Consider the following 230,686-nt stretch of genomic DNA (forward strand, 5'->3'; position numbering starts at 1 on the left):
GCCCGCGGGCCCCCCCCTCTTTTGGGCCGGGCGGCGCCGGCGCTGAAACGGCGCGGGGGCGCCCCGGGGGCGTTCCCCCCCGCGGGGCCCCCCCCGGGGGGGGGGGGCCCCCACGGCGGTGCCCGTCAGCGCAGGTAGTCGACCAGGCCGGCCGGCTTGAGTCCGGCGGCGTCGGCGGCGGCGAGGGCTCGCTGGAGGTCGGCGGCGAGGGTGTCGGTCCAGTGCATCAGGACCACGTCGCCCGGCTGCAGCAGGCCGGGGTGCCAGATGTTGGAGGCGCCCCAGCTGAAGTCCGCGTCGGCGGTGAGCACGGTGCGGATGCCGCAGTTGGCGGCGGCTTGGAGGGTGTCGGCGTTCCAGGCGAAGAACGGCGGGCGGAAGAACGTCGGCGCGGTGCCGAAGAGGCGGGTCATGGCGTCCCGGGCGTCGCAGATCTCGACCTGCTGCTGTTCCAGCGGGAGCTTGCTGAGGTCAGCGTGGGAGACGCTGTGGTCCTGGACCGATGAGCCGGGCACGGCGGTGACCCGGCGGAAGAAGGCCGGGTCGGCGGCGGCCGGCATCGGCAGCGGGAAGGCGGTGATCGGCAGCCGGTGGTCGGCGATGAACCGCTCCGCCTCGGGGGTGCGCTGCCAGCCGTCGTCCACGGTGAAGAAGACGACCTTGTCGTCGGTGGGGACGGAGCCCGCGGCGACGGCCGGGGCGGGCGCGGGGCCGTCCACCCGGACGTCGTCCACCGAGAACGGGCCCTGCTGGTACCAGCCGTGCACGTACAGTCGGACGCTGTGCGCGTTCGGGCCGGTGGTGAACCGGGTGCTCAGCCGCTGCCAGCCGCCGCCGGTGGTCTCCGTCCAGGCGGGCGCGACGTCCTTGCCGGTGCCGGTGGCGCCCAGGTGGACGAAGTCGCCGCGCACCCACGCGGAGGCGGTGTAGGTGGTGCCGGGCCGGACCGCGACGGTCTGCGCGCACTCGCCGGTGGAGTCGGCGTTCGCCGGGGTGACGGTCAGCGCCGAGGCACCGGCGTGCGGGGCGGTGGCGGTGACGGCCGCCTCGGCCGGTCCGCCGGTACAGGTCCAGCCGGGGATGCTGCCCCAGTCGGCGAGGTCGGGGGAGGGCGCCTCGAATCCGGGGTTGGTGGCGAGGTTGACGGTCCGTGCGGCCTGTGCGGCCTGAGTGGTCTGTGCGGTCTGCGCGGTTTGTGCGGCCTGCGCGCTCGGCGCGGTGAGGCCGGTGAGCAGCGCGACCGAGGCGGCCAGCGCGGACAGGCGCATGGACATCGACACGTGGGGACTCCAGCAGGTGGGGGCACGCCCGTGGGGAGGGCGTGAGCGGAATCGGACCGTGGAACTCGGGAACGTGTCGCAACAATGGACTAGACCAATAGGGTCGTCAAGGGAACGGTGGATGAACCCGGCGGTCGTCGCCCGGCCACCGCGCCCGCGACACAAGCGACAAGACGGTACGTCAGGGCTGGCACGGTAACGTCGGGTTCGGGCGGGCCGGGCCGGTTCAGGACAGGTACAGCTCATCGATGTCCGCCGCGTAGTACTCGGCGATCGCCGCCCGCCGCAGCTTGAGCGAAGGGGTCAGCAGCCCTTGCTCCTCGCTGAACTCCCGTGGCAGCAGCCGGAACGCGCGGATCGACTCGGCCCGTGAGACCGCCGTGTTCGCGACCGCCACCGCACGCTGGACCTCCACGTGCAGGTCCTCGTCCGCGAGCACCGCCCAGGGGTCCCGATGCTCCCGCCCGCGCGTCTTCAGCCAGTGCGCCAACGCCGCCGGGTCGAGCGTGATCAGCGCCGCCACGTACGGCCGGTCGTCGCCCACCAGCAGGCACTGGGAGACCAGCGGGTGCGCCTCGACCCGCTCCTCCAGGGCCGCCGGGGCCAGGTTCTTGCCACTGCTGGTGACGATGAGGTCCTTCTTGCGGCCGGTGATGCTGAGGTAGCCGTCCTCGTCCAGCCGGCCCAGGTCGCCGGTCGCGAACCAGCCGTCGACCAGGGACTCGGCCGTGCAGCGCGGATGGTTGAGGTAGCCGCCGAAGACCGAGCCGCCGCGCACCCACACCTCGCCGTCGTCGGCGATCGCCACCGAGGCGCCCGGCACCGGCTGCCCGACCGTGCCGAGCTTCTGCCGGCCGACCGGGTTACCGGTGATCGCGGCGGTGGTCTCGGTCAACCCGTAGCCCTCGTACAACTGGAGGCCGGCGCCGGTGAAGAACAGACCCAGTTCGCGCCGGAGTGTGGAGCCCCCGCACATCACGCTGCGCACCCGGCCGCCGAACACCGCCCGCAGTTTCGGGTAGACCGTCCGCTCGTACGCGAGGTGACGCAGCCGAAGGGCCGCACCCGGGCCGGGGCCGCGGCCGAACGCCTTCTGCTCCCGGGCGGAGGCCCAGTCGACGGCCACCTGCCGCGCCTGTTCGAAGAGTTCGCCGCGTCCGGCGTCCTCGGCGGCCCGCCGGGCCTGCCGGAAGATCTTCTCGAAGACGTACGGGACGGCGTGCAGGAAGGTCGGGCGGAAGGTTTCCAGCGCGGGCAGCAGCGCGTCGGTGGAGACCTCGGGGACGTGCCCGATCCGGAAGCCGCCGCGGATCGCGGCGATCTGCACGGCCCGTCCGTAGACGTGCGCGAGCGGCAGGAACAGCAGGGTGGCGGGACGGCCGCCGCCGGTGTCGCGCAGGACGTCCCCCCACCCGGCGAGCAGGGCGTCGGCCTCGGCGGCCAGGTTGGCGTGGGTGATCAGGCAGCCCTTGGGGCGGCCGGTGGTGCCCGAGGTGTAGACGACCGTGGCGACGTTCTCGGCGGCGACGCCCAGGCGCTGGCGGTGCACCAGGGCGTCGGGCACGCCGCGGCCGTCCTCGGTGATCGCGGCGACGCAGTCGCGGTCCAGCTGCCAGATTCCGGTGAGGTCGGGCAACGCGTCACAGACCGCGCCGACCGTCATCGCCGCGTCCTCGTCCTCGACCAGGCAGGCCACCGCCTGGGTCTCGGCGAGGATCCAGCGCACCTGCTCGGCGGCGGCGGTGGGGTAGACGGGGACGGTGATCGCGCCGATCGACCAGAGTGCGTAGTCGAACAGTGTCCACTCGTAGCGGGTGCGGGACATCAGGGCGACCCGGTCGCCGTAGCGCACGCCATGGGTGAGCAGGCCCTTGGCCAGGGCGAGCACCTGGGCCCGGAACTCCCGGGCGGTGACGTCCCGCCACTGGCCGTCCTCGGCCCGCCGGGACAGCTGGACCAGGTCGGGGGTGCGCTCGGCGGTGTCGTAGAGGGAGTCGGCGAGTCCTCCGGTGGCCTCGGACGCGGCCGGGGCGGGAGTGGTGAACTCGCGCACGGTCCTCCCCAGTTCGGTGCCGGTGGTACGGGGTGGGCCGAAACTATCGGATCGTCCCGGCACTGCCCAGGGTTGTGACGGTGACGCGACGAGATCGGCACGGGTCGCCTCGGGTGGTGCCGCCCACGGGGAGGCGCGGGGAGGCGCGGGGAGGAACCGGTGAGGAACCGGGGAGGACACGGGGCCCGCTGTCAACCCCGCCGTCCGGGCACCGGCGGGCATCACCGCCTCTCGAAGGAGTGGTGACGGCGTAGTAGAGTCTCGCAGACCTGTGGCCGGGAACCCTCCTCCGACCTTTCCCTCAGCACCTCCACACCACCCCACGCCGCTGTCCGGCCCGGCCCCACGCCACCCCACCGCTCCCCGTCCGCGCCTGGCCATCCCCGACCGAGGACTCCATGCGTCTGCGCAGCAGCTCGATCCGCGCGAAGATCATCGCGCTGCTCCTGGTGCCCATCGTCGCGCTCGCCGCCCTGTGGGCGTACGCGACGATCGCCACCACCGGGGACGTCTGGAGCCAGCTCGGCATCAGCCGTACGTACAAGGAGTTCGAGGGCCCGGTCGACCAGTACACCGGCGACCTGCAGAACGAGCGCCGCGCCGCCGTCCAGCGGCTGGCGGACCCGCGCTCGCCGGTCGCCAGGGAGGCCTACGAACAGGCCAAGGCCGCCACCGACCGCAGCCTGGAGGTGTTGCGGCAGAAGAAGGACGGCTCCGCGGGCAAGCTCTCCGCCCCCCAGCGCGGCCGCTTCGTGCAGATCATCGCGGCCGCCGACCAGCTCGGGCCGCTGCGCGCCCAGGTCGGCCGCTCCGCGCTGAACTGGGAGTTCGCGCTGGGCCAGTACAGCGACCTGGTCAAGCCGGTGTTCGGCTTCCGGTCTGCCTACGTCGCCCGGCAGAGCGGCCAGCTCCCCCGCCAGGGCACCATCCTGATCGAGCTGGTGCGCGCCCGCGAGTACCTGTCGCAGGAGGACGCGGCGATGGAGGGCCTGCGCACCGGCGCCGCCAAGCCCACCGCCGAGCAGTACCAGGCCGCGCTGGACGCCCTGCACAACCAGCAGGCGCTGTTCACCGTCTACGTCGCCGAGCTGGACCCCGCCGACCAGTCCGACTACATCGCGCTGCGCGGCGGCGAGGCCTGGGGCGCGCTCGCCCGCGCCGAGGCGGACTTCGTCGGTGCCGGCGGCCCCGACCGGGTGGTGCAGGCGCTCAACAGCGACTCCTGGCGGGAGACCGCCGACCGGGCGCTCGGCGACCTCGCCTCGATCAACAGCCGGATCTCCGCCGGGCTGGACGAGCGCGCGCGGTCCACCTCGATCGGACTGCTCTGGCGCGGCGGCATCGCCGGTGCCATCGGCCTGGTCGCCGTGGTGCTGTCGATCATGATCTCGTTCCGGATCGGCCGGGGTCTGGCCCGGCAGCTGATCGGCCTGCGCAACGCGGCCGACGAGCTGGCCGGCACCCGGCTGCCGTCCGTCATGCTGCGGCTGCGCCGCGGCGAGTCGGTGGACGTGGCCACCGAGGCCCCCGAGCTGCACTTCGGGGACTCCGAGATCGGCCAGGTCGGCCAGGCCTTCAACGCGGTGCAGCGGGCCGCCGTCGAGGCCGCCGTCGAACAGGCCGAACTGCGGCGCGGGGTCTCGGCGGTGTTCGTCAACCTGGCCCGGCGCAGCCAGGTGCTGCTGCACCGCCAGCTCACCCTGCTCGACACCATGGAGCGTCGCACCGAGGACCCGGCGGAGCTGGAGGACCTCTTCAAGGTCGACCACCTCACCACCCGCATGCGCCGGCACGCCGAGGGCCTGATCATCCTGGCCGGCGGTTCGCCCGGGCGCGCCTGGCGCAAGCCGGTCCGGATGGTGGACGTGGTCCGGGCGGCGGTCGGCGAGGTCGAGGACTACGCCCGGGTGATCGTCCGGCCGTTCCCCGGCACCGGCCTGCTCGGCAGCGCCGTCGCGGACGTCACCCACCTGATCGCCGAACTCGTCGAGAACGCCGCGGTGTTCTCCCCGCCGAGCACCCAGGTCACCGTCCAGGGCGAGGTGGTGGCGCACGGCTTCGCGCTGGAGATCGACGACCGCGGCCTCGGACTGAGCGAGCAGCTGCTCGCCGAGATCAACGAACGCCTCGCCGTGGAGCAGGAGTTCGATCTCGCCGACACCGACCGGCTGGGCCTGTTCGTGGTCAGCCGGCTGGCCCGCCGGCACGGCATCCGGGTGCACCTGCGGCCGTCCCCGTACGGCGGGACGACGGCGGTGGCGCTGATCCCGCGCGAGCTGCTCGCGGAGGCTCCGGACGGGATGCCGGAGCCGGGCGCGGCCGGGAAGCGGTCCGCGGCGGGCGGCCGGCGCGGGCAGCGGGACCTGGTCGCGGTGCCGGGGTCGGGGGGAGCCACCCCGTCGGCGGCCACGCTCGGGTCCGGCGGTGCCGGGGCCGGTGCGGCTACCGGAGGTCGCGCGGGAGCCGGCGCCGACGGCGGCTCGGGTGGCCTGGTCGGCAAGCACCGCGGGACGACGGGCGGGCCGAGGCCCTCCGCGCCCGACGCGGGCCGTACGCCGGGCGGGCTGCCGCGCCGGGCCTCCCGGAGCAGGGGTGGGCCGGTGCTGGTCCCCGCTCCCGCGGCGGACACCGAGGACGCGCCGGGGACGGGCCGTCACCGGCGGGAGGACGCGGTGGTGGCCGCGGCCGAGGCGGCCGTCGCGGCTGCAGGTGCGGTTGCCGGTCCGGCTGGGGCTGGTCCGGCCGGGGCCGGTCCGGTGGTGGCGGACGGCGACGACGCCACCGGCGCCGTCGGGCGGGCCGACGCCGTTCCCGCTTCCGCTTCCGCTTCCGTTCCCGCTTCCGCTCCCGGTCCCGCCGCGGACGCCGCGCCGCTCCGGACGGCGGGCGGCCTGCCCCGGCGGGTCCGGCAGGCGAACCTGGCGCCGCAGCTCAGGGACCAACTCACGGAACAGCTGAAGGAACGGTTCCGCAACGGGGCCGAAACCGACGGCGGGGAGACCCGCGAGGTCAGGGAGCGCTCGCCCGAGGAGGCCCGGGCCACCTTCGCCTCGTTCCAGCGCGGCTTCACCAAGGGGCGGGGCGCCACGGCTCCGACGGACCGCACAGGTGCGTCCACCGGCGCGTCCACGGGCCGCACCGGTGCGCCGGCGGACCGCCCCGGTGCTCCGTTGACGGATCGTCCCGGCACGCCCGACGATCGTCCCGGACGGACGGAGGGACGGTCCACCGCCGTACCGGTCTGGCAGCCGCCGGACCGGTCCCGGCGGGCGATCGGCCCGGCGCCCGCCCCGGCGGCGCTGCCCGCGCCGCAGGACACCGGCCGGGCGCCGCTAGCGCGTCGGGTGCCGCCCGGGCAGCCGGTCCGCCGGAGCCCGGACACCGGTGCGCCCGCGCCACCTGCCGTACCCGCACCACCTGTCGTACCCGCGCCACCCGCATCACCCGCATCACCCGCACCACCTGCACCACCCGCTCCACACGCACCACCCGCTCCAGCGGAAGGAACTGATTCATGACCACGTCGATGCAGTCGTCCGGGGACCTCAACTGGCTCCTGGACGACCTGGTGGGGCGCGTCGCGGCCCTGCGGCACGCGGTGATCCTCTCCAACGACGGCCTGGCCACCGGTGCCTCCCGCGACCTCGGCCGCGAGGACGCCGAGCACCTGGCCGCCGTCGCCGCCGGGTTCCACAGCCTGGCGAAGGGCGCCGGGGGGCACTTCAAGGTCGGTGGCGTCCGGCAGACCATGGTCGAGCTGGACGAGGCCTTCCTCTTCATCACGGCCGCCGGCGACGGCAGCTGCCTGGCCGTGCTGAGCGAGGCCGAGGCGGACATCGGCCAGATCGCGTACGAGATGGCGCTGCTGGTCAAGCGGGTCGGCGAGCACATGGCCGCCGAACCGCGCACCGAAACCGCCCCGCCGGTGAGATGAGCGGTCCGATGGCGGATCCGAAGGCGGATGTGCCGGACGGCCCCGAGACGTCGGACGGCCCCCAGGTGCCGGTAGGCACGGCCGGGCCGTCCGGCGTCGGCGGTTCTGCCGGTGCCTACGGTCCGGGCGGCGCGGGCGGTCCGGGCGGTCCGGAGGCCGTGGCGGGGAACGGGCAGGCGGATCCGGACGGGCCCGACGTCGACCTGTTCCGGCCGCGCACCCCGGTCGACGACCGCTGGTTCGACGACGAGGCCGGCCCGGTGGTGCGGCTCTACTCGATGACCCGCGGCCGCACCCAGCCGGTCGAGGAGGGGCTGTTCGACCTGATCTCACTGGTCACCGCCGTCGATCCCGGGCCGGTCGCGGGGGCCGTGCCCGCGCACGTCCTCGACCCGGAGCACCAGACGCTGCTCACCCTGTGCCGCCGCGAGCCGCTCTCCGTCGCCGAGCTCGGCTCCTACACCGACCTGCCGGTCAGTGTGGTGCGGGTACTGCTCGGCGACCTCTACGACGCCGAACTGATCAGCGTCACCCGACCCGTTCCGCTCGCCGAGCTGCCGGACGAGCGCCTGCTGCGAGACGTGATCAATGGACTCCGTGCGCTCTGACCCCCACCCCCACCCGGTCGCCACCGGGCCGTACCGGGACGACACCGCGCCCCATCCGGCGAACGTCAACGACCCGCGCTGGCGCGGAGGTCCGGCCGTCGCGGTGAAGATCCTCGTCGCGGGCGGCTTCGGCGCCGGCAAGACCACCCTGGTCGGCTCGGTCAGCGAGATCCGGCCGCTGCGCACCGAGGAGGAGCTCAGCGAGCTGGGCCGCCCGGTGGACGACACCTCGGGGGTGGAGGCGAAGCGCACCACCACCGTGGCGATGGACTTCGGACGGATCGACCTTCGGCCTGGGCTCGCGCTCTACCTGTTCGGCACGCCCGGGCAGGACCGGTTCTGGTTCGTCTGGGACGAGTTGGCCCGCGGCGCGCTCGGCGCCCTGGTGCTCGCGGACACCCGGCGGCTGGCCGACTGCTTTCCGTCGGTGGACTTCTTCGAGCAGCGCGGCATCCCGTTCCTGGTCGCGGTGAACTGCTTCGAGGGCACCGAACGGTTCGCGCCGGACGAGGTCCGCGAGGCGCTCGACCTCGACCGGGACATTCCGGTGCTGCTCTGCGACGCGCGGGTGCGGCAGGACGGCAAGGATCTCCTCGTCGCGCTGGTCGAGCACGTCGCGTCCCTCAGACGCCGCCGCGCCACGGTCGGCGCCTGAGGGGGGCTCGGCTCCGGTTCGGATCCTGACCCGCCCGGCCCGGCTCCGGTATGGCCCGCCCGGCTCGGCTCCGGCTCGGCGCGATTCGGTACCGATCCGACCAAGGCCGTGAGCCGGCCGTGGTTCCGCCGTGCGACGACTCGGCGGGTGGACGCGCCGACCTGCGCGTTCCGCTATCCGTCTCATTAAGCTGTCCACATCCCGGACGATCACTGCGCGGAAGGTTGCCTAGACCGCCCCGGCCGTGGAAGGCTCTGTGGTCGAAGGCCGCCCGGCCGTGCCGTCGGGAGCGCCGGAAACGCCACGTTCACAAGGGCGTTGCGACCGGCGGACGGCCTTCGACGAACCGGCGAGGCATCGTCGGCGGGCTCCGGCAGCGGTGCGCCGCCGGGTGGAGAACGAAGGGGGAGGGCAGCAGGATGACCGTCGGCCGACGACGCATCATCACCGCCGCGCCCGGCTCCCCGACGTCCGGTGCCCTCATGCCCGGCTCCCTGATGACCGGTGCCTCCATGACCGGCGCCGCCGTGCCCGGTCCCGCCGATCCGGCGCTCACCGTCCGCCGCTACATCGACCACGCGCTGATCTGCAGCGCGTGTTGTCGCTGACCGGCCTGACCTTCCCGGTACGTCCCCGGCGCTGACGGCCCACCCGGCCCACCGCCCGACGCACCGCCGAAACCCGTCGACCAGGCCGTAGCGGACCGCCCGTCCGGCGTGCCGCGGCCGACCAACCGGACCCGCCCAGCGGAGAGAGCACCAGTGAACATCGTCTGCCCCAGCACCGTCCCCGGCCTCGTCGGCCGTACCCGAACGACCGGGTCGGCCCCCGCGATGCGCGCGGGTGGACGGACCGGGCGGTGGAACCGGTGCGGGAGCCGTGCCGCGGACAGCCGACGGGGTCGCCCCGACCTCGAGCCGTTCTGGCCGTCCCGGCAGCCGCACCTGTTCGATCAGACGTGTCCCGGCTCGCCCAGCGCGTCCCGGCCCGCCGCCCGCTGACCCGGTTCGACCCGGTCCAGCTCAGGCAGTACGCCCGGTCGACGCGCAGACGACTCCACCCCGTCCGTCACGCGCGAAATGAGCGGCACACCATGTCTTCTTCCTCCACGGCCACCCTGCCCCTGCCCACCGCGACCCCGCACCTGCGCGCGGTCCGCTCCGTCCCTCCGGTCTCCTCCGTTCCCGTCACCGTGCCGGTCGGTCCCGGCGCGCCGGGGGCCGCCGGGCCGTCCGTCCCCTCGGCGCCGGTGTCCGACCGCTGGCCCGGGGCGGCGGCCCGTGCGCCCCACGCCGGGCCGACCCATGCCGGTCCGGCCCACGCCGGGCTGACCCACGCCGGTCCGGTTCGTCCGGCGGCCGTCCCGGCCCCCGCCGTCGCCCAGCCGGGCGCGGTGGCCCCGCAGGTGCCCCAGGCGCTGCTCGCCGCGCTGCCGGAGGGGGCGGCCGTCGTCGCCACCCTGCCGCAGGGCGTGCTGCCGCAGGGCCTGCTGGCGCAGTACGGCACGCAGACCGGCGGCGCGAACGGCGGCCCGCTGGTCGGGTACCTGGTGCTGGTGCCGGCCGAGAGCCTGGCGGCGGGGGCCGCGGGCCCGGGGACGGCCGGCCTGTCGGGCGGTCCTGCCGCTGCCGGGATCGCCGCCTCCGGGGGCCACGCCGTCCCCGGGGCCCACGCGGGTTCCGCCGCCCACACCGCCTCGGGGGTCCGTCCGGTCCGCCCGGCGGGACGCGGCATCGCCGTCGACACCGAGCGGCGCAACGCCTACGTCGACGGGCGGCTGCTCGACCTCACGTACCTGGAGTTCGAGCTGCTGGCCCACCTCACCGAGCACCCGCAGCGGGTGCACACCCGGGACCACCTGGTCTCCGCGGTCTGGGGTTACGGCCACGTCGGGGACGGGCGGACGGTCGACGTGCACGTCGCCCGGCTGCGCCGCAAGCTCGGACCGGCCTACCGGGACACCATCGTGACGGTCCGCCGGGTCGGCTACAAGTACACCCCGGCCGCGGTCTGACGGCGGGCCGTCACCGTTCGGTCCGGCAGCGGACCGCTCGTCCCGGATGTGGACGGGCGGTCCGCTGCTTCGTCGAGTTCCGGTTCGTCGCGCTTCGGTTCGTCGCGTTCGGGCTCGTCGAGTTTCGGCTCGTGGTGTTCCGGGCCGTGGTGTTCCGCCGGACCGTCAGGGGCGCTGGTCCGGCGGCAGGAGGAGGACGGCGAGGGCGTCGGCGCAGCTGCGGGCGTGGCCGAGGAACCAGTCCAGCCGGTCGTCGGTGAGGTGCGCGGGCGTCGATCGGACCGCCAGGGCGAACCGCGCCTGCCCGGCGCCGTCCAGGACCGGTACGGCCACGGTTCGCACCCCGGCCGCCGACTCGCCGTCGTTCAGCGCGTGACCGGCCGTCCGCACCTTCGCCAACTCCTCGCTCAGGGCGGCGGGTTCGGTGATCGTGCGGTCGGTGAAGGAGGGCAGCGGGCCGAGTGCCGGCGGTGCCGTCTCACCCGGGCGCGGCCAGGCCAGCAGGACCTTGCCGAGCGCCGTGGAGTGCAGCGGGCGGCGCAGGCCCAGTCCGGTGTCCGGGCGGACCGAGCCGCCGACCAGGATCACCGCGTGGGCGCCGCTGCGGATGGCCAGGTCGGCCGTCGCCTTGGTGCGCCTGGACAGCAGCTCCAGCTCGGGTCCGGCGAGGTGCAGCCCGCGCTGGTGGAAGGTGAGCTGGCCGAGCTCGGCGACGGCCGGACCGAGCCGGTAGCGGACGGTCTGCTCGTCCTGCTCCAGGAACCCGGCGCTGACCAGCGTGCGGGCCAGCCGGTGCGCGGTGGAGACCGACAGGCCCATCCGGCGGGCCAGGTCCGAGGCGCTCAGGTCGGGGCCGTTGTCGTGGAAGCAGTGCAGCAGCCCGAGCGCGCGCTGGACGGCCTGCGCACCGGCCGGCGGACTCTGGACGGCGGTGGCGGCCTCGGCCATGGCACCTCGCGTTTCGATGGGAACTCCGGACGGGCGGCCGGAGGCGGGGTCTCAGCGTAGGGCAGCCAGTGCTGCGGGAATGTGTCGATGACGTTGCAATGGAATGGCGTTGATGAACAACTGATCCCACCATGTGGCAAAAGCTTGCTTCCGGTTCGCCCGCCGTGGAACGCTCCTCGTGTCGCGCCGGACGGCCACTCGGCCCGGGCGGCGCCCGCCCCGACTCCACGGAAGGAGAAGCGCCGTGACGTCCCACCGGTGTCTCCCCTTCCATGCGTGTTGTCGCTGACCGACCCCTCCGCGCCCGGCCCGTCCTGCATCGTGGCGTACAACTCCCTTGCGCACCAAGCCTCCTGGGCCATCGTGCGGTGATCGATCCCGACCTCCTCCGGCCGTCGCCGGAGCCCCCGTAGAGGACCAACTCCGTTGTCCAGTCGTATCCAGAACCCCTCCGCGCTTCCCGACACGCTCTGGTTCACCCGCTGCCCGGTGCCCACCGCGACCGGGATCGCCGCCGACCAGGGCCGGCTCGCCCGCGAGTTCGCCGCCGACGGCATCGCCGTCCGCTCGCTGCAGGATGCTCCGCCCGAGGTGGCCGCTGACCACCACTACACCCACGCGCTGACCGGCCTGTTCCGGGAGGGCGGCAACGTCCCCGCGCTGTGGGCCCGTTCGCGCGGCGAGGCGACCAGGCTGATCGGCCTCACCTGGATCGAGGAGCGCCAGGTGGTCCTGGTCCGGGCCGGCAGCGGCGTCACCGGGCCGGAGCAGCTGCACGGGCTGCGGCTGGCAGTCCCACATCATGACATCGGCATCGACTTCTGGCGGGCCATGGCGCTGGCCGGCTTCCGCGGCGCCCTCGGGCTCGCGGGCCTCACCCTGGCGGACGCCGAACCGGTGGACGTCCCAGGGATCCCCGGCGGCGGGCAGTGGTCCGCCGAACTGGCCGCACTGCGGGACGGCACGGTGGACGCCGTGTACGTGAAGGGGGCGCTCGCCGTCGAGGCGGCCCGCCGGATCGGTGCGGAGGTGGCCGTGGAACTGGATGCGGCACCCGACCGCCGGAGTCGGGTCAACAACGGCACGCCCCGGCCGATCACCGTCCACCAGCGGCTGCTGGACGAGCACCCCGAACTGGTCGCCCGTTTCCTCGCGGTGCTGCTGGAGTCCGCCGACTGGGCGGCGGAGCACCCGGAGGAGGTGGGCCGGATCCTGCGGGTCGAGACCGGCGCTGGGGCGGAGGGCGTCGTCGGAGCCTATGCGCCGGGCAGCCACCGGACCCTGCACCTGGACCTGTCGGGGGAGCGGCTGGACCTGCTGGCGCTGCAGGAACGATTCCTCAGGGAGCAGGGCTTCCTTGCCGCGCCGGTGGACGTGCAGGCGTGGGTCGACCCGGAGCCGCTCCGCGCGGCCCGCGAGCTGCTGCGGGTGCGGCGTTCGGGCGGGGGTACGGGCGGGGGCGCCGGGGCGGGTGTCGGGGCGGGTGTCGGTGCCGGCGGCGTTCAGATCACAGACTTCAGCTGACAGCGTTCAGCTAACAGATTTCGAAAGTTGTCAGCTGTCATCTGTCCGCTGCCATCTGTCACTCACCTGGAGAATCCCCGTGAAGATCCCCGGTCTCGCCCGCGCCGCCACCGCGCTGCTCGCCTCCACCGCCCTGGCCGCCTGCGGCTCGTCCACCGACGGGGCCAAGGCCTCCGCCGGGGGCGGGACCGACGGCAGGGCCGAGGTCGTGCTCCGCCTGCCCGACCCCGGCAACAACGGCTTCCTCGCCCGAGGCAAGAAGGACGGCTCGCTGGACCAGGCCCTCGCCGCCGTCCACGCCAAGGTCGCCTGGACCGGCAGCGCCGGCCCCTTCGCCCCCGCCGCCCAGGCCCTCTCCGCGGACCAACTGGACGTCGCCCAGGGCTCGATCACCTCGGCCGTCGCCGCACTCGCCCAGAAGCCGGGCTTCAAGCTGTTCGCCCAGACCGCGCCCGACGGCGTCGGCGAGGGGATCCTGGTGAAGAACGACTCACCCGTCAAGACCGTCCAGGACCTGGTCGGCAGGAAGGTCGCCGTCTCCCAGGGCGGCACCAGCGAATACCTGCTCCTCAAGGCGCTCGCGAAGAACGGCGTCCCGGCCGACAAGGTGGAACGGGTCTACCTGCGCGCCGACCAGACCTCCGGCGTCTTCAACTCCGGCCAGGTGGACGCCTGGGCGACCTGGAACACCTTCTCGACACCCGCCATCGCCAACACCGGAGCACACTTCCTGGTCAACGGCCAGGAGGTCGGCTCCGACAACTACGCCGTCTGGGCGGTGCGCAGCGGCTTCGCCGACAAGCACCCCGAGGTGGTGAAGGCCTTCTACGGATACCTGCGCGAGAACGGCGAGAAGGAGAGGGCCGACCCGGCCGGCTACCTCAACGTGTTCACCGACGCCGGCCCGACCGCCGTCACCCCCGCGGAGAAGGACGTCGCCGTGAACGTCAGCCGGCAGGGCACCCCCGCCGACGCCATCTCCGACGCCGACACCGCCCGCTTCGCCACCGTCGCCCGGTTCTTCGCCGACCAGAAGGTCACCAAGCAACTGGTGGACGTCAAGCCGTACCTGATCGACGTCAACAAGCTCGGGGACGTGGCCAAGTGATGACCACGACCGAGGAGTTCCCACCGGCGGACACCCGGGCGGCGCTGGCCGCCGGCCTGGTCGCCCCACAGAGCCGGCGCCTGCGCCCCCGCCCCCGCGCGCTCGCCGTGACCCTGCGCACCATCGGTCCGCTCGCCCTGCTCGGTGGCTGGGCGCTCGCCTCGGCCACCGGCGCGCTGACCCAGGACGTGCTCGCCTCACCCGCCCAGGTCGCCCAGGCCGTCGGGGAGTTGTGGGGCAACGGCCAGCTGACCGACGCCCTGTCCGTCTCCCTCACCCGCGCCGGGTTGGGCCTGTTCTTCGGCGCGACCACCGGACTGGTGCTCGGTGTGGTCACCGGATTCACCCGCCTCGGCGAGGAGTTGCTCGACTCCGCGATCCAGATCCTGCGCACCGTCCCGTTCCTGGCCCTCGTCCCGCTGTTCATGGTGTGGTTCGGCATCACCGAGACCGCGAAGGTGGCCCTGATCGCGGTCGCCACCAGCTTCCCGATGTACGTGTCCGCCTCGGGCGGAGTCCGCAGCACCGACCGCAAGCTGGTCGAGGCGATGCGCAGCTTCGGCCTCGGCCGCTGGGCGCTCGTGCGCACGGTCGTGCTGCCCGGCGCGCTGCCCTCGCTGCTGTCCGGACTGCGCCTGTCGATGACGCTCAGCGTGATCGCCCTGATCGCCGCCGAGGAGATCAACTCCACCGAAGGCATCGGATACCTGATGGCCCAGGCGCAGAACTACTCGCGCACCGACGTCCTCGCCGTCTGCATCCTGATCTACGGGCTGCTCGGCCTCGCCGCCGACGGCATCGTCCGAGTCCTGGAACGTGTGCTCATGCCGTGGCGCCAGGCCGTCCAGGGAGCGGCCCGATGACCACCGACCCGACCGGCACCGCCACGCTCGCCCCATTCACCACGCCCTCGTCCGCCTCCGGGCCCGAGGAGGCCGTCCCGGCCGTCCACCTGCGAGGTCTGCGCCGGGTGTTCGGCACCAGGGCGGTCCTCGACCGGATCGACCTCTCCATCGTCCGCGGCGAGTTCGTCGCCCTGCTGGGCGCCAGCGGCACCGGAAAGACCACGCTGCTGCGCATCCTCGGGGCGCTCGACCGGGCTGACGGGGGAACCGTGCTCGTCCCCCCGGTGCGCACGGTGGTGTTCCAGGAGCCTCGACTGGTGCCGTCCAAACGGGTGCTCGCCAACGTCACGGTCGGTCTGCCGCGCGGCGCCGCGACCCGGGAGACCGGGCTCAAGGCGCTCGCCGAGGTCGGCCTGGAGCGGCACGCCGACGCCTGGCCCGCCACCCTCTCGGGCGGTGAGGCGCAGCGCGTCGCACTCGCCAGGGCGCTCGTCCGGGAACCGCGACTCCTGCTCCTCGACGAACCGTTCGCCGCCCTCGACGCGCTCACCCGGCTGCGCATGCAGGACCTCGTCGGCGACCTGGTGCGCCGCCACCGCCCGGCCGTACTGCTGGTCACCCACGACGTGGACGAGGCCGTACGGCTCGCCGACCGGGTCGTGGTGCTGCGCGACGGCCGGCTCGCCCGGGACGAAGCCGTCACCGTCGAGCGCCCGCGCGACCCGGCCGACCCAGCCTTCGCGGACCTCCGGCGCCGGCTGCTCGCCGACCTCGGCGTCCACTGACGCCCACCGACGCCTACCGATGCCCACGGACGCCCACCGACATCCACTGACGTTCACTCACGTCCGAGTACCACCGAACTCCCCCGCATCCCGCCGCATTCTCCGACATCCGACAAACCGAGCCCGCCCCACCGGAGTTGACCAGATGACCGTCACCCTCGGCGTCCACGCCAGCAACCCCTCGCTCTACTACCTCGCCCGACTCCCGTACCTGGACGAGGAACTGGCGCCGCTCGGTGAGACCGGCGCCTTCCACCACTACACGGACGGCACCCGCACCGGAACGCTGCTCGCCGAGGGCGTCATCGACTTCGGCGGCACCGGCTCCACCCCGCCGATCACCGCCCAGGCGGCCGGCCACGACCTGGTCTACGCGGCGGTCTCCGCACCCCGCCCGGACCACGGCGCCCTGCTGGTGCTGGACTCCGGCCCGGTGCGGACGGTCGCCGACCTCAAGGGCGCCACTGTCGTCCTCGCCGTGGGCTCATGGCAGACGCACCTGCTCGCCAAGGCTCTGCACGCGCAGGGACTTTCGTACGGCGACGATGTCACCCCGGTGCGCCCGGGAGCCGGCGAGGACCAGGCCCGGCGGCTGCGCGACGGCGAGATCGCCGGCTGGATCGCCCAGGGCGCCGAACTCGCCGCCGCCCGCCGCACCGGCGAGTTCCGCGAACTGGTCCGCACTGCCGACGTCATCACCGACCGCTCGGTGTTCTTCACCCGCCGGGACTTCGCGACCGGGCGCCCCGAGGTCGTCGCCGCGATCGCGACCGCACTGCGCCGGGCGGACGACTGGGCGGCCGCCCACCCGGCCGAGGCCGCCGCGATCGCCGCCGAGGAACTGGGCGGCACGGCCGCCGACTGGCAGGCCGCGCTGGTCGCACTGCCCTGGCGACTGGAGCCCGCCACCGCCGCGTTCATCGCCGAACAGCAGGAGGCCGCGGACATCTTCCACGGCGCGGGCTTCGTCGACCGGGCGCTGACCGTCGCCGACGCCCACCTCCCCGCGCTGGAGGCCCCGGTGGCCGCCGCGCTCGCGAAGGCGGTCTGAGCCGTGGCCTCCGAAGTCCTCTGGTACATCATCCCGCGCGAGGGGCAGTACCCCTGGGAACCGGCCGGGCGCCGCCCGGTCGACCTCCGCTACCTCCAACAACTCGCGGGCAGCGTCGAGCGGTTGGGCTACACCGGCGCGCTGCTCGCGACCGACCTGTACGACGTCTGGACCCTCGGCAGCGCACTCGCCGCCGCCACCACCCCGGCCTTCAAACCGCTGCTGGCCGTCCACCCCGGTCTGGTCTCGCCCACCCTGCTGGCCAAGATGGCGCTCAGCTTCGACCACCTGCACGGCGGTCGGCTGCGCTTCAACGTGGTGAACGGTTCGACCGCGCAGCTGCGCGAGTACGGACTGAACGTCGGGCACGACGACCGGTACCGGCTCAGCGGAGAGTACTGGTCGATCGTCAAGCGCCTCACCGCAGGCGAAGTGTTCGACCACAAGGGAGAGTTCTACGAACTGAAGGACGCGGGCGCGAGCCTGCGCGAGCTGGCTCCGGTGCAGCCCGGCGGCATCCCGCTCTGGTTCGGCGGCAGTTCGGCGGCCGGCATCGAGATGGCCGCCCGGCACGTGGACGTCTACCTGACCTGGGGCGAGCCGCCGCACCTGCTCAAGGCGAAGTTGGACCTGGTCCGCGAGCGCGCCGCCGCCCACGGCCGGAGCCTGCGGATCGGGCTGCGGCTGCACCTGATCGTCCGCGACACCGAGGACCAGGCCTGGGCGGCCGCCGACCGGCTGCTGGACGTCACCAGCGAGGCCACGTACGCGCGTCAGCTGGGCGGGGCGAAGGGGGAGGACGGGGTCGGCTGGCAGCGGCAGTTCCGCCAGCACGGCGGCAAGGTGCCGGCGCGGGCCCGGGAGCTGGAGGCCTACCCCAACCTCTGGCCGGGGATGAGCCTGTTCCGCCCGGGCCCCGGCACGGCTGTGGTCGGATCGACGGCCCAGGTGATCGAGCGCCTGCAGGAGTTCGAGGCGCTGGGCGTCGACACCTTCATCCTCTCGGGCAATCCGCTGCTGGAGGAGGCTCACCGGGTTGCAGAAACGGTTCTGCCTGCCCTGGGCATCAAGCGGCCGGCGCCGAACGGTTGATGCCCGACGGCTGGCAGGTGACAAGTGACGGATAACGGATAACAGATGACAGCTGACAGATTTCGAAATCTGTCAGCTGCCATCTGTCGATCGTCAGCCGTCACCTGCCAGCCGTCACCCGACCGCAGGCGCCGCGCCATCTCAGCGGCTCAGCCGGTCGATCTCCGCCAGCTCCTCCGCCGTCAGCGGCCCGCCGGCCAGCGCGTCGAGGTTCTGGTCCAGTTGGGCCACGCTGCTCGCGCCGATGATCACCGAGACCACCCGCGGATCCCGCAGCACCCAGCACAGCGCCAGCTGCGCCAGCGTCTGCCCGCGCCGCTCGGCGACCTCGGCCAGCGCCCGCAGCTGCTCCAGCTTCGGCCCGGTCAGCGCCTCCTCGGTGAGGAACTTCCCGACCGACATCCGCGAGCCCGCCGGCACCTCCCCGGACAGGTAGCGGTCGGTCAGCAACCCCTGCGCCAGCGGCGAGTAGGCGATCAGGCTGGTCCCGGTGTCGCCCACCGCGTCCAGCACGCCGGCGTCCTCCACGTACCGGTTGAGGATCGAGTACGCCGACTGGTTCAGCAGTACCGGTGTCCCCAGCTCGCGCAGGATCGCCGCCGCCTCCCGGTGCTGCTCCGCCGGGTAGTTGGAGATCGCGGCGTACAGCGCCTTGCCGGAGCGCACCGCGCTGTCGAGCGCCCCCATCGTCTCCTCGATCGGGGTGTCCGGGTCGTACCGGTGCGAGTAGAAGACGTCCACGTAGTCCAGCCCCATCCGGTCCAGCGACTGGTCGAGGCTGGCCAGCAGGTACTTGCGGCTGCCGCCGTTGCCGTACGGGCCGGGCCACATGTCCCAGCCGGCCTTGGTGGCGATGAACAGCTCGTCCCGGTACGGCCGGAAGTCCTGGGCGAACAGGTAGCCGAAGTTGCGCTCGGCGCTGCCGTACGGCGGGCCGTAGTTGTTCGCCAGGTCGAAGTGGGTGACACCCCGGTCGAAGGCCCGGCGCAGCACCGCCCGCTGCACCTCCAGCGGCTGGGCGTCACCGAAGTTGTGCCAGAGCCCGAGCGAGACGGCGGGCAGCTGGACACCGCTGCGGCCGGCCTTCCGGTAGGTCATCGAGTCGTAGCGGTCATCGGCGGCGAGGTAGCTCATGCCGGACATCTTGCCAGCCGGCCGCGGCGGAGCGGGCCCTTGCCCCCGTTCCCGGTCGGTGCCTATGCTCGCCGCGGATCGTGTGCGCGCGAGGCGAGGGGGAGGCGAGATGGCAGTCCGGACCGTGACCGCCGCCGCAGCCCGCCGCTGTTGTCGCCGCCACCGCGGCACCGACCGCTGACGCCCCCGCGCACCCTGCCGCCCCGAGCGGCCCGCCGCCCGCCCCGTCAGCCACGCCGCCGGTGCGGCCGTGAGACCGCGGCGCCGGACCACGCACCGGCTTCCCGGCCTCCGCACGGCTCACCCCGGCCCCCGGCCCCGGCTCCGCCCAGCACGTCCCCGGGCGGACCCTTCCCCGACCCGTCCCCCGGACCGGCCCGACCCGGACCGGCCCGACCCGAGCCGAGCCCGACCGAGCCCGACCCGAGCCCGACCCGAGCGCCCAAGGAGACCCGCCGTGCGGTTCACCGTCTCGTCCCTCGTCGCCAACGCCCCCGACCCGGTCACCGGCGTCCGACGCACCCCACAACAGAAGCTGCGCAACGTCGTCGACCAGGCGGTCCTCGCCGAGCAACTCGGCTACGACGGCTACGGCGTGGGGGAGCGACACGGCGAGCCGTTCCTCTCCCCGGCACCGCCCCTGCTGCTCAGCGCGATCGCCGCCCGCACCTCCACCATCCGGCTGTTCACCGCGGTGACGGTGCTCAGCGTCCTCGACCCGGTCCGGGTGGCCGAGGACTACGCGATGCTCGACCAACTCTCCGGAGGCCGCCTTGAGTTGATCGTCGGCAAGGGCAACGACCCGCGGCACTTCGGGCTGTTCGGGCTCCCCGAGGAGCGCCAGTGGGAGGCGCTCGCCGAGAACTACGGCCTGCTGCGCAGGCTCTGGCGTGAGGAGAGCGTGACCTGGGAGGGTTCGACCCGTCCGCCGCTCACGGACGCCACCGCCTGGCCGCGCCCGCTCCAGGACCCGATCCCGGTGTGGCACGGCAGCGCGACCAGCACGCGGTCCACCGACCTCGCGGCCCGGCACGGCGACCCGCTCTTCTCCGCCAACTCCTTCCATCCGCTGGAGAAGTACCGGGCGCTGGTCGAGCACTACCGCGAGCGCTGGGAGCACTACGGGCACGACCCGGCGCGGGCCAGGGTGGGCGCGGGCTTCGGCGGACTGTACGTGGCGAAGCGCTCGCAGGACGCCGTCGAGGGCTTCCGTCCGTACTGGAACGCGCTGTTCGACTCGGCCGCCGGTCGACACAACAACTCGCCGTTCACGTCGCTCGAGGACGCTCTGGAGCGAGGTTCGGCGCTCGTCGGCAGCCCGCAGCAGGTGATCGAGAAGATCCACCGCTACCACGAGGCGTTCGGCAACGAGGTGGTCGGCATCGGGGTGGACGCGCTCACCGAGGAGGCGCAGCGCGAGCAACTGGAGCTGTTCGCAAGCGAGGTGGCGCCCGAGATCCGCCGCGCGCTGTCCTAGCCGCGCGGCTCCGGCGCCCGCCCGCGCATTGCGCCGTGCACCCCCTACGCGGCGTGATGCCGACCACCGTCCGTGACGTGACGCGCGCCACCTGGCGCGCCGGAATGCCGCTCGGCGGTGCGGGGGATGACGAACGGTCGAGGGGCCGTGGCCGCCGGGGGGCGGCGCACGGCCCTCGATCGTCCCGCCTGCGGCGGAGGGGCCCGCGGCCAGGCCTACGGCGGGCCCTGCGGAGGCCGTGCGGTGAGCCCGAGGATGCTCCGCGCGGGCCCTTCGGCGGACCCGAAGATGCCCCGAGGGAGACGCCGGGGAGACGCCGGGGAGATCCGTCGAGAGTCCGGGCGGGGTCCGCACTGGCTTCTGTACCTACTGGTATGTACAGTGCTCGGCATGAGCACCCAGGACCGCCTCATCGAGAGCACCCAGGACCTCCTCTGGGAGCGCGGCTACGTCGGCACCAGCCCCAAGGCCATCCAGCAGCGCTCCGGGGTCGGCCAGGGCAGCATGTACCACCACTTCGCCGGCAAACCCGACCTCGCCGCCGCCGCTCTGCGCCGCAGCGCCGAGCAGATGCGGGGCGTCGCCGAGGCCGACCTCGCCGTCCCCGGTACCGCCCACGACCGGATCGCCGCCTACCTGCGCCGCGACCGCGACGTCCTGCGCGGCTGCCGGATCGGCCGGATGGCCCAGGATCCGGACGTGGTCGCGGACCCACACCTGCGCGCGCCCGTCGAGGAGACCTTCGACTGGTTGCGCGGCCGGATCGCCGGACTGATCGCCGAAGGCCAGGCGGCCGGCGAGTTCGCCCCCGCCCTCGACCCGGCCGACACGGCCGCCGCCGTGGTCGCGGTCGTCCAGGGCGGCTACGTCCTGGCCCGCGCCGCCGACAGCGCCGAGCCCTTCGACCGGGCCGTCCGCGGCGCCCTCGGTCTGCTCGCCGCACACCGCACGGCCTGACGCCCCGAGCCCGTCCGTCGGTCAACCTGCCCGCCGGACGAGCAGCCCGTGGGACAACCTGCCCGTCGACCCCGAGGAGCCATGCCGTGCACGCCATGCAGTACGAGATCACCCTCCCCGCCGACTACGACATGGGCGTCATCCGCCGGCGGGTCGCCGACAAGGGGCACCTGCTCGACGCCCATCCGGGCCTCGGCCTCAAGGCCTACCTGGTCCGCGAGCGCGGCCGGCACGGCTCACCCGTCAACCAGTACGCCCCGTTCTACCTCTGGCGCACCGCCGAGGGTATGAACGGCTTCCTCTGGGGGCCGGGCTTCCGCGGTCTGAGTGCGGACTTCGGCCGCCCCGCCGTCCGGCACTGGCTCGGCGCGGGCCTGGTGCACGGCGCGTCGGCAGTGCCTGCGGCGTCGGCAGCGTCGGCGGGACCGGTAGGACCGGAAGGACCGGTACGAGCGGCCGAGACGGCCGGGCCGCCGACCACCGCCACCCGCGAGACCGTACGACTGCCGGAATCCGCCGACCCGGCCGAGGCCGTCGAACGGGCCATCGCCGAGCTGCCCGCGCACCCGGCCCTGCACACCGCCGCCGTGGCCGTCGACCCGAGCCGCTGGGAACTGCTGAGCTTCGCCCTCTGGCACGGCCCGGCGCCCGAGGACGTGCCCGGCATCCGGTACCAGGTGCTGCACCTGTCCCGCCCCGAACTCGACCGGCTGCCGGCCGGCCGCCACTGGTGAAAGGACCCACCGCCCCGATGTCCCCCGCGACTGCTCCCGCCGGCCCAGGCGGCACCGATCTCATCAACCTCACCGAGGCCCCGCTCGACCGCGCGGCCGGCCGCGCCCTGCTCGCCGACCTCGCCGGCCGGGGCGCCGCCGCCACCCTCGGTAGCCTGGACGCCCTCGCCCCCGGCTTCCCCGACTGGATCGTCACCGGCCTCTTCGGCGGCATCTACCAGCGCCCCGGCCTCGCCCTGCGCGACCGCCAGATCGCCAACCTGGCCGCCCTCACCGCCCTCGGCGGCGTCGAGCCGCAGCTCGCCGACCACGTCCGCTACAGCCGGCGGATCGGCCTGACGGAAGTGGAGATCACCGAAGTCATGGTGGGTCTCGCCCCGTACGTCGGTCTCCCCAAGGCGCTGGCCGGTCTGCGCGTCGCCGCCGCCACCTTCGCGGAGAGCCCCGCCGCGACCGCCGCCGCCTCCGACGACGAGACCGACGCCACGGAGACCACCACGGAGGCCGTCGCCACGGAGACCACCACGGGGGCCGCTGCCGAGACCGCCATCACGGACGCCGCCACCGCCGAGGCCGAGGCATGAGCCGTACCGTCCGTACGGTCCTCGGCGACCTGGACCCCACCGCCCTCGGGGTCACCGACTCCCACGACCACCTCTTCATCCGCAGCCCGCTGCTCCCCGGCCAGGAGCTGGATGACCCGGACGCGGCCGAAGACGTTCTGCGTGCCTACGCCGCCGCCGGTGGCCGCGCCTTCGTCCAGTGGACCCCGCTCGGCCTGGGCCGGGGCGCGGACTCCCTCGCCGCGCTCTCCCGTACGACCGGCGTGCACGTCGTCGCCGCCACCGGCGCGCACCAGGCGGTTCACTACGCGCCGGGCTTCTTTCCCGAGTCCGACGAGGCGCAGACGGAGGCGGCGGAGCGCCCCGGCTCGTACGCCGACCTCGCGGAACGTTTCGTCGCCGAACTCACCACCGGTCTGCCCGGCGCGCCCGAGGGGGTCCGGGCCGGGTTGATCAAGGTCGCGGGCGACCCGGGGCCCGCCGGCCGGCACACCCGGTGGACGCTGGCCGCGGCCGCCGAAGCCCACCACGCCACCGGCGCGCCCATCGCCGTCCACCTCGAAGCCGACGGCGCGCCGCACTGGATCCTGGACCAGCTGCACGGTCGGCACGGCGTCCGGCCCGACCGGATCATCCTCGGCCACCTCACCCGGCTGCCCGACCGCGCGCTGCACCGTGCCCTGGCCGCCGAGGGCGTCCACCTCGCCCTCGACTGCCCCTCCCGGGCCGGCCACCCCGGCGACCACGACGCCTTCGAAGTGATCGCCGACCTGGTCGAGGCGGGGCACGCCCACCGGTTGCTCCTCGGCGCCGACACCACCACCCGGACCGCCCGCGCGGCTGGCGGTCCGGTCCGCCTGCTCACCGAGCTCGCCCCGCGCCTCGCCCGCAGCCACGGCCCCGAACTGCTCGAACTGCTCCTCACCACCAACCCGGCGGCCGCCTTCGCCGCCGACTGGCGCACGCCGTGAGGCATCCGGGCCGCCGCGGCGGAACCGGGCTGACAGCCGTCGGGTGCGCCCTCTACGGTGCCCGCACATGGTGACGCCGACGCTCAGGACCCTGACGACCGCCGACTGGCCGCTCTGGCGGGAGCTCCGCCTCGCCGCCCTCACCGACGCGCCGGACGCCTTCAAGGCGGGCCTCGCCGACTGGCACCGGGGCGGCGAGGACCGCTGGCGTGACCGGCTCCGCGTCCCGGGCGCCCACCACGTCGCGGCGCTCCTGGACGGCGATCCGGTCGGTCTGGTCGGCGGCCTCCCCGGATCGCCGGACGGCGTACGGGAGTTGCGCTCGCTCTGGGTGGCTCCGCGGGCGCGCGGCCGGGGTGTCGCCGACCGGCTCGTCGAGGAGGTCGAGCGCTGGGCCCGGGACAGCGGCGGCACCACGCTGCGCCTCGCCGTCCTGCCCGGCAACGAAGCCGCGTTCGCCCTCTACCGCCGCCACGGCTTCGCCCGGCTCGCGGAGCGCGGTGACCTGCTCGCCGACGGGGTCACCCGGGAAGCACTCCTGGCGAAGCCCCTGCGGTGACGGCGGCCGCCGCGGCGGAGGCGGCGTGGAGGGAACACCAAGGCGGGGCCTGTGCCGTACGGGGGACGGCACAGGCCCCACCTCCCATCGGACCGACGGGTCGACCGACCGGTCACATGTGGGTGCCGCCGTCGATGCGGAGCTCGGTGCCGGTGACGAAGGCGCCGTCGTCGGAGGCGAGCATGGCGATCACGCCGGCCACCGTCTCCGGGCCGGCGAAGCCCTGGCCGAGGGCGGGGGAGAGCTTGGCCAGCAGGCTGAGGTCGGCGTCGGCGGGCAGGCCCGGGTTGTGGGTCATGCCGCTGTCGATGCTGCCCGGTGCGACGCAGACCGCGCGCAGGCCCTGCTTCGAGTACTCCGAGGCGATGGCGTGGGTGAAGGACTGGATGCCGCCCTTGGTCGCGGCGTACGCGGCCATGTAGGGGTGGGCGAAGCCCGCGGAGGTGGAGCTGAAGTTGACCACCACGCCCTTGCCGCCGGCGAGCAGCGCGGGGAGCGCCTCACGGGTCATCAGGAAGGTTCCGGTCAGGTTCACCGCGAGGAGCTTGTTCCAGAACTCCAGGCTGGTCTCGTGGGTGTGCGCGGAGCGGAGGATGCCGGCCGCGTTGACCAGCACGTCCAGACCGCCCAGGCCGGAGATCGCCTCGGCGACGCCCGCGACGACGGCCGCCTCGTCCGAGATGTCCAGCACCTGGATGGTCAGGCGGTCCGCGGTGCCCTCCGCGGTGGCGCGGTCCAGGGTCTTCTTCAGGCCGTCCTCGTTGACGTCGGCGGCGACGACGTTCCCGCCCTCGGCGAGGATCCGGTGCACGGTGGCCTGGCCGATGCCCGAGCCGCCGCCGGTGATCAGGACGTTCCGTCCGTTGAAGCGCTCCATGGTGGTCTCCGTTCGTTCGCGGTCTTTCGATCCCGATTGACACGGTACGCCTTAGTGACACGTCGTGCCAAAAAGTCCATTCGTGCTGATCCGGCGTGACGTGCCACCAAGTCGCGGCGTGTCTCCTTGGCATTCGCCCGCGTAGGCTGGCCCCGTGACCGGACGCCCGACCCTGACCCAGCGCCGCCGTGAGGCCACTCGGCTGGAGATCGCCCGCGCCGCCGCCGCGCTCTTCGCCGAGCGGGGAGCGGAGGCGACCACCGCGGAGGAGATCGCCGTCGCCGCGGGCATCTCGCTGCGCACCTTCTACCGGTACTTCTCCGTCAAGGAGGACGCCGTCGCCCCGCTGCTCGCGGCGGGCGGGCAGGAGTGGGTGGAGCTGTTCGCGGCGAGCCCCGCGGACCTGCCGCTGCGGGAGGCGCTGGAGCGCGCGGCGGTCGCCTCGCTGACCCCGGCCGACGAGGGGCGGGTCGAGATGATGCAGTGGGCCCGCGGCCTGCTGCGCGACCCGAAGCTGAGCGCCACCTGGCAGCGCGTCCACGCCGACTCGGAGGAGCGGCTGCGGGTCGCCCTCACCGAGCGCTGCCCGGACGGCACCGACCCGCTGGAGATCCGGCTGGCGGCCGCCGCCGCGACCGCGGCGATCCGGGTGGCCCTGGAGCAATGGGCCTCCTCCGGCGCGGCCCTCGCCGGCCCCGGCTCCCCGCAGGACCTCGGTGCGCGCTGCATGCGCGAGCTCACGGCGGGGCTGCGGCTCTGGGAGCGGGTGGCGGACGGGGTGGGCGGGGCGGACGGGGTGGGTGGCTGAGCCGGCGGGTGACAGCGGCCCGGCGGTCGGTGGCGGACGACAGATGACAGATGGCAGGCGACAGATTGCGGGCGACAGATGTCGGCTGACAGAGTTCAGGTGACAACTTTCGAAATCTGTTATCTGAAAGTTGTCATCTGTTCGCCCCTCTCCCCGTAACCTCCCAGCCGCGATCAGCTTCCTCCCAGCCGGCGTTAGGGTTGTTCCTCGCGCCCCGGCGGGGGAACCGGGGTGACCTCCTCGGATGTCCCCAGCGGAGGGGACTGGAGTTCGAGGCGTGGGAGCAAGCAGGACATGGGTCTGACAAGCCACAAGGTGCTGGCGTTGACCGCACTGATCGCGGTCGTGATGATGGTCGGCACGGTCTGGTTGTGGCCCAGGCTCGCGAAGAGGACCTGGCAGGCGGTACTCGGCCGGATCGGTGCCCTGCTCGCCACCCAGCTCGCGGTGCTCGCCGCGCTCGGCCTGGTCGCCAACAACTACTTCGCCTTCTACAGCAGTTGGGACGACCTGCTGGGCACCGGCGACACCGGCCCGGTAGTCATCCACAACAAGGCGGACGCCTCCGGCCGGCTGATGGTGGAGACGATGGGCCAGGCCTCGGTCAAGGGCGGCGGCGCGATGGGCCGCGAGCCCGCCCAGTCCGGCGAGATCCGCAAGATCCGGATCGACGGCGCGGTCAGTCGGCTGTCCACCGAGGGCTACGTCTACCTGCCCCCGCAGTACTTCCAGCCGCAGTACGCCCAGAAGCAGTTCCCGGCGGTGATCGTCAGCACCGGATTCCCAGGAATCGCCGAGAATCTGATCACCCGCTTCAACTACCCGGGCGCCGCGCTCAAGCTGCTGCAGGAAGGGCGGATGCAGCCGACCGTCATGGTCCTGGTGCGCCCCTCGCCCGCGATGCCGCAGGACACCGAGTGCGAGGACGTCCCGAACGGCCCGCAGTCCGACACCTACTTCACCAAGGACGTCCCCTCGGCGATCCAGGCCAGCTTCCGGGTCTCCACCGACCCGCAGGCCTGGGCGTTCATGGGCAACTCGACCGGCGGCTACTGCGCGCTCAAGCTGGCCATGCGCCACCCGGACGTCTTCCCGACCGCCGTCGCCCTCTCCGCCTACTACGACGCCGCCGACGACCCGACCACGGGCGACCTCTTCGGCGGCAGCAAGCAGCGCCGCGACGAGGCCAACCTGTTCTGGCGGCTGAAGAACCTGCCGCAGCCGAAGGTGTCCGTGCTGCTGGCCGGCACCAAGAAGGGCGACGGCAACTACCGGCAGGAGACCGAGGCCTTCGTCGACGCGGTGCAGAGCCCGATGAAGGTCTCGTACAGCATGCTGGAGAACGGCGGCCACAACTTCGAGACCTGGAGCGCCCTGCTGCCCTCCTCGCTGGAGTGGCTGTCCCAGCACCTCAAGGTGCCGAACCAGGCGGCATGAACCCGGACGACCGGACCCCCGGAGCAGCGGCCCCGGGGGTCCGGTCGTTCAGTCGGACCGGGCCGTCCGGTCGGGCCGGGTCGTTCAATCGGACCGGGCCGTTCGGGCGGATCGGCTCGTACAGCTCGTTCCGCGGCCGTACGGCTCCGACAGCGCGGCGGTCCCGCCGCTCAGGCCACCCGCTCCAGCGTCCCGGTGTGCAGCTCGCCGACCCGGCCGCCCTCGCCCTCGAAGGTCCAGAAGGCGCGGACCGTCAGCTTGCCGAGGTCCATCACATGGCTGACGGTGATCCCGCTCTGCTCCGTCCAGCTGACGAAGTAGATCTCCGGCGCGACCTCGGCGACGTGCAGCCGCACGTCCTCCCACTGGCCCGCGGACTCGCCGAGGCCCTCCCAGCGCAGCCGCGTGCCGTCGGCCGAGTAGGTGTTGCGGAAGGCCGCGCCGTTGTCGGCCCGGAAGAGGTAGGTACGGCCGGCGAAGGCGGGCAGGGGCGCGGTCATGGTGGGGCGGGTCCTCGTCTCTGTCAGGTCGTGGCGAGCACCCGGTCGGGCTCGCCGCTCTTGTGCACGGCGGATGATGGCCGACGTCCAATTTATCCGACCGGGCGCAGTCGGTCAGGCACTCGCCACGGTACGGTCCGCCACCGCGCGGTCGCCCGGGTGTGCGACCGGCACATGGGCAGGGCCGCGCGCCGGTCCTACCGTCCGGCCATGAGACGTACCCCCACACGCCCCAGCCCGACCACGCGCCCCGGCAGGAGGCGCGTCCCCACCGCCCTCACCGCCGTGCTGCTGACCCTGGCCGCCGCCCTCCTCGGCACCCCCACCGCCGCCCAGGCGGGCACGGCCCAGGTCACGGCCACGGCCCCCCTCACCCTGGAAGCCACCTTCCCCACCCCCGGCAACGGCTGGGCCAAGGTCGAGCGCTACCTCGACACCACCCCCGGCTTCGGTGCCGAGCAGTTCCCCTCCGACGGCCGCGGCGACCAGGACGGAGCCCGCCGGACGTACTTCGGCACCGCCCGGCCCTCCTCCGCCCGCTTCCTGCTGTACTCCGCCGCCGGCTGGGACACCGGCAGCCAGGCCACCCCCGTCCTGCTGGTCCACGGCGCCAACGACAACGCCGACCGCGCCTGGGCGAACCCGGGGGAGAGCGGCACCTGCGGCGCCGCGAGCTGCCCGTCGACCGGGCTCGCCCAGTACCTCGCCGGCAACGGCCGCCGGGTCTTCGCGATCGGCTTCGCCCACAAGCACGGAGACAACCTGCTCCAGGCACAGGCCGTCGGCGACGCCGTCGCACTGATCCGGTCCCGGCTCGGGGTCCCCCAGGTCGACGTGGTGGCCTGGAGCAAGGGCGAGGTCGCCGCCCGGGCGTACGTGTCCTCGGTGAAGCCCTCCTGGGGGAGGGCGTACGCGGGCGACGTGCGTCGGCTGATCACCCTCGGCGGTCCGCACGGCGGGCTCGACTACGTGTACGCGCACGGCTGGGACTTCGACCTGGTCACCTGGCCGGCCTGCGGCGGCACCGCCAACGCGCCGTCCCCGCACCTCTACATGACCTGCTACGGCACGTACACCGCGCAGCCCTGCCTCGGGGTGCTGCCGAGCGGCGGCTACGACTGCTACCCGGGCCAGCGCCAGCTGCTCGCCCGCTGGGACGGCACCTACGGGGTGGACACCACCGCGCAGGACTGGTGGACCACCTACTACGGAGGCCAGGGCTTCTACACCTCCGGCCAGGGCATCCAGGCGGCGATCGACGCGGGCTCGCTGATCGCCCCGCTCCGGCAGGCCGGCATTCCGGCCTCGGTACGCACCTACCTGCTGGCGGGCGGGTCCGCCGACATCCCGGGCGTGCTCAACGAGGGCCGCGGGCCGAGCGACGGCCTGGTCTTCACCGCGAGCGCGCTGGACACCACCGGCATCGCGACGGTCGGCGGCACCCGGCTGCTCACCGGCCTCAACCACCTGAAGCTCGCCTGGGCACCGGACGCGGCGAGCCAGGTCAACGCCTGGCTGAGCTGAGTCGGGAAAACCGATCAACTCAACTGCCGTGCAGCGTCGTTGATCGCGACCGGTCCACCCCGCGCCGCAGCGGAACTCCCCGATCACCGTCGCCCGGTCGACAGGGCCACCCCTGCCGACCGGGCCACGTGACTCAGGAACCGGCAGCCGTCTCGACCACCGTGATGTCGAACGGCTGCCGGTTGTTGCCCTCGTTCCGGTCGTCCGCGCTGCGCACCGTGACCGAGCCGCCGCTCAGCCTGCCCGCCGGCAACTCCGGGTCGAGCCGGACCGGGATGAGGGCGGTCGCGCTGCGCCCCTCCCGCAGCCCGGGCCCGAACACGCAGCGCACCACGCGGCCGTGGCCCGTCACCTGGCAGTCGGACGGGAAGAACGGGCCCTCGGGGCTGACCCCCTCCGGCAGGCTGACCAGGACCGTGAACGGGGAGGCGGTGCTCTCCGGGCCGCCGTTGCCGGCGAAGGCGCGGACGGTCGTGGTGCCGCCGGGTGTCGCCGCGTCCGGGTCCGACCGGACCACCTCCAGGTCGGAGGCGGACGGCCGCGCGACGGCGGGCGCGGGCAGCGTGGAGGCCCCGGACGTTCCGGACCCGGCGTCGGACCCGGAACCCGCTCCTGGCTTCGCCCCCGGTGTCGCCGGTGCGGGCAGGGTGGAGACCCCGGGAGTCGCCGGTGCCGGCAGGGTGGAGACCCCAGGCGTCGCCGGCGCGGGCAGGGTGGAGACCCCGGGAGTCGCCGGTGCCGGCAGGGTGGAGGCCCCGGGAGTCGCCGGCGCGGGCAGGGTGGACGGTGTACCCGTCGCGAGGACCTCCACCGCGGGCCGGGGCTCAGGCCGGCGCAGCGCCCAGGACGGGTCGCCGGCCAGCACCGTCACCGCGCACCCCGCCGCCACGGCCGCGACCAGCCCGGCCCCGCCGAACCCGCGGCCGCCCGCGACGCGCCGTGCGCTGCCATGCCGTGCGCCGTCACCCCGCGCGCCGTCACCCCGCACGTCCTCGCCTCGCGCGTCCTCGCCTCGAACGTCGGCATCGCGTACCCCGCCGCCCGGTGCGGCCTCCCACGCGTCCCGGTGCTGCTGCTCCATCCCCGCTCACCCTGCCCTCGCGTCCCGGCCGCCCGCGCCGTTGCGGGCCGCGTCGGCACCAGGGTGGCGGAGCCGTCGCCGGAGCCCGGTGGCAACCCGCCCGCCGTCCGCTCGAACGGATGACGGGCGCGCCGTCCCGACCGGGTCGGCCGGCAACTGGGGTTGACGGGTTGTCAGGGGGCGAGGACCTGCCCCAGCCGGGTCGCGATCTGGTGCATCACCGGCACCAGGGAGGCGTCCCCGTCCTGCTCCTCCAGGGCGCGGATCCGGGCCTCCGGTCCGGAGACCGAGAGCGCGGTGGGCGTCGGCGCGCCCGGGACGGCGAGCGCGATGCAGCGGACGCCGATCTCCTGCTCCTGGTCGTCGACCACGTAGCCGCGGTCGCGGGCCTCGGCGAGCTGGCGCATCAGCTCCTGCGGGTCGGTGACCGTGTACTCGGTGTGCGCGGGCAGCGGGTTGGGGCCGAGGACGGCGCGGGCCTCGTCCTCGGGCAGCTGGGCGAGCAGCGCCTTGCCGACGCCGGTGCAGTGCGGCTGGACCCGTCGGCCGACCTCGGTGAACATCCGCATCGAGCGGCGCGACTGCACCTGCCCGACGTACACCACCTCGCCGCCCTCCAGCACCGCCAGGTTGGCCGTCTCGCCGGTGGCCTCCATGAGTTCGGCCAGGTAGGGGCGGGCCCAGCTGCCCAGCAGGCGGCCGGCCGTCTCGCCGAGCCGGATCAGCCGGGGGCCGAGGGTGTAGCGGCGCGCGGTGTCCTGACGGACATAGCCCTGCTGGACGAGGGTACGAACCAGCCGGTGGATGGTCGGCATCGGGAGGCCGGAACTGGTGGAGAGCTCGCTGAGGGTGGCCACGCCGCCGGAGTCGGCCAGCGCCTCCAGGAGCTGGAAGGCGCGCTCGACGGACTGCACGCCGCCGCTCGCGCGGTCCGCGCCTGTCGTCGATGCTGAGTCGGGGGTCGCGGCCACCGGTGTTTCCTTCACTGTCGGGGAGGAGCGGATTCCCGGCGAACTCTTCAACAAATCGTTGAAATTCTGTATCGCGGAAACTAGTCTCCACCTTACAGAATCGAACCCCGCCGGCCGGCGGGTGCCGATCGCGGAAGTTCCCCGAGGAAGTTCCTGCCGGAGCTCCCTCGCCAGGCTCAACCGTCTTAGGAGTGTCCTGCTCATGGCTGCAGATCAGGGGTCCGTCGGTTCCTCCCCCGCCGCTCCGGTCGTCACCGTCGCCGGTCCTCGCGTCCATCGGTCGGAGGAGGTGCTCACCGCGGAGGCGACCGCCTTCGTCGCCGGACTCCACCGCGCCTTCGAAGGGCGCCGACAGGAGCTGCTGGCCCGGCGGAAGGCCCGCCGCGCCGAGATCGCCGCCGCCGGGACTCTGGACTTCCTCCCCGAGACCGCCTCGGTCCGGGCCGCGGACTGGAAGGTCGCCGAGGCACCCCGCGCGCTCCAGGACCGCCGGGTCGAGATCACCGGCCCGACCGACCGCAAGATGGTCGTCAACGCGCTCAACTCCGGGGCGCGGATCTGGCTCGCGGACTTCGAGGACGCCACCTCGCCGACCTGGGAGAACGTGATCGGCGGCCAGCTCAACCTGATCGACGCCTTCGAGGGCCGGATCGACTTCACCAGCGCCGCGGGCAAGGCCTACACCCTCAAGCCCGCCGCCGAACTCGCCACCGTCGTGGTCCGCCCGCGCGGCTGGCACCTGGACGAGAACCACCTGCTGGTCGACGGCACTCCGATGGCCGGCGCGTTCGTCGACTTCGGCCTCTACTTCTTCCACAACGCCGCCCGGCTGCTGGCCAAGGGCGCCGAGGACCCCAACTCCGGCCCGTACTTCTACCTGCCGAAGACCGAGAGCCACCTCGAGGCCCGGCTGTGGAACGACGTGTTCACCCACGCCCAGGCCGAACTCGGCATCCCGCACGGCACGATCCGGGCGACCGTCCTGATCGAGACCATCACCGCCGCGTTCGAGATGGACGAGATCCTCCACGAGCTGCGCGACCACGCGGCCGGCCTCAACGCCGGACGCTGGGACTACCTGTTCTCGATCGTCAAGAACTTCCGCGACGCCGGCGAGCACTACATCCTGCCCGACCGCAACAGCGTCACCATGGCCTCGCCGTTCATGGCCGCCTACACCCGGCTGCTGGTGCAGACCTGCCACCGGCGCGGCGCCCACGCGATCGGCGGCATGGCCGCGTTCATCCCGAGCCGCCGCGACCCGGAGGTCAACGCGGCCGCGCTGGAGAAGGTCAAGGCGGACAAGGACCGCGAGGCCGGCAACGGCTTCGACGGCTCCTGGGTCGCCCACCCCGACCTGGTGCCCGTCGCCCGGGCCTGCTTCGACGCGGTGCTCGGCGAGCGGCCCCACCAGAAGGACAACCCCGGCCCGGCCGAACCGGTCACCGCCGCCCAGCTGCTCGACATCGCCGGCGCCGGCGGCAGGTGCACCCGCGCAGGGCTGCACAACGCCGTCCAGGTCGGCATCCGCTACATCGAGGCCTGGCTGCGCGGACTCGGGGCCGTCGGCATCTTCAACATGATGGAGGACGCCGCCACCGCCGAGATCTCCCGCTCGCAGATCTGGCAGTGGATCCACAACGGGGTCGTGCTGTCCGACACCGGCGAGAAGACCACCGTCGAACTGGTCCGCGCCCTGGTCGCCACCGAGCTCGCCGAACTCCGCGCCGAACTGGGGGAGGAGGCCTACGGCGCCGGCCGCTGGTGCGAGGCCGCCCGGCTCTTCGAACAGGTCGCCCTGGCCGAGGAGTTCGTGGACTTCCTGACCCTCCCCGCGCTCCCCCTGCTGGGCTGAGCCCCCGGCCGGCCCGGCCCGTTCCGTTTCGCCCGTACGGAACGGCCTCCCTCGTTTTCCCGCACAGGAGTCGAACCCATGGCACGCATCTTCTTCAACGGCCAGGCGATGGTCGGCGGCCCCTTCCACGCGAAGGTCGCCGACGCGCTGGTCGGGCCGGCCCGGACCGCGCCCGGCTACCGCTTCTTCTCCATCGACGACGTGTGCCCCGGCCTCCTGCGCGACCCCGCCGTCGACACCGCGATCGAGGGCGAGCTGTACGACATCAGCCTGGAACACCTGCGGGACGCCATCCTCCCCGGCGAGCCGCGCGAACTGGAGCTGGGTGTGATCGAGCTGGAGGACGGCTCCGCGTGCCTGTCCATGCTGCTCGCCCGGGGCGAGGTGGAGCGCGGCGTCCACCGCGAGATCACCCATCACGGCGGCTGGCGCGCCTATCTGGCCACGCTGGGGCGAACGGCCTGACGGCTGACAGTCGACGGATGACAGATGGCAGCTGACAACTTTCGTCATCTGTCATCTGTCATCCGTCATCGGTCGGCCGTCGGCTGTTCGCCGTCATCCGTCGACCGCCCGTCGCCAGGTCGTCCCCCGGCCCGCTGCGCCGGTAGAGGACGCTGCGCCCGTGCAGGGTGCGCTCCAGTAGGCCGGCGCGCCGTCTCCCGCAGCCAGCGAGGCCGCCGGGGCGGGTTCGTGGCCTTCGTCGCCCCGACGGCCAAGGCCATGAACAGATAACAGATGACGAAAGTTGTCAGCCGTCATCTGTCCGCCCCCTCCCCGGACACCCCGGAGCCCGATGCGGGTGTCAGACCGGACGGGCCGCCAGCTCGCGGGCGGCCCGCGCACAGTCGCGTGCGATCCGGTCCTCGTCGACGGTGGTCAGCTGCCCCTTCTCGACCACCGCGTTGCCGTTGACGAACAGCACCGACAGCGGCGGCAGTGCGCCGAAGGTGAGCGCGGCGACCGGATCGGCGATGGACGAGTGCATGATCCCGTCGATCTTCCACAGCGCCAGGTCGGCCAGCTTGCCGGCCTCGACCGAGCCGATCTCGTCCTGCCGCCCGAGCACCCGGGCGCCGCCCATGGTGCCCAGGCGCAGTGCCTGCCGCCCGGTGAGCGCGGCGGGGGAGCCGTGCAGCCGGTTGATCAGCAGCGCGTTGCGCAGCTCGGTGCCCAGTTCGCCGGACTCGTTGGAGGCGGCGCCGTCCACCCCGAGCCCGACCGGGACGCCGGCCCGGAGCATGTCGGGCACCCGGGCGATGCCGGCCGCCAGGCGGGCGTTGGAGGACGGGCAGTGGGCGACGCCGGTGCCGGTCTGGGCGAACTTGGCGATGTCGGAGTCGTTCATGTGCACGCAGTGCGCCATCCAGACGTCCTCGCCGAGCCAGCCCACCGACTCGAAGTAGTCGGTCGGCCCCATGCCGAACAGCTCCCTGCAGAACTGTTCCTCCTCGGCCGTCTCCGAGCCGTGGGTGTGCAGCCGGACGCCCTTGCGGCGGGCGAGTTCGGCGGACCGGCGGAGCAGCTCGGTGGAGACGGAGAAGGGCGAGCACGGCGCCACCGCGATGTGCAGCATCGAGCCGAAGGAGGAGTCGTGGTACCGGTCCACGGCGGCCTCGGACGCGGCCAGGATGTCGTCCGGTTCCTCGACGGCGTGGTCCGGCGGCAGCCCGCCGTCCTTCCGGGAGCGGTCCATCGAGCCGCGCAGGGCGGTGAAGCGCAGGCCGAGTTCCCGGACGGCCTCGATGGAGGCGCCGAGGACGTCGCCGCCGTCCTTGGGGAAGACGTAGTGGTGGTCGGCCGCGGTGGTGCAGCCGGACTTGAGCAGCGCGGCGGCGGAGCCCTGGCTGGCCGCGTGCACGAGCTTCTCGTCGACCCTCGCCCAGGTCGGGTAGAGGGCGACCAGCCAGTCGAACAGGATGTGGTCCTGGGCCAGGCCACGGGTGATCCACTGGTAGAAGTGGTGGTGGGTGTTGACCAGGCCGGGGGTGACGAGGTGGCCCTCGCCGTCGATCCGGCGCACCACGTCGTCCAGCCATGCGGGGGCGGGGCCGTCGCCCACCGCCTCGATGGTGTTGCCGAGAATGACGACGTGGCCGCGGGCGTACTCGGTGTCGTTCGTGTCCACGGTGGCGATCGCGGCGTTCTCGATCACGATCCGCTGGTCGCCGGGCGGGGGCTGGACTGCCATGTGTGACTCCTAGGGGAGGGCCGGAGGGAGCGTACGCCGCACGGCGCACGCCCCTCCCCGGACCGGTCAGGACGGTCTCGCCGTCGGAACTTCCGGAACCACCGGAGCCGCCGGAACCACCGGAACCACCGGAGCCGCCGGAACCACCGGAGCCGCCGGAGCCGCCGGAACCGGCGCGCCGGAGGCCGGGCCGGACCCGGGTCGGCGGGCGGCGCCAAAGTGGTGGAAGAGCAGGTTGAGCAGGGCGGCCATCACGCAGCCGGCCGAGATCCCCGAGTGCAGCAGGGTCCGGGCGGCCCTCCGGGAAGGAGTCGTAGAACGTCGGCGCGGCGATCGGGATGATGCCGACACCGAGCGAGACCGCCGCCAGGACAGTGTGCGAGTTGGACTCCATGCCCGCCTCCGCGAGTGTGCGGATGCCGCTGGCCGCGACCGTGCCGAAGAGCACGGTCCCGGCGCCGCCGAGGACGGGCTGCGGAACCGGCGAGACGACCGAGCCCAGCACGGGGAACAGCCCCAGTAGGACCAGGATGCCTCCGCCGGCCGCGACCACGAAGCGGCTGCGGATCCTCGTCAGCGCCACCAGCCCGATGTTCTGGGCGAAGGCGCTGGCGGCGAAGCCGTTGAGGACGGGACTGAGCGCGGTGGCCAGACCGTCCGCCCGCAGGCCGGCGGCGAGGGTGGGTTCGTCCGCCTCGCGATCGACGATCCGGCCGAGGGCGAGCATGTCGGCGGTGGACCCGGCCATCGAGACCACCATGACGATGCACATCGAGACGATCGCGGCGGCGTCGAACTGAGGCGCGCCGAAGTGGAACGGGGAGGGGAGCGCGAAGATCTTCGCGTTCTGTACCGAGCCGAAGTGGCCAGCCCCAGCGGGAAGGCGATCAGGGTGCCGAGTGCCAGGCCGACGAGCGGTGACAGCTGCTGCCAGAAACCGCGCGGAGTGCTGCCCGAGGCGGAGCACGGGGTGGAACGACCGGTGCTGTTCGGAGCGGAACGACAAGTGGAGCGCGAGGGCCGGTTGGCGCGGCGCTTCCGGGCGGCGTCCACCTGGTGGGGGAGGTCAGGTGACCGGGATGACCGGGACGACGCCCTCGCGGTGCACGGTGCCCTCGATCAGGCCGTACATGCGGTCCGCGGCGTAGTAGACCTCGTTCTCGTTCCTGAGGCCGAACGGCTCCAGGTCGACCAGGAAGTGGTGCTTGTTCGGCAGTTCGAGGCGGACCTCGTCCACCTCGGCGCGGTTGTCGAGGACCCGGGTGCCCATCGCGTGCAGCGTCTGCTGCAGCGAGTAGGAATAGGTCTCGGCGAAGGCCTCCAGCAGGTGCCGCTTCACCTGGGTGTAGGAGCGGTTCCAGTCGGGCTGCGCCTCGCCGTCCCGCCCGCTGTGGCCGAACTTCCACCGGGCGGTCACCTGGGTGGCGAGGATGCGGTCGTACGCCTCCTCGAGGGTGGTGTAGTCGTCCTTGATGTAGCCCCAGAACTCCGAGTCGGTGGAGTTCATGACGACCAGGTCCTTCAGGCCCGAGATGACCCGGACGGCTTCCCCGTCGTAGACGATCTCGCTGGTACGGACCTCCTGGCCGCTGCGGACGAAGGAGTGGCCCACCTCCACCTCCTTCTCCTCCTCCACCTCCTCCTCCGAGCCGATGAAGCCGGCCGAGCCGTCCCGCGACCGGATCCGCTCCCAGGCGTACTCCTCGATCCGGATCCGGGCGCCGTGCACGACGCCGCGCTCCGTGTCGTCGACGAAGTGGCGGGCCAGGAGGATGCCGAACGCCTCGGCCGACTCGATGCCGTACTCCTTGGCGAAGGCGTAGACGGTGTTCTTGATGGTGTCGGTGGGCAGGCAGTTGGCGTTGGACCCGGTGAGGTGGACGTCGTCGAACTCGCCGCGCAGCGAGACCGAGACGTTCAGGTCCTTGATCTCGTGCCGGGCGGAGTCGCGGTGGATCCGGACGATGCGGTTCTCCGCCTTGCCGTACTGGTTCTGACCGAGCACGTGGGCCATGACGTGGCTCCTAGGCTTTCCAGGTCGGTCCACTAGCTTCCGCGGTAGACCGAGTATCCGAACGGACTGAGCAGCAGCGGCACGTGGTAGTGGTGCTGTTCGGGCGCGACCGTGAAGACGATCGAGACCTCGGGGAAGAACGGAGGCGCGGAGGACTCGGGTGCGTGGTACGCGCCGGTGTCGAAGAGCAGCCGGACGACCGAGCCCGCCTCCACGGCCGGCAGGTCCCTGGCCCGGCCGTCGGAATCCGTGGCGCAGGTGCCGAGCACCTGCCAGCCGCTCTCGGTGTGCAGTGCGAGCTCGACCGGGACGCCTTCGGCCGGCCGGCCGAGGCTGGTGTCGAGCACGTGGGTGGAGATGCCGGTCATCGGTGAAGTTGCCTTACCTGTGGCGTGGATGGCGAAGCGTCAGTTGTGGGGCGAGGCGAGGGGATGTGAATCCGGACGCCCGGCCAGTGCGATGTCGTCGCCACGAATGTGACGAAGCGTCAGGACAGGTGTCGGGATGTGTCGAGCAGGCGATTGAGCCGGATGTCGTTGATCTTGCGAAGCTCCTCGCGGACGATCTCCGCCTCGGTGGCCGCGTCGTTGGGGTGGCGCTCGCGCAGCGCGGCGAGCAGGCCGACCGCGGAGCGGCCGGTCGCGCAGATCAGGAACACGTGGCCGAACTTGGCCTCATAGGCCGCGTTGGCCTCGTTCAGCTCGTCGAGGACCGCCTGGTCCACGCCCCGGATTCCGGCCTGTTCGCGCTCGGAAGTGGCGTCGCCCGTCAGGGGCTCGCCGATCCGGGCATGGCCGGCCACCGCGTCGCGCAGGTCCTCGGCCGTCAGGGACGCCACGGCGGCCGCGTTGGCGGCGAGCAGGGCCTCGCGGTCGGACCAGGGCTTGTCCGCCGCGACCGCGGCGGCCCAGCGGGGGCTGGAGCAGACCTCCAGCAGGATCCCTTCCAGCTCCGCGGCATCGGCCGCGGCCAGGGCGTCGAGGGTGTGGGGGTGGTTGGTCACGAGTGGACCTCCTGGAGAGTGGTGCCACCCGGAAAAGCTAGATCGGGCCCACCCGGTCGTCAACACTTTGTTGAACGATTGGTGGCTGCGTTTCGAACGGGGCCGCGATGTCGGGCCCTTTCGTGTGCGATTCGCCAAGTGTGCCCCGCCGCAAGCCGATCCAGTCCTGTCGTGGCGGCGGGGTCACCCGTTCGGAAGCCCCGCGGCGGGGTCCGGGCGCGCCCCGGAGGGCGCCGAACCGGGCGTCAGGACGACTTCGCGCCGTCCTGGCGGTTCAGGTAGTTGTACACGGTGAAGCGGCTGACGCCCAGGGCCGAGGCAACGGTCTCCACGCCGTGGCGGACGGTGAACGCGCCGCGCTCCTCCAGCAGGGCGACGACCCGCTGCTTCTGCGACCGGTCGAGCTCGGCCAGCGGGCGGCCGTCGAACTGGCGGGTCATCTCGGCGAGCATCCGGTCCAGCGCGCTGCTCAGGTGCGGCAGCCGGACGGCCAGGGCGGGGGCGCCCTCCCACTCCAGGACCACGTCGTCGGGCTTCGCCTCGTTCAGGGGGACGGGCGTCGCGCCGACCGCGGCCAGCAGCGGCTTCACCGCCGCGGCGAGCGGGTGTTCCACGTTCTCGGTCACGGCGTACCGTCCTCCTCGCCCAGCACGCTGACCTGGACCGAGATCCGGGTCGCCCCGGCGTCCAGCGTCTCCTTGAGCAGCTTGGTCACCGCGGCCAGGACCTGCTCGGCCTCGCCCTCCGCACCGGTGCCGAAGGGGCCGACGGACACGGCCAGGCCGGCCGCGTCGACGACCTCGCGAGCCGCCGCGGCGTGCTCCGGGAACGCGTCCAGTTCGAACGGTTCTGTCGTGAACTCCACCATCAATCGCACGGGGTCACTGTAGCGAGCGGGGGTGCGGACGGGGCAGGGGCTTGGGTGATCGAACGGTCCGGCCCCCGCGAGCGGCGACAGCCCGGCCCCGCGAGCCCTGAGGCGACTTCAACAAAATGTTGCAACTCCCTTGATGCTCGCTCGGTCGGCCGGAGATGCTTCCATCGTCTTCCATTGCGCAGAATCCTCTTCCGTATCGTGGAAATCGGCGAGGGAAGAGGGCTGAGAGGGGAGTAGCGACATGACGGCGGCTGCCAGGCACGGCTTCACGGTCAACCTGTCGATCCTGTTCGGCGAACTGCCGCTCCCGAAGCGGCCGCCGCGGCCGCCGCGGCCGGATTCACCGCCGCCGAACTGTGGTGGCCCTTCGGGGCGGAGCACGAACCCTCGCGGGCCTAACTGCACGCGCTGCGCAGGGCGTTCACCCACGCCGGCGTGCGGCTCACCGGCCTCAACCTGCTGGACGGCCTGAGCGAGGGTGCCCGTGGGACCGTCTCGCTACCGTCCGAGCGGGACCGCTACCACGCCAACCTCCCGGTCGCCGCGGAACTCGCCGCCTCGCTCGGCGCCACCGCGCTCAACGCGCTGTACGGCAACCGGGTCGAGGGCGTCGACCCGGTCGAGCAGGACGCGCTCGCGCTGGAGCACCTGGTGCTCGCTGCGCTGGAGTACCGCCCCTCCACCGGGGTCAGCGCCGACAGCGCGAGCTGGACTTCGAGGACCTGTTCGCCCGGCTCACCGCCGCGGGCCACACCGGCGTGATCGGCCCTTCGGGTGACTGCCGCGCGAACTGCGCGCCGCCGCCAGGTAGTGGAGCCGATGAGCGTCACCCCGCCGCGTGCCGCCGAGCCGCGGGCCACCGGGGAAGCGTCGCCGAGTCGCGGGCCGCCCGCGCCAACGGCGACGGCTCGCTCGACCACTCGGCGCTGCTGCGCGGCGTCGAGCGGCTCTCCGGCCGCGAGGTCGGCTGACATCCCGGGGGCTCCCGGGCGGAGCGCCCGGCTCCGAACTCCTCCTGGCGGCGTGTACCCGTTCCGGTCGTGCCGGCGCCGCCAGGAGGCCGCACTCGGCCGGCGAGCGGGCCGGGGCTCATCCGCCCGCCCGCCGGTCGAACCAGGCCCGCGACGCGTACGTCCCGCCGTGGGGGCGCCTCGATCGAGCCCGGTACGCGTGGTCCGGCTTCGTCCCCGCCGAGGGAGGCCTCCCGTACGCCCGGCCACGCAGATTGAGGGGCTCGCATCCCGAGCCACCCGGGCCCATGCTGGACGCACGCGCGTCGGGCGCACGTCTGCCGGGCGCGCGTCTGTCGGATGCATGCCTGCCGGACGCACGCCTGCCGGACGCGCGCCTGCCGGACGCACGCATGTCGGACGCACGCCGCAGGACCACCGCCAGACCCGTACGGAAACGAGGACCGCGCCATGCCACCCACCCCCCACGAGGGCCATGTGGTCGTCGCCCCCGACAAGTTCAAGGGCAGCCTGGAGGGCGCCGAGGCGGCGGCCCGGATCGCCGCCGGCATCCGGCGCGCCGCGCCCGGCACCGAGGTGCGCGAACTGCCCGTCGCCGACGGCGGCGAGGGCACCCTGGCCGCCGCGCTCGCGGCCGGCTTCAGCAGGGTCCCGGCCGAGGTGGCCGGCCCGACCGGACTGCCGGTGGACGCCGCGCTGGCCGTCCGGGACGACACCGCCGTGGTCGAGCTCGCGCAGGCCTCGGGCCTGGCCCGGCTGCCCGGCGGCCGGGCAGCCCCGCTCACGGCCGGGTCCTACGGGGTCGGCCAGCTGATCGCCAAGGCGGTCTCGCTCGGCGTCAAGCGGATCGTCCTGGGACTCGGCGGCAGCGCCTGTACGGACGGCGGCGCCGGCATGGTGCAGGCCCTCGGGGCGCGGCTGCACGACGCAGACGGCGTCGAACTCCCGCCCGGTGGCGCCGCGTTGCGCCGGCTCGCGGAGATCGACCCCGGCCCGCTGGCCGACGCCCTGGGCGGGGTCGAGGTCGTGGTGGCCTGCGACGTGGACAACCCGCTGCTCGGGCCGCGCGGCGCCGCCGCCGTCTACGGCCCGCAGAAGGGCGCCGACGGCGCGGATCTGGTGGCGCTGGAAGCGGGGCTGACCCGGTTCGCCGACCTGGTCGCCGAGGCCACCGGGCGGGACGTCCGGGAGGCGCCCGGCGCCGGCGCCGCCGGTGGGGTGGGCTTCGCCGCCCTGGCCCTGCTCGGCGCGACCGTACGACCCGGCATCGAGCTGCTGCTCGACCTGCTGGGCTTCGACGCGGCCGTGCGCGGGGCACGCCTCGTCGTGACCGGCGAGGGCTGCCTGGACGCGCAGACGCTGCACGGCAAGGCCCCCGCCGGAGTCGCCGCGGCCGCCGCCCGGGCCGGGGTCCGGGTGGCCGCCGTGGCGGGCCGGCTGGAACTCACCGAACCCGAGTGGCGCGCCGCCGGCTTCACCGCCGCGATCGCCCTGACCGACCTGATCGACTCGACCGACCCGACCAACTCGACCGACCCGATCGACCCGAACGCCCTGGCCGGCCCGCCCGACCTGACAGACCTGGCCGAGCGGTCGGGGCAGAGCATGGCCAGGGCCGCCGAGCTGGCCGAACTCGCGGGGGAGCGGCTGGCCCAGCGCCTGCTGCCGGGCTGACCCCGTGCGCGCGGAGCCGCCGGACGCCGCCGACCCTCCAACGCCCGTCCATTGACGTTTTGTTGAAGACAGGCCTAGGCTCCCGGCAATCCTTCGCCTCCACCCGTGTTCGCGCACCACCGACTCCCAGGTTCCGGAGGTCTCCCATGCCCTTCAGCCAGCCGACGGTGATCCGCTCCCGACGGGCGGTCCTGCCCGACGGCGAGCACCCCGCGGACGTGCTGATCCAGGACGGGAGGATCGTCCGGACGGCCCCGCACGGCTCGCTCACGGCCGGTGGCGGCGAACTCGTCGACCTCGGCGGCACCGCGCTGCTGCCGGGCCTGGTCGACACCCACGTGCACGTCAACGAGCCCGGCCGCACCGAGTGGGAGGGCTTCGCCACCGCCACCCGGGCCGCCGCGGCCGGCGGCGTCACCACGATCGTCGACATGCCGCTCAACTCGATCCCGCCCACCACCACGGTGGCCGGGCTGGCGGCCAAGCGGAAGGCCGCCGAGGGCCAGGCCTGGGTCGACCTCGGGTTCTGGGGCGGCGCCGTCCCCGGCAACCTCGCCGACCTCGAACCCCTGTACCGGGAGGGCGTGTTCGGCTTCAAGAGCTTCCTCGCCCCCTCCGGGGTGGAGGAGTTCCCGCACCTCGAGGCCGCCGACCTGACGGCGGCGCTGGCCGAGCAGGCCCGGATCGGGGCGCTGGCGATCATCCACGCCGAGGACCCGGCCGTGCTCGCCGCCGCCCCGCAGCAACCCGGCGTCCACTACCGGGACTTCCTGGCCTCGCGGCCCGCCGACGCGGAGACCGCCGCCGTCGCCCACCTGCTCGCGGCGCTGTACCGGACCGGCGCCCACCACACCGGCGCCCGGGTGCACGTCCTGCACGTCTCCTCCGCCGCCGTGCTGCCGCTGCTGCGGCGGGCCCGCGAGGACGGCGTACGGGTGACCGCCGAGACCTGTCCGCACTACCTGACCCTCGCCGCCGAGCAGGTGCCGGACGGCGACACCGCCTTCAAGTGCTGTCCGCCGATCCGCGACGAGGCCAACCGGGACGTGCTCTGGCAGGCCCTGGCGAACGGCGAGTTCATCGCCGTCGTCTCCGACCACTCACCGTCCACCCCCGACCTCAAACTGCTGCCCGAGTACGGCGGCAGCGGCGACTTCGCGGCCGCCTGGGGCGGCATCGCCTCGCTCCAGCTCGGCCTGCCGGCCGTCTGGACCGAGGCCCGCCGGCGCGGCCACGCCCTGGCCGACGTGGTGCGCTGGATGTCCGCCGGACCGGCCGCCCTGGTCGGTCTCACCGGCACCAAGGGCGCCATCGCCGCCGGCCACGACGCGGACCTGGTCGCCTTCGACCCCGACGGCGAGTTCGCCGTCCGGGCGAGCGGGCTGCACCACCGCAACCCGGTCACCCCGTACGCGGGCCGGACCCTCACCGGCGCGGTGCGCACCACCTGGCTGCGCGGTCGCGCGGTGGACCCTGCCGCCCGCCCCTTCGGCCGGCAGCTCGTCCGGCCGCACTCCCACCCCGACCCCACCTCACCGCCATCCCGTCCGAACCCGCCCAAGGAGAGTCAGTGACCACTGCCGGCACCCCGAGTGCTCCCTTCACCGAGCTGGTCGACCTGGCCTCCCGACCGCTCGGCGCGGGCGTCGTCGCCACCAACGAGGACACCTTCGCGGACGCCGAGAACCTGCTGGTCGCCGCGCCGGCCGAGTTCCGCCCGCACACCTTCGGCCACAAGGGCCAGATCATGGACGGCTGGGAGTCCAGGCGCCGTCGCGGAGTCTCCGCCGAGCAACCGCACCCCACCGACGCGGACCACGACTGGGCGATCGTCCGGCTCGGTGCCGCCGGGGTGATCCGCGGCGTGGTCGTGGACACCGCCCACTTCACCGGCAACCACCCGGAGTCCGCTTCGGTCGAGGCCGCGTCAGTCCCCGGCCACCCCTCGCCCGAGGAACTCCGGGCCGCCGAGTGGACCACGATCGTGCCGCGCACCGGGCTCAGGGGCGACACCGCCCACGAGTTCGCCGTCGCGGACGGCACCCGCTACACCCACGTGCGGCTGAACATCTTCCCGGACGGCGGCGTCGCCCGGCTGCGGGTGCACGGCGAGGTGCTCCCGGACCCGCGCGAACTCGAAGGCCTCACCTTCGACTTGGCCGCCCAGGAGTACGGCGGCGTGGCCGAGGCGGCGTCCGACCGCTACTTCTCCTCCCCGCACAACCTGAACGCTCCCGGCCGCGCCTGCGTCATGGGCGACGGTTGGGAGACCCGGCGTCGGCGCGACAAGGCCAACGACTGGGTGCGGATCGCCCTGGCCGGGGGCGGTGAGGTCCTGGCCGCCGAAGTGGACACCTCCTGCTTCGTCGCCAACGCCCCCGGCTGGGCCGACCTGATCGGCTTCGACGCCTCGACCGGGGCCCACCCGGCCGACGGCGAATGGTTCGAACTCCTGCCCCGCACCCGGCTCCAGCCCGACACCCGGCACCGCTTCCGGCTCGACGCGGGCCGCCCGGTGACCCACGTGCGCATCAACGTCTACCCGGACGGCGGCCTGGCCCGCCTCCGGCTCACCGGCCGCCTCACCGAGGCCGGTCGCACGGCCCTCGCGCTGCGCTGGTTCGACGCCCTCCCGGCCGCCGAGGCCCGTGCCGCCCTCGCCGCGGCCGGTGCCGCCGCCGGCGAGGCCGCCGCGCTGACCGCCGCCCGCCCGGTCGTCGACCCGACCGGGGCCGCGGCCGTCGTCCGGATCCTGCTCGGCTAGTCGACGGACCGCCGGTTCACCTCCGGAGTCACGAGCCCTACGCGTTCGGGCCGCCCGGCCCGGACCGGCGACGCGCCGTCCCCGCCGCAGCACTCCTGCCCGGCGGTCGCGGAACGCGCCCCTGCCTCGTGGGTGGTGGGGGAGGGGCCGTCGCGTCCGCCCAGGTCGGCGGACGGGGCTACACGGATTGTTCACGGATATGTACGGACGGCAGTCGTCGGAGCCGCCGGGTCGATAGGCTGGTGCGTGCCCGCGGTCGCTCCGTGGGGGGACATCGGAAGGGGACGACATGTCGACACCAGCCCCGGGTCGTCACGCCGCGCTTGACCAGGGTCCGACGGGCCCGTTCACCTCCCTCCAGCACGCCCTCAGACTGCTGGAGGCGGTCGACCGCCACCCCGACGGTGCCACCCTGGTGGCCCTCGCCCGGGAGACCATGCTCGGGCTGCCCACCGTGCGGCGGCTCGCCGAGATCTTGGAGGTCGAGGGCTATCTCCAGTGCCAGGACGGGGGTTGGCTGCTGGGCGGCACCTTCGCGCTGCTCGGCCAGCACAACCGGGAGCAGTTGGTGAAGGCCAGGCTCAACCGCAAACTCGCGGAACTCCGGGACGAGTTGGGCGCCGCAGTGTACTTCGGCCGGTACCACGACGGCGAGTTGTCGGTGGAGGCGGTCTCGGCCGCCGACTACGCCCCGGCCGTGCAGGAGTGGGTGGACTTCAGGGCGACCGCGCACGCCAGCGCGATCGGCAAGTGCCTGCTCAGCCAGCTGGACGTGGACGCCCGGCGCGACCACCTCTCCCGGCACCCGGTCGCCCGGCTCACCTCCCGCACCGTCACCGATGCCGACCAGTTGATGCACCGGCTGGAGCGGCAGCCGGCCACGGTGCCGGTGCTCGACATCCAGGAGTACGCGCTGGGCACGGTGTGCGCGGCGGTGCCGATCACGGCGGGCAGCACGGTCGGCTGTCTGGCCACCTCGATGCCGGCGGACAACATCCACAAGCTGAAGGCCGCCGCCGAGCTGCTCGCGGCCCGGGCGGCGCCGCTGATGCTGGCGATGGCGGTCTGACGGCGGGTCGGCGGTCGCACGCGGTCAGGGGAAGCCCTGCCGGGAAACCGGTGGGGCTTCCCGTGTTTCCCGTGGCGTCGGCCGGTGCACATCACTTATTAGACTCGATGTCGATAAGGGTGGGCGAAACCCTTGTCCCCAGGGCTACCCGCGAGTACGTTTCCCTGGAACCGAGCCGCCGCCCCCAGGTCAGGAGGGCCTGCCATGCCCCGTTCCACCCTCGTCCCCGCCCTCGCCGCCCCCGCCGCGCGCGTGCACGACAACCTCGTCCTGGAGCCCCGGGACGTCCGCTTCGACTGGGCCCAGCTGCCGCTGCACTGGATCCCGGACGAGCCGATGGCCACCCACGTCATCAACGTGCTGCACCTGCTGCTGCCCGAGGGGGAGCGCTGGTTCGTCAAGGTGTTCAAGGAGGCGTTGCCGCTCATCCGGGACGAGCAACTGCGCGAGGAGGTCCTCGGGTTCATCGGGCAGGAGGCCATCCACGCCGAGGCGCACCAGGAGGTCCTGGACCACCTGCTCGCCCAGGGACTCGACCCGAGGCCGTACGTCCGGCAGATCTCCTGGCTGTTCCAGCGGGTCCTCGGCGACAAGCCGGGGCTGACGGCGGCCCGGCAGCGGGAGAGCGTCATCGAGCGGGTCGCCTTCATCGCGGCGATCGAGCACTTCACCGCCTTCCTCGGCAACTGGGCCCTCAACTCCCCGGGTCTGGACCGCGCCAAGGCCGACCCGACGATGCTGGACCTGCTGCGCTGGCACGGCGCGGAGGAGGTCGAGCACCGCAGCGTCGCCTACGACCTGATGGTCCATCTGGACCCGGGCTACCTGCGCCGGGTGCGCGGGATGGTGTTCTCGGGGCCGCTGCTGGTCCACCTCTGGGTGCGCGGCGCCCGCTTCCTGCTCGCCGCCGACCCCACCCTGGAGGGGCGGCTCAAGCCCACCTGGCGGGAGGCGGGCCGGATCGCCAAACGCGGACTGCTGCCGGACCCGTTCAGGTCGATCCGCTCCGGGCTGCGCTACCTGCGGCCGGGCTACCACCCGACCCAGGAGGGCTCGTCCAGCCAGGCGCTGGGCTACCTCGCCACCTCCCCGGCCGCCCGCGCGGCTGCCGGGCGCGGCTGACGGCCGACAGGTTTCAGCGAACAGATGACGTTATCTGTTCGCTGAACTCTGTTCGCTGAAATCTGACATCCGAAACCTGTCAGCTGTCGCCCGCCGCCCGCCCGCCGCCCCGCTCCCACCCCAAGGACCCCGCCGGATGGACCAGCTCACCCCGCCCCCCGACCTCTACGGCCGCCCCCGCGCCGACGGCTTCATGCGCTGGCTCACCGCCTTCGGCGACCGCTACCACCCGGCCCTCGGTGGCCCGCTGCTGCGCCGCAACCCCCGCCGCCCGTACAGCCGCCCCACCCCTGCGCTCCGCCTGGTCGTCGCCGAGCGCCGCCAACTTGCCGCCAACGTCGTCGAGTTGACCCTCGTCGACCCCTCCGGCAGTCCGCTGCCCGGCTGGCAGCCCGGCGCCCACCTGCGCCTCGTCCTGCCCTCCGGCCGCGAGCGCCACTACTCCCTCAGCGGCGACCCGGCCGACCGCACCGCCTACCGCATCGCCGTCCGACGGCTGCCCGAGGGCGGCGGCGGGTCCGTCGAGGTCCACGACGCCCTGCACCCCGGCACCCGGCTCACCGCCCGTCGCCCGCGCAACGGCTTCGCCTTCTGCGCCGAGCCCGCCGTCCTCCTGCTGGCCGGCGGCATCGGCATCACCCCGCTGCTCCCGATGGCCCGCGAGGCGCAGCGCCACGGCCTGGACTGGCGCCTAGTGCACGTCGGCCGCAGCGCCGACACCCTCCCGTACACGGACGAGCTGCGGGCCCTCGATCCGCGCCGGGTGCTGCTGCGCACCGACGACGAGCACGGCGGCGTCCCCACCGGCGCCGAACTGCTCGCCCACGCCCCGCGCGGCGCCGCCGTCTACTGCTGCGGCCCGGCCCCGATGCTCACCGCCGTGCAGCGCGCCCTGGACGGCTCTCCGGCCGCCTCGCTGCACTTCGAGCGCTTCGGAGCCGCCCCGATCGCCGACGGCGAGCCCTTCACCGTCCGCCTCGGCGTCGACGGCCCCGCCCTCGACGTCCCCGCCGACCGCTCCGCCCTGGACGTGCTGCGCGAGGCCCGCCCGGACCTCCCGTACTCCTGCCACCAGGGCTTCTGCGGCACCTGCGAGGTCCGCGTGCTGGCCGGCTCGCCCGATCACCGGGACCGCCGCCTCACCCCCGAGCAGCGCGCCGCCGGCGCCCTGCTGCCCTGCGTCTCCCGGGCCGCTGAGGGCGAGACCCTCGTGCTGGACCTCTAGAAGGAGCCCCTCACCATGGCGAAAGCGACCCCCGCCTTCCGCTACACCGAGCGTGACCTCACCCGCTTCCGCGAGACCCAGCAGCTCGCCTACCACTGCGCCGAACAGGTCGCCGCCTGGATCGAACCCGGCGTCACCGAGCGGCAGGCCACCGCCGAGCTGCGCCGCCGCCTGGTCGCCGCCGGGGTGCAGGACTTCTTCCACGTCCCCTTCGCCTGGTTCGGCGACCGGACGGCGTTCCGGCACTTCCACACCCCGCTGCAGTTCTTCGCCGGCAACCGCCGGCTGGAGGAGGGCATGCCGTACGTGCTGGACTGCGCGCCCGTGGTGGACGGCTACACCGCCGACATCGGCTACGGCGGCAAGGTCGGCGAGAACCGGGTCTGGGACCGCCTGGCCGCCGACCTCGAGGTCTACCGCGAGCTGATCCTCCAGGAGGTGCGGGCCCGCAAGCCGCTCTCCGAGGTGTACGCCGCGGTCGACGCCCAGATCGCCGCGCACGGCTACGACAACCGCCACCAGGTGTACCCGGGCCGGGTGATCGGCCACCAGGTCACCCGCAACACCGCGCGCGGCCCCGCCGGGGTGAACGTCCTCGGCTTCGGCGTGCGCACCCTCCAGACCCTCGGCCGTGAGCTGATCTCCGAGCGGCTGCACGGCCGTTCACCGCTCTGGGCGGACGGGCGCTCGTCCCGGCACGCGCCCACCCCGGGCCTGTGGGCGGTCGAACCGCACATCGGCTTCCGGGGTGTGGGCATCAAGTTCGAGGAACTGCTGGTGGTCACCGAGGACGACGCCTACTGGCTCGACCACGACCTGCCGCACGTCCGCCGCTGGACCGCGACCACCGGGCAGACTGCCACCCAGAACACCGCCGCCATCCAGAACACCGCCGACACCCAGAACGCCGCCGCCACCAAGAGCACCGCCGCCACCGAGCCGACCACCCTGGAGGCCACCCGATGACAAGCCCGTCGCAGCGCCGCCCGGCGAAGACCCCGGCGGCGGCCCCGGCGGCGCCCCCGGAGCGCCGCCGGACCGTCCACTCCGGCGGCCTCCCACTCGCCGTCTTCGAGCAGGGCGACCCGGACGCCCCCACCGTCCTCCTCGTACACGGCTACCCCGACACCCACGTCGTCTGGGACGACATCGCCGCCGACCTCGCCCGCGACCACCACGTGGTCCGCTACGACGTGCGCGGCGCCGGCGAGTCCGCCGCGCCCGCCGACCGGTCCGGCTACCGCCTGGAGCACCTCGCCGAGGACCTGTTCGCCGTCGCCGACGCCGTCAGCCCGGACCGCCCGGTCCACCTGGTCGCCCACGACTGGGGCTCGATCCAGTCCTGGGAGGCCGTCACCGCGCCCGGCGCCGAGCGCCGGATCGCCTCCTACACGACCCTGTCCGGCCCCAGCCTGGACCACATGGGCTACTGGCTGCGCCACCGGCTGCGCCGCCCCACTCCCCGCCACCTCAAGCAGCTGCTGCACCAGGGCCTGCACTCCTGGTACATCACCGCCTTCCACCTGCCCTACCTCGCCCCCGGCGTCTGGCGCCTCGGCCTGGCCCGGGCCTGGCCGCGGGTGCTGCGCGACCTGGAGCACGTCACCCCGCGCGCCGACCACCCGCAGCCCAGCCTGCGCCGCGACGCGGTCCGCGGCATCGAGCTGTACCGGGCCAACTTCCGCCCCACCCTGGGAAGTCCGCGCGAGCGGCCGACCGAGGTGCCGGTCCAGCTGATCACCCTCACCCGGGACCGGTACGTCGGCACCTACCTCTCCGAGGGGCTGGAGCGCTGGGCACCCGAACTGACCCGCAGGACGCTGCACGCCGGCCACTGGTCGGCGCTGCTGGAGAAGGGAGCCACCGTGGCCGGGATGGTCCGCGAGTTCACCGCCCGCATCGACGCGGGGCAGGGCCGAGGGGCCGAGCGCGACGGCCGGCTGGTCGTGGTCACCGGCGGCGGCAGCGGCATCGGCCGGGCCACCGCGCTCGCCTTCGCCGAGGACGGCGCCCGGGTGGTGGTCTGCGACCTCGACCTCGCGGCCGCCGAGCGCACCGCCGAACTCGCCTCGCTGATCGGCGCGAAGGCGCACGCCTACCGGGTGGACGTCTCCGACGGCGCCGCGATGGACGCCTTCGCGCAGACCGTCGCCGCCGAGCACGGCGTGCCCGACGTCATGGTCAACAACGCGGGCATCGGGCACTCCGGGACGTTCCTGCAGACCACCGAGAAGGAGTGGCAGCGGGTCCTGGACGTCAACCTCTGGGGCGTGATCCACGGCTGCCGCGCCTTCGGCACCCTGATGGCCGACCGCGGCCAGGGCGGCCACATCGTCAACGTCTCCTCGGCCGCCGCCTACCTGCCCTCCAAGGCGCTCACCGCCTACGCCACCAGCAAGGCCGCGGTGTTCATGCTCTCGGACTGCCTGCGCGCCGAGTTCGTCGCCCACGGCATCGGCGTCTCCACCATCTGCCCCGGCATCGTCAACACCAACATCACCCGCACCTCCACCTTCTCCGCCACCACCTCCACCGAGCAGGCCGCCAAGCAAGCCCGCGCCGCCAGGCTCTACGCCCGCCGCGGCTTCCCCCCGGAGAAGGTCGCCACCGCCATCCTCACCGCCGTCCGCACCGGCCGCCCCGTCGTCCCCGTCACCCCCGAGGCCAAGGCCGCCCGCTTCCTCTCCCGCCTCAGCCCCGGCCTGCTGCGCCTCGCCGCCCGCCTCGACGTCACCTGACCGGGCTTCGCGGGCGGACCCCGCCCCGGGTGGCCCGCAGCGGCCGCCCGGGGCTGTGAGAGCATCGAGGCCCATGGAGATGACAACGGCCCTGTGGTCCTTCGCCCTCGTCGTGGGGTTGCTGACGCTCACCCCCGGGCTCGACACCGCGCTGATCCTGCGGACCTCGGCGCTGGGGCGGCGCCGGCAGGCGTGGGGGGTCGTGCTGGGGATCCAGACCGGGACGCTGCTCTGGGGGACGCTGACCTCGGCCGGGGTGACGGCGCTGCTGACCGCCTCGCAGGTGGGGTACGAGATCCTGCGCTGGGCGGGTGCGGCGTACCTGGTGTGGATGGGCATCGGGATGCTGCGCAACCGGGGCGGCGAGGCGGCGGCCGAGGAGGAACCGGAGGACGGCGGGTTCGCGCACGGCTGGCGGCGGGGCACGCTGACCAACCTGCTGAACCCCAAGGTCGGGGTCTTCTACGTCGCCGTGCTGCCGCAGTTCATCCCGGCCGGGGCCCCGCACTTCGCCGCGGGCGTGGCGCTGACCTGCGTGCACGTCGTGGAGGGCCTGCTCTGGTCGACCGTCCTGGTGGGCTTCGCCCAGGCGCTGCGCGGCTGGCTGCGCCGGCCGGCCGCCCGACGGCTGATGGACCGGGTGACCGGCGCGGTCGTGGTGGGCTTCGGCGTGAAGCTGGCACTGAGCGACTGACCCGGCTCGCTCGGTTCGTCCTCGTTCGTCCCTGTTCGTTTCCGTTCGTTCCCGTTCGTTCCCGTTCAGGCCGCGTGAGTACGGGGCTCCGGGCGGCCCGCGGTGGCGCCCCCGACGTCCCCGTCGCCCCCGTCGCTCTCCGCTTCCCGGCTGGGCGGGTCGTGGTGGATCGGCCCGTCCGAGGCGCTCAGCGGCAGGCAGCTGCCGCCGCGCCGGTGGGCGACGATCTCGGCGGCGACCGAGACCGCCGTCTCCTCCGGGGTGCGGGAGCCGAGGTCCAGGCCGATCGGGGAGCGCAGCCGGGCCAGCTCGGCCTCGGTGAGCCCCGCTTCGCGCAGCCGGGCCACGCGTTCGCGGTCGGTGCGGCGCGAGCCCATCGCGCCGACGTAGCCGACCGGCAGCCGCAGGGCGCGTTCCAGCAGCGGGATGTCGAACTTGGCGTCGTGGGTGAGCACGCACAGCACGGTGCGTCCGTCGATCCGGCCGTGCTGGGAGTCCAGGTAGCGGTGCGGCCAGTCGACCACCACCTCGTCGGCCTCGGGGAAGCGACGAGCGGTGGCGAAGACCGGCCGGGCGTCGCAGACGGTCACGTGGTAGCCGAGGAACTTGCCGATCCGCACCACCGCGGCCGCGAAGTCGATCGCCCCGAAGACCAGCATCCGCGGCGCGGGCACGTACGACTCGACGAAGCAGGTGACGGTGCCCTGCCGGCGGTCGTCGCAGGGGCGTCCGTCCAGGCCGAGTACGAGCCGGCCGGTGCGTCCGGCCTCCAGCATCGCCCGGGCCTGCGCGACGACCGCCCGCTGCAGGCCGCCGACCGTCGAGGGGGCCGGCGAGAGCGCGCCCTCGACGCCGTCGGCGGTGACCGCCAAGGTGGCCCCGACCAGCCCGTCCGGCCCGGCGATCACCCGCACCAGCGCCACCGGTGTGCCCGCCGCGACGTGGGCGATCCCGGCGTCCAGTCCGGTGTCGGCCCCCGGCGCCACCGGCTGGACGAAGACGTCCAGGACGCCGCCGCAGGTCAGCCCCACCGCGAAGGCGTCCTCGTCGCTGTACCCGAAGCGTTCCAGGGCCGGCCGGCCGCTCGCGATGGCGGCCTGGCACAGCTCGTACACCGCGCCCTCTACGCACCCGCCGGAGACGCTGCCCACCGCCTCGCCGTCGGCGTCCACGGCCAGCGCGGCTCCGGGGTCGCGCGGAGCGCTGCCGCAGACGCCGACCACGGTGGCCACGGCGAAGGAACGCCCGGTCGCGTGCCAGGCCAGCAGCTGCTCGGCGATGTCCTGCATGGGGTGAGGCTCCTTACACGGTTCCGACAGTAGCGGGCGGCGCCGCCGTAGGGGAAACGATCCCGTACGACAGCGGTGCCGCCCAAGGCCGCTGCCCAGGGCGCTACCGCGCGAGGCCGTGCTGTCGGCTGAGCCCCGGCCGGGGCTCAGCCCGGCCGCTCGGTGGTCAGGTGCTCCGGCCGCACCGGGATCCGGTTGAGCGCCAGCCCGGTGGCGTCGCGGATGGCGGCCACGATGGACGGCGTCGCCGAGACGGTCGGCGCCTCGCCGACCCCGCGCAGCCCGTACGGTGCGTTGGGATCGGACAGTTCGAGCAGTTCCACCGGGATCGGCGGGGTGTCCAGGATGGTGGGGATCAGGTAGTCGGTGAAGGAGGCGTTGCGCACCTTGCCGTCCCGCAGGACGATCTCCTCCATCACCGCGAGGCCCAGCGCCTGGGTGCAGCCGCCCTGGATCTGGCCGACCACGGAGAGCGGGTTGAGCGCCTTGCCGACGTCCTGGACGGCGGTGAGCTCGACCACCTTGACCAGGCCCAGTTCCACGTCCACGTCCACCACCGCGCGGTTGGCGCAGAAGGAGTACTGGACGTGGCCGAAGCCCTGGCCGGTCTCCCTGTCGAAGGGCTGCGTGGGCCGGTGGCGGTGCACGCGGGTCTGCTCGACGGCCCCGTCGCCGAGCAGGTCGACGACGGGGATCAGCACGCCGGCGGTCCTCGACACCACCTTGCCGCCGGCCAGCACCAGGTCGTCGTGGGTCCAGCCGTAGCGCCGGCGGCCCCGGTCGAGCAGTTCCCGGCGCACCGCCTCGGCGGCCAGCTTCACCGCGCCGCCGGTCATGTACGTCTGGCGCGAGGCGGAGGTCGAGCCGGCCGAGCCCACCGAGGTGTCGGCCGGGTGTATGGTGACCCGCTCGACGCCCAGCTCGGTGCGGGCGATCTGGGCGTGCACGGTGACGCCGCCCTGGCCGACCTCGGCCGCCGCGGTGTGCACCATGGCGACCGGCTCGCCGCCTATCGCCTCCAGCCGCACCCGGGCGGTGGAGTAGTCGTCGAACCCCTCGGAGAAGCCGACGTTCTTGATCCCGACGGAGTAGCCGACGCCGCGCACGATCCCTTCGCCGTGCGAGGTGTTGGACAGCCCGCCGGGCAGCCGGCGCAGGTCGGGGCGCTCGGTGTCCAGCGGCGGCGGAAGCGGCATCTCCTTGGCCCGGCGCAGCAGTTCGGCGACCGGAGCGGGCGCGTCGATCTGCTGCCCGGTGGGCATGGAGTCGCCCTGCGAGACGGCGTTGATCTGCCGCAGCTCCACCGGGTCCATGCCCAGTTCGGCGGCCAGCTTGTCCATCTGCGACTCGTAGCCGAACGCCGCCTGCACCGCGCCGAAGCCGCGCATCGCCCCGCAGGACGGGTTGTTGCTGTACAGCGCGAGGGCGTGCATCCGCACGTTCGGGATCACGTACGGGCCGTGCCCGAGCGAGGCCGCGTTGCCGACCACGGCGGGGGAGGTGGAGGCGTACGCGCCGCCGTCCAGCACGATCCGGCAGTCGGCGAAGACCAGCTTGCCGTCCCGGGTGGCGCCGTGCTCGTAGTGCATCCGCGCGGGGTGGCGGTGCACGTGGCCGAAGAAGGACTCGTCCCGGGAGTAGACGATCTTGACCGGTTTGCCGGTGCGCTGGGCCAGCAGGCAGGCGTGGATCTGCATCGACAGGTCCTCGCGGCCGCCGAACGCGCCGCCGACGCCGGCCAGGGTGAGCCGGACCTTCTCCTCCGGCAGGCCGAGCACCGGAGCCATCTGCCGGCGGTCCGCGTGCAGCCACTGGGTGGCGACGTAGAGGTCGACGCCGCCGTCCTCGGCGGGCACCGCGAGGCCGGACTCCGGGCCGAGGAAGGCCTGGTCCTGCATGCCGACCTCGTAGTCGCCGCTGACGATCACGTCGGCCAGCGCCCGCACCTCGTCGGTCACGCCGCGGCCGGAGACCAGCCGCTGCTCGTGGCAGATGTTGCCGTACGCATGGGACTTGTACGCGTGCGGCTCGTGCACGTACCCGTACGTCTCCGGGTCGAGGCACTGCTCCTCGGTGACGATCGGGGTGAGCACCTCGTACTCGACCGCGATCCTCCTCGCCGCGCGCCGGGCCGTCTCCGGGTGGTCGGCCGCGACCAGCGCGACGGGCTCGCCGTGGTAGCGGATCCGGTCGATCGCCAGGGCCGGCTGGTCCTGGACGTCCAGGCCGTAGTACTTGGTGCCGGGGATGTCCTCGTGGGTCAGCACCGCGTACACCCCGGGCACCTTGAGCGCCTCGGAGAGGTCCACCGAGAGGATGTTCGCCCGGGGGTGCGGCGAGCGCAGCGCCGTGCCCCACAGCATGTCCTCGTGCCAGAGGTCGGAGGAGTAGGCGAACTCGCCCCGGACCTTCAGGTTGCCGTCCGGGCGCAGCGGCGAGCCGCCGATGCCGTCCTTGGACGCCTGGTCGATGCTCCGGAGGTTCTTCTGCCCCTGGATGGTCCGCCGGACCGCCCGGCCGCTCGTGGCACCGCTCGCGACACCACCCGTGCCGCCGCCCGTGCCCAAGTCGCCGCCCGCGCCGCCGCCCGTGCCACCGCTCGCCGCGCCGCTCATCGCGCACCGGCCTTCCCCGCGCCGCCCATGCGGGCCGAGGCCAGCCGCACCGCGTCCAGGATCTTCTCGTAGCCCGTGCAGCGGCACAGGTTGCCGGACAGCGCCTCGCGGATGTCGTCGTCGCTCGGCCGCGGGTCGTCCGCCAGCAGCGCGTCGGTCTGCACCAGCAGCCCGGGGGTGCAGAAGCCGCACTGGACGGCGCCGGCGTCGACGAACGCCTGCTGGACCGGGCCCAGTTCGCCGTCCTGCCCGCTCAGGCCCTCGACCGTGCGCACCTCGCGGTCCTGCACCTGTCCGGCCGCGACCAGGCAGGAGCAGACCGGGACGCCGTCCAGGTAGACGGTGCAGGAGCCGCACTCGCCCTGCTCGCAGGCGTTCTTCGAGCCGGGCAGGCCGACCCGCTCGCGCAGCACGTACAGCAGGCTCTCGCCCTCCCACACGTCGTCGGCCTCGACCGGCTTGCCGTTGGCGGTGAAAGTGACCCTCATGCCGCGCTCCTGATCTGCTTGCCGTAGTCGTTCCAGGTCCAGGTGAGGGTGCGGCGGGCCATCACGGCGAGCGCGTGCCGGCGGTAGTCGGCGGTGCCCCGGACGTCGTCGATCGGCGAGGCCGCGGCCTTCACCAGCTCGCCGAAGCGCCGGACCACCTCGGCGCCCAGCGGCTCCCCGGACTCCCACAGGCCCCGCCCGGCGAGCACGCCCCGGAGGTACTCCTCGGCCTCGACGGCGCGGCGCGGCGTGGGGGCGGCCGAGCCGATGCCGGTGCCGACGGTGCCGCTGCGCGGGTGCAGGGCAAGACCGAACGCGCAGACCGCGATCACCATGGCGTTGCGGGTGCCGATCTTCGAGAACTGCTGCGGCCCGTCCGCCACCGGGACGTGCACGGCCCGGATCAGCTCGTCGGCCGCCAGGCAGTTGCGCTTCACCCCGGTGTAGAAGTCGTCGATCGGGATCATCCGGGTGCCGCGCACCGAGGCCGCCTCGACGAACACGTCCCGCCCGGCCGCCAGCAGCGCCGGGTGCGAGTCGCCGGCCGGGGAGGCCGCGCCGAGGTTGCCGCCGACGCTGCCGCGGTTGCGGATCTGCGGCGAGCCGACGGTGCGGGCCGCCAGCGCCAGCCCGGGCAGCGGGCCGGACAGCTCCGCGATGATCCGGGCGTAGGGGACGGCGGCGCCGAGCCGGACGACGCCGCCGTCCTCGGACCACGAGGTGAGTTCGGCGACGCGGTTCAGGTCGAGGATCGCGGACGGCCGGTGCATGTCGAAGTTCAGCTCGACCATGACGTCCGTGCCGCCCGACAGGGGCAGCGCCGTCGGCTGTTCGGCCTTCACCGCGAGTGCCTCGTCCCAGGTGGCGGGCCGAAGGAACTCCATGCGGGTGTCTCCTCACGTCGTCGCCCGCCGGATGTCCGGAGGCGTGTCGCCCAGTGAACCGCTGTGACGCGGCCCACTGGCAGTCACCGATGGCATGAAGCCCCGGCTGTGAGCCCGCCCGGCATCCTGTACGTTCCTCTAAGGAGGGGAATCCCGCAGCCCAGGTGTTCGCCGGGTGCTACCTACGACCGTAATCCCGGCCGTGACGCGAGGGCTACGGACCCGCACACGCCCCTACGGCCAGGCCCTATCGTTACCCCTTCGTTCCTCCCCCCAAGCCCCGTTAAGGAGTCCGCGGATGCGCGTCCGTGACCTGCTCGCCCCCGGCGCCCCGGGACTGCGCCTGCTCGCGGCCGAGGAAGAGCTGGACCGGCAGGTCAGCGGTGTGATGACGACGGACCTCCAGGACCCGGGCCGCTACCTGCACGGTGGCGAGCTGGTGCTCACCGGCATGCTCTGGCGCACCGTCCCGGCCGACTCCGAGCGCTTCGTCCGCACCCTCGCGGCCGGCGGCGCGGTCGCTCTCGCGGCCGGCCAGGCCGAGGTCGGGCCGGTGCCCGAGGACCTGGTCGAGGCCTGCCGCCGGCACCGGATGCCGCTGCTCGTCGTCCCCGACGACGTCGCCTTCGGCACCGTCACCGAGTTCGTCGGGCGCCAGCTCTCCGCCGACCGCGCGGCCGACCTCGCCGCCCTGGTCGACCGGCACCGCCTGCTGGTCTCGGCGGCCGGCGGCGGCGGACTGGACGCGGTGCTGGACCTGCTCGGCGGCGACCTCGACCTGGACTGCTGGGTGCTCACCCCGACCGGCGCGGTGATCGCCGGCCCCGCCGACCGGCTCTCCGCCCAGGACCGCGACCAGCTGGTCCGCACCCACCTCGCCGCCCAGCGCCAGCGCCGCCGCCCCCCGCACCGGGCCCGGCTGGCGGCCGGCTCCTACTCACTGCTGCCCGCCCCGGCCCCGGTCCCCGACTCGGAGCCCACCCCCGCTCCCGCCGCCGGCGAGCCCGACGCGCCGCCGGCCGACCGACCGCTGGCCGACTGGGTGCTCGTGGTCGCCGGCGACGTCACCGAGTGGACCGCCAAGCGCCAGCAGCTCGCCGAGAACCTCGCCCGGCTGGTCGCCGCCGAGCGCCACCGCCGCGACGAGGGCCGCCGGCTGCGCCGCCGCCTCGCCGACGAGGTGCTCGCCCTGCTGCGCCGCGACGCCGACCCGGCCGAGATCAGCCGCGGCCTGTACGCCTCCTCGGCGATGGCCGCCCGCTACGAGGGCCCCGGGCGCAAGTCCCAGGCGCAGGAGGACTCCTGGCTGGTGCTCAGTGCCGAGGGCACCGGCCTGCCGGAGGGCGCCGTACGGGCGGTGCTGGAGGAGGCCCTCGGCGGCACCGACGACCGCGCCCTGATCGCCGGAACGGGCACCGGCGCCGTGGTGGTGCTGCCCGCCCTGGACGGCCCGGTGCCCGCCGACACGCTGCGCGAACTGCTCGCCCCGCTGGAGGCCGGGCTCGGCGCGGACGACCGGATCACCCTCGGCGTCTCCGCCCCCGCCTCCGGGGCCGGCGGCCTGCGCGGCGCCCTGGAGGAGGCCCGGCACGCACGCCGGATCGCCGCCTCGCGGACCGGCCGGATCTGCGTCGCGGGCCCCGAGGAGCTCGCCTCGCACGTCCTGCTGCTGGCCGCCGTCCCGGACGAGGTGCGCCGCGCCTTCCGCGGCCGACTGCTGGACAAGGTGATCGCGTACGACACGGAGCACCAGGCGGACCTGGTCCGCACCCTGGAGGCCTTCCTGCGCTCGGACGGCTCCTGGACCCGCTGCGCCGCGCAGCTGCACGTCCACGTGAACACCCTGCGGTACCGGATCGGCCGGATCGAGGAGCTGACCGGGCGTGACCTCTCCCGGCTGGAGGACCGGGTGGACTTCTACCTGGCGCTGGAGCTGGCCTGACGCCGCACCCGCCCGGACGTGCCACAGGGCCCGCCGCGACCACGGTCGCGGCGGGCCCTGCCCGTACGGTTCGCTACTGCCGGTCCGTCACTGCACCGGGATGACGGACGTCAGCCACTGGAAGGCGGACGGGACCATCTTCTTCCACTGCTCGGTGGTGTGCGGGCCGGAGCCCTCCTCGACCTGGACGGTGGTCGGGGCCTTGGCCGCGGCGCGGATCGCCTCGCCGTCCTCGAAGCCGTCCCCCTTGGAGCCGCTGACCAGCAGGGCGACCTTCGGCGGCTGCGCGGCGGTCTTCAGGATGTTGACCGGGTTGTTGGCCTCGCGCAGCTTGGCGTCCTTGCCGACCAGGGAGTCCGGCTCCTGGGCCGGGTCGTTGTAGCCGGACATCGCGATGGCGGCCCGGTACCGGTTGGGGTGGGCCAGCGAGATCTTGGCCGCGCAGTGGGCACCGGCCGAGTAGCCGGCGATCGCCCAGCGGTCCGCGGACGGGTCGGCACGGAAGTTGTCCAGCACCATCTGCGGGACGTCGCGGGTGATCCAGGCGTCGGCGTTGATCTTGCCCGGGATGTCGGTGCAGCCCGCGTCCTGGTTGTTCAGCAGCTTCGTGCGGGGCGAGACCAGGATGAACGGGGCGACCTTGCCCTGCTGCATCAGCGGCTTGAGCTGGTCGGAGACCTTGAGGGTGCCGTACCAGGTGGAGGAGGAGCCGGGGTAGCCCGGGATCAGCTCGACCACGGGGAACTTCTTGTCCTTGAACGCCGGGTCGTTGTACTGCGGCGGCAGCCAGACCAGCACCTCGCCGTCGACGCCGGACACCTGGCCCTTGAGCTCGGTCCGCTGCACGTCCTTCGGCACCGCCGGGTCATCGACGCCGCCGAAGCTCTGCTTGACCTTCGGCGGCTCCTTGGCGGCGTCGGCGGCGCTCTGGCCCGGTGCGGCCGCGGCCGGGTCGACCGGGGTCACCACGGGCACCGCGCGGACGTGGTTGCCGGTGCCGAGCAGGTCGTCCCAGTTGCCGTAGATCAGGTTAGCGTTGTTGACCATCACGAAGACCATCAGGACGGCCGTGACCTGGCAGAACATGATCATGACGATCCGGGTGAGGTACCGCACCGGCTTGGGGCCGCCGACCTTCCCCCAGAACAGCAGCGCCACCGCGATGGAGACCGGCACCAGGATGACGGTGAGGAGGAAGAATGGCGTACCTGTCAGTTCCATCGATTCTCGTATCCGGGTCGCACGCCGCCCGGGCCCCACTCGCCCGGACGCACGTCAATGGCATCAGACGGCGATGGACCGATGATCGGTTGCCGTCCGAATCTGTGCGGAACCTGAGAGGAACATCACTTTCTCGTGATGAACCCCCTTCGGATCGGCACCTAAGTCTGCCACCCGAACGGACGCCGTCCGGACCAGGTGCTCAGCGAACTACCAGGAAAGGTCCCCCGGGGCACCTTACCTCCCAGGCCGGTCGACCTGCCGGGCGAGGCGGTGCGATCGCGCGCGGCCCGGGCAGGGAGACTATGGGGATGAGCATCACCCGCTTTCGCCCGTCCCGCCGCTTCTGGCCCGTGTGCGCCGTTCTGGCACTCGCGGTCACCGCGGCCGGTTGCAGCAGTACCGGAGGCAGACGCGCCGAGGAGGCCCGCGCCAAGGCCGCGGCCACCGGCGCCAGCGCCGTCACCACCCCGCGCTGGAAGGTCGCCATGGTGACCCACGCCGGAGCCGGCGACGCCTTCTGGGACACTGTGCGCAAGGGCGCCGAGCAGGCCGCCGCCAAGGACAACATCACCTTCCTGTACTCCAACGACGCGCAGACCCAGAACCAGGTCCAGCTCGTCCAGGCCGCCATCGACCAGAAGGTCGACGGCCTGCTGGTCACCCTCGCCAAGGGCGACGCCATGGCCGACGTCCTCGGCAAGGCCAAGGCCGCCGGCATCCCCGTGATCACGATCAACTCCGGTCAGGAGTTCTCGCAGAAGTTCGGCGCGCTGACCCACGTCGGCCAGGACGAGTCCACCGCCGGCCAGGCGGCCGGCGCCGAACTGGCCTCGCGCGGCCGCAAGAACACCCTCTGCGTGATCCACGAGCAGGGCAACGTCGGCCAGGAGCAGCGCTGCTCCGGCGCCCAGTCCAAGGCCGGCGGAACGTTCCAGGTGCTCTACGTCAACGGCGTCGACATGCCCGACGCCCGCGCCGCGATCTCCGCCAAGCTCCAGGCCGACCCGTCCATCGACACCGTGCTCACCCTCTCCGGCCCGATGGCCGCCACCGGCCTCCAGGCCATCCAGGACGCCCACCGCGGCGTCGAGCTGGACACCTTCGACCTGGGCACCCAGGTGGTGTCCGGGCTGAAGTCCGGCAGCGTCGGCTTCGCGGTCGACCAGCAGCCCTACCTCCAGGGCTACACGGGCGTCGACCTGATCTGGCTGTACAAGTACAACCTGAACATGCTCGGCGGCGGCAAGCCCGTCGAGACCGGCCCGCAGATCCTGACCAAGGACAACGCCGACGCGCTCGCCGAGTACGTCGCGAGGGGGACCAGGTGAGCACCCCCGACCTCCTCGCCAGGGACGGCCTGCTCGACGACCGTCCGGCGGCCCTGCGGCGGCTCCTCGCCCGCCCCGAGCTCGGCTCGCTGATCGCCGCCGTCGCAGTCTTCGTGGTCTTCGCCGCCGTCGCCGAACCCTTTCTGCGGGTCTCCTCGATGGGCACCGTGCTGTACGCGGCCTCCACCATCGGGATCATGGCCGTGCCGGTCTCGCTGCTGATGATCGGCGGCGAGTTCGACCTCTCGGCCGGCGTGCTGGTCACCACCGCCGCGCTGACCTCCTCGATGGTCTCGTACCAGTTCACCGCCGTGACCTGGGTCGGCGTGCTGGTCTCGCTGGCGACCACGCTGGCCGTCGGCTGGTTCAACGGCTGGATGCTCGGCCGCACCAGGCTGCCCAGCTTCATCGTCACGCTCGGCACCTTCCTGATGCTGACCGGCGCCAACCTGGGCGTCACCAAGGCGATCTCCGGCACCGTCTCCACCAAGTCGATCGCCGACATGGAGGGCTTCGCCTCCTGCCGGTGGCTGTTCGCCTCCGAGGTCACCATCGGCGGACTGGCGGTCAAGGCCACCGTCTGGTGGTGGCTCGGCCTGCTCGTGGTCGGCAGCTGGGTGCTGCTGCGCACCCGCTTCGGCAACTGGATCTTCGCGGTCGGCGGGGACGCGGACGCGGCCCGCGCGGTCGGCGTGCCGGTCGCCCGGACGAAGACCCTGCTCTACCTGGGCGTCGGCTTCGGCGCCTGGGTGCTCGGCCAGCACCTGCTGTTCTCCTTCGACACCGTGCAGTCCGGCGAGGGCGTCGGCAACGAGCTGATCTACATCGTCGCGGCCGTCATCGGCGGCTGCCTGATCACCGGCGGCTACGGCTCGGTGGTCGGCTCCGCGCTCGGCGCGCTGATCTTCGGCATGGCCAGCAAGGGGATCATCTACGCCCAGTGGAACCCGGACTGGTTCAAGTTCTTCCTCGGCGCGATGCTGCTGCTGGCCGCGCTGCTGAACGCCTACGTCAAGCGCCGGGCCGAGCGGGGGCCGCGATGAGCAAGGACGTTTCGGCGGCCTCCACGGTCTCCGCCGGGGACGAGCTGCTCTCCCTGGACGGCGTGGGCAAGAGCTACGGCACCGTCCGGGCGCTGCAGGATGTCTCGCTGACCCTGCGGGCCGGCGAGATCAGCTGCGTGCTCGGTGACAACGGGGCCGGCAAGTCCACCCTGATCAAGATCATCGCGGGGCTGCACCAGCACGACGAGGGCACCCTGACCGTCGGCGGCGAGGAGGTCCGCTTCGACTCCCCGCGCCAGGCCCTGGACCGCGGCATCGCCACGGTGTACCAGGACCTCGCGGTCGTCCCGCTGATGCCGGTCTGGCGCAACTTCTTCCTCGGCTCCGAGCAGGGCATGCGCCGCTGGGGCGGCCTGCGGCTGGACGCCGACGGGATGCGCGCCACCACCCGCGAGGCGCTCGCCAGGATGGGCATCGACCTGCACGACGTCGACCGGCCGATCGGCACCCTCTCCGGCGGACAGCGCCAGTGCGTGGCGATCGCCCGCGCGGTGCACTTCGGCGCCAGGGTGCTGATCCTGGACGAGCCCACCGCCGCGCTCGGCGTCAAGCAGTCCGGGGTGGTGCTCAAGTACGTCACCGCCGCCCGCGACGCCGGACTCGGGGTCGTGCTGATCACCCACAACCCGCACCACGCGTACCTGGTCGGCGACCACTTCACGCTGCTCAAGCGGGGGCGGATGGCGGGCAGCCACCCGCGGGCCGAGATCAGCCTCGAACGGCTCACCACGGAGATGGCCGGCGGCTCCGACCTCGCGGAGCTCTCGCACGAGCTGGCCAGGCCGTCCGTCTCCGGTCCGTCCCTCTCCGGTCCGTTCGCCTCCGGCTCTTCCGGCTCCGGAGATTCCGGCTCCGGAGGTTCCGACTCCGATCCGTCCGACCCCCGTGAGGAGCGTCCGCAGCTGTGACCAGCTCCCAAGGCAGCACCCGGCCGCCCGTCCTGCCCACCCTGCTCGGCCTCGGCCCGCGCGCCGAGCGCCGCCGCCGCGCCCTGCCCGCCGGGATACTGCGACTGCCCACCATCGGCGTCGACATCGGCGGCACCAAGGTGGTCGCCGGGGTGGTGGACGGCGAGGGCAAGGTGCTGGAGAAGCTGCGCACGGACACGCCGCACAAGAGCAAGAGCCCCAAGGTCGTCGAGGACGTCATCGTCGAGCTGGTGCTCCAGCTCGCCGACCGGCACGACGTCCACGCCGTCGGCATCGGCGCGGCCGGCTGGGTCGACGCCGACCGCTCCAAGGTGCTGTTCGCCCCGCACCTCAACTGGCGCAACGAGCCGCTCCAGGAGGCGCTCAGCGAGCGGCTGCGGTTCCCGGTGATCGTGGAGAACGACGCCAACGCGGCCGCCTGGGCCGAGTGGCGCTTCGGCGCCGGCCGCGGCGAGGACCACATGGTGATGCTGACCCTGGGCACCGGCATCGGCGGTGCGGTGGTCCGGGACGGCTACGTGGACCGCGGCAAGTACGGCCTGGCGGGCGAGTTCGGGCACATGCAGGTGCTGCCCGGCGGCCACCGCTGCCCGTGCGGCAACCGGGGCTGCTGGGAGCAGTACTCCTCCGGCAACGCACTGGTGCGCGACGCGCGCGAACTGGTCGCCGAGGAGTCGCCGGTGGTGCAGCCGCTGCTGGCCCGGGCCGGCGGCACGGTCGAGGGCATCACCGGGCCGCTGGTCACCGAGGCCGCCCAGGACGGCGACCCGACCGCGACCGAGCTGCTCTACGAGGTCGGCACGTGGCTCGGCGTCGGCATCGCCAACCTGGCCGCCGCGCTGGACCCGGGCCGCTTCGTGATCGGCGGCGGGGTCTCCGAAGCGGGCGACCTGCTGCTCGGCCCCGCCCGGGACACCTTCCGCCGCACCCTCACCGGACGGGGCTTCCGCCCGGAGGCCGCCATCGTCCACGCCGCCCTCGGCAACGAGGCCGGCCTGGTCGGCGCGGCCGACCTGGCCCGGCAGGTGGCGCGGCGCTTCCGCACGATCAAGCGCCGGCGGGTGGAGCGCAGCGCGCTGTAGCGGGGGAGCCGCTGACGACGGACAGCTGACGGCGGACGGTCGACAGCTGACAGCTGACAGCTGACGACGAACAGCCGACAGATTTCAGATGACAGATTTCGTTTTCTGTTATCTGAAACCTGTCGGCTGTTGCCGTTCCGCTCCCATCGAATCCGCCGGCCCTGTCGCCCCGTCAACTACCCATTGGTATTGACGCGGTGTGGTTGTCGGATCATGCCTCCTGTGGAACAACTGATGAGTTGACGTCGACTCAGGAGGACTCGCATGAGAGCTCTGGCCCGTCTCGCGCCGTCTCTGTTACTCACCACCGCACTGGTCTGGTCCGGCGTCGGACCGGCCGGCGCCGCGGCCCCGCCGTCGAAGGTGCCGGAGGCGGTGGGCTGGGGCGGGGCGGTGGCCACCGTCGACGCCGACGCCACCGCCGCCGGCATCGAGGTGCTGCGCAACGGCGGCAACGCGGTGGACGCGGCCGTCGCCGCCGCCGCGGCCCTCGGGGTCACCGAGCCGTACTCCTCCGGCATCGGCGGCGGCGGGTACTTCGTCTACTACGACCACGCCACCGGCCGGGTGCACACCATCGACGGCCGCGAGACCGCCGGCCGCACCGCCGACAGCGGCCTCTTCCTGGAGGACGGCAAACCCCTGGCCTTCGCCGACGCCGTCACCAGCGGCCTGTCCGTCGGCGTCCCCGGCACCCCCGCCACCTGGGACGCCGCGCTGCGCCACTGGGGCACCCGCTCGCTCGCCCGGAACCTCGAACCGGCCGAGCGGATCGCCGACAACGGCTTCGTCGTGGACGACACCTTCCGCAACCAGACCGCCGACAACTACGCCCGGTTCAAGGACTTCCCGGCCACCGCCAAGCTCTACCTGCCGAACGGCAAGCCCCCCGAGACCGGCAGCGTGCAGCGCAACCCCGACCTCGCCGCCACCTACCGGCTGCTCGCCAAGGACGGCGTCAAGGCCTTCTACCAGGGCGAGTTGGCGCGGGACATCGCCGACACCGTGCAGCACCCGCCGGTCGACCCGGCCTCCGGCCGGGGCGTCCGCCCCGGCAAGGTCGACACCACCGACCTCGCCGACTACCGGGTCCGCGAGCAGGCGCCCACCCACGTCTCCCACGGCGCCTACGACGTCTACGCGATGGCCCCGTCCAGCTCCGGCGGCACCACCGTCGGCGAGGCGCTCAACATCCTGGAGGACGGCGGCGACGTCTCCGCCTACAGCAGCACCCAGTACTACCACCACTTCCTGGAGGCCTCCCGGATCTCCTTCGCCGACCGCAACCGCTGGGTCGGCGACCCGGCCTTCAGCGACGTCCCCACCAGGCAGCTGCTCTCCGAGCGCCACGCCGCCGCCCGGGCCTGCCTGATCAGCCCGGACCACGCGCTCACCAGCCCGCTCGCCCCCGGCGACCCGCGCCACCCCGCGCCCTGCGCCGACACCGGCCAGGCCGTCCCCGAGCCGTACGAGGGCCCCAACACCACCCACCTGACGGTCGCCGACCGCTGGGGCAACATCGTCTCCTACACGCTCACCATCGAGCAGACCGGCGGCAGCGGCATCACCGTCCCCGGCCGGGGCTTCCTGCTCAACAACGAGCTGACGGACTTCGACTTCACCCCGCTCGCCCCGGGCGTCCCCGACCCCAACCTGCCGGGCCCGGGCAAGCGGCCGCGCTCCTCGATGTCCCCGACGATCGTGCTGCGCGACGGCGAGCCGCTGCTCGCCACCGGCAGCCCGGGCGGCGCGACCATCATCACCACCACCCTCCAGGTGCTGCTCGGGCGGCTCGACCGGGGCCTGAGCCTGGAGCAGGCCATCGCCGCGCCGCGCGCCAGCCAGCGCAACAGCGCCGCGACCCAGGCCGAGCCCGGCTTCCTGGCCCTGCCCGAACGGGCCGCGCTGGAGGGCCTCGGGCACAGCTTCGTCAGCGGCGGTGAGATCGGCGCCGCCACCGGTGTGGAACGGCTGCCGGACGGCCGCTGGGTGGCCGCCGCGGAACCGGCGCGGCGCGGCGGCGGCTCGGCCGCGGTGGTCCGGCCCGCACGCTGATCGGACCGGCCTGTCGGTGCCGGGCGGTATGTTCGGGGTGGGTCTCCCGCGAGGGGAGGCCCACCCCGTCCGTCATGCCCGTCCGCACACCCGACGCACACCCGTCCGCACCGAACCACCGGGAAGGCCGCCCGCCGTGACCGTCCGCATCGCCACCTGGAACATCAACTCCGTCACCGCGCGGCTGCCCAAGCTCCTGGAGTGGCTGGAGAGCGCCAAGCCCGACGTGCTCTGCCTCCAGGAGCTCAAGTGCGCGGCCGACGCCTTCCCGTACGAGGCGGTCCGCGAGCTCGGCTACGAGACGGCCGCGCACGGCACCGGCCGCTGGAACGGTGTCGCGATCGTCTCCCGGCTCGGCCTGGAGGACGTCGTGCGCGGCCTGCCCGACCAGCCCGGCTACCTCGCCGACGGCGCCCTCCTGCCCGAGGTCGAGCCGCGCGCCGTCGCCGCCACCTGCGGCCCGGTCCGGGTCTGGTCGGTCTACGTGCCCAACGGCCGCGAGGTCGGCCACGCGCACTACCGGTACAAGCTGGAGTGGCTGGAGGCGCTGCGCAAGGCCGCCGCCGAGGACGCCGCCGGCTCCCGCCCGTTCGCCGTCCTCGGGGACTTCAACATCGCCCCGACCGACGAGGACGTCTTCGACACCGCCGCCTTCGAGGGCCTCACCCACGTCACGCCGGTCGAGCGCGCCGCGCTCACGGCCCTCGGCGAGATCGGCCTCCGGGACGTGCTGCCCCGCCCGCTCAAGTACGACCGCCCCTACACCTACTGGGACTACCGCCAGCTGGCCTTCCCCAAGAACCGGGGCATGCGGATCGACCTCACCTACGCCAACAAGCCCTTCGCCGACGCCGTCACCGACAGCTACGTGGACCGCGAGGCCCGTAAGGGCAAGGGCACCTCGGACCACGCGCCCGTCGTGGTGGACCTCGACCTCTGATCCGGTCGGCGGGCGGCGCGGCAGTGGGCACGGCGGCGCCATGACCGGCATCACAGCGGGTCACGGGCCGTAACCCGAATGGGTGTGAGCGCTGGCCGGGCGTGAGGCGGGTCCCTACCGTCGGTGAATGACCGGGTGCGGTTGATCGACCACGTGGACATGGGAGTCCCCGGCCGCGCCCGAGAATCCCGGAGGTTCCGGCATGCGCCCCATGCGTACGGCCGCCGCCGCCCTGATCGGCGCGACGGCGCTGACCGGCCTGACGGCCCCCCTCGCATCCGCCAGGGACGGCTCCGCCTCGGTCAGCCCGTCCCAGGCCGCACCGGGCCAGACCGTGCGGGTCACGGTCTCCTGCGAGAAGTCGGACAAGCCCGACGCCAAGACCGTCACCGCCCGCTCCGCCGCCTTCGAAGGCGGCCCGGCGACCCTCACCCTGGGCCCCGACGGCAAGCACAGCGGCTCCGCCCGGCTGGCAGGCCAGCACACCGGGGACAGCAGGGTCGACGGCACCTGCCCGGACGGCGGGGCCTTCGCCACCACCGTCAAGGTCGCCGCCGAGACCTCCACCACCCCCGACAGGAGCCTCGGCGAGTGGGGCGAGGCCGCGGGGGAGTGGGCCGGCTCGCTCGGGCAGTCCGGCGCCGACAGCCGGCAGGTCGCCCCGCACGGCTCCGTGCAGACCGGCCTCGGCGGCTCGGTCGCGGCGAACCCGGCGGAACTGGCCGGCGGCCTCGCGCTGGTCGGGGGCGGCGTCGGCGGCTTCTGGCTGCTGCGGAGGCGCGGTGCCTGAGGTCTCGCCCCGCGCCCGAGGGCGCGTCCCCGTGTCGCGCCGCCGGAGCCCTTGAGGGCCGGCGGCGCGGCGGTATGTCGGACGGTCGGACGGTCGGGTGATGCGGCTGTCCGATGATCTGACGACCAGGGTCAGGAGATTCCGGCGGTCAGGCGGTCTGCGGCCCGGCGCCGTTGTCGGCCTCGCGGTGGAGCCGCTCCTGGTGCCGGAGGGTGCCGTCCGCCAGCAGGTACTGGGCCAGCACATAGGTCGCCATGATCCAGAACTGATGGCCCGGCAGCTCCCGCCACTTCGCCAGCTGGGTGGCGATCAGCGTGTCGGAGAGCAGGAACAGCGCCCCGCCCAGCCCGGTCCGCCAGCCCAGCCCGGCCGAGGTGACGGCCGTCGAGGCCAGCAGCAGGCTGTAGCCGGCCACCGGTACGCGCAGGTCGCCGAGGTCCGGCCAGAGCTGTCCGACCATGGCCATCCAGGCCGTCGCGTACGCGGCCGCGACCACCAGGGCCCGGCGGCGGTCACTGAGCGCGCCGCGCTGGACGAACATCGTCACGTAGCAGACGTGCGCCGCCGCGAACGAGCCCATGCCCGCGAGGAACGCGGGGTCGTTCTTCAGCTGGAGCAGCACGTCCCCGCCCGCGCTCAGCAGCAGCGCCGGCGCCAGCAGCTTCGGCGCCTCCCGGCCGGCCTTCGCGGCCGCCGTCACGCTGTGCGCGGCCAGCAGTGGCATCAGGGCCGGCTTGGTGGCGTTCTGGAGCACCGAGACGCCGGAGGCGATCGCGCCCAGGTGCGCCGCCGAGGTGGCCGCGAAGCCGCCCAGCAGGCCGGTGGCCGAGCGCAGGCGTGCTCCGAGGCCGACGCGGTTGGTGGTCCGGACAGTCATGCGTGCGCCTCTCGGTGATCTGCTGCTTCGGACCGACCCTAGAGGAGCCGGAGCGGCGGCGGAAGAGCGGGTTACCGGTGCGTAACCCCCGTCGGGCACGACGGATGACGGGGCGGTCGGTTAGCGGAGCGCGGGCGCCCGCTTCGAGGGCTCTTGCGGAGAGATCCTCAGGAGGGCGGTTGCTGCCGTCGGGTGACCCGGGCACCGTCTAGTCTGGACCCCGACATGGATCAGCAGGAGTACGCGGTCGGCGCCACCCGGGTGGCCGCCGGCAGGCCGGACGGACGCACGGGCGGGGCAGGACGGGGAACCGCCGCCGCCGTCCTCGCCGTACGCGAAGCCGGGCCCGCCGCCGACGTCACACTCTCGCCCGACCCCGGACTGCTGCGCCTGGCCCACTGGTTCGCCGCCGCCACCCCCGGCACCGCCGACGACCTCTGTGCCGCCTCCTTCGGCCTCTACCCGGCGCGTCACCTCGGCGGCGCCGCCGAACCCGCCGCCGAGCCCGGCGTCAGCTGGTGGCACGGCCCCACCGCGCACGGTGCCACACCCGTTCGCCCCCGCGAGGACCGCACCGACGGCGGCCTGCGCCGCGCCCGGCGCGACGACGCCGCACTGCCCGTCGTCCGGTCAGGTGCCAAGCCGGGCAGGCCGGGTCGGCACCGCAGGCCCGAGGGCACGCCGGTGGCGCCGCCCACCGTGACGGCGCAGGATCGTTCCGGCGAGGAGCTCCCCGCGGCCGAACGCCGGATCGCCGCCCGGCTGTTGCTCGCCCATCCGCTGGTCACCGCCTCCGGCCCGCACGCCGACGGCTTCCCGCTGATCCGCCGTCACCGCGACTGGCTCGCCGAGCGCTTCGACACCCTGCTCGGCTACCGTCTTGTGGTCGGCCCCTGGCACGCCCGGCTCTGCAAGGCCGGCCTCGGCGCCGACGCCGCCCGCCGCCTCGAACACCCCGTCACCGGCGCGCCGTTCACCCCGGCCGGGTACGCCCAACTCGCCCTCGTACTGGCCCTGTTGGTCGACGCCCCGGAGGAGCTGGCGTACCGGCGGCTGCTCGACGCGATGGGCGCCGCCGCACCCGAACTCGCCGCCGAACAGGCCGACCTCGACATGGCGCTGGCCGCGCTGGCCGGCTGGCAGGTGCTCGGCGAGCTGCCCGCCGACCCGGCCGACGGCTCCTTCGTGCTGACCGTGGACCGCGAACTCGCCCGTGCCGTCCCGGCCGGCCCGCCCGCCCTCGCCGACGACGCCGACGACCTGATCCGCCGCGCCGCCGAGGCCGAACCCGCCACCGCCGTCCGCCGCCTGCTCGCCGAGACGCCCGCCGTCCTGGCCGCCGACCTCCCCGAGGCCCACCGCGCCTGGCTGGCCGAGCACCGGCTCAGCGGCCCGGCGGCGCTCGCCGAGTTCCTCGGCCTCGAGGCCGAACTCCGGGCCGAGGGCGTCGCCCTGCTCGACCCGGCCGCCGAACTCACCGACCTCGCCCTCCCCGGCGCCGGCACCCTCGCCCAGGCCGCCCTGCTGCTGGTCGAGCGCCTGGTGGAGGAGGTCCGCCCGCTGCCCGGCGAGACGGCGGCCGGCGACGTCCCGATCCCGGACGCGCTGATAGACGGGGTCCTCGGCGACATCGCGGACGAGTACGGCCTCCCCGCCCGCTACCTCGCCGACCGCACCGCCCTGCGGCGCGACGCCCTCGACCTGCTCCACCGCCTCGCCCTGATCGCCCCCACCCCCCACCCCACCCGGCCCCCGGCCTGGCGCCTGCGCCCCCCGGCCGCCCGCTACGCCCCGGCCCCCGACCTCCACCCCACTCCCGGCACCGGCCGCCACTCCCGCCCCGGCCCGTTCGTCCCACCCCCGCCCGGCCCCCGCACCGAACAGCGGGCGTAGCGGGGCCTGCGCCCCCGGCGGCCCGCTTCGCCCCGGCCCCTGATCTTCACCCCGTCCCCGGTATCGGCCGCCCGTCACGCCCTGGCGCCCGACCTCCACCCCACTCCCGGCACCGGCCGCCACTCCCGCCCCGGCCCGCTCGTCGTGCCCGCCAGTGACCGGCCGGGGGTACCTGCTCGGTGATGGCGGAAAGCAAGCTCGGTGGTGGCGGAAAGCAAGAAGCACCGCGTCCGGTGTGGGACCGCGGTGCCGGGTGGGTCGGATGGCTACTTGCTGGCGGAGGCGCTGGTGACGGGGCCGTGTTCGACGGTTTCCACGGTGGCGCCGACGCCCAGGGTGCCGAGGGCGATCGAGGCGAGGACGGCGGTGACGGCGAGCAGCCGGCGGTGCCATCGGGGCAGGGGGAAGCGCGGTTCCTGGAAGGGCGCCTGAGGGCTGGCGTTCATGACAGGGAGGTTTCCAGGGCGGTGTGAACGGTCGGTACGCGCGGGTGAAGTCCGGACGGGGGTTGGGCGTCGGTTGGCCGCATATGCCCCACCCGTCGCCGGGCGGGGCATATGTACTGGTCAGCGGCGTGTGCTCGACTCGCCGACGACCTCGCGGACGGCGTCCCGCAGACCGTGCGGCGGGTGGACGCGGGAGGGGGCGGCGGCCGGGTCCTCGCGGAGCTCCTTCACCAGCGAGACGCACAGCAGCAGCATCACCACCACGAACGGCAGCGCGACCAGGATCGTCGCGTTCTGGAGCGCGGTGAGTCCGCCGGCCAGCAGCAGGGCCGCCGCGACGCCGCCCATCAGCACGCCCCAGACCACCACCAGCCAGGTGCGCGGGTGCAGCGAGCCCCGGCTGGAGAGCGAGCCGAGCACCAGCGAGGCGGAGTCGGCGCTGGTGATGAAGAAGGTCATCACCAGCAGCACCGCGACCACGCTGGTCACCGAGCCGAGCGGCAGCGAGCGCAGCATCTCGAACAGCGAGGCCTCCGGGCCCTGCGGGATGGTCGCGACGAGGTCGGCCGCACCGGTGGTGACCAGCCGGATCGCGGTGCCGCCCATCACGCAGAACCAGAGGACCGTCGCCCCGCTGGGCACCAGCAGCACGCCGAGCAGGAACTGTCGCACGGTGCGGCCGCGCGAGATCCGCGCGATGAAGGTGCCGACGAAGGGCGCCCAGGAGAGCCACCAGGCCCAGTAGAAGATCGTCCAGGAACCGAGCCAGCCCTCGTCGGTGAAGGCGCCGGTCTGGGTGGACATCACGAGCAGGTCGGAGAGGTAGCCGCCGACCGAGGAGGGGATCGCGTCGAGGGCGAACACCGTCGGGCCGAACACGAAGACGAAGAGCATGATCAGCGAGGCCAGGACGACGTTCGCGGTGGAGAGCCACTTCACACCCTTGTGCACCCCGGAGAACGCGGAGACCACGAACGCGGCGGTCAGCGAGCCGATGATGACCAACTGGGCGTTCTGGGTGTTGCGGACGGAGGAGATGTAGCCGAGCCCGTCGGCGACCTGGAGCGCGCCGAGGCCGAGGCTGGTCGCGGAGCCGAAGACGGTCGCGAACACGGCCAGCAGGTCGATCGTCCGCCCGGCCCAGCCGTCCGCGCCGCGCTGTCCGATCAGCGGGACGAAGGCGGCGGAGATCCGGTTGCCCCGGCCCTTGCGGAAGGTGGTGTAGGCGAGGGCCAGGCCGCCGACCGCGTAGATCGCCCACGGGTGCAGGGTCCAGTGGAAGAGCGAGAACTCCAGGGCCTGCTGGGCGGCGGCCGCGCTCTGCGGTTCCAGACCGGAGCCGGGCTGCGGGGTGGCGAAGAGCTGGAGCGGCTCGCCGACGCCGTAGAACATCAGGCCGATGCCCATGCCGGCGCTGAACATCATGGCGATCCAGGCGAGGGTGGAGAACTCGGGCCGGTCGTCGTCGCGGCCGAGCCTGATCCGGCCGAACCGGCTGAACGCGAGCAGCACGCTGAGCACCAGGAAGACGTCGGCGGCCACCACGAACAGCCAGCCGAAGTTGTGCAGCACCCAGCCGAGCGCCGTGTCGGAGGTGCGGCCGAGCGAGTCCTCGGCGAAGACGCCCCAGGCGACCACCGCCAGGACCAGGACCGCGCCGATGCCGAACACCGCCCGGTCGGCCGGAAGGGTCGCGGCGGGTTCGTCGGGCTCCTTCGCGGGCTGGTCGGGCGGGGGCGGCTGGCTGTTCATCGGATGGACCTCTCGACATACTCGGCGGGCTCGGCGCGCTCGAAATCAAGCTGTATGTCGTACTATGTCCAGTTCGCTCCGCCGGCGGCGGGACGGCGCGCCGGGACGCGCCGGGTCGGGATTCACGTCCCGTCAGGCCGCCCGCTCCTCGCCGTAGCCGTGCCCGGACTCGTGCCTGGAGCCGTGGCCGGAGTCGTGTGCGGTGGCGATGTAGTGGGAGAGCGCGCGCCGGTTGCGGGCGAGGTCCTCGATCCGGGAGTCCAGGTCGGCGAGTTCGTCGCGCAGGATGGCGAGCAGCTGCGGGCAGGCCTCCAGGACGGGGACGGGGCCGGTGGCGCAGGGCAGCAGCTCGGCGATGACCCGGGTGCTCAGGCCGGCCGCGAGCAGGCTGCGGATCTGCCACACCCGGACGGTGTCCTCCTCGCCGTACTCGCGGTGGCCGGCCGTCGTCCGGCCCGGCCGGAGCAGGCCCTGCTCCTCGTAGTAGCGGAGCAGGCGGGTGGACACCCCGGTCAGGCGGGCGAGTTCTCCGATGCGCATGACCGGGCGAACGCCGCCGCCCGTCGGGGTGTTCCCGGGCGGCCTCGACTCGCTGTGAACTCCGCTGCCAGGCCCGGCGGTTCGGGAGAGGAATCGGCCATCGACGGGTGTTCGCAGGTGAGTTCGGACGCGGGCCGGGGTTTCCCCGGGGACCGGAACGGTAGGAGTCCAGACGGTGAGAAGGTCGGGCTGGGGAACGGGGCCCGTCCAGGATGGCCTTCACGCCCCGGGCGTGGTCGCGCGCAGCCGAACCTCCAACGCTGACACGGAAGGAACACCGTTCATGGACAACGAGGTCCGCATTCCGAACGAAGCAACCCCGACACAGGACACCCCGGCACGGGGCGCCAGGGCACAGGACACCAGGGCACAGGGGCGTGCGGCCGGGGACGGTACGCCGCCCGCCGACGGCGTGGAGCGCCGGACGCTGCTGCGGATGGCCACCGCCGCCGGGGCGCTCGCCGCGCCGGTCCCGGCCGTCCCGGCGCTCGCCCAGGGCCGGGCGGCCGCCGCCGAGGAGGGGCCCACGCCCGCCCCCGGCCCCGCGACTGCTCCCGCCGCCGCGTCCTCGCCCGTGCCCGGGATCGTCAAACCACTGCCCGCCGAGTGGTTCGTGCCGCACGGCACCAACGCCGAGACGCGCTGGGACGCCTTCCGTGACGCCGACGGCGACGCCGTTGTCGGCCGCCACGTCCCGGTGGAACGGTTCTTCGTCCGCAACCACACCAGCACCCCGCTGATCGACCCCGACACCTGGCGCCTGCGGGTCTTCGGCAGCGGCCTGCGCGGCGCCCCGACGGCCGAGCACCCGGTCGAGTTCGGCCTCGAGGAGCTGCGGGAGCTGCCCTCCACCCGGATCAGCGCGCTGATCGAGTGCGCCGGCAACGGCCGCAGCTACTACGCCGGCCAGCAGGGCCAGCCCGTCCCGGGCACGCCGTGGACGCTGGGCGGCGTCGGCTCGGCGAGCTGGCGGGGCGTCCGGCTGGCCGAGGTGCTGCGGGCCGCCGGGCTGACCGGTGCGGCGGTGGACGTGCTTCCCGTCGGCCTGGACCCGGACTACGTCGTCGGCGGCACCAACTACGGCCCGGTGCGCCGCCCGCTGCCGATCGCCAAGGCGCTGGACGACGTGCTGCTCGCGTACGAGATGAACGGCGAGCCGCTGACCCCGGACCACGGCGCGCCGGCCCGGCTGGTGGTGCCCGGCTGGGTGGGCATCGCCTCGATCAAGTGGGTGGGCAGCCTGGAGGTCGCCGACCGTCCGCTGTACTCGCCGTGGAACACCGACTTCTACCGCATGTTCGGCCCGGACTACCCGCCCGGCGGTGGCGAGCCGCTCACCATCCAGGTGGTCAAGAGCGCCTTCGAGCTGGCGGCGGGCGCGCGGCTGGCGGCGGGCCGCCGGCACCGGCTGCACGGGCGCTCCTGGTCCGGAGCGGCGGCGGTGCGCCGGGTCGAGGTGAGCGCCGACGGCGGCCGGACGTGGCGGAGCGCCGACCTGCGCGACGAGCCGCAGGCCGACGGCTGGACGCGCTGGAGCATCGACTGGCACCCCGAGCGGCCCGGCCGGTACGAGCTGCGCGCCCGCGCGACGGACCAGCGGGGCAACACCCAGCCCGAGCGGGCGGTGTTCAACCGGGAGGGCTACCTGTTCGGAGCGGTGGTGGCCCACCCCGTGACGGTGGTCTGAGCGCTGCCGGTGCCCTGAGCCGTGTGGCCCTGGGTCGCGCCGGCGCCCTGGGCCGTGCCCGGCGCCCTGGGCCGGCGGGCGCTCAGCCGGTGGACTGGACCTCGTACGGGGCCGGGTAGCGCGTCTCGTACGGGTTCAGCACCAGCCGCACCACGTCCTCCAGGCGCCGCCGAGCGTCCCCGAGGGTGGTGCGGCCGGTCACCCAGGCGGTCAGCTCGCCCTGCCAGGCGTGGGCGACGATGTGCCGCACCAGGTCGCTCGCGGCGGCCGGCACCTCGGCCGTCACGGCCTGCAGGGCGGTGCTGTCGGCCCGGGCCATGCCCTGCAGCGCCTCGCTGGCGAACGGGTCAGTGGAGGCGGCCACGGCCACCCGTAGCCGGGCGAGTTCGGGCTGCCGCTGGTAGGCCCGCATCCCGCCCCGGACGAACCGCACCGCCCGGTCGGTGGCCCCCAGTCCGGCCCTCGGCCCGCGCAACTCCGCCACCAGGTCGGCCAGCAGCAGGCGATGCCACTCGGCGATCGCCGCTGCCAGGAGGTGGTCCTTGGAGGAGAAGTAGCGGTACGCCGTCCCCAGGGCGACTCCGGACCGCTCGCAGACCTGCTTCATCTGCATCCGCTCGACGCCGATCTCGTTCACCAGGGCGAGCGCGGCCGCGATCAGGCTTTCGCGGCGTTCGAGCTGACGCGGAGACATCGCCTCCACCGGCCGTGGTGACAGGTCAACCTTGGTCACCCGCACCATGATACGGGCCGGGGCCGCTCAGGAGTATGACGCCGTCCGGCCCCCGTCCGTTCGTGCGGTGGTCACCGGGCCGCGAGGGCGTCACGAGGGGTCGCGGATCAGCGCCTCCTGGACGGCGGAGGCGACCAGTCGGCCGTCCAGGTCGTAGAACTCGCCGAGCGCCAGGCCCCGGCCGTCCGAGGAGGACGGGCTGCGCTGGGCGAACAGCAGCCACTCGTCGGCCCGGAACGGGCGGTGGAACCACATGGCGTGGTCCAGCGAGGCCATCACCAGGCGGGGCGGTTCGGTGCGCTGGAAGAAGTTTGGCTGCACGTTCAGCCCGGCGGTGGAGGCCAGGGTGAGGTCGGACAGGTAGGTGAGGGCGCCGGCGTGCAGCAGCGGGTCGCCGTCCGGCAGCGGGGAGGCGGTGCGCATCCAGACGAAGTGCTGGAGCAGACCGGGAACGGCCGGCGGCAGTCCCGGGGCGTCCGCCGGGACGAACCGCACGTCGAGGTCGCGGAAGCCGCCGCCCGCGGCGAGCGCCCGGCGCACCTCCTCGGGCAGCCGGGCGACGGCGTTCGGCAGCGACTCGGGGTGGGGCAGCGGAGGGACCTCGCGCTGGCGGTCGGGGGCCGGCTCGGGGTGCTTGAAGGACGCCGAGAGGGTGAAGATCTCGTTGCGCCCCTGGAGCGCCGTCACCCGGCGGGTGGTGTACGACACGCCGTCGCGGACCCGCTCGACCAGGTAGTCGATCGGGTGCTCCGGGGAGCCCGGCAGCAGGAAGTAGCCGTGCAGCGAGTGCACCGGGCGCTGCTTGCGGGAGGTGCGCCCGGCGGCGACGAGCGCCTGCGCGGCCACATGGCCGCCGAAGGCCCGCATCGGGGCGCCGGCGTGGCAGTGGCCCCGGAACGTGTTCTCGTCCAGCTGCTCGATCTCCAGCAGCTCGGCGAACGGGGCGGCCGGCCGGGCGTGCCGTTCGGCCCGGACGTGGGGTTCGGTCAGGTCGGTCACGAGGCCATAGTGGCAGAAGCCAACCGTGCCGCGGTGTGACCTGGGTAACGTCGTCGCGGTGGTCGTCGGATGACATAGAACACGTTCCAGTTCGATTCTCGGGTCGAGGGGGCGGGAGGCCCGTCCGGGGCCGGTGCCGAGGCGGGGCCGGTGTCGAGGTCGGTGCCGTCCCGGCGAATTGTCAGTGTCCTCACCTAACGTGCTCGGCATGACGCAATCCGCACAGGCGTACGCCTATCTGCGCCCGTCGGCCGTCCTGGACGGCGCCGACGGCCGGCGCCTCGACCTGGCCACCTCCGGCGGCGCCACCCCGCTCGGCGCCGCCGCCAACCCGCGCTTCTTCGCGGGCTTCCTGGCCGATCCGGCGCCGGCCGCCGCGGCCCTGCTCGCGGTCGCGGACGTCGCCGCCGCGCGCTACTACCAGCCGCAGCTGCGCGCCTCGCTCGACCCGGTGGTCACCGCCCACGGGGACCGGCTGCGCTTCGAGTCCTTCTCGGGCTGCTGCGGCGTCTACGCCCGGCTCGACGTGCTCCAGGCCGGGCTCGACGGGGACGAGATCGGTCACGGCACCACCAACGTGGACGTCAACAACCCGCTGCGCGAGGCGCTGACCAGGATCGGCCCCGCCGATCCGCTGCACCTCGCGGTCGGGCCGGACGCGCTGGAGGTCACCACCTTCGACGGCCCGCTGGTCGAGAAGAAGGTCCCGCTGCCGGAGCGCTGGCTGCGCGGCTTCGCCGAGACCCAGGTGGTGGCCGCCGGCTTCGAGCTGCGCGCCGAGCTGCCCGCCGCCGAGGCGGTCCGCTTCCTGCGCTCGCTGCCGCGGGCCGGGCGCGGCGGGCGGGCCGGCGTCGGCTGGGTCGTCCCGGCCGGGACGTCACTGCGGCCGACCACCCGTCCGGTCCCCGGCGCGGTCTGCCTGCCCGGGCCCGAGCGGCTGGTCGCGCTCCAGCGGGTGCTGCGGCACGCGCTCGCCCTGCGGGTGTACGGGCCGGTGCCGGCCGGGGAGCCCACCGCCTCCGCCTGGGAGGCGGTGCTGCCCGGCATGCGGCTGACCCTGACGCTGTCGCCGGACGCGTCCCGGGGCTTCTCCGGCGAGGGCGGCGTGCTCGACTCGCTCGCCACCGCGTCGGCCGAGCGGGACGCCGAGCTGATCGCGGTGCTGCTCGCCTGGGAGCCCCGGATCGAGGTCGGGGACCTCGCCGCCCAGTCCGGGCTGAGCCCCGAGCGGGTCCGTGCCGCGCTCACCCGGCTGGGCACCGCCGGGCAGATCGGCTACGACGCCGCCGAGGCCGCGTACTTCCACCGCCAGCTCCCGTACGACGCCGGGCGGGCCGAGACGGCCAACCCCCGGCTTCGGGCCGCCCGGGCACTGGTCGCGGCGGGCGCGGTGCGACTCGAGGAGGGCGGGGAGACGGCCGTCGTCACCGTGGACGACCACATCCAGCGGGTGCGCACGGACGCGTCGGGACGGTCGAGTTGCACCTGCCTGTGGTGGGGCAAGTACCGGGGCGGGCGCGGGCCGTGCAAACACGCGCTGGCGGTCGGGATGGTGCGGGACGCGACCGCCGGGGCCGTGGAGACGGTCGGGACGGTGGAGGCCGCCGGGGCTGCGGGGACGAAGGGGGCCGGAGCGTGAGCACGACCTCGGACACCGACCGGCAGGGGCCGGTCGACGAGCTGCTCGCCGCCGTCCGGTCCGGTCGGCTGGCGCGGATACCGGAGCTGCTGGCCGCCCTGGACCCGGCCCAGCGGCGGGCCTGCCTGCCCGCCCTCAAGGAGCTGCGCAAGGAACTGCGCCAGGACTGGTCACGGGAGTCGGCCGAGGCCAAGGGCAGGCTGCTGGTGGCCGGGGCCGGCTGCCACGCCGGCCCGGCCGGCGCCGCCACCTGGCTGGCCGGCAGCGACTTCGGCGTCCGGGACTGGGCCCGGAACTCCGTGCTGCACCAGGTCATCGAGGCGCAGCCGGTGGAGTGGCAGGTCGAGGTGGTCACCCGGCTCGCCGCCCGGCCGGTGCGGAGCTGGGGCTGGTCGATGTACCCGGTGATCGAGGCGGTGGTCCGGCGCACCGGCTGCGAGGTGCCGCGCGGCGAGTCCTTCGTCCGGAGCTGGATGGACCACATCGACGAAACGGGCGGCCCGCGCCCGACGCTGGCCGCCACGCTGCGCGAGGACGCCTTCACCCCGGTGCTGCTGCCCGAGCTGTTCGAACTCGCCGATGTCGGCTACACGTTGACCTTCCGGCTCAGCCCGCGCCCCGGCGACATCTGGACGGAGGCGATCGGCGAACTGGCCGCGGCCGGAGTGGTGGACCGCGTCCAGCTGCTCGACCGCTGCCTCGCCCGACTGCTGCGCGGCGGCAAGGCGACCGACCAACGGGCCTTCCTGGAGGTGCTGCGGGCGCTCGCCCCGACGGCCGAGGAGTACGCGGCCAGGGTGCGCGACCTGGTGGCCCTGCTGGACGGCCTGTCAGTGATCGCCGGGCACGCCCAGGACGTCCTCGCCGGGCTGGACGAGGCCGGCCTGATCGAGCCCGAGGTGCTCACCGAGGCCTCGGCGGTGGTGCTGTTCCGGAACGAGAAGAAGCTGGTCCGCGCCCAGCTGGCCTGGCTGGAGAAGGCCGCCCGGCGTGCGCCCGCGCGTTCGGGACCGGTGGTGCTGGCCGCGGCCGAGGCCTTCGGACATCCGGACACGGCCCTCCAGGAGCGGGCGCTGAACGTGGTGGACCGTCACCTGAAGGCGGCGGGGGAGGCGGTGCTGGCGGAGCTGCGCTCCGCCGCCGAGACGCTCAACCCGGCCCACCACCGGCGCGCGGGCGAGCTGTTCGGCGCGCCGGTCGGCGGCGACGGGGACGACCCGGACACCGGGTGGAACGAACTCCTGCCGCCTGCCCCCGAGCCGCGCCCGCTCGGCGCGCCGATCGGCTCGGCGGCCGAACTCGCGGAGGAACTGTCCGCCCTGCTCGCGGCGCGCGAGCCCGGCATGGCGGCCTTCGAACGGGTGCTGGACGGGCTGGTCCGGCTGACCTACCGGGACCGGGCGGCGCTGGTCGAGGCGCTGGAGCCGGTCCGCCGGGTGCACCCGTGGCGCGGCACCGGCAGCTGGGGGGACTGCACGCCCCGGGAGATCCTGTTCGTGGTGGCCGCGGTGGCCGGTGAGCTCCCGCCGCGCCGGTTCTGGGACTCCCTCCGCGGAAGGGACGGCTCGGCGCTGCGCGGGCCGGGCACCACCGTGCCCGGGGCCGTTCTCGCCGCCCGACTGGAGGAGGCGGCCTGGCAGGTGACGGCCACCCGGCCGCCGTACCTGCTCGCGACCCCGACCGATGCCACCGGCGCGCTGGACCCGGCCGTGCTGGTCGAGCGGATCGCCGGGTACGAGGCGGCGGGTGTCACACCGGGGAAGGCCGACCTGTCCCAGGCCCTGCTGCGGGTCGGGCCGGTGGCGGTCGGGCCGGTGGCGGTCGGGCCGGTGGCGGTCGGGTCGGTGGCAGAGGAGGCGGCGCTGAAGGCCGCCGAGGCGCTCACCTCCCCGGCCGGGCGCCGGCTGGCGCACTGGCTGCGCACCGGCGGACTGCACGGTCAGCCGTCCGAGCGGGTGCTGTTCGCGCCCGGCAAGGGGCTGCGGCGCACCAACGTGTACGGGGACCGCTGGTGGGAGGAGATCGAGCGGATCGCCGTCGCCCAGCCGGGCATCGGCGCCGGGCCGGTGGGGCCGGGTGGCGAGCGGCTCCCCAGCGAGTTCCTGGCTCTGCTGGACGGCACCGAGCCCAGCGTGGCCCGCGCCCGCAAGGTGTACGACTGGAGCCGGCGGCCCGTCGCGCACTGGTTCGCGATGCTCCCCTGGCACCGGGAGGAGCTGGCCGCGCGCTGGCTCGACCCCTTCGCCGAGGGCGCCGACCGGGACGAGCGCGGGGCCGCCGGCCACCTCCCGCTGCTCGCCGAGGCCGGCGGCCCGGCCGGGCTCGCGCTGCACCTGGCGCTGGCGTACGGCCTGGGCGCCCGGCACGTCGAGGACCGGACGGCGGCGGTGGACGCGCTGCTGGTGCTCGCCGCGCGCGGCGACCTGGACGGCGCGCTGCTCGGCCGCGAACTCGGGGCCCTGGTGGCCTGCGGCACGGTGACGGCCGGCCGGCTGGGAGCGGCACTCACCCTGGCTGCGGAGAGCGGCGCCCGGGCGACGGTCTGGTCGGTGCTCGGGGCGGCCCTGCCGGCCCTCCTGGGGGAGGCCGACCCGTCGACGCGCGGGCTGGGTGACCTGATCGCGCTGGCCACCGACTGTGCCCGGCGCACCGGCGCCCGCGGGCCGGTCGCCGAGGTGACGGCGGCGGCCGGGCGCGGCGGCGCGGGCCGGGTGGTCAAGGAGGCCCGGGCGCTACGGGACGTCCTCGCGGGCTGAAGGGCTGGGCCGTTGACGGGCCGGGTGGTGACGGGCCGCGGTGCGGGACCGGGGTGGCGCGGGACCGGGGTGGTGCGGGCGCGGGGTGGTGCGGGGTCCGGTGCGGGGCGGGCCTAGGGTGGGCGGGACCTTCCGCCTGCCCTGCCCACCGGAGCGCCCGTGCTGCACCTTCGCCTGATCGTCCCGCCCGACCTCCGGAACCGCGTGCTGGACTGCCTGGACGAGGTCGTCGGGGTGACACACGTCGTCCTGCTCCCGGACGCGGCCGTCCGGCCCGCCGGTGACGTGGTGCTCTGCGACGTGGCCCGCGAGGCGGCGGACGAGGCCCTGGGCGCGCTGCGCGCCACGGGGCTGGCCGAGCGCGGCGCGATCGACGTCTCGGCGGTCGAGCTGACCCTCTCGGCGGCGGCCGAGGAGGCCGAGCGGCTGGCCCCCGGGGAGGGGGCGGACGCGCTGGTGTGGGAGTCGGTCTCCGAGATCACCCACGAGGAGTCCACCCTCACGTGGGTGTTCCTGGCCTTCCTCACCACAGCCACCATGCTCGCGGCCTGTGGCGCGGTGCTGGACAGCGCGATCCTGATCGTCGGCGCGATGGCCGTCGGACCGGAGTTCGGGCCGCTGGCCGGGCTCTGCGTGGCGGTCGTCCAGCGACGGCTGCGCCCGGCACTGCGATCGTTGAACGCGCTGGTGACGGGTTTCGTGGTGGCGATGGGGCTGACGGTCTGCTTCGGGATGCTGATGGAAGGCCTCGGGCTGTTCAGCGAGGCGAGGTTCGACGCCGTGCGGCCGAACACCTCGTTCATCTGGCAGCCGGACGCGACGTCCTTCGTGGTCGCCTTCCTGGCGGGCGTCGCGGGGCTGCTCTCGCTCACCTCCTCGAAGGCCGGGGCCCTGGTCGGCGTGGCGATCTCGGTCACGACCGTCCCCGCCGCGGCCAATGCGGCCGTCGCCCTCGGCTACGGCGACGTCAAGCAGTTCTGGGGCTCCAGCGTGCAGTTGCTGCTGAACCTGCTGGGGATCGTGCTGGCCGGGGTGCTGACCCTGTTGGTCCAGCAGGCGGCTTGGGCGGTGATCCGGCGTCGACGGGTGACGGCGAAGGGCTGACGGGTTTCAGCTGACGACTTTCAGCGAACAGATTTTGAAATCTGTTCGCTGAAAGTCGTCGCCTGTTCGCGCGCCCCGCTCCCGCCCGCCGCCACTCCTTCACCCGGCCGCCGCCCGTCGACCAGCGGCGGGACCTCGCGCGGGGCGGCGGCGACAGCGCGCCACCACAGGCGCAGGGCGGGCGGGCGCGCGGGTTCGAAGGGCTTGCCGGGGCGGGGCACCGCGAGCCGGGCACCGAGCGCCTGGGCCGCGGTGACCACCCGCTCCGCGGGCTCCTCCCAGGGGTGCAGCGCGAGGTTGAAGGTGCACCAGTGGATCGGCAGCAGCAGCGCGCCGCCCAGGTCCAGGTGCGCCCGCACGCCCTCCTCGGGGGTCATGTGCACCTCGGGCCAGAAGTCGCTGTACGCGCCGACCTGCATCATCGTCGCGTCGAACGGGCCGAGCCGGCGGCCGATCTCGGCGAAGCCGGGGAAGTAGCCGGTGTCCCCGCTGTGGAAGATCCGCCGTCCGCCGCCGGCCACCACCCAGGACGCCCACAGGAACAGCGAGCTGGTGCGCGGCCCGCGGCTGCAGTAGTGCCGGGCCGGTGTGGCGGTCAGGGTCAGCCCGGCGACCTCGGCCGACTCCCACCAGTCCAGTTCGACGATCCGCTCGGCCGGTACGCCCCAGTGCTCCAGGTGCGCCCCGACCCCGAGCGGCACGGCGAACACCGCGTCCGTCCCGATCAGAGCCCGGACGGTGTCCATGTCGAGGTGGTCGTAGTGGTCGTGGGAGATCACGACCACGTCCACCGGCCCGAGTTCGGACAGCGGCAGCGGCACCGGGTGCAGCCGCTTGGGCCCGGTCCAGGAGAAGGGGGAGCAGCGCTCGCCCCAGACCGGGTCGAGCAGCACCCGCCGCCCGCCGATCTCGGCCAGCACGGAGGCGTGCCCCAGCCAGGTCAGCCGCAGTCCGGACTCCGGCGGCGCGGCCAGATCGACCGGGAGCAGCCGGTGCAGCGGAATGGCGGCGGTCGGCCTCCGGCGGGCCTTGTCCCCGGTCAGCTGGGCGTGGGTGATCTCCAGCGGGCTGCGCTCGTACACCAGGCGGCGGGTGGGCACCGGGTTGTGGAAGGCGCCGTCGGCGAACTGCGGGGAGCGGCGGATGCGGGCCAGCCGCTCACCCCTGGGTTCGGCGCCGAAGGGGTCGGTCCGGAGCCGGTGCCAGGCGGCCCGGGGCAGTCCGGCCAGACCGGGGACGGCGCGCTCGGCGGCGGGGCCGGTGGCCGGCGGGGCGAACTGCGAGGACAGACCGGCGAGGCGGGAGAACCACGGGGCTGGGCGGGGCACGGCTCCTCCAGGGACGGTCACGGCTACCGGGCGGGCCGGGGCGCTCAGCGCAGCGCCCGACGGGGCTGCTGCGATACGACAACCATCTCGTCGGAGGTTACTCGTCGTGGGCCGTCCGGACCTGGTGGAGGGCCCGGCGCGGTCCAATCGGGGGACCCGGGAGGAACGGGTCGCACGCCGTCGCCCGGGCCCGCCCGCTCCACCCAGGCCCGCGCGCCCCCGGCCCGGCCCCGCACGCCTGCCGGTCCGGGCACGCCTGCCGGCCCGCGCGCCCACGGCCCGGGTGGGCGCGCTCCCGTCAGGCGTAGAAGCGGGTGATCGTCTCCGCGACGCAGTGCGGCTTGGTGCTCCCCTCGCTGACCACGGTGAACCGCACCACCGCCTGGACGCCGCCCGGCACCTCGGTGGCCGAGAGCAGCTCGGCGGTGGCCCTGATCGCGGTGCCCACCGGCACCGGGGCGGGGAAGCGCACCTTGTCGGAGCCGTAGTTCAGCGCCATCCGCACGCCCTCGACGGCGTAGCACTCCTTCGCCAGCACCGGGATCATCGACTGGGTCAGGTAGCCGTGTGCGATGGTCGAGCCGAACTGGCTGTCCTTGGCCCGCTCCGGGTCCACGTGGATCCACTGGTGGTCGCCGGTCGCCTCGGCGAACAGGTCGATCTGCCGCTGCTCGATGGTGTGCCACTGGCTGGTGCCCAGCTCGGTGCCGACGGCGGCGGACAGCTCGGCGAGGGAGGCGAAGGTCGTCACGGTGAGCTCCTGGTGGGGACGGGCCCGGGGAGGGGTCAGGACGCCGGAAGCGTATGCCTACCCACCGGTATCTGTCAGGAGCCGAACGGAAAACCGGTGTTCATGGGCCCGGCGGCGTCCGCGCTCCCCAGGCCTACCTGCCCGGCACCCATCCGCCCGGCGTCCATCCGCCCGGCACCCACCTGCCCGGCGTCCATCCGCCCGGCGCCCGAAGGCCGCCGCGTCTGGCGGGCCAGGGCGCCCGGCCCGGTCGGGAACAGCCGACGGCCGCTCACCAGCTCCGGCACCAGCGCGACGAACAGCGGCTCCGGATCGCCCACCCAGGGCCGCAGTCCTGAGCGCAGCACCCGCCGGACCTGCTCGGGGTCCGTCATCACGTCGGCCCGCCCGTGCACCAGGACGCTCCACCCGGTGCGGGTGGCCGGGTCCAGCAGATCCGCCTGGAAGGCCACCACCGTGCCGTCAAGCCCGCGCGCGGTGGCACTTCCACGGCGCACGGCGAGCACCAGCCGCCCGTCCAGGACCTCGAAGGAGACCGGCAGGACGGCCGGCAGCGCGTGCTCGGTGTACACCACGCGCCCGACGGGCACGGTGCTGAGCAGCCGCAGGCACTCGGCCTCGCTCAGGGTCTCCACACGGTCCTCACGCTCCATGCGTCCGATCGTCCTCGGTCGGCGCGCGTACCGATAGGGCCCATGGTCCCTGAGCGGACGGGCCGGGAGCCCCGTCGGAGGCCGTCGGGGGCGGTAGCCTGCCCGGCGGGTGGAGAAACGGTGGAGGAGGGGGACGGCCGGATGGCGGGCGGGGTCGATCTGGTGGTGATCGGGGCGGACGGCGGCCCCGACCGGGCCTTCGGGGGTGCGGCGCTCGCACCGGACGGCGCCCGGCTGCTCGCCGAGGTGCTGCCCGGGATGTGCTTCGACACCGGAGCGGCCGGCTGCAGGGTCACCACGGTGCCGCCGGACGCGGACGCCAACGCCATGCTCACCGCCGTCCGGGACGCCGCCCAGCACCCCGGCCGCTGGCTGCTGGTCTGCCTGGTCGGCCAGTTGGTGGCCGACCCGCGCGGGCGCCGACTCGCCCTGGTCACCGCCGGCAGCACCGCCGACAACGCCTACCGCCGGGGCCTGGCCTGGGACTGGGTGGTCAGCGCGATGGTGCACGGCGACCAGGAGGAGGCCCTGCTGCTGGTCGACGCGGTGGCCGACCGGGACACCTGGGCGGCGGTGGAGAACGGCGAGGACGGCGCCGGCGAACTGTTGAGCTACTCCAGGGTCCCGCTGTGGGGCCGGATCGGCCGCTACGCCCCGGGGAACCGTTACGCCCCGGGCAGACGCGGCCGGGACGCCGTACTGCCGGGTGGGGAGGGCTCGTTCAGCCGGGCTCTGACCACCGTCCTGCGCCAGGGCGTCCCGGGTGCCCCCGCGGCCGTCGCCCCGCTCGATCTCCAGCCGGCCGTGGCCGCCCTGACGGGCGGTGGAGAACCGGTCGGTAGTTCGGGTGCGCCTGGCGCGCGCCTGCTCGTTCCGCCGCACGCCGGGCGGCTTCTGATGCGCAATCGGGCCGCGGTTCGGGGCGCATTGGCCGGATTGTCGCTTTCCGAGGAACTGTTGGCCGTTCTGTGGCGGGAAAGTGCCCCGACGGAACCGCCTTCCGCGTAAGGTCAGGGGGCCTGAGGTGTTGCCGTGATGGGGTGGGTTGGCGAAGAATCGATCCCCAGCGGAAACACCGGTGGGACGGCGGAATTCTCCTGGCGGCCGTGGATCACGGATCAGGTCGGTCGCAATGAGGTGGGGCCATGCGGCAGCGCGGAAATGTGTTGCGCCCTGGGGCGGTTGGGGTCGGTGGGGCGGTACTGGTGTTGCTGCTCGGCGCCTGTGCGAGCGGTGGTGCGGGTGGTTCCGTCGATCGCCTCGGGTCGACTGCGCCCACCGTCGCGGGAGCGGATCCGCTAACTCCTTCGAGTGGTTCGGTAAACGGCTCGATCGCGCCGACCAGCGGCCCGGAAGGGGCCATGGGGCGGCTGGCCCTGAAGGCGTATCAGGATTGGTGGCAGGCCCAGGCGGACGTCTTCGGGCGTGCGGATTCGGACGGCTACGGACTGGAGCAGTACTCCTCCGGCCGGGCGCTGTCCGACAGCCTGGTAAGTCTCCGTCAACTACGCGACGCCAAAGCGGTCATGACCGGAGCACCGCGCAATTCCGCGGTGGTCAAGGCCATCGACCTGAAAGCCGATCCGCAGACCGCCGTGATCGAGGACTGTGTCGACCTGTCGGACTGGCACCGCGTCGATGCCGTGACCGGGGCCGCCAAGGACCCCGGATCCCGCCTGAACCGGTACGTCGCCACCGCGTCCCTGCGCTGGTTCCAAGCACATTGGTTGATCAACGACTTCAAGCGGGAGGTGGACCGGACATGCTGAACGCGCGGAAACCGGCCCGGCGGATCGCGATCGCCGTGTCGATGTCGGCCGGCCTGCTGCTGTCCTCGGCGGTGAACGCGTCCGCGGACGAACCACCGGGCGGCGGGGCCGAACAGTGCTACCCGACCGTGATCTGCGTGGACGTCCACTCCGGTGGAACGACCCCCGGGCCCGGCGGATCCCAGCCCGGCGGCGGTTCGGATACCGGGCCGCAGCTGTGCGACTACCACCAGGTCACCTGGGCCTGCCACGACCCCGAGCTGGGCTGGTTCAGCAGCAGCAAGGGCTGCTACTTCCGCCCGCTGGACAACCCGCCGGCCGCGGGCGACCCGGCGTGGGGCGGCCACGACCCGAAGGACGGCGCGCTCTACACGAAGGTCTGCCCGCAGACCGACGGGGGCATGGGCGGCGCCGAGATCGTCTTCGAGGCCACCACGCCGGGGCAGGACGTCACCACGGAGGCCAGGGTCATCGAGCGGGCCACCGACCAGGTCCACTTCACGCCGCCGGTGGGCCGGGCCGCACCCCAGAACACCGCGGTGGTCAACGCCCCGGTCTGGCTCTGGGCGGACGGCGCCGCGCTGCCGGGCGTCGGCCACGCGGAGCTCGCGGGCATCGCGGTCACCGTCACGCCCCGGCTGGTGAAGGCGGACTGGAGCTTCGGCGGCAACCTCCAGACCTCCTGCGCCACGACCGGCACGCCGTACGACCCCAAGTACGGCGACGCGAAGTCCCCGGACTGCGGCTACGAGTTCAGGACCAGCTCGGCCGGCGAGAAGAACGGCGTCTTCAACGCCACGGTGACCATGCAGTGGGAGGCCACCGTGGTGGTCACCGGAGGGCCGAACCCGCGGACGTTCAAGCTCCGGGGCATCAGGCGGAGCAGCACTCCCTTCCAGCTCAAGGTCGCCGAGATGCAGGTGCTCAACTGAGCGCGCCCGAACGGGAGCGGCCGGCCGACCGCTCCCGGGTGGTGGCGCCGGTACGGCGATTCACACACTGACCAGCCAGACCAGCCAGACCAGCCAGACCAGCCAGACCAGCCACACCAGCCTGACCGGCCAGACGAGCCGGAGACGAACGAGGGAAGGGCGGAACCCGGTGGAGAACCGTACGTTCGCGACGCCGGGATCCGGCACCTCCGCGGGCGCGGCGGCGTCCGTGCCGCTCCCGGAGCAGCCGGAGCAGGGCGGCCGGGGCAAGGGCCGGGGGCGGGCCGTGCCGCACGCGCCCGGGCGGACCATGCGGGCGCGGCGGCGGCGCCCGGCGGTGCTGGCGATGGCGGTCGCGCTGATCGCGGCCGGCGGACTGGGCGGGGCCGTCCTCTACAACAGCACCGGCCAGCGGGTCGCGGTGCTGGCACTGGCCCGGGACGTGCCGTGGGGACAGGTGATCACCGAGGACGACCTGGTGGTCGCCCGGATCGCGGGGGACCCGGCGCTGCACCCGGTCTCGGCCCAGGACCGGGCGAAGGCGGTCGGCATGCGGGCCGCCACCGACCTCAAGCGCGGCGCGATGCTCACCGGCTCCGACCTCGCCCAGGGCCTGTCGCTGCAGCCCGGGCAGATCGTCGTCGGCGTGTCGGCCAAGCGCAGCCAGCTGCCCGCCAGCCGGCTGCAGCCCGGCGTCCAGCTGGTCATCGTCTTCACCCCCGACAACGGCCGGGCCGACTCGCTGCCCGCCACGGTGATCACCGTCGGCCGGGTGGACACCGACGGCAGCCAGGTGATCGACGTGGCGGTCGGCACCGCGGACGGGCCCCGGCTGGCGCAGTGGGTGGCGAGCGGGCGGATCCAGGTACTGCTCGCGCCCCGCGGCGCGGCGGCCGGTGCCCCTGCGGCCGGAGCCCCCGCGGCCGGTGCCCCTGCGGCCGGTGCCGCGCCGGCCCCGGCGGCGAGCGGCGCGCCCTCGGCCGCCGCCGGCACCCCGGGCGCCCCCGCACCCGGCACCCCCGCGCCCGGTGCCGCCACCCCGGGCGCCGCCACCTCCGGCGGTGCCTCGCCCGGAGCGCCGGCCGCGACGGGCGGTGCCTGATGGCCGTGATCGCGGTGGTCGGCGGCCCGGGCGCACCGGGAGCGACCACCACCGCCCTGGCGCTGCTGCTGTCCTGGCCGCTGCAGCCCGGCCGGCGGATCCTGCTGGTCGAGGCCGACCCGGACGGCGGCGCGGTGCTCGCCGGCGCCCTGGAGGGCCGGGTCGAGGCGGTGTACGGGCTGCGCAACCTGGCCGTCGCCGACCGCCGCGGGCTGCTCGCGCAGACCATCTGGGAGCAGCTGATCGACCTCTCGCCCGAGGGCGGCGCCGAGCGGCTGCTGCTGCCCGGGCTGACCGACCCCACCCAGGCGCCCGGCCTCGCCTACACCTGGGAGCCGCTCGCCGAACTGCTGCGCGGCGTGGAACAGCAGGGCTACGACGTCATCGTGGACCTCGGCCGCTCCGGCGCCACCGGCCACAGCGCGGTGCTGGCCCGCCGCGCCGACGTGGTGGTGGCGACCGTGCGCACCACGCTGCGCGGGCTGAGCTCGGTCCGGCCCCGGCTCGCCGCCCTGGCCGAGGACCTGGCCTCGGCCGGCACCGGGGCGGACGCGCTCGGGCTGCTGCTGGTCGCCGAGGGGCCGTACACGCGGGCGGAGGTGTCCCGAGAGCTCGGGCTGCCGGTGCTCGGGGTGCTGCCGCACGCCCTCCGGACGGCGAAGGTGCTCTCCGACGGCGGGGACACCACCGACCGGCGGTTCATCCGCTCGGAGCTGATGCGGACGGCGCGGTCGGCGGCGGACGAGGTGCAGCTGCTGATCCGCCGTCGGCGCCAGCGGCTCGCGCCGGGCGTCGCGCAGGACGCGGCGCCGGCCCAGCTGACGGCGGGCGGTGCGGCGGGTGGTCCGGCGGCCCCGGTCGCGGCGGCGGTGCCGACGCCCCCCGCCCCGACCAGCCCCGCCCCGACCAGCCCCGCCCCGACCAGCCCCGCCCCGACCACCCCCGTCCCGACGGCTCCGGTGCCGGCCCCGCCGATACCGACCCCGTCCGTGCCGATGGCGCCGCAGCAGTCGCCGCCGTCGCAGCCGTCGATGCCCGTGCCCTCGGCCGGGCCCACGCCCTCGCCCGCGCCGGGCCCGTACGAGCAGTCGGCGTACGGGCAGTCGGCGTACGGGCAGGGCGGCCGGCCGGGGTACGCGCAGCCGGGGTACGACCAAGCCGGGTACGTCTCGGGTGGTGGGTACGGGCAGGGTGGCCACGGCCAGGCCCCGTACGCCTCGGGCGGGTACGGCGCGGCGGCCCACGGCCACGCCGCGCAGGGGCAGTCCATGCAGGGCCAGTACGCACAAGGACAGTTCACGCAGGGCCAGTTCACGCACGGCCGGTCCGGCTACGGGACGGCCGAGGGCGAGCAGCCCTCGTACAGCCCGCCGCAGCCCGTCCCGCCGGTGATCACCACAGGACCGGTGGCGCCGCTGGCCGGGCTCGCCCCGCAGCCGGCCGCGCCGGCGCCGTTCCCGGCCCACGTCCGGTCCGCCCCGTACGGCGAGCCGGACGACCGGTACCCGCTCCAGCAGCCGAGTGTGACGGACCGTGGGGACGATCCCGACGGTCCGTACCCGCCGAACCCCGGGGAGGTGCTCCGTGCGCGGTAGCCCCCTGCACCAGCGTCCCGCCTCCGATCCGGCCGCGCTGCCCTGGAGCACGCCGGTGCCCACACCGGCGCCGGCGCCCGGCCCGGTCGCCCCGCCGCACGGGTACCAGCCCGGCCCGGTCGCGCCCCAGCCGGCCTCCGCCCAGCCCGTCGCGCCGCAGCCCGTCCCGCCCGGCACGGCCGGGCCCACCGCCGTGCCCTCCCAGCTGCCCTCGCTGGACCTGCGCGGCGCCGCCACCCGGCCCGCCGTCGACCCGCAGGTCGCCCGTGAGCTCAAGCGCCAGGTCGCGGCCGAACTGCACCAGCAGATCACCCGGTTGACCGCCGCCTCCGGCTCCGACCCGGACCGCGCCACCCGCCGCCAGCGCGGCCGGGCGCTGATCGAGGAGGCCGTCGCCCGGTGGTCCGACGCGTACGCCCAGACCCACGGCATCCCGCCCACCCGGGAGCAGGACCGCGCCCTCGCCGAGGCCGTCTTCGACCTGCTGTTCCGCGCCGGCCGGCTCCAGCCCTACCTGGACGACCCGGAGATCGAGAACATCCTGATCAACGGCTGTGACGATGTCTGGGTCTCCAAGGTGCACCAACCCCTGCGCCAGGTACCGCCGGTGGCCGACAGCGACGCCGAACTCGTCGAGCTGCTCCAGGACCTAGCCCGCCAGCACGGCGGCGGCGAGCGCAGCCTGTCCACCGCCAGCCCGACCCTCGCCCTGCGCCTGGAGGGCGGCATGCGCCTCCAGGCGCTCACCGAGGTGACGCCCCGCCCGTACGTGGCGATCCGACGCCACCGGGTGGCCTCCGCAACCCTGCCCGAGATGGTCGAACTCGGCACCCTGGACGCCACCTTGGCGGCCTTCCTGGCCGCCGCGATCCGGGCCAGGAAGAACGTCATGATCACCGGCACCCAGGGCGTCGGCAAGACCAGTCTGCTGCGCGCGATGGCCGCCGAGATCCCGCCGGACGAGCGGATCGGCACCCTGGAGTCGGAGTTCGAACTCTGGCTGCACACCCTCGGCCACCTGCGCCAGGTCGTCCCGATGGAGGCCAGGGAGGGCAACGGCGAACGCGTCGAAGGGCGCCTGGCCGGGGAGTTGAGCATCGGCGACCTCATCCCGGCCGCACTGCGCATGACGCTCTCCCGGATCATCGTCGGGGAGGTCCGCTCCGGCGAGGTCGTCCCGATGCTGCGGGTGATGACCAACGGCGAGGGCGGCTCGATGTGCACCCTGCACGCCCGCGGCCCGCACATGGTCGTCGACCGCATCGCCGAACTCTGCCTGGAATACGGCTCGCACATGACCGACTCACTCGCCTACCGGCTCACCGCCAACGCCCTGGACCTCATCGTGCACGTCACCATGGTCGACGAGACCGCCGTCGGCGGCCGCCGGCACCGCTTCGTGTCCCACGTCCTGGAGGTCACCGGCCTCGGGGAGAGCGGCCGGCCCGCGCTGAACACCGTTTTCGGCCCCCGGCCGGACCTCGGTGAGCCGCGGGCCGTCCCGCACACCCCGCCGCAGTGCCTGGACGACCTGCGCCGGGCCGGCTTCGACGCCTCGCTGCTCGGCTCCCGGTACGGGAGTTGGGCCACCCCGCTGCAGCTGCGGATCGGCGGTGGCGCGCGGTGATGCTGCTCTTCGCCCTGTGCGGGCTGGCGCTCGCGGGCGGCCTGGTCGCCCTGGTGGTCTGGGCCCGCGGCAGCGAGCCCGGCGACGAGGACGGGGCCGAACCGGCGGTCAACCCGCTGGCCGGCCGCCTCCACGTGTTCTGGTACGGCGCCCCCGGGACGGCCGCGAACCGGATGGTGCGGCTGCGCCGCGTCCAACTGCCGCTCGCGCTCGCCGGGGCGCCGCTGGCCTGGCTGTTCACCGGCATCCCGCTGACCGCGCTGCTGGTGCCGCTGGCCGTCTTCGGCCTGCCCTGGCTGTTCGACACCACCCGCCCGGACACCCACCGGATCGAGCGGCTGGAGGCGCTCTCCGAGTGGACCCAGCGGATCGCCGACGTGCTGCTGCTCGGCGTCGGACTCAACCAGGCCATCGTCACCAGCCGCCGCACCGCCCCGGCCGCCCTGGAGGACGAGATCGGCGAACTGGCCGCCCGGCTGCAGGCCCGCTGGCGGCCCGAGGAGGCGCTGCGCGCCTTCGCCGACAGCCTTGCCGACGCCACCGCCGACAAGGTCCTCGCCGCGCTCGTGCTGCGGGCCGGGGACAGCGGCCCCGGACTCGCCCGTACCCTCTCCGACATGGCCGACTCGGTGCGCGAGGAGGTCCGCCAGCGCCGCGCCATCGAGGCCGACCGGGCCAAGCACCGGACCACCATCCGCTGGCTGGTCGGCATCATCGTGCTGGTCGTCACGGTCGGCTCCTTCAACACCGAGTACACCCGGCCGTACGGGACCTTCCTCGGCCAGGTGGTGCTCGCCGTCGTCGCCGCCCTGTTCGTGGCGATCATCGCCTGGATGCGGGCGCTGGCCTCCCACCCGCCGGTGCCCCGGCTGCTGACACCGGACCGGCGCAGCAGGAGCGGACGGCGGTCCGCCGTACCGGCGACCGAGCCGCAGCCGGCCGAACTGCTCGGGGAGGTCCGGTGATCTCCCCCTGGTCCGTGCTGGCCGGCGCCGCCGCGGCCGGCGGCCTCGCCCTCCTGGTCGCCGAACTGCGCCCGGCGCCCCCGGACCTGCGCCAGGCACTGGACCGGCTGCACGCCACCCCCGCCGACCGCGAGCAGCACCCGGACGAGCGGCCCCGCTGGTACGACCGGATCGGCGAACGGTCCGTCCACCTGCGCGGGGTCTCCGTCCCGCGCCGCGAACTCGCCCTGATCGGCCGCACCCCGGCCCGGTTCATGGTGCACAAGCTGCTGTTCGCCGCGCTCGGCCTGATGCTCCCCGCCTACCTGGGCGCGATGGCCGTGCTGATGGACGTCGGCCTGCCGTTCGCGCTGCCGCTCGTCATCGGCCCGCTGCTGGCCGGACTGCTCTGGTTCGTCCCGGACGCCATCGTGCGCGGCGAGGCCAAGGAGGCGCGCACCGAGTACCTGCACGGCATCGCCGCCTACCTGGAACTCGTCGCGATGGAGCGGGCCGCCGACTGCGGCCCCGCCGAGGCGCTGCGCCGGGCCGCCTCGGTCGGGCAGGGTGCGGTGTTCCGGCGGATCCGCGACGCCCTGGAACGCGCGGCCACCGACCGGCTCCCGCCGTGGGCCGGACTCGACGCGCTCGCCGAGGAGTTGGGGCTGAGCCCGCTCCAGGACGTGGCCGACATCATGCGGCTGTCCGGCAACGACGGCGCCGCCGTGTACGACACCCTGCGGGCCCGCGCCAAGGGCCTGCGCGGGGAACTGCTCGCCGAGGACCTCGCCCGCGCGAACGCCGACAGCGAACGGATGGTCGCGCCCGGGGCCGCGCTGACCCTCCTGATGACCGTCCTGATCGTCTTCCCCGCCCTGCACCAGATGCTCAACTGACCGTGCCCACAGCCTCGTTCACGCCCTTCCGGGGCCCTATCGGCCCGGTCGGAGCAGCCGGCACCACCCGCCACACACCACACCACACCGCCACACTCCCGGAGATCCCGATGACCGTACGACTCGTCCAGCTGGCAGATCGGGTGCTGCGCCCCGTCCTGCTACCGGTCCAGTTCGCGCTGCTGCTGTTCACCTTCCGGCTCGGCCGGCTGCGGGCCGCCCGCGCGCGCGGCGACCGCGGAGCGATCAGCATCGAACTCGCCCTGGCCATCATCGCGTTGGTGTTCGTCGCGGGCGCCGTGGCGACCGCGCTCTACCTGCTGAAGGACAAGGTCGTCAAGAAGGTCGAGCAGGACCCGAACATGCCGGGCGGCGGCGCGGGCGCGGGCGGCGCCACCCAGTGACGCGTCCTGCTCTCCGCCGCAGGGGCGACCGGGGGGCGATGAGCCTGAGCCTGGCCATCGTCTTCCCGGTCGTCCTGCTGCTCCTGCTGCTCGTCGTCCAGGCCGCGCTGATCTGGTACGACCGGCAGGTCGCGCTCACCGCCGCCCGCGAGGGCGTGGACGCCGGCCGGGTGCAGGGCAGTGCGACGGACGGCGAGAAGAACGAGGCGGCCCAGCGGCAGGCCCGCGACTTCCTCGACCGGCAGGGCGTGCACGGGTACACGGTGCGCACCGACGGCAGCACGGCGCAGACCATCAGGGTCACCGTGCGGTTGAACCCGCCGCTGCTGATACCGGGGCTCAGGGCGCCCGCCGTCACCCAGTTCGCCGAGGCGCCGCGAGAGCGTTTCGTGGCACCGTTGGTGACGCCGTGACGGGCGTGACGGGCGTGACGGGCGTACCGGCGGCACAGGCGGCACAGGGGGCGCCGGGCGGCGGTCGCCGGCCGCGGTCCCGTCTTCGGTTCCGGTCACGTCCACGTCCGCGCAGGCGGGACCGGGGCGGGATCGCGATCGAGGCGGCGATCGTCGTGCCGGGCGTGGTCGGACTCGTCCTGGTGGCCATCGCCGCCGGGCGGGTGCAGTCCACGGCCGGCACCGTGGAGGCCGCCGCCCGGGCCGCGGCCAGGACCGCCTCCCTGCAGCGCAGCGTGGACGGCATGGACCAGCCGGCCAGGGACTCCGCCCTCGCGACGCTGCGCCAGCAGGGCGTGTCCTGCCGCAACGGTGACGTGCGGGTCGGCAGGGGGGAACTGAACCTGCCGGGCGGACCGGTCACGACCGTCACCGTCACGGTGGTCTGCGACGTGGAACTGGCCGACCTGCTCGGCGGACCGTCCGGGGTGCCCGTGACGAAGCACCTCGTCGGCGAGTTCACCTCGGTGGTGGACCGTTACCGGGGCACATGACGGCGCGCGGCGCCGTCGCCCGGAAGACGGGGGATTGGAGACGGCCCGTGCGGGGGAGACGCAAGCGGAGAGCGCCCGGGGGATGACACAACGGTACCGAGCGGCGCCCGGTGGGGGCCGGTGGGGAGAGCATCGTGCGAAGTGGGGGGAGGAGACGGGAGTGGTGAGCCGTCTGCGGCGACGGCTGTCGGCGCGCCGGTCCGACCGGGGCGCGGTGGCCCTCTTCGTGGCGATCTGCGCGGCGTACGTCGTGCTCGTCATCGCCCTGGTGATCGACGCCGGCGGCCGGCTGCGGGTCGCCGAGCGGACCGACGCCTACGCCCTGGAGGCCGCGCGGGTCGGCGGCCAGCAGCTCGACCGGGCGGCCGTCCTGCAGGGCAAGGGCTTCAAGGTCCAGGAGAAGTACGTCCGGGACGCCGCCGACGCCTACCTCGCCCTGTACGGCCTGCGGGCGGGCGAGGTCGAGTTCTCCGGCGACGGCAAGGTCGTCACCGTCACCGTGCGGGCCGACTACCGCCCCGTCCTGCTGGGCGCCCTCGGGGAACGGAAGGTAACGGGCAAGGGCAGTGCGACCCTCGTCCACGGAGTCGAGAAAGCGGAGACCGACTGATGGCCGCGCCACGTGCCAAGGACCAGGCCCGTACCGCCCAGGCCCGTACCGGCCGGGCCGGGACGTCCCATCGCGCCGGCGGCGCCCGAGGGCCCGCCGCCCCGGCGCCCCGACCACCCCGCGGGCGCGGCCGTGCGGTGATCACCGCGCTCGGCGCGCTGGTCACCCTGCTCGCCCTGCTGTTCGGCGTCCCCGCGCTGCTGCTGTACGGCACGGAGGCGGTCGCCGGGATGGGCGAGGTCGCCTCGGGCGGGGTGGGCGAGGCGCTCACCAGTCCGGACGACGGAAGCCTGTTCCTGTGGGCGCTGGTGGTCGTCGGCTGGATCGCCTGGGCCTGCTTCGCGCTCTCCGTCCTGCTGGAGATCCCGGCCCAGCTGCGCGGCCGGATCGCCCGCCGCATCCCCGCCTTCGGCTGGAGCCAGCGGCTCGCGGCCGGGCTGGTCGGCTCGGTGCTCGCGCTGGTTCCGGTGGCCGGTTCGGCCTTCGCGGCCGTTCCCGAGCCGGCCCACGGGTCAGTCGCCCAGGCCCAGTTGGCGCCGGGTGGCGCGCAGCGTGCCGCACTGCCCGCCGCGCAGGCCGCGCCGGCCCTGACGCCGGCCGCCGAGCAGCAGGCCACGTACACGGTGCGGGACGCCCGCCCGGCCGACAGTCTCTGGTCCATCGCCGAGCGCCAACTGGGCTCGGGGGAACGGTGGGTGGAGATCGCCAAGCTCAACGACGGCCGCGTGATGGGCGATTCGGGCATCCGCTTCGACGCCGAGCGGCCGATCCAGCCAGGCTGGGAGCTGCTGATGCCGGCGGACGCCAAGCCCGACGAGCCGAGGACACCGGCGCCGGCTCCCGCCCCGGCTCCCTCGGGGGACGCCGCGCAGGGCACGCCGCAGAGCGCGCCTCAGGGGGCCCCGCAGGCCGGGACGGAGGCCGGCGGCCCCGGTGGTGCGGGCGGTTCCGGTGGGCAGCACACCGTCACCGTCCAGGCCGGGGAGAGCCTGTCGACCATCGCCCAGCGGGAGCTGGGGGACGGGGAGCAGTGGCCGAAGCTGTTCGAGGCGAACAAGGGGGCGCAGGCCCCGGACGGCGAGCAGCTGACGGATCCGGACGTGGTGGTGCCGGGGATGGTGCTCACCGTGCCGGGGACGGGGGCCGCCACTCCGGCGCCTGCTCCTGCTCCCGCTCCCGTGGACCAGGCGCCCGCTCCGGCGCCCGCTCCCGCTCCGGCTGCCGGGGACCAGGCCGCGGCGCAGACCCCGGCGCCGGGCGCTCCCGCGCAGGGCGCGCCGCAGTCGGCCCCGGTGCCCGCGCCCACGCACACGCCGGCGCACGCGCCCGCCGCGCACGCCGACCCGGCCGCCGACGACGACTACGGCGTCGCCCTCTCGGCCTCCACCGTCGGCGTCCTGCTCGCCGCCATCATGGTCGGCACCGTCGCCCACAAGCGAGGCACCCAGCAGCGCGCCCGCCGCCCCCGGCACCGCATCGCGATGCCCGAGGCCGAGGCCGCCGCCTTCGAGAACGAACTGATGGCCCGCCAGGACCAGGCCGGACTGGAACTGCTGGACCGCGCCCTGCGCACCCTGGCCCGCAACACCGTGCGCGGCGGCAAGCGGCTGCCCGCCATCGTCGCCGCCCGGATCACCCAGGGCCAGACCGTCGAACTGCACCTGTCCGGCCCGGCCACCCCGATCGCGCCGTTCCGCGCCGCCCACGCCGCCAACGTGTGGTGGTGCAGCGCCGACTCGGGCGACCTGCTCAGCCCCGGCCAGGCCCGGAAGACCCCCGCGCCGTACCCCGCGCTCGTCACCCTCGGCACCTCGCCGGACGGCTCGGTCGTCCTCGCCGACCTGGAGGCCGTCCGGCTGCTCCACCTGTCCGGCCACCAGGACGACGCCCGGGACGTGCTGCGCACCCTCGCCATCGAACTGGCCCACAGCCCGCTCGCCGACCGGCTCCACCTGCACCTGGTGGACCTCGCCGAGGAGGTGCCGATCAGCGGCCCGGCCGCCGAACGCGTGCACCGCCACCCCACCCTGGAGGCCGCGCTCGCCGCCCTCGGCCCGCGCACCGCCAAGGCCCGCGCCACCCTGGTCGCCGCCGAGGCCACCAGCCCGCGCGAGGCCCGCAGCCGCGGCCAGGCCGACGAGTCCTGGACGCCCGAGATCGTGCTCTGCGCCCACCAGCCCGGCGGGGACGTCCCCGCCGAGCTCGGGCGCCTGCTCGACGCCCGCCCGCGCACCTGCGTCGCCGTCATCACCCGCGCCCCCGAGCGCGGCACCGGCCCGGTCGCCCGCTGGACCCTGCCGACCTCCGGCCAGGCCGCGATCCCCGGCCTGCACCTCACGGTCGAGCTGCAGCGTCTCGACGTACGGCAGTACGACCAGGTCGCCGAGCTGCTCCGGGTCGCCGACGACACCACCCAGCACCCGGCCCCGGCCTGGACCCTGGACGGACCGGAGGACGACACCGACACCACCGAACTGCCCGCCGCCGTACCGGTGCTGGCCGCCGTCGGGGTCTCGGTCGCCTCGGCGGTCCCGGCGGTCCCGGCGGTCTCGGCGGTCGGCGGGGCGTCGGCTGGTGGCGCCCCGGGCGGGGGCGCCCCGGGCGGAGGTGCCGCTCGTGGCGGGGTCGTGGCGGGCGGGACGGACGAGGGCGCGGACGCGGCTGCCGGTCCCCGGCTGCTCGCCCGGGTCATCGGCACCGGGGCCAGCCCGTTCGCGGGCACCGATCCGGTGGCGCCGGCTCCGGCGACTGCCGCCCTGCCGCCCGCGGCTCCGGCCCCGGTTCCCGGGTCGGCTCCGGTGCCGGCCGGCCCGGCGCGTTTCGTCGTCAACGGGCAGGGACGGCAGGCAGCCACCGACGAGACCACCCGTGACCTGCGGCGGCCTGACCCGACGGAGGGCGACGGGGCGGACGAGCCTGGGGACTCCGCTTCGGAGTCCACGGCGACGGTCGTGCTCGCCGTCCAGCCCGTCGTGCCGCAGCCGGTCGCGCCGCGGCCGGTGGCGGGAGATCCGGTGGCGGCGGAGCGGACCGGCTCGACGACCGTCGAGGAGTCGGCGCCACTGGCCGAGCACGCTCCGGAGTCCACTTCGGAGGCGGCTTCGGAGTCCGCCGCCGAGTCCGCCGCCGGTACCGGGCCCGCCGGGGCCACCGGGTTCGCGGAGGCCGTCGAAACCGCGGACACGGTCGGTACGGAGGAACCGGCGCCCGCCGTCGAGCCAGGCCCCGCCGCCGTCGCCCAGGTCGCCCGGACGACGCCCGGTCGCAGCGACAGCGACGACCTGCTCGCCATCCTCCGCTCCCCGGAGGCGCACGCCCCGCGCAACGCCCCCCGGATCCGGTTGCTCGGCCCGGTGGACGTCGCGGGAGCCCTCGGCGCCGCCGCACCCGGCGCGCTGCCCCGGCTCACCGAGCTCGCCGTCTACCTGGCGCTGCGGCCGGGTTCCGAACTCCACGTACTCGACCACGACCTGCACCCCGGGGCGGCGCACCTCGACCCGCACCCCACCGCGGCCGACGCCAGGAGCCCGCTGCCGGCCAAACTCTCCGACCTGGCCGACTGGTTCGGCACCTCGCCGGAGGGCCGCGCCTTCCTGCCCACCGAGGGCACCGAGGGCTACGCCTTCGCCCCGGCGGTCACCTGCGACTGGGACGAGTTCCGCAGCCTCTACCGGCGCGGCATGCGCAGCACCAGTGCCACCGCCGACGCGGCCCTCGCCCACGCCCTGGCCCTGGTCCGCGGCGCACCGTTCGCCGAGGCCCCGCCGGCCTCGTACGGCTGGGCGGAGGCCGAGCGGCAGGACATGATCGCGGCGATCGTCGACACGGCCCACGAACTGGCCGCCCGCCGCCTGCAGTACGGCGACCACCGCAGCGCCGAGGCCGCCGTCTTCCGCGGCCTCGCCGTCGCCCCGGACGTCGAACTGCTGCACCGGGACCTCTTCTACGCCTACGCCTCGGCCGGCGCCCGGGACCAACTCCTGCGCGCCGTCAACCGGTTGGACGCGCTCAGTCGCCGCACCGGCCGGGACCTGGACGCCGACACCGTCGCCCTGCTGCGGGACCTGCTCGCGGGGTCCTGAAGCGGACCGCCGACTGCCCGGTCACCCCCACGGGGGTGACCGGGCAGTCGAGTTGACTGGCCGGTGGCCGATGTGGCGGCCGTGTGGACGTCTCGCACGGATGTGGCCGGCGCACCGTGGGCTGGGACGGTGCGCCGGCCGGTCAGACCGTCCGCAGCCAGGTGTCCAGGGCTGTGAAGTCCGCTTCGGTGAGCCCTCGTCGGGGGTCCACCCGGTGGAGCAGGGCGCGGGCGGGGGAGTGCGCGGCGACCCAGCGGTCGTCGGCCTCGGTGATCTCGTCGTCCACCCAGGCGAACGGCCGTCCGCCCGCCCATTCGACCAGCGCACGGGTCTTCCAGTGCAGGCCGTCCGGTCCGTCGGGCCAGTCCGGGGTGTCCGTGTCGTCCACCGGCCAGTCCACGACGGGCAGTCGGGGCAGACCGAGCCAGGGCGCGAGGCACTCGTTGGCGTCCTCCAGCCAGGTCGTGGCCCAGACCGGCTCGGCCGGCAGGCGCAGCAGCCGCGGCCCCAACTCCGGGTCCACGCGGGCGATCAGCGGGTTCCCGGCCGCGGCCGTGCCGGACGGGACGTACGGGCTGCGGTAGGTGGGGTAGCCGCCCGGGGGCGGGGCACCGAAGGGGATCAGCGGGCCGTCCACGTCGAGGAACAGCAGGGGGCGATCGGGATCGATCATGACGGCACCATAGCGGGACGGGGCGGGCGGTGGGCGCGCCGATCGGCCACCCGGCCTGGAACGGGTGAGCCGGGATCTCGTAGGGTGGCGCGCACGGAGTGTGGTGGCAGGCACCACGCAGGCGAGGGCATCAGACGCCGCGGGAGCGGCGGGGCGGGGCGGTGACCAGGAGATGGCGGAGACGACAGCGGTTTCCGGAGGTCCCGACCCGGCACCGGAACCGGGTCCCTGGGACGCCGTACCGCCGCCCCCGCGCCTCCCTGCCGAGGACCACCCACCCGGTCCCGCCGCGCTGTACGAGCCGCCGCCGGCGCCTCCGGTCGCCCCCGCTCCCGTCCCGGCGCCCGCTCCGGTCACCGCCTCCGTGCGGGGTGCCGCGCAACCGGTCGGGCAGGCGCCCGCGCCGCCGCCCGCGCCCCCGACGGCACCGCCCGTTCCGCCCACCGGATGGACCCTCACCGGGCTGCCCGCCGCCGGGGCCCTGTCCTCGGCGACCCCGCCGCCGTTCCCGGTCCAGAGCGCGGCGCCGGTCGCCGCCGTCGGTGCGGGTGGTGCCGGCAGCGCCGGTGCCACCGGCGGGCTCGGTGCCGCGCCGCGCGGGCGGATCCTGGTGATCGAGGGCGGGTACGGCACCTCCGGCCGCCGCACCTGGGGCCGTGGCGGGCCGGCCCAGGCGCCGGTGCTCTCGGCGATGCTCGCCGCCGTCTCGCCGCAGGTGCTCCTCGCAGCGGACGCGGTGGACGCCGTCCACCTCCCCGGTGCCGGCGACCCGCACACCGTCCTCGCCCACCTGCGCGCCGCCTCCCGCCACCCCGGACCGCTGCTGATCCACCTGGGCGGCCACGTCGTCGCCGACAAGCGCGGCGGACAGCTCCAACTGACCCTGCGCGACGCCAAGCAGGACGGCCTCCCCTGGCCGGCCATCGCCGCCGAGCTGAGCCACCGTCCGGCCGAGTGGCAGACCCTCGTCATCGCCGACCTGAGTGCCGACCAGAACGCCTGGCCGTACCTCCAGGGCACCGTCTCGCCGCTCAGCGAGGGCATCCCGCTGTGGGCGGTGGTCAGTCCGGACCCGGAGCAGATCGGCACCTTCACCCGCGCACTGATCGAGGCGCTGCACGGCGGTCGGCCGGGTGCGGGCGAGGTGCTCGCGCCGGAGCAGCTGCGGCAGCAGGTGTACTCGGTGCTGCGTCCGGACGTGGTCATCCTGGCCACGCACGCCCCGGACCGGCCGTTCTTCCGCAATACGGCCCGCCGCGGCGAGGGCCTGCCGGCCGAGGTTCCGCCGATGCCGGCGTCGGCCGCGTCGGCGGTGTCGATGTCGGCGGTGTCGGCGGTTCAGGCGGCCGGTGTGGTGCCCTCCGACATGTCGTCGCCCCCGGCGCCGCCGCTACCGCGTCCGGGGGAGCCGCGGGACGCGGTCCCCGAGTGGCCGGTGCCGGCTCCGGCCGCGGTGCCCGCGCCGCCGACCGGGGCCCCGGCGGCCGCGGGCGGTCCGGTCAGCCTGGTCAAGCCGGGTGTTCCGCCCACTGCGCCGCGGCCGGCCCGTCCGGTCAGCCTGCTGAAGGCGGGCGAGACAGCGGCGGCCCCGGGCGTGAGCCTGCTCAAGCCCGCCCCGGCCGACGCCGAGCCCGAGGACAGCACGCCCCCGGCGGGTGTCACGCTCCTCAAGTCCCGGCCGGAACCGACGGTCGAGGCCGTCGCCGAGCCCGAACTCCCGCAGGAGGAGGCCGTGGTGGCCTCCGAGGTCGCGGTCGGGGAGGCCGTCGAGGGGGCGCGCGAGGCCGTCGAGGAGCCCGGGATCGAGGTCGAGTCCGAGGTCGAGGACGAGGTCGAGGTCGAGGCGGCGTCCGAGTCCGAGTCCGAGGTCGAGGCGGAGCCTGGAGCCGCGGAGGAGCCCGAGGACGCCGTCCCGGTGGAGCCCGCGCCGACGGACGAGGTGCCCGTCGAGGGGGAGCCCGTCGACATCGTTCCGGTCGAGGACGCGACTGCTGACGAGCTGTCGACCGACGCCGCGCCGCAGGACGAGGTGCCGGTCGGCGACGTGCCGCACGACGAGGTGCCGCGGGACGAGGTGCCGGTCGGCGAGGCCACCGCCGACGCGCCGTCGGCCGACGAGGCTCCGGCTCCTGCTCCGGGCGACACTCCCACTCCCGGCGACACTCCGGTCGACGCCACTGCCGGAGCCCCGGCCGATGAGGACGGCGCGGCCGGTCCGCCCCGCGCGGACTACCGCGAGGTGATCGGACGGATCGTCCGTAGCGCCGACGCCGGGGACCACGCCGCCGCCACCGATCTGGCCTTCGCCCTCGAACTGGAGGCGATCGCCGAGCACGGCGCCGTCTCCGAGCCGGTGCTGCAGGTCCGGCAGGTCCGGGCGCACGTCTGCCGGCTCGCGGGCCGGACGGCCGAGGCCGCGGACATCTACCGCGAGGTGGCCCTGACGCTGCTCCGCTCGCAGGGCCCCGACCACCCGGAGACCCAGCGGGCGGCCACCAACGCCGAGGCCTGCTGGCGGGCCATCACCGACCGTGCGGAGGCCATCCGGATCGCCCCGGAGATCATCGAACTGCGCGCCTACCTCCCGGGTGCCGACGGCCGCAAGCTCCGCGCCGCCGAGCGCTACCTCGCCCAGCTCGCCGCCACCGGCTGACCGATCGCCGACGGGCAACAGCGGACGGAAAACAGCGAACAGCTGACAGATTTCAAAATCTGTCAGCTGTTCGCTGTCGTCTGTTATCTGTTACCTGTCACCCATAGCCCGCGTCACCTGCCACGGGTGAATCGCCCGCTCACCGACCGGCGATCGCGTGCACGAACTGCGTTCCGTCGATGGTGCCCAGGCCGCTGGCGAGGTCGTAGCCCTCGGTGGCGTTGTAGCCGGTGACGCCGTCCCAGCCGTTGTCGCCCTGCTTCACGTCCACGATGCCGCTCCACTTGCTCGGCAGCAGGTTCATGCCGTACAGGCGCCAGTTGAGCTGCCCGAGGCGGTGCCCGGCGAGCTGGTCGGCGAGTGCGACGACGCCCGAGAACAGCGGAGTGGCCTCGCTGGTGCCGCCGGTGAGGTGCCAGCCGACGGAGGTCGGGTCGTAGGACTCGTAGGTCCAGGCGGCGCCGTCCACGGCCGCGCTCATGCTGATGTCCGGGGTGCCGCGGTGGTTGCCGGTGACGCCGGCGACACCCGCCTGGTACCACGGGCGCTCGAAGATGCCCGAGACGCCACCGCCACCGGCGCCGGACTTGTCGTGCCACACCTTGTCGGGCGCGGTGCGGTTGCCGGAGTCGTCCAGGGTGAGCTGGGTGCCGCCGATGGAGGTGACCAGCGGGTCCGAGGACGGCCAGGAGTTGACCTTGTACGGGTACAGGTCGGTGCCGTTCTCCTTGGCGTCGGTGGCACCGTTGTCGCCGGAGGCGGCCAGCACGGTCACGTTGTGGTCGGCGGCGGCCTGGAAGGCGTAGCGCAGGTCGGTGAGCGACTTGAAGTCGCCCTTGTCGTACCCCGGGAAGGTGTTCTCTGTGGCGCCGAAGCTCTGCGAGATGACGTCGGCGCGGCCGGCCTTGATGAGGGCCTTCTCGGCGTCCATCATCTCGGGCAGGCCGGTGGTGCCCTCGGTCTCGGCGACGCCGGTCTCGACCAGGATGATGTGCGCGTCGGGGGCGATCGCGTGGGCGTACTCGACGTCCAGGGTGGTCTCGCCCGCCCAGCCGGTGTGGTCGGGGTTCTTCGGGTCCCAGGTGGGGACGTTGCCCCACTTGACCACCTCGACGTTGGTGTCCGGGATGCCCCACTGCTTGTCGAAGACCTCCAGGTCGTGCTGGATGGTCGGCGAGCCGAAGGAGTCGACGATGACGATCGTGCGGCCCTTGCCGGTGATGCCCTCCTGGTACAGCGGGTTCAGGTTGTAGGCGGCCCGGTACTGCAGCGGTGAGTAGCAGTGGATGCCGACCTGGCTGACGCACTGGGTGGTGCTCAGCGGGGCGGGGCGGCCCTGGGCGCTGTGCTGCCCGAAGGAGGCGGGGCGCACGTGGACGCCCGTGAGGTCGCGGGCGGGGGCGGCGATCGCGGTGCCGGCGGCCGGAACGGCGACGGTGCCGGCCGTGAGGGCGGTGGCCCCCACGGCGAGCAGGGCCAGGGCGCGGCGGAGGGTGGCGGGGCTGCCCATGGGGCTCCTTGGGGCGCAGGGCCCGACCTGGTTCGGTCGGGTCGGTCCGGCCATCCCATCGAGAACTGCATGATCATGCCATAGTCATTTGGTGGGGTCGCACGATCGAGGCCATGGTCATGCTCGGCCACGCGAAAAGGTAAAGGTCATCCCAGGGGAAAGTAACCTCCCACCTGGGGGCGCCAGGTGATGACGCGTCAGAAATCCGCCCGACCGTGCCGTCTCCTGGCATCGGTGCCTCGCCGTCAGACTTGGCGGGCGCAGGACGTGAGGCGATCGGCGAACGCGATGACGAGACCGCGCAGCGCGTCGGGGCGCTCGATGACGAACGGCCGGTCGAGCGAGGCGAGGACCCAGGGCAACCAGTCGAGCTCCTGCGCCCGCAGCTCGACGCGCAGCCAGTGCCCGGCCGCCGGGTCCTGGCCGGCCGCGGGCTCGTACTCCTCCAGAATCGCGACGCTCGCGGGCAGGTGCGCGCGGATCTGCTCGACCGTCCCGTGGATCCGCAAGGCCACCTCGTGCCGGTACTCGGCCGTGGCGAACCCCGACAACACGCGCTCGGCCGGAGCGGGACCCGCGGGCGCTTCAAAACGAGCCGGGCAGCGCCCTCGCGGCCGCGATGCGATCGAGCCGGAAGGTCCGGTCCTCGCCGATCCGGGCGTCCTCGCCCGTCACGTACCACCGGCCCGCATGGGCGACGATCCCGTACGCGTGCAGTGTGCGTTCGCTGCGCCGTCCGTCGCCGTCGGTGTAGCGGATCGAGACCGGCCGGCGGTGGCGCACCGCATCGGCGACGGTGAGCAGGAGCCCGGCGTCCGGCTGGTCCAACTCACCGGGCTGATCCGTGAAGGCGAGGGCCTCCAGGAGGGCGTCGAGCCGGCGGGCGATGTGCTTGGGCAGCACCCGCCGGATCTTCGCCGAGGCCGTCTCGTTCGCCGTGCGCTCCGCCGTCGTCAGCCCTGCCCGGCGGCCGGCGACCAGGCCGAGCAGCACGGCCAGCGCCTCGTCGTCGCTGAGCATGAGCGGAGGCAGGCGGTACCCGGGGGCCAGCCGGTACCCGCCGTAGCGGCCGCGCACCGACTCCACGGGCACGTCCAGGTCGATCAGCTGGTCCACGTACCGCCGCACGGTGCGCCCTTCGACGCCGAGACGGGCGGCGAGTTCGGCCACGGTCCGGGTGCCGCCCGACTGCAGCAGTTCCAGGAGCGTCAGCACGCGGCCGGTGGGTCGGGACATGTCCGCAGACTAACGCGAATAGAGGACCGATTCTGTCCACTAATCCTCCTAGCCTGCGACGTGCACGCCTCCAGCACGGCCAAGGAGATTCCCATGGACTTCGTCTCGATCCGCATCATCACCGGCGACGTCGCACGCCTCGTCGAGTTCTACGAGCGAGCGACGGGGATTCGGGCGGTACGGGTCACCGAGGACTTCGCCGAACTCAGGACCGCGGGCGCGACCCTCGCGATCGCCAGTACCCGCACCGTCCCGCTGTTCGCCCCGGGCTCCGCCCGCCCGGCGGACAACCACAGCGTGATCACCGAGTTCCTCGTCGACGACGTGGACCGCGTTCACCGGAACCTGACCGGCTTCGTCACCGACTTCGTCAACGAACCCACCACGATGCCCTGGGGCAACCGGTCGCTGTTGTTCCGCGACCCCGACGGCAACCTCGTCAACTTCTTCACCCCCGCCACCGCGGAGGCCGTCGAGAAGTTCGCGCGCTGACGCCACGCGCGGCCGCTCACCGGGAGCCCTGAGATCGTGGGGCGCCCGGTGAGCGGCCGCCGCGTCCAGGAGCCGCCACGGGCGGGGGCGGCGGACCAAGCCGCCGGCCCCCGAAGGACGTCCGCGCTCCCGCGGCGGCTCGCCGTCGAGGGTGCCACGGAACCGGCGTCCCGAGACAACACGCCTAGCGCGCACCGCCGTTGACGTACAGCGTCTGTCCGCTGACGTAGGAGGCCTCCTCGCTGGCCAGGAAGGCGACGACCGAGGCGACCTCCTCCGGCTGCCCGACCCGGCGCAGCGGCGTCCGGGCGGCGACCTCGGCCTGGTGGTCCTCGGCGCTGCTGCCGACCCGCTCGGCGGTGGCGGCGGTCATCGCGGTGGCGATGTACCCGGGCGCGACGGCGTTGACGTTGATGTTGAACGGCCCGAGCTCGATCGCCAGGGTCGCGGTGAGGCCCTGGATGCCGGCCTTGGCGGCCGCGTAGTTGGCCTGGCCCCGGTTGCCGAGGGCGGAGCGCGAACTGAGCGAGACGATCTTGCCGTACTTCTGCGCCACCATGTACTTCTGCGCGACGTGGCTGCAGTTGTACGCGCTGGTCAGGTTGACCGTCAGCACCGTGTCCCAGTCGGACTTCGGCATCTTGAAGAACAGGTTGTCCCGGGTGATCCCGGCGTTGTTGACGAGGATGTGCACCCCGCCGAGGTCCGCCGCGACCTGCGCGAACACCGCCTCCACGGCGTCGTAGTCGGCCACGTCGCAGCCGTACGCCCGGGCGGTGCCGCCCTTGGTGGTGATCTCGGCGACCGTCCCGGCCGCCCGCTCGGCGGTGAGGTCGACCACGGCGACCGCCGCGCCCTCCTCCGCCAACCGGCGGGCGGTGGCCGCCCCGATGCCCTGCGCCGCTCCGGTCACCACGGCGACCTTCCCCGCGAACCGCGTCATGTGAACTCCTTGGAAGTTGGATCAACAGGCGACGAGCGACGGGTGGCAGGTGACGGCTGACATCGGACGGCGAACAGATGACAGCTAACAGATAACAGATTTCGTCATCTGTCATCCGCCATCCGTCATCTGTTCGCCGCCACCCGTCAGCCGCCTCCCCGCCACCGCCGGTCGTCAGACGTTCTCGACCAGCACGGCCGTACCCTGCCCGACACCCACGCACATGGTGGCCAGGCCGCGCCTGGCGCCGGTACGGCGCATCCGGTGCAGCAGGGTGGTGAGGATGCGGGCGCCGGAGCCGCCCAGGGGGTGGCCGAGCGCGATCGCGCCGCCGCTGGGGTTGACCACCTCCTCGGCCCGCTCCGGGCTGAACCCGATGCCGTCGGCCGAGGCGAGCGCCTGGGCGGCGAAGGCCTCGTTCAGCTCGGCGGTGTCCAGGTCGGCGAGCGACCAGCCGGCCCGCGCGAGCACCTTCGCCGTGGCCGGCACCGGCCCGATGCCCATGACGTCCGGGTGCACCCCGGCCGAGGCCCCGGCCACGTACCGGCCGAGCGGCTGGAGCCCGAGGTCGCGCAGCGCCTCCTCACCGACCAGGAGCAGCCCGGCCGCACCGTCGTTCATCGGCGAGGCGTTCCCGGCGGTGACGGTGCCCCCCGGCCGGAACACCGGCTTGAGCCCGGAGAGCTTCGCCAGGCTGGTGTCCTCGCGGATGCTCTCGTCCCGGCTCACCGTCACCCCGTCCGGCCGCTCGACCGGGACGAGTTCGGCGTCGAAGTGCCCGTCCTTGCGAGCGGCTCCGGCCCGCTGGTGGCTGCGCAGCGCGAAGGCGTCCTGGCGTTCCCGGCCGATGCCGTACCGGGTGGCCACCTCCTCGGCGGTCTCGCCCATGCTGAGCACGCCGTGCAGTTCGGCCATCCGCGGGTTGGTGAGCCGCCAGCCGAGCCTGGTGTCGAAGGTCTCCATCCGGTGCGGCAGCGCCTCGTCCGGGCGGGGGAGGACGAAGGGGGCGCGGGTCATCGACTCGCAGCCGCCGGCCAGCACCACGTCCGCCTCGCCGGAGCCGATGGCCCGGGCGGCGAGGGTGACGGCCTCCAGCCCGGAGGCGCAGAGCCGGTTGACGGTGGCACCGGGGACGGTCTCCGGCAGGCCGGCCAGCAGGACGGCCATCCGGGCGGCGTTGCGGTTGTCCTCGCCGGCCTGGTTGGCGGCGCCCCAGTAGACGTCGTCGATCCGGGCCGGGTCGAGCGCGGGCGCGTCGGCGAGCAGGGCGCGCAGCACGGTGGCCGAGAGGTCGTCCGGGCGGACCGTGGCGAGCGCACCGCGCAGCCGGCCGATGGGTGTGCGGCGGGCGGCGGCGAAGTAGACGGGACGCACGTCGTCGGGCTCCTTGTCGGGTGGCGGGGGCGGGTGGCGGGGCGGAACGGGTCAGAAGGCGTTGACGCCGGTGAGGGCGCGTCCGATGAGCAACTGGTGGATCTGGCTGGTGCCCTCGTAGAGGGTCATCACCCGCGCGTCGCGCAGGTACTTGCCGACCGGGTACTCGTCGATGAACCCGTACCCGCCGAAGACCTGGAGCGCGTTGTTGGCGGCCCGGACGGCGGCCTCGCTGGCGTACAGCTTGGCGACGGAGGACTCGGTGGCGAACGGCAGGCCGCGCTCGATGTGGTCGGCGACCTTCCAGGTGAGCAGCCGGGCGGCCTCGACGTCCACGGCGATGCCGGCCAGCAGCTCCTGGACGAGCTGGTGGGAGGCGATCGGCCTGCCGAACTGCTCGCGCTCGCCCGCGTAGCGGACGGCGGCCTCCAGGCAGGCCCGGGCGATGCCGACGCAGCCGGCCGCCACCGACATCCGGCCCTTGGCCAGCGCCGCCATGGCCACCGAGAACCCCTTGCCGACCTCGCCGAGCCGGGCGCTGTCCGGCACCCGGACGTCCTCGAAGGTGAGCCCGGCGGTGGCCTGGCCGCGCAGGCCGAGCTTGCCGTGGATCTCGGTGCGGGTGAAGCCGGGCAGGTCGGTGGGGACCAGGAAGGCGGTGATGCCCCGGTGGCCCCGCTGTTCGGGCGCGTCGCCGCCGGTGCGGGCGAAGACCAGGGCGACGTCGGCCCAGGTGCCGTTGGTGATGAACGTCTTGGCGCCGCTGATCAGCCAGTCCTCGCCGTCCCGGACGGCCCGGGTGGTGAGGTTGGCGGCGTCCGATCCGGTGCCCGGCTCGGTGAGCGCGAAGCAGGCGAGCGCCTCGCCCGAGGTGAGCCGTGGCAGCCAGTGCCGCTTCTGCTCCTCGGTTCCGAAAGCGTTGACGGACTTGCCGACGAGGCCGAGCGAGACCGAGACGATCCCGCGCACGGCGGAGTCGCCGCGCCCGAGTTCCTCCAGCACGAGGCAGTACGCGAGGTGGTCGCCGCCGCTGCCGCCGTACTCCTCCGGGATGGTCAGCCCCAGGAAGCCCACCTTCGCCAGCTTGCCGACGATCGCGCGGTCGACGGACTCGGCGCGGTCCCACTCGGCGGCGTACGGAACTATCTCGCGGTCGGTGAAGGAGGCGGCGAGGTCCCGGACGGCGGCCTGCTCCTCGGACAACTCCAGGTTCACGGAGGCTCCCGAATGCGGTGTCCAGGGCCCGGCGCGGGGCCCGGGCCCATTAAACTAGCGCTGCAAGTTTTATGGGGGCGACTGTAGCCCCGCCCGGCCCGCGCTGGGAAGAGGCACCTGCCAGAATCGGTCCCCACGCACCCGACCGGACGAACCGGAGGAACCCGTCGCGATGGCCCGTCCACGCACCCCGTTGCTCAGCCGAGAGCGCATCGTCGCCGCCGCGCTGCGGCTGATCGACGACGAGGGGCTGGACGCCCTCTCCACCCGCCGACTCGCCACCGAGCTGTCGGTCAGCGGGCCGTCGCTCTACAACCACTTCGCCACCAAGGACGACCTGCTGGACGCGGTGGTGGACAGCGTCATCGGCGAGGTCGACCTGTCGATGTTCGGGACCGCGGAAACCACCGGGACCGCCGCAGCCGACGAAGCCGCAGGGGCGGCCGGAGTCGACGGAACCGCAGGGGCGGCCGGAACCGCCGCCACCCCCGCCACCCCCTGGGCCGAGGCGCTGCGCGACTGGGCCCGCTCCTACCGCGCCGCGCTGGCCGCCCACCCCAACATCGTCCCGGTGCTCGCCCAGGGCCCCCGGCGGCGGCCGAACGCGCTGCGGCTGGCCGACGCGGTCTTCGGCCACCTGGTCGAGTCCGGATGGCCGCGCGGCCAGGCCACCAGGATCGGCGCCCTGATGCGCTACTTCGTCACCGGCTCGGCCCTCGCCTCCTTCGCGGCCGGCTTCCCGGCGGACGCCGACGTCTACGACGCGGCCGACTACCCGCACCTCGGCGAGGCGCACCGGCTGGCCGGGCACCGCGGGACGGTGGACGAGGGCGCCTTCGAGACCGGGCTGGAGGCGCTGCTCGACGGCCTCACCCTGCGCTACGCCCGGCTCGCCGAGCGGACCTGAGCCGCCGGACCCCCGCCTCGCCCGACCCCAGGGCCCGCGCCCCGCGGCCTCCGCCGGCACCCCCCCCGCCCCGCGCCCCGGGGTCCCCGCCCCGCGCTTCGCGCCCCGGGGCCCTGCCCCCGCCTCGCGACCCTCCGCAGGGCGATCCCGGACCGGCGGAAACGATTCGGCCCCCGCACCCTCGCGCTGATCGCGCCGGGGTGCGGGGGCCGAGAGTCCGACGGGCGGATCAGCCCATGTCCTCCAGTCGGACGCCCTTGGTCTCCTTCATGAACTTCGCCACGAAGAGGATGGACAGCGCCGCGAAGGCGGCGTAGATCAGGTAGGTCGACGACAGGTTCCAGCGCGACATGGACGGGAACGAGACGGTGATCGCCCAGTTCGCGATCCACTGCGCGGAGGCGGCGACGGAGAGCGCGGCGGCGCGGATCCGGTTCGGGAACATCTCGCCGAGCATCACCCAGACGACCACGCCCCAGGACATCGCGAAGAACAGCACGAAGGCGTTGGCGGCGACCAGCGCCACGGTGCCCTGGAGGTCCGGCAGGGTGAGGTTGTCCCCGCTGCCGGTGGCCGAGGAGAAGGCCCAGCCGGCCGTGCCGAGCGCGACCGCCATGCCGGCCGAGCCGATCAGGGCGAGCGGCTTGCGGCCGATCCGGTCGACCAGCACGATCGCGACCACGGTGCCGAGGATGTTGATCACCGAGCCGACGAAGCTGATCAGCAGCGAGTTGCTCTGGTCGATGCCGACCGACTGCCACAGGATCGACGAGTAGTAGAAGATCACGTTGATGCCGACCAGCTGCTGGAAGACCGACAGGCCGATGCCGACCCAGACGATCGGGAGCAGGCCGAACCGGCCACCGAGCAGGTCGCGGAAGCGCGGGCGGTGGTCGGAGGCGATCAGCGTCCGGATCTCGGTGATCCGGGCGTCGGGGTCGACGCCCTCGCCCTCGACGTCGGCGAGCACCTTGCGGGCCTCGTCCAGGCGCTCGGCCTGGATCAGGTAGCGCGGGGACTCGGGGATGACCGAGGCGAGCACGAAGTAGACCGCGGCCGGGACGACGCAGATGCCGAGCATCCACTGCCAGGCCTCCAGGCCGAGCAGGTGGCCGCGCGTGTCGCCGCCGGCGGCCTGCGCGAGCACCCAGTTGACCAGCTGGGATATCGCGATTCCGAGCACGATCGCGGCCTGCTGGAAGGAGGCCAGCCGGCCGCGGTACCTGGTCGGAGCGACCTCGGCGATGTACGTCGGGGCGATCACCGAGGCGATGCCGATGGCCGCGCCGCCGAGGACGCGCCACAGGGCGAGGTCCCACGCGGAGAACGGCAGCATCGAACCGACCGCGCTGACCGCGAACAGCAGCGCGCCCGCCTTCATGACCTTGATGCGGCCGTACCGGTCGGCGAACCGTCCGGCGAGCGCCGCGCCGATCGCCGAGCCCAGCAGCGCCGAGGAGACGATCAGTCCGGTCACGCCGCTGCCGACGCCGAACTTCTCCTGGATGCCGGAGACGGCGCCGTTGATCACGGAGCTGTCGTAGCCGAACAGGAAGCCGCCGAGGGCCGCTGCCGCGGTGATGAAGACGACGAAGCCGAGGCGGCCGGGCACGGGGGCCTCGACCGCCCCGGAGGGCTTCTGGGTGACGCTCACGATCTGACTCCTGGTACTCAACGCTGAGCTCGGTAGCCGAGATCGTAACCCCTATTCGTTTAAGTCTTGTACACCAGGACCCTCAAGTTTTGCTCTGAGAATTCGTAAGGTGAACAAGCAAATTGGGGCGCCACGGGAGCCCGGGGCGCGCCGATCAGACCGGCGAGGAGAGCGAGAGCCCGAACCGGCCCTGCGGGTCGGTCCACCAGTGGGTCAGCCGCAGCCCCGCCGCCGCCAGCTCCCCGGCCACCCGCTCCCGGCGGAACTTGGCCGACACCTCCGTGCGCAGCTCCTCGCCCCGGGCGAAGTGCACCGGCAGGTCCAGGGTCGGGATCTTCACGGTCTGCGCGCGCAGCGAGCGCAGCCGCATCTCGATCCACTCCTGCTCCGCGTCCCAGAGCGCGACGTGCTCGAAGGCGTCCGGGTCGAAGTCGGCGCCCAGCTCGCGGTTGAGCACGTTGAGCACGTTCCGGTTGAACTCGGCCGTCACCCCGGCGGAGTCGTCGTAGGCGGCGACCAGCACCGCCGGGTCCTTGACCAGGTCGGTGCCGAGCAGCAGGAAGTCGCCCGGCTCCAGGGCCGCGCGCAGGCCGTGCAGGAAGGCCGCGCGCTCCAGGGGCAGCAGGTTGCCGAGGGTGCCGCCGAGGAAGGCGACCAGGCGCGGGCCGCCCTCCGGGGGCAGGCCGAGCCGGGCGGTGAAGTCGGCGAGCACGCCGTGCACCGCGAGCCCGGGGTACTCGGCGGCGAGCGCGGCGCCGGCCGAGGTCAGCGCGCTCTCGCTGACGTCCACCGGGACGTACGTCTCCAGGGTGTCGAGCGCGCGCAGGGCGTCCAGCAGCAGCCGGGTCTTCTCGGAGGAGCCGGAGCCCAGTTCGACCAGGGTGCGGGCCCCGGTGGCGGCGGCGATCTCGCCGCCCCGGGCGGCCAGGATGGCCCGCTCCGCGCGGGTCGGGTAGTACTCGGGCAGTCGGGTGATCTCCTCGAACAGCTCGCTGCCCCGGGCGTCGTAGAACCACTTCGGCGGCAGCCACTTGGGCTGGGAGGTCAGCCCGTGCTGCACGTCGTGGCGCAGCGCGGTGCTGAAGTGGTCGGCGGGCAGCAGTCGGGTGAGATCGAAGGTGTCCATGACAGGGTGGTTCCTCTGTTCAGAAAGTGAAGGGAGAGTGTGGAGTGGGGGTCAGTTGCGGCCGGGGAGGCGGCTCACGGTGACGCCGCGCGGGTCGGCCAGCAGCAGCGAGCCGTCCGGGACGGGCGTCCAGCCCGGCGCGTCGTCGTACGGTTCGGAGGCCACCACCGTGCCGAGGCCCGGCAGCGCGCGGTGGTACAGGGAGTCGCCCCAGGTGGTCGCGGCGATCACGGTGCCGTCGGTGAGCAGCAGGTTGAGTCGCCCGGTGGTGTGCGCGGCGACGTCGGCGACGGTGCCCGCCAGCGCCTCGCCAGGCCCGGCGCCGGCCCGCAGCCGGTGCAGGGTCAGTGCCCACAGCAGCGCCGAGTCGGTGCGCGCCTCGAGGTCCAGCAGCTCGGCCGGGGGCAGCAGGGCGGCCAGCGCGTCCAGCTTGCCGGGCCAGCCGGCCACCGCGCCGTTGTGGCTGAACAGCCAGCGCTCGGCGGCGAACGGCGCGGCCGCGCCCTCGCCCGGCGCGCAGCCCTCGGTGGCGGAGCGGACGGCGGCCAGCAGTGCCCGGGTGCGGACCACCCGGGCGAGGTCGGCGAAGGTCTCGTCCGCCCAGATCGGCCCGGTCCGGCGGTAGCGCGCGGGCACCTCGTCCCCGTCCGCGTACCAGCCGAGGCCGAAGCCGTCCGCGTTGACCGTGCCGTACTGCTGGACCCGGGGCGCCCAGGACTGGCGGTACAGCCCGAACGGCGGGTGCACCAACAACTCCCGGGGCGCCACCGGCTCGCCCACGTACGCGATGTGACGACACATCAGGCAGCCTCCAGGTCGCGCGCGGTGCGGAACCCGGCGAAGATCTGCCGACGGATCGGGTAGTCCCAGTTGCGGAACGTGCCCCGGCAGGCGACCGGCGCCACCGCGAAGCAGCCGCCGCGCAGCACCTTGTACTCGGGGCCGAAGAAGACCTCCGAGTACTCCCTGTACGGCCAGGCCCGGAAGCCGGGGTAGGGGCGGAAGTCGCTGGCCGTCCACTCCCACACGTCACCGATCAACTGCCGGACGCCGTAAGGGGACCGGCCCTGCGGGTAGCTGCCCGCCCCGGCCGGGCGCAGGTGGCGCTGGCCGAGGTTGGCGTGCTCGGGGCCGGGCGGGCCGTCGCCCCAGGGGTAGCGGCGGGAGCGGCCGGTGGCCGGGTCGTGGCGGGCCGCCTTCTCCCACTCCGCCTCGGTCGGCAGCCGCCGTCCTGCCCACCGGGCGTACGCGTCGGCCTCGTACCAACTGACGTGCAGCACCGGCTCGTTGGGTTCGACCGGCGCCACCGTGCCGAAGCGCCGGCGGAGCCACTGGCCGTCCTGGTGGCGCCAGAAGAGCGGGGCGGTCAGGTCGGCGCGCCGACGGTGCTCCCAGCCCTCCGGCGTCCACCAGCGCGGGTCGTCGTAGCCGCCGTCCGCGATGAAGCGCTGGTAGGCGGCGTTGGTGACCGGGGTGGTGTCCAGCAGGAAGGCCGGCAGGTCGACGGTGTGCGCCGGGCGCTCGTTGTCCAGTGCCCACGGTTCGGTGTCCGTGCCCATGGTGAACGGCCCCGCGGGGATGAGGACTTCGGCGGGCAGGGTGGCCGCGTCGGCGGGTGCGGGCGGCGGCGGGGGAGCGGCCAGGGCCGGCTCGCCCCGGCGGAGCTGGTGGGTGATCAGCATCGTCTCGTCGTGCTGCTGCTCGTGCTGGGCGATCATCCCGAACGCGAACCCGGCCTCCAGCAGCGGCGCGCCCTCCAGCGGGCTGCCGGCCAGCAGGTCCAGCACCCGGCCGCGTACGTCGTGGGCGTAGGCGCGGGCCTCGGCGGGCGGCAGCAGCGGCAGGCCGGGGCGCTCGGCGCGGGGGTGCTGGAAGGCGTCGTACAGCGGATCGATCTCGGGGTGCATCGGGTCGCGGCCGCCGACGTTGCGCAGCAGCCAGAGCTCCTCCTGGTTGCCGATGTGCGCGAGGTCCCAGACCAGCGGCGACATCAGCGGGGAGTGCTGGGCGGTGAGATCGCCGTCCTCGACGCAGTCGGTCAGCGCGGCGGTGCGGGCGCGGGCGGCCAGCAGCTCGGTGGCGATGCTCTCGCGCAGCGCCTCGGTGCCGATGCTGTCGATGGCGCCGATGCTGCCGGTGGCGCCGGCAGGGGTGGTGGCGTCGGTGGCGGGGGCGCCGGCAGGGGCGGTGGCGTCGGTGCGGTCCGTGCGGCCTGCCCCGGTGCCCCCGTGGGGTCGGACGTCGGTCATGGTGCGGCCTCCTCCGGGGGAGTGCGTAGGGCGCCGGAGCGCAGGGCGTCCAGCTGGTCGTCAGCCGGGCAGCGGCCGCGCGCGGGGTAGCGCTCGGCGAACTCGGCGACGGCGGTGCGCAGCCGTCCGGCACCGGGCAGGCGGCCCAGCGCGGCGTCGGCGGCGGCGAAGCAGGCGAGGGCGGCCCGGCGGAGTTCGGGGTCGGCCATGGCCAGGGTGGCGGCGCGGCGCCAGACCTCGTTGCGCGGTGCGCGCGGACCGTCCGCCCCCGTCGCCGGCTCCAGCGGCTCCACCGCGGCCAGCGCGGCGTCGGCGGCCACCGGGTCGTCCAGCAGCGCGGTGACCAGCGCGGTGACCACCACCCAGCCGTCCCCGGGCTGGGCGTCGACCATCCGCAGCTCGAGGTGGCCGCGCGGGCGTACCGGCGGGAAGAGGGTGGTGCGGTGGTATTCCAAGTCGTCGAGCGTGGGCGGGCGTTCGCCCGCACCGCGGATCCAGTCGCGGAAGGTCAGTCCGGCGGGGGCCGTCCACGGCAGACCCTCGGGCCTTCGCACGCACAGCACCCGGGCATCCAGCACGTACTGCGCCCAGGCCTCGCGAGGGTCCCCGTGGTCCGGCTCAGGGGCGAGCGTGCGGGTCGGGTCCATCCGCGACCAGACGGTCTGGCGGGTGGACCGGTGGCCCGTCGGACTGCCGTCCAGGACAGGGGAGTTGGCGAAGGCGGCGACCAGTACCGGGCCCAGCCGGTGGGCCAGGCTCCAGCGGCGCTCGACCGCCTGCGGGCCGTCCGCCTCGCCGGCGTCCAGGCACACCTGCACCGACGCGGTACCCGTCATCATGATCCGGCCCCAGGGCCCGGCGGAGTCGAAGAAACGCTCCATCGCGAGGTAGCGGGGGTGGTCCAGCACTATCCGTCGGGAGCGGGCCAGGGGGTCCGTCCCGGTGCCTGTGAGTCGCAGGCCCTGCGCCGCGAAGGCGGCCCGCAGGGCGGTCAGATCGCGTCGGGTGTCCTCGACGCAGGCCAGGAGGCCGGTGGCGGGCGGGGAGCTGAGCTCGACCTGTCCGCCGGGTTCGAGCGTGACGCGCGAACCGGAGGGGAGCGAGGTGCCGTCCGAGCCGCCGAGGGGCAGCGACTCCAGCGCGGCGTGGAGCAGTTCGGGCCGTACGGGCCGGGAGGGACATCGTTCGTCATGGACGAACCACTCGACCTCCACCCCCACCAGCCGGGGCGGTCCGATCTTGAAGCAGACGCCCGACACGTGGCTGCGCGCCCCCGATTCGGTCAACGGGGTCACCCCGGGCGGGGGCGGTGGCGTGCTCTGCCGGTCGGGCGGAGTGGTGCGGGATACCGGTATCACCGGACTCACCATCCTCGGGATCACGATTGCGGCCCGGTCTACCCTGCCCAGTCTGCTACGGAGCATGCGGGGGCGCCCCGCAAAATTCGCATGAACATACGTTTCCGCAGGTCAGAAGTGTGGCGAACGGGTGATGCCGGGGTTTTCCGGCGGGTCGGGGGGTCGCGTTCCGAGGGCGGGCGAGCGAGGCATGTGCCGGGGTCACAGGCGCTCCAACCGCTCCAGGACGGTCGCCAGCACCGGGCCTGGCAGGGCGTAGTTCAGACGCAGCGAACCCCGGCCGCCGGGGCCGAACTCGGCGCCGTCGGAGGCCTCCAGGCCGCAGCGCTCCAACAGCGCCCGGCGGGCGTTCGCGGGCGGCAGACCGAGCGCGGCCGAGTCCAGCCAGAGCAGGTAGGAGGCCCGCGGGGTGGAGCGGACGGCGGGCCCGAGGCGGTCGGTCAGCAGGGTGCGGGCGGCGGCCAGGTGGGCGAGCAGCGCGTCCAACCAGGGACCGCCCTCGCGCAGTGCCGCCTGCTGCACGGTCTGCTCCAGCAGGCCGCCCTCCCAGAGGCCGTAGCCTGCCAGTGCCTCGGCGAACCGGGCGCGCAGGGCGGCGTCGGGAACGAGGGCGAAACTGCTGGGGATCCCGGAGCAGTTGAAGGTCTTGCCCACGGAGTTGAGGGTGACGACGAGGTGCCGGTGCGCCGGGTCGGCGACGGTGACGGCGACGGGGTGGGCGGGGCCAGGACGGGTGGCGTCGGGGCGGGTTGCGCCGGGTTGGGCGGCGTCGGGGTGGGTGAGGTCGCCGTGCACCTCGTCCGAGACCAGCAGTGCGCCGCCTTCGGCTGCCGAGGCGGCGAGACCGCGCACCGCCTCGGCCGACCAGACCGTGCCGGAGGGGTTGTGCGGGTTGCTCAGCAGTACCGCTGCGGCGGGGCGGGGGAGCGGGCCGGGTGGCAGCCGGTAGCCGCCCGGGCCCCGGAGGAGCGGCAACTCGCGGTACGGGAGGCCGGCGGCGCGGCAGAGCTGGGCGAAGCCGCCCCACTCGGGGGTGGGGAAGAGCACCGGGGCCTGCGGCCGTACGGTCTCCAGCAGGACGCGCAGGGCGGTGCGCGGGCCGCAGGGCAGCAGCAGCACCCAGTCCGGGTCGACCTCGGTGCCGTGCCGGGCGCGGTACCAGTCGGCCACCAGCGTGCGGCCGGCCGGGTCGCACACCGTGTAGCCGTACGCGCGGTGGCGGGCGCGCCGCTCCAGCGCCGCGGCGACGGGGGGTGGGCCGGGCAGGTCCATGTCCGCGAGGCCCATCGGGATCACCCCGGGGGCGTCGGCGCGGGCCCACTTGCTGCTGCCGGTCCCGGCGCGGTCGAAGGGGGTGTCGAATCCGAAGTCGGGGTCGAAGTCGGGGCCGGGGTCGGAGGCGCAGCGGACAGATGACAGATTTCGAAATCTGTCATCTGTCCGCTGAAAGCCGTCGTCTGTCATCTGTTCGCCGTCACCCGCCCTCCGCCTCCGTCCTCCGGCAACCGCGTCCCGCAGCGACCGCCGTCCGACGCCCGTCATCGGCCACCCGCCCCGCCAGGTGCGCCGCCAGCCCCCGGCGCCCCCGGCTCATCATCACCGCGTGGTTGGCCCGGAACAGCGGGTGCAGCGGCAGGGCGAGCCGTCGCAGCAGGGCCTTGCCGGGCCGGGTGTCCTCCTCGAACAGCACCCGGCTGCCCGAGCCGTCGGCCGTCACCGTGAACCGGGACCACCCGGTCAGGTCGCCGCTCATGGCCACCTCCAGTACCCCGGGGACCGGGTCGCGCCGGCTCGCCGCCAGGCCGATCACCAGCCGGTACGGCAGCAGCGCCCGCACCACCACCTCCCCGGAGTCCTCCCCGGTCGGCCGGACCTCGCGGATCTCCGGCCACCACAGCGGGTAGCCGCGCACGTCCTCCAGCGCCGCGTACACAAGGGGTGCCGGGGCCGCGAGCCGCCAGACGCCCCGGAATCGGTAGTGGTTGGGGTCCACGGCCCCACCCTAGGTCCGGCCCGGCCGGCCCGGAGGGCGAATGCGGTCGGAGCGTTGCCGAACCGGTCCGCGGTACGGGTCGGACCGGAGGTGAACGCTCCACAAGCGCCCGCCCGTAGGGAAGGGTGCACTCCGCTTGCACCCGTTCGAGGTGCGGGGGAGGATCTTCCGTGCTTGTAGTCTCATCAGTCACGGCAGCATCCCCAGGGCGCTGCATCCCCAGAACCGGAGTGAAGGAGTCACAGGCATGCGGCGACCGAGCTGGGTCCCGGAGGGCACAGACCTGGACAAACCGAACGCCGCGCGGGTCTACGACTACTACCTGGGGGGCTCGCACAACTTCGAGGTCGACCGGGAGATGGCCCGCAAGGCGATCGCCCTGTGGCCGGAGCTGCCGCAGATCATGCGCTCCAACCGCGCCTTCCTGCGCCGCGCCGTGACCTTCCTCGCCGAACAGGGCATCAGCCGCTTCCTGGACATCGGCTCCGGCATCCCGACCTTCGGCGCGGTGCACGACATCGCCCGGGCGATCCGCCCCGAGGCCGAGGTCGTCTACGTCGACCGCGACCCGGTCGCCGTCGCACACAGCCGCCTGCTGCTCGAGGACGACCACGGCAGCGACGCCGTCCAGGCCGACCTGCGCGACGTCGCCGACCTGCTGGCCCGCCCCGAGGTCACCGGACTGCTCGCGGCCGGCGAGCCGGTGGCCGTGCTGCTGGTCGCCGTCGCCCACTTCGTCACCGACGAAGAGGACCCGTGGAAGCTGATCGGCGTGATCCGCGACGCCCTCCCGCCCGGCAGCGCGCTGGTGCTCTCGCACGCCTCCCTCGAAGGCCGCCCCGACCAGGCCGAGGACCACCAGAAGCTGTACCAGCGGACGCCGACCCCGCTGACCATGCGCACCCACGAGCAGATCACCGCGATGTTCTCCGGCTTCGAGCTGGTCGAGCCGGGCGTGGTCCACCTGCCGCTGTGGCGCCCGGACCAGCCCGGCACGGTCGGCGAGCACCCCGAGCGGATAGCCGGGGTGGCGGGCGTGGGATTCCGCCCTTGAGCGGACGCGACGGACGACGCACCGGCGGCCGCACGCCCTGCGCGGCGGCCGCCGGGAGCGCTGCGCCGGGTCCGGGCGGCATCGGGACACGCACCGCCCGGACCGGCGTGCACCACAGAGGAACCAGGTTCAGCAGATGAGTACCACCCCGGTGCGCGGCAACGCGGAGCGGTTCCACGAGGACTGGGCCCGACTGCTCTCCGCCGACCACGGCATCGCCGTCCACCCCGGCCTGCTCGGCCGGCTGGTCGCGCGCACCGCCGCGCTGCTGCACCGCGCCCAGGAGGACGACCCGTTCGAGCCGCGACTGGCCGCGCTGGCCGGCGCCGAACTGGTCGACGCGCACTTCACCGACCCGGTGCTGCTGGCCAGGGCGGTCGAACTGCTCCAGGCCCAGCCCGTCCCCGACGACCGCGGCCCGGCCCTGACCGGCGCCTTCGCGGCCGGCTGGGCGGGGGCCCTGCGCGAGCGCACGCTGACCGAGCAGGAGGCGATCCGCACCGCCGCCGACTCCGCCCGCAAGGAGGCCGAGCGGGCGCTGCGCGCCTCCGAGGCCCGGTTCCGGGCGCTGTTCGAGAGCGCCGCGATCGGCATCGGCATCGGCGACACGGACGGCAACATCCTGGCGGTCAACAAGGCCCTCCAGGAGCTGTTCGGCGCCGGCCCGGAGGACATGATCGGCCGCCGGGTCGGCGACCTCGTCCACCCCGAGGACACCCCGGGGGTGTGGGAGGCGTACGAGGAGCTGATCAGCGGCAAGCGGGACTACTTCCAGTTCGACAAGCCGTACTACCGCCAGGACGGCGAGATCATCTGGACCCACCTGACCGTCTCGCTGATCCGCGACGACGACGGCACGCCGCAGTACCAGGTCGCGATGCTGGAGGACGTCACCGACCGCTACCGGCTACAGGAACGGCTGCGCCACCAGGCCACCCACGACCCGCTGACCGGCCTGCCCAACCGCGCGGCCTTCTTCGAGCGACTGGAGAAGCTGTTCGAGGAGCCCGAGCCCGGCGCCCGCTTCGGCCTCTGCTACGTCGATCTCGACGGCTTCAAGGTGGTCAACGACAGCCTCGGCCACGACATGGGCGACCAACTGCTGGCCGCCGTCGCCGCCCGGCTGAAGGCCGCCCTCAGCCCGCTCGGCCACCTGGTGGCCCGGCTCGGCGGCGACGAGTTCGTCGTCCTGCTGGAGAGGTGCCGGGGCGAGCAGGAGGCGGTGGCCGCCGCGAAGACCGTGCTCAGGGCGCTGGCCGGGCCGGTGCTGATCGGCGACCACAAGCTCGCCGTCGGCGCCAGTGTCGGCGTGCTGGAGCGGCGGGTGTCCACCACCACCCCCGGCGCCGCCGTCCGGGCCGCCGACCTCACGCTCTACCGCGCCAAGGAGGCCGGCCGCGGCCGCTGGACGCTGTTCGACCCCAAGGAGAACGCCCGGGCGGTCAGCCGCTACGCGGTCTCGGTGCGGATGCCCGCGGCCCTCGACCGCGGCGAGTTCTTCATCGACTACCAGCCGCTCTACCGCCTCGCGGACGGCCGGCTGGCCGCCGTGGAGGCACTGGTGCGCTGGCGCCACCCACAGCTCGGCGTGCTCGGCCCGGACGAGTTCGTCACCACCGCCGAGGAGACCGGGCTGATCATGCCGCTCGGCCGCTGGGTGCTGGAGCAGGCCTGCGGCCAGGCCGCGGACTGGATCAAGCGGTACGGCGACGCCGCCCCGCAGCTCAACGTCAACCTGGCGGTCCGGCAGGCCCGCAGCGCCGCCCTGGTCACCGATCTCGGCCGGATCCTCGACAGCACCGGACTGGACCCGGCCCGGCTGCAGCTGGAGATCACCGAGTCGACCGTGGTCGGCCCCGAGGACGAGGCGCTGCGCACCCTGCACGGGCTGGTCGACCTCGGGGTGTCGCTGGCCGTGGACGACTTCGGCACCGGCTGGTCCAACCTCGCCTACCTGCGCGACCTGCCGGTCTCCGGGCTGAAGATCGCCGGCTCCTTCGTCGGCGACCTGCACGAACCGGGGAAGGACGAGTCCACCGGGTGGCGGATCGTCAGCGGACTGGTCTCGATGGCGCACGCGCTCGGGCTGAACGTCACCGCCGAGGGCGTGGAGACCCACCGGGACGCCGAGCGGCTGCGGACCCTGGGCTGCGACTGGGCGCAGGGCTGGCACTTCGGCCGCCCGGTGCGGCCGGACGAGATCGCCCGGCGGATCGTGGAGGAGCCGTTGGGGCGCCCGGTCGAGGAGCGCTGAGGCAGGCCTGACGCTCGGGCCCCGGTCGGGGCCGGCTCGGGTCCGCGGCGAACGGCGAACAACTGACCGCCGACAGGTGACGGATGACAGCTGACAGTTTTTGAAATCTGTCAGCTGTCATCCGTCGGCCGTCGTTCCGTCCCCGCGCGCGGCTCCTCAGCTGACCAGTCGGGAGAGCTCGATCGAATGGCCCGTCCGCTCCGCCTTCGCCCGCAGGTAGCGGACGTTGCTCGCCGACAGGTGCCGCCCCACCACGGCTTCCAGCATGTGGATGGTGCGGGACCCGCGGTGTGGACACTGCGAGACTGGCCGCGTTTCCTGGGCACGTCCCTCAGGCCCGCCGGGACAACCGCGCCATGCCCATCGACGACACGGAAGGGTCCTGACCAGATGCCGACGACCCCCGCCACCCCCAACTCCTCCCCCTCCTCCTTCGACGCGGAGCAGCGCGCGATCGAGGCGCTCTACGCGGACGTGGTCCGCCGCAACCGGGGCGAGGACGAGTTCCACCAGGCCGTCCACGAGGTGCTGGAGACCCTGGCGCCGGTGCTCGCCCACCGCCCCGAACTCCTCGACGCCCGGATCATCGAGCGGATCTGCGAGCCCGAGCGGCAGCTCATGTTCCGGGTGCCGTGGACGGACGACTCCGGCGACATCCACGTCAACCGCGGCTTCCGGGTCGAGTTCAGCAGCGCCCTCGGCCCGTACAAGGGCGGACTGCGCTTCCACCCCTCGGTGAACCTCGGCATCGTCAAGTTCCTCGGCTTCGAGCAGATCTTCAAGAACGCGCTCACCGGCCTGCCCATCGGCGGCGGCAAGGGCGGATCCGACTTCGACCCCAAGGGCCGCTCGAACGCCGAGATCATGCGGTTCTGCCAGTCCTTCATGACCGAGCTGTACCGGCACCTCGGCGAGTACACCGACGTGCCGGCCGGGGACATCGGCGTCGGCGGCAGGGAGATCGGCTACCTCTTCGGTCAGTACAAGCGGATCACCAACCGGTACGAGAGCGGCGTGCTCACCGGGAAGGGCCTCGGCTGGGGCGGCGCGCAGGTCCGCACCGAGGCCACCGGCTACGGCTGCGTCATGTTCACCTCCGAGATGCTGCACAGCCGCGGCGAGAGCCTGGACGGGCGCCGGGTGGTCGTCTCCGGATCCGGCAACGTCGCGGTCTACGCGATCGAGAAGGCGCAGCAGCTCGGCGCGACCGTGCTCACCTGCTCCGACTCCGCCGGCTACGTGGTGGACGAGAAGGGCATCGACCTCGACCTGCTCAAGGAGGTCAAGGAGGTCCGGCGGGGCCGGGTGTCCGACTACGCCCGACTGCGCGGCGGCCACGTCCGGTTCGTCGACGGTCCGAGCGTGTGGAGCGTGCCCTGCGACGTCGCGCTGCCCTGCGCCACCCAGAACGAGTTGTCCGAGACCGACGCGCTGGCCCTGGTGCGCAACGGGGTGCTCGCTGTCGCCGAGGGCGCGAACATGCCCACCACCCCGGCAGCGGTGCGGGTGTTCCAGGAGGCCGGGGTGGCCTTCGGCCCGGGCAAGGCGGCGAACGCGGGCGGCGTCGCGACCAGCGCGCTGGAGATGCAGCAGAACGCCTCGCGGGACTCCTGGACCTTCGAGCAAACCGAGGAGCGGCTGGCCGGGATCATGAAGCACATCCACGACTCCTGCTTCACCACCGCCGAGCGCTACGGCCATCCGGGCAACTACGTGGTCGGCGCGAACATCGCCGGCTTCGAGCTGGTCGCGGACGCGATGCTGGCCCAGGGCCTGATCTGACCCGTCGTGTCACGGCCGCCGGCCCCGAGCCGCCGACGGCCGTCGCCCGGCGATCGGTACCCGACCCGAGCGGGCACCGATTGTCGGGTGCGGCAGGGTGGGTCCTTCCTACGGTGGACGCAGTAAGGGAAGGACGGGGGTCGGCGTGCTGGAGCACCTGAACCAGGCGATGGACCGGATCGAACGGGACCTGGACCGCGAGGTCGACGTGGCCGAGCTGGCGCGGATCGCGATGACGTCGGAGTACCACTTCCGGCGGCTGTTCTCGATGCTCGCCGGAATGCCGCTGTCGGAGTACGTCAGGCGTCGACGGCTCACCGTCGCCGGGGCCGAAGTGCTGGACGGCGAACGGACGTTGCTCGATGTCGCGGTCCGGTACGGGTACTCCTCGGGGGAGGCGTTCGCCCGGGCGTTCCGGGCCATGCACGGAGTCGGGCCGGGCGAGGCCCGGCGCGGCGGTGCGGTGCTCGTCTCCCAGCCCCGGATGTCCTTCCGACTCGTCGTGGAAGGAAGCAGCAGCATGGAATACCGGATCGTCGAGAGGCCGGACTTCCGGATCGTCGGCCGGAAGGCCCGGGTCACCCTGATCTACATGGGGATCAACCCGGGGATCGCCGAGTTCGTCAAGGGGCTCGGCAAGGAGACGGTCGAACGGATCGCCGCCCTGTCCGGGGACGACCCGGCCGGGATCGTCTCGGTGAGCGACGGCTTCTCGCCGAACCGCGAGGAGGGGTCCGAACTCGACTACTGGCACGCGGTGGTGGCGCGCGAGGGGGTCGCCGTCCCGGCGGACCTGGACGTGCTGGACGTACCGGCGGGCACCTGGGCGGTGTTCACCAACACCGGGCCGTTCCCGCAGGCCTTGCAGGAGATGTGGGGGGACGTGGCCGCCCAGTGGTTCCCGTCCAACCCGTACGAGGCGCGGCCGGGCCCGGAGATCCTCCGGACCCGCTCCGTCCCGGGGACGGCCGACGCCGAGGCGGAGCTGTGGATCCCGGTGGCGCGGGCCGTGCGCGGCTGACAGGTGACAGCCGACGGATAACCGACAACGGATAACCGAAAACGGATGACAGATGACAGATGACAGCTGACAGATTTCGAAATCTGTCAGCTGTCATCTGTTCGTCCACCCCCTGTCCACGCCCCACCCGCTCCGACGGCCGCGACCGGCCCGCTCCGCCCGCCCCATCCGCGCCCCGCCCACCCCGTTCGGCCCACCACCGCCCGCCAAGCTCCGCCCCCGCCCCGCATGCTGGGGCAGGAGGTGCGGGGGCCGAGGCGCCGAAGACTCGGGGGTTCCCGAGCAACGACCAAGCTGCGAGGACAGACGCCATGAAGCAGACCTCCGTGACCACCAACGCCCCCTGCTGGACGGAGCTGGGCACCTCAGACCCGCCCGCCGCCCGGGCCTTCTACACCGAGCTCTTCGGCTGGCAGGAGGACCACAGCGCCCGCCCAGGGGACGGCGACTACACCCAGATGCTGGTCGGGGGCGCCCCGGCCGCCGCCATCACCCCGCGCTACGCCCCGCAGCAGCCGATCGCCTGGACGGTCTGCATCGCGGTCGCCGACGCCGACGCGACCGCCGCGAGGATCAAGGAGTCCGGCGGCCGGATCCTGAAGGACCCCACCGACGCGTTCGACTTCGGCCGCTTCTCGGTGGCCGCCGACCCGTCCGGCGCCGTGTTCATCCTCTGGCAGGGCCGCTCCTTCAAGGGCGCCGGCGTGTTCAACGAGCCCGGTTCGCTCGGCTGGGCGGAACTGCTCACCCGCGACCCGGCCGGCTCGCTCGCCTTCTACCCCGCGGTCTTCGGCTGGGACGTCGCCCCGTCCGAGAGCTACCCCCAGTGGCGGCTGGACGGCCGGGACTTCGGCGGCGTGCTGACGATGGACGACCGCTTCCCGCCGCAGGTGGCCCCGCACTGGCTGCCGTACTTCGCGGCCGCCGACGCCGACAACACCGTCAGCCGGGCGGCGGCGCTCGGCGGTGACGTGCTGATGCCCGCCACCGGCACGCCGGGCGGCCGACGGATCGCCGTGCTGCGCGACCCCCAGGGTGCGGCGTTCGGCGTCTACACCGCCGGCGCCGAGGGCTGACCGGCACGCCGCAGGGCGCGCGAGCGACGCCACCCGGCCACCGCCACCCCGGCCGCCCCCGCCGTGACGGCCAGCGCGCCCAGCGGCACCACGTCGCCGACCCGGTCGTACCAGGTCAGCGTCCCGGGCGCGGTGAGCGGAAGCCGGACGGTCAGCGCCCCGGTGCCGTCGGTACCGAGCCGGGCGAGCTCCCGGCCCTGGGCGTCGAAGGCGGCCGAGACCCCGGTCAGCGAGGCCTGCACGGCCGGCCGGCCGGTCTCGGCGGCCCGGATCGCCGCCAGCGAGACGTGCTGCTCGGGCGCCCAGGTGTGCTGGAAGGTCGAGGTCGAGGACTGGTAGACCAGCACCCGGGCGCCGTCCCGGGCGGCGGTGCGGCCCATGTCGGGGAAGGCCGACTCGAAGCAGATCAGCGCCCCGACGGGCAGCGGCGCACCCGCCCGGTCGGTGGCGGCCAGCAGGTGGAAGGACGTGCCGGGTGCCCGGTTCTCGCCCGCGGCCCGGCTGACCCCGGCGATCCAGCCGAGCATCGGCCGCAGCGGGATGTACTCGCCGAACGGCACCAGCCGGATCTTGCGGTAGCGGTCCACCACGCCGGTGGGGGAGACCAGCACCGCGTCCTTGGAGATCGGCCCGTCGGCCTTGCGGGCGTCCTCCCCGGCGACGACCTCGGCGCCGGTGGCCGCGGCGAGCCGGCGCAGCGCGTCCAGCGCGGCCGGGTCGCGGTCCAGATCCGCGGCGGTGCTGCTCTCGCCCCACACGACCAGGTCCACCGGCCGGCCGACCAGTCCGGCGGTGATCCGCGCGCTCGCCTCGAACCGGGCCTGCGGGTCCTCCACGATGCCGGGCTGGACCAGCGCCACGGTCACCGCCCCGTCGCCGGCCGGCGCCGCACGCAGCGCGAACAGCAGCGGGCCGCACGCCAGCACCAGCACCACGGACCCGGCGGCGAGGGCCCGCGGCCGCCAGTGCACCGCGGTCAGCGCGATCAGCACCCCGGTGTTCACCGCCGCCACCGCCGCGCTGACCAGCCAGATCCCGCCGGCCGAGGCCAGCCCGAGGATCGCCGGGTGCTGCCACTGGGTGGCGCCGAGCAGCGCCCACGGCCCGCCGAGCGCGGGCCAGGACCGTGCGTACTCGGTGGTCACCCAGACCGCCGGCACGACCAGCAGCGCCAGCGCCGCCCGACGGGCGGTCAGCCGCGGGTGCAGCAGCCGGTGCACGGTGTACCCGACGGCGCTCTGCAGCGCCCCGAACAGCACCGCGAGCACGGGCAGCCCCGGCCCGATGGACGGGACCAGCCAGTACATCGCGGTCAGGATGAACCCCGAGCCGAACCACCAGCCGCGTACCGCCGCCTCCCGGCCCGACGGCGCCCGCTGCATCAGCAGCAGTCCGGGGACGAGCGCGACCCAGGCCAGCCAGGCCTGCCCGGGCGCGGGGAAGGCGAGCACCGGTACCGCTCCGGCCGCCAGCGCACCGATCCGCGCGCGGTACCGGTGCGGCGCGTGGGGCTCCCGTTCCTCGGCGGCAGGCGTGCTCAGGGGCGGGCTGGCGGGAGCGGAGCGACGCGGCATGACCCGTATTGTCCGCTGGAAGGGCGTACACCACCAGTACGTTGATCAGCCGAACGGGTGACGGAAACATGATGTCCGGAACCAGTGGCCTCGGCCGTACCAATGGACGCGATCGAACTGACGAGCCGGTCCGCCGACGCACCGCCACACCGGCCGGCGCACCGCCACACCGGCCGACGGACGGCCACACCGGCCGGCGAACCCGGGGCGGGCCGGCGAACCCGGCGCGGGGCCGGAGGACTGAGAGCCCTGGCCCCGCCCCACCCCACCTCGCCCCGCCCGCGCGTGCGGGCTCAGCCCTCGCCGCCCTCCAGGTCCCCCTCGGTCTCCAGGAACGCGGCCTGCAGCTGCTGGATCAGCTCCGGGTCCGGCTGCTCCCACAGCCCGCGGCTCGCCGCCTCCAGCAGCCGCTCGCTGATCCCGTGCAGCGCCCACGGGTTGGCGCCCGCCAGGAACTCCCGGTTGACCGGGTCGAGGACGTACTCCTGGGTCAGCTTCTCGTACATCCAGTCCGCGACCACGCCCGTGGTGGCGTCGTAGCCGAACAGGTAGTCCACCGTCGCGGCCATCTCGAAGGCGCCCTTGTAGCCGTGGCGGCGCATCGCCTCGATCCAGCGCGGGTTGACCACCCGTGCGCGGAAGACCCGGGCGGCCTCCTCGGTCAGGGTGCGGGTGCGGACCGTCTCCGGGCGGGTCGAGTCGCCGATGTAGGCGGTCGGCGCCTTGCCGGTGAGGGCGCGCACGGTGGCCACCATGCCGCCGTGGTACTGGAAGTAGTCGTCCGAGTCGGCGATGTCGTGCTCGCGGGTGTCGGTGTTCTTCGCGGCGACGGTGATCCGCTTGTACGCGGTCTCCATCTCCTCGCGCGCCGGGCGCCCGTCCAGCCCGCGGCCGTACGCGTAGCCGCCCCAGACCGTGTACACCTCGGCCAGGTCGGCGTCGGTGCGCCAGTCCCGGCTGTCGATCAGCTGGAGCAGGCCCGCGCCGTACGTGCCCGGGCGGGAGCCGAAGACGCGGACGGTGGCCTTGCGCTCGTCGCCGTGCACTGCGAGGTCGGCCTGGACGTGGGCGCGGACGAAGTTCTGCTCGTCGGGCTCCTCCTGGGCGGCGGCCAGGCGCACCGCGTCGTCCAGCAGGGCGACCACGTGCGGGAAGGCGTCCCGGAAGAAGCCGGAGATGCGCAGCGTGACGTCGATGCGCGGGCGGCCCAGCTCGGCCGGCGGAATCGGCTCCAGGCCGGTGACCCGGCGCGAGGCGTCGTCCCAGACCGGGCGGACGCCGAGCAGGGCGAAGGCCTCGGCGATGTCGTCCCCGGCGGTGCGCATCGCGCTGGTGCCCCAGAGCGAGAGCCCGACCGAGGGCGGGTAGGCGCCGTCGTTGTCCGCGCGGTAGCGCTCGACCAGCGAGGCGGCGAGGGCCTGGCCGGTCTCCCACGCGAGCTTGCTGGGGACGGCCTTCGGGTCGACGGAGTAGAAGTTGCGGCCGGTCGGCAGCACGTTGACCAGGCCGCGCAGCGGCGAGCCGGAGGGCCCGGCCGGGACGAAGCCGCCCTGTAGCGCGTGCAGCACGGCGTCCAGCTCGTCGGTGGTGGCGGCCAGGCGGGGCACCACCTGGGTGGCGGCGAACGCGAGGACCCGGTGCACGGCCTCGGGCCGCCCGGCGGCGACCTTCTCCACCGCCTCGGGCGCCCAGTCCTCGGCCTCCATCGCCTCGACCAGGGCGCGGGCCTCGGCCTCGGCCGCGTCGGTGGCGCCCAGGGTCAGCGCCGCCTCGTCCAGCCCGAGCGCCTCGCGCAGGCCGGGCAGGGCGCTGACGCCGCCCCAGATCTGCCGGGCGCGCAGGATGGCGAGCACGATGTTGACCCGGTCGGCGCCGGTCGGGGCCTGGCCGAGGACGTGCAGACCGTCGCGGATCTGGGCGTCCTTGACCTCGCAGAGCCAGCCGTCGACGTGCAGCAGGAAGTCGTCGAAGCCGTCGTCCTCGGGGCGCTCGTCCAGGCCGAGGTCGTGGTCGAGCCTGGCGGCCTGGATCAGGGTCCAGATCTGGGCGCGGATCGCCGGCAGCTTGGCCGGGTCCATCGCGGCGATGTTGGAGTGCTCGTCCAGCAGCTGCTCCAGGCGGGCGATGTCGCCGTAGGAGTCGGCGCGCGCCATCGGCGGGACGAGGTGGTCGACGAGCGTGGCGTGGGCGCGGCGCTTGGCCTGGGTGCCCTCGCCCGGGTCGTTGACCAGGAAGGGGTAGACCAGCGGCAGGTCGCCGAGGACGGCGTCCGGGCCGCACTCGGCGGACAGCGCGGCGGTCTTGCCGGGCAGCCACTCCAGGTTGCCGTGCTTGCCGAGGTGGATCACCGCGTGGGCGCCGAAGCCGCCGTCCTCCCGGGCGGCCTCGATCCAGCGGTAGGCGGCCAGGTAGTGGTGGCTCGGCGGCAGGTCGGGGTCGTGGTAGATGGCGACCGGGTTCTCGCCGAAGCCGCGCGGCGGCTGGATCAGCACGAGCAGGTTCCCGGAGCGGATCGCGGCCAGCACGATGTCGCCGTCCGGGTTCTGCGAGCGGTCGACGTACAGCTCGCCGGGGGCCGGGCCCCAGTGCTCCTCGACCCGGTCGCGCAGGCCCTGCGGGAGGGTGGCGTACCAGCGGCGGTAGTCGGCGGCGGGGATGCGCACCGGGTTGCGGGCCAACTGGTCCTCGGTGAGCCAGTCCTGGTCGTAGCCGCCGGCCGCGATCAGGGCGTGGATCAGCGCGTCGCCCTCGTGGCCGCCGTCGCCGTCCTCGAACGAGGGGAGGTCGTCCCCGAGGTCCATGCCCTCCGCGCGCAGCCGCTCCAGCAGCCGTACCGCGCTGGCCGGGGTGTCCAGGCCGACGGCGTTGCCGACCCGGGCGTGCTTGGTCGGGTACGCGGACAGCACCAGCGCGAGGCGGCGCTCGGCGGCCGGGACGTGCCGCAGCCGGGCGTGCTTGACGGCGGTGCCGGCCACGCGGGCGGCGCGCTCCGGGTCGGCCGCATAGACGGTGAGGCCGTCCTCGTCCAGCTCCTTGAAGGAGAACGGGACGGTGATCAGGCGGCCGTCGAACTCCGGCACCGCGATCTGGGTGGCGGTGTCGAGCGGGGACAGTCCGTCGTCGCTGCCCTCCCACTGGGCCCGCGACCAGGTGAGGCAGAGCGCCTGGAGGATCGGGCGGTCGAGCGCGGCCAGCGCGCCCGCGTCCCAGGCCTCCTCGTCCCCGCCGGCCTGGGCGTCGGCCGGGCGGGTGCCGCCGGCTGCGAGCACGGTGGTGACGATCGCGTCCGCCTCGCCGAGTGCGGCCAGCAGCTCGGGCTCGGCACCGCGCAGCGAGGCGCAGTAGTAGGCCCGGGCCTGGGCGCCCTGGTCCTCGACGGCCCGGCAGAGGGTCTCCACGAAGGCGGTGTTGCCGCTCATGTGGTGGGCCCGGTAGTAGAGCACCGCCACCGTCGGGCCCTCGGACGTACGGGCTTCGCGCTCCAGCGGGCCCCAGGCCGGGGCGGAGGCGGGCGGGGCGAAGCCGTGGCCGGTCAGCAGCACGGTGTCGGAGAGGAAGGCGCCCAGCTCGGCCAGGTTGGCCGCGCCGCCGTGGGCCAGGTAGGCGTGCGCCTCGGCGGCGATGCCGGCCGGGACGGTGGACAGCTCCATCAGCTGGGCGTCGGGGGCCTGTTCGCCCGTCAGCACGACCACCGGGCGGGGGCCGGCCAGCAGTGAGTCCAGGCCCTCCTGCCAGGCGCGGCGTCCGCCGAGCAGGCGGACGACGACGAGGTCGGTGCCCTCCAGCAGCGCGGGCAGGTCCTCGGGGGTCAGGCGGGCCGGGTTGCCGAGCCGGTAGCGGACCGGGCCCTCGGAGGCCCGGGCACTGAGCAGGTCGGTGTCGGACGTCGACAGCAGCAGGATCATGCGAAGGCCCTCCCGGCCTCGTCGGTGGCCGGGGTGGCCGGGATCTGGGCCGGGTCGGCCGCGCGGTCGACCGGGGTGGTCGTGGCGGCGGCCTGGTCGGCCGCGGAGACGGCCGGAACGACCGTGGTGGCGGCCGAGGACGCGGGCGCGGGCATGCGACAGCGCTGGAACATTTCTGCCTTCCTCGGGGTCCGCGCCCCGGGCCGGTGGAGGACGGCAGGAGTTCCTGGCTCCCGCGGCCACCGGGCTACCGGTGAACCGCGGTCACAGTGGCGGGACCGCACCGGGTTCGCACCGGTTTCCTCCCCTGCGCCGTCGCTGGCGTTCGGACGGCCCGCGGGGGACCGTCCGCCAGCATCGTACGGGGTACGGCTGACCTGGGGGAGAGTGAGCTTTCGGACGTCCGGTTCGCGAGGCAGGTGGCGGGGCGGGCCGCGGGACCGGTGGCGGGGCCGGGGTGCGGGCGGGCTCGGGGCCGGGATGCGGGCGGGCACGGGACCGGGTGCGGGCCGGGTGTGATGCAGCAGGCGGAGGCAAGCGATCGGATCATCTGTATGCTCGCCGCCATGCCACCGACACCCGACGCCACCGCGCCGGGCGCCGCAGGACCCGACCGGGAGGTGCCCGACCGGGGGCGTGCGGACGCCTGCCCCGGAGCGCTTCGTCTGCATGCGGCCGACGACGGCGCCCTCGCCCGGATCCGCCTGCCCGGCGGGCTTCTGACGGATCGTCAGGCGCTCGCACTGGCCGAGGCGGCCGAGGCCCTCGGCGACGGCGAACTGGAGACCACCTCGCGCGGCAACGTCCAGTTGCGCGGCCTGGCCCCGCACTGCGCGTCCGAGCTCGCCGACCGGTTGCGCGCCGTCGGACTGCTGCCCTCGGACACCCACGAGCGGGTCCGCAACATCGTCGCCTCCCCGACGGCCGGGCTGGACGCCGCCGACGGCACCTCCGGCAGCCGCGGCAACGCCGATGTGCAGGCCTGGGTACGGGAGTTGGACGCGCGCCTGTGCGCGAGCGACTGGGCGGCCGGGCTCTCCGGCAAGTTCCTGTTCGCGCTGGACGACGGGCACGGCGACGTCGCCGCGCTCGACGCCGATGTGACATTGATCGCAGGCCCGGACGGCACCCGGCTGCTGCGCCTCGGGCGCGACGACCACGGGCACCCGGTCGAGGCCGGGCGGGAGGTCACCGCCGTCCTGGACGCGGCCCGCTCCTTCCTGGCAGCGCTGCGGACGAACGGACGCAAGGCCTGGCACCTGCGCGAGGTCCCCGAACTGCTGCCGGCCGGCTCGGTACCGCTGCCCGCCTTCGCCGGTGCCGCGCCCGCCGTCGGCGCGCTGCCCGGCGGACTCTCGGTGGGACTGCGCTTCGGCCGGGCGAGCGCCGGACAGTGGCGGACGCTGGTCGCCGCCTCGGCCGGTGAACTGCGGCTGACCCCCTGGCGCGGGGCGGTCCTGCCCGGCGCACCGGCCGACCGGCTGCCCGCGCTCGCCGCGGCCGGCTTCCGCACCGAGCCGGGCTCGGCCTGGGAGCGGGCCACCGCCTGCACCGGACTGCCGGGCTGCGCCAAGTCGCTGGCCGACGTCCGTACCGACGCGGCCCGGGCGTTGGACGCCGGTGCCGGTGCCGGTGCCGGTGTCGGTGCCGGGCCGGCTGGTGCGGTGCCCACCCGGCCGCCCGTCCGACTGCCTGTCCGACTGCCCGTCCACTGGTCGGGCTGTGAGCGGCGCTGCGGCCATCCCGCCGGGCGGTGGGTGGACGTGCTGGCGACGGGGCGCGGCTACCGGGTGACGGTGAACGGCGCCGCCGCCGACGCGGCGGATCCCCGGGCGACGAGCGTCGGCGCGACGAGCATCGATGTGACGAGCATCGACGTGACGAACGAGGAGATGGCCGAGGCGGTCGCCGAGGCCAGGAGGACCACGAAGTGATCGAGTACGAGAAGGACGGCGCGTCCATCTACCGCCAGTCCTTTGCCACCATCCGCGCGGAGGCCGACCTGGCCGCCCTCCCGGCGGACGTCTCCCAGGTCGCGGTGCGGATGATCCACGCCTGCGGGATGGTCGACCTGGTCGAGGACCTGGTGTACTCGCCCGGCGTGGTCGCCTCCGCGCGCGCCGCGCTGCGCGCCGGTGCGCCCATCCTCTGCGACGTCAACATGGTCGCGAGCGGTGTCACCCGCAAGCGGCTGCCCGCCGACAACGAGGTGATCTGCACCCTCACCGACCCGTCGGTGCCCGAACTCGCCCGGGCGATGGGCAACACCCGCAGTGCCGCGGCCATGGAGCTGTGGCTGCCCCGGCTGGAGGGTGCGGTGGTCGCCGTCGGCAACGCGCCGACCTCGCTGTTCCGGCTGCTGGAGATGATCGAGGCGGGCGCCCCCCGACCCTCCGCGGTGATCGGCGTCCCGGTCGGCTTCATCGGCGCCGCCGAGTCCAAGCAGGCCCTGGCCGAGCACCCCTCCGGCCTGGAGCACCTGGTGGTCCGCGGCCGGCGCGGCGGCAGTGCGATAGCCGCTGCCGCCATCAACGCGATTGCGAGCGAAGTAGAGTGACGGATCCTCAGAACGCCACGGGTCGGCTGTACGGCGTCGGGCTCGGCCCGGGCGACCCGTCGCTGGTGACCGTCCGCGCCGCCGAACTCATCGGCAAGGCCGACGTGGTGGCCTACCACAGTGCCCGGCACGGCCGGTCGATCGCGCGGTCGATCGCCGAACGGTACCTGGCGGGTGGGCAGATCGAGGAGAAGCTCGTCTACCCGCTCACCGTCGAGACCACCGACCACCCGGGCGGCTACCGGGGCGCGCTGGACGAGTTCTACGAGGAGGCCGCTGCCCGGCTGGCCGCCCACCTGGACGCCGGGCGCGACGTGGTGGTCCTCGCCGAGGGCGACCCGCTCTTCTACGGTTCCTACCAGCACATGCACAAGCGGCTGGCGCACCGCTACCCGACCGAGGTGGTGCCGGGCGTGACCTCGATCAGCGCGGCCGCCGCCCGGCTCGGACAGCCGCTGACCGAGGCCGAGGAGACGCTCACCGTCATCCCCGGCACGCTGCCCGAGGAGGAGCTGACGGCGCGGATCGCGGCTGCCGACTCGGCCGTGGTCATGAAGCTGGGGCGCACCTTCCCGACCGTCCGCCGCGCCCTGGAGCGGGCGGGACGGCTGGCCGACGCGCAGTACGTTGAGCGGGCCTTCATGGCGGGCGAGCGGATCGCCCCGCTCGCCGAGGTCGACGACGAGACGGTGCCGTACTTCTCGGTCGCGGTGCTGCCGAGCAAGGTCGCGCCGCTGGAGCCGGAGGTCCGGCTGTCGGACGGCGTCGGCAGCGTGACCGTGGTCGGCACCGGGCCGGCCGGACCGCTCTGGCTGACCGCCGAGGCGCGCGGAGCGCTGTCCGAGGCCACCGACCTGGTCGGCTACACCACCTACCTGGACCGGGTGCCGGAGCGTCCGGGGCAGCGGCGGCACGGCTCGGACAACAAGGTGGAGTCGGAGCGCGCCGAGTTCGCCCTGGACCTCGCCCGGCGCGGGCACCGCGTCGCGGTGGTCTCCTCGGGCGACCCGGGGGTGTTCGCGATGGCCACCGCCGTCCTGGAGGTCGCCTGTGAGGAGGCGTACCGGGACGTCCCGGTACGGGTGCTCCCCGGGATGACCGCAGCCCACGCCGCCGCCTCCCGGGCCGGCGCCCCCCTGGGGCACGACTACGCGACGGTGTCGCTCTCGGACCGGCTCAAGCCCTGGGACGTGGTGGCGAAGCGGTTGCGGGCCGCGGCCGAGGCGGACCTGGTGCTCGCGCTGTACAACCCGGGCTCGAAGTCCCGGACCACCCAGGTCGGCCTCGCCCGGGACCTCCTGCTGGAGTACCGGGCGCCGGAGACCCCGGTGGTGATGGCCCGCGACGTCGGCGGCCCGACCGAGCAGGTGCGGATCGTCCGGCTGGGCGAACTCGACCCGGCGCTCGTCGACATGCGGACCATCCTGCTGATCGGCTCCTCGCAGACCCGGGCGGTCGAGCGGGGCGGCGGCGTGGAGGTCGTCTGGACGCCGCGGCGGTACCCGGAGGAGTAGCGGGCGCCGGGTGACGGGCGACGGATGACAGATGTCAGCCGACGGATGTCAGCTGACAGATGACGGACGACAGATGACAGCGAACAGATTTCATCATCTGTTCGCTGTCATCTGTCATTCGTTCGCCGTCCTCCGGCCGCCGCTCTCCGCTCCGCGGCCCCCCGCTACCGGGTCGGCTTGGTGATCAGCAACTCGGTGTTGTGGTCCGTACCCGTGCCCAGCAGTGCCGTGGCGCGGCCGTTCGGGTCGTTGTACGACAGCTCGCGGTAGAGCGCCGCGAGGTTGGCGTCCGAGGTGCTGCCGAAGTCCGTCCCGTACGGTGCGGAGGACTCGATCAGCGTGGTGAACAGCGAGAGCGTGCCGTCCCCGTTGTCCGCGATCTCGATGATCCGCCCGTGCTGCGGGTAGTCGATGTGCGAGGCGGTGTTGATCTCCCAGAACGCCCGCTCCGGCACCGCGTGCCCGTGCGGCGTGATCTTGTTCATGTGGGTGTGCCCGTTCACCCACGCGACCACGTTCGGGTAGCGCTGGAGCAGCGCCACCAGCTCGTTGCCGTCGTGCCGCCCCTCGAAGATGTTGCGCGGGTCCGGCAGCAGGTTGCCCATCGTGCCGCTGGTGTGGTGGCTGAAGACGAGGACCAGCTCGTCCGTGCTCCCGCCCGTCACCTTGCGCCCGTCGGCGTCGTACCAGTGACCGCTGTGCGCCTGCAACTGCTGCTCCAGCCAGCGCAGTTGCGCGGTGCCCAGCGAACCGTCGGCGAACCCGGCCTGGTTGGTGGTGTCCAGGCTGATGCCGACCACCTTCTCCGAGATGCGGAAGGTGTAGTAGAGCTTGCCGCTGTTCGCCATGTCCGAGGTGAAGCCGTGCCCGTACGGGCCGGCGCCGGTGACCGCCGGGTTCAGGTGGGCCTTGGCGAACTCCTTGAGCGTGAACGGCCGGCGGCGCTCGTCCGGGGTGACCTTGCGCACCAGGTCGCCGCCGGCGATCAGCTTCGCCAGCAGCAGCACGGCGCCCGCCGGGTCGCGGCGCAGCGAGTCCATCAGCTGGGCGGCCGTGGCGTCGTCGCAGCCCTCCAGCTTGTACTGGCCGGTGTAGAGGTCGTTCAGCAGTCCGAGGTCCGGCAGCGAGCCCTCGATGCTGTCGTCGTGGTTGCCGACCGTGGTGTACCAGGGCGTGCGCAGGCCCGGTGCGTCGAAGGGACGTCCGGCGGCCGACAGGAAGCCGGGTATCTGCGGGAAGCCCTTCGCCTTGTAGCCGTCGCTGTAGGCGAGTTCGGGGTTCCAGTAGGCGGCGTTGCCGGAGTTCTGGACACCTTCGTAGCGGCCGAGGTCGCCGGTGCTCTGGGCGAGCCGGCCGCCGCCCATGACCTTGAGGTACCAGTCGAGTTCGGCGAGCTCGTGGTTGTCGGTGTTGTCGCCGGTGGCCATCACCATGCTGAACGGCATCCCGGTGTAGGGGCCGCCGGCGAGCGAGTTGACGCGCTCGACGAGGGCCGACACGCCGCGGGCGTTCAGGGCCTCCTGCGGCCGGTACGCGCTGCCGTTGAACTTGGCCAGGTACTCGAAGCGCACCGGGGACTCGGTGTCCACCAGGTGCAGGTCGCTGAACTGGACGAAGCTGGCCAGGCCGGTCCGGCGGTCGTCCCGCCCGGTGGTCGCCGGCGCCAGCTCGCCGCGCACCACCAGCGGCCAGCCGGGACCGGCCGTCAGCCGCTTGTAGCCGCCGGTGCCGACCGGCGTGGCCACCTGCTCCAACGTGGTCCCGGCGACCCTGACCGCCCGCGCGGCCGTCGTCGCCAGCGCCCGGTCGCGCGCCGCGGCCGAGGCGAACTGCGCGCCGCCCAGCGACAAGGCCGACCAGGCGGCAGCCACCGACGTACCGGTGAGGAACGTACGCCGACTCATCCCTGCCACAAAAACCCCCACATGCTGATGGCCCGGCGGGGCAGTCGACCCCGGCCGGGCCCACGTCTGTCATGAACCCGCTTCTGGCGGACCGCCAGATTACTCACTGGTAGGCGCGGCGGGCGAGGCCCGTGCGGAGAACTCTTCGGGAACGCGGGGCGGCCGCCCCTGCGCAGCTCCCGCACGAGACGCCTCCACGCCGCGCACGACGCGGCCCGCCACCACCCCCGGTCGGGCCCCGCCCGGCCCGGTGGGGGAAAATCGGCGACGGCGTCCGAGGTGGCCGCCGAGCGGAGCGGGACGGCGCGGGCGCTGTCGGAAACGGGGCGCAGGTGGCCGCAGCAGGAGCCGAGCCGGGAGTGGGAGCCGCGAACGGAGCGGCCGGAGCGGGCGGCCGGGCCGGCCAGCTGAAGAGCAGTGGCCTGCGGCCCGGCTGGACGACGGGCGCCTGCGCCACCGCCGCCACCAAGGCCGCGTACACCGCGCTGCTCACCGGGGAGTTCCCGGACTCGGTGGTCGTCACCCTCCCCAAGGGCCAGCAGCCCGCCTTCGCCCTCGCGGCCGAGGAGCTGACGACGGCTGAGGAGCTGACGCAGGCCGAGGAGCTGACGGGGGCCGAGGGGCCGGACGGCTCGACCTGTGCCGACGGGCCCGCCGGCACCGACGGGCCGACCGCCGCGCAGTGGCCGGCCGCCGGAGGCGAGCGCATCGCCGCCATGGCCGGGGTGGTCAAGGACGCGGGCGACGACCCCGACGTCACCCACGGCGCGCTGATCCGCTCGACCGTGCGGTCCGGCGAGCCCGGTGCCGGCGTGGTGTTCCGGGCCGGTCCGGGGGTGGGGGCGGTCACCAAGGCCGGCCTGCCACTGCCCGTCGGCGAGCCCGCGATCAACCCGGTGCCCCGGCAGATGATCCGGGACGCCGTCGCCGAGGTGGCCGCCGCGCACGGCGGCAGCGGAGACGTGGTGGTCGAGATCTCCGTCGACCACGGCGAGGAGATCGCCAGGTCCACCTGGAACCCCCGGCTCGGCATCCTCGGCGGCCTCTCCATCCTCGGTACGACCGGGGTGGTCGTCCCGTACTCCTGCTCGGCCTGGATCGACTCGATCCGCCGCGGGGTGGACGTGGCCCGGGCGGCGGGGCGTACCCACGTGGCCGGCTGCACCGGCTCGACCTCGGAGAAGGTCGCGGTCGCCGAGCACGGGCTGCCCGAGGACGCGCTGCTGGACATGGGCGACTTCGCCGGTGCCGTGCTCAAGTACCTCAAGCGCCACCCGGTGCCCCGGCTGACCATCGTGGGCGGCTTCGCCAAGCTGTCCAAGCTCGCGGCCGGCCACCTCGACCTGCACTCGGCGCGCTCCCAGGTGGACAAGGGGTACCTGGCCGAACTGGCCCGCCGCGGCGGGGCGGACGAGGTGCTGGCCGAGGCGGTCGCGGGCGCCAACACCGGCCTGGAGGCGGTGCAGTTGTGCCGCGCCGCCGGGGTGCCGCTCGGGGACCTCGTCGCCGAGGCGGCCCGGGCGACGGCGCTCGGCGTGCTGCTGGGCTCGCCGGTCGCGGTGGACGTCATCTGCATCGACCGCGCGGGCACCGTCGTCGGCCGCGCGGAGCCGCTGGGGCCGTGACGCCGCAGGACGGCGACCGCCGCCGGGGTCGTGACGCCGCGGGACGGCGACCGCCGCCGGAGCCGTGACATTGTCACGAGTGTCACGACGATGCGACAACATCACCTGATGATGTGAAGAACTGACGCCCATACGGGATGAGAAACGGACAAATCGGGTACTGCATCGACCTCCGATTCTGTCGTCATCTCAGCCATGAGATATCGTCTGGCGAGTGACAGGCGACTACCTCACCCGTATCGGCACCCTCATCCGTACCGCGCGCCAGCACCGGGGCTGGTCCCAGGCGCAGCTCGGAGAGGCTCTCGGAACCAGCCAGAGCGCGGTCAACCGCATCGAACAGGGCAAGCAGAACGTCAGCCTTGAGATGATCGCCCGCATCGGGGAAGCCCTCGACAGCGAGATCGTCTCCCTCGGCTACTCCGGCCCGATGCACCTGCGCGTCGCCGGCGGCACCCGGCTCTCCGGCGCGATCGACGTCCGCAGCAGCAAGAACGCCTGCGTGGCGATCCTCTGCGCCTCGCTGCTGACCACCGGCCGCACCACGATCCGCAGCGTCGCCCGGATCGAGGAGGTCTACCGCATCCTCGAGGTGCTCACCAGCATCGGCGTCAGAAGCCGCTGGATCAACGAGGGCCGCGACCTCGAACTGACCCCGCCCGCCGAGCTGGACCTCGCGGCGATGGACGTCGAGGCCGCCCGCCGCACCCGCAGCGTGCTGATGTTCCTCGGCCCGCTGATGCACCGCGCCCAGCGCTTCGCCATCCCGTACGCGGGCGGCTGCGACCTCGGCACCCGCACCGTCCAGCCGCACCTGACCGCGCTGCGCCGCTTCGGCCTGGAGGTCGCCACCACCGGTGGCGCCTACCACGCCTCGGTCGAGCCGGGCACCCCGCAGGACCGTCCCATCGTGCTGACCGAGCGCGGGGACACCGTCACCGAGAACGCCCTGCTGGCCGCCGCCCGGCACGACGGCGTCAGCGTCATCCGCAACGCCTCGCCCAACTACATGGTCCAGGACCTCTGCTTCTTCCTGGAGAAGCTGGGCGTGAGGATCGAGGGCATCGGCACCACCACCCTCACCGTGCACGGCGTCCCGGAGATCACCTGCGACGTCGACTACACCCCGGCTGAGGACCCGGTGGAGGCGATGAGCCTGCTGGCCGCCGCCGTCGTCACCTCCTCCGAGCTGACCATCCGCCGGGTGCCGATCGAGTTCCTGGAGATCGAGCTCGCGGTCCTGGAGGGCATGGGCCTCGACTACGACCGCACCCCCGAGTATCGCGCCCACAACGGCCGCACCCGGCTCGTCGACCTCACCGTGCGCCCCTCCAAGCTGACCGCGCCGATCGACACCATCCACCCGATGCCGTTCCCCGGCATCAACATCGACAACGTGCCGTTCTTCGCCGCCATCGCCGCGGCCGCGCACGGCACCACGATGATCCACGACTGGGTGTACGACAACCGCGCGATCTACCTGACCGAGCTGACCCGCCTCGGCGCCGACGTCAAGCTCCTCGACCCGCACCGCGTGCTGGTCCAGGGCCCCACCCGCTGGCGCGCCGCCGAGATGGTGTGCCCGCCGGCCCTGCGCCCCGCCGTGGTCATCCTGCTCGCCATGCTCGCCGCCCAGGGCACCTCCGTGCTGCGCAACGTCTACGTCATCAACCGCGGCTACGAGGACCTCGCCGAGCGCCTCAACTCCATCGGCGCCCGGATCGAGACCTTCCGCGACATCTGACCGGCCGACGTGCCACTGACCAGCCTCAGCCGTCGAGGCCGGTCAGCAGCACCGCGACCTCCAACCCGGTGTTCAGGTAGTCCACGAACACCGGGTTGTTCAGCGCCCAGGGCGAGCGTCGCTCCCGGACCAGCCGGACCGCCTCGCCGCACTCGTACCCGAGGCCGACCAGTGCCTGCGCCACCACCAGGCCCGAGCGGTTGTACCCGGAGTGGCAGCGCACCAGCGTGCGCCGGCCCCGGCGGACGGCGGACGCGGTGAGCTCCGCCGCCTCCTGGACGGCGAGCAGCTGGCCGGGGGAGAGCGGGCCGTCGGGCACCTCCCGGACGACGTGCTCCACCCCTGGCGCCGGGCCGTGCCCGGGGAGCGTGAACAGGCTGACCACCAGGTCGAACTCCGCCCGCACGGTCGCGAGTTCCAGCTCGCCGCCGGGCGGGGTGTAGTAGTGCCCGCCCATCCAGAGTCCGGGGACGATCTCGTTCCAGGGCTCGGACGGCCCGGGAGTCTCGCGTTCCTTCTGGCGGGTGCGCACTGCCTGCTCGTTCCTTGCTCTCGGGTGGCTGCTCGGTGCTGCTCGATGCTCTTTTTTCGGCGCCGTTCGGCGCTCTTCGCCGCTACTCGCCGGTGGTGCCGTCGAGGCGTTCGCGGAGCGTCCAACGACTCCGCGGCGGCGACGAGTTCCCTGGCGTGGTCGCACTCGCGACGCCAGATCGCGAAGGCCTCGTCGGGGTCGGCGGTGTCGGTGTCGAACTCGGCGAAGGAGCCGTCCGGGTGCTACCGGAAACCGGGTGCGCCTTCGTCGTCGAGGACGTTGCGGAACCAGCTGCGCTCCACCTCGGCGAGGTGGCGGGCAGGACCGAGCAGGGAGAGCCCGGACGGCTCCAGCGCGGCCCGCCCCGCTTCAGCCGCGGCCCAGCCCGGCCCGGGCGGCCTGGTGGGAGCGTCAACGGCCTTGCCCTCTAACGCAGTTGCTCCAGCCAGTGCAGCGCGCCCGGGACGTCGGGTGTGACCGGGACGCCGTCCGGCACCGGTGGGCGCTCCACGATGATGACGGGCAGGCCGAGTCCGCGGGCGGCGGTCAGCTTGGGGGCGGTCGCGGCGCCGCCGCTGTCCTTGGTGACCAGGACGTCGATGCCGCGCCCCCGCAGCAGCGCCTCCTCGCCCTCGATCGTGAACGGCCCGCGGTCCAGCAGGACTTCGCACGAGGGCGGCAACGGAGGCTCGGGCGGGTCCACCGACCGGGCGAGGAAGTGGACCCCGTCCAGGTGGGCGAAGGCGGCGACGCCCTGCCGGCCGATGGTGAGGAAGACCCGTTCCCCGCGCCGGGGCAGCAGTTCGGCCGCCGCGGCGAGGGAGGGGGCGGGGAGCCAGCGGTCGCCGTCGACCCGGGTGAAGCCGGGGCGGCGCAGCACCAGCAGGGGGACGCCGGTGGCGGCGGCCGCGAGGGCGGCGTTCCGCGAGATTCCGGCGGCGAACGGGTGGGTGGCGTCCACCACCGCGTCCACGCGTTCCGTGCGCAGCCAGTCCGCCAGTCCCTCCGGCCCGCCGAAGCCGCCGATCCGCACCTCCCCGGCGGGCAGCCGGGGCCGGGCGACCCGGCCGGCCAGCGAGCTGGTGACCCGGAGCGCGGTCGGGGCGAGTTCGGCGGCCAGCGTCCGCCCTTCGGTGGTCCCGCCGAGGATCAGGACGTGCCGCATCAGGCGCCGCAGGGCTCGTGCGGGCGCTCGCGGTCCGCCGAGTAGAGGTGGCTGTCGCGGAACTGCTCGGCGGCCAGCGTGCGGCCGACGATGATGACGGCGGTGCGGACCACGCCCGCCGCCTTGACCTGCTCGGCGATGTCCCCGACGGTACCGCGCAGCACCAGCTCGTCGGGGCGGCTGGCCATCGCGACCACGGCGGCCGGGCAGTCGGCGCCGTAGTGCGGGAGCAGCTGCTCGACCACGTCGTCCACGTACGAGGCGGCCAGGTGCAGCACCAGCAGGGCGCCGCTGCGACCGAGGGTGGCGAGGTCCTCGCCCTCGGGCATCGGGGTGGCGCGCTTGGCGATCCGGGTGAGGATGACGGTCTGGCCGACGGTCGGGACGGTCAACTCCCGCTTCAGCGCCGCCGCGGCGGCGGCGAAGGCGGGCACGCCGGGGACCACCTCGTACGGCACGCCGGCCGCGTCCAGGCGGCGCATCTGCTCGGCGACGGCGGAGAAGACGGACGGGTCGCCGGAGTGCAGCCGGGCCACGTCCTGGCCGGCCTCGTGGGCGGCGACCAGTTCGGCGGTGATCTGGTCCAGGTTGAGCTGCGCGGTGTCGATCAGGCGGGCGCCGGGCGGGCACTCGTCCAGCAGCTCGCGCGGGACCAGGCTGCCCGCGTACAGGCAGACCTCGGCGCGGGCCAGGAGGCGCTGGCCGCGCAGGGTGATCAGGTCGGCCGCGCCCGGGCCTGCTCCGATGAAGTGAACGGTCACGAGGCGTTCTCCTGAGGGGTGTTGAACACGGCGGCGTCGGGTTCGGCGATGTCTGGGTCGGCGGTGTCGGACTTGGCGGTGTCGGGCTTGACGGCCAACCACTGGGTGACCGGCATGGCCTGGCGCCACCCGGTGAAACCGCCCACGGGGACGGCGTGGGCGACGGAGAGTTTGACGAGCTCCCCGCCGTGGCGCCGGTACCACTCGGTCAGCAGCGCCTCGGACTCCAGCGTCACGGTGTTGGCGACGATCCGGCCGCCGGGGCGCAACGCGGACCAGCAGGCGTCCAGCAGACCGGGCGCGGTGAGGCCGCCGCCGATGAACACGGCGTCGGGGGTGGGGAGTTCGGCGAGCGCGGCGGGAGCGGGGCCGGTCACCACACGGAGCCGGGGCACCCCGAGCGCGGCGGCGTTGCGGGCGATCCGCTCGGCCCGCACCGGGGCGCGCTCGATGCTGACGGCCTGGCAGTCGCGGTGGGCGCGCAGCCACTCGATCGCGATCGAGCCCGAGCCGCCGCCGACGTCCCAGAGCAGTTCGCCGGGGGACGGGGCCAGCGTGGCGAGGGTCGCGGCGCGGACGTGCCGCTTGGTGAGCTGGCCGTCGCTCTCGTACGCGGTGTCGGGCAGGCCGGGGACGACGGAGGTGCGGGGGCCGTCGCCGAGGTCGACGGCGATGACGTTCAGCGGGTCGCCGGGCGGGTGCGGCCAGCCGTCGGCGGGGCCGTCCAGGTGGCGTTCGGAGGGGGCGCCGAGCTGTTCGAGCACCCGCAGGTGGGCGGTGCCGTAGCCGCGGGTGGTGAGCAGTGCGGCGACGGCGGCCGGAGTGGCGGCGTCGGCGCTGAGCACCAGCAGGCGGCGGCCGGGGTGGAGGGCGAGGGCGAGCGAGTCCAGCGGTCGGCCGACCAGGCTGACGACCTCGGTGGCCTCCAGCGGCCAGCCGAGCCGGGCGCAGGCGTAGGTGACGGAGGAGGGGTGCGGCAGGACGCGCAGGCGTTCGGCGCCGACGGTCTCGGCGAGGGTGCGGCCGATGCCGTAGAACATTGGGTCGCCGCTGGCCAGCACGGCGATGCGGCGGCCGGCGTGGGCGGCGACCAGCCCGGGGACGGCGGGGCGCAGCGGGGACGGCCAGGGGACGCGTTCGGCGGTGACCTCGTCCCGGGGGAGCAGGTCCAGTTGGCGGGGCCCGCCGACGACGACCTCGGCCTCCCGGAGCGCGGCCCGGGAGCCGACCGCGAGGCCGGGCCAGCCGTCGGCCCCGATCCCGACGACGGTGATCGGGGGTGGCAGCTCGGGCACCGGGTGGCTCCTCGTCGATCGATGGGCCGATGAGCAGGAAAACTCACTGGCCGGGGCAGCCTACCTGGCGGTCTGTGGGAGGTTCGGTGGCGGATGACAACCGACAGGCGGCAACCGACGGCCGACGACCGACAAGTGACAGGCGACAGATTCCAGATTTCAGATGACAGGTGACAGATGACAGCGAACAGATTTCAAACTCTGTTCGCTGTCATCTGTCACCCGCCTCCCAGTCCCCCGACTCGATCAGCGCCGGCTGCTCCCGCAGCCGCGCCTCGGCCCTCGGTCCGGCGAGGTAGACCCAGGCCTCGCGCGGCTCGCCCGTCGCCGTCCGCACCGTCAGCCGTCGCCGCACATACAGCCCGGTCCCGTCTGCCCGGCAGTCCTCCAGCCGGTCCAGCGCCTCCAGGGCTCCGGCGTACGCGCCCGGGCGTACGGTGACGAGCTCGCCCAGGATCCGGCGCCCGGGCGCCGGATCCGCAACCGCATACGGGAAGCCGGGGCCCTCGTGCAGCGCGGCGCCCTCCAGTACTGCCGGCCGGATCTCGGCGTACCGTCCGGCCAGGTGGACGGCATGATTGCGGCCGCCGCTGCGCAGAGTGCCGTACACGAAGAACGGCAGGGCCTCCTCGGATGCGGACACGGGTTCGACCTCCTCGTCGGGGAGCGCCCACGGTACGTCCTGCGGTCCGACTTCTGATACCGACTGGCGCGCCGGGCCGTCCATGCGCTGTCATGTCGGATGTTCGGCCAGCACCGTCCAAGGGGGACACGCATGACATCGCCCGCTTCACCCTCCCAACCGGCCGCTACCCCCGGCTCAGCTCCCGACACCCCCGACACCCCCGGCATCCCCGGCATCCCCGCCGCCACCGCCACCGAAGCGAAGAGCAAGGCCATGACCAAGGCAGCCCCGACCCCCACCCCGCCCACCGACGCGGGCCCCGCCGCCCGTCTCGGCGGCGCGGTCTGGCTCGCCCTCCTCGTGGTCTACGTCGTCTGGGGCTCGACCTACCTGGCGATCCGGATCGCCGTGGAGACGATGCCCTCCTTCCTCTCCGCCAGCGCCCGCTTCCTCACCGCCGGCCTGCTGCTGGCCGGCTACCTCCTGGTGCGCCAGGGCCCGGCCGGTCTGAAGGTGACCCGGCGGCAGCTGGCCTCCTCCGCCCTGGTCGGCCTGCTGCTGCTGACCGGCGGCAACGGCATGGTGGTCCTGGGCGAGACCTCCGTCCCCTCCGGCCTGGCCGCCCTGCTGGTGGCCGCGGTCCCCCTGTGGATGGTGGTGCTGACGGCGTTCGGCGGAGAGCGCCCGAGGCCCGCCGAGCTGGCCGGGGTGCTGCTCGGCCTGGTCGGCCTCGGCGTCCTGTCGGCCCCCGCGATCGGCGGGTCGATCGAGCCGGGCGGCGTGATCCTGATCATCGGCGCCACCCTGCTCTGGGCGACCGGCTCCTTCGTGAGCAAGAAGATCCCCATGCCCGGCAACGTGCTCGCCGCGAGCGCCTTCCAGATGCTGGCCGGCGGCCTCGGCAACCTGGTGGTCGGACTGGGCCGCGGTGAGCAGCACGGGCTGGACCTCGGGGCGATCTCCGGCCGGTCCTGGCTGGCCCTCGCCTACCTGGTGCTGTTCGGCTCGCTGCTCGCCTTCACCGCGTACGCCTGGCTGCTGCGCGCCGCGCCGCTGACCCTGGTGGCTACCTACGCGTACGTGAACCCGGTGGTCGCGGTGCTGCTGGGCTGGCTGATCCTGGCCGAGCCGCTGACCGGCCCGACCCTCGCGGGCGGCGCGATCGTGGTGGCGGGCGTCTGCCTGGTGGTGAGCGTCAGCCGGCGGCGTCCGGGCCGCTCGTCGAGCGCCGGGAGTCCGGCCCGCCGGGAACGTCAGCCCCGCCGGGAACGTCAGGCCGGCTGAACCGGCTGAACCGGCCGAACCGGCCGTCCCGGCTGAACCGGCCGTCCCGGCCTTCCGACCGGGACGATCCCCCTGGCCTGCCGCCCGACGTTCGGCTCAGAAGGAGTGCGGCGCCCTGCCCGTCCACCAGTTGCCGGGAGCGTCCGGGTCGCGGCTGGTCCAGAACTCGATGATCGCGTTGGTGAACTCGGCCGCGGAGAGCACGCCGTCGCCGTCGGTGTCGAGGTGGCGGAAGGCCTCGTCGGCGTCGTCGCGGGAGAGGCCGGCGAAGTGGCCGCGCTGGAAGACGAAGAACTCGCCGGCGTCCACCGTCCCGCTGCGGTCGGCGTCGGCGACGGCGAGGAAGGCGCGGGCGAGTGCGCCGAGGATGTCCTGCGCGGCCTCCGGGTCGTCGGCGAGCGAGCCGGTCGAGGCGACGAACTGCTGGCGGGTGATCGCCTCGGTGCCGGCGGGCAGCCGGGCGAGGTGCAGGTCGTGCCAGGTCGTCAGGTAGGCGCGCACTATCACGGCCTCCGCCTCGGAACCCTCCTGGTGGCCGAGCGAGCGGGCCACCGAGAGGCCCATCAGGACGTGGTCCCGCTCGGTGAGCAGGCCGTCGCCGTCGGCGTCGAGGTGATCGAAGCCGTGGTTGATCTTTGCGATGAGCAGGTCGTCCGACAAATGTGCCCCCTCGGTTGGTGATTCCTTGCCCGGGTCTCCTACGTCACACCGCCTGCACGCTAGCGCCTCGAACCGGAGCGGCGCAGCCGAACGAAGGGTGCACGACCTTCCGTTCACTCCTCCTGGTGGTCGGCCCAGACGTACGCCCCCGGCAGAAGGGCCGACACCGGCACGGTGCGCAGCTCCGGCCCCCGCCCGACGATGACCCCCACCTCGGGGAAGTAGTCCAGCAGCACCTGCCGGCACCGCCCGCACGGCGGGATCACCCCGCGTTCCCGGTCGCCCACGGCCACCACGGTGGTGAGCTCGTACGCCCCCTGGCCGGCCGCCGCGCCGATGAGCACCAGCTCGGCACACGGCCCGCCGGTGAAGTGGTAGGCGTTCAGCGCGGTGACGATCCGCCCGTCGGCATTGCGGCCCGCGGCCGCCACGGTGTGGTTGTCGCCCCGCGCGTACCGTCGAGCGACCTCCAGGGCCGCCTCCACGAGTTCCTCGTCCACGGTCGTCCGGTCGCTGGTGGTGGACATCGTCGCTGCACCTCTCCGATTGCGTCCGACGGGTCCGGTCCCGTCCGACGGGCCTCGATCATCTCAGTGCGCCGCCGCCAGCAGCTCCCGCGTGTACTCGGTGTGCGGCGCCTCGAACAACCGGTCCCGGTCGGTGGACTCGACCAGCCGGCCCCGGTGCATCACCGCCACCCGGTCGCAGAAGTGCCGTACCACCGCGAGGTCGTGGGAGACGAACAGGAAGGCGACGCCGAGCCGTTCGCGCAGCTCCATCAGCAGGTTGAGCACCTGGGCCTGTACCGACACGTCGAGTGCGGAGACCGGCTCGTCGGCGATGATCAGGCGCGGCTGCGGGGCGAGCGCCCGGGCGATGCCGATCCGCTGGCGCTGTCCGCCGGAGAACTCGTGCGGGTAGCGGTCCAGGTGCCGGGCCTCCAGCCCGACCTGCTCCAGCAACTCGGCGGAGCGCTCCCGCCGTTCGGCCGGGCTCAGCGAGGTGTGCAGGCGCAGCGGGGTGTCCAGGGTCCGGGCGATGGTCCGGCGCGGGTTGAGCGAGGCGTACGGGTCCTGGAAGACCAGCTGGATCTCCCGGCTGAGCCGCTTGCGCAGCTCCCGGTCCGGCCGGGTGACGTCCTGCCCGTCGTACGACACCCGTCCGCCGGTGGGCCGTTGCAGCCCGGCCAGGACCCGTGAGGTGGTGGACTTGCCGGAGCCGGACTCGCCGACCAGCCCGAGCGTCTCGCCGGGGGCGATCCGCAGGCCGACCCCCTCGACCGCCCGGACCGGTTCGGCCCGCAGGCCGGGGAAGCGCCGGCGACCGGGGAAGTGCACGGACAGGTCCTCCACCTCGACCAGCCAGCGCTCGGGATGCCGGACGGTCCGCGGCCGGAACGTCCGGGACGGCGCCGGCTCGTCGACCGTCGGCAGGGCGGTGCCCGGTACCGAGTCCAGCCGGAGCGCCGCGCCCACCAGCGCCCGGGTGTACGGCTCGCGCGGTGCGGACAGCAGCTCGGCGGTCGGCGCGGACTCGATCCCGACCCCGCCGCGCAGCACCAGCGTGCGGTCCGTCGTCCCGGCGACCACGCCCAGGTCATGGCTGACCAGCAGCACCGCCGTCCCGTGCTCGCGCTGCAACTCGCCGAGCAGGTCCAGAACCTGCCGCTGGACGCGGGCGTCCAGGGCGGTGGTCGGCTCGTCCGCGATGATCAGCCGGGGGTCGTTCATCAGGGCCATCGCGATCATCACGCGCTGGCGCATGCCACCGGAGAATTGGTGCGGAAAGTCGCGGGACCTGGCCGCCGGGATGCCCACCCGGTCGAGCATCTCGCCCGCCCGCCGGCCAGCCTCGGCCCGGCCGGCGCCCGGGTGGTGCAGCCGGTACATCTCGGCGAGCTGGGCGCCCACACCGTGGAAGGGGCTGAGCGAGGTGAGCGCGTCCTGGAAGACCAGTGCGGCCGTCCCGCCCCGCACCCCGCGCAGCGCGGACTCCTCGGCGCCGACCACCTCCTGCCCGCCCAGCCGGATCGAGCCGGTGACGGTGGTGGTGCGCGGGTCGTGCAGGCCGAGGACGGCGAGCCCGACGGTCGACTTGCCGGAGCCCGACTCGCCCACCAGGCCAAGGACCTCACCCGGCGCGAGGTCGAACGACAGGCCCCGGACGGCGGTCACCGGCGCGCCGCCGCGCGGGTCGGCGAAGGCGACGGTCAGGTCGCGGACGCTCAGCACGGGCTCGACGCCCGTCTCCCCGGCGGCCTTCGCTGAGACGGTCTTCACGCCGTCCCCCGGAACAGTGGATCTCATCGACGGACTCCCCATCAGCTCAGCCGGACACGCGGGTCGAGCCAGGCGACCGCGAGGTCGGCCAGCGCGACGAACAGCACCATGAAGCAGGCGGCCAGCAGCACCGCGCCGACCACGGCGGGCAGGTCCTGCCCGCCGACGGCCTCCGCGGCGAACCGCCCGACCCCGTTCAGCCCGAACACCGTCTCGGTGATCACGGCCCCGCCGAGCAGCGCCCCGGCCTCCAGCCCGATCAGCTGCACCAGCGGTCCCGCGGCGCCGCGCGAGGTGTACTTGAGGTGGGCGCGCAGCCGTCCCAGGCCCTTGCCGCGGGCCGTGCGGACGTACTCCTCGTTCATCGTCTCCAGCAGCTGCGAGCGCGAGAGCCGGGCGAACACGGCCGAGTTGACGAAGCCGAGGACGAGCCAGGGGAGCAGCATCCCGCCCGCCCAGGCGGCCGGGTCGTCGGCCGGCGCGGTGTAGGAGGGCAGCGGCAGCAGCCCGGTGGAGTACACCAGCAGCCACTGCGCGACGTACCCGAGGAAGTAGATCTGCACGCTCGCGCCGACCAGGGTGAAGCCCGACAGCAGCCGGTCGGTCCGCCGCCCGTGCCGCAGCGCGGAGACGAACCCGGTGCCGAGGCCGAACACCAGCAGGACGGCGAGCGCCCCGGCGGTCAGCGAGAGGGTGACGGGCAGGTGGTCGGCGAGCGCCTCGGTGACCGGCTGGTGCAGCCGGTAGGAGTAGCCGAGGCACGGGGCGTCGCAGTGGATGGTCGAGCCGTCCACGTCGCCGATGTCCCGCCCGGCGACGACCCCGACCAGGTAGTCGGTGTACTGGGTGAGCAGCGGCTGGTCCAGGCCCATGCTCTGGCGGACCGCCGCGACCTGCCCGCTGTCGCAGCGCGGGCCGCAGGCGGCGCGGGCCGGGTCGGCGGGCGCGGCGTAGAAGAGGGCGAAGGCGGCGGCGGAGACCGCGACCAGGACCGCGAGGGCCTGGGCGGTCCGCCGCAGGACGAAGGAGAGCATGGCCGATCCGGGGTCGACGTGACGGGGGAGGCGTTAGAGGGGGACGGGCGGAAGGAGGGGACAGGTGGAAGAAGCGAAGAAGCGAAGAAGCGAAGAAGCGAAGAAGCGAGGACGAAGGGGCCCGCGCCCGTTCCACCGAGGAACCCGGGGCGGGAGCGGGCCCGGCCGTCAGGACTTCAGGTACAGCCAGGCCAGCGAGACCGTCCCGTAGATCGGGTGGATGAACGCCCCGCCGACGTTGCTGCCGCGCAGCTGGTTGACGGTCGGGTAGGCGAACGGCAGCACCGGCACGTCCTTCATCACGGTCTGCTCCAGCGCGTACAGCTCCTTGGCCTTGGCGCGCGGCTCGCCGATCTGGTTGATCCGGTCGATCTCCTTGTCGACCTCCGGGTTGCGGTAGCGCGCTGAGTTGATGTCGCTGCCGGCCCGGCCGTCGAAGGAGAACGGGACGAGGGTGGACGGGGTCGGCCAGTCGACCGAGCTGGTCTCCTCGAACAGGTCGTACGGGGAGTCGGCGCGGTGCACCTCGTCCAGGAAGGCCTTGGGGTCGACCGGCTTGGGCACGACGGTGATCCCGGCCTTGCCGAAGCCCTCGACCAGCACCTGCGCGACGCGCTGCCCGGTCGGGGTGTTCCGGTACGCGTAGGTCAGGCTGCCGGGCGCCTGCTTGGCCTTGGCGAGCGCGGCCTTCGCGGCCTCCGGGTCGCCCTCGGGCCTGGCCGGGTAGAGGTCGTACTTCTGGTAGTCGATCAGCGCGGGCGAGCTGAGCGTGGTGGCCAGCTCGCCGGTGCGGGCGCCGCCCTGGACCTGACGGGCCTGCTGGCGCGGGTAGGCCAGGTGCAGCGCCTTGCGGACCTCGACGTCCGGCACCCGCTCGTTGTTGATCATCAGCTGGGTGACGAAGGCGCCCTGCCGGCCGGAGACGACCAGTTCCCCGGCCTTCGGATCGCTGTCGGTGGTCTGGTACAGCTCGGCGGAGAGGGTGTCGGACGCGGTGGTGGCGTTGGCGCCGCCGTCCCGGCCGGAGAGGATCTCCTGGTTGAGGTTGAGCGCCTCCTTGCCGTACGTGAAGACGAACTTCTCCGGGTACTGGCTGCGGATCGGGTCGGTCTCGGGCTTCCAGGCGGGGTTGCGCTCCAGCACCATGCGGGTGTTCTGGACGTGCTCGACGATCCGGTACGGGCCGGTCGCGAACGGCAGGCGGTCGTAGTCCGTCCCGGTGTCCTTGTCCCGGCGCACCGGCGAGGAGGAGGACTGCGCGGCCATGTACGGCACGTCGGCCTGCGGCTGCGGGAAGTGGAAGACGATGGTGCGTTCGTCCGGCGTCTCGATCGCGTCCAGGTCGCCGGCCTGCGGGCCCGCGTACTTGGCGCGCGCCGCCTCGTAGCTCGCCTCGCCGGTGAGCCACTGCGGCCAGTACGGCGGGCCGACCTCGTAGCCCTTGCCGAAGGTGCGCTCGATGCCGTACTTGACGTCCCCGGCGGTGATCGGCTGACCGTCCTCCCAGGCGACGCCCGCCTTGAGCCGGTACGTCCAGGTGCGCCCGCCGTCGGTCGGGGTGCCGGTGTCGGTGGCCAGGTCGCCGACCAGCTTGGCCTTGCCGTCCACGACCTGGTACTGGGTCAGCTGGCGGCCCCAGAGCAGCGAGGCGTTGTAGGTGGCACCCGCGTAGACCTTCTGCGGGTCGAGGTGGCGGAACTCGACGCTGTTGTACACGTTCACCGTGCCGCCGGCGCGGGCGCCGGGGACGGCCGGGGCCGGGCCGGCGCTCTCCTGCTCGCTGCCGAGCACGGCGGTCAGCGGGGACGTCTCCTTGGCGGAGGCCCCGGCAGCACCGCCGGATCCCGCGGTGCTGCCCGCGCCGGCCGAGCAGGAGGTCGCCAGCAGGACGGTGGCGACGACGGCGAGGGACGATCTGGTCCAGCGCATGGCGAATCTCTCCTTGTCCCGGCGGATCGTGCCGGGACGGGCTCGGTTGAACGAAAGAGGGGCGAATGGAAGAGGGGATCGAAAGGGGGAACGGAAGGGAGCGGACGAGGGGCTTCAGCGGGCGGCGCCCGGTGAGAGCCTTCAGCGGGCGCCGCCGACGCGCGGGTCCAGCGCGTCCCGGACGGCGTCGCCGAGCAGGTTGAAGGCGATGACGAACAGCAGCAGCGCCACCCCGGGGAACACCATGTAGGTGGGGTCGGCCCGGAAGACCTCGGAGCCGCGCGCGATCATCCGCCCCCAGTCCGGGACCGGCTCGGTGACGCCGACGCCGAGGAAGGACAGCGCGGCCTCGGACGCGACGAACGTCGGGACCGCCATGGTGGCGTGCACCAGCAGCTGCGAGCGGACATTCGGCAGCAGTTCGTGGACGACGACATGGAACCGGCTCGCACCCTGGGCCCGCGCGGACTGCACGAAATCCCTTTCCCGGAGCGAGCGGACGGTGGCCCGCAGGGAAAGCGCGAGCGGAATCCAGCCGAACGCCGAGAAAACCAGGACCAGCACCAGGAACTGCATCCACTCCGGTTCCGCGGTGCCCGGGTCGACCAGCCGGGACTGGATCACCGGGCTGAGCGCGAGCAGCAGGAGCAGCGTGGGAAAGGCCAGCAGCACATTGGCGAGGAATCCGAACAGCCGGTCCGTGACCCCGCCGAGGTAGCCCACCGCGACACCGGCGAGCACCCCCAGCGTGGTGGTCACCGCGGCGGCCGCGAAGGCGATCAGCAGCGAGGTGCGCATGCCGTACAGCAGCTGGGTGAACACGTCCCGGCCGAGACCGGGTTCCAGGCCGAACCAGAAGTCCCCGGAGATGCCGCCGTTCGGCAGCATTGGCAGGCCACCATCGCTGAGCAGGCCGGGAACGTTCTGGCCGTAGTGGTCGACCGGGTTCTTCCCGTACAGCGCCGCGACCAGCGGGGCGCCGAGGGCGAGCAGCAGGAACAGCACCACCACCGCCAGGGCGGCGGCGCCGACCCGGTCCCGCAGGATCCGGCGGAGCGGCCCGGGGGCTGCGGGCGCGCGGCCTGCCGCCGTGGTCGGGGTGGTGTCCGCGCCGGTGCTTGGGCCAGCGCCGGTGCTTGGGCCGGTGCTTGGGCCGGTGTCGACCACTGCCATGAGGCGTAACCCCCGAATTCTCCGCCGCCCCATGGGTGAGGGTGCGCTGGTGTGCATTTCCGGTGCGGCCTCCGGAGGTTTCCCGAAAGCCGTTCGGGCGACATTTGATCGGATGCGTCCGAGGTTCCGCAAATCACCTCCGGGGCTCGTTCGAGCCATTCCTGCGGAACTGTTTCGGGAAATGTGGCGGCTTCATTTCGCCGAAACACCGGCGTTGCAATAGAACGGATAAAGCGGGACAAAACGGACTGCCCGTTCCGCATTCTGAGACCTCCGCCACAGTCCCTCGGGGGTTGATACGATCCCGGTGGGCCGCAACTGGCGCGTAGGGATGGAATCAACCATCGGGAAGCGGCCCCGTGAACCCTCACGTGAAGTTGCCGAGCGCCTGGGCCCCCGCAATCCCCACCAGGAGACCGCCATGGCCCAGCAGCCCCACACCACCGCCTCCGCCGCGGCCGACACCGCCTTCCGCAGCGCCCTCGACGTGGTCGCCGGCGTCGAACCGAGGATCGCCGCCGCCATCGGACAGGAACTCGCGGACCAGCGCGACTCGCTCAAGCTGATCGCCAGCGAGAACTACGCCTCCCCGGCCGTCCTGCTCACCATGGGCAACTGGCTCAGCGACAAGTACGCCGAGGGAACCGTCGGCCGCCGCTTCTACGCGGGCTGCCGCAACGTCGACACCGTCGAGAGCATCGCCGCCGAGCACGCCCGCGAGCTGTTCGGCGCCGACCACGCCTACGTCCAGCCGCACTCCGGCATCGACGCCAACCTCACCGCCTTCTGGGCCGTCCTCTCCCAGCGGGTCGAGAGCCCGGCCCTGGAGCGCGCCGCGGTGCGCAACGTCAACGACCTCACCGACGAGGACTGGGCGCGACTGCGCCAGGAGCTCGGCAACCAGCGGATGCTCGGCATGTCCCTGGACACCGGCGGCCACCTCACCCACGGCTTCCGGCCCAACATCTCGGGCAAGATGTTCGAGCAGCGCAGCTACGGCACCGACCCGGCCACCGGCCTGATCGACTACGACGCGCTGCGCGAGACCGCCCGCGAGTTCCGCCCGCTGATCATCGTGGCAGGCTATTCCGCCTACCCGCGGCTGGTGGACTTCCGCAGGATGCGCGAGATCGCGGACGAGGTCGGCGCGACCCTCATGGTCGACATGGCGCACTTCGCCGGCCTGGTCGCGGGCAAGGTGCTGACCGGTGACCACGACCCGGTCCCGTACGCCCACATCGTCACCACCACCACCCACAAGTCCCTGCGCGGACCGCGCGGCGGCATGGTGCTGTGCCAGTCCGAACTGGCCGAGCACGTCGACCGCGGCTGCCCGCTGGTGCTCGGCGGCCCGCTCTCGCACGTCATGGCCGCCAAGGCGGTCGCCCTCGCGGAGGCCCGCCGCCCCGAGTTCCAGGCGTACGCCCGCGCCGTCGTCGCCAACGCCCGGGCGCTGGCCGAGGGCCTGCTGCGCCGCGGCGGCAAGCTGGTCACCGGGGGCACCGACAACCACCTGGTCCTCGCCGACGTCTCCGGCTACGGCCTGACCGGCCGCCAGGCCGAGGCGGCCCTGCTCGACTCGGGCATCGTCACCAACCGCAACTCCGTCCCGCAGGACCCGAACGGCGCCTGGTACACCTCGGGCGTCCGCCTCGGCACCCCGGCCCTCACCACCCGCGGCCTCGGCACCGCGGAGATGGACGAGATCGCCGACCTGATCCACACCGTCCTGACCGCCACCACCCCCACCACCACCGCCAAGGGCTCCCCGTCCAAGGCCGCCTACACCCTGGACGCCGCCCTCCGCGACGCCACCGCCAAGCGCGCCGCCGACCTGCTCACCCCGTACCCGCTCTACCCGGGCGTCGACCTGGCCTGACGGCGAACGACAGGCGGCGGACGGCCTGCAGAAGACAGCCGACAGCGAACAGATGACAGATTTCGAAATCTGTCATCTGTCATCTGTTCGCTGAAAGTCGTCGGCTGAAGGCCGTCAGCCATCAGCTGCCGGCCGTGAGCTGCCGGCCGTGAGCGGGCCTCAGGTCACCGCAGCCGGACCAACGAGGCCCAGACGTCATCGCCGACCTGGGTGCCGTCGGGCAGCGCCAGTCGGTCGACCTGGCGGAAGAAGTCGATTCCGGCGTCCCGCGACGAGTGCCCGCCCAGCGCGGGCACGACCCGGTCCCGGACGGCGGCGTACGCCTCGGTGTCGGTCGCCGCGGCCTCGAACCACGCGCAGATGGCGGTGACCGCCCGGGGCTCGAACTGCGGGTCCGCCAGGAGGTCCCGCAGGCCTTCGTCGATCTCGGTACGAGCCTTCTCGTTGGCCGTACCGAGCAGCCAGGGCCACGGGCCGTCGAACTGCCCCATCAGCGCCAGCATGGCGATCTTCCCGGATCGGGCGGCCTTCTTCTCGCGCCAGCGCAGCACCTCGGAGAGCAGCAGGTTCCGTCCCTCCTCCCGGTGGCCGAGACGACGGAAGATGGCCAGGACACTGCCGAGGAGGGACTGGTCCCTCGAAGTCGAGGCGACCCGGCGCAGCCGCGTCATCGCCTTGCGGTGCCCCCTGCCCCCCGGGTCCTCGGCGCTCAGGACGCGCTCCGCCACGTCGACCACCACGGACTGCGTCCCGTGGCGGCGGTCGTCGGCCCAGTCGTAGAGCCGGGCCCACGCGGCCCGCTCCATCCCCGCGTCCTCGAGCACGCGAGCCATGACGGCCGCGCACATGTCCGACCGCCCGGACTCGTGGGCGGTGTCGCGGATCTCGGTCAGAACCGTCGGCGCCCCGTGCCGGGCGGCCAGCGTGGTCAGGGCTGCGACGCTCTTGTCCGCCTCGCCCCGCTCGGCCGGGGCGGTCGCGATCAGCCACTCCAGCAGGACGGACCGCATGTCCTCGTAGTTGTCCCAGACGTACGTGAGGACGGCCTGGCCGTAGCCAGGACGACTGAGCGAGACGATGTCCTGGGAACTCACCGTCGCGTGCAGCGCGGTGAGCCGCTGCCGCAGTCCGCGTCCGGCGAAGACCTGACCGAGGTTCGTCGGAGCGTGCGTCCGGTCCTTCTTGGCGATCAACTCCTCCAAGGCGCGGGCGTCCCGCGAGATCCTGGCGGCCGGCGCGACCCGGTGGAGGGCGAGGGAGAGCAACAGGCAGCGGTCGGGCAGGGACAGCGCACCACCGCTGTCGCCGCCGTGTGCGAAGACGCCGTCCAACTCGGTGCGCCAGTCGCCGAGGGCGTTCTCGACGCTCGTGCGGAGTTCGGGATGGCAGGCGTCGTCGCCCGCCTCACCGGGCCGACCGAGTCCCTCCTCGATCCAGCCGGCCTCCTCCGGGTGGTCGCGCTTGAACTCCAGCCACTGTTCGGCCACGGCGCCGGCCGCGCGCACCGCCTCCACCGCGTTGCGCAGGGACGACAGATGGACCCGGGCGGTGTCCGACCGGAGGTACGGCACGAGCCAGGACATGCCGGCCGCCGTCAGATGGCGCGCCGCGACGGCGTACGGCTCCGGCGGGGAGCGGAGCTCAACCACCCGGACCCCGGGCGCGACGGGCCAGGTCCGCTGTTCGGTCCACAGATCCGCCGCGATGTTGAGGACCCAGAGCGATCGGGCCTGCCGCAGCATCGGGACGCTTCCGGCGACGTCGTCGAGGAACGTCGTCGACGGTCGGTCGGTCTGCGGGTCCTTGAGGTCCAACTGGTAGGCCCGTCCGGGATCCCGGCGGATCCTCGAGACCCTCGGGCGCGGTCCGTCCGGTTCGAGTTCGACGAGTTCCATCTCGTCCGGCGCGTGGCTCGCCAGCAGGTGGTGGACGAAGGTGGTCGAGCCGTAGCCGCGCGGGGCCACCACGATGATCACCCGCACCCCGGGGTCCGCCAGCGCGTCGATCAGCTGCGTTCGGACGGTGTTCCAGGTGGACGGGAGGGCGAACGTCCGGGATTCGAGCAGCTTGGTGCGGTCCAGCGTCCTGGCCTCGAGGAAGTCCTGACGGATCTCCTGGTACATCCTGTCGACCTGGCCGACGGCGATCCCGACGTCCGCCATGAACGTCAACGAGGGCGCAGCGCGCTCCGGCGTGACGGGTTTCCTGGTGGTACCGGCCGGACCGGTGCGGACCGGCGCGGGCAGGAAGGCCTGAATCCGCTCCAAGTCGTCCATGGTCATGCGAAGTTGACGCCCCCCACGTTCAGGGTCTCGACTGATCCGACGGCTGTGCCGACATTGCCGTTGAAGGTGAGCTGCGGACCGGCCGTGGGGCTCGGTGCGGGCTCCACGGCAGGCTCCTCCCGGCCGAGGGCCGCCTTGACCGTCGCGGGCGCGAGCCGCGGTACGTGGACCCACGCGGCGCGCTGGAACCGCTTCTTCGGCACGGCCGCCGAGACGTCCAGGAAGTCCCGCTCGGACAGCGTGCGGGTGCGCCCGGCGGCGACGGCCCGCCGGTGGACCTCGTCCGAGACGATCGCCGCGACGAACGAGTCGTGTTCCGCGGCCACCCCGGCCGCGGCGCGGACCTCGTCACTGTCCACCAGACGGCACGCGTCGTTGACGGCATCGCCCCGGTGGTCGGGGGAGAGCGGGCCGAGGTGGACGCTCAGCCGGGTCCGCAGGACCGGCTCGTGGGCGCGTCGCTCCCGGTTGTGGCGGTGCAACGCGTCCTCCAGGAGCGCGATGCCCGGGTCGACCAGCCGCACGACCTTCGCGGCGGGCACGATCCTGATCCAGCCGTCCCCCGTATCGCTGCCCCGGCGTTCGTCGGCCCAGAGAGCGGCCAGGCCGATGCGGGTGAAGGTCTCGGCGACGGCGGCGTCCAGTGCGGCCCGAAGGCCGGGCATCGCGGTCTCCGGCACCTTGCTGTAGCCGACGATGTCGACCACGAGGATGGCGAGGTCGGGCGGGAGGTCGTCCCAGTCGACGGGGGCGGGGAGCATGTCTGTCTGTCCTCCTGGTGCGGGTGCGGGTGCGGGTGCGGGTGCGAGCGGGGCGCCGGGGCCGGAGTCCGCGCGCTCGGCAGCGATCATGCCTCCGAGCGGGCGGTCGGTGCTGCCCAACGGATGGCAGGACGGAAGTGAGCTGCGCCACTGCGCGGCCGACGTCCGCGGTCCTACCGCTCCGCGGCGTGCGCGCGCAGCGACGGCAAGTCGGTCACCGTCACACCGCCGCCCGGAGCCGTGGTCAGCCAGCCGTGCCGGCTCCACTCCACCAAGACCTTGCCGACGGCGTTGCGCGAGGCGCCGATGAGCCTGGCGAGGTCCTCCTGCGGCAGCCGGATCCGGGACGGGCCGCCGGAGGCCGCCGGGCCGGAGAGCCGCATGAGGAGACCGGACAGCCGGAGCGCCACGGATCCGGTCGCGAGTTCCAGCCTGGTCTGGTCGGCCTCGCGGAGCCGGCTGTAGGAGTGCCTGAGCAAAGGTCGCAGCAGGCCGTGCGATTCGACGAAGTCCGTGAAGTCCACGGCCGGGACCACGCGAACCCGGCAGGGTTCGAGGGTCCGTACGGTCGCGCTGCGCACGCCCTCCGCCAACACCGACATCTCGCCGAGGAGTTCGCCGTCGCCGCGGACCGCGAGCAGCTGCTCACTGCCGAGCGGGCCGTCGGCGGTCACCATCACACTGCCGGTCTCCAGGAGCACGACGCAGGTGGCCGGTCCGTCCTGCCGCAGCAGGGTGGCGCGGGACGCGCGGTGGCGCACCGGCGCCAACCGTTGGAGGAGCGCCCACTTCTCGTCACTCAGGAACTCTCGGTGTGACTCCTGCACGTGGCGCCTCCGGTGGCCGGGTCCGCGGTCGGCGGACTGCCGGTTCGCCGGCCGGACACTGTGATCCGCTCAGTGTGCCGCAAGAACCAGAACCGCGGCCAGTGTGCCCAACACCAGCCCGCAGGACAGCAGATCGACCGCACGCCGAAGGAGGCGGTACTTCCGCAGGACCAGCCGGGAAAGCTCCACCAAACGCTGCGCGTGCGCCGTCGCGAGATCCCCGGAACTCCGCTCCGAGAATGACTCGACCAACTGTTCCGGCGTCAAACTGGCGAATTCCAGATAGGACAGGGCACGGTGGCCCTCGTGGCGGAGCTGGGGCCTGGCGGCCGCCAGCGACAGGGCGAGCGAGCCGACCAGGAGGGTGATGACGCCCAGGAGCGTCGCCTTGGCCAGCGGGGAGAGCGGAGGCAGCGTGCTGCTCAGCGCGGTCGCCATGGTGATGCCTCCGACGGCCGCGGCTCCGATGCCGGTGGCCTTGGCGTCGCTCCGTTGCAGCTCTGCCAGGACCTCCTGGGTGGACGACGCCAGCCGGCCCGGGGCCTGAGGGCCGGTCGGACCGGTGGCAAGGGGGCGGATCGCTCGCATGACGGGGCCTTCCCTCGATTGACGGGTCTCGGTGGCCCCAGTGTCCGCGCGATCCGCGTTCCGTACTGCCCAGTGGATGGCCGATCCGCCGAGACGTGGGTCACCCTCCCATGCCGGGAAGGGCCCGTCGGTGCGCGGCGAACGGACGGCGACGCACAGCTGACGACGAACAGAGAACAGCGAACGACGAACAGAGAACAGCGAACGACGAACAGCGAACAGATGGCAGATTTCAAAATCTGTCATCTGTTCGCCGTCATCTGTTCGCCGAAGGCCGTCAGTCCCGCTAGTACTGCAGGGACTTGTACTGGAGGAACTCCTCCAGCCCGTGGCGGCCCAGCTCCCGGCCGAGGCCCGAGCTCTTGTAGCCGCCGAAGGGGGCGAGCGGGTTGAAGCGGCCGCCGTTGAGGTCGACCTGGCCGGTGTCGAGGCGGCGGGCGAAGACGGCGGCGGTGTCGGTGTCGCGGGCCCAGACGCCCCCGGACAGGCCGTACGGGGTGCCGTTGGCGAGTTCGGCGGCGTGGTCCTCGTCGCGGTAGCGCATGATCGCCAGGACGGGGCCGAAGACCTCCTCCTGGGCCACCGTCATCTCCGGGGTCACGTCGGCGAGCACCGTCGGGTGGACGTAGTAGCCCGCGGGCAGGTCGGCGACCGGCTCCGAACCGCCGACGACCAGCCGGGCGCCCTCGGCCAGCGCGCCGTCGATGTAGCCGCGAACCCGGGCCAGCTGCCTGGCGTTGACCAGCGGGCCCATCCGGGTCTGCGGGTCGGTCGGGTCGCCCGGCCGGTACTGGGCGGCGACCTCCGCGGCCCGGGCGACCGCCTCCTCGTACTGGTCCTGGTGAACCAGCAGCCGGGTCAGCGCGCTGCAGGTCTGGCCCGAGTTGGCGAAGACGTTGGCGACGTTCGCCTTGACCGCGCGGGCCAGGTCGGCACCGGGCAGCACCACGTTGGCCGACTTGCCGCCCAGCTCCAGGGAGACCCGCTTCAGCCCCCGGCCGGCCGTCTCGGCGACCTGCCGGCCGACGGCGGTGGAGCCGGTGAACGAGACCAGGTCCACCTCCCGGTGCCCGACGAGCGCCGCGCCCGCCACCGCGCCGGTGCCGGTCACCAGGTTGAAGGCGCCCGCCGGGAACGCGGCCTCGTGCACCAGCCGGGCGAACAGCCGGGCCACCAGCGGGGTGTCCTCGGCCGGCTTGAGGACCACCGGGCAGCCGGCCGCCAGCGCCGGGACGGCCTTGGCCACGATCTGGTGCAGCGGGTAGTTCCACGGCGTGATCGCCGCGACCACCCCGGCCGGCTCGGCGTGCACCACGGAGTTGCCGATCCGCTCCTCGAAGGGGTGCTCGGCGAGCAGGGACAGGTAGGAGGTCGCCACGGCGAGCGGCAGCCCTGCGTGCACGGCACCGGTGAAGCCGACCGGCGAGCCGAGCTCGGCGACGACCGTCTCGGTGATCTCGCCCTGCGCGGCGGCGATCCCGTCCCGCAGCCGGGTCAGCAGCGCCAGCCGCTCCTCGCGGGTGATCGCGCCCCAGCCGCGGGCCGCCCGCCGGGCCGCCGTCACCGCCGCGTCGACGTCGATCACGCCGCCGGCCGGCACCGTGGCCAGCACCTGCTCGGTCGCCGGGTTCAGCACGGTGATGGACCCGGTGTCCCCGGAGGGCCGCCACTCGCCGTCGATGTACTGGTCGCCGTGCTCCGGATACTCCGCGTCCTGCCGCACCGATCGTCCCCTCATCAGCTCATCCACTCGACCCGCCTTGACTAGCAGCGCTAGTGGGAGGTCAGTCAATGCGGCGCGGGCGGCCGCGCGCAAGAGTCAATCCGGATCGGCGGACCGGACGGTTACCTCCGAGCGGACCGGACGGTTACCTCGGAGCGAACCGTGCGGTGTACTCGTCGAACGGCTCGATGCCCACCTCCGCCCGCCGCTCGTCCAGCCGCTCCGGCTCCTCGCACGGCCACGGCACCGGGCGGCCCTCCGCCACCGCGCCGATCTGCGTTCCGTAGCGCTGCTCCCGCCCCTCGTTGACCGCCAGCCGGTCCTCGAGGAAGGCCAGGTCGCGGGCGCTCGCCTCGCCCCGGGCGACGGCCTCGCCCATCAGCGCCGCCGCCCGCCGCTGGACGTCGAGCTGCCGGTCCGCGTGCTGCGCCACCAGCCAGGCCGCCCGGGCGGCCTCGGGGCCGACGGCCTGCTCGGTCGGCCAGCCGTGCGCCGCCATGATCTCCGCGAGCCGGTCCCCGTGCCGGACGGTGAGCCGCCGCCACGCCGCCTGCTCGGCCAGGTCGGGGCTGTTCGCGAACCGGGCGGCCGCGCCGTCCTCGGCCATCATCCCGGTCAGCTCCGCGGCCAGCCGCCCGGCCACTCCCTCGACCGCCCCCGCGCCTGTCCCCGCGCCTGCTCCCTCGACCGCCCGCGCGCCTGCCCCCTCGACAGGCTCCCCGCCCGGAGCCGCCCCCGCCTGGCCGTCCCGCCGCCGTACGTCCGCCATGCCGATCCGCTCCTCCGGCCCGGGCCCTCCCACCGAGGGCCGCCCGCCACCACGCTAGGCGCGGACATCGCGACGAAGATCATCCCCGAAGACGGTGACCCGGGGGTGCCGCCCGCGGCAGAATGGATCCACACCGGGAACGGAGCGCACCGCGCACCCTCCCCAGGGACGCCGAAGGGCCGGTCGGACGAATCCGACCGGCCCTTCACCGTGAGCCGGCGCGTTCATGCGCCCGCCCGTCTCCGCCTCAGACCCGCGAGGCCTCCGCGGCGTCGACCGGAGCGGCGCCCTCGGCCTGCGCGATCTCCTCGCGGACCGCGGCCAGCGAGGGGTTGGCCCAGGCGCTGGCGACGCCCCAGCGGTAGAACGCCAGCCCGATCGCGGCGACGATCAGCAGGTCCCAGCCCTCCGGCAGGTAGCCGTGCCCACCGAAGTCGGCGCTGCCCGCCCAGGAGACGCCGGCCATCACGAACAGGTACGCGACCATCCAGGCGCCCGCCTTCAGGTGCGGCTTCAGCTCGGCGAACGGCTTGCGCAGCTCGTACCAGGCCCAGATCGGCAGACCGGCGGCCATCAGCAGGATGACCTTGCCGGTGAGCGGCCAGCGGGCCCAGTAGAGCACCAGCGAGCCGAACACCATCGCGACCGGGGCGATCACCGGCATGGCGCGCAGCCGCACCGGCCGGGGCAGGTCGGGGGCCAGGCGGCGCAGCGCCATCACGGCGACCGGGCCGGTGATGTACGAGATCACGGTGGCCACCGAGACGATCTCGGCCAGCGAGCCCCAGCCGCGGAAGACGGCGAGGAACATGAAGGCGACCACCAGGTTGAGCACCAGCGCCGGGCGCGGGATGCCGGTCTTGGCGTCGACCCGGCCGAAGACCTTCGGCAGGTGGCCGTTCTCCTGCACGCCGTGGATCATGCGCGAGGTGGTGGCGGCGTAGATCATGCCGGTGCCGGAGGGCGAGATGAAGGCGTCCGCGTACAGCGTGATCGCCAGCCAGTTGAGGCCCCAGGCGATGGCCAGGTCGGCCAGCGGCGAGGTGTAGGCGAGGTTGCTCCAGCCGTTCGCCAGGTCGCCGCCCGGGATGGCGCCGAGGAAGGCGATCTGCAGCGCGACGTAGATCACCAGGGCGATCAGGATCGAGCCGATGACGGCCTTCGGCAGCGACTTGCCGGGGTTGCGGGCCTCGCCGGCCATGTTGAGCGGGGACTGGAAGCCGTTGAAGGCCCAGACGATCCCGGAGACCGCGACGGCGGTGAACACCGCGCTCCAGCCGTTCGGCGCGAAGCCGCCGTGGTCGGTGAAGTGCGAGGTGTCGAAGTGCGCGAAGAGCAGCGCGCCGGCGGTCAGCGTCGGCACGACGACCTTGAAGACGGTGATCGCGGTGTTGGTCTTGGCGAACAGCGTGATCGCGAACCAGTTGAGGGCGAAGTAGACGAGCAGCAGCACGCTGGCGAGTGCCACGCCGCTGAGGGTCAACTCCTTGCCGTCGTACAACCCCTTCGCCCAGCCGAAGTCCCAGGAGCTCATGTACTGGACGGAGGCGGTGGCCTCACCCGGGATGACCGAGACGATGGCGATCCAGTTGGCCCAGGCGGCCAGGTAGCCGGCCAGCGAGCCGTGCGAGTACTGGCCGTACCGGACCATGCCGCCGGCCTTGGGGAACATCGAGCCCAGCTCGCTGTAGGTGAGCGCGATGGTCAGCGCCACCGCGGCGCCGATCACCCAGGCGAGGATCGAGGCGGGTCCGGCGAGCTTGGCGGCCCGCTCGGCACCGAACAACCAGCCGGATCCGATGATCGATCCCAGCCCGACCGCGGTCAGGCTGATCGTGCCGAGCGATCGGCGGTAGTTCTGGTGTGATGCCGTCGACGATTCGGGCTCACTCAACGTATCGGTCCTCTCGCTCGTGGTTCATCGGGTGGTGTCGTGTTTTTGCGATTTTGAGCCGGTATTTCAGCAAACGGAGAGCAGCCTATGTCCGAAAACGGGCGAAAACCTCAGAGGAAGCTCAGACCGTCCGATTGTTGCCATCTCGTGTCCGGCCTTCCCGGGCCGGTGCGGACCGGCGAGGAGACGGACGCCACAACGCCCGGAAGGGGGCGGCGGTGGCCGGGAATGATGATCGGGCCGGCCCGACGAAATGGGGCGGGCCGGAAAAACGAAATTCCCCGTGGAGCCTCTCGGCTTCCACGGGGAATTTCGGCTGTGTCCGAGGGGGGACTTGAACCCCCACGCCCGATAAAGGGCACTAGCACCTCAAGCTAGCGCGTCTGCCATTCCGCCACCCGGACCGGGTGTGTGCTTCGGGGGCTCTTTCCTCGCCCCCTCGGCGACAAAGAGAACATTACCAGGGTTCTGGAGTGCTCCTCACCAGCGCTTCCTCGGGGCCACCCCGCCGGACGCCCCGGTGGGGGGCAACGGGGGCCGCGACGCCCGCCCCGCCACCGCCCGCCCCGCCACGGTCCGCCCCGCATCACCCGCCCCACACCACCGGCCCTGCAGGACACCCGCCCCGCACGGCGCCCGCACAGGTTGGTACGCCCGGCCAACACGCTCGAATCCGGATCGAACCGGTGGTGTCCGCGAAGCAACCGGTCGACTCCCGTCCCGTCCGCGGTCGGTTGAGGCCGGAACCGATCCGACACGGGCAACTTGTCGACGGTGCCACGGCCGTGGCGGCGGCTCTCCTAGCCTCTGTGGACCGAGGGCGCCATGAAGCGGATCGCCTGATTCCCGGGTCGCGGACGAAGGGCGGCTGGACGTGGAGCAGATCAGCGGAGCGGCGAAGGCCGAACCGAGACGCGGTGGGCGGGCGGAGGGCTCCGGCGGGACCCGGGCCTCCGCGGGCCCCGCCGAGGGCGTGTGGCGCTTCCCTGCGCCCGCCACCGAGGCCTCGGTGCCGGTGACCCGGCACGCGGTGCGCGACCGCCTGCTGGCGCAGGGCCTGAACGGGGTGCGCTACCAGGAGCTGGTGGACGACCTGCTGCTGATCGTCTCGGAGCTGGTGAGCAACGCGGTGACGCACGCCGCCGAGCTGTCGCCCGAGGTGGTCACCGAGCTGTCGGTGCACCGGGCCTGGGTGCGCGTGTCGGTCGCGGACGGCGATCCGTACCGACCGAAGGCGCTGGAGAACGACACCGGAAGCACCGGCGGGCGCGGCCTGCTGCTGGTGAAGAGCGTCACCCTGCAGGCCGGCGGGGTGTGCGACGTCGAACACACGGGGGAGGGCGGCAAGGTCATCTGGGCCTCGCTGCCCGTCCCCCCGGAGCCCGGACACTGACCGGCCGGACGGTGGACCAGGCCGCCGACCGGAGCGGCCGGGCCGTCCACCGCGGCGGCCCCAGCCGCCGGACGGCTACCGGACGACTACCAGTCCCTCCCGGCGATCTCCCGGATGCCCGGCAGCGCGGCCTCGAAGACCGTCTCGAACCAGACCGAGAACGGCCGCTCCGCCCGCAGCTCCCGCAGTTCCTGCGCGGTCACGAAGGCGACGTCGTCCACCTCCTCCGGGGCCGGCTCGACCGGAGCGGTGACCAGTCCCACGAACAGGTGGTTCCACTCCCGCTCGATCAGCCCGGACGCCTCGTCCGGCAGGTCGTAGCGGACGGTGCCCGCCTCGCACAGCAGCGCCGGTGCGACGCCCAGTTCCTCGGCGGTGCGCCGGGCGGCGGCGACGAACGGCGGCTCGTCCGGGTACGGGTGGCCGCAGCAGGTGTTCGACCAGACGCCGGGGGAGTGGTACTTGCCCAGTGCCCGGCGCTGGAGCAGCAGCCGGCCCTGGCGGTCGAACAGGAAGACCGAGAAGGCCCGGTGCAGCCGGCCCGGCTGCTGGTGGGCCCAGAGCTTCTCGCCGGTGCCGATGGTGACGCCCTCGTCGTCGACCAGTTCCAGCAGGATCTCGGCGCCGGCCTGGGCGGAGCCGGCGGCCCGGGCGTCGACCGTCACATCGGTCTCGACGTCGAGACCGGTGTCGATGTCGGCGGCGAAGTGCGTCGGGTCGGTCGGCAGACTCTGGGGCATGGGGCCTCTTTCGGGAGCGGGAGCAACGGGAGCATCGGGCGTCTCCGACGCACCGGGTGGTGTGCGGCGGACACAGCTTGGGCACCGGCGCCGACGTCGGGGTCCAGTCTGCCGTATGGGTGGCACTCGGCAGGGGTACCACGCACAACCGGACGGATCATGACCTGGAGGCGTCGGAAACCGGCCGGAGAAGGGCCCGGGAAGTCTCTGTAAGGGTCAGGGATTCGCAGAACCGTTCTATGTGCGTTCGGAGTCCGTTCGACCGTTCCGCGGCGTCCCTCAGCGCGCCCCGGGCGGGGCGCAGCGGTCCCCCGGCCGCCCCGCCACTGCTCCGTCCGCCGCCCCGCCCGCCCTCCTGCGGGCCGTCCGGCCTGCGGTCCGGGCCCGCGGGCGCGTTCTGGCCGGTCGCCCTGGTCGCCTACCATCACATACGACACGGTGCCCGGATCTGTGCCGGCACCGGCGCGCCGCCGCCCGGCCCGGTCGAACACCGGCTCGAGGACCAATGGCGCCGCCCTCCGGCACGGCCTTCCGGGCACAGCACGACGGATCAGGAGACCCGCATGATCGGCCTCGTTCTGGCAGCCGGCGCCGGCCGCCGACTGCGCCCGTACACCGACACCCTGCCCAAGGCGCTGGTGCCGGTCGACGGGGAGCGGACCGTCCTGGACCTCACGCTCGGCAACTTCGCCGAGGTCGGACTGAGCGACGCCGCGATCGTCGTCGGCTACCGCAAGGAGGCGGTGTACGACCGCAAGGACGCCCTGGAGAGCAAGTACGGCGTCAAGCTCCACCTGGTCGAGAACGACAAGGCCGAGGAGTGGAACAACGCCTACTCGCTCTGGTGCGCCCGCGAGCTGTTCGCCGAGGGCCTGCTGCTCGCCAACGGCGACACCGTCCACCCGGCCTCCGTCCAGCGCACCATGCTGGAGGGCAACCGGCGACTGACCGAGGCCGGCACCGCCCCCGGCATCCTGCTCGCCCTCGACACGGTCAAGAAGCTCGCCGACGAGGAGATGAAGGTCGTCGTCGACCCGGCCTCCGGGATGCGCCGGATCACCAAGCTGATGGAGCCGGCCGAGGCGACCGGCGAGTACATCGGCGTCACCGTGATCAACCCGTCCGCCGCCGCCGACCTCACCGACGCGCTGCGCGCCACCTACGAGCGCGACCCTCAGCTGTACTACGAGGACGGCTACCAGGAGATGGTGAACCGCGGCCTGCGGATCGACGTGCAGCCGATCGGCGAGGTCTCCTGGGTCGAGGTGGACAACCACGACGACCTGGCGAAGGCGCGGGAGATCGCGTGCCGGTACTGACCCGACTGGTCCCGTCGCCGCTGTTCGTCGAGATCCGCCCGGGCGCGCTGGACGCGCTCGGCGGCATCCTCGCGGACCAGCGGCTGTCGGCCTCGGGCCGGATCGCGGTCGCGATCAGCAACGGCTCCGGCTCGGCCATGCGCCGCCGCCTGGAGCCGGCCCTGCCCGGCGCCGACTGGTACAACGTGGACGACGGCAGCCTGGACAGCGCGGTGCGGCTGGCCGAGGCGATGCGCGGCGGGCACTACGACGCGATCGTCGGCCTCGGCGGCGGCAAGATCATCGACGCCGCCAAGTACGCCGCGGCCCGGGTCGGCCTGCCGCTGGTCGCGGTGGCCACCAACCTGGCCCACGACGGCATCTGCTCGCCGGTCTCCACCCTGGACAACGACGCCGGCCGCGGCTCCTACGGGGTGCCCAGCCCGATCGGCATCGTGGTCGACCTGGACGTGATCCGGCAGGCCCCGCAGCGCTTCGTGGCGGCCGGCGTGGGCGACGTCGTCTCCAACATCTCCGCGTGCGCGGACTGGGAGCTGTCACACGCGGTGACCGGCGAGCCGGTGGACGGGCTGGCCGTGGCGATGGCCCGCTCGGCGGGCGAGAACCTGCTGCGGCATCCGGGGAGCACCCGGGACCAGGACCTCCTGACGGCGCTGGCCGAGGCCCTGGTACTGTCCGGCATCGCGATGAACATCGCGGGCAGCACCCGGCCCTCGTCGGGTGCCTGCCACGAGATCTCGCATGCCCTGGACGTGCTGTACCCCAAGCGGTCCGCCCAGCACGGCGAGCAGGTCGGCCTCGGCGCCGCCTTCGCCAGCTTCCTGCGGGGCGAGCGCGAGCTGACCGGTCTGATCGTGGAGCGCCTGGCGAGCCACGGACTGCCGGTGACCGCCGCTCAGATCGGCTTCAGCGAGGCGGAGTTCACCGAAGCGGTGCACTACGCTCCGAACACCCGACCGGGGCGCTTCACCATCCTCGAACACCTCGACCTCTCCCCTTCCGCAATCAGGGACGCGTACGCCGACTATGTCCAAGCCGTCAACAGCTGACCCCTCCACCGCGGGCGCCGGGCGTCCCCCGGTGGACCTGACCCGCCGGCCCTCGATCGAGGAGCTGCGCGCGGTGATCCACCCGGAGGGCATGCTCCAGCGCCGCAGCGCCGAGCACTGGGCCGGACGCCTGTACATGCGGAAGATCTCGCTGCGGATCACCCGCGTGCTGTCCACCATGACGGCGATCACGCCCAACGGCCTGACGTACCTGATGATGTTCACCGGCATCCTGGCCGGTGCCGCGCTGGTCGTGCCGGGCGTCGCGGGCGCCGTCCTGGGCGCCCTGCTGATCCAGGTCTACCTGCTGCTGGACTGCGTGGACGGCGAGGTGGCCCGCTGGCGCCGGCAGACCTCGCTCACCGGCGTCTACCTGGACCGGGTCGGCCACTACATGTCCGAGGCGGCGCTGCTGACCGGCCTCGGCCTGCGTGCCACCGACCTGCTGCACCGCGAGGGGGCCGGCTCGCACTGGGAGTGGGCCTTCCTCGGCACGCTGGCCGCGCTCGGCGCGATCCTGATCAAGTCCGAGACCGACCTGGTGGACGTGGCCCGGGCCCGCAGCGGCCTGACGGCCGTCGAGGACAGCGCCTCGGTGCCGCGCTCGTCCTCCGTCGCCAAGGCCCGCCGGGCGGCCTCCTTCCTGAAGTTCCACCGCCTGGTCGGCGCGGTCGAGGCCTCGCTGTTCATCCTGGCCGCCGGCGTCGCCGACGCCGTGCACGGCGGACTCCTCTTCACCCGGCTCGCGGTGGTCGTCCTGGCGGCGATCGCGATGCTCCAGACCGTGCTGCACCTGCTGAGCATCGTCCTCTCCAGCAGGCTCCGGTGAACGCGCGGACGGCCGCGGACGACTTCCGCCTCGGCGCCGTGATCATCACCATGGGCAACCGGCCCGCCGAGCTCAACGCCCTGATCGAAGCCGTCCGCGCCCAGGAGGGCCCGGCGGTCGAGCTGGCCGTGGTCGGCCAGGGCGTGACGCTGCCCCCGCTGCCGGAGGGCGTGCGCAGCGTCGAGCTGCCGGAGAACCTCGGCATCCCGGGCGGGCGCAACGTCGGCATCGAGCTGTTCGGCCGGGACGGCGCGGAGGTCGACGCCGTCCTCTTCCTGGACGACGACGGGAACCTGCCGCGCACCGACTCGGCCCGCCTGCTGCGCGAGGCCTTCACCGCCGATCCGGAGCTGGGCATCGTCTCCTTCCGGATCGCCGACCCGGACACCGGGGTCACCCAGCGCCGCCACGTCCCCCGGCTGCGCGCCAGCGACCCGCTGCGCTCGTCCCGGGTGACGACGTTCCTGGGCGGCGCGAGCGCGGTGCGCTGCAAGGTGTTCGAGCAGGCCGGGCAGCTGCCCGCCGAGTTCTTCTACGCCCACGAGGAGACCGACCTCGCGTGGCGCGCGCTGGACGCCGGCTGGGCCATCGACTACCGGGCGGACGTGGTTCTGCACCATCCCACGACCTCGCCCGCCCGTCACGCGAGCTACTTCCACAACGTGGCCCGCAACCGGGTCTGGCTCGCGAGGCGGAACCTTCCGGCCCTGTTGGTGCCTCTCTATCTGGGAACCTGGTTCCTGCTGACCCTGGCCCGCCGCCCCTCCCCGGAGGCGCTGAAGGCCTGGTGGGGCGGATTCCGGGCGGGCTGGCGCGAACCCTGTGGTCCGCGGCGGCCCATGCGGTGGCGTACCGTCTGGCGACTGACCAGGCTGGGCCGACCACCGATCATCTGATCGCATCTGATGACATATGCATCGAATGATCGATCGCTGCGGCCGGTGTCCCCACACCGGCCGGCTCTCCCGAGACCCCAGTGGATCCCCATCGGCGCAGACCGGCGGACCCCGCCGACCGGCCGCCCCGACCGATCCCGCGTGAAGGACGAATGTGTCGACAGTGAGTGAACCCGTCAGCCTCTCGGCCCCCAGGGGGGCGGACGCGGGCCTGACCCCCAAGCAGCTTGCGGACAAGTACGGTCTGAAGGTGAGCGGCGCCCGTCCCGGCCTGTTCGCCTACTCCAAGCAGCTCTGGGCCCGGCGCCACTTCATCTGGGCCTTCGCCACCGCCCGCCTGGTGGCCCAGTACACCAACGCCAAGCTCGGCCAGCTGTGGCAGGTGGTGACCCCGCTGCTCAACTGCGCGGTGTTCTACCTGGTCTTCGGCGTGATCCTGGCGGGCAAGCAGGGCTTCCCGGACAACACCTACATCGCCTGGCTCTGCATCGGCGTGTTCGTCTTCCAGTTCACCCAGAACGCGGTGCAGACCGGCACCCGGGCGATCTCCGACAGCCTCGGGCTGATCCGGGCGCTGCACTTCCCCCGGGCCAGCCTCCCGATCGCCTTCACCGTGATCCAGCTCCAGCAGCTGCTGATCTCCATGGTGGTCCTGGTCGTCACCGTGCTCGCCGCCGGCGTCACCCCGGGCCGGACCTGGCTGCTGATCATCCCGGCGCTGCTCCTGCAGACGCTCTTCAACACCGGCATCTCCCTGGTGATGGCCCGGATCGGCTCCAAGACCAGCGACATCTCCCAGCTCATCCCGTTCGTGATGCGCGCCTGGATGTTCCTGTCCGGTGTGATGTTCAGCATCCAGGACAAGATCACCCACTGGCCGCACTACATCCAGACGCTGATGTCGGCGAACCCGGCGTCGGTCTACATGGACCTGCTGCGGCACGCCTTCGCGCCGGTCATCTACAACCCGCACCAGCCGGTGCACCAGACCCTCCCGCCGCACCAGTGGGCGTACGGCATCGCCTGGGGCGTGGGCATGTTCGTCGTCGGATACGTCTTCTTCTGGAAGGCAGAGGAGGAGTACGGCCGTGGCTGACATCGACCTGAGCACGAGCGCCGCCGTTGCGGACGCGGACGTGGCCCGCGAGCCCACCGTCGTCGTCGACGACGTGCACATCGTCTACAAGGTGCACGGCGCCGGCTCCGGCAAGGGCAGCGCCACCTCGGCGCTGAGCCGCATCATCAGCCGCAAGCGCGCCTCCGGCGTGCGCGAGGTGCACGCGGTCAGGGGCATCAGCTTCACCGCGTACAAGGGCGAGGCGATCGGTCTGATCGGCTCCAACGGCTCCGGCAAGTCGACCATGCTGGCCGCCATCGCGGGCCTGCTGCCGACGGAGAAGGGCGGCATCTACACCAACGGCCAGCCCTCGCTGCTGGGCGTCAACGCCGCGCTGATGAACGAGCTCACCGGTGAGCGCAACGTCATCCTCGGCTGCCTGGCGATGGGCATGACCCCGGCCCAGGTGAAGGCGCGCTACCAGGACATCGTCGACTTCTCGGGCATCAACGACAAGGGCGACTTCATCTCCCTGCCGATGCGCACCTACTCCTCCGGCATGGGCGCCCGGCTGCGCTTCTCGATCGCCGCCGCCAAGACCCACGACGTGCTGCTGATCGACGAGGCCCTCGCCACCGGCGACCAGGCCTTCCAGCAGCGCAGCAAGCGGCGGATCGACGAGCTGCGCGCGTCCGCCGGTACGGTCTTCCTGGTCAGCCACGACAACAACTCGATCCGCGAGGTCTGCGAGCGGACCATATGGATCGAGGCCGGCGAGCTGGTCATGGACGGGCCGACCGAGGAGGTCGTCCAGCGCTACGAGCGCGGCGAGCGGCCGTAGCTCCGGCACTCCCGCAGGGGCCGGTCCCGGATCCTCCGGGGCCGGCCCTTCGTCCTGCGCGCCCCTCGCGCGCCCTCGTGCGCGCCGGGCGGCCCGCCGCCGCGGCGCGAGCGCCCCGTGCCCCGGGCGGGGCGGTCTTCTCCCGCGCGGCCCGGCGTGTCAGCCTGGTGGTGTCGGGGACGGTGTGCCCTGCGTGACGCCCGCGCTCGGACGCGTGTCCGAGTCGGGCCGGTCCTGCCACGCGGTGTAGAACGGGGGAGTGACAGCAGTGTCGGCTTCGGCCCAGCTCAGAGATACGCCGGTGAACGGTTCCGCGGGAGACACCCTCGACAAGGCGGGCGCGGAGAACTTCCCCGTCGCCCCGTTCTTCCTGCCCGCGGCCTGGCGCGACGACCTGATGGCGGTGTACGGCTTCGCCCGCCTGGTCGACGACGCCGGCGACGGCGACCTGGCCGACCCGGCCGCCACCGCCCGCCTGCTCGGGGTCGAGCAGACGCCCCCGGCCACCCCTTCGGACCACTCCGCCCCGCCCACCGCGCAGGAGACCGCCTTCCGGCTCGCCCTGCTCGACGGGCTGGAGCAGGAGCTCGACCGGGTGTTCGAGGCGGCCCTGCGCGCCGCCGGCGGCTCCGCGGCCGCCACGGACCGCCCCCGTCACGCCCTGCTGAGCGCGCTCGTCCCGCTGGTGGACCGGCACGGCCTGACCCCCGAGCCGTTCCGCCGTCTGATCGAGGCCAACCGGGTGGACCAGACCACCTCCCGCTACGCCACCTTCGAGGACCTGCTCGGCTACTGCACCCTGTCCGCCGACCCGGTCGGCCGCCTCGTGCTGGCCATCGCCGGCGTCGCCACCCCCGAGCGGACCGAGCTGTCGGACGCCGTGTGCAGCGGCCTCCAGGTGGTCGAACACATCCAGGACGTGGCCGAGGACCTGGCCCACGGCCGGATCTACCTGCCCGCCGAGGACCTGGCCCGCTTCGGCGTCACCGAGGAGGACCTGGCCGCCCCCCGCGCCTCCGGCGCGGTCCGCGAGCTGATCGCCTTCGAGGCCGAGCGGGCCCGCACCCTGCTCGACCGCGGCGCACCATTGGTAGGTACGGTTCGGGGGAGGCTTCGACTGCTCCTCGCGGGATTCACCGCAGGCGGCTACGCGGCCCTGGCGGCCGTCGAGGACGCCGGGTACGACGTACTCGCCCGGCAGGCGAGGCCGGACAAGCGCCGCCTCGCAGCGAAGGCGGCGGCCATCTTCGCGAAGGGAAGGTGAACGCCCGCGTGGCGGCATCACCACTGGCGTCGGCCCAGGTCATGGCGGCGTACCGGTACTGCGAGGCAGTCACCGGACTGCAGGCGCGCAACTTCAGCTACGGCATCCGGCTGCTGCCCGAACCCAAGCGGCTGGCCATGTCGGCCCTGTACGCCCTGGCCCGCCGGGTGGACGACATCGGCGACGGCGACCTTCCGGACGACCGCAAGGCCGAGGCGCTGCTGCGCACCCGGGAACTGGTGGACGAGGTCCGCTCCGGGGTGGTCGCCGAGGACGACACCGACCCGATCAAGGTCGCCCTGGCCGACGCGGCCCGGCGCTTCCCGATCCCGCTCGGCGGCTTCGACGAGCTGATCGACGGCGTCGAGATGGACCTCAAGGGCGCCGAGTACCAGACCTACGAGGAGCTGAAGGTCTACTGCCGCTGCGTGGCGGGCGCGATCGGCCGGCTCTCGCTGGGCGTCTACGGCTGCGACGACCCCGAGCTCGGGGCGCGCCACGCGGACACCCTGGGCCTGGCGCTGCAGCTCACCAACATCCTGCGCGACCTGCGCGAGGACGCCCTCAACGGCCGTACCTACCTGCCGAGCGAGGACCTGGTCCGGTTCGGCTGCGAGCAGGGCTTCGCCCTGCCCGAGCCGCCGGTCGGCGCGGACTTCACCGGCCTGGTGGCCTTCGAGGCCGCCCGCGCCCAGGCGGCCTTCGAGGAGGGCCTGCGGCTGCTGCCGATGCTCGACCGCCGCAGCCGCGCCTGCACCGCCGCGATGGCCGGGATCTACCACCGCCTGCTCGGCCGGATCGCCGCCGATCCGGAGTCCGTGCTGCGCGGCCGGGTCTCGCTGCCGGGCTGGGAGAAGGCGTACGTGGCGCTTTCCGGGCTCGCCGGGGGGCGTTCTTGATTCTCGCGAGAGTTCTGTCACGCTGTGTCAGCGCGGATCCACCTGCGGATAGTTTTGTGTTGAACGAACGAGGACCGGCTTCAGCGACCGCCCGCGGGCGGTCCACCGACTGCGAGGGGGAGGACCGATGACCGGGCGAGCCGATGCCGCGCGCCCGGCCGCGGTCGTGGTCGGCGGCGGGCTGGCCGGGATCACCACCGCACTGCGCCTCGCCGAGGCGGGCCACCGGGTCACCCTCGCCGAGGCACGGCCCCGGCTCGGCGGACTGGCCTTCTCCTTCCGGCGCGGCGAGCTGACCGTCGACAACGGCCAGCACGTCTACCTGCGCTGCTGCACCGCCTACCGCGGCCTGCTGGAGCGCCTCGGCGCCACCCGGCTGGTCCACCTCCAGGACCGCCTCGACATCCCGGTGCTCTCCGTCTCCGGGCCGCCGGCCGCCCCCGTGCGTACCCTCGGCCGGCTGCGCCGGGCCGGCCTGCCCGTCCCGCTGCACCTGGCCGGAAGCCTGGCCCGCTACCCGCACCTGTCCCCGGCCGACCGCGCCCGGGTGGTCCGCGGCGCGCTCGCCCTGCGGGGCCTGGACCTCGCCGACCCGGCGCTGGACGAGGTCTCCTTCGGCGAGTGGCTGCGCCGCAACGGGCAGAACGCCGCCACCCAGGCCGCCCTGTGGGACCTGGTCGGCGTCGCCACCCTGAACGCCCGGGCCGACCGGGTGTCGCTGGCGCTCGCCGGGATGGTCTTCAAGACCGGCCTGCTCTCCGACCCGGGCGCCTCGGACATCGGCGTCGCCGCCGTCCCGCTCGGCACGATCCACCACGACCGGGCGCTCGCCGAGCTGGAGCGGGCCGGCGTCCGGGTGCTGCTGCGGGCCCGGGTGGCCGAGCTGAAGCCGGCCGTCCCGCAGCACGCCGTCCGGCTGGAGGGCGGGGAACTGCTCACCGCCGACACCGTCGTGCTGGCCGGCGCCCAGGACAGCGCGGTCGCGCTGCTGCCGCCGAACGCGGTCCCCGGGCAGGAGCGGCTGGCCGGCCTCGGCACCGCGCCGATCCTCAACGTGCACGTGATCTACGACCGCAAGGTGCTGCGCCGGCCGTTCTTCGCCGCGCTCGGTTCCCCGGTCCAGTGGGTCTTCGACCGCACCGCGCACTCCGGTCTGGCCGCCACCGCGCTGGGCCACGCCCACCCGGGCGCCCAGTACCTGGCGCTGTCCCAGTCCGCCGCGCAGGACGAGATCGACCTGCCGGTCGCCGAACTACGCCGGCGCTACCTGCCCGAGCTGGGCCGGCTGCTGCCGGCCGCGGCCCGCGCCGAGGTGCTGGACTTCTTCGTCACCCGGGAACGCACCGCGACCTTCGACCCGGCCCCGGGCAACGGGTCGCTGCGCCCCTGCGCCCGCACCGACGTCCCCGGTCTGCTGCTGGCCGGCTCGTGGACGGCCACCGGCTGGCCCGCGACCATGGAGGGGGCCGTGCGCAGCGGCCACGCCGCGGCCGACGCCGCGCTGGCCGCGGCCGGCACCCGGGTGCCGGTGGACCGCGGCGACGGGAGGTGGCCCAGGTGACGGCGGGCCCCGACACCGGAGAGCCCGCCAGAACCGACGGGCGTACCGTCGAGCGCATCGGCGCAACCACCGGCAACGGCCCGTACGGCCGCCCCGGTACCACTGGCACTGGCACTCGGTTCGACACCAGCCGCGCCGACAGCACCCGGCCGCTCCGTGCGGTCCGGCACCACGAGGGAGAGGGAACGCACGTGGAGTCACGCACCGGCTTCGCCGTCGGAGGCACGGCGCACGCCGAACCGGTCTCGGTGCCGGAGCTGCTCGCCCGCAGCCGTACGCTCTGCACCCCGCCGCTACGGGCCGCCGTCGCCCGTTTGGCCGCACCCATGGACACCGTCGCCGCCTACCACTTCGGCTGGATCGACCGCGACGGCACCCCGGTGACGGGGGACGGCGGCAAGGCCGTGCGCCCGGCGCTGGCGCTGCTGTCCGCCCGGGCCGCGGGCGCGCCGGCCGAGGTGGGGGTGCCCGGCGGGGTCGCGGTTGAACTGGTGCACAACTTCTCCCTCCTGCATGATGATCTGATGGACGGTGACGAGACCCGACGGCACCGGGCCACTGCCTGGACGGTCTTCGGGCCGGCCCAGGCGATCCTGGTCGGCGACGCCCTGGCGACGCTCGGCACGGAGGTGCTGCTCGACGCCGCGGTGACCGGCGGCACGAGCGCCACCGACGCCGCGCGGGCCGTGCGGCTGCTCACCACGGCGACCCGCCGGCTGATCGACGGCCAGGCGATGGACGTCGCCTTCGAACAGCGCGACAGCGTCACGGTCGCCGAGTGCCTGGAGATGGAGGGCGGCAAGACGGCGGCACTGCTGGCCGCCGCCTCGGCGATCGGCGCCGTCCTGGCCGGCGCCGACGACAAGGTCTCCGACGCGCTCCAGCGCTACGGCCACCACCTGGGCCTGGCCTTCCAGGCGGTGGACGACCTGCTCGGCATCTGGGGCGCCACCGAGGTCACCGGCAAGCCGCACTGGGGGGACCTGCGCCAGCGCAAGAAGTCCCTGCCGGTGGCCGCCGCGCTGGCCGAGGGCGGAGCGGCCTCGCGCCGGCTCGCCGAGCAGCTGGCCGACCCGAAGGGACGTGGAGAGGAGAGCGAGCCCGAGCTCGCCGCCCGGGCCGCGCTGATCGAGGAGGCCGGCGGCCGTGCCTGGACCCAGGAGGAGGCCCGCCGCCAGCACACGACTGCCCTCGCCGCCCTGGACGAGGTGCCCATGACCGACGAGGTGCGGGAGCACTTCGTCGCACTCGCCGAATTCGTGGTGGTACGAGAGAGGTGACGTTACGTTGACAGCAACCGCGGACGGCCGGCTCGACCCTGAGTACGATTCCGAGCCGGTCGCGGTGGGCGACCGCCCCCCGACCCTGCTGGGTACGGGGCGGTGGCAGCCCGAGGACACCGACCAGCTACGGCCGGCCGGTGAGGCGGAGCTCCGACCGGCCGACGCGCGGGAGGCCCTGGCCCGCGCCACCACCCACCTGCTCTCCCTGCAGTCGTCCGAGGGCTGGTGGAAGGGTGACCTGGAGACCAACGTCACCATGGACGCCGAGGACTTACTGCTCCGCCAGTTCCTGGGGATCCGCACCGAGGAGCAGACCCGCGCCACCGCCGAGTGGATCCGCTCCCAGCAGCGCGAGGACGGCACCTGGTCCACCTTCCACGGCGGGCCGCCCGAACTGTCCACCACCGTCGAGGCCTACGTCGCCCTCAAACTGGCCGGCGACGACCCGGACGCCCCGCACATGCTGGCCGCCGCGCGCTACGTCCGCTCCGCCGGGGGCATCGCGGCCTCCCGGGTGTTCACCCGGATCTGGCTCGCCCTGTTCGGCTGGTGGCCCTGGGAGCGGCTGCCCGAGATGCCGCCCGAGATCATCTTCCTGCCCAAGTGGCTGCCGCTGAACATCTACGCCTTCGGCTGCTGGGCCCGCCAGACGATCGTCCCGCTGACCGTCGTCTCCTCCCACCGCCCGGTCCGTCCGGCCCCCTTCGCGCTCACCGAACTGCACACCGACCCGGACGACCCGTACCCCCACCGGCCGCTCGCCCCCGCCACCACCTGGGACGGCCTCTTCGAGCGCCTCGACAAGGTGCTGCACGCCTACCACCGCCGGGCCTTCCGCCCGCTGCGCCGACTGGCCGTCTCGCAGGCCTGCCGCTGGATCGTCGAACGCCAGGAGGCCGACGGCTGCTGGGGCGGCATCCAGCCGCCCGCCGTCTACTCGCTGATCGCCCTGCACCTGGAGGGCTACGAGCTGGAGCACCCGGTGATGAAGGCCGGGCTCTCCTCCTTCGACCGCTTCACCGTGCACACCGAGGACGGCAAGCGCTGGCTGGAGGCCTGCCAGTCCCCGGTCTGGGACACCTGCCTGGCCACCATCGCCCTGGTCGACGCAGGGGTGCCGGCCGACCACCCGGCGCTGGTCTCCGCCGTCGACTGGATGCTCGGCGAGGAGATCCGCAAGCCCGGCGACTGGGCCGTCCAGCGGCCCGCGCTCGCCCCCGGCGGCTGGGCCTTCGAGTTCGAGAACGACACCTACCCCGACATCGACGACACCGCCGAGGTGGTGCTCGCGCTGCGCCGGGTCGCCCACCCCGACCAGGGCAAGGTCGACGCGGCGATGGACCGGGGCGTGCTGTGGAACCTCGGCATGCAGTCCAAGAACGGCGCCTGGGGCGCCTTCGACGTGGACAACACCAGCACGCTGCCCAACAAGCTGCCGTTCTGCGACTTCGGCGAGGTGGTCGACCCGCCGTCCGCCGACGTCACCGCGCACGTGGTGGAGATGCTCGCCGAGACCGGCCGCGCCCGCGACCCCCGGACCCGGCGCGGCATCGAGTGGCTGCTGCGCAACCAGGAGGCGGACGGCTCCTGGTTCGGCCGCTGGGGCACCAACTACATCTACGGCACCGGCTCGGTGCTGCCCGCGCTGGTCGCGGCCGGCGTCCCCGACGAGCACCCGGCGATCCGCCGGGCGGTGCGCTGGCTGGAGGACCGGCAGAACACCGACGGCGGCTGGGGCGAGGACATGCGCTCCTACGACGACCCGGCGCGCTGGGCCGGGCGCGGCGACTCCACCGCCTCGCAGACCGCCTGGGCGCTGATGGCGCTGCTCGCGGCCGGCGAGGGGCCGCGGGAGCGGGCCAACCCGGCGGTGGAGCGCGGCGTGGAGTGGCTGGTGCGCACCCAGCTGCCCGAGGGCACCTGGGACGAGCCGCAGTTCACCGGCACCGGCTTCCCGTGGGACTTCTCCATCAACTACCACCTGTACCGGCTGGTGTTCCCGGTCACCGCGCTCGGCCGCTACCTCCACGGCACCCCGGGCACGAGCCGGGCCGACGGGGCCCCGGCGATCGGAGCGGCGCGGTGACCACCGCGCCCCTGCTGGTGCTGTGCGCCCTGGGCCCCGAGGTCTGGGCCCTGCGCGGCGGTGACTGGCGGGGCGCGGCCGGCGGGCCCCCGGTGCTGGTGCGCACCGGGGTCGGCCGGCGGCGCGCCGGGCTGGCCGTCCGGCGGCTGCTCGGCTCCGCCCCCACCGGCTACGGCGCCGTGGTGGTGGCCGGCTTCGGCGCGGCGCTCGGCCCCGGCGTGCTGCCCGGCGACGTGGTCGCCGCCGACGGCGTGCGCGACGCCGAGGGCCACCTGTACCCGCTCGACTCCGGGGCGGAGCTCACCCGGGCGCTGAAGGAGCGCGGGCTGACCGTGCACACCGGGGTCCACCACACCGCCGACCACGTGGTGCGCGGCATCGAGCGGCGGGCGCTGCACGTCCAGGGCGCGCTCGCGGTCGACATGGAGGCCGCCGCCGTCCTGGCCGCGCTGTGCGAGGTGCGGCCCGCGCTGCCGACGGCCGTCCTGCGGGTGGTGGTGGACACGCCCGAGCACGAACTGCTGCGGCCCGGCACCCTCCCGGCCGGGGTGCGCGCCTGGCGGACCCTGCGGGCGACGGTACCCGCCCTCGTCGACTGGTACCGGCACGAGCGCGCGCCGGGCTCCGTACGCCTGAACGGCTCCACAGCTTCGAACGGCTCAATGGGTTCGAACGGTTCGACAGATCTGAACGGCTCCACAGACCTGAACCACCCCACATCCTCGACGCTCCCCCAGGAGGCGAGCTAGCCATGGCCATGCCGTTGCGCCAGACCGTGCGGGTCGGCACCTACCTCATGCAGCAGAAGCTGCTCAAGCGCCGGGACAAGTTCCCGCTGATCGTGGAGCTGGAGCCGCTCTTCGCCTGCAACCTCGCCTGCGAGGGCTGCGGCAAGATCCAGCACCCGGCGGGCGTGCTGAAGCAGCGGATGCCCGTCGCCCAGGCGGTCGGCGCGGTCCTGGAGTCAGGTGCCCCGATGGTCTCGATCGCCGGCGGCGAGCCGCTGATGCACCCGCAGATCGACGAGATCGTCCGGCAGCTGGTCGAACGCCGCAAGTACGTGTTCCTCTGCACCAACGCGCTGCTGCTGCGCAAGAAGATCGACAAGTTCAAGCCGTCGCCGTACTTCACCTTCGCCGTGCACATCGACGGCATGCGCGAACGGCACGACGAATCGGTGGCCAAGGAGGGCACCTTCGACGAGGCGGTGGCCGCGATCAAGGAGGCCAAGCGGCGGGGCTTCAGGGTCACCACCAACAGCACCTTCTTCAACACCGACACCCCGCAGACCGTCATCGAGGTGCTGGACTACCTCAACGACGAGCTCAAGGTGGACGAGATGATGATCTCGCCCGCCTACGCCTACGAGAAGGCCCCCGACCAGGAGCACTTCCTCGGCGTCGAGCAGACCAGGGAGCTCTTCCGCAAGGCCTTCGCCGGCGGCAACCGCAACCGCTGGCGGCTCAACCACAGCCCGCTCTTCCTGGACTTCCTGGAGGGCAAGGCCGACTTCGAGTGCACCCCCTGGGGCATCCCCAACTACTCGCTGTTCGGCTGGCAGCGGCCCTGCTACCTGATGGCCGACGGCTACGTGCCGACCTACCGCGAGCTGGTCGAGAAGACCGACTGGAGCAAGTACGGCCGCGGCAGGGACCCGCGCTGCGAGAACTGCATGGCCCACTGCGGCTACGAGCCGACCGCCGTCCTCGCGACGATGGGCTCGCTCCAGCAGTCGCTGCGCGCCATCACCGAGACCGTCAGCGGCAACAAGGGCCGCTGAGCGGGGAGTTGACCCCAAGGTCGGCGCTCCGGCCCGGGCCCCGCGCCCGGGCCGGCTCCGGCCCCGAACCAGGTCCGCCCCCGAACCAGGTCCGGCCCCGAGCCCGGGCCGGGTGGAGGCACCACCGCACCGCTCCGAGTCGTGAGGTGTACCCATGTCACTGCTCTCCCGCGTCACGTCCCCGGCCGAGCTGCGCAAGCTCCCGGCGGTCGAACTCCCGCTGCTCGCCGACGAGATCCGCGACTTCCTGATCGACGCCGTCACCCGCACCGGCGGCCACCTCGGGCCCAACCTCGGAGTGGTGGAGCTCACCATCGCGCTGCACCGGGTCTTCGACTCGCCGTACGACCGGATCGTCTTCGACACCGGCCACCAGAGCTACGTCCACAAACTGCTCACCGGCCGCCAGGACTTCAGCCGGCTGCGGATGCGCGGCGGGCTCTCCGGGTACCCCTCGCGGGGCGAGTCCGAGCACGACCTGGTCGAGAACTCGCACGCCTCCACCGCGCTCTCCTACGCCGACGGCCTGGCCAAGGCCGCCCGACTGCTCGGCCAGCACGACCGGCACACCGTCGCCGTGATCGGCGACGGCGCGCTCACCGGCGGACTCGCCTGGGAGGCGCTCAACAACATCGCCGAGGCGCGCGACCGGCCGCTGGTCATCGTCGTCAACGACAACGAGCGCTCCTACGCCAGGACCATAGGCGGCCTCGCCAACCACCTGGCCACCCTGCGCACCACCCAGGGCTACGAGCGCTTCCTCGCCCTCGGCAAGGAGGCCCTGCAGCGCACCCCGCTGGTCGGCCAGCCGATCTTCGACGCGCTGCACGGCGCCAAGAAGGGCTTCAAGGACGCCTTCGCCCCACAGGGCATGTTCGAGGACCTCGGCCTCAAGTACCTCGGACCGATCGACGGCCACGACCTGGGCGCGGTCGAACAGGCGCTGCGTCAGGCCCGCAACTTCGGCGGGCCGGTCATCGTGCACTGCCTGACCGTCAAGGGGCGCGGCTACCGGCCGGCCGAGCAGGACGAGGCCGACCGCTTCCACGCCGTCAACCCGATCGACCCGTACACCTGCCTGCCGGTCTCGCCCAGCGGCGGCGTCTCCTGGACCTCGGTGTTCGGGGACGAGCTGCTCACCCTCGGCGCCGAGCGGCCGGACCTGGTGGCGATCACCGCGGCCATGCTCCAGCCGGTGGGCCTGGCCCCGTTCGCCAAGGCCTACCCGGAGCGGACCTTCGACGTCGGGATCGCCGAGCAGCACGCCGTCACCAGCGCGGCGGGGCTGGCCACCGGCGGGCTGCACCCGGTGGTCGCGGTGTACGCCACCTTCCTGAACCGGGCCTTCGACCAGGTGCTGATGGACGTCGCCCTGCACAGGCTGGGCGTCACCTTCGTCCTCGACCGCTCCGGGGTGACCGGGCCGGACGGCGCCTCCCACAACGGCATGTGGGACATGTCGATCCTCCAGGTCGTCCCCGGCCTGCGGCTCGCCGCGCCGCGCGACGCCGAACAGCTGCGCGCCCAGTTGCGCGAGGCCGTCGAGGTCAAGGACGCCCCGACCGTGGTGCGCTTCCCCAAGGGGAACATCGGGCCCGCGGTGCCGGCCGTCGAGCGGATCGGCGCGGTGGACGTGCTGCTGCGCACCGGGCGGGCGCCGGAGATCCTGCTGGTCGCGGTCGGCACCACCGCCCCCGCCTGCCTGGACGCGGCCCGGCTGCTGCTCGCCGAGGGCTTCACCGCGACCGTGGTCGACCCGCGCTGGGTCAAACCCGTCGACCCGGTGCTGCCCGAACTGGCCGCCGCCCACCGGCTGGTGGTCACCGTCGAGGACAACGGCCGGACCGGGGGCGTCGGCTCGGCCGTCGCCCAGGCGCTGCGCGACGCCGACGTGGACGTGCCGGTGCGGGTGCTCGGCCTGCCCCAGGAGTTCCTCGACCACGCCTCGCGCGGGGAGATCCTGGAGGAGGCCGGGCTGACCGGGACCGGGGTCGCCGCCCAGACCGCCGTCTTCGCCAAGAACCTGCTACCGACCCGAGGAGCGAACCCGCGCCATGCCGGCTGAACCAGACCGCCCCGCCTTCGACCTCGCCGCGCTGATCGCCGAACGCGGCGGCGAGCGCTACGAGCTGCACGGCCGCTACCTCAACCCGCAGCTGCCTCGGATGCTGCACACCATCGGCTTCGACAAGTACTACGAGCGCGCCCGGGGCCAGTACTTCTACGACGCCGAGGGCAACGAGTACCTCGACATGCTGGCCGGCTTCGGCATCTTCGCGCTCGGCCGCCACCATCCCGTGGTGCGCTCGGCCGTCCAACAGGTGATGGACCTCGACCTGCCCGACCTGGTCCGCTTCGACTGCTCGCCGCTGCCCGGGCTGCTGGCCGAGCGGCTGCTGTCGTACGCGCCCGGGCTGGACCGGGTGTTCTTCGGCAACAGCGGCACCGAGGCGGTGGAGACCGCGCTCAAGTTCGCCCGCTACGCCACCGGACGCCGGCGGATCCTCTACGCTGACCACGCCTTCCACGGGCTGACCACCGGCTCGCTCTCGGTCAACGGGGAGAGCGGCTTCCGCAAGGGCTTCGACCCGCTGCTGCCGGACACCGCCATCCCGCTCGGCGATCTCGGCGCGCTGGCCAAGGAGCTGAAGCGCGGCGACGTCGCGGGGCTGATCGTCGAGCCGATCCAGGGCAAGGGCGTCCAGGCGCCGCCGCCCGGCTGGCTGCGGGCCGCCCAGGCGCTGCTCCACGAGCACCGGGCGCTGCTGATCTGCGACGAGGTGCAGACCGGCATCGGCCGCACCGGCGAGTTCTTCGCCTACCAGCACGAGGACGGCGTGCTGCCCGACCTGGTCTGCGCGGCCAAGGCGCTGTCCGGCGGGTACGTGCCGGTCGGGGCCACGCTCGGCAAGAGCTGGATCTTCGAGAAGGTGTACTCCTCGATGGACCGGGTGCTGGTGCACTCGGCCAGCTTCGGGTCCAACGCCCAGGCCATGGCGGCCGGGCTGGCGACCCTGGAGGTGATGCGCGACGAGCAGGTGGTGGAGAACGCACGCAAGGTCGGCGACCACTTCCGCGAACGGCTGGCCGCACTGGTCGACGAGTACGAGCTGCTCGCCGAGGTGCGCGGGCGCGGGCTGATGATCGGGATCGAGTTCGGCCGGCCCAAGTCGCTCAAGCTGCGCACCGGTTGGGCCGCGCTCCAGGCGGCGCGCAAGGGGCTGTTCGCGCAGATGGTGGTGGTGCCGCTGCTGCAGCGGCACCGCATCCTGACCCAGGTCTCCGGGGACCACCTGGAAGTGATCAAACTGATCCCGCCGCTGATCATCACCGAGCACGACGTGGACCGGTTCGTGGACGCATTCACCGCGATCATGGACGAGGCCCACCGGGGGAGCGGACTGATGTGGGACTTCGGGCGCACCCTGGTCAAGCAGGCCGTCGCCGGCCGCTGAGGCGGGGGCCGCGGGTGGCGCGGAGTGGGAAGCCGGCCCGGCGGACTTCCCACTCCGTGGGAGACACCGCGTCAGAGCTCGGTCCGGCGACGCCGGATGACCACCACGAGATCGACGACGGCGAACAGGGTGAGCAGGCCGCAGGCCACCGCGAACCCGGTGAGGGTGCCCCGGCTGGGTGCGCCGGAGGCGGGCGAGGCCGCCGCCCAGAGCGCGAAGCCCACCGTGGCCAGTGCGAACAGCGGCGTGAAGGTGAGCGAGAGCAGGTAGCGGAGCTTGAGGTCGCTGCGGGCGGTGGCCGGCTCGGTGCCGCTGCGCCACCGGCGCGGGATGGTGGTGCGCATGCCTTCACCTCCGGACCGCACGGTCGGGCTACGATTCCAGCGTACGTCCGAGGGACCAGCCGGGGAGGCGCCATGTCGGGTTCGGACGCGGATTCGGACGCGGGCTCGGACGCGGCGGGCTCGGGCGTAGGCGCGGGCCCGGGCGCGGGTTCCGGCTCGGGTGAGGTCGGTCCGGACGGCGAGGGGTACGCGGGGCTGCGGATCGAGCGGGCCCGGGAGCTGGCCCGGCGGCACGGCTGGGCTTCGGTCCGGGTACTGGAGCCGGGGGACCTGATGACCATGGAGTACCGGCACGGGCGGCTCAACCTCGCGGTTCGCGACGGGGTGGTCGAGCGCAGCTGGGAGGGATAGGTCCGGGGGCGCCGGGCCGGCTGCCGTCCGGGTCGGTGCGGGCCGCCCGGGCGCAGGTCGGTGCGGGTTCGGGCGGCTCGGGCGGTTCGGGTTCGGGGTGGCCGGGGTTCAGCCGGGCAGGTGGCGGTGGGCGAAGCGCCGGTGGAGCCGCTGTTCGGCGGCGGCGACCAGGGGTTCCAGCAGTGGCAGGGAGAGCAGGACGAGCAGTCCGGCGGCCCAGCCGGCCAGGACGTCGGTGACCCAGTGGGTGCCCAGGTAGACCGTGGTCAGGCCGATCGAGCAGGCGGTGGCGGCGGCGATCAGCGCGCCGGTGCGCCGCCAGCGGACGGCGAGGTAGGCGAGCACCCCCCAGGTGACCACCGCGTTGGCGGTGTGGCCGGAGGGGAAGATGGTGCCGCCGGAGAAGAGCTCGGGTGAGCCGACGTACTGGGCGTAGTGCGGGCCGAGCCGGCCGGTGACGATCTTGACCGCGCCGACGGTGACGTTGAGCAACAGCAGTGCGATGCCCATGACCAGCAGCGGGCGCACCCGGCCGAGGCGGTGGGCCCGCCAGCCGAGCCAGATGAAGGCGGCGATCGCCGAGGGGCCGCGCTGCCCGGCGACCACCCAGGTGTCGAGCAGCGGCTCCAGCCGGGGCCACCGCTCGTAGGGGCGCAGCAGCCGGACCGACCAGTCGAGGTCGACCAGCGCGGTGTTGAGCAGGACCCCGGCCAGCACCAGCAGGTAGCCGGCGAGGGTGACGGCGAGCAGGGCGGCCCGGCGGCGGCTCATCGGGGGCCAGCCGGGCTCGCGGGGCTCGGCGCCGACCGGGGCGAGGGGCCGCGAGGGGGTGGTGGGGCGTTCCCGGCGGCCGGTTTCCGCGGTGGGACGCCCCGGCCCCTGGCGCGGAATGGGAGCGGGGGTACTTCTGGATTGCACGGGGTGACCTTACCCAGCCGGACAGGGCTATTCCGGTGGTAATTGTCATTTTCCCGGGAAATCGACAATCGGGTCGAATCGGGGCGGCTCGGGGGGTGATTTCCGCTATTCCGGGATCGAATGTCAGTGTGGTCGTCGAATGCTTCTGCAAAAGCGCCGGTAAAGCAAGCGGAGTGGGAGGCCGGTGCGCCCGGCTTCCCACTCCGTGGTAACCCTGTGTAGGTTCCGTGCTCAGTCGAGGGGGCCGCCCGCGACGTAGATCACCTGGCCGGAGACGAAGCCGGCGTCCTCGCTCGCGAGGAACGAGATGGTGTGGGCGACGTCCTCAGGCCGACCGACCCGCTGGACCGGGATCTGGGAGGCCGCAGCCCGCTTGAAGTCTTCGAAGTCCATGCCGACCCGGGCGGCGGTGGCAGCTGTCATGTCCGTGGCGATGAAGCCCGGGGCGACCGCGTTGGCCGTGATGCCGAACTTGCCAAGCTCGATGGCCAAAGTCTTGGTGAAGCCCTGGAGACCGGCCTTGGCAGCCGAGTAGTTGGCCTGGCCGCGGTTGCCCTGGGCCGAGGAGGAGGACAGGTTGACGATGCGGCCGAAACCGGCGTCGACCATGTGCTTCTGCACCGCGCGGGTCATCAGGAAGGCGCCGCGGAGGTGAACGTTCATCACCGTGTCCCAGTCGGACTCGGACATCTTGAAGAGCAGGTTGTCGCGGAGCACGCCCGCGTTGTTCACCAGGACGACCGGGGCGCCGAGCTCGGCGGCCACCCGGTCGACGGCGGCCTGGACCTGCTCGGCGTCCGAGACGTCGGCGCCGACGGCCAGCGCCCGGCCGCCGGCGGCGGTGATCCGGTCGACGGTCTCCCTGCCCGCCGTCTCGTCCAGGTCCAGGACGGCGACCGCGTAGCCGTCGGCGGCCAGCCGGACGGCGGTGGCGGCGCCCAGACCGCGGGCGGCGCCGGTGACGACGGCGACCCGGGGGGCGGTGCTCTGCTCGGTCATGCTCGCTCTCGTCTCTCTCGGTTGCCTCCCGGGGAGAGCCCCCGGAGAGGGTGGCCACACCCTACCGGCGGGTAGGGGGCACGGCCAGGGTGGAGAGACGCAGGTGACGGTGGGTAAGGACCGACCGGTCGGCTTTCTGCTGAGAACGGGTTACTGCAAGGCCTTCGCAGCCCGTAAATATGCCAATGTTGCCGAACCTGCGTCTACTATCCGCCCCTGCCTGCCAGCAAGGGCCCGCCGTTTGTATAGTGTCCGCCAGCAGCCACCGGCTGCACGGCTGGAGCGCCCTCCCTCATAGCTGGACGCCCACTCGCCGTTACTGCCCCACCCGGGTGTCCCACACACACCGGGTGTGACATCGGGACGGATACATGGTGCTGGGGGAGATCCCGACAACCCGCGTGTCTGCGCGACTTCAGCAGTCGCCCGGACACCTCATTCGCGTGGCACAGCAGGTTCACACCCGCTTGTGGTCCGAACACGTCGGAGCCGATCTCACGGCTCCGCAGTTCGCCGTGCTGCTGGTCCTGGCCCTGGAGCCGGGTGCTGACCAGCGGACGGTCGGCGAGCGTGCCTCGCTGGACAAGGCCACGATGGCCGAGATGGTCGCGCGGCTGGTCCGCCGCGGCCTGGTGCTGCGCAGGCGCGACCCGGCCGACGGCCGGCGCAAGCTGCTGGCGCTCTCGCAGAGCGGAGCCCAGGCGGTGCGCGAGGCCACCGGTGGTGTGGTCCGCGTGCAGCGCGTCCTGTTCGAGCCGCTCACGGCGGAGGAACAGGTCGAGATCGTCCGGGTGATGGCCAAGATAGCCAGGCTGGAGCCCGCGGCGGTCGCCGTCATCACCGACGCGCGGCCGATACTGGACGCCCAACGGGCGATCGGCTACCTGATCAGGGTGAGCCAGCAGGTGCACACCAAGCTCTGGTCGGAGCACGTGGGCGTCGAGCTCACGGCTCCGCAGTACGCGGTGCTGGACGCGCTGGAGCTGGAACCGGGCGCCGACCAGCGCACGGTCGGCGAGCTCGCCTCGCTGGACAAGGCCACGATGGCCGAGATGGTCAGCCGGCTGGTGCGCCGCGGTCTGGTGCAGCGTCGGCGCGACCCCTCGGACGGACGGCGCAACCTGCTCTCGCTCTCACCGGCGGGACAGGACCTGCTGCACCGCTCGGCCGCCGGGGTGGCCGAGGTCCAGCGGCTGCTGCTGGCGCCGCTGGAGGAGGGCGAGCACGAGGCCGCGCTCGCGCTCGTCGCGAAGGCGGCCAGGCTCTAGGTCAAAACTTCGCCGCAGTAGCCAAAACGATTCGCCAAAACGCTGAGGGTCCATGTCATGGGCTTCGGCGGATCGGGGCACACCGAAGGCCGCCCACTCCCGTAGTGGTGCGGGCGGTCTTCGCGTGACTGGGCGTCAGGCGGTTCGGGGGCCCGGCTGCCGGGCCCCCGGGCCGGGCGTCAGTTCCAGTCGAACTCCTGCGGGTCCGGGCCGATCCGCTTGCCGGTGGCCACGGCGGCGATCGCAGTGAGGTCCTCGGCGTCCAGCTCGAAGCCGGTGACGTCCAGGTTCTCGCGGATCCGGGACGGGGTGACCGACTTCGGGATGGCGATCACGCCGTTCTGGAGGTGCCAGCGCAGCACCACCTGGGCGACGGTGCGGCCGTGCTTCTCGGCGATCTTCGCCAGCGCGGGCTCGGCGAGCAGCTCCTTGCCCTGGCCCAGCGGGCTCCACGCCTCGGTGGCGATGCCGTGCTCGGCGTGGAAGGCGCGCAGCTCCGTCTGCGGGAAGTACGGGTGCAGCTCGACCTGGTTCAGGACCGGGGCGACGGTGGCCTCGTCGAGCAGGCGGGTCAGCTGCTCGGTGCCGAAGTTGGAGACGCCGATCGACCTGACCCGGCCGTCCGCCTTCAGCTGCTCGAACGCCTTCCAGATGTTCAGGTAGCTGTCGCCGTGCATCGGGCGCGGCCAGTGGATCAGGTAGAGGTCGAGCTGCTCGAGGCCGAGCTTGGCCAGCGAGGCGTCGAACTCGCGCAGCACCGCGTCGCGGCCCTGCTCGCCGGACCAGTCGCGGGTGCCCGAGTTCCACAGCTTGGTGGTGATGTAGAGGTCCTCGCGGGCCACGCCGCCCGCCAGTGCCTCGGCGATCGCCGCGCCGGTGCCGGCCTCGTTCTCGTAGATGGCCGCCGTGTCGATGGAGCGGTAGCCCGCCTCGATCGCGGCGCGGACGGCCGGGGTGGCCTCTGCGTCCGGGACCTGCCACACGCCGAAGCCGAGCTGCGGGATCTGCGCGCCGTCGTTGAGAGTGACGGTGGGGATGGTGCTCACGGGAAGGGGTGCCCTCCTGATTGTCCTGTGGTTCCAGTGGGGGCAACTGGTGCCCCGGTGTGATTGTTCCCGCGGAGCGGGCGAAACTTGAGTGAAGCTTTGCGAGGGTTTGCCCTGGGTGGCGGCCCCGCCGGTGGCGGGGCGGAGACCGCCCTGGTGGGGGACCGTCGGGGAGCCGTGAGGACCTCCGGGGGCGTGTGGGGGCTTGTGGACTCGCGTGCGGGGGGCGTGCGGAGACTGTGCGCTGGGGCGTGCGGCCCGGCGTGCAGGGGGCGTGCGGGCCATGGGGTGCGGCGGTGTGCGGGGTGTGGCGTGCGGGGGTTGCGCGGTCCGTGGGGTGCGGGGGCGCGGGGGTGGGAGGCCGCGGTGGAAAAACCTGTTGCGCGGATCACACGGAGCTTGGCAGGCTCGCGGCCATGACCTCCTGACTTCCGGGCCCTTCGTGCCCGTTCCATCTCCGTCCGGTGTCTCCTCCGGGCGCATCGCCGATGTCGCGCCGGCGCCGTGCCGCCGCGCCGCGCATCATCCGTCCGTCGGCTCCGGCCACCTGCCGTTCGGCCGCCGCCCGCGCTGCGCGCACGTCACCGAGGCGTTCCGTGCGCCCTGTTCCCCCGAACTCCCCGTACCCCGTGCGCCCGTGCACACCCGCACCCGCGCACCGCTCGCATCGGAGTGTCATGCTGCTCACCCCTCTGCCGCTGGCCGACCCCGGCAGTCCCGACCTCTCCTCACCCCTGGCCTTCCTGCGCTGGCTGCAGCGCAGCCAGTGGCGCGGGCAACTGCTCGCCACCCTCTGGGCGCTGATCGAGACGGGGTGCCAGGCCGCCCTGCCGGTACCGCTCGGGTTCGGCGTGCAGGCCGCCGTGGACGGCGACGCCGGCGGGATCTGGCGCTCCGGCGGGCTCCTGCTGCTGCTGGGCGCGGGTGCCTCGTTCGGGACGGTGCTGCTGCACCGTCAGGCGGTCTGGAACTGGATCCACGCGGCCACCCACGTCCGGCAGTTGGTGGCCCGGCAGGCCTCGCACCTGGGGGCCGGGCTGTCCCGCCGGATCGCCACCGGCGAGGTCGTCGCGGTCGGCAGCGGGGACGTCGAGCGGATCGGCTGGTACGTCGAGCTGGTCGCCCGGGTCCGGGCCGCGGTGATCGTCTGGCTGGCCGTGAGCGTGGCGGTGCTGACGGTCGATCCGGTGCTCGGGATCGGGGTGCTGCTCGGCGTCCCGGTGCTGGCGGCCTCCGTCTGGCCGCTGATCGGCCCGTTCGAGCGGCGCTACGAGCAGCAGCGCGCCCTCGGCGGCAAGGCCACCGAGCTGGCGGCCGACACCGTCGCGGGGCTGCGGGTGCTGCGCGGCATCGGCGGCGAGGAGCTGTTCCTGGAGCGGTACCGCGCCGCCTCCCAGAAGGTCCGCGCGGCGGCCGTCCGCTCGTCCCGGATCTGGTCGCTGATGCAGGCGCAGCAGGTGCTGCTGCCCGGGCTGTTCGTGGTCGGCGTCACCTGGTACGGCGCCCGGCTGGTGGCCGACGGCGAGCTCGCCGTCGGCACCCTGATCGCGGTGTACGGCGCGACGGCCTTCCTGGCCGCTCCGCTGCGCGTCCTGGGCGAGGCGGCGCACGCCTGGAGCGTGGCCCGGGTCTCCGCCGGGCGGGCCGTGCGGGTGCTCTCGCTGGCCCGGACCGCCGGCACCGCCGAGGCCTCGCTGGCCAGGCCGGACAAGGCGGACCTGCACGACCCGGCGAGCGGGCTGACCGCGCGGGCCGGCGAGCTGACCGCGGTGGTCTGCGGCGACCCGGACTTCGCCGGGTCGCTGGCCGAACGGCTGGGCGGGCACGTGCCGCTGGCCGAGGGCGAACGGGCGCAGGCCTCGGTGCGGCTCGGCGGCACGGAGCTGGACTCGGTGCCGCTGGCCGAGGCCAGGGCGGCGGTGCTGGTCCACGACAAGGAGCCGGTGCTGCTCTCCGGCACGCTGGCCGAGCTGTTCGACATCCCCTCCTCGGGGCGGGTCCCGGCCGCCGCGGCCCTGGCGGCGGCCCGGTCCGACGACGTGCTGGAAGCCCTGGTGGACGGCTCGCCCGAGTGCGGGGGCGACCCGATGCGCGCCCGGATCACCGAGCGCGGACGCTCGCTCTCCGGCGGGCAGCGCCAGCGGCTCGCGCTGGCCCGCGCCCTGCTGGCGGACCCGCCGGTGCTGGTGCTCGACGAGCCCACCAGCGCGGTGGACGCGCACACCGAGTCGCGGATCGCCACCGGGCTGCGGGACACCAGGGCGGGCCGCACCACCGTGGTGTTCGCGACCAGCCCGCTGCTGCTCGACCAGGCGGACCGGGTGGTGCTGCTGCAGGAGGGCCGGGCCGTCGCGGCCGGGCGGCACCGCGAGCTGATGCGGACCGAGCCGGCCTACCGGGCCGTGGTCACCCGCGAGGAGGAAACGGCCCGTCCGGTGGGTGGGGCCGTATGAGGACCGCCGTCAAAATCCCTGCCCCACACGCGAGGAGTACGTCATGAAGCCCCCCGTCCAGGAGGAACAGGGGCCCGTCGCCACCCTGCCGGTCGGTTCCCCGGCCGCCGTGCGCGAGTACCTGCTGCTGCTCGCGCGGCGGCACCGCGCCGGGTTCTCCGCCGTGGTGGTGCTGCACTCGACGGCCACCCTGGCCGGGCTGGTCGGGCCGTGGGTGCTCGGCCGCCTGGTCGAGTCGCTGGCCACCGGCACCGCCGGGTCCACCATCGCGGTGGCGGTCACCTGGTACCTGCTGGCACTGGTGGCCCAGGCGGCGTTCACCGGCTGGTCGCGGATGCGCGGCGCGGTGCTCGGCGAGCGGGTGCTGGCCGACCTGCGGGAGGACTTCCTGGTCCGCTCGGTGGCTCTGCCGACCGGTGTGCTGGAGCGGGCCGGCACCGGGGACCTGGTCTCCCGGGGCACCACCGACGTCGACCGGCTGGACAAGTCGGTACGCGAGGCGGTGCCCGAACTCGCCGTCGCCGTGGTGTCGTTGCTGCTGGTGCTCGGTGCGCTGCTGGTCACCTCGCCACTGCTCGCGCTGACCGCGCTGATCGGGCTGCCACTGCTGCTGGCCGGCTCCCGCTGGTACTTCCGGCGCGCGCCGCAGTCCTACCGCAGCGAGGCGGCCGGGTACGCGGCGGTGAGCAACGTGCTGGCCGAGACGGTCGACGCCGGGCGGACGGTAGAGGCGCTGCGGCTGGGCGACCAGCGGGTCCGGTTGACGGACCGCAAGCTGCGCGAGTGGCTGGCCTGGGAGCGGTACACCCTGTGGCTGCGCTTGGTCTGGTTCCCGACCATCGACGCGGTCTACACCACGGCGGTGCTCGCCACCCTGGTGCTCGGCGGACTGTTCACCCTCCGAGGCTGGATCACCGTGGGCCAGTTGACCACCGGCGTGCTCTATGCGCAGATGCTGACCGGTCCGGTGGACCTGATCCTGCGCTGGTACGACGAGCTCCAGATCGGCCAGGCCTCGCTGGCCCGGCTGGTCGGCGTGCGCGAGGTGCCCGAGCACGAGGGGGACGAGTCCGCCCGGCCGGACGGCCGTCGGGTCGAGGCCAGGGACGTCCGCTTCGGCTACCGCGAGGGCGCCGACGTCCTGCACGGGATCAGCCTGGACGTCGCCCCGGGCAGCCGGGTCGCGCTGGTAGGGCCGTCCGGGGCGGGCAAGTCCACCCTCGGCCGGCTGCTCGCCGGGATCTACGCCCCCGGCCGCGGCAGCGTGACCCTCGGCGGGGCGGCGCTGGCGCGGATGCCCGCCGAGCGGGTGCGCGCGGAGGTCGCGCTGGTGAACCAGGAGCACCACGTCTTCGTCGGCACCCTGCGGGACAACCTGCGGCTGGCCGCGCCCGACGCGGACGACACCGAGCTGCGGGCAGCGCTGGAAGCGGTGGACGCCGGGGCCTGGGTGGACGCCCTGCCGGAGGGGCTGGACACCGAGGTCGGCTCCGGCGGCACCTCGCTGACCCCGCCGCAGGCCCAGCAGCTGGCGCTGGCCCGGCTGGTGCTGGCCGATCCGCACACCCTGGTGCTGGACGAGGCCACCTCCCTGCTGGACCCGCGGGCCGCCCGCCACCTGGAGCGCTCGCTCTCCCGGGTGCTGGAGGGCCGGACGGTCATCGCCATCGCCCACCGGCTGCACACCGCGCACGACGCGGACGTGATCGCGGTGGTCGAGGACGGGCGGATCAGCGAGTACGGCAGCCATCCGGACCTGGCCGCGGCGGGCGGTCCGTACGCGGCGCTCTGGCGGTCCTGGCGGGACGAGCGGTAGCGGGAGGTCCGGGCCGGGGAGCTTCCGGGGAGCTTCCAAACCCGTACGGGGCTCGATTACCCCGTACGGGTTACTCCCCGGCCCGGAATGGCGCGTAATCGGGCAAATCGGCCGTACGGCCCGCAGACTGCTCCGGTGACCAAGATTTCAGACGGCTCGTCCCGCTCCTCCCGCGGTGAGATCGGTGGGATTCCCACGCGCTACATCGGGATCGGCGTCATCGTCGTCCTCGCCGTGTGGTTCCTGTTCGCCAACCTCGACAGGGTGCAGATCCAGTTCTGGGTCTTCACCGTCACCGCGCCGCTCTGGATCGCGCTGCTGGCCACGCTGATCGCGGGCGTCGTGCTGGGCTGGCTGTTGAAGGGGCGGCGCAGCAAGTGACCGCGGCCCCCGGGCCGGCCCCGACCGGCGCCTCGGCCTTCACCCCGCTGATCGAGGTGCGCGGGGTCAACAAGCACTTCGGGGACCTGCACGTCCTCCAGGACATCGACCTGACGGTCGGGCGCGGCGAGGTCGTCGTGGTCATCGGGCCGTCCGGCTCCGGCAAGTCCACCCTCTGCCGGGCGATCAACCGGCTGGAGCCGATCGAGGACGGCACCATCCTGATCGACGGCGAGCCGCTGCCCGAGGAGGGCAAGGGCCTGGCCAGGCTGCGCGCCGAGGTCGGCATGGTGTTCCAGTCCTTCAACCTGTTCGCGCACAAGACCGTGCTGCAGAACGTCTCACTCGCGCAGATCAAGGTCCGCGGGCGGCCCCGGGCCGAAGCGGACGAGAAGTCCCGCGCGCTGCTGGAGCGGGTGGGCCTCGCCTCGCACGCCGCCAAGTACCCGGCGCAGCTCTCCGGCGGGCAGCAGCAGCGGGTCGCGATCGCCCGCGCGCTGGCGATGGAGCCCAAGGCGCTGCTGTTCGACGAGCCCACCTCGGCACTCGACCCCGAGATGATCAACGAGGTGCTGGACGTCATGCGCCAGCTCGCGAGCGAGGGCATGACGATGGTCGTGGTCACCCACGAGATGGGCTTCGCCCGGGCCTCCGCCAACCGGGTGGTGTTCATGGCCGACGGCCGGATCGTCGAGGACCGTGCCCCGGAGGACTTCTTCAGCGCTCCCGAGAGCGATCGCGCCCGGGACTTCCTGTCCAAGATCCTGAAGCACTGAGGCGGCGCCGTGAACCGTGAGACGACGCCCGCGGCTCGGCGCCTGACGACGTCCGTGGCTCGGCCTCTGACGACGTCGTCCGCGGCGCAGCCGGTCGCGAGGCCCGTGGCGACGTCGGTGACGAGGCCCGTGACGAGGCCGGTGGCGAGGCCCGCCGCGCGGGCGGGGAGGCGGGTGCTCGCCGCCGTCCTGCTGCTCACCGCGCTGCTGGCGGGTTGCGGCAAACCCGGCACCCCGCCGCTCAAGGGCCCGCAACCCAGCGCGCTGCCCACCTACCAGGTGCAGGACGCCTCCGCGATCACCGGCTCGCCGACCCTGGACGCCGCCCGCAGCCGGGGTTACCTGGTGGTCGGTGCCAAGGAGGACCAGCCGTACCTGGGCCAGAAGAACCCGGCCACCGGCGAGTACTCCGGCTTCGACATCGAGATCGCCAAGATGGTCGGCGCCTCGCTGGGCTTCCCGCCCGACCGGATCCGGTTCAGGACCATCGCCTCTGCCAACCGCGAGACCGCCCTGCAGAACGGCCAGGTGGACTACTACGTCGGCACCTACACCATCAACGAGAACCGGAAGAAGCTGGTCGGCTTCGCCGGCCCGTACTTCATCGCCGGGCAGTCGCTGCTGGTGCGCAGGAACAACGACACCATCCACGGTCCGGAGGACCTGGACGGCAAGAAGGTCTGCTCGGCGGCCGGTTCGACGCCGTACCAGCGGATCCAGTCGCAGTTCCCGAAGGCCAAGCTGATCGGCTACGACACCTACTCGGCCTGCGTCGACAACCTGATCACCGACCAGGTCGAGGCGGTGACCACCGACAACGCGATCCTGCTCGGCTACGCGGCCAAGGTGCCCGACGAGCTCAAGGTGGTCGGACCGCTGTTCTCCACCGAGCCGTACGGGATCGGGGTGCCGAGGGAGGACACCGTGCTGCGCGGCGCGATCAACGACGCGCTGGAGCACCACATGCAGAACGGCGACTGGCAGAGGGCCTTCGAGGCGACCCTCGGCCTCTCCGGGGAGCCGGCGCCGACCCCGCCGCAGATCGACCGGTACTGAGAGGCCACGCCGTGAAGACGCTGACCGACAACTGGTCGACCTACTGGGAGGGCTTCCTCGGCACGCTCTCGCTGTTCGTGGTGAGCGCCGTGCTGGCGCTGGTGCTGGGCGTGCTGGTCGCGGGCTTCCGGGTCTCACCGGTCAAGCCGCTGCGGGTGTTCGGGACGCTGTGGGTGACGGTGCTGCGCAACACGCCGCTGACGCTGCTGTTCTTCATCGTGGTGCTGGGGCTGCCCCGGTTCAACATCACCCTGCCCTTCTACACCTTCGCGGTGCTGGCGCTGGGCTGCTACACCTCGGCCTTCGTCTGCGAGGCGATGCGCTCGGGCATCAACACGGTGCCGGCCGGGCAGGGCGAGGCGGCCCGCAGCCTCGGCATGAGCTTCGGGCAGACGATGGGCCAGGTGGTGCTGCCGCAGGCGTACCGCTCGGTGGTGGCACCACTCGGCAGTGTGATGATCGCGCTGGCGAAGAACACGGCGATCGCCGGTTCGTTCAGCGTCACCGAACTGCTGGGCACCTACCGGACCATCAACGAGCTGGGCTACAGCATCGTCTGGACCTTCGTCTGGATCGCCGTCGGTTACCTGATCATCACCCTGGCCATCAGCGCCGTCTTCAACCTGCTGGAACGACGAGTGGCGGTGTCCCGATGACCGTTGAATCCTCGGCGCTGTACGACGTCCCCGGTCCGAAGGCGCTCGCCCGGCACCGGCTGTACGGCGGGATCGCGCTGCTGCTGATCGCGGCGCTGATCGGCTGGGTCGTCTACATGATGTTCCACACCCAGCAGTTCACATACGAGAAGTGGATGGCCTTCGAGTACCGGGGCGTGCAGGAACTGCTGCTGCGCGGGCTCGGCAACACCCTCAAGGCCTTCGGCTGGACGGTGCTGTTCGCGCTGCCCTTCGGCGCGCTGTTCGCGGCCGGGCGGCTCTCCGACCACCGGGTGGTGCGCTGGTTCGCCACCCTGGTGGTGGAGTTCTTCCGGGCCATGCCGGTGCTGGTGATGATCTTCTTCGTCTTCGTCGCGCTCAAGGTGCAGCCGCTCTGGGCGCTGGTGGCCGGCCTGGTGCTCTACAACGGCTCCGTGCTGGCCGAGGTGTTCCGGGCCGGCGTGCTCGCCGTGCCCAAGGGGCAGCGGGAGGCGGCGTACGCGCTCGGCATGCGCAAGACCCAGGTGATGTCCTACGTCCTGGTGCCGCAGGCCAACCGGGCGATGCTGCCGGCCATCATCAGCCAGCTGGTGGTCGCGCTCAAGGACACCTCGCTGGGGTTCCTGATCACCTACGAGGAGTTCCTGCACGCGGGCAAGCTGATCGCCACCAACCTGGACTACGACCTGCCGTTCATCCCGGTGGTCATGGTGATCGCGCCGATCTACATCGGCATGTGCCTGCTGCTCTCCTGGCTCGCCCGCTTCGTGGAGCGGCGCAGCCGGCGCAGCCCGAGCGTGCGCGGCGGGGCGCCGGTGGTCGAGGCCGGGGTGGCGATGGGGCTGCCGCCCTCGGTGCAGCAGTGACGGTGCGGTACTGAGAACGGGTGAGGTACCGAGAAGGTGAGGTACCGAGAAGGAGCGGTCCTGAGCAGGCCGGTTCGGGGCTGAACCATAGGTGCGGGTGGGGTCGGGGTCGATACCTCCAAATTCCTCTTATGATTCTCGGGCGCCCGGACGCGGCCGAAGCACGGCTGCGGCACGGCCGGGGCACGGCCGAAGTGCGGTATCGGCACGGCCGGAATGTGGTCGACGCGTGGCCGGAGCGGGCTGCCGAAGGTGGCGAGCGGGTGGGAGGGATCATGGAGCCGGTGTTCGATTCGCGGCACATCAGGACGTTCCACGAGGTCGTCCGGGCCGGCTCCTACTCGGCCGCCGCCCGCGAACTCGGCTACACCCAGCCCGCCGTCACCCAGCAGATGAAGGCGCTCGAACGCACCGTCGGCGTTCCGCTCTTCACCCGGGCGGGGCGCGGACTGCGGCTCACCGAGGCCGGCGAGGCGCTCTCCCGGCACGCCGAGCTGATCCTCGGCAGCATGTCGGCCGCCCAGCAGCAGCTCGCCGCGCTCGCCCGGCTGCGCGCCGGGCGGGTGCGGGTCTGCGCCTTCCCCAGCGCCAACGCCACCCTGATACCCCAGGCGATGGCCCGGCTGCTGGCCGAGCACCCCGGCGTGCGGGTGGAACTGCTGGAGGCCGAGCCGCCGGACTCCGTCCAGCGACTGCTGCGCGGGGAGTGCGACATCGCGCTGGCCTTCCGCTACCCGGGCGGGGCCACCGAGGTGCCGGAGGGCCTGGACGAGATCCCGCTGATGGAGGACCTGCTCACGGTGCTGCTGCCGGTCGGGCACCCGCTCGGCCGCCGGCACGCCGTACGGCTGGCCGACCTCGGCGGCGAACGCTGGATCGCCGGCTGTCCGCGCTGCCGGGCCAACCTGCTGCACGTCTGCGCGGAGGAGGGTTTCGCGCCGGACATCGTGTTCTCCACCGACGACAACCTCGCGGTGCAGTCGCTCGTCGCCGCCGGGGTCGGGATCGCGCTGATGCCGGCGCTGGTGCTCTCCTTCATGTGCCACCGCAAGGTCACCGGGCGGGCCGCCGAACCGCACCTGCGGCGGCAGGTGAGCGCGTACGTGCTGCGCGAGCACCGCCGGATCCCGGCCACCGGACTGGTGCTGGACCACCTGCGGCAGGCGGCGGCGAGCCGGGTCGGGTGCTGAGCAGTCCGACCGACACATAAGCGTTGATGGGGAGGTTGCTTACAAACCCTCCTTGGACGTGATGGGTCGATCCATTCGAACCTGTGGGGATGACACCCTCAGCCACGGTCGGCAGCGGCCGACTCACCGAGCGGATGACCGCGCTGATCAGTGAGATCCGCGCCGTCGTGGACCGCGGGCTCCCGCCGGAGCTCACCGCCTACCTGGTCGGCGAACGCCTCGCCCCGCACCTGCACGCCGACCCGGACGGGCCGGACGCGCTGCTCACCGCCGCCCAGCGCGAGGGCGACCCGCAGCGCTACCGCCAGCACGTCCTGCACGCCGAGGAGGACGGCAGCTTCTCCGTCGTCGCCCTGGTCTGGCTGCCCGGACAGCAGACCCCGATCCACGACCACGTCTCCTGGTGCGTGGCCGGCGTCCACCAGGGACAGGAGAGCGAGACCCGCTACCGGCTGGTCTCCGAAGGCCCCACCGCCCGACTGGTCGAGACCGAGCACGTGGCCGGCCCGGCCGGCACCGTGGCCGCCTTCGCCCCGCCCGGCGACATCCACCTGGTGCGCAACTCCTGTAGCAGCACGGCGATCTCCATCCACGTCTACGGCGCGGACGTCTCACGGCTCGGCACCAGCATCCGGCGGGTCTACCGGCTGCCCGCCGACCGGCAGCAGTGAGCGCGGCGTGGCACTGACTCTTCGGCAGACGCTCCGGCACCGCGCCGCCCGTACCCGTTCGCTGCCCCCGACGCGCGGGGACGCCCCCGGGCTGCTGCTCGCGGCGCTCGGAGTGGCCGCCGCTCTGGGCGTCCACGCGCTGGTACCGGCCGTGCCCGAGCTCACCGCCGCCGTCGTGCTCGGCATGGTGGCGGCGCACCTGCCGGGATTGCGCCCGGTGGTCCGCGGGATCGCCCGGCCCGGGCTGTCCACGGCCGGGAAGCGGCTGATGCGGCTCGGGATCGTCCTGCTCGGGCTCAAGCTCAGCCTGGACGACGTGCTCGGCCTCGGCTGGGCCACCGTCGCCATGGTGCTCGCCGTCGTCGCGGCCACCTTCGCGGGAACGCTCTGGCTGGGCCGGCGGCTCGGCCTGCCGGGGGACCAGCCGCTGCTGGTCGCCACCGGCTACTCGATCTGCGGGGCCTCGGCGATCGGCGCGGTCAGCCAGGCGGCGGGCAGCGAGGAGGAGGACGTCGCGGCCTCGGTGGCGCTGGTCACCCTGTGCGGGACGCTGGCGATCGCCGTGCTGCCACTGCTCCAGCATCCGCTCGGGCTCGGCGAGTTGGAGTTCGGGCGCTGGGTCGGGGCGAGCGTGCACGACGTCGGGCAGGTGGTCGCCACCGCGCAGACCGGCGGGCCGGGGGCGCTGCGGGAGGCGGTGCTGGTCAAGCTGATGCGCGTGGTGCTGCTGGCGCCGCTGGTCGCGGGGGTCGCCGTGGCGGTGCGGCGGAACCTGCGGGCGGCGCGGGTGGCGGCCTCGGTTTCGGTTTCGGCGGAGGTTCCGGTGGGGGCCTCGGTGGGTGCCCCGGCGGGGGCTTCCGCGGTCGGCGGGGCGCGCGACGGGGCGGGCGACGGCGCGGGCGGGAAGTCGGGTGAGAAGCCGGGTGGGAAGTCGGTGAAGGCAGGCAGCCGTCCGCCGATCGTGCCGCTGTTCGTGGCGGGGTTCCTCGCGATGATCGTCCTGCGGACCACCGGAGTACTGCCCGAGCGGGCGCTCGGCCTGGCCGCGGACGCCCAGGAACTGCTGCTGGCCGCCGCGCTGTTCGGTCTCGGCAGCGCGGTCCACCTGCCGACCATGGCCCGCACCGGCGGGCGGATCGCCCTGCTCGGGCTCGGATCCTGGGTGGTCGTCGCGGGCGTCTCGTACGCGGGGGTGCTGGTCACGAACTGACGGGCCCGGATGCGGACTCGGCTATTGTCGGGCGGGTGACCGCCCCGCCCCGTAACGGGTCGGCCCCGCAGCCGAGTTCGACCCGAGTCCGCCAAGGAGGACGGATGACCACCGCACTGCCCGAACGCGACGGCCACGAGGCCGTTGTCACGCTCGACCGGCGGGAGGGCCCGTACGGCGAGGTGGTGCTCCGGCAACGCGGTCGGGACTTCGAGATCATCGCCAACGGCTGCTTCCTGATGGACACCGCCGATGGGCGTTCGGAGCGGCTGCTCATCCAGGCGGCGCTGGACGAGCTGGACCGTACGGGCCGCGCGGCCGAGCGCCCGTCGGTGCTGATCGGGGGCCTCGGGGTCGGCTTCTCGCTGGCGTACGCGGCGGCCGAGCCGCGCTGGGGGCGGATCGCCGTCGTCGAGCGGGAGACCGCGATCATCGACTGGCACCGGACCGGCCCGCTCGGCGCCTTCTCGGACGGCGCCCTGGACGACGAGCGGGTCGAGGTGTTCCACACCGATCTGCTGGAGTACCTCGCGGCGGCGGACGGCGAGCGCTACGACGCGCTGTGCCTGGACATCGACAACGGACCGGACTGGACCGTCACCGAATCCAACGACGGGCTGTACGGCGCGGACGGACTCGCGGTGCTGTGGCACCGCCTGCGGTCGGGCGGGGTGCTGGCCGTGTGGAGCGCGCAGCCCTCGCCGGCCTTCGAGGAGGCGCTGCGGGCGGTGGGGTTCACGGATGTGATGACGCACGAGATTCCGGTGGCCCGGGGGGTGCCGGACGTGGTGCACCTGGCCCGGCGGGCGGCTTGAGGGCGGAGGACCACTGGTAGTAACGGATGACAGCTAACGGCTGACAGCCGACAGGTAACAGATTTCAGATTTCGTTCGCTGAAATCTGAACCTTGTCAGCTGTCGGCTGTCACGTGTCACCCGTTCGTCGCGGCGGCGCGCAGCGGCTCCTCCCGCACCAGCAGCTCCCCGTATCCCTCCGGCTCAGCCGAACGGGCGGTTCTCCGGTGCGGCGTTGGCTTCGTCCGTCTCGTCCGTCGGCTCCGGTTCGGCCGCCGACGCGTCCGCGAAGCCGTCCATGGCGAAGGGGTTGAAGTCCGGCGGCGGGACCATCACCGGGGTGCCCTTGCGCGGGGTGGGTTCCTGGCTGTCCGCGGGCTGCCCCGAACCCTGGTCCGTCGTTTCCGCCGCGGTGGGCGGGGCCTGGGCCGGGATGACGGGCGGGGTCGTGGGCGGTGGCGGGACGGCCGGGCCCTGGGCGGGCAGCGTGGTGCCGAACGGATCGGGCTTCTGCTCGGCCGCGACCGTGGTGCCGAACGGGTCGGCGATCGGAGCGGCAGCGGAGGGCTGGGTGGCGGGCGGGTCGCTCGCCACGTCCGGGCTGCCGTCCATGGCGAAGGGGTTGAAGTCCGGCGGTGGGACCATCACCGGGGTGCCCTTCGGCCTGTCCGCGGCATCCTGCGCCGTCTCGTCCCCACCGGCAGCGGGGGCCTCCGCCACCGGCGCGAAGGGGTTGAAGTCCGCGGGAGGCACCCGTACCGGCGTGCCACGCAGGTGCACGGGCTTCTCCGCCGACTCCTCCTCGACGGCGGCGGGTTCAGGAACGGGCGCAGGAACAGGCGCGGGCTCAGGCTCGGGAAGGGGAGCCGGAGCCGGAACAGGTGCCTGGGTCGGCACGGTGCCCACCGCGGTCGGCACGCCGTCCCAGCCGAACTGGATGCTTTTCAGCAGCTCCGCGAACGCCTCCGTGTACAGCTCCCAGTCCTCCGGCCGCGCCGTGGACAACTGGGCGCACAGCACCGTCCCACCGTCCGGCAGCGGGACGAAGGCCTGGACGGCCGAGGTGACCACCCAGCGCCGCTGCCCGTCGGCGGCCAGCGGGCCTGGCACCGGGACGGTCCGGCCCTCGACCAGGACGGCGGCCGGCCCGGCCGGCAGCAGGACGGTCCACACCTCGGCGTGCCGCCGGACGGTGGCCAGCTCGGTGGCGAGCGCGGTGATCGGCAGCGGGTGCCGGGCGAGCGAGACGACGAGGGTGGCGTCCGAGTAGCGGCCGTCCAGCTCCAGGGCGCAGACGCCGGCGTAGACGACGCCCGCGTCGCGGATCAGGTCGGCCAGGGTGGCGGAGATCACCGCGAAGTCGCGCCGGGGCTCCGGGCCGGTGGCGCTGAACAGTTCCTCGGCGACCTCGGCCAGGTGCCGGGCCAGTTCGTCGGCGGCCGCCACGGTGGCCGGGGCGGCGCCGCCGGTCCGGTCCGTGCCGTCGGGCAGCGGGGGCACCGCCCGGGCGGAGACGCCGGGCGGACCGTCCGGGGAGGTGAGCGAGTGGAAGCCGGGCGGCACGACCAGCCGGACCTCGGCGCCCGCGCCGGTGGGCAGTTCGACCGGCTGACGGGTCTGCTGCCCGGCCGCCAGCGCGGCCAGCGCGGGGGCGAACGGCGGACGCAGCTTGGCGTCGGCGAACTCGCCGGTGACCGGGAGCTGGAACAGCGCGGCCGAGGTGGTGCCCCGGTCGGCGATGGCGCCGCGCACCGCGCCGCCGCCGTAGCGGGTCTGGAGCGCGGCGACCACCCGGTCGGTGAGCCGTGCGCCGGTGCCGGGACGGGCGGTGCCCGCGGTGGTCACCGTGCCGAGCCGGTCGACGGCGGTGTGCACCGGGCCGTTGGGGGCCAGCGGCAGGCCGAACAGCGCCTCGCCGGCCGGGTGTTCGCCCGTCCGCAGGGCGCTCAGCGAGGCCGCCGGGTGGCGAGAGGTGTGCTCGTCGAAGAGGGCGTCGGTGAGGGTGCCGAGGGTCGCGCAGACCTGCTCCGCTGCCGCGAAGGGGTTGGCCTCCACACTGAACTGGACGTCCTGGGTCAACTGGTGAGCCCCCCGCTCTGCTCCGTCTGCCGTCGGTGGTTCGAGTGGGACCGGGCGCGCCGCGGCGGCGTGCCGTCAGATCCCTGCTCATTCCTATCAGAGCCCACCGTCAGGACCGAACCGCAGGATGACCCGATGATCACGCGGACGGCCGGCGCGGCGACGACCTCGGCCCCTCCCCGGTAACCGACCCGTGACCGACCCGGCGACGGCTCCGGTCACTCCGCGGCGGCTCCGGCGGCCTGCGCGGACCCGTCGTCGGGGGCGCCGGCGGCGAGCGCGGTGACCGCCTCGACGATCCCGGGCACGGCGAACAGTCCCGCGAGGTCCCGCACCAGGCGCCCGGTCGGGCCGTCCGGGCGCTCGTCGGCGAAGAAGGAGGCCAGTTCGGCGGCGAGAGCCGGCTCGCGGGCGGCGGTGAGGGTGAGCGCCGCGACGAACTCCTGCACCAGGTGCAGCTGGAGCTCCTCCAGCGGCACCGAGCGTTCGGCCAGCCACTCCAGCGAGGTGATCTCGGCGTTGGCGATCCAGGCCCGGACGGTCAGCCGCAGCCCGACACCCGGCGCGGGGATCGCCAGGTGGGCCAGGATCTGCTCCTGCGCGGCCCGGCGCACCTCGTCGATCACCGCCGAGGTGCCCGCGCTGGCCGCCACCGAGCCGCCGCGAAGCAGCGCGGCGAAGCCCGGCCCGTGGCTCTGCACGAAGTCCAGGTAGCGGCCCATCACGCGGTGCAGCCGCTCCGACAGCGGCCCTTCCATCGGCTCCTCGAACCGGGCCGACAGTTCCTTCCCGGCCCGCCGCAGCGACTCCTCGTACAGTGCCTGCTTGCCGGGGAAGTAGTGGTACACCAGCGGCCGGGAGGCGCCCGCGGCGGCGGCGATGTCGTCGATCGACACCTCCTCCGGCGGCCGCCGGGCGAACAGTTCCAGCGCCACGGCGATCAGTTGCTCCCGCCGCTCGTCCACGCTCAGCCGCCGGCGCGGCCGCTCGCCCGCCGGCCGGGCGGAGCCGCCGGCGCCGGCGGCTGCGGAGGTCCGTGCTGCGTGGTCGGCCGTCGGCGACGGCGTACGGGAGGCCATGCGCGCCACCCTAGTTCGTCGAGGGCCGTCCGGTGGAGCCAGGGGCCCGGCGCGACCGGCCCGGGCACGGCTCCCGAGTCCCGCGGTCGCCGGGATCAGGCGGAGCGGAGGCCCAGATAGCGGCGGTAGGCCTCGACGCCGTCGGGGACGAACGGGTCACGGGTGAGGCGGTCGGCGAGTTCGGCGGGGGTGAGCCAGGCGTGCCAGGCGACCTCGGACTCCTGGGGGGAGACCGGGCCGTCCCACTCGGCCTCGTACATGTCGCACCACCAGGAGAGCCGGTCCTGGTCGAAGCCGTCCTGCTCGAACCGGTCCTGCTCGAAGAGGAACTTGAACAGCGGGCGCGGGGCGATGCCGTGGACGCCGAGCTCCTCCTCGGCCTCCCGGACGGCGGCCTCGGCGTAGGTCTCGCCGGAGCCGACCACGCCGCCGACGAACATGTCGTACGCGCCGGGGGCGAACAGCTTGGTGTCGGTGCGGCGGTGGACGAAGATCCGTCCGGCCGGGTCACGGACCAGGATGAAGACGCAGCGGTGGGTGAGCCCGCGCCGGTACACCTCGCCGCGCGCGGCGGTCCCGATCACGCGGTCGTGCTCGTCGACGACGTCCAGCAGTTCCTCGGCAGGGTTGGTCATGGGGGACAGGTTAGGGTTTCCGGGCTCGGTTCGAACGAGTTCGGTCGAAGACGGTCGAATGACATCGAGAACGAGCGTGAGCGGCACGGGAAACAACGGAACTGGTCGAGGGCGGCGCGCGGTGGTGGAGATCTGGGGCGAGACGGCCGAGGGGTTCGAGCCCGTGCGGGCGGCCTTCGCCCGCAACTTCGCCGACTACGGCGAGCTCGGCGCGGCCTTCGCGCTGTACGTGCGCGGCCGCAAGGTGGTCGACCTGTGGGGTGGCGACGCCCGGCCCGAGGTCGGCGGCCGTCCGGCGCCCGCGGTGCCGTGGACGGCGGACACCGCACAGGTGCTGCGCTCGGTCACCAAGGGCCTGACCGCCACCACCGCGCTGCTGCTGGCCGAGCGCGGCCTGCTCGACCTGGACGCCCCGGTCGCCTCGTACTGGCCGGAGTTCGCGGCGGCCGGCAAGGGCCGGGTGCCGGTGAGCTGGCTGCTCTCGCACCAGGCCGGAGTGCCCGCGCTGGACGTGCCGCTGCGGTTGGAGGACGTGCTCACCTGGGAGCGCGCGGCCGCCGCCGTCGCCGCGCAGGCGCCCGCCTGGGAGCCCGGCACCGCGCACGGCTACCACCCGTACACCTTCGGCTGGCTGGTCGGCGAGGTGGTGCGCCGGGTGAGCGGCCGGACGATAGGCCGGTACTTCGCCGAGGAGATCGCCCGGCCGCTGGGGCTGGACCTGTGGATCGGACTGCCGGCCGGCGCCGCGCCCAGGGTCGGCAAGCTGGTCGACCTGCCGGCCCCGGAGGCGGCCAGGACCGGGCCGAGCGGGCTGCGGCTGCGGCCCAAGCAGGCCGTCCGGGACGCCTACCAGGACCCGGCCTCGCTGACCGCCCGCTCCTTCGCCTCGGTGCTCCCCGGCGTGGACCTCAACGACCCGGCGGTGCAGGCCGCCGAGATCCCCGGCGCCGGCGGCATCGGCACGGCCCGGTCGCTGGCCCGGTTCTACGCGGCGCTGATCGGTGCCGCCGACCGCCCGGACGGCTCCGGCGCGCTGCTGCCGCCGCTGCTCGGCCCCGAGGTGCTGGCGCGCGCGGTCGGCCCGGCGGTGAGCGGTCCGGACCGGGTGCTGATCGTCAACTCCACCTTCGGCATGGGCTTCTGGCGGCACGGCCCGACCGCGCCGATGGCCTCCCCGGCGAGCTTCGGCCACCCGGGCCGGGGCGGGTCGCTCGGCTTCGCCGACCCCGACCTGGGGCTGGGCTTCGGCTACGTCACCAACGGCATGCAGCCGGGTGTCACCGGGGACGTCCGCTCGCGGAACCTGATCCGCGCGGTGCGGGGGTGCCTGGGGCTGGACCGGTAGGGCGCGTCGGACGGCCGGCGTCGGACGGTCGGCGTCGCGCGCCCGGCGTCGGGCGTCAGGCGGGACCCGTCGGGCGCGCCCCGGGCTCAGGCCTGGCCGGTCTCGAAGCGGCTGACCTTCCCGCCGTCCACGGTGAAGCGCCAGGCGGTGCGCATCTCGCCCCAGGTGTCGTTGGTGAAGTTGGCGACCAGCGCGCGGCCGCCGTCGGATTCGGTCTGGACGTCCATCCGACCGTGGGTGGTGAAGATCTCGCGGTCGATCCAGTCCGCCAGGTTCCGGTCGGAGCCGTCGTCGGACATGGTCGCGTCCTCGGCGAGCAGCCCGACGAAGGCCTCGCGGTCGCCCGCGTTGATCGCGGTGACGGCGGCGCGGACGACGGGGTCGCTGAGCTTGGCGGTGGCGATGGTCACGGGGACTCCCGGGAGGGTGAGGGGTTGGGGGGAGTCCTGTCTACGGCGTTCGCGCGGGCTGTCCGGGCATGTCGGCGGCGCGTCGGTGAATCGGCCGCATTCCTGTGCTTTGATCCCCTGAACAGGCGATCCGCCCCGGAGCCCGCCACGGGGAGTGGCGAGGGAGCGGGAGGCCCCGGTGGGCCTCCCGCTCCGCTTTCCCGCCTGAGCGGTCCTCCCCGGTGCGCTGTTCCTCCCGGGCGCGCTGTTCCTCCCGGGCGTACGGGCCTGAGCGTTGTCGTACGAGCCTTCCGGGGTGTCCGGGCCCCGGCCTAGAAGAAGCCGACCGCGTCGGGGGAGTAGCTGACCAGCAGGTTCTTGGTCTGCTGGTAGTGCTCCAGGAGCGCCTTGTGGTTCTCCCGCCCGATGCCCGAGTTCTTGTAGCCGCCGAAGGCCGCATGGGCCGGGTAGGCGTGGTAGCAGTTCGTCCAGACCCGGCCCGCCTGGATGGCGCGCCCGGCCCGGTGGGCGGTGTTGAGGCTGCGGGTCCAGACGCCCGCGCCGAGCCCGTACTGGGTGTCGTTGGCGAGCGCGACGGCGTGGTCGAAGCCGTCGAAGCGGGTGACCGAGACGACCGGCCCGAAGATCTCCTCCTGGAAGACCCGCATGGAGTTGTCGCCCTCGAAGACCGTCGGCGTCACGTAGTAGCCGCCGGCCAGCGCGCCGCCGAGGTCGGCCCGCTCGCCGCCCACCAGGACCTTGGCGCCCTCGTCCCGGCCGATCTCGAAGTAGGAGAGGATCTTCTTCAGCTGCTCGACGCTGGCCTGGGCGCCGACCTGGGTCTCGGTGTCCAGCGGGTTGCCCTGGCGCATCGCGCGCACCCGCGCCAGTCCGTCGCCGAGCAGCCGCTCGTAGACCGGGGACTCGATCAGCGCGCGGCTGGGGCAGGTGCAGACCTCGCCCTGGTTGAGGGCGAACATCGCGAAGCCCTCGACGGCCTTGTCGTAGAAGGCGTCGTCGGCGGCCGCGACGTCCGAGAAGAACACGTTGGGGCTCTTGCCGCCGAGCTCCAGTGTGACCGGGATCAGGTTGTCGGCCGCGGAGCGGGCGATCAGCCGGCCGGTGGTGGTCTCGCCGGTGAAGGAGATCTTGCGGACCCGGGTGCTGGCGGACAGCGGGGCGCCGGCCTCCTCGCCGAAGCCGGTGACGATGTTGACCACGCCGGGCGGCAGCAGGTCGGCGGTCAGCTCGGCGAGCAGCAGCACCGAGGCCGGGGTCTGCTCGGCGGGCTTGAGGACGACCGTGTTGCCGGCCGCGAGCGCCGGGGCGAGCTTCCAGATCGCCATCAGGATCGGGAAGTTCCACGGGATGATCTGGCCGACCACGCCCAGCGGCTCGTGGAAGTGGTACGCCACGGTGTCCTCGTCCAGCTGGGAGAGGCTGCCCTCCTGGGCGCGCAGCGCACCGGCGAAGTAGCGCAGGTGGTCGACGGCGAGCGGGAGGTCGGCGGCCAGCGTCTCGCGCACCGGCTTGCCGTTCTCCCAGCTCTCCGCGACGGCGAGCTGCTCCAGGTTCGCCTCCATCCGGTCGGCGATCCGCAGCAGGACCTGCGCGCGCTCGGCGGCCGGGGTGCGGCCCCAGGAGGGGGCGGCGGCGTGGGCCGCGTCCAGGGCGGCCTCGATGTCCTCGGCGGTGCCGCGGGCGACCTCGGTGAACACCTCGCCGGTGACCGGGGTCGGGTTGTCGAAGTACTCGCCGCGCAGCGGGGGCGTCCATCCGCCGCCGATCCAGTGCTCGTACCGGGACCGGTAGGCGACGATGCTGCCGGGGGTGCCGGGGGGTTGGTAGACCGTCATGCTGGGTGTCTCCTCGCTGCGTCGGGCACCGCCCGGTGCGGCTCGGGCCACGGGCGGTGCGCCGGGCCGCCCGGCAGGGGCGGTCCGGCGGAGGGTACGGACACGCAATGGGACCGGCGCTCCGTCGGGGGCGCCCGTCGCGGAGCACGATAGCCGCCGGGCACCCGACGCGGCTACGGTCCGTGCGCCGGGCGGGTACGGAGGGTGCGCCTTCCGGTCGCTCTCGGGGGTGCGCGGGCGGGAGGGGCCGGCACGGATCACCGGGGACGTCCCGGAACGGGATCATCGCGGCTGCCCGGGGAGGGATCACCGCCGCTGCCCGGAGAGGGATCACTGCGGCTGTCCCGGAACGGATCACTGCGGGGGCGCGTGTTCCGGTCGCGCCCCCGCATGCGCTGTCGCGCGCCGCCGCGTGAAGGCGGGGCCGCCCTCATGGCGTGCCGCCGCACGCCGCCGTGCGTCGGGGGACCGCCCCCGTGGCGTGCCGCCGCACGCCTCCGCGTGGCCGGGGCAGCACCCTCGGGGCGCGCCACCGCACGCCCGTCGGACGGCTCCGGGCGCGTGGCGGTCACACCGCCTGGTACCGGCCGGTGCGGGCCTCCCAGCTGAGGTAGCCGGCCAGCCAGGTGAGCAGCCCGTCCGCGTACCGTTGGGCGATCGTCCCTTCGATCCGGGAGAGGCCCAACTCGCGGTGCACGTCCGGCAGTCTGTCGCGCAGCTCGGCGCAGCGGTCGACCATCAGCTGGGCCTCGGCGATGACCACGGCGCAGGCCTCCTCGGCCGAGCAGCGCCGCTCCCGCTGGACGATCATGACCAGGTTGTTCACGTCCCCGCGCGGCGCCTCCAGCGGGTACGATCGCACGTCGTTGCTGAGTGACGGTATGTCGGCCGCCAGCTGGCGGAGTTGACGCAGCACCGGGTGGTGCAGGACGGCGGCCGGGACCTCGAACTGGCCCAGGCGCTCGACCATGTCGAAGATGGTCTCCATGGCCGCGGTGCCCCGTCGGAGCTCCAGGTAGCCGTCGCGGTCCGGTGGCCGGGTGGAGATCCGGCCGGCCGCCTCGGCCGGGTGGCTGGCCAGGTAGTACTCCCAGTTGTAGGCGGCGCGGGCCTGCCAGCGGGCCGGCATGCCCTGCACGCTGCGGTTCCACAGGTCGGCGAAGGCGGTCTCGACCGGGGACCCCTGGTCGGGGCGGGCGCCGTGCAGGACGGCGATCAGCCGCTCGCAGATCGGGGCCACCTCGGCGGGGCGGCGGCCGAGCGGGCCGTCGAACTGGTCGTCGAAGAGGAAGTAGAAACCCATCAGGTCGGCGGCCAGGGCGAGTTCGTCCGGACCGGCGTCCGGGTAGCCGAGCGCGGCGAGGTCCACCACCTCCCAGTGCGCGTAGCCGGGGTGGTCGACGTCGGGCAGCAGCGGATGGCGGATCAGCCAGTCCCGGTGCAGTTCGGTGGCGCGCCGGCCGTGCGGACTGCGGCGGTGCGGGAACGGAATCTGAAGTGAAGTGTCGTCAGACATCGGACTCCCGGTGCAGCGGAGGGTGGGGGCGCTTCTTATTCGAGCACTGTCGGTGTGGGGAGTTGACGCGGAGGGGCGCGAGTGCTGGGGGCGGATTTCGCAAGATCATCTGCGCCTCGAAGGCCGTAGGGTATCTGATGCAATGATCGGACGTTAGGGATATTGGGCGATTGCCCTCGACGGTACGCCCGAACCCCCACCGTCCGCCCCAGCCTGCACGAATGCCCCACGGGAAGGTCCGTGCGGCGCTAACCTCGGCTCCACGCAGTGATGGAGCTGTGACGCGAGCGGGCGAGGCGGAGGCGCGAGGGTGACCGAGCAGGAGAACGCAATTGGGGCGGGTGCTGGTTCCGCCCCCGACGGCGACGTCACCGCGCCCCGGGTCCGGTTGCGAGACCGCGACGCCGAACTGCGCTCGGTGGAGGCCGCCGTCGACCGGCTCTGCCGCGGCTTCGCCGCCGGCGGCACCGAGATCGGTGACCTGCTCACCTTCTCCGGCCGCCCCGGCATCGGCAAGACCAGTCTGCTGCACGAGGTCCGGCGGCTCGCCAAGGTCCGCGACGGCGCCACCGTGCTGTTCGCCCGAGGCGGCGAACGGCAGTTCAAGGAGCCGTACCACGTGCTGCGCCAGCTGCTCCAGCCCGTGCTCACCGACCTGAAGCCCGACGTGTTCAGCCAGGTCATGGGCACCTGGGAGGAGGTCGTCGGGCCGGCCATGGGTCTGAAGCAGCCCAAGGTCGGTGCCCGCCGCCTCGACCCGCAGGGCGTGCGCGACGGCCTCGACTACGTCATCACCCAGCTCGCGCCGCGCCGCGCGCCGATGGTGATGATCGTCGACGACCTGCACTGGGCGGACGGGGAGTCACTCTCCTGGCTGACCAAGTTCGCCATCCGATCGAGTGAACTTCCTGTCCTGCTCGTCTTCGCCTTCCGGGAGGACGAGAACGACTGGCCCGCCGAGACCCAGGACTTCCGCCGGGACGTCCTCGCGCTCAAGGGTCGCAAGCACGAACTCAACCGGCTCTCCCTCAACTCCGTCACCGACATGATCCGCGCCGAGCTCGGCGACAAGGCCGAGGACGCCTTCTGCTACGAGTTCTGGAACGTCGTCAACGGCAACCCGTTCGAGGCCAACACCCTGCTCGACCAGGTCCGCGAGCAGGAGCTCGAACCCGTCGAGGAGAACTCCCGGCAGCTGCGCGAACTCGCCGTCGACGCCGCCGGGATGACCCTCAAGAGCTGGCTGGACCGGCTCGGCGCCAGCACCCTGCGCTTCGCCTGGGCCTGCGCGATGCTGGGTACCGACATCCGGGTCGACCTCGCCACCCGGATCTCCACCCTGAGCACCGAGGGCGCCCGCGAGGCCATCAAGCAACTGCGCAAGCAGCGCGTGCTGACCCAGACCCCCAACGGGAACCTGGAGTTCGTCCACCCGCTGATCGCCAGCTCCATCTACAACACCATGCCGGACGCCACCCGCCTCGGGATGCACGGCATCGCCGCCGCCGAGATCGAGAACGCCGGACTCGGCCTGCTCGCCGCCTCCCGCCACCTGGTCGAGACCCACTCCGGCGAGGGCGACGACCGGATCGTCAAGAAGCTCCGCCGCGCCGCCGTCGAACACCAGCTGATCGGCGCCCCCGAGGCCGCCCAGCGCTGTCTGCACCGCGCGCTCAACGAGCCGCCCGCCGACGAGATCAAGGCCGAGGTGCTGTACGAACTCGGCTGCTCCGCACTGCTCACCGACCCCGTCGCCACCGTCAACCAGCTCAAGCTGGCCCTCGACCCCGACGAGGTGCCGCTGCGCCCCGCACTGCGCGTGGACGCCACCTTCCGGCTCTCCGAGGTGCTCGCCCACGCCGGTGAGCTGGGCCAGGCCGCCGTGGTCTGCCAGGACGAGGCCGAGCGCACCGCCGACCCGGCCGCGCGCCAGCGGCTCCAGGCCGCCTCGTTCATGTGGCACGCCTTCCGCAAGTCCGAGGAGGACGGCCCCGGCCGCTCCGCCCGGCTCGGCGAGATGTGCCGCAACCTGGGCGGCCGGGAGGCGGCCGACCGGGCCGTGCTCGCCATGCGCGCCTGGGACCTCACCCTGTGCGGCGCCCCCTCCGCCGAGGCGCTCGCGCTCGCCGACGAGGTCCTCGACGTCGGCCGACTCCCCAAGGGCCTCGGCTGGACCGACACCACCTGGGGCTTCGAACTGCCCTCGATGCTCGGCCTGACGTACATCTACAACGACCGCATCGCCCAGGCCGAAAGGCTGGCCGCGGACGCCATCATCCAGTTCGAGATCGCCGGTTGGAGCGGTGCCCACCGGGGCTTCGCCTACTTCCTGATGGGCCTGGCCCGGTTCCGCCGCGGCCTGCTCGCCGAGGCCGAGGACTTCCTTCGCCGGGCGTACCGCATCTCCGAGCGGATCGGGGAGAAGCTTCCGCTGGCCTGGGACGCGATCGGTGTGCTGGTCGACACCCTGATCGCCCGGGGCCGGGTCGACGAGGCCTGGAACCTGGCCAACGAGTTCGGTTTCCACCCGCCGTACCACTCGACGGCCATGGTGCTGCCGGACGCCGCCTCGCTGTACGGCAAGCTGCTGGTCGCCAAGGAGAAGTACGCGGGCGCGGCCGCCGCGCTCACCGAGGCCGGCGCCCAACTGGAGGTCCGCGGCTGGCGCAACACCGTCTGGGCGCCCTGGGCCGGCCACCTCGCCATCGCGATCGCGCGCGACGAGCCCGAGCGGGCCCGCGAGTACGCCCAACAGGCGGTCATGGACGCCCGCGCCTTCGGCACCGCCTCGGCGATCGGCAGCGCGCTGCGCCTGCAGGCCAGGATCGAGGACGGCCAGGCGGCGGTCGAGCTGCTGGAGGACGCCGTGACGTACCTCGGGCAGTCCCCGGCCGGCTACGAGCACGCCGTCGCGCTGGTCGACCTGGGCGCCGCGCTGCGGCGGGTCGGACGGCTGGACGACGCCCAGGAGTACCTGTACCAGGGCATCGAACTGGCCCAGCACTGCTCCGCGGAGGGGTTGGTCGACCGGGCCCGGCGGGAGCTGGCCAACTACGGCCTGCGGCCCAACCGGCTGGGGCTGCGCGACTTCCGGGAGACCATCGACACGCTCAGCAGCGCGGAGTGGGAGGTCGCCAAGCGGGCCGTGCAGGGCGTGCCGCCGCAGCGGATCGCCGACGAGCTCGGGGTGCCGATCGGCCTGGTCAACCGTCGGCTGGCGGCGGTCTACCGCAAGGCGGGCAGCGGGCCGGACGGGCTGGCCTCGGCGCTCGGGCTGCCGCAGCAGCAGCGGGACGCGGGCTGGTTGGAGGACCTGGACGACTAGGAGCGGGTGGCGCGTGGCGGTCGGTGGCCGCAGGGTCTCGGGCGGCGGGGTCTCGAGCGGTGGTGCCTGACGGGCGCGTAGCCGGTGCCTGACGGGTGTCCAGCCGGTGCCTGCCGGGTGGCCAGGGGCCCAAGTGGTGGACGGCGGCGCGCGCGGCGGCGCGTGGGTGCGCGGAAGCGCCTGCGCCGCGCCTGCCGTCGCTAGGCTGACCGAGACGGGGCTGCCGCGGCGCCCCCTCGACGGACCCGGAACCGGGCGGCCGCGGTGCGACCGGGCCGCCAGTGAGGAGCAGGCCAATGGCGAGCGAGGCCACCAGCGTGCGGCAGGAACCCCTGGAGCCCTCGGGCGCCGGCGCCGCGATCGGCCGCTGGACGCTCACGGCCGGCCCGTACGAGGCGAGCGTGCTCACCCTCGGCGCGACGCTGCACACCCTCAGCGCACCGGACCGCGCCGGCCGCTCCGCCCAACTACTGCTGTCCACCGACCGGTTGGCCGAGATCCTCGGCCCGGCCCGGCACTACGGCACGGTGGTGGGCCGGTACGCCAACCGGATCGACCGCTCGTCGGTCACCATCGACGGCGAGGAGCACCAGCTCGCCGGGACCGGTGGCGGCATGACCATCCACGGCGGTCCGGACGGCTTCGCGCACCGGATGTGGGAGGCCGAGCAGGTCGAGGGCGGGGTGCGGCTGGCACTGCACAGCCCGGACGGGGACCAGGGCTTCCCGGGGGCGATGGACGTCACCGTCACGTACACCCTGGCCGCCTCCGGTGAGCTGGTGATCGCCTACCGCGCCGTCACCGGCAAGCCGACCGTCGTCAACCTGACCAACCACGCTTACTTCAACCTCTCGGGTGAAGGCAGCGGCGACGTCCTCGGCCACCTGCTCACCCTGGACGCCGACGCCTACACCCCGGCCGACGAGCGGCAGATCCCGTACGGCAGGACCGAGCCGGTGGCCGGCACGCCGTTCGACTTCACGCTGGCCACGCCGGTCGGCAAGTCGGTGCACGACGAGCACCCCCAGCTGACCGGGCCGGGGGGCTACGACCACAACTGGGTGCTGCGCGCCCGGCCGGCGGACGGCAGCCCGGCGCGGGCGGCGCGACTGGAGGACCCGGTCAGCGGCCGCACCCTGGAGGTGCTGACCACCGAGCCGGGCATCCAGGTCTACACGGCGAACAAGTTCCAGGGCACGGTCACCGGCGCGAGGGGCGTCCCGTACGGGCCGTTCGCCGGGATCGCGCTGGAGACCCAGCACTTCCCGGACTCCCCGCACCACCCGGCGTTCCCCAGTACGGAGCTGCGGCCGGGGGAGGAGTTCCGTTCGACGACCGTGCTCCGGCTGGGGACCGACCGGTAGGGCCGATCGGTGGGGGCCGATCGGTGAGTCGGGCCCTACCGGTCGACCGGTGGTTCGGTCCTACGGCCGCAGGTCCCGGCGCATGCAGAGCCGGGGCCAGCGGTCCAGACCGTGCTCGGCCTCCTTGCGGCGGATCTCGCGCAGGCCGGGGGTGAGTTCCTCCCCGGCCAGCGGGCGGAAGCCGCAGCGGGCGTAGTAGGGGGCGTTCCAGGGCACTTCGGCGAAGGTGGTGAGGGTGAGCGCGGGGGCGTCGGCGGTCTCGGCGAGGTGCTCGATCAGCGCCCGGCCGATGCCGCGGCGAGCGTGGTCGGGGTGTACGGAGACCTGTTCGATGTGGAGCGCGCCGTCCACCGGCTCGGCCAGCAGGTAGGCGGCGACGGTTCCGTCGGGGGCCTCGGCGACCAGGGCGACGCCCCGGTCCAGGTAGTGCGCCAGCTCCTGCGGCGCGGGGGGGTCGTCCTCGGCGATCTCGGGCATGCCGATCGCGGCGAAGGGTGCGCCGGCGGCCCGCTCCAGCTCGGTGAGCAGCGGAAGTTCGTCCCTGGTGACGGCTCTGATTCGCATGCGTCCAGTCTGCTGCAGGCCGTTTTCGGCCACGGACGGTGGTTTCGTCAGCCAGTCCACAGCGGGGCGAATCGGACGAATTCGGGCAATCGGTGCTGCCATCAACTACCGTGCGGCAACGTCAAGGACACGCGGGCGTAACGATCGCGGTTTCTTGCAGAAACTTGCTGCAAGGACTTTCCGTCCTTCTTGTGCCGCTGTTAACTTCCTTCCCGAGCCCGACGGCAGCAACGGTGCGGTCGGTACGAGGCAGCCACATTATGCGCCTGTCTCCGAACATCTCGGGCACCCCCACCCTCCCAAGGAGTTCTCATGCGGCGTGGCATCGCGGCCTCTGCCCTCGTTGTGGCCCTCGCGGTCTCGATGGCTGCCTGTAGCAGCAGCGGCTCCAGCTCCGACGGCAAGGCCGACGGGCCGGTCACCCTCACGTACTGGGACACGTCGAACGCCACCAACGAGGCGCCGAACTACCAGGAGCTCGTCAAGAAGTTCGAGGCTGCGAACCCGAACATCAAGGTCGACTTCGTCAACGTCCCGTTCGACCAGGCGCAGAACAAGCTGCAGACCGCCATGGGGGCCAAGGGCGCTCCGGACGTGTTCCGCTCCGAGGTCGGCTGGACCGCCGCCTTCGCCAAGGCCGGCTACCTCGAGCCGCTGGACGGCACCCCGGCCGCCGCCGACACCTCCGCCTTCCAGCCGAGCCTGGTCCAGCAGGCCAAGTACGAGGGCAAGCTGTACGGTGTCCCGCTGGTGACCGACACCCTCGGCCTGATGTACAACAAGGAGCTGTTCGCCAAGGCGGGCATCACCGAGGCGCCGAAGACCTGGGACGAGCTGAAGACCGACGCCGCCGCCGTCAAGGACAAGGCGGGCGTGGACGGCTTCTGGCTGAAGGCCGCGGACGGCTACTACGCGCTGCCGTTCCTGTTCGGCGAGGGCACCGACACCGTCGACGCCGCCGGCAAGAAGATCACCATCACCTCGCCGGAGGCCGTCAAGGCCGTCGAGACCTACAAGACGATGTTCACCTCGCCCGGCACCGCCAAGGCCGACGTGACCACCGACGCCTACGCGCACATGATGGACGCCTTCAACAGCGGCAAGGTCGCGGCGATCATCCAGGGCCCCTGGGAGATCACCAACGTCTACAAGGGCTCGGCCTTCGCGGACAAGAGCAACCTCGGCATCGCCGCCGTCCCGGGCGGCTCCGCCGGCAAGGGCGGCGCCCCGACCGGTGGCCACAACATCTCCGTCTACGCGGGCGCCGACAAGGCCCACAAGGCCGCCGCGGAGAAGTTCGCCGCCTTCATGACCTCGGCCGAGAGCCAGGCGTTCATCGCGCAGAAGAACGCCACCCTGCCGACCCGCTCCGACGCCTTCACCGCCGACGTCAAGGCCGACCCGGGCATCGCCGGCTTCCAGGCCGTGCTGAGCAGCGCCAAGCCGCGCCCCGAACTGCCGGAGTACAGCTCGCTGCTGGCCTCGCTGAACACCAACCTGGGCAAGGTCGTCCAGGGCACGAGCACCCAGGACGCGCTGAACACCGTCGCCATCGACTACGCCAAGCTCCTGCCGGGCTTCGCCAAGTAGTCCCTGTGCCCGGCCCGCCGGCCGACGGGTGACCGTGAACGGGTGACCGTGAACGGGTGACGACGGACGCGGGACGGCGAACGAATAACAGAGAACAGATTTCATCATCTGTCAGTTGTCATCTGTTCGCTGTCCGTCGTCCGCTGTCTCCTGCCACCGCCACCGCCACCGCCACCCGTCACCCCTCCGGCGGGCCGGGCCGTCGGCTCCCCCGAGAATCCCCCCGAGAAGGTGCAAACGATGTCAGTCGCCGTGCAGGGCGCCACCGACAAGGGCAGCCGGGAGCGCGAGCAGCGTCCGGGCCTGCTGGAACGCGTGAAGCGCTCCTACTCCAAGCACTGGTACGCCTACGCGATGATCGCGCCGGTCGTGCTGGTGCTCGGCGTGCTGGTGCTCTACCCGCTCGCCGAGGGCATCTGGCTCACGCTCACCGACGCCAACAGCCTCAACGTGGCCCGCAAGATCGGCGTCAACGAGATCCCGGCGAGCTACGAGTTCGTCGGCTTCCACAACTACGCCGACATCCTGTGGGGCCCCGGCTCGTACGACCGCTTCTGGTCGCACTTCGTCTGGACCATCGCCTGGACGGCGGTCTGCGTCTTCCTGCACTACACCCTCGGCCTCGGTCTCGCGCTGCTGCTCAACCAGAAGATGCGCGGCCGCGCCGCCTACCGGATGCTGCTCATCCTGCCCTGGGCCGTACCGACCTTCGTGACCGTCTTCTCCTGGCGCCTGATGCTCGCCGACGGCGGCGTCGTCAACGGCATCCTCTCCTTCCTGCACCTGCCCGAGCCGGGCTGGCTCACCGATCCGTGGGCGCAGAAGGCGGCCGCGATCATGGTGAACACCTGGGCCGGCGTGCCGTTCATGATGATCTCGCTGCTCGGCGGACTCCAGTCGATCCCTGCCGAGCTGTACGAGGCCGCCGAGATGGACGGCGCCAGCGCCTGGCAGCGCTTCCGGTACGTCACCCTGCCAGGGCTGCGCTCCGTCTCCTCCACGGTCGTGCTGCTCGGCGTGATCTGGACGTTCAACCAGTTCAACGTGATCTTCCTGCTGTTCGGCACCGGCGCCCCCGACGCCCAGCTGCTGGTCACCTGGGCGTACCGGCTCGGCTTCGGCCAGATCCCCCGGGACTACGCGCAGTCCGCCGCCTACGGCGTGATCCTGCTGTCCATCCTGATCGTCTTCACCGCCTTCTACCGGCGCTGGCTCGCTCGCAACGAGCAGGCCAACGGCTGAGGCCCCGGACCCAGTTGACCCACGAAGGCAGGTAACCCGATGAGCACCACCACCGAACTCCCGACCCGCGCGGGGGCCCCGGCGGCCCGGCCCGCCAAGGCCCGCCGCCGCGGCGAGCGCAGCCCGCTGGCCCGGGCGCTGTCCCACGGCACCCTGATCCTGGCCGGCCTGATCGCGCTGTTCCCGGTCGCGTGGATCCTGTTCGTCTCGCTCGGCCCGGACAAGACCGACTACCTCCACCCCGGCCAGATCTTCGACAAGCTGACGCTGTCGAACTACCAGCACGTGCTGTCCGACACCGACTTCTTCACCTGGTTCGGCAACGCCCTGCTGGTCTCCGGCATCACCACCGTGTTCGGCGTGATGCTCGCCGCCACCACCGGCTACGCCGTGTCCCGGATGAAGTTCCCCGGGCACAAGCCGCTGATGTGGTCGCTGCTGGTCACCCAGATGTTCCCGATCGCGGTGCTGATCGTGCCGATGTACACGATGCTCTCCGAACTCGGCCTGCTGGACAGCTACACCGGCCTGATCCTGGTCTACTCGACCACCACCGTGCCGTACTGCGCCTGGCTGCTGAAGGGCTACTTCGACACCATCCCGGTCGAGATCGACGAGGCCGGCCGGGTCGACGGGCTCAGCCCGTTCGGCACCTTCTGGCGCCTGGTGCTGCCGCTCGCCCGCCCGGGCCTGGCGGTGGCGGCCTTCTACTCCTTCCTCACCTACTGGGCCGAGGTGCCGTTCGCCTCCACGTTCATGCTCAGCTCCGACAAGTACACGTTGGCCGTGGGCCTCCAGACCTTCGTCAGCGAGCACGACGCCCAGTGGAACCTGATGGCCGCGACCGCCGTGCTGATCGCGATCCCCTCCGCGGCCTTCTTCTACCTGGTGCAGCGCCACCTGGTCACCGGACTGACCGCCGGTGCCTCCAAGTCGTAGCGCGCCGCCGCGTCGTCACGCGCCTCCACATCCCAGCGCCTTCCGCTCCTCTAGTCCCCAAGGGATACCGTCCATGACCCAGAACCTGGCCGACACCTCCCGGCCTGCCGCCGACACCGCTCACGAGGCGAACGTCAGCGCGTCCAGAGGCTGGTGGCGGGACGCGGTCATCTACCAGGTGTACCCGCGCAGCTTCGCCGACTCCAACGGCGACGGCATGGGCGACCTGCCCGGCATCCGCAGCCGCCTGCCCTACCTGCGCGACCTCGGGGTGGACGCGGTCTGGCTCTCGCCGTTCTACGCCTCGCCGCAGGCGGACGCCGGCTACGACGTCGCCGACTACCGCGCGGTGGACCCGATGTTCGGCACCCTGCTGGACGCCGACGCCCTCATCCGGGACGCCCACGACCTGGGCCTGCGGATCATCGTCGACCTCGTCCCCAACCACTCCTCGGACCAGCACGAGTGGTTCCAGCGCGCGCTGCGCGAGGGCCCCGGATCCCCGCTGCGGGAGCGCTACCACTTCCGCCCCGGCAAGGGCGAGCAGGGCGAACTGCCGCCCAACGACTGGGAGTCCATCTTCGGAGGCCCGGCCTGGACCCGCACCGAGAACCCGGACGGCACCCCCGGCGACTGGTACCTGCACCTGTTCGCCCCGGAACAGCCCGACTTCAACTGGGAGAACCCGGCCGTCGCCGACGAGTTCCGCTCGATCCTGCGGTTCTGGCTCGACATGGGCGTGGACGGCTTCCGCATCGACGTCGCCCACGGCCTGGTCAAGGCCCCCGGCCTGCCCGACCTCGGCGGCTCCGACCAGCTCAAGCTGCTCGGCAACGACGTCATGCCGTTCTTCGACCAGGACGGCGTGCACGAGATCTACCGCAGCTGGCGCAGGATCCTCGACGAGTACCCGGGCCAGCGGATCGGCGTCGCCGAGGCCTGGACCCCGACCGTCCAGCGCACCGCCAACTACGTCCGCCCGGACGAGCTGCACCAGGCCTTCAACTTCCAGTACCTGGGCACCGACTGGGACGCCACCGCGCTGCGCGAGGTGATCGACCTCTCGCTCGACTCGATGCGCCCGGTCGACGCCCCCACCACCTGGGTGCTGTCCAACCACGACGTCACCCGGCACGCCACCCGGTTCGCCAACGAGCCAGGCCTGGGCACCCAGATCCGCACCCCCGGCGACCGCGAACTCGGCCTGCGCCGCGCCCGCGCCGCCACCCTGCTGATGCTCGCGCTGCCCGGCTCGGCGTACGTCTACCAGGGCGAGGAGCTCGGCCTGCCGGACGTCACCGACCTGCCCGACGAGGTCCGCCAGGACCCGTCGTTCTTCCGCCAGGCCGGCCAGGACGGCTACCGCGACGGCTGCCGCGTCCCGATCCCGTGGTCCGGCACCGAGGCCCCGTACGGCTTCGGCCCGGTCGCCGGCGGACCGTCCTGGCTGCCGCAGCCGGCCGAGTGGGCCGGGCTGAGCGTCGAGGCGCAGACCGGCGACCCGACCTCCACCCTGGAGCTCTACCGCAGCGCGCTGGCCGTCCGCCGGGCCCAGCCCGACCTCGGCGCCGGCACCGGGGTCGAGTGGCTGGAGAGCCCCGAGGGCACCCTGGCGTTCCGCCGCGGCGCCTTCGTCTGCACCGTGAACACCACCGGCGAGCCGGTGCGGATCGCGGCCCCGGGCGCGCTGCTGCTCGCCTCGGCCGACCTCGTGGTGGACGGCGGCGAGACGGTGCTCGCACCGGACAGCACCGGCTGGTGGGCGGTCTGACGTGGTTGGAATAGGCTCTGGGACCGTGACTACGGCGCGACTCTCAGACATCGCGGCGCAGGCGGGGGTCAGCGAAGCCACCGTCTCCCGCGTGCTCAACGGCAAGGCGAACGTTTCCGCCGCCACCCGGCAGACCGTTCTGGCGGCGCTGGACGTGCTCGGGTACGAGCGGCCGACCCGCCTGCGCCAGCGCAGCGCCGGGCTGATCGGTCTGATCACGCCGGAGCTGAGCAACCCGATCTTCCCGGCGCTGGCCCAGGTGATCGAGCAGGTGCTCAGCCGGCACGGCTACACCCCGGTGCTGTGCACCCAGACGCCGGGCGGGTCCACCGAGGACGAACTCGTGGACATGCTGGTGGACCGGGGAGTGGCGGGCATCGTCTTCGTCTCCGGACTGCACGCCGACAGCACCGCCGACCACGACCGCTACGCCCGGCTGGCCGGACGCGGGGTGCCGTTCGTGCTGATCAACGGCTACAGCGAGAAAATCGACGCGCCTTTCATCTCGCCGGACGACCGGGCCGCGATGTGGATGGCCGTCCAGCACCTGGCCGAACTCGGGCACGAGCGGATCGGGTTGGCCGTCGGGCAGCGCCGGTACGTGCCGGTGCTGCGCAAGATCGAGGGCTTCACGGCGGCGATGCGCGAGGTGCTCGGGCACAGCGGGGAGGCGGCCGAGAACCTCGTCCACCACACGCTGTTCAGCGTGGAGGGCGGGCACGCGGCGGCCGGCGCGCTGCTCGACAAGGGCTGCACGGCGATCGTCTGCGGGAGCGACATGATGGCGCTCGGGGCGATCCGGGCGGTGCGCCAGCGCGGGCTGTCGGTGCCGCAGGACGTGTCGGTGGTCGGGTTCGACGACTCGCCGCTGATCGCCTTCACCGAGCCGCCGCTGACCACGATCCGCCAGCCGGTCGAGGCGATGGCCACGGCGGCGGTCGACGCGCTGCTGGAGGAGGTCGGCGGAAACGCCGCCCAGCGGGGCGAGTTCATGTTCCAGCCGGAGCTGGTGATGCGCGGGTCCACGGGGGCCTGCGCGCGCTGAGCGCCGGCGGCCGCGGCCGACGTACGGGCCCTGGAGGGCGGTTGCCCTCCGGGGCCCTTCGGCGTGCGCGCGGCCGGTCGTGGCGGCCGTCGGTGGTCGTGGCGGCCGTCGGGTGGTCAGCCCTCCTGGGTGGTCGGCCCGTCGGCGGTCAGGCAGTGCCCGTCGGTCGCGTCGCCGGTCCGGGTCTCGGTGCGGCGGCCGCGGGCCAGGTAGTCGCGCAGGACCAGTTCGACGGCGTCCTGGGGGTTCTTGGTGCCGGAGAGCATCATCACGTCGATCGCGAGGTTCGCGTCGAGGGTGACGGTGACCTGGGCCATGTGGACTCCTCCTCGGGTGTCCTCGGGTGCAGAGCAGCAGCATGCCCGTTGGAGCGGGGATCCACCACGGGGATATGGCCGGAGGTACGTCGGAACCCCCGGGGAGAGCGACCAGACTCTCCCCGGGGGCGGTGGGTGGTCAGCGTTCGGGCGACAGCTGACAGATGATGAAATCTGTTACCTGTTACCTGTTACCTGAGGCCCGTCGGCTGTCCGACTGCGCGCCGTTCTCAGACCCGGCCGGCGAAGTCCGGGGCCCAGTTGGCGATGCTCTGCTCGCGGACGCCCGAGCTCGGGTTGGCGGCCTCGACGTACTTGCCGTTGCCGACGTAGATCGCGACGTGGTAGACGCCGGAGTCCTTGCCGTTGTTGGACCAGAACAGCAGGTCGCCCGGCTTGAGGCTGTCCAGCGAGACGTGGGTGCTGGCGGCGGCCTGGTCGGCGGCGACGCGCGGGACGGAGATGCCCGCGGCGCGCAGCGCGGCCTGGGTCAGACCGGAGCAGTCCCAGCCGCCGTTGCCGGTGCCACCGTAGACGTACGCCTGACCGACCTTCGACTCGGCGAAGGCGACCGCGGCGGCCATGCTGCCAGTGGCGGCCGGAGCCTGGGTCTGGGCCTGCGGCGCGGGCTTGGCGGCCGGCTTGGCGGCCGGGGCCGGGGTCTGCGCGGTCGGCTGGGCGTTCACGGCACCGCCGTTCGCGGACTGGCCGGACTTCTGGGAGCGGTCGGACCCGGTGGAGTCCGAGCCGGTCGCACCGCCGAAGGACAGCTGCTGGCCCGGGTAGATGGTGTCCGGGCCCTCGGTCAGGGTGCCGCGGTTGAGCTCGTACAGCCGCTGCCAGCCGCCCCGCACATTGTGCTGGTCGGCGATCGAGGACAGCCAGTCGCCCTCGACCACGGTGTAGTCGCCGCCCTGGGCCTGCTGCTGACGCTTCTGGACCCAGTCGCCGCGGTTGCCGGAGGCGGTGGCCTGCGCGCCGTCCTGGGCGGGCGCGGCGGGCTTCGCGGCGGGGGCCTGGGGCGTCGCGGCCGGAGTGGCCGGCTTGGCGCTCTGGACGGGCGCGGCGGGCTTGGAAGGGGTCGAGCCCGTGGCCGAGCCCGCCGAGGTGTCGACGGCGGCCGGGGTGCCGCCCTTGGCCAGGCCGGCCTTGACGGAGCAGACGGGCCAGGCACCCGGGCCCTGCGAGGCGAGGACCTTCTCGGCGATCGCGATCTGCTGGTCCTTGGTGGCCAGGTCGGCGCGCGTCGCGTAGGCGGTGCCGCCGAAGGCGGACCAGGTGCTGGAGGTGAACTGGAGGCCGCCGTAGAAGCCGTTGCCGGTGTTGATGCTCCAGTTGCCGCCGCTCTCGCACTGGGCGACCTTGTCCCAGGTGGCGACGGAGGCGGCCGAGGCGGTGCCCGGGGTGAGGCAGGGGACGGTGAGGCCGACGCCCGCGACGCCGAGGGCGGCGATCACGCGGCGGGTTCGGCCGGGCAGGCTGGTGCCGTTGGTGGGCAGCATGAAGACGGAGTCCTCTCCCACGCCTGCGAGGTGAGCTGTCGGATTCGGGCTGGAGTTGCCCGGCCGCGCCGGTGGGCGCGGCTTCACCCCTAGCCCTGGACCGTTCCGCAGACCGGTCCGGGGCGACTTACCTGTGGGTCCCCCGCTCCTGCCGTGGTGCGTTTTCGCGCTGCCAGGACATCCGACGGCAGGACTCGGCGTTGCGGATGAACCGGGTTCGTGTGGTCACGAACGGGGAGCACGTTAATCAGACTCAAGTTCAAACTGCAAACCACTGTGATGCGCATCACGGTTTAGTGGGAACTGCCAAAATTGCCGCCATCCATGATCGTAAATGATCGTTTTCGGGCAATGCCGTTGCTGAAGTCGACAACTGGCTCCACCTCAGAGCTGATGTGACACCGCGCCGAGTCGCGGAGCCGGCGCACCCTGGCGGTGGGGGAGTGGGCGCGATTCGAACACCTGGGCCTGCGCTCCCTATTCCCTTTCAAATGCCACCAGAACGGACATTCCGCGCTATTTTTCGCGTCATCGTCGTCATTGCCGTCCGCATCCGGGCGGGAGGGTGACGCGGGAGGGGCGATCCGGGAGGGACGACGCGCGGGCGGTGGGAGGGATAGAGCGAAGGGCCCGGAACGCAAGCCGTTCCGGGCCCTTCGGAGCGCGCCGAGCGGCGCGCGGAGTCGAACTACTGCCCGGCGGGCGCCTCGGCGGCCGCGTGGGCGCCGCGAGCACCCTCCGTGACCCCCTCGGCCTCGGCGGCGGCCGCCGCCTCCGCCTCGGCCCGCGCCAGGTCCTCCGGGGACGGCGTGGGCAGCGCGGCCAGGTACGTGGAGGCGATCAGCTGGCCGACCGACGGGTACGAGCCCAGCGGCGCGGCCGACGGGCAGCCGGTCTCCTCGGCGGCGGTGGCGAGCAGCTCGGAGTCCGCCTCCGGGCCGATCACCAGCGGGGCCAGCGCCGGGCGCTGCGAGCCGGTCTCCTTGAGGTGGTTGACGGCCGCGGCCACCGAGCCGGGCACGTCGAGCGCGGCGGCGACGACCGGCACGGCCAGTCGGGCGGCCAGCAGCACGCCGGTGATGCCGGCCGCGGCGGCAGCGTCCTCGCCGCCGACGGTGGTCAGCACCACGCCGTCCGCGGCGGTCGCGATGGCGAACAGCCGGGCGCGGTCGGCCCGGGCCAGCCCGGCCTCGGACAGCCGGACGTGCACGGCCTCGGCCAGCAGCGGGTGCGGGCCCAGCGGGTCGGTGACGGGCGCGCCGTACTCGGCGGCGAGCGCGTGAAGCTCGGTCAGGAAGGTGTGCGGGCCGGGCACCAGCGGCACCAGGACGGGCATCGGAAGCCCGGCCTCGGCGGCCAGGGTCAGCAGCTCGGCCACGGTGCGGTCCTCGCCGTCCGCGCCCTCGGTGCCGTCACCCGGGAGGTAGCCGACCGCGGTCTGGACGCCGTTCTGCTCGGTGCGGACGATCGAGAGCAGCTCCTCGACGACCGAGCGGGACTCGGGCCCGGCGGTCGCGGGCACGGCGAGCACCAGGGCCGGGGCGCCGGCCGGGATCTCGGGGCGCTCGGGACGACGGTGGCGCCCCCGCGCACGGGAGCCTGGAGTGCGGACGGGCAGTGGCGCGCCCGGGATGGCTGCGGTGCTCATGCCGGAGATCGTAGGACATCTGCCCGTCAGGCTTGCAGTCGGCTGCCGTGCGGGATTCACGCGAGCGCGGTGCGGACCCGGCGCGTCCTCGGCGCCGGTCCGGGCGCTTTGCCTACAATCCGGACATTCTTCGCCCAACCCCCGTACGGTCGCCCGTGGTTGCCTCGACGTGATCCGAGGGGCGGGCGTTGCACCCGGGGCGCGTGAGATGTCTCACAGCACAGGGGTGGTTTGACTGAGGGTCACGGGCGCGCGACTCCCGGCATTCGAAGATCAACATTCGGCGGGGAAGTGCTCACGGCCGGTTATCGCGAACCCGGCGATTCCATCGGCTATGTCCGTTTACGTACCGTCAGGAGAAGGGTCCGTGAAGAGTTCGCGCCTGCGAATAAAAGGCCTCGTGCACCTGCAATGTCTCGTGCTGATGCACGTGCACTGCAGCTATCATCGCGTCAAGTGAGGCGTTGTGCCGGACCGGTACGGGGCCGGTCCGTTCGTTTCGGCGGTGCCGGGGGCGCCGCGCTGGACGACAACTCCGGAGCTCTTCGGGAGACTTCTATGCACGACTCGCAGGACACGAACGGTTCGTACGACACCTACAACGGGATGGCCGCCGCCGATCTCCAGGGGGTGGTCTGGCAGAAGAGTCTGCACAGCAACTCCCAGGGCAATTGCGTTGAATTCGCGGCCCTGCCGGGCGGCGACGTGGCGATGCGCAACTCGCGCTTCCCGGACGGACCGGCCCTCATCTACACCCGGGCCGAGATCGCCGCCCTGCTGCTGGGGGCGAAGGACGGGGAGTTCGACCACCTGGCGGTCTGACCGGCCGCCGTGCTCCACCATCGGGGGGCCGTCGTGGGTGCCGACACCACGACGGCCTTTGTCTTTTCCTTCTCCGGGCGCCCCCTTCTCCGGAAGGCCCCTTCTGGCGAACGACCCCCTCTGCGGAGGCCTCGTCCGGCGGCGTCCCAAGGGGCCGTGCGGCCGTCCCGTCGCCCCGGGCCGCTCACTGGTCGGCGGCACCGGAAGGTCTCGGCGGGGCCTGGTGGAAGGGCCCGGGGCGTGGTCCTCCCGGGGCTTCCGCGACCGGCCACACGCCGTCAGACGCAGGGGCCCGTCCCGGGTGGCGGGGTCCGTCCCGGGTGCACGGATCCGTTCCGCTGCGCGGCCCGCCCTAGGCCGAGCGCCGATGCCGTCCGCCGACCTCGACGGGCCCGTCGAGCGGTGAGCGGCCGCCGAGCCCGGGGCGTCCGTCCAGCGGGCAGCCGCCGACCGTCTCCGCCTCGAACATCGCCCAGACCACCTTGCCGCTGCCCAGCGGGTGCCAGCCCCAGGAGCGGCTGAACGACTCCACCAGGTGCAGCCCGCGGCCCGACTCGGCGACGAAGTCGGCCTCCCGGGCGACCGGGCCGATGCTGCTCGGATCGCTCACCGCGCAGACCACCTGGGGTGCGCGGTGCACGAGGCTTATTCGGATCGGGAGCCGGCCGTCCGCGGTCGGCTGTATGGGAAAGTCGTACTCGCCCTGGGCGCCGCCCGACGGGTCGGGCCGTGCGCCGATCGCATGCCGGAGCGCGTTGGTCACGAGTTCCGAGGCCACCAGCGCGACGTCGTCGAACAGCTCCGTCAGGCCCCAGCGCTGGAGCGTGGTCCGAGCGAAGTCGCGCGCGGTTCTGACGGCTTCGAAACGAGGAGCGAGCGTGCAGGTGACCACAAGGGGGTCAACCGCCAAGGCCGTACCGGTGCTCATGAAGAGCTCCTCCCATAAGGGGGCGGACACGGCTGGACCCGCCGGGGTCATGCCGGTCACCTCCGACTCGCTCGGCCGCTCGGCCGCCCCCTCGACCAGGCGCGCGCGCACTCGAACGCCCGATGACGCGGGGGACGCCGTCGGGTCGGTGCACGGAGTCGCGCGTGGGGTCGACGCGGAGCCCGCGGGATTGCCAGGGATGTGCAGGTGCACGTGCACCATGGTGGTGTGCGCTCACTGCAGATGCAAGAGTCGATTCACGTGCAGTCGCACTATTGGCATATGCAAGCGCCGAATGCACGTGCATCCTGGTGTGTGGAGCGTAGAACTGATAGGAACATCCGTCAGTATCGGCACCGTGAGCGCTCAACTGATGGCAGACTGTGCGCTGTTTGCCCTAGGTGGAGGTTTCGACCGCATGACCACAGTTCAGCCGGGCGGCGGCTCGATGGTCCGCCGGATCCTCCTCGGCTCGCAGCTGCGCCGCCTGCGCGAGGCGCGCGGCATCACCCGCGAGGACGCGGGCTACGCGATCCGGGCCTCCGAGTCCAAGATCAGCCGCATGGAACTCGGCCGCGTCAGCTTCAAGGAGCGTGACGTCGCCGACCTGCTCAGCCTGTACGGCGTGGACGACGGCATCGAGCGGGAAGCCCTGCTCGGCCTCGTCCGCGAGGCCAACAAGTCCGGCTGGTGGCACAGCTTCAACGACGTGCTGCCGGGCTGGTTCCAGACCTACGTCGGCCTGGAGGAGGCCGCCCAGCTGATCCGCACCTACGAGGTGCAGTTCATCCCCGGGCTGCTCCAGTCCGAGGAGTACGCACGGGCGGTTTTCGGCCAGAGTCGGCCGGTCATCAGCGAGGAGGAGGTCGAACGGCGGGTCAGCCTCCGGCTGCGCCGCCAGAAGCTGCTGGCCGAGGGCGCCAGCCCGCGCCTGTGGGCGGTCATCGACGAGGCCGCGCTGCGCCGGCCGGTCGGCGGGCCCAAGGTGATGCGCGGTCAGGTGCAGTACCTGATCGACGTCGCCGAGCAGGCCAACGTGGTGATCCAGGTCATGCCGTTCCGGTTCGGCGCGCACGCGGGCGAGTCCGGGGCGTTCACGATCCTGCGCTTCCCGGAGCAGGACCTCGCGGACGTGGTCTACCTGGAGCAGCTCACCAGTGCGCTCTACCTGGACAAGCGCGACGACGTCGACGCCTACATCCAGGTCATGGAACGGCTCTGCGTGGACAGTCTCACGCCGGAGCGCACGATCGACCTGCTCGCCTCGATCCTGAAGGAACGCTGAGTCGCTGCCGTCCGGGGCCTGTGAACCCCCTCTCCCACGAGGCCCCCGGCAGTCGGTCGCCAGGCCGCCCACCCGCGGTCAGCTGCGGGCCGGCGGCCGTTCGCGTTCCGGCGGCGACGGCTGCGGCGGGCGGCCCAGCTCCCAGGGCAGGTCGTAGCGGCGGAAGAGGTCGGCCCGGATCGGTGCCAGCGGGATCTCGGCGCCCGGCAGCAGCACCCCGATGCAACCGCCCATCAGCGCGCTGCGCAGTACCGCGTGCTCGGCGACCGGGTCGGGTGCGCCCCAGTCCCGCAGCAGCCCCTGGAGGATCGCGCCGAGCTGTTGCTGCTCGGGGTCCTGGACGAAGGCGCCGGTGTCCGGGTCGAGGATCAGTGCCAGGTGGGAGCGCATCACCCGGGGGTGGTCCAGTGCCAGTCCGAGCACGGCGTCGATTGCCCGGGCCAGCCGGGCGTCGGGGGAGGAGTCGGGGGCCAGTTCCGCCAGCGCGCCCGCCAGCGCCTGGTGCATCATCCGGTGCGTCGCGGACTGCATCAGCAGCCGTTTTCCGTCGAAGTAGTAGGAGAGCAGCCCGCGGGCGAGCCCGGCCCGCTCGGCGATGTCGGTCAGCGTGGTGCCCGCGTAGCCGCGCTGGTCGACCAGCTCGACGGTGGCCCGCATGATGCGGCGGCGGGAGCGCTGCCGCATCTCCTCATTGACCGAATCCCCGCGAGGTGCCATCGTGTCTGCTCCGAACGTTCATTGGTTTCGAGCCAATATACTTGCGGAGCCGAAAGCCGCACCGAGGAACCGTGCCCCGAGGGGCGTGGTCCGGGCGGCCGCCACGAAGACGGCCGGCTCCACCGACACGGGGGTTTGGTGGAGCCGGCTCCATGGCCCCGCGGCCCGGATGCCGACCGCGCGGGGCCGGGGGGTCAGTGCCCGGTCAGGACTTCGGCCCTGGCCTCGGTCGACCCGACCGGT

The 230,686-nt window shown here is 73.5% G+C and carries 191 protein-coding genes, 1 tRNA gene, 4 pseudogenes and 3 riboswitches (1 of these 199 cut by a window edge); of the genes and pseudogenes, 113 read left to right on the forward strand and 83 right to left on the reverse strand.

Annotation, left to right across the window (positions count from 1 at the left end):
* Nucleotides 1-125: 125 nt before the first annotated feature.
* Both ACWDBE_RS16100 and ACWDBE_RS16105 read right to left on the reverse strand, forming a co-directional pair.
* Nucleotides 126-1,274: a polysaccharide deacetylase family protein gene (locus ACWDBE_RS16100; protein WP_449808427.1), complete on the reverse strand. Its 1,149-nt coding sequence runs from the start codon at nt 1,272-1,274 to the stop codon at nt 126-128.
* A gap of 232 nt (nt 1,275-1,506) precedes the next feature.
* A complete protein-coding gene (locus ACWDBE_RS16105) occupies nt 1,507-3,333 on the reverse strand; it encodes an AMP-dependent synthetase/ligase (protein WP_449808338.1) in 1,827 nt (608 codons plus the stop codon).
* A 398-nt stretch (nt 3,334-3,731) separates the two neighbouring features.
* On the opposite strand from ACWDBE_RS16105, the gene ACWDBE_RS16110 reads away from it, so the two are divergent.
* From ACWDBE_RS16110 to ACWDBE_RS16135, 6 genes are all read left to right on the forward strand, one after another.
* Nucleotides 3,732-6,851, forward strand: a complete 3,120-nt coding sequence (locus tag ACWDBE_RS16110; RefSeq protein ID WP_449808339.1) for a sensor histidine kinase — start codon at nt 3,732-3,734, stop codon at nt 6,849-6,851.
* Entirely contained in the window at nt 6,848-7,267 is a 420-nt protein-coding gene (locus ACWDBE_RS16115) for a roadblock/LC7 domain-containing protein (protein ID WP_449788872.1), read from the forward strand. Before ACWDBE_RS16110 ends, ACWDBE_RS16115 begins: the two co-directional genes overlap by 4 nt.
* 8 nt (nt 7,268-7,275) lie before the next feature.
* Nucleotides 7,276-7,875 (forward strand): DUF742 domain-containing protein, encoded by a 600-nt coding sequence (locus ACWDBE_RS16120; RefSeq protein WP_449808340.1) that lies wholly within the window; start codon nt 7,276-7,278, stop codon nt 7,873-7,875.
* A 103-nt stretch (nt 7,876-7,978) separates the two neighbouring features.
* Nucleotides 7,979-8,530 (forward strand): GTP-binding protein, encoded by a 552-nt coding sequence (locus tag ACWDBE_RS16125; protein ID WP_449788887.1) that lies wholly within the window; start codon nt 7,979-7,981, stop codon nt 8,528-8,530.
* 419 nt (nt 8,531-8,949) lie between these two features.
* Entirely contained in the window at nt 8,950-9,138 is a 189-nt protein-coding gene (locus ACWDBE_RS16130; RefSeq protein ID WP_449808341.1) for a hypothetical protein, read from the forward strand.
* 485 nt (nt 9,139-9,623) lie between these two features.
* On the forward strand, nt 9,624-10,544 hold the full coding sequence (locus ACWDBE_RS16135) for a winged helix-turn-helix domain-containing protein (RefSeq protein ID WP_449788869.1): 921 nt from the start codon (nt 9,624-9,626) through the stop codon (nt 10,542-10,544).
* A gap of 165 nt (nt 10,545-10,709) precedes the next feature.
* Here ACWDBE_RS16135 and ACWDBE_RS16140 read toward each other — a convergent pair whose 3' ends face one another.
* Nucleotides 10,710-11,492: an IclR family transcriptional regulator gene (locus ACWDBE_RS16140; RefSeq protein WP_449788868.1), complete on the reverse strand. Its 783-nt coding sequence runs from the start codon at nt 11,490-11,492 to the stop codon at nt 10,710-10,712.
* Between the two features lie 426 nt (nt 11,493-11,918).
* Here ACWDBE_RS16140 and ACWDBE_RS16145 point away from each other — a divergent pair, with 426 nt between their 5' ends.
* The 6 genes from ACWDBE_RS16145 to ACWDBE_RS16170 all read left to right on the forward strand — a co-directional run bounded on the left by ACWDBE_RS16145 (nt 11,919) and on the right by ACWDBE_RS16170 (nt 17,897).
* Nucleotides 11,919-13,016 carry an ABC transporter substrate-binding protein gene (locus tag ACWDBE_RS16145; protein WP_449808342.1) on the forward strand — a complete coding sequence of 366 codons (1,098 nt, stop codon included), beginning with the start codon at nt 11,919-11,921 and terminating at the stop codon, nt 13,014-13,016.
* A gap of 79 nt (nt 13,017-13,095) precedes the next feature.
* Nucleotides 13,096-14,124, forward strand: a complete 1,029-nt coding sequence (locus ACWDBE_RS16150) for an ABC transporter substrate-binding protein (protein WP_449808343.1) — start codon at nt 13,096-13,098, stop codon at nt 14,122-14,124.
* Nucleotides 14,124-14,987 (forward strand): ABC transporter permease, encoded by an 864-nt coding sequence (locus ACWDBE_RS16155; RefSeq protein ID WP_449808344.1) that lies wholly within the window; start codon nt 14,124-14,126, stop codon nt 14,985-14,987. Before ACWDBE_RS16150 ends, ACWDBE_RS16155 begins: the two co-directional genes overlap by 1 nt.
* Entirely contained in the window at nt 14,984-15,754 is a 771-nt protein-coding gene (locus ACWDBE_RS16160) for an ABC transporter ATP-binding protein (protein WP_449808345.1), read from the forward strand. Before ACWDBE_RS16155 ends, ACWDBE_RS16160 begins: the two co-directional genes overlap by 4 nt.
* 145 nt (nt 15,755-15,899) lie before the next feature.
* Complete coding sequence (locus ACWDBE_RS16165) at nt 15,900-16,805, forward strand: ABC transporter substrate-binding protein (protein ID WP_449788863.1); 906 nt, start codon at nt 15,900-15,902, stop codon at nt 16,803-16,805.
* 3 nt (nt 16,806-16,808) lie between these two features.
* Nucleotides 16,809-17,897 (forward strand): LLM class flavin-dependent oxidoreductase, encoded by a 1,089-nt coding sequence (locus tag ACWDBE_RS16170; protein WP_449808346.1) that lies wholly within the window; start codon nt 16,809-16,811, stop codon nt 17,895-17,897.
* Nucleotides 17,898-18,038: 141 nt separating this feature from the next.
* Here ACWDBE_RS16170 and ACWDBE_RS16175 read toward each other — a convergent pair whose 3' ends face one another.
* A complete protein-coding gene (locus tag ACWDBE_RS16175; RefSeq protein ID WP_449808347.1) occupies nt 18,039-19,031 on the reverse strand; it encodes an aldo/keto reductase in 993 nt (330 codons plus the stop codon).
* A 457-nt stretch (nt 19,032-19,488) separates the two neighbouring features.
* On the opposite strand from ACWDBE_RS16175, the gene ACWDBE_RS16180 reads away from it, so the two are divergent.
* The 6 genes from ACWDBE_RS16180 (at nt 19,489) to ACWDBE_RS16205 (ending at nt 24,292) form a co-directional block, all read left to right on the forward strand.
* Nucleotides 19,489-20,508, forward strand: a complete 1,020-nt coding sequence (locus ACWDBE_RS16180; RefSeq protein ID WP_449808348.1) for an LLM class flavin-dependent oxidoreductase — start codon at nt 19,489-19,491, stop codon at nt 20,506-20,508.
* A gap of 390 nt (nt 20,509-20,898) precedes the next feature.
* Nucleotides 20,899-21,465, forward strand: a complete 567-nt coding sequence (locus ACWDBE_RS16185) for a TetR/AcrR family transcriptional regulator (RefSeq protein WP_449788859.1) — start codon at nt 20,899-20,901, stop codon at nt 21,463-21,465.
* A gap of 86 nt (nt 21,466-21,551) precedes the next feature.
* Nucleotides 21,552-22,199 carry a DUF4865 family protein gene (locus ACWDBE_RS16190; RefSeq protein ID WP_449788858.1) on the forward strand — a complete coding sequence of 216 codons (648 nt, stop codon included), beginning with the start codon at nt 21,552-21,554 and terminating at the stop codon, nt 22,197-22,199.
* A 17-nt stretch (nt 22,200-22,216) separates the two neighbouring features.
* Nucleotides 22,217-22,783 carry a carboxymuconolactone decarboxylase family protein gene (locus tag ACWDBE_RS16195; RefSeq protein WP_449808349.1) on the forward strand — a complete coding sequence of 189 codons (567 nt, stop codon included), beginning with the start codon at nt 22,217-22,219 and terminating at the stop codon, nt 22,781-22,783.
* Nucleotides 22,780-23,733: a phosphotriesterase family protein gene (locus ACWDBE_RS16200; protein WP_449808350.1), complete on the forward strand. Its 954-nt coding sequence runs from the start codon at nt 22,780-22,782 to the stop codon at nt 23,731-23,733. Before ACWDBE_RS16195 ends, ACWDBE_RS16200 begins: the two co-directional genes overlap by 4 nt.
* 67 nt (nt 23,734-23,800) lie before the next feature.
* Nucleotides 23,801-24,292, forward strand: coding sequence for a GNAT family N-acetyltransferase (locus ACWDBE_RS16205; RefSeq protein WP_449788855.1), 492 nt, complete (start codon nt 23,801-23,803; stop codon nt 24,290-24,292).
* A 112-nt stretch (nt 24,293-24,404) separates the two neighbouring features.
* Here ACWDBE_RS16205 and ACWDBE_RS16210 read toward each other — a convergent pair whose 3' ends face one another.
* Nucleotides 24,405-25,169, reverse strand: coding sequence for an SDR family NAD(P)-dependent oxidoreductase (locus tag ACWDBE_RS16210; protein ID WP_449788854.1), 765 nt, complete (start codon nt 25,167-25,169; stop codon nt 24,405-24,407).
* A 154-nt stretch (nt 25,170-25,323) separates the two neighbouring features.
* On the opposite strand from ACWDBE_RS16210, the gene ACWDBE_RS16215 reads away from it, so the two are divergent.
* Together ACWDBE_RS16215 and ACWDBE_RS16220 are read left to right on the forward strand one after the other, a co-directional pair.
* Nucleotides 25,324-25,977 (forward strand): TetR family transcriptional regulator, encoded by a 654-nt coding sequence (locus ACWDBE_RS16215; protein ID WP_449788853.1) that lies wholly within the window; start codon nt 25,324-25,326, stop codon nt 25,975-25,977.
* Nucleotides 25,978-26,271: 294 nt separating this feature from the next.
* A complete protein-coding gene (locus ACWDBE_RS16220; RefSeq protein WP_449788852.1) occupies nt 26,272-27,414 on the forward strand; it encodes an alpha/beta hydrolase in 1,143 nt (380 codons plus the stop codon).
* Between the two features lie 170 nt (nt 27,415-27,584).
* Here the strand turns inward: ACWDBE_RS16220 and ACWDBE_RS16225 are convergent, their stop codons facing one another.
* Nucleotides 27,585-27,914, reverse strand: a complete 330-nt coding sequence (locus tag ACWDBE_RS16225; protein ID WP_224275159.1) for a MoaF-related domain-containing protein — start codon at nt 27,912-27,914, stop codon at nt 27,585-27,587.
* Between the two features lie 210 nt (nt 27,915-28,124).
* On the opposite strand from ACWDBE_RS16225, the gene ACWDBE_RS16230 reads away from it, so the two are divergent.
* Complete coding sequence (locus ACWDBE_RS16230; RefSeq protein ID WP_449788851.1) at nt 28,125-29,438, forward strand: esterase/lipase family protein; 1,314 nt, start codon at nt 28,125-28,127, stop codon at nt 29,436-29,438.
* Nucleotides 29,439-29,571: 133 nt separating this feature from the next.
* Here ACWDBE_RS16230 and ACWDBE_RS16235 read toward each other — a convergent pair whose 3' ends face one another.
* On the reverse strand, nt 29,572-30,519 hold the full coding sequence (locus ACWDBE_RS16235) for a hypothetical protein (RefSeq protein ID WP_449788850.1): 948 nt from the start codon (nt 30,517-30,519) through the stop codon (nt 29,572-29,574).
* A 173-nt stretch (nt 30,520-30,692) separates the two neighbouring features.
* Nucleotides 30,693-31,490, reverse strand: coding sequence for an IclR family transcriptional regulator (locus tag ACWDBE_RS16240; RefSeq protein ID WP_449788849.1), 798 nt, complete (start codon nt 31,488-31,490; stop codon nt 30,693-30,695).
* 202 nt (nt 31,491-31,692) lie between these two features.
* Here ACWDBE_RS16240 and aceB point away from each other — a divergent pair, with 202 nt between their 5' ends.
* On the forward strand, nt 31,693-33,345 hold the full coding sequence (gene aceB, locus ACWDBE_RS16245; RefSeq protein WP_449788848.1) for a malate synthase A: 1,653 nt from the start codon (nt 31,693-31,695) through the stop codon (nt 33,343-33,345).
* Nucleotides 33,346-33,423: 78 nt separating this feature from the next.
* A complete protein-coding gene (locus ACWDBE_RS16250) occupies nt 33,424-33,810 on the forward strand; it encodes an allophanate hydrolase-related protein (protein ID WP_449788847.1) in 387 nt (128 codons plus the stop codon).
* A gap of 340 nt (nt 33,811-34,150) precedes the next feature.
* On the opposite strand, the gene ACWDBE_RS16255 is transcribed toward ACWDBE_RS16250, so the two are convergent.
* From ACWDBE_RS16255 to ACWDBE_RS16285, 7 genes and pseudogenes are all read right to left on the reverse strand, one after another.
* Nucleotides 34,151-35,536 carry an 8-oxoguanine deaminase gene (locus ACWDBE_RS16255; protein ID WP_449788846.1) on the reverse strand — a complete coding sequence of 462 codons (1,386 nt, stop codon included), beginning with the start codon at nt 35,534-35,536 and terminating at the stop codon, nt 34,151-34,153.
* A 66-nt stretch (nt 35,537-35,602) separates the two neighbouring features.
* Nucleotides 35,603-36,478: pseudogene (locus ACWDBE_RS16260) on the reverse strand (solute carrier family 23 protein); the annotation flags it as partial.
* Nucleotides 36,479-36,602: 124 nt separating this feature from the next.
* Nucleotides 36,603-37,550, reverse strand: a complete 948-nt coding sequence (gene pucL, locus ACWDBE_RS16265; protein ID WP_449788845.1) for a factor-independent urate hydroxylase — start codon at nt 37,548-37,550, stop codon at nt 36,603-36,605.
* Between the two features lie 32 nt (nt 37,551-37,582).
* Nucleotides 37,583-37,918 carry a hydroxyisourate hydrolase gene (gene uraH / locus ACWDBE_RS16270; protein ID WP_449788844.1) on the reverse strand — a complete coding sequence of 112 codons (336 nt, stop codon included), beginning with the start codon at nt 37,916-37,918 and terminating at the stop codon, nt 37,583-37,585.
* Between the two features lie 119 nt (nt 37,919-38,037).
* Nucleotides 38,038-38,553 (reverse strand): 2-oxo-4-hydroxy-4-carboxy-5-ureidoimidazoline decarboxylase, encoded by a 516-nt coding sequence (gene uraD / locus ACWDBE_RS16275; RefSeq protein WP_449788843.1) that lies wholly within the window; start codon nt 38,551-38,553, stop codon nt 38,038-38,040.
* Between the two features lie 245 nt (nt 38,554-38,798).
* Complete coding sequence (locus ACWDBE_RS16280) at nt 38,799-39,179, reverse strand: helix-turn-helix domain-containing protein (protein WP_449788842.1); 381 nt, start codon at nt 39,177-39,179, stop codon at nt 38,799-38,801.
* Complete coding sequence (locus tag ACWDBE_RS16285) at nt 39,176-39,421, reverse strand: thiamine-binding protein (RefSeq protein WP_449788886.1); 246 nt, start codon at nt 39,419-39,421, stop codon at nt 39,176-39,178. The genes ACWDBE_RS16280 and ACWDBE_RS16285 overlap by 4 nt, the downstream gene beginning before the upstream one ends.
* A 250-nt stretch (nt 39,422-39,671) precedes the next feature.
* Here ACWDBE_RS16285 and ACWDBE_RS16290 point away from each other — a divergent pair.
* The 10 genes and pseudogenes from ACWDBE_RS16290 to ACWDBE_RS16335 form a co-directional block, all read left to right on the forward strand.
* Nucleotides 39,672-40,093, forward strand: a pseudogene (locus ACWDBE_RS16290) (TIM barrel protein); the annotation flags it as partial.
* A gap of 758 nt (nt 40,094-40,851) precedes the next feature.
* The gene (locus ACWDBE_RS16295) at nt 40,852-42,075 is read left to right on the forward strand and encodes a glycerate kinase (RefSeq protein ID WP_449808351.1); all 1,224 of its coding nucleotides are present in this window, start codon (nt 40,852-40,854) and stop codon (nt 42,073-42,075) included.
* Between the two features lie 146 nt (nt 42,076-42,221).
* Nucleotides 42,222-43,649: an allantoinase AllB gene (gene allB, locus ACWDBE_RS16300; RefSeq protein ID WP_449808352.1), complete on the forward strand. Its 1,428-nt coding sequence runs from the start codon at nt 42,222-42,224 to the stop codon at nt 43,647-43,649.
* Nucleotides 43,646-44,839, forward strand: coding sequence for an allantoicase (gene alc, locus ACWDBE_RS16305; RefSeq protein WP_449808353.1), 1,194 nt, complete (start codon nt 43,646-43,648; stop codon nt 44,837-44,839). The genes allB and alc overlap by 4 nt, the downstream gene beginning before the upstream one ends.
* Nucleotides 44,840-45,128: 289 nt before the next feature.
* The gene (locus ACWDBE_RS16310; RefSeq protein WP_449808354.1) at nt 45,129-45,908 is read left to right on the forward strand and encodes an IclR family transcriptional regulator; all 780 of its coding nucleotides are present in this window, start codon (nt 45,129-45,131) and stop codon (nt 45,906-45,908) included.
* A gap of 204 nt (nt 45,909-46,112) precedes the next feature.
* On the forward strand, nt 46,113-47,030 hold the full coding sequence (locus ACWDBE_RS16315; protein WP_449808355.1) for a metal-dependent hydrolase: 918 nt from the start codon (nt 46,113-46,115) through the stop codon (nt 47,028-47,030).
* A 136-nt stretch (nt 47,031-47,166) separates the two neighbouring features.
* Entirely contained in the window at nt 47,167-48,255 is a 1,089-nt protein-coding gene (locus ACWDBE_RS16320) for a PDR/VanB family oxidoreductase (protein WP_449808356.1), read from the forward strand.
* 15 nt (nt 48,256-48,270) lie between these two features.
* Complete coding sequence (locus ACWDBE_RS16325) at nt 48,271-49,221, forward strand: M24 family metallopeptidase (protein ID WP_449808357.1); 951 nt, start codon at nt 48,271-48,273, stop codon at nt 49,219-49,221.
* Nucleotides 49,218-50,993, forward strand: coding sequence for an SDR family oxidoreductase (locus ACWDBE_RS16330; protein ID WP_449808358.1), 1,776 nt, complete (start codon nt 49,218-49,220; stop codon nt 50,991-50,993). Before ACWDBE_RS16325 ends, ACWDBE_RS16330 begins: the two co-directional genes overlap by 4 nt.
* A 73-nt stretch (nt 50,994-51,066) precedes the next feature.
* Nucleotides 51,067-51,687, forward strand: a complete 621-nt coding sequence (locus ACWDBE_RS16335; protein WP_392922023.1) for a LysE family translocator — start codon at nt 51,067-51,069, stop codon at nt 51,685-51,687.
* A 65-nt stretch (nt 51,688-51,752) separates the two neighbouring features.
* Here the strand turns inward: ACWDBE_RS16335 and ACWDBE_RS16340 are convergent, their stop codons facing one another.
* The 4 genes from ACWDBE_RS16340 to ACWDBE_RS16355 form a co-directional block, all read right to left on the reverse strand.
* Entirely contained in the window at nt 51,753-52,976 is a 1,224-nt protein-coding gene (locus tag ACWDBE_RS16340) for an XdhC family protein (RefSeq protein ID WP_449808359.1), read from the reverse strand.
* Nucleotides 52,977-53,122: 146 nt separating this feature from the next.
* Nucleotides 53,123-55,591, reverse strand: coding sequence for a xanthine dehydrogenase subunit D (gene pucD, locus ACWDBE_RS16345; RefSeq protein WP_449808360.1), 2,469 nt, complete (start codon nt 55,589-55,591; stop codon nt 53,123-53,125).
* Nucleotides 55,588-56,079: a (2Fe-2S)-binding protein gene (locus tag ACWDBE_RS16350; RefSeq protein ID WP_449788831.1), complete on the reverse strand. Its 492-nt coding sequence runs from the start codon at nt 56,077-56,079 to the stop codon at nt 55,588-55,590. Before ACWDBE_RS16350 ends, pucD begins: the two co-directional genes overlap by 4 nt.
* Nucleotides 56,076-56,963 carry an FAD binding domain-containing protein gene (locus tag ACWDBE_RS16355; RefSeq protein ID WP_449808361.1) on the reverse strand — a complete coding sequence of 296 codons (888 nt, stop codon included), beginning with the start codon at nt 56,961-56,963 and terminating at the stop codon, nt 56,076-56,078. Before ACWDBE_RS16355 ends, ACWDBE_RS16350 begins: the two co-directional genes overlap by 4 nt.
* A 298-nt stretch (nt 56,964-57,261) precedes the next feature.
* Between ACWDBE_RS16355 and ACWDBE_RS16360 the strand changes: the two genes are divergently transcribed.
* Nucleotides 57,262-58,905: a PucR family transcriptional regulator gene (locus ACWDBE_RS16360; protein ID WP_449808362.1), complete on the forward strand. Its 1,644-nt coding sequence runs from the start codon at nt 57,262-57,264 to the stop codon at nt 58,903-58,905.
* Nucleotides 58,906-58,992: 87 nt separating this feature from the next.
* On the opposite strand, the gene ACWDBE_RS16365 is transcribed toward ACWDBE_RS16360, so the two are convergent.
* Nucleotides 58,993-60,126: an alpha/beta hydrolase gene (locus ACWDBE_RS16365; RefSeq protein WP_449788828.1), complete on the reverse strand. Its 1,134-nt coding sequence runs from the start codon at nt 60,124-60,126 to the stop codon at nt 58,993-58,995.
* A gap of 317 nt (nt 60,127-60,443) precedes the next feature.
* Between ACWDBE_RS16365 and ACWDBE_RS16370 the strand changes: the two genes are divergently transcribed.
* From ACWDBE_RS16370 to ACWDBE_RS16400, 7 genes are all read left to right on the forward strand, one after another.
* A complete protein-coding gene (locus ACWDBE_RS16370; protein WP_449788885.1) occupies nt 60,444-61,457 on the forward strand; it encodes a sugar ABC transporter substrate-binding protein in 1,014 nt (337 codons plus the stop codon).
* Nucleotides 61,454-62,500 carry an ABC transporter permease gene (locus ACWDBE_RS16375; protein ID WP_449788827.1) on the forward strand — a complete coding sequence of 349 codons (1,047 nt, stop codon included), beginning with the start codon at nt 61,454-61,456 and terminating at the stop codon, nt 62,498-62,500. Before ACWDBE_RS16370 ends, ACWDBE_RS16375 begins: the two co-directional genes overlap by 4 nt.
* Nucleotides 62,497-63,429 carry an ATP-binding cassette domain-containing protein gene (locus ACWDBE_RS16380; RefSeq protein WP_449808363.1) on the forward strand — a complete coding sequence of 311 codons (933 nt, stop codon included), beginning with the start codon at nt 62,497-62,499 and terminating at the stop codon, nt 63,427-63,429. The genes ACWDBE_RS16375 and ACWDBE_RS16380 overlap by 4 nt, the downstream gene beginning before the upstream one ends.
* A complete protein-coding gene (locus ACWDBE_RS16385; protein WP_449788825.1) occupies nt 63,426-64,532 on the forward strand; it encodes an ROK family glucokinase in 1,107 nt (368 codons plus the stop codon). Before ACWDBE_RS16380 ends, ACWDBE_RS16385 begins: the two co-directional genes overlap by 4 nt.
* Nucleotides 64,533-64,796: 264 nt before the next feature.
* Entirely contained in the window at nt 64,797-66,587 is a 1,791-nt protein-coding gene (ggt, locus tag ACWDBE_RS16390) for a gamma-glutamyltransferase (RefSeq protein WP_449788824.1), read from the forward strand.
* 136 nt (nt 66,588-66,723) lie between these two features.
* A complete protein-coding gene (locus ACWDBE_RS16395) occupies nt 66,724-67,527 on the forward strand; it encodes an exodeoxyribonuclease III (RefSeq protein WP_449788823.1) in 804 nt (267 codons plus the stop codon).
* A gap of 202 nt (nt 67,528-67,729) precedes the next feature.
* On the forward strand, nt 67,730-68,317 hold the full coding sequence (locus ACWDBE_RS16400) for a hypothetical protein (protein WP_449788822.1): 588 nt from the start codon (nt 67,730-67,732) through the stop codon (nt 68,315-68,317).
* Between the two features lie 148 nt (nt 68,318-68,465).
* Here the strand turns inward: ACWDBE_RS16400 and ACWDBE_RS16405 are convergent, their stop codons facing one another.
* Entirely contained in the window at nt 68,466-69,194 is a 729-nt protein-coding gene (locus ACWDBE_RS16405) for a lysoplasmalogenase (RefSeq protein ID WP_449808364.1), read from the reverse strand.
* A 225-nt stretch (nt 69,195-69,419) separates the two neighbouring features.
* Between ACWDBE_RS16405 and ACWDBE_RS16410 the strand changes: the two genes are divergently transcribed.
* On the forward strand, nt 69,420-71,087 hold the full coding sequence (locus ACWDBE_RS16410; protein ID WP_449808365.1) for a DUF2398 family protein: 1,668 nt from the start codon (nt 69,420-69,422) through the stop codon (nt 71,085-71,087).
* Nucleotides 71,088-71,353: 266 nt separating this feature from the next.
* Here ACWDBE_RS16410 and ACWDBE_RS16415 read toward each other — a convergent pair whose 3' ends face one another.
* The 3 genes from ACWDBE_RS16415 to ACWDBE_RS16425 form a co-directional block, all read right to left on the reverse strand.
* Nucleotides 71,354-71,533 (reverse strand): hypothetical protein, encoded by a 180-nt coding sequence (locus ACWDBE_RS16415; RefSeq protein WP_449788819.1) that lies wholly within the window; start codon nt 71,531-71,533, stop codon nt 71,354-71,356.
* Between the two features lie 120 nt (nt 71,534-71,653).
* Nucleotides 71,654-73,285 (reverse strand): BCCT family transporter, encoded by a 1,632-nt coding sequence (locus tag ACWDBE_RS16420; RefSeq protein WP_449808366.1) that lies wholly within the window; start codon nt 73,283-73,285, stop codon nt 71,654-71,656.
* A 132-nt stretch (nt 73,286-73,417) separates the two neighbouring features.
* Entirely contained in the window at nt 73,418-73,825 is a 408-nt protein-coding gene (locus ACWDBE_RS16425) for a MerR family transcriptional regulator (protein WP_449788817.1), read from the reverse strand.
* A 283-nt stretch (nt 73,826-74,108) separates the two neighbouring features.
* Here ACWDBE_RS16425 and ACWDBE_RS16430 point away from each other — a divergent pair, with 283 nt between their 5' ends.
* On the forward strand, nt 74,109-75,512 hold the full coding sequence (locus ACWDBE_RS16430) for a sulfite oxidase (RefSeq protein ID WP_449808367.1): 1,404 nt from the start codon (nt 74,109-74,111) through the stop codon (nt 75,510-75,512).
* Nucleotides 75,513-75,594: 82 nt separating this feature from the next.
* On the opposite strand, the gene ACWDBE_RS16435 is transcribed toward ACWDBE_RS16430, so the two are convergent.
* Both ACWDBE_RS16435 and ACWDBE_RS16440 read right to left on the reverse strand, forming a co-directional pair.
* Nucleotides 75,595-76,245 (reverse strand): TetR/AcrR family transcriptional regulator, encoded by a 651-nt coding sequence (locus ACWDBE_RS16435; RefSeq protein ID WP_449788815.1) that lies wholly within the window; start codon nt 76,243-76,245, stop codon nt 75,595-75,597.
* A gap of 90 nt (nt 76,246-76,335) precedes the next feature.
* A complete protein-coding gene (locus ACWDBE_RS16440; protein WP_392875396.1) occupies nt 76,336-77,244 on the reverse strand; it encodes an acyl-CoA thioesterase in 909 nt (302 codons plus the stop codon).
* A 208-nt stretch (nt 77,245-77,452) separates the two neighbouring features.
* On the opposite strand from ACWDBE_RS16440, the gene ACWDBE_RS16445 reads away from it, so the two are divergent.
* The 3 genes from ACWDBE_RS16445 (at nt 77,453) to ACWDBE_RS16455 (ending at nt 82,743) form a co-directional block, all read left to right on the forward strand.
* Nucleotides 77,453-78,883: an SWIM zinc finger family protein gene (locus tag ACWDBE_RS16445; RefSeq protein ID WP_449808368.1), complete on the forward strand. Its 1,431-nt coding sequence runs from the start codon at nt 77,453-77,455 to the stop codon at nt 78,881-78,883.
* Nucleotides 78,880-81,639: a DUF6493 family protein gene (locus ACWDBE_RS16450; protein ID WP_449788813.1), complete on the forward strand. Its 2,760-nt coding sequence runs from the start codon at nt 78,880-78,882 to the stop codon at nt 81,637-81,639. Before ACWDBE_RS16445 ends, ACWDBE_RS16450 begins: the two co-directional genes overlap by 4 nt.
* Before the next feature lie 159 nt (nt 81,640-81,798).
* Complete coding sequence (locus ACWDBE_RS16455; protein ID WP_449788812.1) at nt 81,799-82,743, forward strand: DUF389 domain-containing protein; 945 nt, start codon at nt 81,799-81,801, stop codon at nt 82,741-82,743.
* A gap of 20 nt (nt 82,744-82,763) precedes the next feature.
* On the opposite strand, the gene ACWDBE_RS16460 is transcribed toward ACWDBE_RS16455, so the two are convergent.
* The 3 genes from ACWDBE_RS16460 to ACWDBE_RS16470 all read right to left on the reverse strand — a co-directional run bounded on the left by ACWDBE_RS16460 (nt 82,764) and on the right by ACWDBE_RS16470 (nt 85,475).
* A complete protein-coding gene (locus tag ACWDBE_RS16460) occupies nt 82,764-83,972 on the reverse strand; it encodes an MBL fold metallo-hydrolase (RefSeq protein ID WP_449808428.1) in 1,209 nt (402 codons plus the stop codon).
* Nucleotides 83,973-84,369: 397 nt separating this feature from the next.
* A complete protein-coding gene (locus ACWDBE_RS16465; protein ID WP_449788811.1) occupies nt 84,370-84,822 on the reverse strand; it encodes a MaoC family dehydratase in 453 nt (150 codons plus the stop codon).
* A 74-nt stretch (nt 84,823-84,896) separates the two neighbouring features.
* Nucleotides 84,897-85,475 (reverse strand): pyridoxamine 5'-phosphate oxidase family protein, encoded by a 579-nt coding sequence (locus ACWDBE_RS16470; protein ID WP_449788810.1) that lies wholly within the window; start codon nt 85,473-85,475, stop codon nt 84,897-84,899.
* 120 nt (nt 85,476-85,595) lie between these two features.
* Here ACWDBE_RS16470 and ACWDBE_RS16475 point away from each other — a divergent pair, with 120 nt between their 5' ends.
* The 13 genes from ACWDBE_RS16475 to ACWDBE_RS16535 all read left to right on the forward strand — a co-directional run bounded on the left by ACWDBE_RS16475 (nt 85,596) and on the right by ACWDBE_RS16535 (nt 100,382).
* A complete protein-coding gene (locus ACWDBE_RS16475; RefSeq protein WP_449788809.1) occupies nt 85,596-86,483 on the forward strand; it encodes a hypothetical protein in 888 nt (295 codons plus the stop codon).
* A gap of 137 nt (nt 86,484-86,620) precedes the next feature.
* Entirely contained in the window at nt 86,621-87,244 is a 624-nt protein-coding gene (locus tag ACWDBE_RS16480) for a hypothetical protein (RefSeq protein WP_449788808.1), read from the forward strand.
* Nucleotides 87,238-88,176: a hypothetical protein gene (locus ACWDBE_RS16485; protein WP_449788807.1), complete on the forward strand. Its 939-nt coding sequence runs from the start codon at nt 87,238-87,240 to the stop codon at nt 88,174-88,176. Before ACWDBE_RS16480 ends, ACWDBE_RS16485 begins: the two co-directional genes overlap by 7 nt.
* A 169-nt stretch (nt 88,177-88,345) precedes the next feature.
* Entirely contained in the window at nt 88,346-89,278 is a 933-nt protein-coding gene (locus tag ACWDBE_RS16490) for an SAF domain-containing protein (RefSeq protein ID WP_449808369.1), read from the forward strand.
* Nucleotides 89,278-90,873, forward strand: a complete 1,596-nt coding sequence (locus ACWDBE_RS16495) for a hypothetical protein (RefSeq protein ID WP_449808370.1) — start codon at nt 89,278-89,280, stop codon at nt 90,871-90,873. Before ACWDBE_RS16490 ends, ACWDBE_RS16495 begins: the two co-directional genes overlap by 1 nt.
* Nucleotides 90,863-92,500 carry a CpaF family protein gene (locus ACWDBE_RS16500; RefSeq protein WP_449788804.1) on the forward strand — a complete coding sequence of 546 codons (1,638 nt, stop codon included), beginning with the start codon at nt 90,863-90,865 and terminating at the stop codon, nt 92,498-92,500. Before ACWDBE_RS16495 ends, ACWDBE_RS16500 begins: the two co-directional genes overlap by 11 nt.
* Nucleotides 92,500-93,465 carry a type II secretion system F family protein gene (locus ACWDBE_RS16505; RefSeq protein ID WP_449808371.1) on the forward strand — a complete coding sequence of 322 codons (966 nt, stop codon included), beginning with the start codon at nt 92,500-92,502 and terminating at the stop codon, nt 93,463-93,465. Before ACWDBE_RS16500 ends, ACWDBE_RS16505 begins: the two co-directional genes overlap by 1 nt.
* Nucleotides 93,462-94,340: a hypothetical protein gene (locus ACWDBE_RS16510; protein ID WP_449788802.1), complete on the forward strand. Its 879-nt coding sequence runs from the start codon at nt 93,462-93,464 to the stop codon at nt 94,338-94,340. Before ACWDBE_RS16505 ends, ACWDBE_RS16510 begins: the two co-directional genes overlap by 4 nt.
* Before the next feature lie 110 nt (nt 94,341-94,450).
* Nucleotides 94,451-94,744 carry a hypothetical protein gene (locus ACWDBE_RS16515; RefSeq protein WP_449808372.1) on the forward strand — a complete coding sequence of 98 codons (294 nt, stop codon included), beginning with the start codon at nt 94,451-94,453 and terminating at the stop codon, nt 94,742-94,744.
* A gap of 38 nt (nt 94,745-94,782) precedes the next feature.
* Complete coding sequence (locus ACWDBE_RS16520; protein ID WP_449808373.1) at nt 94,783-95,157, forward strand: TadE/TadG family type IV pilus assembly protein; 375 nt, start codon at nt 94,783-94,785, stop codon at nt 95,155-95,157.
* A gap of 164 nt (nt 95,158-95,321) precedes the next feature.
* A complete protein-coding gene (locus ACWDBE_RS16525; protein ID WP_392875439.1) occupies nt 95,322-95,690 on the forward strand; it encodes a pilus assembly protein in 369 nt (122 codons plus the stop codon).
* 160 nt (nt 95,691-95,850) lie between these two features.
* Nucleotides 95,851-96,300: a hypothetical protein gene (locus ACWDBE_RS16530; protein ID WP_449788800.1), complete on the forward strand. Its 450-nt coding sequence runs from the start codon at nt 95,851-95,853 to the stop codon at nt 96,298-96,300.
* Nucleotides 96,300-100,382 (forward strand): LysM peptidoglycan-binding domain-containing protein, encoded by a 4,083-nt coding sequence (locus ACWDBE_RS16535; RefSeq protein WP_449808374.1) that lies wholly within the window; start codon nt 96,300-96,302, stop codon nt 100,380-100,382. The genes ACWDBE_RS16530 and ACWDBE_RS16535 overlap by 1 nt, the downstream gene beginning before the upstream one ends.
* A gap of 142 nt (nt 100,383-100,524) precedes the next feature.
* Here ACWDBE_RS16535 and ACWDBE_RS16540 read toward each other — a convergent pair whose 3' ends face one another.
* Entirely contained in the window at nt 100,525-101,055 is a 531-nt protein-coding gene (locus ACWDBE_RS16540; RefSeq protein WP_449788798.1) for an HAD domain-containing protein, read from the reverse strand.
* 364 nt (nt 101,056-101,419) lie between these two features.
* Here ACWDBE_RS16540 and ACWDBE_RS16545 point away from each other — a divergent pair, with 364 nt between their 5' ends.
* The gene (locus tag ACWDBE_RS16545; RefSeq protein ID WP_449808375.1) at nt 101,420-103,708 is read left to right on the forward strand and encodes a hypothetical protein; all 2,289 of its coding nucleotides are present in this window, start codon (nt 101,420-101,422) and stop codon (nt 103,706-103,708) included.
* A gap of 139 nt (nt 103,709-103,847) precedes the next feature.
* Here ACWDBE_RS16545 and ACWDBE_RS16550 read toward each other — a convergent pair whose 3' ends face one another.
* Nucleotides 103,848-105,218 carry a S53 family peptidase gene (locus tag ACWDBE_RS16550; RefSeq protein ID WP_449808376.1) on the reverse strand — a complete coding sequence of 457 codons (1,371 nt, stop codon included), beginning with the start codon at nt 105,216-105,218 and terminating at the stop codon, nt 103,848-103,850.
* A gap of 245 nt (nt 105,219-105,463) precedes the next feature.
* Nucleotides 105,464-106,454: pseudogene (locus ACWDBE_RS16555) on the reverse strand (helix-turn-helix transcriptional regulator).
* Between the two features lie 93 nt (nt 106,455-106,547).
* On the opposite strand from ACWDBE_RS16555, the gene ACWDBE_RS16560 reads away from it, so the two are divergent.
* Entirely contained in the window at nt 106,548-106,946 is a 399-nt protein-coding gene (locus ACWDBE_RS16560) for a VOC family protein (protein ID WP_449788795.1), read from the forward strand.
* A gap of 184 nt (nt 106,947-107,130) precedes the next feature.
* Here the strand turns inward: ACWDBE_RS16560 and fabG (ACWDBE_RS16565) are convergent, their stop codons facing one another.
* The 3 genes from fabG (ACWDBE_RS16565) to ACWDBE_RS16575 all read right to left on the reverse strand — a co-directional run bounded on the left by fabG (ACWDBE_RS16565) (nt 107,131) and on the right by ACWDBE_RS16575 (nt 110,478).
* On the reverse strand, nt 107,131-107,889 hold the full coding sequence (gene fabG, locus ACWDBE_RS16565; protein WP_449788794.1) for a 3-oxoacyl-ACP reductase FabG: 759 nt from the start codon (nt 107,887-107,889) through the stop codon (nt 107,131-107,133).
* A gap of 174 nt (nt 107,890-108,063) precedes the next feature.
* Complete coding sequence (locus ACWDBE_RS16570) at nt 108,064-109,263, reverse strand: thiolase family protein (protein WP_392915049.1); 1,200 nt, start codon at nt 109,261-109,263, stop codon at nt 108,064-108,066.
* Between the two features lie 51 nt (nt 109,264-109,314).
* Entirely contained in the window at nt 109,315-110,478 is a 1,164-nt protein-coding gene (locus tag ACWDBE_RS16575) for an acyl-CoA dehydrogenase family protein (RefSeq protein WP_449808377.1), read from the reverse strand.
* A 172-nt stretch (nt 110,479-110,650) separates the two neighbouring features.
* Between ACWDBE_RS16575 and ACWDBE_RS16580 the strand changes: the two genes are divergently transcribed.
* A complete protein-coding gene (locus ACWDBE_RS16580; RefSeq protein WP_449808378.1) occupies nt 110,651-111,385 on the forward strand; it encodes a TetR/AcrR family transcriptional regulator in 735 nt (244 codons plus the stop codon).
* 229 nt (nt 111,386-111,614) lie between these two features.
* Here ACWDBE_RS16580 and ACWDBE_RS16585 read toward each other — a convergent pair whose 3' ends face one another.
* The 7 genes from ACWDBE_RS16585 to ACWDBE_RS16615 form a co-directional block, all read right to left on the reverse strand.
* The gene (locus ACWDBE_RS16585; RefSeq protein WP_449808429.1) at nt 111,615-113,042 is read right to left on the reverse strand and encodes a sugar porter family MFS transporter; all 1,428 of its coding nucleotides are present in this window, start codon (nt 113,040-113,042) and stop codon (nt 111,615-111,617) included.
* A gap of 151 nt (nt 113,043-113,193) precedes the next feature.
* Nucleotides 113,194-114,165: an L-histidine N(alpha)-methyltransferase gene (gene egtD / locus ACWDBE_RS16590; protein WP_449808379.1), complete on the reverse strand. Its 972-nt coding sequence runs from the start codon at nt 114,163-114,165 to the stop codon at nt 113,194-113,196.
* Nucleotides 114,166-114,216: 51 nt separating this feature from the next.
* Nucleotides 114,217-114,966 (reverse strand): ergothioneine biosynthesis protein EgtC, encoded by a 750-nt coding sequence (egtC, locus tag ACWDBE_RS16595; protein WP_449788790.1) that lies wholly within the window; start codon nt 114,964-114,966, stop codon nt 114,217-114,219.
* Nucleotides 114,966-116,414: an ergothioneine biosynthesis protein EgtB gene (egtB, locus tag ACWDBE_RS16600; RefSeq protein WP_449808380.1), complete on the reverse strand. Its 1,449-nt coding sequence runs from the start codon at nt 116,412-116,414 to the stop codon at nt 114,966-114,968. Before egtB ends, egtC begins: the two co-directional genes overlap by 1 nt.
* A complete protein-coding gene (gene egtA, locus ACWDBE_RS16605) occupies nt 116,411-117,709 on the reverse strand; it encodes an ergothioneine biosynthesis glutamate--cysteine ligase EgtA (RefSeq protein WP_449808430.1) in 1,299 nt (432 codons plus the stop codon). The genes egtB and egtA overlap by 4 nt, the downstream gene beginning before the upstream one ends.
* 264 nt (nt 117,710-117,973) lie before the next feature.
* Complete coding sequence (locus ACWDBE_RS16610; RefSeq protein WP_449808381.1) at nt 117,974-119,236, reverse strand: aminotransferase class I/II-fold pyridoxal phosphate-dependent enzyme; 1,263 nt, start codon at nt 119,234-119,236, stop codon at nt 117,974-117,976.
* Between the two features lie 10 nt (nt 119,237-119,246).
* The gene (locus tag ACWDBE_RS16615; RefSeq protein WP_449808382.1) at nt 119,247-119,765 is read right to left on the reverse strand and encodes an SRPBCC family protein; all 519 of its coding nucleotides are present in this window, start codon (nt 119,763-119,765) and stop codon (nt 119,247-119,249) included.
* A gap of 247 nt (nt 119,766-120,012) precedes the next feature.
* Between ACWDBE_RS16615 and ACWDBE_RS16620 the strand changes: the two genes are divergently transcribed.
* The 5 genes from ACWDBE_RS16620 to ACWDBE_RS16640 all read left to right on the forward strand — a co-directional run bounded on the left by ACWDBE_RS16620 (nt 120,013) and on the right by ACWDBE_RS16640 (nt 126,952).
* On the forward strand, nt 120,013-120,819 hold the full coding sequence (locus tag ACWDBE_RS16620; RefSeq protein ID WP_449808383.1) for an SAM-dependent methyltransferase: 807 nt from the start codon (nt 120,013-120,015) through the stop codon (nt 120,817-120,819).
* 136 nt (nt 120,820-120,955) lie between these two features.
* A complete protein-coding gene (locus ACWDBE_RS16625; RefSeq protein ID WP_449788785.1) occupies nt 120,956-123,073 on the forward strand; it encodes a putative bifunctional diguanylate cyclase/phosphodiesterase in 2,118 nt (705 codons plus the stop codon).
* Between the two features lie 390 nt (nt 123,074-123,463).
* Nucleotides 123,464-124,855, forward strand: coding sequence for an NADP-specific glutamate dehydrogenase (gene gdhA / locus ACWDBE_RS16630; protein WP_449808384.1), 1,392 nt, complete (start codon nt 123,464-123,466; stop codon nt 124,853-124,855).
* A gap of 145 nt (nt 124,856-125,000) precedes the next feature.
* A complete protein-coding gene (locus ACWDBE_RS16635) occupies nt 125,001-125,876 on the forward strand; it encodes an AraC family transcriptional regulator (RefSeq protein WP_449788783.1) in 876 nt (291 codons plus the stop codon).
* Between the two features lie 311 nt (nt 125,877-126,187).
* Entirely contained in the window at nt 126,188-126,952 is a 765-nt protein-coding gene (locus ACWDBE_RS16640) for a VOC family protein (protein WP_449788782.1), read from the forward strand.
* Here ACWDBE_RS16640 and lnt read toward each other — a convergent pair.
* The 3 genes from lnt to ACWDBE_RS16655 form a co-directional block, all read right to left on the reverse strand.
* Nucleotides 126,928-128,526: an apolipoprotein N-acyltransferase gene (gene lnt / locus ACWDBE_RS16645; protein ID WP_449788781.1), complete on the reverse strand. Its 1,599-nt coding sequence runs from the start codon at nt 128,524-128,526 to the stop codon at nt 126,928-126,930. The two genes, ACWDBE_RS16640 and lnt, sit on opposite strands and share 25 nt — an antisense overlap.
* A gap of 293 nt (nt 128,527-128,819) precedes the next feature.
* The gene (gene cobN, locus ACWDBE_RS16650; protein WP_449788780.1) at nt 128,820-132,431 is read right to left on the reverse strand and encodes a cobaltochelatase subunit CobN; all 3,612 of its coding nucleotides are present in this window, start codon (nt 132,429-132,431) and stop codon (nt 128,820-128,822) included.
* Entirely contained in the window at nt 132,428-132,604 is a 177-nt protein-coding gene (locus ACWDBE_RS16655; protein ID WP_449788779.1) for a hypothetical protein, read from the reverse strand. The genes cobN and ACWDBE_RS16655 overlap by 4 nt, the downstream gene beginning before the upstream one ends.
* 47 nt (nt 132,605-132,651) lie before the next feature.
* A riboswitch (cobalamin riboswitch) is annotated at nt 132,652-132,736 on the reverse strand.
* Nucleotides 132,737-132,985: 249 nt separating this feature from the next.
* Between ACWDBE_RS16655 and ACWDBE_RS16660 the strand changes: the two genes are divergently transcribed.
* From ACWDBE_RS16660 to ACWDBE_RS16670, 3 genes are read left to right on the forward strand one after another with little or no spacing between them, the layout of a single operon-like run.
* The gene (locus ACWDBE_RS16660; RefSeq protein ID WP_449808385.1) at nt 132,986-134,365 is read left to right on the forward strand and encodes a hypothetical protein; all 1,380 of its coding nucleotides are present in this window, start codon (nt 132,986-132,988) and stop codon (nt 134,363-134,365) included.
* Nucleotides 134,362-134,988: a precorrin-8X methylmutase gene (locus ACWDBE_RS16665; protein ID WP_449788777.1), complete on the forward strand. Its 627-nt coding sequence runs from the start codon at nt 134,362-134,364 to the stop codon at nt 134,986-134,988. The genes ACWDBE_RS16660 and ACWDBE_RS16665 overlap by 4 nt, the downstream gene beginning before the upstream one ends.
* Nucleotides 134,985-136,502: a precorrin-2 C(20)-methyltransferase gene (locus ACWDBE_RS16670; RefSeq protein ID WP_449808386.1), complete on the forward strand. Its 1,518-nt coding sequence runs from the start codon at nt 134,985-134,987 to the stop codon at nt 136,500-136,502. Before ACWDBE_RS16665 ends, ACWDBE_RS16670 begins: the two co-directional genes overlap by 4 nt.
* Before the next feature lie 164 nt (nt 136,503-136,666).
* Here ACWDBE_RS16670 and ACWDBE_RS16675 read toward each other — a convergent pair whose 3' ends face one another.
* Nucleotides 136,667-138,406 carry a TIGR03767 family metallophosphoesterase gene (locus ACWDBE_RS16675; RefSeq protein WP_449788775.1) on the reverse strand — a complete coding sequence of 580 codons (1,740 nt, stop codon included), beginning with the start codon at nt 138,404-138,406 and terminating at the stop codon, nt 136,667-136,669.
* Between the two features lie 359 nt (nt 138,407-138,765).
* Between ACWDBE_RS16675 and ACWDBE_RS16680 the strand changes: the two genes are divergently transcribed.
* Entirely contained in the window at nt 138,766-140,031 is a 1,266-nt protein-coding gene (locus ACWDBE_RS16680) for a cobalt-precorrin-5B (C(1))-methyltransferase (protein ID WP_449808387.1), read from the forward strand.
* A 214-nt stretch (nt 140,032-140,245) separates the two neighbouring features.
* Nucleotides 140,246-141,775, forward strand: a complete 1,530-nt coding sequence (locus ACWDBE_RS16685; RefSeq protein ID WP_449788773.1) for a UDP-N-acetylglucosamine 1-carboxyvinyltransferase — start codon at nt 140,246-140,248, stop codon at nt 141,773-141,775.
* Between the two features lie 25 nt (nt 141,776-141,800).
* Here ACWDBE_RS16685 and ACWDBE_RS16690 read toward each other — a convergent pair whose 3' ends face one another.
* The 5 genes from ACWDBE_RS16690 to ACWDBE_RS16710 all read right to left on the reverse strand — a co-directional run bounded on the left by ACWDBE_RS16690 (nt 141,801) and on the right by ACWDBE_RS16710 (nt 146,171).
* Nucleotides 141,801-142,307 carry a protein-tyrosine phosphatase family protein gene (locus tag ACWDBE_RS16690; protein ID WP_449788772.1) on the reverse strand — a complete coding sequence of 169 codons (507 nt, stop codon included), beginning with the start codon at nt 142,305-142,307 and terminating at the stop codon, nt 141,801-141,803.
* A 427-nt stretch (nt 142,308-142,734) separates the two neighbouring features.
* The gene (locus tag ACWDBE_RS16695) at nt 142,735-143,472 is read right to left on the reverse strand and encodes a cobalt-precorrin-6A reductase (protein ID WP_449788771.1); all 738 of its coding nucleotides are present in this window, start codon (nt 143,470-143,472) and stop codon (nt 142,735-142,737) included.
* Nucleotides 143,472-144,233 (reverse strand): precorrin-4 C(11)-methyltransferase, encoded by a 762-nt coding sequence (gene cobM, locus ACWDBE_RS16700; RefSeq protein WP_449808388.1) that lies wholly within the window; start codon nt 144,231-144,233, stop codon nt 143,472-143,474. Before cobM ends, ACWDBE_RS16695 begins: the two co-directional genes overlap by 1 nt.
* Complete coding sequence (gene cbiE, locus ACWDBE_RS16705) at nt 144,230-145,528, reverse strand: precorrin-6y C5,15-methyltransferase (decarboxylating) subunit CbiE (protein WP_449808389.1); 1,299 nt, start codon at nt 145,526-145,528, stop codon at nt 144,230-144,232. Before cbiE ends, cobM begins: the two co-directional genes overlap by 4 nt.
* A 211-nt stretch (nt 145,529-145,739) precedes the next feature.
* Entirely contained in the window at nt 145,740-146,171 is a 432-nt protein-coding gene (locus ACWDBE_RS16710) for a gamma-glutamylcyclotransferase family protein (protein WP_449788769.1), read from the reverse strand.
* A gap of 132 nt (nt 146,172-146,303) precedes the next feature.
* On the opposite strand from ACWDBE_RS16710, the gene ACWDBE_RS16715 reads away from it, so the two are divergent.
* Nucleotides 146,304-147,437: an EamA family transporter gene (locus ACWDBE_RS16715; RefSeq protein WP_449808390.1), complete on the forward strand. Its 1,134-nt coding sequence runs from the start codon at nt 146,304-146,306 to the stop codon at nt 147,435-147,437.
* A 96-nt stretch (nt 147,438-147,533) separates the two neighbouring features.
* Here the strand turns inward: ACWDBE_RS16715 and ACWDBE_RS16720 are convergent, their stop codons facing one another.
* The 6 genes from ACWDBE_RS16720 to ACWDBE_RS16745 all read right to left on the reverse strand — a co-directional run bounded on the left by ACWDBE_RS16720 (nt 147,534) and on the right by ACWDBE_RS16745 (nt 154,512).
* A complete protein-coding gene (locus tag ACWDBE_RS16720) occupies nt 147,534-148,097 on the reverse strand; it encodes an EF-hand domain-containing protein (protein ID WP_392875545.1) in 564 nt (187 codons plus the stop codon).
* 113 nt (nt 148,098-148,210) lie between these two features.
* Nucleotides 148,211-148,624 (reverse strand): cytidine deaminase family protein, encoded by a 414-nt coding sequence (locus tag ACWDBE_RS16725; protein WP_402408488.1) that lies wholly within the window; start codon nt 148,622-148,624, stop codon nt 148,211-148,213.
* Nucleotides 148,625-148,687: 63 nt separating this feature from the next.
* Complete coding sequence (locus ACWDBE_RS16730; protein ID WP_449808391.1) at nt 148,688-150,403, reverse strand: dipeptide ABC transporter ATP-binding protein; 1,716 nt, start codon at nt 150,401-150,403, stop codon at nt 148,688-148,690.
* 14 nt (nt 150,404-150,417) lie between these two features.
* Complete coding sequence (locus tag ACWDBE_RS16735) at nt 150,418-151,410, reverse strand: ABC transporter permease (RefSeq protein ID WP_449808392.1); 993 nt, start codon at nt 151,408-151,410, stop codon at nt 150,418-150,420.
* Between the two features lie 168 nt (nt 151,411-151,578).
* Nucleotides 151,579-153,339 (reverse strand): ABC transporter substrate-binding protein, encoded by a 1,761-nt coding sequence (locus tag ACWDBE_RS16740; protein ID WP_449808393.1) that lies wholly within the window; start codon nt 153,337-153,339, stop codon nt 151,579-151,581.
* Nucleotides 153,340-153,480: 141 nt separating this feature from the next.
* Nucleotides 153,481-154,512, reverse strand: a complete 1,032-nt coding sequence (locus ACWDBE_RS16745; protein WP_449808394.1) for an ABC transporter permease — start codon at nt 154,510-154,512, stop codon at nt 153,481-153,483.
* A 304-nt stretch (nt 154,513-154,816) separates the two neighbouring features.
* Nucleotides 154,817-154,913: riboswitch (ZMP/ZTP riboswitch) on the forward strand.
* Between the two features lie 20 nt (nt 154,914-154,933).
* On the opposite strand from ACWDBE_RS16745, the gene ACWDBE_RS16750 reads away from it, so the two are divergent.
* A complete protein-coding gene (locus ACWDBE_RS16750) occupies nt 154,934-156,391 on the forward strand; it encodes a glycine hydroxymethyltransferase (protein ID WP_449788763.1) in 1,458 nt (485 codons plus the stop codon).
* A gap of 164 nt (nt 156,392-156,555) precedes the next feature.
* On the opposite strand, the gene ACWDBE_RS16755 is transcribed toward ACWDBE_RS16750, so the two are convergent.
* The 8 genes from ACWDBE_RS16755 to ACWDBE_RS16790 form a co-directional block, all read right to left on the reverse strand.
* The gene (locus ACWDBE_RS16755) at nt 156,556-158,673 is read right to left on the reverse strand and encodes a hypothetical protein (protein WP_449808395.1); all 2,118 of its coding nucleotides are present in this window, start codon (nt 158,671-158,673) and stop codon (nt 156,556-156,558) included.
* Nucleotides 158,670-159,437: a hypothetical protein gene (locus ACWDBE_RS16760; protein WP_449808396.1), complete on the reverse strand. Its 768-nt coding sequence runs from the start codon at nt 159,435-159,437 to the stop codon at nt 158,670-158,672. The genes ACWDBE_RS16755 and ACWDBE_RS16760 overlap by 4 nt, the downstream gene beginning before the upstream one ends.
* Nucleotides 159,438-159,610: 173 nt before the next feature.
* Nucleotides 159,611-160,264, reverse strand: a complete 654-nt coding sequence (locus ACWDBE_RS16765; RefSeq protein WP_449808397.1) for a Crp/Fnr family transcriptional regulator — start codon at nt 160,262-160,264, stop codon at nt 159,611-159,613.
* A gap of 69 nt (nt 160,265-160,333) precedes the next feature.
* The gene (locus ACWDBE_RS16770; RefSeq protein WP_449808398.1) at nt 160,334-161,098 is read right to left on the reverse strand and encodes a Pycsar system effector family protein; all 765 of its coding nucleotides are present in this window, start codon (nt 161,096-161,098) and stop codon (nt 160,334-160,336) included.
* 40 nt (nt 161,099-161,138) lie between these two features.
* Complete coding sequence (locus ACWDBE_RS16775) at nt 161,139-162,590, reverse strand: aldehyde dehydrogenase family protein (protein WP_449808399.1); 1,452 nt, start codon at nt 162,588-162,590, stop codon at nt 161,139-161,141.
* 130 nt (nt 162,591-162,720) lie between these two features.
* Nucleotides 162,721-163,185, reverse strand: coding sequence for a DUF6624 domain-containing protein (locus ACWDBE_RS16780; protein WP_449808431.1), 465 nt, complete (start codon nt 163,183-163,185; stop codon nt 162,721-162,723).
* A gap of 406 nt (nt 163,186-163,591) precedes the next feature.
* Nucleotides 163,592-165,238 (reverse strand): APC family permease, encoded by a 1,647-nt coding sequence (locus tag ACWDBE_RS16785; RefSeq protein WP_449788757.1) that lies wholly within the window; start codon nt 165,236-165,238, stop codon nt 163,592-163,594.
* Nucleotides 165,239-165,557: 319 nt separating this feature from the next.
* Nucleotides 165,558-165,642, reverse strand: a tRNA-Leu gene (locus ACWDBE_RS16790).
* A 464-nt stretch (nt 165,643-166,106) separates the two neighbouring features.
* On the opposite strand from ACWDBE_RS16790, the gene ACWDBE_RS16795 reads away from it, so the two are divergent.
* A complete protein-coding gene (locus tag ACWDBE_RS16795) occupies nt 166,107-166,631 on the forward strand; it encodes an ATP-binding protein (protein ID WP_449788880.1) in 525 nt (174 codons plus the stop codon).
* Nucleotides 166,632-166,717: 86 nt separating this feature from the next.
* Here the strand turns inward: ACWDBE_RS16795 and idi are convergent, their stop codons facing one another.
* Nucleotides 166,718-167,371, reverse strand: coding sequence for an isopentenyl-diphosphate Delta-isomerase (gene idi, locus ACWDBE_RS16800; RefSeq protein WP_449808400.1), 654 nt, complete (start codon nt 167,369-167,371; stop codon nt 166,718-166,720).
* Between the two features lie 563 nt (nt 167,372-167,934).
* Here idi and ACWDBE_RS16805 point away from each other — a divergent pair.
* From ACWDBE_RS16805 to ACWDBE_RS16875, 15 genes are all read left to right on the forward strand, one after another.
* Nucleotides 167,935-168,690 carry a phosphocholine cytidylyltransferase family protein gene (locus ACWDBE_RS16805; protein ID WP_449788755.1) on the forward strand — a complete coding sequence of 252 codons (756 nt, stop codon included), beginning with the start codon at nt 167,935-167,937 and terminating at the stop codon, nt 168,688-168,690.
* Nucleotides 168,678-169,739: an iron-containing alcohol dehydrogenase family protein gene (locus ACWDBE_RS16810; RefSeq protein WP_449788754.1), complete on the forward strand. Its 1,062-nt coding sequence runs from the start codon at nt 168,678-168,680 to the stop codon at nt 169,737-169,739. Before ACWDBE_RS16805 ends, ACWDBE_RS16810 begins: the two co-directional genes overlap by 13 nt.
* A 91-nt stretch (nt 169,740-169,830) precedes the next feature.
* The gene (locus ACWDBE_RS16815) at nt 169,831-170,568 is read left to right on the forward strand and encodes a CDP-alcohol phosphatidyltransferase family protein (RefSeq protein ID WP_392875814.1); all 738 of its coding nucleotides are present in this window, start codon (nt 169,831-169,833) and stop codon (nt 170,566-170,568) included.
* Between the two features lie 50 nt (nt 170,569-170,618).
* Nucleotides 170,619-171,464, forward strand: a complete 846-nt coding sequence (locus tag ACWDBE_RS16820) for a glycosyltransferase family 2 protein (protein WP_449788879.1) — start codon at nt 170,619-170,621, stop codon at nt 171,462-171,464.
* Between the two features lie 154 nt (nt 171,465-171,618).
* Complete coding sequence (locus tag ACWDBE_RS16825; RefSeq protein WP_449788753.1) at nt 171,619-172,560, forward strand: ABC transporter permease; 942 nt, start codon at nt 171,619-171,621, stop codon at nt 172,558-172,560.
* A complete protein-coding gene (locus ACWDBE_RS16830) occupies nt 172,553-173,362 on the forward strand; it encodes an ABC transporter ATP-binding protein (RefSeq protein ID WP_449788752.1) in 810 nt (269 codons plus the stop codon). The genes ACWDBE_RS16825 and ACWDBE_RS16830 overlap by 8 nt, the downstream gene beginning before the upstream one ends.
* A 301-nt stretch (nt 173,363-173,663) precedes the next feature.
* Nucleotides 173,664-174,626 (forward strand): squalene synthase HpnC, encoded by a 963-nt coding sequence (gene hpnC, locus ACWDBE_RS16835; protein ID WP_449808401.1) that lies wholly within the window; start codon nt 173,664-173,666, stop codon nt 174,624-174,626.
* A gap of 41 nt (nt 174,627-174,667) precedes the next feature.
* Nucleotides 174,668-175,525 carry a presqualene diphosphate synthase HpnD gene (hpnD, locus tag ACWDBE_RS16840; RefSeq protein ID WP_392915230.1) on the forward strand — a complete coding sequence of 286 codons (858 nt, stop codon included), beginning with the start codon at nt 174,668-174,670 and terminating at the stop codon, nt 175,523-175,525.
* A 127-nt stretch (nt 175,526-175,652) separates the two neighbouring features.
* Entirely contained in the window at nt 175,653-177,086 is a 1,434-nt protein-coding gene (gene hpnE / locus ACWDBE_RS16845) for a hydroxysqualene dehydroxylase HpnE (protein ID WP_449808402.1), read from the forward strand.
* A 191-nt stretch (nt 177,087-177,277) separates the two neighbouring features.
* Nucleotides 177,278-178,366: a polyprenyl synthetase family protein gene (locus tag ACWDBE_RS16850; protein ID WP_402408534.1), complete on the forward strand. Its 1,089-nt coding sequence runs from the start codon at nt 177,278-177,280 to the stop codon at nt 178,364-178,366.
* A 7-nt stretch (nt 178,367-178,373) separates the two neighbouring features.
* On the forward strand, nt 178,374-180,455 hold the full coding sequence (gene shc, locus ACWDBE_RS16855; protein WP_449808403.1) for a squalene--hopene cyclase: 2,082 nt from the start codon (nt 178,374-178,376) through the stop codon (nt 180,453-180,455).
* A complete protein-coding gene (locus tag ACWDBE_RS16860) occupies nt 180,452-181,204 on the forward strand; it encodes a 5'-methylthioadenosine/S-adenosylhomocysteine nucleosidase family protein (protein ID WP_449788748.1) in 753 nt (250 codons plus the stop codon). The genes shc and ACWDBE_RS16860 overlap by 4 nt, the downstream gene beginning before the upstream one ends.
* 2 nt (nt 181,205-181,206) lie before the next feature.
* A complete protein-coding gene (gene hpnH, locus ACWDBE_RS16865) occupies nt 181,207-182,235 on the forward strand; it encodes an adenosyl-hopene transferase HpnH (RefSeq protein WP_392875611.1) in 1,029 nt (342 codons plus the stop codon).
* A 154-nt stretch (nt 182,236-182,389) separates the two neighbouring features.
* Complete coding sequence (gene dxs / locus ACWDBE_RS16870; protein ID WP_449788747.1) at nt 182,390-184,300, forward strand: 1-deoxy-D-xylulose-5-phosphate synthase; 1,911 nt, start codon at nt 182,390-182,392, stop codon at nt 184,298-184,300.
* Nucleotides 184,290-185,690 carry an aspartate aminotransferase family protein gene (locus tag ACWDBE_RS16875; RefSeq protein WP_449808404.1) on the forward strand — a complete coding sequence of 467 codons (1,401 nt, stop codon included), beginning with the start codon at nt 184,290-184,292 and terminating at the stop codon, nt 185,688-185,690. Before dxs ends, ACWDBE_RS16875 begins: the two co-directional genes overlap by 11 nt.
* A 71-nt stretch (nt 185,691-185,761) precedes the next feature.
* Here the strand turns inward: ACWDBE_RS16875 and ACWDBE_RS16880 are convergent, their stop codons facing one another.
* Nucleotides 185,762-186,034 (reverse strand): DUF6343 family protein, encoded by a 273-nt coding sequence (locus tag ACWDBE_RS16880; RefSeq protein WP_449788745.1) that lies wholly within the window; start codon nt 186,032-186,034, stop codon nt 185,762-185,764.
* Nucleotides 186,035-186,106: 72 nt separating this feature from the next.
* Here ACWDBE_RS16880 and ACWDBE_RS16885 point away from each other — a divergent pair, with 72 nt between their 5' ends.
* Nucleotides 186,107-186,385, forward strand: coding sequence for an I78 family peptidase inhibitor (locus ACWDBE_RS16885; RefSeq protein ID WP_449788744.1), 279 nt, complete (start codon nt 186,107-186,109; stop codon nt 186,383-186,385).
* A 108-nt stretch (nt 186,386-186,493) separates the two neighbouring features.
* Here the strand turns inward: ACWDBE_RS16885 and ACWDBE_RS16890 are convergent, their stop codons facing one another.
* Entirely contained in the window at nt 186,494-187,303 is an 810-nt protein-coding gene (locus ACWDBE_RS16890) for a phosphatase PAP2 family protein (protein ID WP_449808405.1), read from the reverse strand.
* A 231-nt stretch (nt 187,304-187,534) separates the two neighbouring features.
* Nucleotides 187,535-188,302 carry a 3-oxoacyl-ACP reductase FabG gene (gene fabG / locus ACWDBE_RS16895; protein ID WP_449808406.1) on the reverse strand — a complete coding sequence of 256 codons (768 nt, stop codon included), beginning with the start codon at nt 188,300-188,302 and terminating at the stop codon, nt 187,535-187,537.
* 443 nt (nt 188,303-188,745) lie between these two features.
* Here fabG (ACWDBE_RS16895) and ACWDBE_RS16900 point away from each other — a divergent pair, with 443 nt between their 5' ends.
* Entirely contained in the window at nt 188,746-189,570 is an 825-nt protein-coding gene (locus ACWDBE_RS16900; protein ID WP_392875632.1) for a MarR family winged helix-turn-helix transcriptional regulator, read from the forward strand.
* Nucleotides 189,571-189,749: 179 nt separating this feature from the next.
* On the opposite strand, the gene ACWDBE_RS16905 is transcribed toward ACWDBE_RS16900, so the two are convergent.
* Nucleotides 189,750-190,616, reverse strand: coding sequence for an aldo/keto reductase (locus tag ACWDBE_RS16905; protein WP_449788741.1), 867 nt, complete (start codon nt 190,614-190,616; stop codon nt 189,750-189,752).
* 677 nt (nt 190,617-191,293) lie between these two features.
* Between ACWDBE_RS16905 and ACWDBE_RS16910 the strand changes: the two genes are divergently transcribed.
* From ACWDBE_RS16910 to ACWDBE_RS16960, 11 genes are all read left to right on the forward strand, one after another.
* Nucleotides 191,294-193,069, forward strand: coding sequence for an ABC transporter transmembrane domain-containing protein (locus ACWDBE_RS16910; RefSeq protein ID WP_449788740.1), 1,776 nt, complete (start codon nt 191,294-191,296; stop codon nt 193,067-193,069).
* 43 nt (nt 193,070-193,112) lie between these two features.
* Nucleotides 193,113-194,885, forward strand: a complete 1,773-nt coding sequence (locus tag ACWDBE_RS16915) for an ABC transporter ATP-binding protein (RefSeq protein ID WP_449808407.1) — start codon at nt 193,113-193,115, stop codon at nt 194,883-194,885.
* Between the two features lie 135 nt (nt 194,886-195,020).
* Nucleotides 195,021-195,266 carry a LapA family protein gene (locus tag ACWDBE_RS16920; protein WP_449788738.1) on the forward strand — a complete coding sequence of 82 codons (246 nt, stop codon included), beginning with the start codon at nt 195,021-195,023 and terminating at the stop codon, nt 195,264-195,266.
* Entirely contained in the window at nt 195,263-196,042 is a 780-nt protein-coding gene (locus ACWDBE_RS16925; RefSeq protein WP_449788737.1) for an amino acid ABC transporter ATP-binding protein, read from the forward strand. The genes ACWDBE_RS16920 and ACWDBE_RS16925 overlap by 4 nt, the downstream gene beginning before the upstream one ends.
* Before the next feature lie 174 nt (nt 196,043-196,216).
* Nucleotides 196,217-197,098, forward strand: coding sequence for a glutamate ABC transporter substrate-binding protein (locus ACWDBE_RS16930; protein ID WP_449808408.1), 882 nt, complete (start codon nt 196,217-196,219; stop codon nt 197,096-197,098).
* Between the two features lie 11 nt (nt 197,099-197,109).
* Nucleotides 197,110-197,754, forward strand: coding sequence for an amino acid ABC transporter permease (locus ACWDBE_RS16935; protein WP_449808409.1), 645 nt, complete (start codon nt 197,110-197,112; stop codon nt 197,752-197,754).
* Complete coding sequence (locus tag ACWDBE_RS16940; RefSeq protein WP_449788734.1) at nt 197,751-198,620, forward strand: amino acid ABC transporter permease; 870 nt, start codon at nt 197,751-197,753, stop codon at nt 198,618-198,620. Before ACWDBE_RS16935 ends, ACWDBE_RS16940 begins: the two co-directional genes overlap by 4 nt.
* A gap of 284 nt (nt 198,621-198,904) precedes the next feature.
* Nucleotides 198,905-199,810, forward strand: coding sequence for a LysR family transcriptional regulator (locus ACWDBE_RS16945; RefSeq protein WP_449788878.1), 906 nt, complete (start codon nt 198,905-198,907; stop codon nt 199,808-199,810).
* Between the two features lie 89 nt (nt 199,811-199,899).
* Complete coding sequence (locus ACWDBE_RS16950) at nt 199,900-200,481, forward strand: cysteine dioxygenase family protein (protein WP_392875662.1); 582 nt, start codon at nt 199,900-199,902, stop codon at nt 200,479-200,481.
* Nucleotides 200,482-200,494: 13 nt separating this feature from the next.
* Nucleotides 200,495-201,691, forward strand: a complete 1,197-nt coding sequence (locus tag ACWDBE_RS16955) for a YeiH family protein (RefSeq protein ID WP_449808432.1) — start codon at nt 200,495-200,497, stop codon at nt 201,689-201,691.
* Between the two features lie 104 nt (nt 201,692-201,795).
* Nucleotides 201,796-202,506 (forward strand): spermidine synthase, encoded by a 711-nt coding sequence (locus tag ACWDBE_RS16960; protein WP_449808410.1) that lies wholly within the window; start codon nt 201,796-201,798, stop codon nt 202,504-202,506.
* 183 nt (nt 202,507-202,689) lie between these two features.
* Here ACWDBE_RS16960 and ACWDBE_RS16965 read toward each other — a convergent pair whose 3' ends face one another.
* The 3 genes from ACWDBE_RS16965 to ACWDBE_RS16975 all read right to left on the reverse strand — a co-directional run bounded on the left by ACWDBE_RS16965 (nt 202,690) and on the right by ACWDBE_RS16975 (nt 206,278).
* On the reverse strand, nt 202,690-204,564 hold the full coding sequence (locus ACWDBE_RS16965; protein ID WP_449808411.1) for a hypothetical protein: 1,875 nt from the start codon (nt 204,562-204,564) through the stop codon (nt 202,690-202,692).
* 218 nt (nt 204,565-204,782) lie between these two features.
* Entirely contained in the window at nt 204,783-205,643 is an 861-nt protein-coding gene (locus tag ACWDBE_RS16970) for a TetR/AcrR family transcriptional regulator (RefSeq protein WP_449808412.1), read from the reverse strand.
* 95 nt (nt 205,644-205,738) lie between these two features.
* Nucleotides 205,739-206,278, reverse strand: a complete 540-nt coding sequence (locus ACWDBE_RS16975; RefSeq protein WP_449788730.1) for an NUDIX hydrolase — start codon at nt 206,276-206,278, stop codon at nt 205,739-205,741.
* 121 nt (nt 206,279-206,399) lie between these two features.
* Between ACWDBE_RS16975 and ACWDBE_RS16980 the strand changes: the two genes are divergently transcribed.
* Nucleotides 206,400-207,623: a serine hydrolase gene (locus ACWDBE_RS16980; RefSeq protein ID WP_449788876.1), complete on the forward strand. Its 1,224-nt coding sequence runs from the start codon at nt 206,400-206,402 to the stop codon at nt 207,621-207,623.
* An 86-nt stretch (nt 207,624-207,709) separates the two neighbouring features.
* Here ACWDBE_RS16980 and ACWDBE_RS16985 read toward each other — a convergent pair whose 3' ends face one another.
* The 3 genes from ACWDBE_RS16985 to ACWDBE_RS16995 all read right to left on the reverse strand — a co-directional run bounded on the left by ACWDBE_RS16985 (nt 207,710) and on the right by ACWDBE_RS16995 (nt 211,384).
* A complete protein-coding gene (locus ACWDBE_RS16985) occupies nt 207,710-208,033 on the reverse strand; it encodes a nuclear transport factor 2 family protein (RefSeq protein ID WP_449808413.1) in 324 nt (107 codons plus the stop codon).
* A gap of 311 nt (nt 208,034-208,344) precedes the next feature.
* Nucleotides 208,345-209,868, reverse strand: coding sequence for an acetaldehyde dehydrogenase ExaC (gene exaC / locus ACWDBE_RS16990; protein WP_392875681.1), 1,524 nt, complete (start codon nt 209,866-209,868; stop codon nt 208,345-208,347).
* A 568-nt stretch (nt 209,869-210,436) separates the two neighbouring features.
* A complete protein-coding gene (locus ACWDBE_RS16995; RefSeq protein ID WP_449808414.1) occupies nt 210,437-211,384 on the reverse strand; it encodes a terpene synthase family protein in 948 nt (315 codons plus the stop codon).
* A 310-nt stretch (nt 211,385-211,694) separates the two neighbouring features.
* Between ACWDBE_RS16995 and ACWDBE_RS17000 the strand changes: the two genes are divergently transcribed.
* Both ACWDBE_RS17000 and ACWDBE_RS17005 read left to right on the forward strand, forming a co-directional pair.
* Complete coding sequence (locus ACWDBE_RS17000) at nt 211,695-214,709, forward strand: ATP-binding protein (RefSeq protein WP_449788727.1); 3,015 nt, start codon at nt 211,695-211,697, stop codon at nt 214,707-214,709.
* A gap of 296 nt (nt 214,710-215,005) precedes the next feature.
* Nucleotides 215,006-216,073, forward strand: coding sequence for an aldose epimerase family protein (locus ACWDBE_RS17005; protein ID WP_449788726.1), 1,068 nt, complete (start codon nt 215,006-215,008; stop codon nt 216,071-216,073).
* 60 nt (nt 216,074-216,133) lie between these two features.
* On the opposite strand, the gene ACWDBE_RS17010 is transcribed toward ACWDBE_RS17005, so the two are convergent.
* Nucleotides 216,134-216,637, reverse strand: a complete 504-nt coding sequence (locus tag ACWDBE_RS17010) for a GNAT family N-acetyltransferase (RefSeq protein WP_449808415.1) — start codon at nt 216,635-216,637, stop codon at nt 216,134-216,136.
* A gap of 312 nt (nt 216,638-216,949) precedes the next feature.
* Between ACWDBE_RS17010 and ACWDBE_RS17015 the strand changes: the two genes are divergently transcribed.
* The 5 genes from ACWDBE_RS17015 to ACWDBE_RS17035 all read left to right on the forward strand — a co-directional run bounded on the left by ACWDBE_RS17015 (nt 216,950) and on the right by ACWDBE_RS17035 (nt 223,224).
* Nucleotides 216,950-218,227 carry an extracellular solute-binding protein gene (locus ACWDBE_RS17015; RefSeq protein ID WP_449808416.1) on the forward strand — a complete coding sequence of 426 codons (1,278 nt, stop codon included), beginning with the start codon at nt 216,950-216,952 and terminating at the stop codon, nt 218,225-218,227.
* A gap of 240 nt (nt 218,228-218,467) precedes the next feature.
* Nucleotides 218,468-219,469 carry a carbohydrate ABC transporter permease gene (locus ACWDBE_RS17020; RefSeq protein WP_449788723.1) on the forward strand — a complete coding sequence of 334 codons (1,002 nt, stop codon included), beginning with the start codon at nt 218,468-218,470 and terminating at the stop codon, nt 219,467-219,469.
* A gap of 39 nt (nt 219,470-219,508) precedes the next feature.
* A complete protein-coding gene (locus tag ACWDBE_RS17025; protein WP_449808417.1) occupies nt 219,509-220,408 on the forward strand; it encodes a sugar ABC transporter permease in 900 nt (299 codons plus the stop codon).
* A gap of 73 nt (nt 220,409-220,481) precedes the next feature.
* Nucleotides 220,482-222,179: a glycoside hydrolase family 13 protein gene (locus tag ACWDBE_RS17030; RefSeq protein WP_449808418.1), complete on the forward strand. Its 1,698-nt coding sequence runs from the start codon at nt 220,482-220,484 to the stop codon at nt 222,177-222,179.
* 25 nt (nt 222,180-222,204) lie between these two features.
* The gene (locus ACWDBE_RS17035; protein ID WP_449788720.1) at nt 222,205-223,224 is read left to right on the forward strand and encodes a LacI family DNA-binding transcriptional regulator; all 1,020 of its coding nucleotides are present in this window, start codon (nt 222,205-222,207) and stop codon (nt 223,222-223,224) included.
* 116 nt (nt 223,225-223,340) lie between these two features.
* On the opposite strand, the gene ACWDBE_RS17040 is transcribed toward ACWDBE_RS17035, so the two are convergent.
* The 3 genes from ACWDBE_RS17040 to ACWDBE_RS17050 all read right to left on the reverse strand — a co-directional run bounded on the left by ACWDBE_RS17040 (nt 223,341) and on the right by ACWDBE_RS17050 (nt 226,691).
* A complete protein-coding gene (locus tag ACWDBE_RS17040; protein ID WP_449808419.1) occupies nt 223,341-223,541 on the reverse strand; it encodes a hypothetical protein in 201 nt (66 codons plus the stop codon).
* A gap of 230 nt (nt 223,542-223,771) precedes the next feature.
* A complete protein-coding gene (locus ACWDBE_RS17045; RefSeq protein WP_449808420.1) occupies nt 223,772-225,064 on the reverse strand; it encodes a transglycosylase family protein in 1,293 nt (430 codons plus the stop codon).
* A riboswitch (cyclic di-AMP (ydaO/yuaA leader) is annotated at nt 225,051-225,214 on the reverse strand. It overlaps the preceding gene by 14 nt.
* A 517-nt stretch (nt 225,215-225,731) precedes the next feature.
* Complete coding sequence (locus ACWDBE_RS17050; RefSeq protein WP_449808421.1) at nt 225,732-226,691, reverse strand: sirohydrochlorin chelatase; 960 nt, start codon at nt 226,689-226,691, stop codon at nt 225,732-225,734.
* Nucleotides 226,692-227,249: 558 nt separating this feature from the next.
* Between ACWDBE_RS17050 and ACWDBE_RS17055 the strand changes: the two genes are divergently transcribed.
* The gene (locus ACWDBE_RS17055; RefSeq protein WP_449808422.1) at nt 227,250-227,513 is read left to right on the forward strand and encodes a DUF397 domain-containing protein; all 264 of its coding nucleotides are present in this window, start codon (nt 227,250-227,252) and stop codon (nt 227,511-227,513) included.
* Between the two features lie 457 nt (nt 227,514-227,970).
* Here ACWDBE_RS17055 and ACWDBE_RS17060 read toward each other — a convergent pair.
* A pseudogene (locus tag ACWDBE_RS17060) lies at nt 227,971-228,441 on the reverse strand (ATP-binding protein); the annotation flags it as partial.
* Between the two features lie 418 nt (nt 228,442-228,859).
* Between ACWDBE_RS17060 and ACWDBE_RS17065 the strand changes: the two are divergent.
* Nucleotides 228,860-229,726, forward strand: coding sequence for a helix-turn-helix domain-containing protein (locus ACWDBE_RS17065; RefSeq protein ID WP_188297256.1), 867 nt, complete (start codon nt 228,860-228,862; stop codon nt 229,724-229,726).
* Between the two features lie 78 nt (nt 229,727-229,804).
* On the opposite strand, the gene ACWDBE_RS17070 is transcribed toward ACWDBE_RS17065, so the two are convergent.
* Together ACWDBE_RS17070 and ACWDBE_RS17075 are read right to left on the reverse strand one after the other, a co-directional pair.
* Nucleotides 229,805-230,410, reverse strand: coding sequence for a TetR/AcrR family transcriptional regulator (locus ACWDBE_RS17070; protein ID WP_449788716.1), 606 nt, complete (start codon nt 230,408-230,410; stop codon nt 229,805-229,807).
* Between the two features lie 227 nt (nt 230,411-230,637).
* Nucleotides 230,638-230,686 carry the final stretch of an MFS transporter gene (locus tag ACWDBE_RS17075; protein WP_449808423.1) on the reverse strand. It continues 1,502 nt past the right edge of the window, so the window shows 49 of its 1,551 coding nt (coding positions 1,503-1,551); its start codon lies off the right edge, out of view; it ends in the stop codon at nt 230,638-230,640.

It is taken from the genome of Kitasatospora sp. NPDC001132 (assembly GCF_053598415.1).

Bases quoted from the DNA above. Each gene is read 5' to 3' on its own strand.
- ACWDBE_RS16100 (WP_449808427.1), bottom strand. From the start codon at position 1,274: ATGTCCATGCGCCTGTCCGCGCTGGCCGCCTCGGTCGCGCTGCTCACC.
- ACWDBE_RS16110 (WP_449808339.1), top strand. From the start codon at position 3,732: ATGCGTCTGCGCAGCAGCTCGATCCGCGCGAAGATCATCGCGCTGCTC.
- ACWDBE_RS16115 (WP_449788872.1), top strand. From the start codon at position 6,848: ATGACCACGTCGATGCAGTCGTCCGGGGACCTCAACTGGCTCCTGGAC.
- ACWDBE_RS16120 (WP_449808340.1), top strand. From the start codon at position 7,276: ATGGCGGATCCGAAGGCGGATGTGCCGGACGGCCCCGAGACGTCGGAC.
- ACWDBE_RS16130 (WP_449808341.1), top strand. From the start codon at position 8,950: ATGACCGTCGGCCGACGACGCATCATCACCGCCGCGCCCGGCTCCCCG.
- ACWDBE_RS16135 (WP_449788869.1), top strand. From the start codon at position 9,624: ATGTCTTCTTCCTCCACGGCCACCCTGCCCCTGCCCACCGCGACCCCG.
- ACWDBE_RS16140 (WP_449788868.1), bottom strand. From the start codon at position 11,492: ATGGCCGAGGCCGCCACCGCCGTCCAGAGTCCGCCGGCCGGTGCGCAG.
- ACWDBE_RS16155 (WP_449808344.1), top strand. From the start codon at position 14,124: ATGACCACGACCGAGGAGTTCCCACCGGCGGACACCCGGGCGGCGCTG.
- ACWDBE_RS16160 (WP_449808345.1), top strand. From the start codon at position 14,984: ATGACCACCGACCCGACCGGCACCGCCACGCTCGCCCCATTCACCACG.
- ACWDBE_RS16165 (WP_449788863.1), top strand. From the start codon at position 15,900: ATGACCGTCACCCTCGGCGTCCACGCCAGCAACCCCTCGCTCTACTAC.
- ACWDBE_RS16175 (WP_449808347.1), bottom strand. From the start codon at position 19,031: ATGAGCTACCTCGCCGCCGATGACCGCTACGACTCGATGACCTACCGG.
- ACWDBE_RS16185 (WP_449788859.1), top strand. From the start codon at position 20,899: ATGAGCACCCAGGACCGCCTCATCGAGAGCACCCAGGACCTCCTCTGG.
- ACWDBE_RS16195 (WP_449808349.1), top strand. From the start codon at position 22,217: ATGTCCCCCGCGACTGCTCCCGCCGGCCCAGGCGGCACCGATCTCATC.
- ACWDBE_RS16200 (WP_449808350.1), top strand. From the start codon at position 22,780: ATGAGCCGTACCGTCCGTACGGTCCTCGGCGACCTGGACCCCACCGCC.
- ACWDBE_RS16205 (WP_449788855.1), top strand. From the start codon at position 23,801: ATGGTGACGCCGACGCTCAGGACCCTGACGACCGCCGACTGGCCGCTC.
- ACWDBE_RS16210 (WP_449788854.1), bottom strand. From the start codon at position 25,169: ATGGAGCGCTTCAACGGACGGAACGTCCTGATCACCGGCGGCGGCTCG.
- ACWDBE_RS16220 (WP_449788852.1), top strand. From the start codon at position 26,272: ATGGGTCTGACAAGCCACAAGGTGCTGGCGTTGACCGCACTGATCGCG.
- ACWDBE_RS16225 (WP_224275159.1), bottom strand. From the start codon at position 27,914: ATGACCGCGCCCCTGCCCGCCTTCGCCGGCCGTACCTACCTCTTCCGG.
- ACWDBE_RS16230 (WP_449788851.1), top strand. From the start codon at position 28,125: ATGAGACGTACCCCCACACGCCCCAGCCCGACCACGCGCCCCGGCAGG.
- ACWDBE_RS16235 (WP_449788850.1), bottom strand. From the start codon at position 30,519: ATGGAGCAGCAGCACCGGGACGCGTGGGAGGCCGCACCGGGCGGCGGG.
- aceB (WP_449788848.1), top strand. From the start codon at position 31,693: ATGGCTGCAGATCAGGGGTCCGTCGGTTCCTCCCCCGCCGCTCCGGTC.
- ACWDBE_RS16250 (WP_449788847.1), top strand. From the start codon at position 33,424: ATGGCACGCATCTTCTTCAACGGCCAGGCGATGGTCGGCGGCCCCTTC.
- ACWDBE_RS16255 (WP_449788846.1), bottom strand. From the start codon at position 35,536: ATGGCAGTCCAGCCCCCGCCCGGCGACCAGCGGATCGTGATCGAGAAC.
- pucL (WP_449788845.1), bottom strand. From the start codon at position 37,550: ATGGCCCACGTGCTCGGTCAGAACCAGTACGGCAAGGCGGAGAACCGC.
- uraH (WP_449788844.1), bottom strand. From the start codon at position 37,918: ATGACCGGCATCTCCACCCACGTGCTCGACACCAGCCTCGGCCGGCCG.
- ACWDBE_RS16285 (WP_449788886.1), bottom strand. From the start codon at position 39,421: ATGGTGGAGTTCACGACAGAACCGTTCGAACTGGACGCGTTCCCGGAG.
- ACWDBE_RS16295 (WP_449808351.1), top strand. From the start codon at position 40,852: ATGCCACCCACCCCCCACGAGGGCCATGTGGTCGTCGCCCCCGACAAG.
- allB (WP_449808352.1), top strand. From the start codon at position 42,222: ATGCCCTTCAGCCAGCCGACGGTGATCCGCTCCCGACGGGCGGTCCTG.
- ACWDBE_RS16310 (WP_449808354.1), top strand. From the start codon at position 45,129: ATGTCGACACCAGCCCCGGGTCGTCACGCCGCGCTTGACCAGGGTCCG.
- ACWDBE_RS16315 (WP_449808355.1), top strand. From the start codon at position 46,113: ATGCCCCGTTCCACCCTCGTCCCCGCCCTCGCCGCCCCCGCCGCGCGC.
- ACWDBE_RS16320 (WP_449808356.1), top strand. From the start codon at position 47,167: ATGGACCAGCTCACCCCGCCCCCCGACCTCTACGGCCGCCCCCGCGCC.
- ACWDBE_RS16325 (WP_449808357.1), top strand. From the start codon at position 48,271: ATGGCGAAAGCGACCCCCGCCTTCCGCTACACCGAGCGTGACCTCACC.
- ACWDBE_RS16330 (WP_449808358.1), top strand. From the start codon at position 49,218: ATGACAAGCCCGTCGCAGCGCCGCCCGGCGAAGACCCCGGCGGCGGCC.
- ACWDBE_RS16335 (WP_392922023.1), top strand. From the start codon at position 51,067: ATGGAGATGACAACGGCCCTGTGGTCCTTCGCCCTCGTCGTGGGGTTG.
- ACWDBE_RS16340 (WP_449808359.1), bottom strand. From the start codon at position 52,976: ATGCAGGACATCGCCGAGCAGCTGCTGGCCTGGCACGCGACCGGGCGT.
- pucD (WP_449808360.1), bottom strand. From the start codon at position 55,591: ATGAGCGGCGCGGCGAGCGGTGGCACGGGCGGCGGCGCGGGCGGCGAC.
- ACWDBE_RS16350 (WP_449788831.1), bottom strand. From the start codon at position 56,079: ATGAGGGTCACTTTCACCGCCAACGGCAAGCCGGTCGAGGCCGACGAC.
- ACWDBE_RS16355 (WP_449808361.1), bottom strand. From the start codon at position 56,963: ATGGAGTTCCTTCGGCCCGCCACCTGGGACGAGGCACTCGCGGTGAAG.
- ACWDBE_RS16360 (WP_449808362.1), top strand. From the start codon at position 57,262: ATGCGCGTCCGTGACCTGCTCGCCCCCGGCGCCCCGGGACTGCGCCTG.
- ACWDBE_RS16365 (WP_449788828.1), bottom strand. From the start codon at position 60,126: ATGGAACTGACAGGTACGCCATTCTTCCTCCTCACCGTCATCCTGGTG.
- ACWDBE_RS16380 (WP_449808363.1), top strand. From the start codon at position 62,497: ATGAGCAAGGACGTTTCGGCGGCCTCCACGGTCTCCGCCGGGGACGAG.
- ggt (WP_449788824.1), top strand. From the start codon at position 64,797: ATGAGAGCTCTGGCCCGTCTCGCGCCGTCTCTGTTACTCACCACCGCA.
- ACWDBE_RS16400 (WP_449788822.1), top strand. From the start codon at position 67,730: ATGCGCCCCATGCGTACGGCCGCCGCCGCCCTGATCGGCGCGACGGCG.
- ACWDBE_RS16405 (WP_449808364.1), bottom strand. From the start codon at position 69,194: ATGACTGTCCGGACCACCAACCGCGTCGGCCTCGGAGCACGCCTGCGC.
- ACWDBE_RS16410 (WP_449808365.1), top strand. From the start codon at position 69,420: ATGGATCAGCAGGAGTACGCGGTCGGCGCCACCCGGGTGGCCGCCGGC.
- ACWDBE_RS16415 (WP_449788819.1), bottom strand. From the start codon at position 71,533: ATGAACGCCAGCCCTCAGGCGCCCTTCCAGGAACCGCGCTTCCCCCTG.
- ACWDBE_RS16420 (WP_449808366.1), bottom strand. From the start codon at position 73,285: ATGAACAGCCAGCCGCCCCCGCCCGACCAGCCCGCGAAGGAGCCCGAC.
- ACWDBE_RS16425 (WP_449788817.1), bottom strand. From the start codon at position 73,825: ATGCGCATCGGAGAACTCGCCCGCCTGACCGGGGTGTCCACCCGCCTG.
- ACWDBE_RS16430 (WP_449808367.1), top strand. From the start codon at position 74,109: ATGGACAACGAGGTCCGCATTCCGAACGAAGCAACCCCGACACAGGAC.
- ACWDBE_RS16445 (WP_449808368.1), top strand. From the start codon at position 77,453: ATGACGCAATCCGCACAGGCGTACGCCTATCTGCGCCCGTCGGCCGTC.
- ACWDBE_RS16470 (WP_449788810.1), bottom strand. From the start codon at position 85,475: ATGGAGCGTGAGGACCGTGTGGAGACCCTGAGCGAGGCCGAGTGCCTG.
- ACWDBE_RS16480 (WP_449788808.1), top strand. From the start codon at position 86,621: ATGCGGCAGCGCGGAAATGTGTTGCGCCCTGGGGCGGTTGGGGTCGGT.
- ACWDBE_RS16485 (WP_449788807.1), top strand. From the start codon at position 87,238: ATGCTGAACGCGCGGAAACCGGCCCGGCGGATCGCGATCGCCGTGTCG.
- ACWDBE_RS16495 (WP_449808370.1), top strand. From the start codon at position 89,278: ATGGCCGTGATCGCGGTGGTCGGCGGCCCGGGCGCACCGGGAGCGACC.
- ACWDBE_RS16505 (WP_449808371.1), top strand. From the start codon at position 92,500: ATGCTGCTCTTCGCCCTGTGCGGGCTGGCGCTCGCGGGCGGCCTGGTC.
- ACWDBE_RS16515 (WP_449808372.1), top strand. From the start codon at position 94,451: ATGACCGTACGACTCGTCCAGCTGGCAGATCGGGTGCTGCGCCCCGTC.
- ACWDBE_RS16520 (WP_449808373.1), top strand. From the start codon at position 94,783: ATGAGCCTGAGCCTGGCCATCGTCTTCCCGGTCGTCCTGCTGCTCCTG.
- ACWDBE_RS16535 (WP_449808374.1), top strand. From the start codon at position 96,300: ATGGCCGCGCCACGTGCCAAGGACCAGGCCCGTACCGCCCAGGCCCGT.
- ACWDBE_RS16540 (WP_449788798.1), bottom strand. From the start codon at position 101,055: ATGATCGATCCCGATCGCCCCCTGCTGTTCCTCGACGTGGACGGCCCG.
- ACWDBE_RS16550 (WP_449808376.1), bottom strand. From the start codon at position 105,218: ATGGGCAGCCCCGCCACCCTCCGCCGCGCCCTGGCCCTGCTCGCCGTG.
- ACWDBE_RS16560 (WP_449788795.1), top strand. From the start codon at position 106,548: ATGGACTTCGTCTCGATCCGCATCATCACCGGCGACGTCGCACGCCTC.
- fabG (WP_449788794.1), bottom strand. From the start codon at position 107,889: ATGACGCGGTTCGCGGGGAAGGTCGCCGTGGTGACCGGAGCGGCGCAG.
- ACWDBE_RS16580 (WP_449808378.1), top strand. From the start codon at position 110,651: ATGGCCCGTCCACGCACCCCGTTGCTCAGCCGAGAGCGCATCGTCGCC.
- egtD (WP_449808379.1), bottom strand. From the start codon at position 114,165: ATGGACACCTTCGATCTCACCCGACTGCTGCCCGCCGACCACTTCAGC.
- egtC (WP_449788790.1), bottom strand. From the start codon at position 114,966: ATGTGTCGTCACATCGCGTACGTGGGCGAGCCGGTGGCGCCCCGGGAG.
- egtB (WP_449808380.1), bottom strand. From the start codon at position 116,414: ATGACCGACGTCCGACCCCACGGGGGCACCGGGGCAGGCCGCACGGAC.
- ACWDBE_RS16610 (WP_449808381.1), bottom strand. From the start codon at position 119,236: ATGACAGACGACGGCTTTCAGCGGACAGATGACAGATTTCGAAATCTG.
- ACWDBE_RS16620 (WP_449808383.1), top strand. From the start codon at position 120,013: ATGCGGCGACCGAGCTGGGTCCCGGAGGGCACAGACCTGGACAAACCG.
- ACWDBE_RS16625 (WP_449788785.1), top strand. From the start codon at position 120,956: ATGAGTACCACCCCGGTGCGCGGCAACGCGGAGCGGTTCCACGAGGAC.
- gdhA (WP_449808384.1), top strand. From the start codon at position 123,464: ATGCCGACGACCCCCGCCACCCCCAACTCCTCCCCCTCCTCCTTCGAC.
- ACWDBE_RS16640 (WP_449788782.1), top strand. From the start codon at position 126,188: ATGAAGCAGACCTCCGTGACCACCAACGCCCCCTGCTGGACGGAGCTG.
- lnt (WP_449788781.1), bottom strand. From the start codon at position 128,526: ATGCCGCGTCGCTCCGCTCCCGCCAGCCCGCCCCTGAGCACGCCTGCC.
- cobN (WP_449788780.1), bottom strand. From the start codon at position 132,431: ATGATCCTGCTGCTGTCGACGTCCGACACCGACCTGCTCAGTGCCCGG.
- ACWDBE_RS16655 (WP_449788779.1), bottom strand. From the start codon at position 132,604: ATGTTCCAGCGCTGTCGCATGCCCGCGCCCGCGTCCTCGGCCGCCACC.
- ACWDBE_RS16660 (WP_449808385.1), top strand. From the start codon at position 132,986: ATGCTCGCCGCCATGCCACCGACACCCGACGCCACCGCGCCGGGCGCC.
- ACWDBE_RS16675 (WP_449788775.1), bottom strand. From the start codon at position 138,406: ATGAGTCGGCGTACGTTCCTCACCGGTACGTCGGTGGCTGCCGCCTGG.
- ACWDBE_RS16695 (WP_449788771.1), bottom strand. From the start codon at position 143,472: ATGCGGCACGTCCTGATCCTCGGCGGGACCACCGAAGGGCGGACGCTG.
- ACWDBE_RS16715 (WP_449808390.1), top strand. From the start codon at position 146,304: ATGACATCGCCCGCTTCACCCTCCCAACCGGCCGCTACCCCCGGCTCA.
- ACWDBE_RS16725 (WP_402408488.1), bottom strand. From the start codon at position 148,624: ATGTCCACCACCAGCGACCGGACGACCGTGGACGAGGAACTCGTGGAG.
- ACWDBE_RS16730 (WP_449808391.1), bottom strand. From the start codon at position 150,403: ATGAGATCCACTGTTCCGGGGGACGGCGTGAAGACCGTCTCAGCGAAG.
- ACWDBE_RS16735 (WP_449808392.1), bottom strand. From the start codon at position 151,410: ATGCTCTCCTTCGTCCTGCGGCGGACCGCCCAGGCCCTCGCGGTCCTG.
- ACWDBE_RS16740 (WP_449808393.1), bottom strand. From the start codon at position 153,339: ATGCGCTGGACCAGATCGTCCCTCGCCGTCGTCGCCACCGTCCTGCTG.
- ACWDBE_RS16745 (WP_449808394.1), bottom strand. From the start codon at position 154,512: ATGGCAGTGGTCGACACCGGCCCAAGCACCGGCCCAAGCACCGGCGCT.
- ACWDBE_RS16750 (WP_449788763.1), top strand. From the start codon at position 154,934: ATGGCCCAGCAGCCCCACACCACCGCCTCCGCCGCGGCCGACACCGCC.
- ACWDBE_RS16755 (WP_449808395.1), bottom strand. From the start codon at position 158,673: ATGACCATGGACGACTTGGAGCGGATTCAGGCCTTCCTGCCCGCGCCG.
- ACWDBE_RS16760 (WP_449808396.1), bottom strand. From the start codon at position 159,437: ATGCTCCCCGCCCCCGTCGACTGGGACGACCTCCCGCCCGACCTCGCC.
- ACWDBE_RS16770 (WP_449808398.1), bottom strand. From the start codon at position 161,098: ATGACAGATTTTGAAATCTGCCATCTGTTCGCTGTTCGTCGTTCGCTG.
- ACWDBE_RS16775 (WP_449808399.1), bottom strand. From the start codon at position 162,590: ATGAGGGGACGATCGGTGCGGCAGGACGCGGAGTATCCGGAGCACGGC.
- ACWDBE_RS16780 (WP_449808431.1), bottom strand. From the start codon at position 163,185: ATGATGGCCGAGGACGGCGCGGCCGCCCGGTTCGCGAACAGCCCCGAC.
- idi (WP_449808400.1), bottom strand. From the start codon at position 167,371: ATGCCCCAGAGTCTGCCGACCGACCCGACGCACTTCGCCGCCGACATC.
- ACWDBE_RS16805 (WP_449788755.1), top strand. From the start codon at position 167,935: ATGATCGGCCTCGTTCTGGCAGCCGGCGCCGGCCGCCGACTGCGCCCG.
- ACWDBE_RS16815 (WP_392875814.1), top strand. From the start codon at position 169,831: ATGCTCCAGCGCCGCAGCGCCGAGCACTGGGCCGGACGCCTGTACATG.
- ACWDBE_RS16820 (WP_449788879.1), top strand. From the start codon at position 170,619: ATGGGCAACCGGCCCGCCGAGCTCAACGCCCTGATCGAAGCCGTCCGC.
- hpnD (WP_392915230.1), top strand. From the start codon at position 174,668: ATGGCGGCGTACCGGTACTGCGAGGCAGTCACCGGACTGCAGGCGCGC.
- hpnE (WP_449808402.1), top strand. From the start codon at position 175,653: ATGACCGGGCGAGCCGATGCCGCGCGCCCGGCCGCGGTCGTGGTCGGC.
- hpnH (WP_392875611.1), top strand. From the start codon at position 181,207: ATGGCCATGCCGTTGCGCCAGACCGTGCGGGTCGGCACCTACCTCATG.
- dxs (WP_449788747.1), top strand. From the start codon at position 182,390: ATGTCACTGCTCTCCCGCGTCACGTCCCCGGCCGAGCTGCGCAAGCTC.
- ACWDBE_RS16875 (WP_449808404.1), top strand. From the start codon at position 184,290: ATGCCGGCTGAACCAGACCGCCCCGCCTTCGACCTCGCCGCGCTGATC.
- ACWDBE_RS16880 (WP_449788745.1), bottom strand. From the start codon at position 186,034: ATGCGCACCACCATCCCGCGCCGGTGGCGCAGCGGCACCGAGCCGGCC.
- ACWDBE_RS16885 (WP_449788744.1), top strand. From the start codon at position 186,107: ATGTCGGGTTCGGACGCGGATTCGGACGCGGGCTCGGACGCGGCGGGC.
- fabG (WP_449808406.1), bottom strand. From the start codon at position 188,302: ATGACCGAGCAGAGCACCGCCCCCCGGGTCGCCGTCGTCACCGGCGCC.
- ACWDBE_RS16910 (WP_449788740.1), top strand. From the start codon at position 191,294: ATGCTGCTCACCCCTCTGCCGCTGGCCGACCCCGGCAGTCCCGACCTC.
- ACWDBE_RS16915 (WP_449808407.1), top strand. From the start codon at position 193,113: ATGAAGCCCCCCGTCCAGGAGGAACAGGGGCCCGTCGCCACCCTGCCG.
- ACWDBE_RS16940 (WP_449788734.1), top strand. From the start codon at position 197,751: ATGACCGTTGAATCCTCGGCGCTGTACGACGTCCCCGGTCCGAAGGCG.
- ACWDBE_RS16950 (WP_392875662.1), top strand. From the start codon at position 199,900: ATGACACCCTCAGCCACGGTCGGCAGCGGCCGACTCACCGAGCGGATG.
- ACWDBE_RS16960 (WP_449808410.1), top strand. From the start codon at position 201,796: ATGACCACCGCACTGCCCGAACGCGACGGCCACGAGGCCGTTGTCACG.
- ACWDBE_RS16970 (WP_449808412.1), bottom strand. From the start codon at position 205,643: ATGGCCTCCCGTACGCCGTCGCCGACGGCCGACCACGCAGCACGGACC.
- ACWDBE_RS16975 (WP_449788730.1), bottom strand. From the start codon at position 206,278: ATGACCAACCCTGCCGAGGAACTGCTGGACGTCGTCGACGAGCACGAC.
- exaC (WP_392875681.1), bottom strand. From the start codon at position 209,868: ATGACGGTCTACCAACCCCCCGGCACCCCCGGCAGCATCGTCGCCTAC.
- ACWDBE_RS16995 (WP_449808414.1), bottom strand. From the start codon at position 211,384: ATGTCTGACGACACTTCACTTCAGATTCCGTTCCCGCACCGCCGCAGT.
- ACWDBE_RS17005 (WP_449788726.1), top strand. From the start codon at position 215,006: ATGGCGAGCGAGGCCACCAGCGTGCGGCAGGAACCCCTGGAGCCCTCG.
- ACWDBE_RS17010 (WP_449808415.1), bottom strand. From the start codon at position 216,637: ATGCGAATCAGAGCCGTCACCAGGGACGAACTTCCGCTGCTCACCGAG.
- ACWDBE_RS17015 (WP_449808416.1), top strand. From the start codon at position 216,950: ATGCGGCGTGGCATCGCGGCCTCTGCCCTCGTTGTGGCCCTCGCGGTC.
- ACWDBE_RS17020 (WP_449788723.1), top strand. From the start codon at position 218,468: ATGTCAGTCGCCGTGCAGGGCGCCACCGACAAGGGCAGCCGGGAGCGC.
- ACWDBE_RS17025 (WP_449808417.1), top strand. From the start codon at position 219,509: ATGAGCACCACCACCGAACTCCCGACCCGCGCGGGGGCCCCGGCGGCC.
- ACWDBE_RS17030 (WP_449808418.1), top strand. From the start codon at position 220,482: ATGACCCAGAACCTGGCCGACACCTCCCGGCCTGCCGCCGACACCGCT.
- ACWDBE_RS17040 (WP_449808419.1), bottom strand. From the start codon at position 223,541: ATGGCCCAGGTCACCGTCACCCTCGACGCGAACCTCGCGATCGACGTG.
- ACWDBE_RS17050 (WP_449808421.1), bottom strand. From the start codon at position 226,691: ATGAGCACCGCAGCCATCCCGGGCGCGCCACTGCCCGTCCGCACTCCA.
- ACWDBE_RS17055 (WP_449808422.1), top strand. From the start codon at position 227,250: ATGCACGACTCGCAGGACACGAACGGTTCGTACGACACCTACAACGGG.
- ACWDBE_RS17065 (WP_188297256.1), top strand. From the start codon at position 228,860: ATGACCACAGTTCAGCCGGGCGGCGGCTCGATGGTCCGCCGGATCCTC.
- ACWDBE_RS17070 (WP_449788716.1), bottom strand. From the start codon at position 230,410: ATGCGGCAGCGCTCCCGCCGCCGCATCATGCGGGCCACCGTCGAGCTG.